This window comes from Pseudoalteromonas sp. MB47 (assembly GCF_011319765.1).
GTDB classification, from domain to species: Bacteria; Pseudomonadota; Gammaproteobacteria; order Enterobacterales; family Alteromonadaceae; genus Pseudoalteromonas; species Pseudoalteromonas simplex.
Genome location: NZ_VFBD01000004.1, coordinates 1 through 230686, shown reverse-complemented (window position 1 = coordinate 230686; position 230686 = coordinate 1). Strand labels below are relative to the sequence as shown.

198 protein-coding genes and 2 pseudogenes (1 of these 200 cut by a window edge) are annotated in these 230686 nt (G+C 41.0%); 90 read left to right on the top strand and 110 right to left on the bottom strand.

Annotated elements, in window-relative coordinates; genetic code table 11:
- From IMPJCBKJ_RS01650 to IMPJCBKJ_RS01625, 6 genes are all read right to left on the bottom strand, one after another.
- On the bottom strand, positions 1–577 hold the 5' portion of the coding sequence (locus tag IMPJCBKJ_RS01650; protein ID WP_166338391.1) for a MerR family transcriptional regulator. The gene continues 605 nt to the left of window position 1, outside the view; only the first 577 of its 1182 coding nucleotides appear in the window; the start codon lies at positions 575–577; its stop codon lies off the left edge, out of view.
- 140 nt (positions 578–717) lie between these two features.
- On the bottom strand, positions 718–1926 hold the full coding sequence (gene arsJ / locus IMPJCBKJ_RS01645) for an organoarsenical effux MFS transporter ArsJ (RefSeq protein WP_166338389.1): 1209 nt from the start codon (positions 1924–1926) through the stop codon (positions 718–720).
- 5 nt (positions 1927–1931) lie between these two features.
- Positions 1932–2942 (bottom strand): ArsJ-associated glyceraldehyde-3-phosphate dehydrogenase, encoded by a 1011-nt coding sequence (locus tag IMPJCBKJ_RS01640; protein WP_166338387.1) that lies wholly within the window; start codon positions 2940–2942, stop codon positions 1932–1934.
- A 2-nt stretch (positions 2943–2944) separates the two neighbouring features.
- The gene (locus IMPJCBKJ_RS01635) at positions 2945–3445 is read right to left on the bottom strand and encodes a dual specificity protein phosphatase family protein (RefSeq protein ID WP_166338385.1); all 501 of its coding nucleotides are present in this window, start codon (positions 3443–3445) and stop codon (positions 2945–2947) included.
- A 13-nt stretch (positions 3446–3458) separates the two neighbouring features.
- Positions 3459–4481 (bottom strand): ACR3 family arsenite efflux transporter, encoded by a 1023-nt coding sequence (gene arsB / locus IMPJCBKJ_RS01630; protein ID WP_166338383.1) that lies wholly within the window; start codon positions 4479–4481, stop codon positions 3459–3461.
- Positions 4482–4490: 9 nt separating this feature from the next.
- Positions 4491–5255 carry a metalloregulator ArsR/SmtB family transcription factor gene (locus IMPJCBKJ_RS01625; protein ID WP_166338381.1) on the bottom strand — a complete coding sequence of 255 codons (765 nt, stop codon included), beginning with the start codon at positions 5253–5255 and terminating at the stop codon, positions 4491–4493.
- A 176-nt stretch (positions 5256–5431) separates the two neighbouring features.
- Here IMPJCBKJ_RS01625 and IMPJCBKJ_RS01620 point away from each other — a divergent pair, with 176 nt between their 5' ends.
- Positions 5432–6214: an SDR family oxidoreductase gene (locus tag IMPJCBKJ_RS01620; RefSeq protein ID WP_166338378.1), complete on the top strand. Its 783-nt coding sequence runs from the start codon at positions 5432–5434 to the stop codon at positions 6212–6214.
- Position 6215: 1 nt separating this feature from the next.
- Entirely contained in the window at positions 6216–7214 is a 999-nt protein-coding gene (locus IMPJCBKJ_RS01615; protein ID WP_166338376.1) for an AraC family transcriptional regulator, read from the top strand.
- Positions 7215–7300: 86 nt separating this feature from the next.
- Here IMPJCBKJ_RS01615 and IMPJCBKJ_RS01610 read toward each other — a convergent pair whose 3' ends face one another.
- The 4 genes from IMPJCBKJ_RS01610 to IMPJCBKJ_RS01595 are packed head-to-tail and all read right to left on the bottom strand — an operon-like array spanning position 7301 to position 10019.
- Entirely contained in the window at positions 7301–7546 is a 246-nt protein-coding gene (locus tag IMPJCBKJ_RS01610) for a hypothetical protein (protein ID WP_166338374.1), read from the bottom strand.
- Positions 7543–8490 (bottom strand): polysaccharide deacetylase family protein, encoded by a 948-nt coding sequence (locus tag IMPJCBKJ_RS01605; protein WP_240920975.1) that lies wholly within the window; start codon positions 8488–8490, stop codon positions 7543–7545. The genes IMPJCBKJ_RS01610 and IMPJCBKJ_RS01605 overlap by 4 nt, the downstream gene beginning before the upstream one ends.
- Complete coding sequence (locus IMPJCBKJ_RS01600; RefSeq protein ID WP_166338372.1) at positions 8491–9591, bottom strand: alkene reductase; 1101 nt, start codon at positions 9589–9591, stop codon at positions 8491–8493. It lies immediately after the preceding gene.
- An 11-nt stretch (positions 9592–9602) separates the two neighbouring features.
- Complete coding sequence (locus tag IMPJCBKJ_RS01595) at positions 9603–10019, bottom strand: lactoylglutathione lyase (protein WP_166338370.1); 417 nt, start codon at positions 10017–10019, stop codon at positions 9603–9605.
- Between the two features lie 97 nt (positions 10020–10116).
- Here IMPJCBKJ_RS01595 and IMPJCBKJ_RS01590 point away from each other — a divergent pair, with 97 nt between their 5' ends.
- Entirely contained in the window at positions 10117–11028 is a 912-nt protein-coding gene (locus IMPJCBKJ_RS01590; protein WP_206004043.1) for a LysR family transcriptional regulator, read from the top strand.
- Positions 11029–11067: 39 nt separating this feature from the next.
- Here the strand turns inward: IMPJCBKJ_RS01590 and IMPJCBKJ_RS01585 are convergent, their stop codons facing one another.
- From IMPJCBKJ_RS01585 to IMPJCBKJ_RS01575, 3 genes are all read right to left on the bottom strand, one after another.
- On the bottom strand, positions 11068–13029 hold the full coding sequence (locus tag IMPJCBKJ_RS01585; protein WP_166338368.1) for a TonB-dependent receptor: 1962 nt from the start codon (positions 13027–13029) through the stop codon (positions 11068–11070).
- Between the two features lie 499 nt (positions 13030–13528).
- Positions 13529–14665, bottom strand: a complete 1137-nt coding sequence (locus tag IMPJCBKJ_RS01580) for a serine hydrolase domain-containing protein (RefSeq protein ID WP_166338366.1) — start codon at positions 14663–14665, stop codon at positions 13529–13531.
- A gap of 130 nt (positions 14666–14795) precedes the next feature.
- Entirely contained in the window at positions 14796–15605 is an 810-nt protein-coding gene (locus IMPJCBKJ_RS01575; protein ID WP_138602302.1) for a sulfite exporter TauE/SafE family protein, read from the bottom strand.
- Positions 15606–16247: 642 nt separating this feature from the next.
- On the opposite strand from IMPJCBKJ_RS01575, the gene IMPJCBKJ_RS01570 reads away from it, so the two are divergent.
- The 3 genes from IMPJCBKJ_RS01570 to IMPJCBKJ_RS01560 all read left to right on the top strand — a co-directional run bounded on the left by IMPJCBKJ_RS01570 (position 16248) and on the right by IMPJCBKJ_RS01560 (position 19103).
- Positions 16248–17225: a DUF1852 domain-containing protein gene (locus IMPJCBKJ_RS01570; RefSeq protein WP_166338364.1), complete on the top strand. Its 978-nt coding sequence runs from the start codon at positions 16248–16250 to the stop codon at positions 17223–17225.
- Positions 17226–17236: 11 nt separating this feature from the next.
- Positions 17237–18274, top strand: a complete 1038-nt coding sequence (locus IMPJCBKJ_RS01565; RefSeq protein WP_166338362.1) for a methionine synthase — start codon at positions 17237–17239, stop codon at positions 18272–18274.
- A gap of 493 nt (positions 18275–18767) precedes the next feature.
- The gene (locus IMPJCBKJ_RS01560; RefSeq protein WP_054553487.1) at positions 18768–19103 is read left to right on the top strand and encodes a hypothetical protein; all 336 of its coding nucleotides are present in this window, start codon (positions 18768–18770) and stop codon (positions 19101–19103) included.
- 34 nt (positions 19104–19137) lie between these two features.
- Here IMPJCBKJ_RS01560 and IMPJCBKJ_RS01555 read toward each other — a convergent pair whose 3' ends face one another.
- Both IMPJCBKJ_RS01555 and IMPJCBKJ_RS01550 read right to left on the bottom strand, forming a co-directional pair.
- Positions 19138–19614 (bottom strand): hypothetical protein, encoded by a 477-nt coding sequence (locus IMPJCBKJ_RS01555; protein ID WP_138599332.1) that lies wholly within the window; start codon positions 19612–19614, stop codon positions 19138–19140.
- A gap of 42 nt (positions 19615–19656) precedes the next feature.
- Positions 19657–20478, bottom strand: coding sequence for a hypothetical protein (locus IMPJCBKJ_RS01550; protein ID WP_228482476.1), 822 nt, complete (start codon positions 20476–20478; stop codon positions 19657–19659).
- A 313-nt stretch (positions 20479–20791) separates the two neighbouring features.
- Here IMPJCBKJ_RS01550 and IMPJCBKJ_RS01545 point away from each other — a divergent pair, with 313 nt between their 5' ends.
- The 6 genes from IMPJCBKJ_RS01545 to IMPJCBKJ_RS01520 all read left to right on the top strand — a co-directional run bounded on the left by IMPJCBKJ_RS01545 (position 20792) and on the right by IMPJCBKJ_RS01520 (position 27420).
- On the top strand, positions 20792–22366 hold the full coding sequence (locus IMPJCBKJ_RS01545) for an arylsulfatase (protein WP_166338360.1): 1575 nt from the start codon (positions 20792–20794) through the stop codon (positions 22364–22366).
- 95 nt (positions 22367–22461) lie between these two features.
- Positions 22462–22998 (top strand): RNA polymerase sigma factor SigZ, encoded by a 537-nt coding sequence (sigZ, locus tag IMPJCBKJ_RS01540; RefSeq protein ID WP_054553484.1) that lies wholly within the window; start codon positions 22462–22464, stop codon positions 22996–22998.
- A 63-nt stretch (positions 22999–23061) separates the two neighbouring features.
- Positions 23062–23772 carry an arsenical resistance protein ArsH gene (gene arsH / locus IMPJCBKJ_RS01535; protein ID WP_054553483.1) on the top strand — a complete coding sequence of 237 codons (711 nt, stop codon included), beginning with the start codon at positions 23062–23064 and terminating at the stop codon, positions 23770–23772.
- Positions 23773–23921: 149 nt separating this feature from the next.
- Positions 23922–24158 (top strand): diguanylate cyclase, encoded by a 237-nt coding sequence (locus IMPJCBKJ_RS01530; protein WP_206004041.1) that lies wholly within the window; start codon positions 23922–23924, stop codon positions 24156–24158.
- A 221-nt stretch (positions 24159–24379) separates the two neighbouring features.
- Positions 24380–26722: an arylsulfatase gene (locus tag IMPJCBKJ_RS01525; RefSeq protein ID WP_166338356.1), complete on the top strand. Its 2343-nt coding sequence runs from the start codon at positions 24380–24382 to the stop codon at positions 26720–26722.
- A gap of 221 nt (positions 26723–26943) precedes the next feature.
- Positions 26944–27420: a hypothetical protein gene (locus IMPJCBKJ_RS01520; protein WP_054553476.1), complete on the top strand. Its 477-nt coding sequence runs from the start codon at positions 26944–26946 to the stop codon at positions 27418–27420.
- Between the two features lie 3 nt (positions 27421–27423).
- Here IMPJCBKJ_RS01520 and IMPJCBKJ_RS01515 read toward each other — a convergent pair whose 3' ends face one another.
- Positions 27424–28629, bottom strand: a complete 1206-nt coding sequence (locus IMPJCBKJ_RS01515) for an anhydro-N-acetylmuramic acid kinase (RefSeq protein ID WP_166338354.1) — start codon at positions 28627–28629, stop codon at positions 27424–27426.
- A gap of 259 nt (positions 28630–28888) precedes the next feature.
- On the opposite strand from IMPJCBKJ_RS01515, the gene IMPJCBKJ_RS01510 reads away from it, so the two are divergent.
- The 3 genes from IMPJCBKJ_RS01510 (at position 28889) to IMPJCBKJ_RS01500 (ending at position 33002) form a co-directional block, all read left to right on the top strand.
- Positions 28889–31624, top strand: a complete 2736-nt coding sequence (locus IMPJCBKJ_RS01510) for a TonB-dependent receptor (protein ID WP_166338353.1) — start codon at positions 28889–28891, stop codon at positions 31622–31624.
- A gap of 159 nt (positions 31625–31783) precedes the next feature.
- Positions 31784–32779: a hypothetical protein gene (locus IMPJCBKJ_RS01505; RefSeq protein ID WP_054553473.1), complete on the top strand. Its 996-nt coding sequence runs from the start codon at positions 31784–31786 to the stop codon at positions 32777–32779.
- Entirely contained in the window at positions 32769–33002 is a 234-nt protein-coding gene (locus tag IMPJCBKJ_RS01500) for a helix-hairpin-helix domain-containing protein (RefSeq protein ID WP_054553472.1), read from the top strand. The genes IMPJCBKJ_RS01505 and IMPJCBKJ_RS01500 overlap by 11 nt, the downstream gene beginning before the upstream one ends.
- On the opposite strand, the gene IMPJCBKJ_RS01495 is transcribed toward IMPJCBKJ_RS01500, so the two are convergent.
- Positions 32999–33841, bottom strand: coding sequence for an SMP-30/gluconolactonase/LRE family protein (locus IMPJCBKJ_RS01495; RefSeq protein ID WP_166338351.1), 843 nt, complete (start codon positions 33839–33841; stop codon positions 32999–33001). The two genes, IMPJCBKJ_RS01500 and IMPJCBKJ_RS01495, sit on opposite strands and share 4 nt — an antisense overlap.
- A gap of 11 nt (positions 33842–33852) precedes the next feature.
- Positions 33853–34287 carry a hypothetical protein gene (locus IMPJCBKJ_RS01490; RefSeq protein WP_166338349.1) on the bottom strand — a complete coding sequence of 145 codons (435 nt, stop codon included), beginning with the start codon at positions 34285–34287 and terminating at the stop codon, positions 33853–33855.
- A 166-nt stretch (positions 34288–34453) separates the two neighbouring features.
- On the opposite strand from IMPJCBKJ_RS01490, the gene IMPJCBKJ_RS01485 reads away from it, so the two are divergent.
- From IMPJCBKJ_RS01485 to IMPJCBKJ_RS01470, 4 genes are all read left to right on the top strand, one after another.
- Entirely contained in the window at positions 34454–35485 is a 1032-nt protein-coding gene (locus IMPJCBKJ_RS01485) for an NADP-dependent oxidoreductase (protein WP_166338347.1), read from the top strand.
- A gap of 47 nt (positions 35486–35532) precedes the next feature.
- On the top strand, positions 35533–36150 hold the full coding sequence (locus IMPJCBKJ_RS01480) for a glutathione S-transferase (protein WP_054553468.1): 618 nt from the start codon (positions 35533–35535) through the stop codon (positions 36148–36150).
- Between the two features lie 57 nt (positions 36151–36207).
- On the top strand, positions 36208–36711 hold the full coding sequence (locus tag IMPJCBKJ_RS01475) for a GNAT family N-acetyltransferase (RefSeq protein WP_138599379.1): 504 nt from the start codon (positions 36208–36210) through the stop codon (positions 36709–36711).
- Positions 36712–36835: 124 nt separating this feature from the next.
- Positions 36836–37531 carry a class I SAM-dependent methyltransferase gene (locus IMPJCBKJ_RS01470; protein ID WP_166338345.1) on the top strand — a complete coding sequence of 232 codons (696 nt, stop codon included), beginning with the start codon at positions 36836–36838 and terminating at the stop codon, positions 37529–37531.
- Position 37532: 1 nt separating this feature from the next.
- Here IMPJCBKJ_RS01470 and IMPJCBKJ_RS01465 read toward each other — a convergent pair whose 3' ends face one another.
- The 3 genes from IMPJCBKJ_RS01465 to IMPJCBKJ_RS01455 all read right to left on the bottom strand — a co-directional run bounded on the left by IMPJCBKJ_RS01465 (position 37533) and on the right by IMPJCBKJ_RS01455 (position 40494).
- Positions 37533–38435: a diguanylate cyclase gene (locus IMPJCBKJ_RS01465; protein ID WP_166338343.1), complete on the bottom strand. Its 903-nt coding sequence runs from the start codon at positions 38433–38435 to the stop codon at positions 37533–37535.
- A gap of 93 nt (positions 38436–38528) precedes the next feature.
- Entirely contained in the window at positions 38529–39197 is a 669-nt protein-coding gene (locus tag IMPJCBKJ_RS01460; RefSeq protein WP_054553464.1) for a response regulator transcription factor, read from the bottom strand.
- Positions 39190–40494: a DUF4118 domain-containing protein gene (locus IMPJCBKJ_RS01455; RefSeq protein WP_235377857.1), complete on the bottom strand. Its 1305-nt coding sequence runs from the start codon at positions 40492–40494 to the stop codon at positions 39190–39192. The genes IMPJCBKJ_RS01460 and IMPJCBKJ_RS01455 overlap by 8 nt, the downstream gene beginning before the upstream one ends.
- 176 nt (positions 40495–40670) lie before the next feature.
- Between IMPJCBKJ_RS01455 and IMPJCBKJ_RS01450 the strand changes: the two genes are divergently transcribed.
- The 4 genes from IMPJCBKJ_RS01450 to IMPJCBKJ_RS01435 all read left to right on the top strand — a co-directional run bounded on the left by IMPJCBKJ_RS01450 (position 40671) and on the right by IMPJCBKJ_RS01435 (position 44252).
- Complete coding sequence (locus IMPJCBKJ_RS01450) at positions 40671–41330, top strand: TrkA family potassium uptake protein (protein WP_130151919.1); 660 nt, start codon at positions 40671–40673, stop codon at positions 41328–41330.
- Complete coding sequence (locus tag IMPJCBKJ_RS01445; protein ID WP_166338341.1) at positions 41327–42694, top strand: TrkH family potassium uptake protein; 1368 nt, start codon at positions 41327–41329, stop codon at positions 42692–42694. Before IMPJCBKJ_RS01450 ends, IMPJCBKJ_RS01445 begins: the two co-directional genes overlap by 4 nt.
- A 69-nt stretch (positions 42695–42763) precedes the next feature.
- Positions 42764–43330: a DUF6088 family protein gene (locus IMPJCBKJ_RS01440; protein WP_235372680.1), complete on the top strand. Its 567-nt coding sequence runs from the start codon at positions 42764–42766 to the stop codon at positions 43328–43330.
- A gap of 1 nt (position 43331) precedes the next feature.
- Positions 43332–44252, top strand: coding sequence for a nucleotidyl transferase AbiEii/AbiGii toxin family protein (locus IMPJCBKJ_RS01435; protein ID WP_054553460.1), 921 nt, complete (start codon positions 43332–43334; stop codon positions 44250–44252).
- Positions 44253–44259: 7 nt separating this feature from the next.
- Here IMPJCBKJ_RS01435 and IMPJCBKJ_RS01430 read toward each other — a convergent pair whose 3' ends face one another.
- Positions 44260–46194, bottom strand: a complete 1935-nt coding sequence (locus tag IMPJCBKJ_RS01430) for a RecQ family ATP-dependent DNA helicase (protein WP_166338339.1) — start codon at positions 46192–46194, stop codon at positions 44260–44262.
- 258 nt (positions 46195–46452) lie between these two features.
- Here IMPJCBKJ_RS01430 and IMPJCBKJ_RS01425 point away from each other — a divergent pair, with 258 nt between their 5' ends.
- The 3 genes from IMPJCBKJ_RS01425 (at position 46453) to IMPJCBKJ_RS01415 (ending at position 50665) form a co-directional block, all read left to right on the top strand.
- On the top strand, positions 46453–47757 hold the full coding sequence (locus tag IMPJCBKJ_RS01425) for an NAD(P)/FAD-dependent oxidoreductase (protein WP_166338337.1): 1305 nt from the start codon (positions 46453–46455) through the stop codon (positions 47755–47757).
- Positions 47758–47877: 120 nt separating this feature from the next.
- The gene (locus IMPJCBKJ_RS01420; RefSeq protein WP_166338335.1) at positions 47878–50007 is read left to right on the top strand and encodes a hypothetical protein; all 2130 of its coding nucleotides are present in this window, start codon (positions 47878–47880) and stop codon (positions 50005–50007) included.
- Positions 50008–50092: 85 nt separating this feature from the next.
- A complete protein-coding gene (locus IMPJCBKJ_RS01415; protein ID WP_166338333.1) occupies positions 50093–50665 on the top strand; it encodes a manganese efflux pump MntP family protein in 573 nt (190 codons plus the stop codon).
- On the opposite strand, the gene IMPJCBKJ_RS01410 is transcribed toward IMPJCBKJ_RS01415, so the two are convergent.
- Positions 50662–53109: an EAL domain-containing protein gene (locus IMPJCBKJ_RS01410; RefSeq protein ID WP_228290654.1), complete on the bottom strand. Its 2448-nt coding sequence runs from the start codon at positions 53107–53109 to the stop codon at positions 50662–50664. The genes IMPJCBKJ_RS01415 and IMPJCBKJ_RS01410 overlap by 4 nt on opposite strands.
- Positions 53110–53254: 145 nt before the next feature.
- Between IMPJCBKJ_RS01410 and IMPJCBKJ_RS01405 the strand changes: the two genes are divergently transcribed.
- From IMPJCBKJ_RS01405 to IMPJCBKJ_RS01395, 3 genes are all read left to right on the top strand, one after another.
- Complete coding sequence (locus IMPJCBKJ_RS01405; protein WP_166338331.1) at positions 53255–54196, top strand: diguanylate cyclase; 942 nt, start codon at positions 53255–53257, stop codon at positions 54194–54196.
- Positions 54197–54250: 54 nt separating this feature from the next.
- Positions 54251–54652, top strand: coding sequence for an Hpt domain-containing protein (locus IMPJCBKJ_RS01400; protein WP_054553455.1), 402 nt, complete (start codon positions 54251–54253; stop codon positions 54650–54652).
- A 129-nt stretch (positions 54653–54781) separates the two neighbouring features.
- Complete coding sequence (locus tag IMPJCBKJ_RS01395) at positions 54782–56287, top strand: DUF2235 domain-containing protein (RefSeq protein WP_166338329.1); 1506 nt, start codon at positions 54782–54784, stop codon at positions 56285–56287.
- 18 nt (positions 56288–56305) lie between these two features.
- Here the strand turns inward: IMPJCBKJ_RS01395 and IMPJCBKJ_RS01390 are convergent, their stop codons facing one another.
- The 5 genes from IMPJCBKJ_RS01390 to arfA form a co-directional block, all read right to left on the bottom strand.
- Entirely contained in the window at positions 56306–57058 is a 753-nt protein-coding gene (locus IMPJCBKJ_RS01390) for a transporter substrate-binding domain-containing protein (RefSeq protein WP_138599357.1), read from the bottom strand.
- A gap of 455 nt (positions 57059–57513) precedes the next feature.
- Positions 57514–60147: a glycosyl hydrolase family 18 protein gene (locus IMPJCBKJ_RS01385; protein WP_166338327.1), complete on the bottom strand. Its 2634-nt coding sequence runs from the start codon at positions 60145–60147 to the stop codon at positions 57514–57516.
- A 65-nt stretch (positions 60148–60212) separates the two neighbouring features.
- A complete protein-coding gene (locus IMPJCBKJ_RS01380; protein WP_166338325.1) occupies positions 60213–61820 on the bottom strand; it encodes a lytic polysaccharide monooxygenase in 1608 nt (535 codons plus the stop codon).
- Between the two features lie 52 nt (positions 61821–61872).
- Positions 61873–65037, bottom strand: a complete 3165-nt coding sequence (locus IMPJCBKJ_RS01375; protein WP_166338323.1) for a glycosyl hydrolase family 18 protein — start codon at positions 65035–65037, stop codon at positions 61873–61875.
- Between the two features lie 463 nt (positions 65038–65500).
- Complete coding sequence (arfA, locus tag IMPJCBKJ_RS01370) at positions 65501–65692, bottom strand: alternative ribosome rescue factor ArfA (RefSeq protein ID WP_054553449.1); 192 nt, start codon at positions 65690–65692, stop codon at positions 65501–65503.
- Positions 65693–65926: 234 nt separating this feature from the next.
- Between arfA and IMPJCBKJ_RS01365 the strand changes: the two genes are divergently transcribed.
- A complete protein-coding gene (locus IMPJCBKJ_RS01365) occupies positions 65927–67804 on the top strand; it encodes a monovalent cation:proton antiporter-2 (CPA2) family protein (protein ID WP_166338321.1) in 1878 nt (625 codons plus the stop codon).
- 956 nt (positions 67805–68760) lie between these two features.
- Here IMPJCBKJ_RS01365 and IMPJCBKJ_RS01360 read toward each other — a convergent pair.
- From IMPJCBKJ_RS01360 to IMPJCBKJ_RS01350, 3 genes are all read right to left on the bottom strand, one after another.
- A complete protein-coding gene (locus tag IMPJCBKJ_RS01360) occupies positions 68761–71304 on the bottom strand; it encodes a TonB-dependent receptor (RefSeq protein ID WP_166338319.1) in 2544 nt (847 codons plus the stop codon).
- Positions 71305–71617: 313 nt separating this feature from the next.
- On the bottom strand, positions 71618–72268 hold the full coding sequence (locus tag IMPJCBKJ_RS01355) for a UPF0149 family protein (RefSeq protein WP_054553445.1): 651 nt from the start codon (positions 72266–72268) through the stop codon (positions 71618–71620).
- Between the two features lie 80 nt (positions 72269–72348).
- Positions 72349–73296 (bottom strand): ATP-binding protein, encoded by a 948-nt coding sequence (locus IMPJCBKJ_RS01350; RefSeq protein WP_054553444.1) that lies wholly within the window; start codon positions 73294–73296, stop codon positions 72349–72351.
- 95 nt (positions 73297–73391) lie between these two features.
- Here IMPJCBKJ_RS01350 and IMPJCBKJ_RS01345 point away from each other — a divergent pair, with 95 nt between their 5' ends.
- Positions 73392–74699 carry an HD domain-containing phosphohydrolase gene (locus tag IMPJCBKJ_RS01345; protein ID WP_138599364.1) on the top strand — a complete coding sequence of 436 codons (1308 nt, stop codon included), beginning with the start codon at positions 73392–73394 and terminating at the stop codon, positions 74697–74699.
- A gap of 78 nt (positions 74700–74777) precedes the next feature.
- Positions 74778–75800 carry a ferrochelatase gene (gene hemH / locus IMPJCBKJ_RS01340; RefSeq protein ID WP_054553442.1) on the top strand — a complete coding sequence of 341 codons (1023 nt, stop codon included), beginning with the start codon at positions 74778–74780 and terminating at the stop codon, positions 75798–75800.
- 60 nt (positions 75801–75860) lie between these two features.
- Here hemH and IMPJCBKJ_RS01335 read toward each other — a convergent pair whose 3' ends face one another.
- Positions 75861–77009, bottom strand: a complete 1149-nt coding sequence (locus IMPJCBKJ_RS01335) for a benzoate/H(+) symporter BenE family transporter (protein WP_054553441.1) — start codon at positions 77007–77009, stop codon at positions 75861–75863.
- Positions 77010–77218: 209 nt separating this feature from the next.
- On the opposite strand from IMPJCBKJ_RS01335, the gene IMPJCBKJ_RS01330 reads away from it, so the two are divergent.
- The 4 genes from IMPJCBKJ_RS01330 to IMPJCBKJ_RS01315 are packed head-to-tail and all read left to right on the top strand — an operon-like array spanning position 77219 to position 81119.
- Positions 77219–78523, top strand: coding sequence for a DUF5666 domain-containing protein (locus tag IMPJCBKJ_RS01330; RefSeq protein ID WP_138619794.1), 1305 nt, complete (start codon positions 77219–77221; stop codon positions 78521–78523).
- A gap of 57 nt (positions 78524–78580) precedes the next feature.
- Positions 78581–79114, top strand: coding sequence for a hypothetical protein (locus tag IMPJCBKJ_RS01325; protein WP_054553439.1), 534 nt, complete (start codon positions 78581–78583; stop codon positions 79112–79114).
- Positions 79114–79797: a response regulator transcription factor gene (locus IMPJCBKJ_RS01320; RefSeq protein ID WP_138599367.1), complete on the top strand. Its 684-nt coding sequence runs from the start codon at positions 79114–79116 to the stop codon at positions 79795–79797. The genes IMPJCBKJ_RS01325 and IMPJCBKJ_RS01320 overlap by 1 nt, the downstream gene beginning before the upstream one ends.
- The gene (locus IMPJCBKJ_RS01315; protein ID WP_138599368.1) at positions 79797–81119 is read left to right on the top strand and encodes an ATP-binding protein; all 1323 of its coding nucleotides are present in this window, start codon (positions 79797–79799) and stop codon (positions 81117–81119) included. Before IMPJCBKJ_RS01320 ends, IMPJCBKJ_RS01315 begins: the two co-directional genes overlap by 1 nt.
- Here IMPJCBKJ_RS01315 and IMPJCBKJ_RS01310 read toward each other — a convergent pair.
- On the bottom strand, positions 81116–82072 hold the full coding sequence (locus IMPJCBKJ_RS01310; RefSeq protein ID WP_166338317.1) for a RimK family alpha-L-glutamate ligase: 957 nt from the start codon (positions 82070–82072) through the stop codon (positions 81116–81118). The genes IMPJCBKJ_RS01315 and IMPJCBKJ_RS01310 overlap by 4 nt on opposite strands.
- Positions 82073–82267: 195 nt before the next feature.
- Between IMPJCBKJ_RS01310 and IMPJCBKJ_RS01305 the strand changes: the two genes are divergently transcribed.
- Complete coding sequence (locus IMPJCBKJ_RS01305; protein WP_166338315.1) at positions 82268–82804, top strand: hypothetical protein; 537 nt, start codon at positions 82268–82270, stop codon at positions 82802–82804.
- Between the two features lie 177 nt (positions 82805–82981).
- On the opposite strand, the gene IMPJCBKJ_RS01300 is transcribed toward IMPJCBKJ_RS01305, so the two are convergent.
- Genes IMPJCBKJ_RS01300 through IMPJCBKJ_RS01285 form a run of 4 tightly spaced genes read right to left on the bottom strand, consistent with a single transcriptional unit; the run spans position 82982 to position 89699 of the window.
- Positions 82982–84175, bottom strand: coding sequence for an ectonucleotide pyrophosphatase/phosphodiesterase (locus IMPJCBKJ_RS01300; protein WP_166338313.1), 1194 nt, complete (start codon positions 84173–84175; stop codon positions 82982–82984).
- An 11-nt stretch (positions 84176–84186) separates the two neighbouring features.
- Positions 84187–85944, bottom strand: a complete 1758-nt coding sequence (locus IMPJCBKJ_RS01295) for a hypothetical protein (protein WP_166338311.1) — start codon at positions 85942–85944, stop codon at positions 84187–84189.
- A 16-nt stretch (positions 85945–85960) separates the two neighbouring features.
- Positions 85961–88276: a carboxypeptidase-like regulatory domain-containing protein gene (locus IMPJCBKJ_RS01290; protein WP_138599373.1), complete on the bottom strand. Its 2316-nt coding sequence runs from the start codon at positions 88274–88276 to the stop codon at positions 85961–85963.
- A gap of 10 nt (positions 88277–88286) precedes the next feature.
- On the bottom strand, positions 88287–89699 hold the full coding sequence (locus IMPJCBKJ_RS01285) for a glycerophosphodiester phosphodiesterase (RefSeq protein ID WP_228482473.1): 1413 nt from the start codon (positions 89697–89699) through the stop codon (positions 88287–88289).
- 219 nt (positions 89700–89918) lie between these two features.
- Here IMPJCBKJ_RS01285 and dgt point away from each other — a divergent pair, with 219 nt between their 5' ends.
- Positions 89919–91376 (top strand): dGTPase, encoded by a 1458-nt coding sequence (dgt, locus tag IMPJCBKJ_RS01280; RefSeq protein WP_166338309.1) that lies wholly within the window; start codon positions 89919–89921, stop codon positions 91374–91376.
- Positions 91377–91485: 109 nt separating this feature from the next.
- Complete coding sequence (locus tag IMPJCBKJ_RS01275) at positions 91486–93741, top strand: hypothetical protein (RefSeq protein ID WP_166338175.1); 2256 nt, start codon at positions 91486–91488, stop codon at positions 93739–93741.
- A 236-nt stretch (positions 93742–93977) separates the two neighbouring features.
- Here IMPJCBKJ_RS01275 and IMPJCBKJ_RS01270 read toward each other — a convergent pair whose 3' ends face one another.
- The 3 genes from IMPJCBKJ_RS01270 to IMPJCBKJ_RS01260 all read right to left on the bottom strand — a co-directional run bounded on the left by IMPJCBKJ_RS01270 (position 93978) and on the right by IMPJCBKJ_RS01260 (position 96079).
- Entirely contained in the window at positions 93978–94673 is a 696-nt protein-coding gene (locus IMPJCBKJ_RS01270; protein ID WP_166338307.1) for a hypothetical protein, read from the bottom strand.
- Between the two features lie 906 nt (positions 94674–95579).
- A complete protein-coding gene (locus IMPJCBKJ_RS01265) occupies positions 95580–95861 on the bottom strand; it encodes an antibiotic biosynthesis monooxygenase (RefSeq protein WP_166338305.1) in 282 nt (93 codons plus the stop codon).
- On the bottom strand, positions 95858–96079 hold the full coding sequence (locus tag IMPJCBKJ_RS01260) for a DUF2798 domain-containing protein (protein ID WP_058584444.1): 222 nt from the start codon (positions 96077–96079) through the stop codon (positions 95858–95860). Before IMPJCBKJ_RS01260 ends, IMPJCBKJ_RS01265 begins: the two co-directional genes overlap by 4 nt.
- 81 nt (positions 96080–96160) lie before the next feature.
- Here IMPJCBKJ_RS01260 and IMPJCBKJ_RS01255 point away from each other — a divergent pair, with 81 nt between their 5' ends.
- Positions 96161–97015, top strand: coding sequence for a LysR family transcriptional regulator (locus tag IMPJCBKJ_RS01255; protein WP_166338303.1), 855 nt, complete (start codon positions 96161–96163; stop codon positions 97013–97015).
- Between the two features lie 164 nt (positions 97016–97179).
- On the opposite strand, the gene IMPJCBKJ_RS01250 is transcribed toward IMPJCBKJ_RS01255, so the two are convergent.
- Positions 97180–97905 (bottom strand): hypothetical protein, encoded by a 726-nt coding sequence (locus IMPJCBKJ_RS01250; RefSeq protein WP_166338301.1) that lies wholly within the window; start codon positions 97903–97905, stop codon positions 97180–97182.
- A gap of 384 nt (positions 97906–98289) precedes the next feature.
- Here IMPJCBKJ_RS01250 and IMPJCBKJ_RS01245 point away from each other — a divergent pair, with 384 nt between their 5' ends.
- Complete coding sequence (locus IMPJCBKJ_RS01245) at positions 98290–98442, top strand: hypothetical protein (RefSeq protein ID WP_166338299.1); 153 nt, start codon at positions 98290–98292, stop codon at positions 98440–98442.
- Positions 98443–98450: 8 nt separating this feature from the next.
- On the top strand, positions 98451–100496 hold the full coding sequence (locus IMPJCBKJ_RS01240) for a DNA phosphorothioation-associated putative methyltransferase (RefSeq protein WP_206004033.1): 2046 nt from the start codon (positions 98451–98453) through the stop codon (positions 100494–100496).
- 16 nt (positions 100497–100512) lie between these two features.
- On the opposite strand, the gene IMPJCBKJ_RS01235 is transcribed toward IMPJCBKJ_RS01240, so the two are convergent.
- Genes IMPJCBKJ_RS01235 through IMPJCBKJ_RS01225 form a run of 3 tightly spaced genes read right to left on the bottom strand, consistent with a single transcriptional unit; the run spans position 100513 to position 107383 of the window.
- Positions 100513–101202 carry a hypothetical protein gene (locus tag IMPJCBKJ_RS01235; protein ID WP_166338297.1) on the bottom strand — a complete coding sequence of 230 codons (690 nt, stop codon included), beginning with the start codon at positions 101200–101202 and terminating at the stop codon, positions 100513–100515.
- A 1-nt stretch (position 101203) separates the two neighbouring features.
- Entirely contained in the window at positions 101204–103771 is a 2568-nt protein-coding gene (locus IMPJCBKJ_RS01230; RefSeq protein WP_166338295.1) for a hypothetical protein, read from the bottom strand.
- 21 nt (positions 103772–103792) lie between these two features.
- On the bottom strand, positions 103793–107383 hold the full coding sequence (locus IMPJCBKJ_RS01225; RefSeq protein ID WP_166338293.1) for a hypothetical protein: 3591 nt from the start codon (positions 107381–107383) through the stop codon (positions 103793–103795).
- 199 nt (positions 107384–107582) lie between these two features.
- Here IMPJCBKJ_RS01225 and dndB point away from each other — a divergent pair, with 199 nt between their 5' ends.
- From dndB to dndE, 4 genes are read left to right on the top strand one after another with little or no spacing between them, the layout of a single operon-like run.
- Entirely contained in the window at positions 107583–108668 is a 1086-nt protein-coding gene (dndB, locus tag IMPJCBKJ_RS01220) for a DNA sulfur modification protein DndB (RefSeq protein WP_166338291.1), read from the top strand.
- Positions 108661–110244 carry a DNA phosphorothioation system sulfurtransferase DndC gene (gene dndC, locus IMPJCBKJ_RS01215; protein WP_166338289.1) on the top strand — a complete coding sequence of 528 codons (1584 nt, stop codon included), beginning with the start codon at positions 108661–108663 and terminating at the stop codon, positions 110242–110244. The genes dndB and dndC overlap by 8 nt, the downstream gene beginning before the upstream one ends.
- Positions 110245–112200: a DNA sulfur modification protein DndD gene (gene dndD / locus IMPJCBKJ_RS01210; protein ID WP_166338287.1), complete on the top strand. Its 1956-nt coding sequence runs from the start codon at positions 110245–110247 to the stop codon at positions 112198–112200.
- Complete coding sequence (gene dndE / locus IMPJCBKJ_RS01205; RefSeq protein WP_206004031.1) at positions 112197–112547, top strand: DNA sulfur modification protein DndE; 351 nt, start codon at positions 112197–112199, stop codon at positions 112545–112547. The genes dndD and dndE overlap by 4 nt, the downstream gene beginning before the upstream one ends.
- A gap of 50 nt (positions 112548–112597) precedes the next feature.
- Here the strand turns inward: dndE and IMPJCBKJ_RS01200 are convergent, their stop codons facing one another.
- Positions 112598–113191 carry a class I SAM-dependent methyltransferase gene (locus IMPJCBKJ_RS01200; protein WP_166338285.1) on the bottom strand — a complete coding sequence of 198 codons (594 nt, stop codon included), beginning with the start codon at positions 113189–113191 and terminating at the stop codon, positions 112598–112600.
- A 198-nt stretch (positions 113192–113389) separates the two neighbouring features.
- Positions 113390–114256, bottom strand: a complete 867-nt coding sequence (locus tag IMPJCBKJ_RS01195) for a LysR family transcriptional regulator (protein WP_166338283.1) — start codon at positions 114254–114256, stop codon at positions 113390–113392.
- A gap of 95 nt (positions 114257–114351) precedes the next feature.
- On the opposite strand from IMPJCBKJ_RS01195, the gene IMPJCBKJ_RS01190 reads away from it, so the two are divergent.
- On the top strand, positions 114352–114852 hold the full coding sequence (locus IMPJCBKJ_RS01190) for a lactoylglutathione lyase family protein (protein ID WP_054553420.1): 501 nt from the start codon (positions 114352–114354) through the stop codon (positions 114850–114852).
- A gap of 498 nt (positions 114853–115350) precedes the next feature.
- On the opposite strand, the gene IMPJCBKJ_RS01185 is transcribed toward IMPJCBKJ_RS01190, so the two are convergent.
- From IMPJCBKJ_RS01185 to IMPJCBKJ_RS01170, 4 genes are all read right to left on the bottom strand, one after another.
- The gene (locus IMPJCBKJ_RS01185) at positions 115351–115695 is read right to left on the bottom strand and encodes a hypothetical protein (protein ID WP_166338281.1); all 345 of its coding nucleotides are present in this window, start codon (positions 115693–115695) and stop codon (positions 115351–115353) included.
- Positions 115696–115714: 19 nt separating this feature from the next.
- The gene (locus IMPJCBKJ_RS01180) at positions 115715–116062 is read right to left on the bottom strand and encodes a hypothetical protein (protein ID WP_166338279.1); all 348 of its coding nucleotides are present in this window, start codon (positions 116060–116062) and stop codon (positions 115715–115717) included.
- Between the two features lie 165 nt (positions 116063–116227).
- Positions 116228–116518: a hypothetical protein gene (locus tag IMPJCBKJ_RS01175; protein ID WP_138618980.1), complete on the bottom strand. Its 291-nt coding sequence runs from the start codon at positions 116516–116518 to the stop codon at positions 116228–116230.
- Positions 116519–116577: 59 nt separating this feature from the next.
- On the bottom strand, positions 116578–117597 hold the full coding sequence (locus IMPJCBKJ_RS01170; RefSeq protein WP_054553416.1) for a hypothetical protein: 1020 nt from the start codon (positions 117595–117597) through the stop codon (positions 116578–116580).
- A 714-nt stretch (positions 117598–118311) separates the two neighbouring features.
- On the opposite strand from IMPJCBKJ_RS01170, the gene IMPJCBKJ_RS01165 reads away from it, so the two are divergent.
- The 4 genes from IMPJCBKJ_RS01165 (at position 118312) to IMPJCBKJ_RS01150 (ending at position 122307) form a co-directional block, all read left to right on the top strand.
- Positions 118312–119082, top strand: a complete 771-nt coding sequence (locus tag IMPJCBKJ_RS01165; protein ID WP_166338277.1) for an EAL domain-containing protein — start codon at positions 118312–118314, stop codon at positions 119080–119082.
- A gap of 347 nt (positions 119083–119429) precedes the next feature.
- Complete coding sequence (locus IMPJCBKJ_RS01160) at positions 119430–120431, top strand: alpha/beta hydrolase (RefSeq protein WP_166338275.1); 1002 nt, start codon at positions 119430–119432, stop codon at positions 120429–120431.
- A gap of 310 nt (positions 120432–120741) precedes the next feature.
- The gene (locus tag IMPJCBKJ_RS01155; protein ID WP_166338273.1) at positions 120742–121887 is read left to right on the top strand and encodes a porin; all 1146 of its coding nucleotides are present in this window, start codon (positions 120742–120744) and stop codon (positions 121885–121887) included.
- 12 nt (positions 121888–121899) lie between these two features.
- Positions 121900–122307, top strand: coding sequence for a hypothetical protein (locus tag IMPJCBKJ_RS01150; protein ID WP_054553412.1), 408 nt, complete (start codon positions 121900–121902; stop codon positions 122305–122307).
- A 55-nt stretch (positions 122308–122362) separates the two neighbouring features.
- Here the strand turns inward: IMPJCBKJ_RS01150 and IMPJCBKJ_RS01145 are convergent, their stop codons facing one another.
- Positions 122363–123988, bottom strand: a complete 1626-nt coding sequence (locus IMPJCBKJ_RS01145) for a methyl-accepting chemotaxis protein (RefSeq protein ID WP_054553411.1) — start codon at positions 123986–123988, stop codon at positions 122363–122365.
- 373 nt (positions 123989–124361) lie between these two features.
- Here IMPJCBKJ_RS01145 and IMPJCBKJ_RS01140 point away from each other — a divergent pair, with 373 nt between their 5' ends.
- Complete coding sequence (locus IMPJCBKJ_RS01140; RefSeq protein ID WP_166338271.1) at positions 124362–125960, top strand: ABC-F family ATPase; 1599 nt, start codon at positions 124362–124364, stop codon at positions 125958–125960.
- A gap of 136 nt (positions 125961–126096) precedes the next feature.
- Positions 126097–128022: a hypothetical protein gene (locus IMPJCBKJ_RS01135; protein ID WP_166338269.1), complete on the top strand. Its 1926-nt coding sequence runs from the start codon at positions 126097–126099 to the stop codon at positions 128020–128022.
- 347 nt (positions 128023–128369) lie between these two features.
- Here the strand turns inward: IMPJCBKJ_RS01135 and katG are convergent, their stop codons facing one another.
- A complete protein-coding gene (gene katG, locus IMPJCBKJ_RS01130) occupies positions 128370–130547 on the bottom strand; it encodes a catalase/peroxidase HPI (RefSeq protein ID WP_166338267.1) in 2178 nt (725 codons plus the stop codon).
- 573 nt (positions 130548–131120) lie between these two features.
- Positions 131121–132494, bottom strand: coding sequence for an ATP-binding protein (locus IMPJCBKJ_RS01125; RefSeq protein WP_166338265.1), 1374 nt, complete (start codon positions 132492–132494; stop codon positions 131121–131123).
- A gap of 271 nt (positions 132495–132765) precedes the next feature.
- On the opposite strand from IMPJCBKJ_RS01125, the gene IMPJCBKJ_RS01120 reads away from it, so the two are divergent.
- From IMPJCBKJ_RS01120 to IMPJCBKJ_RS01110, 3 genes are all read left to right on the top strand, one after another.
- Positions 132766–133656 (top strand): tetratricopeptide repeat protein, encoded by an 891-nt coding sequence (locus IMPJCBKJ_RS01120; protein WP_054553406.1) that lies wholly within the window; start codon positions 132766–132768, stop codon positions 133654–133656.
- Between the two features lie 249 nt (positions 133657–133905).
- Positions 133906–134226: a helix-turn-helix transcriptional regulator gene (locus IMPJCBKJ_RS01115; protein WP_240920974.1), complete on the top strand. Its 321-nt coding sequence runs from the start codon at positions 133906–133908 to the stop codon at positions 134224–134226.
- The gene (locus IMPJCBKJ_RS01110) at positions 134213–135427 is read left to right on the top strand and encodes a HipA domain-containing protein (RefSeq protein ID WP_240920973.1); all 1215 of its coding nucleotides are present in this window, start codon (positions 134213–134215) and stop codon (positions 135425–135427) included. The genes IMPJCBKJ_RS01115 and IMPJCBKJ_RS01110 overlap by 14 nt, the downstream gene beginning before the upstream one ends.
- 177 nt (positions 135428–135604) lie before the next feature.
- Here IMPJCBKJ_RS01110 and IMPJCBKJ_RS01105 read toward each other — a convergent pair whose 3' ends face one another.
- From IMPJCBKJ_RS01105 to IMPJCBKJ_RS01090, 4 genes are all read right to left on the bottom strand, one after another.
- Positions 135605–136312, bottom strand: coding sequence for a nuclear transport factor 2 family protein (locus tag IMPJCBKJ_RS01105; protein WP_054553404.1), 708 nt, complete (start codon positions 136310–136312; stop codon positions 135605–135607).
- A 71-nt stretch (positions 136313–136383) separates the two neighbouring features.
- The gene (locus IMPJCBKJ_RS01100; RefSeq protein ID WP_054553403.1) at positions 136384–137124 is read right to left on the bottom strand and encodes a ferredoxin--NADP reductase; all 741 of its coding nucleotides are present in this window, start codon (positions 137122–137124) and stop codon (positions 136384–136386) included.
- A 189-nt stretch (positions 137125–137313) separates the two neighbouring features.
- Positions 137314–138015 carry a purine-nucleoside phosphorylase gene (gene deoD / locus IMPJCBKJ_RS01095; RefSeq protein WP_036972525.1) on the bottom strand — a complete coding sequence of 234 codons (702 nt, stop codon included), beginning with the start codon at positions 138013–138015 and terminating at the stop codon, positions 137314–137316.
- Positions 138015–139244 carry a phosphopentomutase gene (locus IMPJCBKJ_RS01090; RefSeq protein WP_062565403.1) on the bottom strand — a complete coding sequence of 410 codons (1230 nt, stop codon included), beginning with the start codon at positions 139242–139244 and terminating at the stop codon, positions 138015–138017. Before IMPJCBKJ_RS01090 ends, deoD begins: the two co-directional genes overlap by 1 nt.
- Before the next feature lie 191 nt (positions 139245–139435).
- Between IMPJCBKJ_RS01090 and udk the strand changes: the two genes are divergently transcribed.
- The 3 genes from udk to IMPJCBKJ_RS01075 all read left to right on the top strand — a co-directional run bounded on the left by udk (position 139436) and on the right by IMPJCBKJ_RS01075 (position 142193).
- Positions 139436–140065, top strand: coding sequence for a uridine kinase (udk, locus tag IMPJCBKJ_RS01085; RefSeq protein WP_138618998.1), 630 nt, complete (start codon positions 139436–139438; stop codon positions 140063–140065).
- 18 nt (positions 140066–140083) lie between these two features.
- Positions 140084–141307, top strand: coding sequence for a NupC/NupG family nucleoside CNT transporter (locus IMPJCBKJ_RS01080; RefSeq protein WP_054553401.1), 1224 nt, complete (start codon positions 140084–140086; stop codon positions 141305–141307).
- Positions 141308–141464: 157 nt separating this feature from the next.
- A complete protein-coding gene (locus IMPJCBKJ_RS01075) occupies positions 141465–142193 on the top strand; it encodes a transporter substrate-binding domain-containing protein (RefSeq protein WP_082389269.1) in 729 nt (242 codons plus the stop codon).
- A 121-nt stretch (positions 142194–142314) separates the two neighbouring features.
- Here the strand turns inward: IMPJCBKJ_RS01075 and IMPJCBKJ_RS01070 are convergent, their stop codons facing one another.
- The 15 genes and pseudogenes from IMPJCBKJ_RS01070 to IMPJCBKJ_RS01005 all read right to left on the bottom strand — a co-directional run bounded on the left by IMPJCBKJ_RS01070 (position 142315) and on the right by IMPJCBKJ_RS01005 (position 156348).
- Entirely contained in the window at positions 142315–143022 is a 708-nt protein-coding gene (locus IMPJCBKJ_RS01070; RefSeq protein WP_082389280.1) for a transporter substrate-binding domain-containing protein, read from the bottom strand.
- 168 nt (positions 143023–143190) lie between these two features.
- Positions 143191–143400, bottom strand: coding sequence for a cold-shock protein (locus IMPJCBKJ_RS01065; protein ID WP_119852743.1), 210 nt, complete (start codon positions 143398–143400; stop codon positions 143191–143193).
- 252 nt (positions 143401–143652) lie between these two features.
- On the bottom strand, positions 143653–144357 hold the full coding sequence (locus IMPJCBKJ_RS01060) for a hypothetical protein (protein ID WP_138600143.1): 705 nt from the start codon (positions 144355–144357) through the stop codon (positions 143653–143655).
- Positions 144345–145094, bottom strand: coding sequence for an iron transporter (locus tag IMPJCBKJ_RS01055; protein ID WP_240920972.1), 750 nt, complete (start codon positions 145092–145094; stop codon positions 144345–144347). The genes IMPJCBKJ_RS01060 and IMPJCBKJ_RS01055 overlap by 13 nt, the downstream gene beginning before the upstream one ends.
- Complete coding sequence (locus IMPJCBKJ_RS01050; RefSeq protein ID WP_171041562.1) at positions 145078–145398, bottom strand: cupredoxin domain-containing protein; 321 nt, start codon at positions 145396–145398, stop codon at positions 145078–145080. The genes IMPJCBKJ_RS01055 and IMPJCBKJ_RS01050 overlap by 17 nt, the downstream gene beginning before the upstream one ends.
- A 19-nt stretch (positions 145399–145417) precedes the next feature.
- A complete protein-coding gene (locus IMPJCBKJ_RS01045; RefSeq protein ID WP_166338261.1) occupies positions 145418–146728 on the bottom strand; it encodes an ATP-binding protein in 1311 nt (436 codons plus the stop codon).
- Complete coding sequence (locus IMPJCBKJ_RS01040) at positions 146728–147387, bottom strand: response regulator transcription factor (RefSeq protein WP_138600140.1); 660 nt, start codon at positions 147385–147387, stop codon at positions 146728–146730. Before IMPJCBKJ_RS01040 ends, IMPJCBKJ_RS01045 begins: the two co-directional genes overlap by 1 nt.
- Positions 147388–147390: 3 nt before the next feature.
- Positions 147391–148011 carry a hypothetical protein gene (locus IMPJCBKJ_RS01035; RefSeq protein ID WP_240701288.1) on the bottom strand — a complete coding sequence of 207 codons (621 nt, stop codon included), beginning with the start codon at positions 148009–148011 and terminating at the stop codon, positions 147391–147393.
- Between the two features lie 47 nt (positions 148012–148058).
- Positions 148059–148835 carry an SDR family oxidoreductase gene (locus tag IMPJCBKJ_RS01030; protein WP_054563176.1) on the bottom strand — a complete coding sequence of 259 codons (777 nt, stop codon included), beginning with the start codon at positions 148833–148835 and terminating at the stop codon, positions 148059–148061.
- Positions 148832–149521: an iron-containing redox enzyme family protein gene (locus tag IMPJCBKJ_RS20655; RefSeq protein WP_206004054.1), complete on the bottom strand. Its 690-nt coding sequence runs from the start codon at positions 149519–149521 to the stop codon at positions 148832–148834. Before IMPJCBKJ_RS20655 ends, IMPJCBKJ_RS01030 begins: the two co-directional genes overlap by 4 nt.
- 474 nt (positions 149522–149995) lie before the next feature.
- Positions 149996–150946, bottom strand: a pseudogene (locus IMPJCBKJ_RS01025) (AMP-binding protein); the annotation flags it as partial.
- A 41-nt stretch (positions 150947–150987) separates the two neighbouring features.
- The gene (locus IMPJCBKJ_RS01020) at positions 150988–151629 is read right to left on the bottom strand and encodes a thermostable hemolysin (protein WP_166338257.1); all 642 of its coding nucleotides are present in this window, start codon (positions 151627–151629) and stop codon (positions 150988–150990) included.
- A gap of 186 nt (positions 151630–151815) precedes the next feature.
- Complete coding sequence (locus IMPJCBKJ_RS01015) at positions 151816–153975, bottom strand: S46 family peptidase (RefSeq protein WP_166338255.1); 2160 nt, start codon at positions 153973–153975, stop codon at positions 151816–151818.
- 145 nt (positions 153976–154120) lie between these two features.
- Positions 154121–155005 (bottom strand): GTP cyclohydrolase FolE2, encoded by an 885-nt coding sequence (gene folE2 / locus IMPJCBKJ_RS01010; protein WP_166338253.1) that lies wholly within the window; start codon positions 155003–155005, stop codon positions 154121–154123.
- A gap of 11 nt (positions 155006–155016) precedes the next feature.
- Positions 155017–156348, bottom strand: a complete 1332-nt coding sequence (locus IMPJCBKJ_RS01005) for a dihydroorotase (RefSeq protein WP_166338251.1) — start codon at positions 156346–156348, stop codon at positions 155017–155019.
- A 432-nt stretch (positions 156349–156780) separates the two neighbouring features.
- On the opposite strand from IMPJCBKJ_RS01005, the gene IMPJCBKJ_RS01000 reads away from it, so the two are divergent.
- On the top strand, positions 156781–158946 hold the full coding sequence (locus IMPJCBKJ_RS01000; RefSeq protein WP_166338249.1) for a M3 family metallopeptidase: 2166 nt from the start codon (positions 156781–156783) through the stop codon (positions 158944–158946).
- A 352-nt stretch (positions 158947–159298) separates the two neighbouring features.
- Here the strand turns inward: IMPJCBKJ_RS01000 and IMPJCBKJ_RS00995 are convergent, their stop codons facing one another.
- Positions 159299–163312 (bottom strand): rhombosortase-dependent M36 family metallopeptidase, encoded by a 4014-nt coding sequence (locus IMPJCBKJ_RS00995; RefSeq protein ID WP_166338247.1) that lies wholly within the window; start codon positions 163310–163312, stop codon positions 159299–159301.
- Positions 163313–163439: 127 nt separating this feature from the next.
- Between IMPJCBKJ_RS00995 and IMPJCBKJ_RS00990 the strand changes: the two genes are divergently transcribed.
- Positions 163440–163934, top strand: coding sequence for a hypothetical protein (locus tag IMPJCBKJ_RS00990; RefSeq protein ID WP_166338245.1), 495 nt, complete (start codon positions 163440–163442; stop codon positions 163932–163934).
- Between the two features lie 254 nt (positions 163935–164188).
- Here IMPJCBKJ_RS00990 and IMPJCBKJ_RS00985 read toward each other — a convergent pair whose 3' ends face one another.
- Together IMPJCBKJ_RS00985 and IMPJCBKJ_RS00980 are read right to left on the bottom strand one after the other, a co-directional pair.
- Positions 164189–164890, bottom strand: a complete 702-nt coding sequence (locus IMPJCBKJ_RS00985; protein WP_166338243.1) for a M15 family metallopeptidase — start codon at positions 164888–164890, stop codon at positions 164189–164191.
- 52 nt (positions 164891–164942) lie between these two features.
- The gene (locus tag IMPJCBKJ_RS00980; RefSeq protein WP_235373207.1) at positions 164943–166568 is read right to left on the bottom strand and encodes a sensor domain-containing diguanylate cyclase; all 1626 of its coding nucleotides are present in this window, start codon (positions 166566–166568) and stop codon (positions 164943–164945) included.
- Between the two features lie 195 nt (positions 166569–166763).
- On the opposite strand from IMPJCBKJ_RS00980, the gene IMPJCBKJ_RS00975 reads away from it, so the two are divergent.
- Entirely contained in the window at positions 166764–167951 is a 1188-nt protein-coding gene (locus IMPJCBKJ_RS00975; protein ID WP_138619016.1) for a heparan-alpha-glucosaminide N-acetyltransferase domain-containing protein, read from the top strand.
- A gap of 50 nt (positions 167952–168001) precedes the next feature.
- Here the strand turns inward: IMPJCBKJ_RS00975 and IMPJCBKJ_RS00970 are convergent, their stop codons facing one another.
- The gene (locus IMPJCBKJ_RS00970; RefSeq protein WP_166338241.1) at positions 168002–170875 is read right to left on the bottom strand and encodes an FAD-binding and (Fe-S)-binding domain-containing protein; all 2874 of its coding nucleotides are present in this window, start codon (positions 170873–170875) and stop codon (positions 168002–168004) included.
- A gap of 350 nt (positions 170876–171225) precedes the next feature.
- Between IMPJCBKJ_RS00970 and IMPJCBKJ_RS00965 the strand changes: the two genes are divergently transcribed.
- Genes IMPJCBKJ_RS00965 through IMPJCBKJ_RS00945 form a run of 5 tightly spaced genes read left to right on the top strand, consistent with a single transcriptional unit; the run spans position 171226 to position 176324 of the window.
- Positions 171226–173034, top strand: a complete 1809-nt coding sequence (locus tag IMPJCBKJ_RS00965) for a glycoside hydrolase family 3 protein (RefSeq protein ID WP_166338239.1) — start codon at positions 171226–171228, stop codon at positions 173032–173034.
- A 46-nt stretch (positions 173035–173080) separates the two neighbouring features.
- Positions 173081–173878 (top strand): putative hydro-lyase, encoded by a 798-nt coding sequence (locus tag IMPJCBKJ_RS00960; protein ID WP_166338237.1) that lies wholly within the window; start codon positions 173081–173083, stop codon positions 173876–173878.
- A 6-nt stretch (positions 173879–173884) separates the two neighbouring features.
- The gene (locus IMPJCBKJ_RS00955; RefSeq protein WP_166338636.1) at positions 173885–174616 is read left to right on the top strand and encodes a 5-oxoprolinase subunit PxpA; all 732 of its coding nucleotides are present in this window, start codon (positions 173885–173887) and stop codon (positions 174614–174616) included.
- Positions 174601–175464, top strand: a complete 864-nt coding sequence (locus tag IMPJCBKJ_RS00950) for a glutamate cyclase domain-containing protein (protein ID WP_166338235.1) — start codon at positions 174601–174603, stop codon at positions 175462–175464. The genes IMPJCBKJ_RS00955 and IMPJCBKJ_RS00950 overlap by 16 nt, the downstream gene beginning before the upstream one ends.
- Before the next feature lie 2 nt (positions 175465–175466).
- Positions 175467–176324 (top strand): aminotransferase class IV, encoded by an 858-nt coding sequence (locus IMPJCBKJ_RS00945; protein WP_138619026.1) that lies wholly within the window; start codon positions 175467–175469, stop codon positions 176322–176324.
- A 49-nt stretch (positions 176325–176373) separates the two neighbouring features.
- Here the strand turns inward: IMPJCBKJ_RS00945 and IMPJCBKJ_RS00940 are convergent, their stop codons facing one another.
- Positions 176374–177354, bottom strand: a complete 981-nt coding sequence (locus tag IMPJCBKJ_RS00940; RefSeq protein ID WP_138619028.1) for a WD40 repeat domain-containing protein — start codon at positions 177352–177354, stop codon at positions 176374–176376.
- A gap of 196 nt (positions 177355–177550) precedes the next feature.
- Complete coding sequence (locus tag IMPJCBKJ_RS00935) at positions 177551–177811, bottom strand: hypothetical protein (protein WP_166338233.1); 261 nt, start codon at positions 177809–177811, stop codon at positions 177551–177553.
- A gap of 378 nt (positions 177812–178189) precedes the next feature.
- On the opposite strand from IMPJCBKJ_RS00935, the gene IMPJCBKJ_RS00930 reads away from it, so the two are divergent.
- Genes IMPJCBKJ_RS00930 through IMPJCBKJ_RS00915 form a run of 4 tightly spaced genes read left to right on the top strand, consistent with a single transcriptional unit; the run spans position 178190 to position 181787 of the window.
- Positions 178190–179380, top strand: coding sequence for a hypothetical protein (locus IMPJCBKJ_RS00930; protein WP_166338231.1), 1191 nt, complete (start codon positions 178190–178192; stop codon positions 179378–179380).
- A complete protein-coding gene (locus tag IMPJCBKJ_RS00925; protein ID WP_166338230.1) occupies positions 179377–180186 on the top strand; it encodes a hypothetical protein in 810 nt (269 codons plus the stop codon). Before IMPJCBKJ_RS00930 ends, IMPJCBKJ_RS00925 begins: the two co-directional genes overlap by 4 nt.
- Positions 180179–180988, top strand: a complete 810-nt coding sequence (locus IMPJCBKJ_RS00920; protein WP_166338228.1) for a hypothetical protein — start codon at positions 180179–180181, stop codon at positions 180986–180988. The genes IMPJCBKJ_RS00925 and IMPJCBKJ_RS00920 overlap by 8 nt, the downstream gene beginning before the upstream one ends.
- The gene (locus tag IMPJCBKJ_RS00915) at positions 180981–181787 is read left to right on the top strand and encodes a hypothetical protein (protein WP_166338226.1); all 807 of its coding nucleotides are present in this window, start codon (positions 180981–180983) and stop codon (positions 181785–181787) included. Before IMPJCBKJ_RS00920 ends, IMPJCBKJ_RS00915 begins: the two co-directional genes overlap by 8 nt.
- Positions 181788–181962: 175 nt before the next feature.
- Here IMPJCBKJ_RS00915 and IMPJCBKJ_RS00910 read toward each other — a convergent pair whose 3' ends face one another.
- On the bottom strand, positions 181963–182340 hold the full coding sequence (locus IMPJCBKJ_RS00910) for a VOC family protein (RefSeq protein WP_138600122.1): 378 nt from the start codon (positions 182338–182340) through the stop codon (positions 181963–181965).
- Between the two features lie 162 nt (positions 182341–182502).
- On the opposite strand from IMPJCBKJ_RS00910, the gene IMPJCBKJ_RS00905 reads away from it, so the two are divergent.
- Positions 182503–184524: a S9 family peptidase gene (locus IMPJCBKJ_RS00905; protein WP_166338224.1), complete on the top strand. Its 2022-nt coding sequence runs from the start codon at positions 182503–182505 to the stop codon at positions 184522–184524.
- 735 nt (positions 184525–185259) lie between these two features.
- Here the strand turns inward: IMPJCBKJ_RS00905 and IMPJCBKJ_RS00900 are convergent.
- Entirely contained in the window at positions 185260–186861 is a 1602-nt protein-coding gene (locus IMPJCBKJ_RS00900) for an isocitrate lyase (protein WP_138599735.1), read from the bottom strand.
- Between the two features lie 227 nt (positions 186862–187088).
- Between IMPJCBKJ_RS00900 and IMPJCBKJ_RS00895 the strand changes: the two genes are divergently transcribed.
- Positions 187089–189266 (top strand): malate synthase G, encoded by a 2178-nt coding sequence (locus tag IMPJCBKJ_RS00895; protein ID WP_166338634.1) that lies wholly within the window; start codon positions 187089–187091, stop codon positions 189264–189266.
- Between the two features lie 198 nt (positions 189267–189464).
- On the opposite strand, the gene IMPJCBKJ_RS00890 is transcribed toward IMPJCBKJ_RS00895, so the two are convergent.
- From IMPJCBKJ_RS00890 to IMPJCBKJ_RS00875, 4 genes are all read right to left on the bottom strand, one after another.
- Positions 189465–190190: a YebC/PmpR family DNA-binding transcriptional regulator gene (locus IMPJCBKJ_RS00890; protein ID WP_054553380.1), complete on the bottom strand. Its 726-nt coding sequence runs from the start codon at positions 190188–190190 to the stop codon at positions 189465–189467.
- A 132-nt stretch (positions 190191–190322) separates the two neighbouring features.
- Positions 190323–190940 (bottom strand): HAD family hydrolase, encoded by a 618-nt coding sequence (locus IMPJCBKJ_RS00885; RefSeq protein ID WP_166338222.1) that lies wholly within the window; start codon positions 190938–190940, stop codon positions 190323–190325.
- 124 nt (positions 190941–191064) lie between these two features.
- Complete coding sequence (locus IMPJCBKJ_RS00880; protein ID WP_054553378.1) at positions 191065–191568, bottom strand: DUF6702 family protein; 504 nt, start codon at positions 191566–191568, stop codon at positions 191065–191067.
- Positions 191568–194006, bottom strand: coding sequence for a M1 family metallopeptidase (locus IMPJCBKJ_RS00875; RefSeq protein ID WP_166338220.1), 2439 nt, complete (start codon positions 194004–194006; stop codon positions 191568–191570). The genes IMPJCBKJ_RS00880 and IMPJCBKJ_RS00875 overlap by 1 nt, the downstream gene beginning before the upstream one ends.
- 267 nt (positions 194007–194273) lie before the next feature.
- On the opposite strand from IMPJCBKJ_RS00875, the gene IMPJCBKJ_RS00870 reads away from it, so the two are divergent.
- From IMPJCBKJ_RS00870 to IMPJCBKJ_RS00850, 5 genes are all read left to right on the top strand, one after another.
- A complete protein-coding gene (locus IMPJCBKJ_RS00870) occupies positions 194274–194507 on the top strand; it encodes a hypothetical protein (RefSeq protein WP_054553376.1) in 234 nt (77 codons plus the stop codon).
- 138 nt (positions 194508–194645) lie between these two features.
- Positions 194646–194882 carry a hypothetical protein gene (locus IMPJCBKJ_RS00865; RefSeq protein WP_054553375.1) on the top strand — a complete coding sequence of 79 codons (237 nt, stop codon included), beginning with the start codon at positions 194646–194648 and terminating at the stop codon, positions 194880–194882.
- 69 nt (positions 194883–194951) lie between these two features.
- Complete coding sequence (locus tag IMPJCBKJ_RS00860; protein WP_166338218.1) at positions 194952–196184, top strand: exonuclease SbcCD subunit D C-terminal domain-containing protein; 1233 nt, start codon at positions 194952–194954, stop codon at positions 196182–196184.
- A complete protein-coding gene (locus IMPJCBKJ_RS00855) occupies positions 196181–199834 on the top strand; it encodes an AAA family ATPase (protein ID WP_166338216.1) in 3654 nt (1217 codons plus the stop codon). Before IMPJCBKJ_RS00860 ends, IMPJCBKJ_RS00855 begins: the two co-directional genes overlap by 4 nt.
- 9 nt (positions 199835–199843) lie before the next feature.
- Positions 199844–200506, top strand: coding sequence for a class I SAM-dependent methyltransferase (locus tag IMPJCBKJ_RS00850; protein WP_166338215.1), 663 nt, complete (start codon positions 199844–199846; stop codon positions 200504–200506).
- Between the two features lie 527 nt (positions 200507–201033).
- Here IMPJCBKJ_RS00850 and IMPJCBKJ_RS00845 read toward each other — a convergent pair.
- The 9 genes from IMPJCBKJ_RS00845 to IMPJCBKJ_RS00805 all read right to left on the bottom strand — a co-directional run bounded on the left by IMPJCBKJ_RS00845 (position 201034) and on the right by IMPJCBKJ_RS00805 (position 207535).
- Positions 201034–201336: a hypothetical protein gene (locus IMPJCBKJ_RS00845; RefSeq protein WP_206004025.1), complete on the bottom strand. Its 303-nt coding sequence runs from the start codon at positions 201334–201336 to the stop codon at positions 201034–201036.
- A 256-nt stretch (positions 201337–201592) separates the two neighbouring features.
- Positions 201593–201964: a hypothetical protein gene (locus IMPJCBKJ_RS00840; RefSeq protein WP_166338213.1), complete on the bottom strand. Its 372-nt coding sequence runs from the start codon at positions 201962–201964 to the stop codon at positions 201593–201595.
- A 128-nt stretch (positions 201965–202092) separates the two neighbouring features.
- Entirely contained in the window at positions 202093–202485 is a 393-nt protein-coding gene (locus IMPJCBKJ_RS00835) for a hypothetical protein (protein WP_166338211.1), read from the bottom strand.
- Between the two features lie 156 nt (positions 202486–202641).
- Positions 202642–202974, bottom strand: a complete 333-nt coding sequence (locus tag IMPJCBKJ_RS00830) for a hypothetical protein (protein WP_166338209.1) — start codon at positions 202972–202974, stop codon at positions 202642–202644.
- A gap of 104 nt (positions 202975–203078) precedes the next feature.
- Positions 203079–203369 carry a hypothetical protein gene (locus IMPJCBKJ_RS00825; protein ID WP_166338207.1) on the bottom strand — a complete coding sequence of 97 codons (291 nt, stop codon included), beginning with the start codon at positions 203367–203369 and terminating at the stop codon, positions 203079–203081.
- A gap of 405 nt (positions 203370–203774) precedes the next feature.
- Positions 203775–205472, bottom strand: coding sequence for a gamma-glutamyltransferase (gene ggt, locus IMPJCBKJ_RS00820; RefSeq protein WP_166338205.1), 1698 nt, complete (start codon positions 205470–205472; stop codon positions 203775–203777).
- Positions 205473–205614: 142 nt separating this feature from the next.
- Positions 205615–206427 (bottom strand): transporter substrate-binding domain-containing protein, encoded by an 813-nt coding sequence (locus IMPJCBKJ_RS00815; RefSeq protein WP_166338203.1) that lies wholly within the window; start codon positions 206425–206427, stop codon positions 205615–205617.
- Between the two features lie 119 nt (positions 206428–206546).
- Positions 206547–207089, bottom strand: coding sequence for a hypothetical protein (locus tag IMPJCBKJ_RS00810; protein WP_166338201.1), 543 nt, complete (start codon positions 207087–207089; stop codon positions 206547–206549).
- Positions 207086–207535 carry a YaiI/YqxD family protein gene (locus tag IMPJCBKJ_RS00805; protein ID WP_166338200.1) on the bottom strand — a complete coding sequence of 150 codons (450 nt, stop codon included), beginning with the start codon at positions 207533–207535 and terminating at the stop codon, positions 207086–207088. The genes IMPJCBKJ_RS00810 and IMPJCBKJ_RS00805 overlap by 4 nt, the downstream gene beginning before the upstream one ends.
- 104 nt (positions 207536–207639) lie before the next feature.
- Here IMPJCBKJ_RS00805 and IMPJCBKJ_RS00800 point away from each other — a divergent pair, with 104 nt between their 5' ends.
- Positions 207640–208173: a lipocalin family protein gene (locus IMPJCBKJ_RS00800; protein WP_166338198.1), complete on the top strand. Its 534-nt coding sequence runs from the start codon at positions 207640–207642 to the stop codon at positions 208171–208173.
- Positions 208174–208385: 212 nt separating this feature from the next.
- Here the strand turns inward: IMPJCBKJ_RS00800 and IMPJCBKJ_RS00795 are convergent, their stop codons facing one another.
- The 3 genes from IMPJCBKJ_RS00795 to IMPJCBKJ_RS00785 are packed head-to-tail and all read right to left on the bottom strand — an operon-like array spanning position 208386 to position 210660.
- Positions 208386–208721, bottom strand: a complete 336-nt coding sequence (locus tag IMPJCBKJ_RS00795; RefSeq protein ID WP_054553366.1) for a DUF3325 domain-containing protein — start codon at positions 208719–208721, stop codon at positions 208386–208388.
- Positions 208718–210319 (bottom strand): PepSY-associated TM helix domain-containing protein, encoded by a 1602-nt coding sequence (locus IMPJCBKJ_RS00790; RefSeq protein ID WP_054553365.1) that lies wholly within the window; start codon positions 210317–210319, stop codon positions 208718–208720. Before IMPJCBKJ_RS00790 ends, IMPJCBKJ_RS00795 begins: the two co-directional genes overlap by 4 nt.
- Positions 210316–210660, bottom strand: coding sequence for a hypothetical protein (locus IMPJCBKJ_RS00785; RefSeq protein ID WP_206004023.1), 345 nt, complete (start codon positions 210658–210660; stop codon positions 210316–210318). The genes IMPJCBKJ_RS00790 and IMPJCBKJ_RS00785 overlap by 4 nt, the downstream gene beginning before the upstream one ends.
- Positions 210661–210860: 200 nt before the next feature.
- On the opposite strand from IMPJCBKJ_RS00785, the gene IMPJCBKJ_RS00780 reads away from it, so the two are divergent.
- From IMPJCBKJ_RS00780 to IMPJCBKJ_RS00765, 4 genes are read left to right on the top strand one after another with little or no spacing between them, the layout of a single operon-like run.
- Entirely contained in the window at positions 210861–211553 is a 693-nt protein-coding gene (locus IMPJCBKJ_RS00780) for an aspartate/glutamate racemase family protein (protein WP_166338197.1), read from the top strand.
- A gap of 9 nt (positions 211554–211562) precedes the next feature.
- On the top strand, positions 211563–211925 hold the full coding sequence (locus IMPJCBKJ_RS00775) for a VOC family protein (protein ID WP_054553363.1): 363 nt from the start codon (positions 211563–211565) through the stop codon (positions 211923–211925).
- A 19-nt stretch (positions 211926–211944) separates the two neighbouring features.
- Positions 211945–212526 (top strand): uracil-DNA glycosylase family protein, encoded by a 582-nt coding sequence (locus IMPJCBKJ_RS00770; protein WP_166338195.1) that lies wholly within the window; start codon positions 211945–211947, stop codon positions 212524–212526.
- A 3-nt stretch (positions 212527–212529) separates the two neighbouring features.
- Positions 212530–213264 (top strand): phytanoyl-CoA dioxygenase family protein, encoded by a 735-nt coding sequence (locus IMPJCBKJ_RS00765; RefSeq protein ID WP_166338193.1) that lies wholly within the window; start codon positions 212530–212532, stop codon positions 213262–213264.
- Positions 213265–213309: 45 nt separating this feature from the next.
- Here the strand turns inward: IMPJCBKJ_RS00765 and IMPJCBKJ_RS00760 are convergent, their stop codons facing one another.
- Entirely contained in the window at positions 213310–213867 is a 558-nt protein-coding gene (locus IMPJCBKJ_RS00760; RefSeq protein WP_166338191.1) for a short-chain dehydrogenase, read from the bottom strand.
- Positions 213868–213979: 112 nt separating this feature from the next.
- Between IMPJCBKJ_RS00760 and arfB the strand changes: the two genes are divergently transcribed.
- Positions 213980–214393, top strand: a complete 414-nt coding sequence (gene arfB / locus IMPJCBKJ_RS00755) for an alternative ribosome rescue aminoacyl-tRNA hydrolase ArfB (RefSeq protein ID WP_138617194.1) — start codon at positions 213980–213982, stop codon at positions 214391–214393.
- A gap of 135 nt (positions 214394–214528) precedes the next feature.
- Positions 214529–214849: a hypothetical protein gene (locus IMPJCBKJ_RS00750; protein WP_138617196.1), complete on the top strand. Its 321-nt coding sequence runs from the start codon at positions 214529–214531 to the stop codon at positions 214847–214849.
- 16 nt (positions 214850–214865) lie between these two features.
- On the opposite strand, the gene IMPJCBKJ_RS00745 is transcribed toward IMPJCBKJ_RS00750, so the two are convergent.
- The 6 genes from IMPJCBKJ_RS00745 to IMPJCBKJ_RS00720 all read right to left on the bottom strand — a co-directional run bounded on the left by IMPJCBKJ_RS00745 (position 214866) and on the right by IMPJCBKJ_RS00720 (position 219566).
- Positions 214866–215900, bottom strand: a complete 1035-nt coding sequence (locus tag IMPJCBKJ_RS00745) for a DUF2955 domain-containing protein (RefSeq protein ID WP_138599757.1) — start codon at positions 215898–215900, stop codon at positions 214866–214868.
- A gap of 13 nt (positions 215901–215913) precedes the next feature.
- Entirely contained in the window at positions 215914–216975 is a 1062-nt protein-coding gene (locus IMPJCBKJ_RS00740; protein ID WP_166338189.1) for an HlyD family secretion protein, read from the bottom strand.
- A 4-nt stretch (positions 216976–216979) separates the two neighbouring features.
- Complete coding sequence (locus tag IMPJCBKJ_RS00735) at positions 216980–217456, bottom strand: MarR family transcriptional regulator (protein ID WP_054553355.1); 477 nt, start codon at positions 217454–217456, stop codon at positions 216980–216982.
- 135 nt (positions 217457–217591) lie between these two features.
- Complete coding sequence (locus IMPJCBKJ_RS00730; RefSeq protein ID WP_082389267.1) at positions 217592–218068, bottom strand: TlpA disulfide reductase family protein; 477 nt, start codon at positions 218066–218068, stop codon at positions 217592–217594.
- Complete coding sequence (locus tag IMPJCBKJ_RS00725) at positions 218065–218955, bottom strand: fused MFS/spermidine synthase (protein ID WP_166338187.1); 891 nt, start codon at positions 218953–218955, stop codon at positions 218065–218067. The genes IMPJCBKJ_RS00730 and IMPJCBKJ_RS00725 overlap by 4 nt, the downstream gene beginning before the upstream one ends.
- On the bottom strand, positions 218940–219566 hold the full coding sequence (locus IMPJCBKJ_RS00720) for a fused MFS/spermidine synthase (RefSeq protein WP_054553353.1): 627 nt from the start codon (positions 219564–219566) through the stop codon (positions 218940–218942). Before IMPJCBKJ_RS00720 ends, IMPJCBKJ_RS00725 begins: the two co-directional genes overlap by 16 nt.
- Positions 219567–219757: 191 nt before the next feature.
- Here IMPJCBKJ_RS00720 and IMPJCBKJ_RS00715 point away from each other — a divergent pair, with 191 nt between their 5' ends.
- Positions 219758–220216, top strand: coding sequence for a GyrI-like domain-containing protein (locus IMPJCBKJ_RS00715; protein WP_054553352.1), 459 nt, complete (start codon positions 219758–219760; stop codon positions 220214–220216).
- Positions 220217–220295: 79 nt separating this feature from the next.
- On the opposite strand, the gene IMPJCBKJ_RS00710 is transcribed toward IMPJCBKJ_RS00715, so the two are convergent.
- Positions 220296–220802: a hypothetical protein gene (locus IMPJCBKJ_RS00710; RefSeq protein WP_054553351.1), complete on the bottom strand. Its 507-nt coding sequence runs from the start codon at positions 220800–220802 to the stop codon at positions 220296–220298.
- A gap of 133 nt (positions 220803–220935) precedes the next feature.
- Here IMPJCBKJ_RS00710 and IMPJCBKJ_RS00705 point away from each other — a divergent pair, with 133 nt between their 5' ends.
- Complete coding sequence (locus IMPJCBKJ_RS00705; protein WP_054553350.1) at positions 220936–221946, top strand: prolyl oligopeptidase family serine peptidase; 1011 nt, start codon at positions 220936–220938, stop codon at positions 221944–221946.
- A gap of 228 nt (positions 221947–222174) precedes the next feature.
- Entirely contained in the window at positions 222175–223284 is a 1110-nt protein-coding gene (locus IMPJCBKJ_RS00700; protein WP_054553349.1) for a hypothetical protein, read from the top strand.
- 127 nt (positions 223285–223411) lie between these two features.
- Here the strand turns inward: IMPJCBKJ_RS00700 and IMPJCBKJ_RS00695 are convergent, their stop codons facing one another.
- From IMPJCBKJ_RS00695 to IMPJCBKJ_RS00680, 4 genes are all read right to left on the bottom strand, one after another.
- Complete coding sequence (locus tag IMPJCBKJ_RS00695) at positions 223412–225742, bottom strand: S9 family peptidase (RefSeq protein ID WP_166338186.1); 2331 nt, start codon at positions 225740–225742, stop codon at positions 223412–223414.
- A 94-nt stretch (positions 225743–225836) separates the two neighbouring features.
- A complete protein-coding gene (locus IMPJCBKJ_RS00690) occupies positions 225837–226637 on the bottom strand; it encodes a class III extradiol ring-cleavage dioxygenase (RefSeq protein ID WP_138599766.1) in 801 nt (266 codons plus the stop codon).
- 112 nt (positions 226638–226749) lie between these two features.
- Positions 226750–227382 (bottom strand): thiopurine S-methyltransferase, encoded by a 633-nt coding sequence (gene tmpT, locus IMPJCBKJ_RS00685; protein ID WP_166338184.1) that lies wholly within the window; start codon positions 227380–227382, stop codon positions 226750–226752.
- 9 nt (positions 227383–227391) lie between these two features.
- Positions 227392–227880: a DUF2938 domain-containing protein gene (locus IMPJCBKJ_RS00680; RefSeq protein ID WP_138617219.1), complete on the bottom strand. Its 489-nt coding sequence runs from the start codon at positions 227878–227880 to the stop codon at positions 227392–227394.
- Between the two features lie 100 nt (positions 227881–227980).
- On the opposite strand from IMPJCBKJ_RS00680, the gene IMPJCBKJ_RS00675 reads away from it, so the two are divergent.
- Positions 227981–228862, top strand: coding sequence for a LysR family transcriptional regulator (locus tag IMPJCBKJ_RS00675; RefSeq protein WP_166338182.1), 882 nt, complete (start codon positions 227981–227983; stop codon positions 228860–228862).
- On the opposite strand, the gene IMPJCBKJ_RS00670 is transcribed toward IMPJCBKJ_RS00675, so the two are convergent.
- Positions 228857–229432: a DJ-1/PfpI family protein gene (locus tag IMPJCBKJ_RS00670; protein WP_166338180.1), complete on the bottom strand. Its 576-nt coding sequence runs from the start codon at positions 229430–229432 to the stop codon at positions 228857–228859. The two genes, IMPJCBKJ_RS00675 and IMPJCBKJ_RS00670, sit on opposite strands and share 6 nt — an antisense overlap.
- A 126-nt stretch (positions 229433–229558) precedes the next feature.
- On the opposite strand from IMPJCBKJ_RS00670, the gene IMPJCBKJ_RS00665 reads away from it, so the two are divergent.
- The gene (locus IMPJCBKJ_RS00665; RefSeq protein WP_166338178.1) at positions 229559–230263 is read left to right on the top strand and encodes a hypothetical protein; all 705 of its coding nucleotides are present in this window, start codon (positions 229559–229561) and stop codon (positions 230261–230263) included.
- A gap of 33 nt (positions 230264–230296) precedes the next feature.
- On the opposite strand, the pseudogene IMPJCBKJ_RS00660 reads toward IMPJCBKJ_RS00665, so the two are convergent.
- A pseudogene (locus IMPJCBKJ_RS00660) lies at positions 230297–230686 on the bottom strand (IS4 family transposase); the annotation flags it as partial.

Below are 230686 nucleotides of genomic sequence, written 5' to 3'. Positions count from 1 at the left end.
CACAGCCAATTTCTAAAATTTGCTTGGCATTGTTAGGAACAGCAGCAATGGCTTTTAATGTAGCTTTTTCGCTACCAGGCCCCCATCGCTCTAATGGCTCAAACACAGTCATAAAATCGTGCATGTAGCTTTCATGGTCACTCATATCTTTTGATAACCAACGAAGCCGCAATGCCTCTTTTTCTGTGTATCCTTGCTTTAACAACCAATTTAAATGCGCACTTGGCGCACGCTTATTCAGCTCATCATGTAAGTGTTTTTGAGAGCGTTCGCCAAGCAAACTCAGTAATAAATCTTTGGCTTGTAACTTAGCGGTAATTTCATCTTCAAGTTGCGCTAAGCGCTGTTGCAAAATCACTTTATCTAGCTCTACATCTAAACAGCTCTGACATTCTTTTAAGGTTAACCCCGCGCTTTGTAACTGCTGGATCAAAACCAAGCGTTGTAAATCAGCCTCGCTATAATAGCGATAACCATTTGCAAGCCTGCGCCCTTGAATAATTTTAAGCTTCTCGTAATACAACACAGCCGTGCGCGACAAACCCAGCTTTGCTGCTAACTCTGAAATTAAATACATGATGAAATAGGCCTATAAGGCTTTTGAATACAATAAGTATGAAGTGTAAAGCTGTAGACAGGTCAAATATTTTTGCAAAATAATTTAAGAAAATAAGGTAAGCAAGAAAGCTTACCTTTATAGGGCGTGTTTAGATTCAACTAAATTTGTTTTGGCAATTTAGTCGATATAAGGGCGGTAATTACAATAAATAACAGTGAGATAGCTAAACAAGCTGCTAAGCCATAAAGTTGAAACACTAAGCCCGACAACACAGTGCCAATTAAGCGACCCATGGCATTAGCCATATAGTAAAACCCAACATCAAGTGATACGCCATCGGCGTCAGCCATGCTCACAATCAAGTAGCTGTGCAAAGATGAGTTAATCGCGAATAACACACCAAATAACATCAACCCGCCTATCAGCATTGGTTTTACAGCCCACTCAAAGCCAATAGCAAGGGCAATGACTAAGGTGACTACAGCAAGCAAGGATGCCCACTTAACTGTTTCTGCGCTTGGTGATGTTTGCTTATTGAGCTTAATGATTTTAGGAGCAAAAGATTGCACAGCCCCATAACCAATGACCCAACTAGCTAAGAAGGCACCCACAGTCCAGTGATCCCAATCAAAGGCTTGTGATAAAAACACCGGAAGTGCAACTACAAACCAAACATCACGCGCACCAAACAAAAACAACCTCGCGGCCGACAAGATATTGATTGAACTACTCTTTGAAAATATCTCGTTAAACTTAGGTTTGTTTTTAGCTTTGCCTAAATCATTTTTAAGTGCATAAATACTAAAACACCACACCACCAGCAAGGTGGCAGCCATGGTTAGCATTGCGCCTTTAAACGACATTAATGTCAGTAGTAAGCCACCTAAAAAGAAGCCCACACCTTTTAATGCGTTTTTAGAGCCTGTTAGTATCGCTACCCATTTAAACAAGGTGCCTTCTTGGCCACTAGCAACCAGCATTTTAATTGAGCTTTTAGCGCTCATTTTATTGAGATCTTTGGCAATGCCCGACAGCGCCTGCGCCAACATCACATAGGCAACACTCAGCCATTCAGGAGGGACTGCCAACATGAACAAGGCTGCAACCTGTATGGCAAGGCCAATGTTCATGGTTTTATTTAAACCAAGCCTTGCGCCTAAATAGCCGCCCACTAAGTTAGTGACAACACCAAAAATCTCATAAAACAAAAACAGCATGGCAATACTCAAAGGCGAGTAGCCAAGCGCATGAAAATGCAGTACCACCAACATTCTCAATGCGCCATCTGTTAGCGTAAATGCCCAGTAATTCCCGGTGACAATTAAGTACTGCTTTATATCAGCGGGAAGATTAGCCAAACGCGTCATTGCTTTTAACCTTTTAGTGATAACGCAACTTTACGGGCAAGTTCGGCAGTGCGGTTTGCATAACCCCACTCGTTATCGTACCAAACATACAGCTTAACTTGTGTCTCGTTGACAACCATGGTTGATAACGCATCAACAATGCTTGAGCGTGGGTCGGTTTTGTAATCGATAGAAACAAGTGGCTTTTCTTCATAGCCCAAAATGCCTTTTAGCTCACCTGCTGCGGCTTCTTGCATCCACTGGTTAATTTGCTCAGCGGTAGTTGGCTTTTCAACTTCAAACACACAGTCTGTGATTGATGCATTTGCTAAAGGCACACGAACCGCGTGGCCGTTTAATTTGCCTTTAAGTTCAGGGAAAATATGTGTGATCGCCGTTGCAGAGCCGGTTGTAGTTGGAATTAAGCTCATGCCACATGCGCGAGCACGGCGTAAATCTTTATGGGGCGCATCTAAGATAGTTTGCGTGTTAGTAATATCGTGAATGGTCGTCATTGAACCATGTTTGATACCAATTTTCTCTTGCAATACTTTAACCACAGGCGCTAAACAGTTGGTAGTGCACGATGCTGCTGTAACAATATCATGTTGATTTACATCGTATAAATCATCGTTTACACCCATTACAACGTTCAACACGCCGTCTTCTTTTACAGGGGCAGTGACAACAACTTTTTTCACTCCTTGATCAAGATAGGCTTGCAGTAATTCGGTTTTTTTCATTTTACCTGAGGCTTCAATAACGATATCGCAACCAGACCAATCAGTGTCTGCAATCGCTTTATTTTGCGTAACGTTAATTTCGTGGCCATCGATAATCACAGCATTGTCGTTACTTTCAACCTCATGAGGCCAAATACCGTGTACCGAATCATACTTTAGTAAGTGAGCCAGTGTAGCTGCATCACCCGCTGGGTCATTAATTTGCACAAACTCAACGTCGTCCCATGCAAACGCTGCTCTTAGCGATAAACGACCCATACGGCCAAAACCATTAATGCCTACTTTAATTGCCATTGTTAAGCTCCTACTTTTTGAAAATTGTCGAAAAATGAACGTTGTACTGGGTTATGCAACGATTTAGGGCGAATAGCCTGCACTTGAGTAACTATGTCGTTTTTAGCATAGCCAAGCTCATGCATTAATAAACCAATAACTAAGCCTGTACGGCCTGAGCCGCCTTTACAATGTACAGCCACGCTACCACCACTTTTTATGATGGCAAGAATGTCGTTAAGGTGTTTGTTGAAAGCGAGACTAAACGCTTCGCTTGGCGCGTCATCATCCAAAATAGGTAATTGAAACCAGCTAAGACCGGCTTGCTCACATTCGATTGCAAGCTGCTGCGCGCCATTTTTAATAAGCTCTTCATCGTACATTAGAGTAATAATGGCTTTTGCACCTGCCGCTTTTAAATCAGCAACAGACTGTGATAAGCCAACGCCTTTTATGCCAGGGCAAGGGGTAAAAATAAATGCCCCAGTTTCTAGCTGTAAAATATCAAATGGATGTGATTGCATTATGATTCCCCAATTACTCTTTAAACCAATGTGTTGTTTTATTAACGATTGCAACCAACGACAGCATTACAGGTACTTCGACCAACACCCCAACAACGGTTGCTAATGCTGCCCCCGAGTGCAAACCAAATAATGAAATAGCCACTGCGACCGCTAACTCAAAAAAGTTAGAAGTACCAATTAAACATGCAGGCCCTGCAATGTTGTGCTTAAGCCTAAGCTTTAACGCAATAAAATAGGTGATTACAAAAATACCGTAGGTTTGCAAAACAAGCGGAATAGCAATCAGTACAATGTTAAGCGGTTGGGCTAAAATCGTGTTCGCCTGAAACCCAAACAGCAAAACCACGGTGGCCAATAAGCCGACAACTGAGTACGGTTTAACTTTCTCTAAAAATGACTGCACAGCAGCTTCATTTTGTGCTGAATTATTAAGAGCTTTTCGTGTTAATACACCAGCAATAAGTGGCAGTAATACATACAGCACAACCGAAATCATCAGTGTAAGCCAAGGCACATGAATATCAGATACACCCAGCAATAACCCCGCAATAGGTGCAAAAGCAAAAATCATAATGATGTCGTTCACAGATACTTGCACTAAGGTATAATTTGCATCGCCTTTGGTTAGTTGTGACCACACAAACACCATTGCCGTGCAAGGTGCAACACCGAGTAAAATCATCCCTGCAATATATTCTTGCGCCGTTTCAGGGCTAACAAAATCAGCAAATAACCCTTCAAAAAATAACCAACCTAATGCGGCCATTGAAAACGGTTTGATAAGCCAATTAATGATTAAAGTGAGCATCAGCCCTTTTGGATTCTTACCGACTTCTTTAATCGTTGAAAAATCAACTTGCACCATCATCGGGTAGATCATTACCCAAATAAACAGTGCAACAACAATGTTTACATGGGCCACTTCGGCTTTCGCTATTAGCTCAAATAAAGGCGGAAACATCACCCCTAGCGCCACACCAATGGCAATAGCAGCAGCAACCCATACAGATAAATATCGTTCAAAAACACCCATTTTTAGTCCTTAATTGCAGCAAAGAGCAACACGGGTTGGACGATCATCGCCCATCGCATTTAGCCTTGCTAACTCGTTTTCTATGAAATTTGGTTCGTTTACCACGGTCGAGGTAATTGTTTGTTTCATCCACATAGGTAGAGTCGGGTTTAAAGAATAAAACACCCACTGCTGGTGTTTTCTATCCGACAAAATGCCCTGCTTTTTAAGTTGCGCTAAATGCCTTGAAACCTTTGGTTGGCTCTGCTCGTTAAGTGCCGTCATTAGTTCGCATACGCAAACCTCTTGCTCAACAGCGATAAGCAATAAGCTTTTTAAACGAATATCATCTGCAAGCGCTTTATAAAATGTAGTTGGCGAAATCGATACTGGTTTTTCTTTGTTATGGGATTGCACAAACTGCTTAATTCGCTCATTGATCTCTTGCAACGTTTTTTCAAAAGCGTGAGGTTCAGGGCGAGTTTTTGGATCAACAAAGTCCCAGCCTAAACAATGTGTGCCATCAACACGATTTGCACATTCTTTAGCTGCCTTGTCGCACAATGTAATGACATAATCAAAATGCAGGTTAGTTACATCATTTAAGTGCTTTGAGTGTAAGTCATCGGTTTTTAGGCCAAAATGCTCAATCGTAGCAAGCGTACGAGGGTCTACCGCATAAGGTTCTGTGCCCGCACTAAACACCTCAAACTCACCTTTACCATGATGTTTAAGCAACGCCTCAGCCATAATTGATCGGGCTGAATTTTCTGTACATAAAAAGAGAACTTTCACGACTCACTCCATAACAATTTGGTTATATAATATTTTTGTTATATAGAATTTGCAAGCTGAATTTTATAAATGGCGCGTTTTGCAATAACGATGGCGCGATCTGATGTCATGTGACACCAAAAGATGGCCTACCATGCATATAACAAAACAACAGCTCAAATTAATGGAGTACAAATATGACATCAACAGCATTGATCACTGGCGCCTCAAACGGGATTGGTTTAGAACTTGCGAATATTCACGCACAGCATGGCGATAATTTAGTGCTGGTAGCTCGTTCAGAAGACAAACTGAATGATCTTAAACAACAGCTTGAATCAAAACACAACGTAAAGGTTACGGTTATTGCTGCCGATTTATCTAAGCCAGATTCAGCTGAGTATGTTTTTACACGTACTGAGGCACTTGGTTTGCACATAGATATTTTGGTGAATAATGCCGGCATTGGCGGACATGGCAAGTTTCATGAGCGTGATCTCAGTGCAGAACAAACGATGATGCAACTTAATATTGTGACATTAACAAACCTAAGCCACTATTACTTACAAGGCATGGTTGAGCGAAATCGTGGCAAAATTTTAAATATTTCGTCTACAGCTTCCTTTATGCCCGGCCCACTGCAAGCGGTATATTATGCAACGAAAGCGTTTGTGACTTCATTCAGTCAAGCAATTGCAGAAGAAGTAAAAGATAAAAACATTACGGTCACCGCGTTATGCCCAGGAACAGTAGCAACAGGCTTTGTTGAAGCAGGTGATCTACAAGGGGTAGATGCTTGGAAGAATGCTAAATCAGCGCATTCTGTGGCACTGTGTGGTTACAAGGCAATGCAAAAAGGTCAGTTAATTGCTTTTAATGAAGCGCCGCTTAAATTTATGCTCAATTGGGTGCTCCCTTTATTGCCTCGCAAAACTGTGTTAAAAATTTCTCGTCAGTTTATGGAAAAAAGCGGAAACTAATATGAAACGAGCCAGCAAGTTTTTGATCCCTCCCAACTGGCAAGTATTACTCAATGATTTAGAAATCAACCTAGAAGAGGCACTGGCTTATGCCCAGTTGCCTTCAGGTTTATTTTCTCAAGATAAAGTATACTTAACGCCCGCTCAATACTTCCAATTATGGCAGGGTGTAGAGACAGCAGCAAACGGCATTGAGTTACCCTTAAAACTTGCCGAAGTCATGACAATAGAATCATTTGACGTACCAATTTTTGCTGCTATTTGTAGCCCAAACTTAAATGCTGCTTTAGCGAGGTTACAACAGTACAAACCACTAATTGGCCCTATGGAGCTAGCACTTGAAATTACCAACACCCATACAAAAGCCCAAGTAAGCTGTTATGGTTTTATTGATACACTGCCTAAGTGCTACAGCTTGGCTGAACTGGTATTTTTTACACAACTCACTCGCCTTGCTACTCGAAAACAAATTAACCCTGTTACGGTTATTGTGCCAGAGCTACCTGAAAAGCTTATGGAATACGAAGCCTACTTTGGTTGCCCGTTGAAAGTGGGGAGTACCCCTAGCGTGACATTTTTAGCAGAAGATGCAAAAGCGCCATTTTTAACCAGTAATCAGGTGATGTTGTCATGCTTTGAGGGAGATTTAAAACGTAAGCTGCAAGATGTTATCAGCGAACAAAGCCTTACTGATAAGGTATCAAGTATTTTGTTTAAATCCCTACCTCAAGGGCAAAGTAACATTGAACATGTTGCCTCAGAGCTGGCACTAAGCAAACGCTCTCTACAACGAAAACTAGCAACTGAAAAGCAAAGTTATCAAAAAGTATTACAGCAAGTCCGAGAAGATCTTGCGCAGCACTACTTAATGCAAACTGAGTTACCAATAATCGAAATCGCCTTTTTACTCGGTTTTAGCGAAACAAATTCGTTTGTTCGCGCATACAGTAGCTGGACGGGTGTTTCTCCCGCCCATAAGCGCACACAAGTGAGACACTAGTTTTTTGTTAAGCCAACTAAAAGCCTAGCTAAAGGCTGCTTAACAATAGCAGCCTTACTGGACACACCATAACCGATACGTAAAAGCTAATGTTTCTGCCTTAAATCTCTTTCAAATTCAGTTTCTGTTTTAACTGGATTGCAACGCGTTATAACTTCAGTTTTGCCAACTTTTTCAGGTTCGTCAGAGCTATAAATCGTGGTGCTATAACTTCGATCTATTTCCCCTGGACAGTGATGATCTGCGATTACTACATCCTCAAACTCACCCGTTTGCTGCTGTGAGGCGCAACCAGATAAAAGTAGTGCAATAAAGGTTACTGTGTATTTCATAACAAATCCTCTGTAAAAGTACGGGGCTGATTTTTTGGCACATTGTCTTGGCTTAACATCCATTTTGCTATGTCATCTTTACGCATAAACTTAACCCCTTTGTGCTGCTTTGCATAGGTTATAAAGTCGTCCAACGCTTTCACTCTGGCGGGAGTGCCCGCTAATCTATCGTGAGCACTGATAGACATCATCCTTCTGCGCTGTTTGCCTTCTTTGTAGAGCACATCAAACTCGTCTTTAAGCTCTTGTAAATATGCCTTACCAGTCATAGCTGTGCTGCCAGTGTACCGAACTATATCGTTGTTTCTAAACGTGTATGGAACAACAACAATGTCGTCACTTCCAACAGGTGTTAGCGATGGCTCATCACGAGATAAATCGTCTATGTGATAAATAAAACCTAATTCTTTAAGGATTTTGAGGGTATTTTTTGAATGTCTCATCCAAAAAGCGTTAAAGCCCACAGGCCGCTGCCCTGTTACTTTTTCAATGATATTTGCACTTTTTATGTATGACTGTCGCTCTTGTTCTTCACTCATAGAGTATTGAGGGGTCCATGTTTGTCCGTGCCCTGATGCTTCATGCCCGCGTTGAACCACTTCTTTTGCTAACTCAGGGTTTAACTCAACAGCTCTGCCAACCATATGAGAGGTGACTTTAATATCATGCTTATCCCATAAATCTAGCAGCCTAGGAATGCCCTCGTTCATGCCGTATTGGTACCAAGAAGGCGAAATAGTGTCAGGATATCCAACCTCTTGCGGTGGAAACGGGCCCGGATCTGATTGGTCTTGCGCTGTGGCCTCAAACTGCATCGAAATAGAGATCACAAGTTGAGCATCATCAGGCCAAAATGCAGATGTTGCCTCCTTAGCCTGAGCAACACCTAAGCAACTTAAAACAAATACCGACGCAATTAAAATTGGCTTTAAAAATTTCATCATTTATTCCCCCTGAAATACTGGATAGTCTGTGTAACCTTGCTCATCACCACCAAATAAAGTAGTAGGATCTGATATTTCATTTAGAGGTAAATTGTGCTCTAAGCGATAAGGTAAATCTGGATTTGCAATAAACTTTCTGCCAAATGCAACATAGTCAACTAAGCCTTCACCAATGAGTTTATCGGCCTTTGCTAATGTGTAGTTTCCTGCCACCACAATTTTTCCATTAAAGCTTTCACGTAATTTAACTCTAAACTCATCGGTTACGAGGGGAGCATCATCCCAATCAGCTTCCGCTAAATGCAGATAAGCAATGCCAAGTTCATCAAACTTTTTAGCTAAATATAGAATGACATCGATTGCTTGCGGATCATCCATGCCTCTTTGTGTAATAAAAGGTGCTAATCGAATAGCCGTTTTTTCTGGGCCGATAGCTTGACTAATTGCAGTAATGATTTGCAGCGCGAACTTTGCTCTATTTTCAATATTACCGCCGTATTCGTCACTACGTTTATTTGATGTTTGTCTTAGAAATTGATCAATTAAATAGCCATTACCTGCATGTACCTCAACGCCATCAAACCCTGCTTCAATCGCATTTAAAGCAGCTTGTTTATAGTCTTGAACGATGCCCTTTATTTCATTGGTCGATAATTCACGTGGTGTAGGACAATCAAGCATTTGGCCTTCGCCATTTTCATCAACCACCCACACTTGCGCATTTGGGGCAATAGCACTTGGTGCAACCGGCAAGCCGTCTGGATGAAAGACACTATGCGACATTCTGCCAACATGCCATAACTGAGAAAAAATGAGTCCATTGTGCTGATGAACGGCTTGCGTTACTTTGCGCCATCCGTTGATTTGCTCTTCAGTATAAATCCCGGGGGTAAATGAGTAGCCCTTTCCTTGTGCAGAAATTTGCGTCGCCTCTGATACTATAAAACCCGCACTGGCTCGTTGCGCATAATATTCTGCCATTAGACTTGTCGGAATATCACCTGGTTGAGCCGTACGTGAACGGGTCATAGGAGCCATTACTATTTTATTTGCGGTTTTATGATGACCAATTTGGTCTGGATTAAATACTCTATTTTTCATGTGTGTACCTTTTAAATAAGCTCGCTGCGTGTAAATAAAATTTCTATTTTTAATCCATCAGGCCCTTGAATAAACACTTGATGCTCATTCGCTGCCGGCACTTCCCGCTCAACGAATGGTATTGAAGTTGCTTTTAGCCGTGCTTTAACTTCTTGATAATCAGTTGCAAAGAAAGCAAGGTGGTCAACCGTTGATAAGCCAACTGCTTCTGTTGATACCGAAGCTTGGCTTAAGTAATCAGATTGCGATTCATTTATGCCAAACTTAGCTGCTATATGAATGCATGGCGTATCCAAGTCGTCATATAACCAAACACCATCAAAACCAAATGCTGGCCTTGGCCCCTTTTTAAGGCCTAACGACGACTCTAAAAACTGAGCCATGTGCTGGATATTCGTTGCTAAAAGCAGAGCGTGATTAAGCTGCATTTCTATCTCCTTCAAGTGATGAAATGAGTTTAACTATTTTGACTAAATTTATAATTAGCCTTAGAGTTAAATCAGTATTCATTAAAACTGAAGAATAATGTCAAAAATTGATGATATGGCGCTTTTTGTTCACGTTGTAAAAGCGGGAGGGTTAGCCGCTGCGGGAAGAAAATTGGGGCTTTCGCCTGCAAGTATGACAGCACGAATTAATAAAATTGAGCAAAATTACGATACGCGATTATTAACGCGTAATACGCGCAGTATTGCCTTAACAGATGCAGGTGAACGTTTTTATAGTGGCTGTTTAAGAGTATTAGCAGAAGTCGAAAACACAGAAAACATACTTCAAGAGTCGCAACAAAACCTAAGAGGCCAGCTAAAACTCTCTGCAACATCAGACTTTGGTCGCCAGTTTGTTGCACCCGCATTAGCAGAATTCATCAATAATCACCCAAATGTTAAACCGCATTTAGTACTGACAGATGGGGTCACCAATATTGTTGAGGAAGGTATTGATCTGGCATTTAGATTCGGCAATTTGCCTGATAGTAACTTGATTAGCCGCCCGCTATGTAATAACCGCCGTGTGCTATGCGCCTCACCTAGCTATATAAAATCGTTTGGTTTGCCAAGACATCCCGAAGATTTAAAAAATCATCGTTGCCTTGTACTTGAGCGGCTTGGGCAACCACTAAATGACTGGCATTTTGAGGTAGATAACACGCACTTTTCTATCAAAGTAGCTCCCCACCTTTCATGCTCAGACGGTGAGGTGGTAAGACGTTGGGCAAATCAAGGCCATGGCATAGCCTTAAAATCATACATTGATATCAAAAATGACCTCAAAACAGGCGACCTTATTTTGATACTAGATGAGTATGTTCGAGGCTTTAGCCACAGCGATAAAAAAAGTGTCGGCCTACAGGTGATATATCCAAGCAGGCAATTTCAACCTCGGCAAGTGAAAGCGTTTATAGAGTTTTTTGAGTGTTGGTTTAAAAATAAGTAAGCCACCCAACAAAGTATGAGCGGCTTGGGTATTTATTAATTAACCACCAAATTGAATTCGCATGCCTGCATTAACGGTAAAACCGTCATTTCGAGACCATATATCAGTTGTCCAGCGTCCACTTACAGCTTGCTCAGGCAAGGTGAGCGGGTGTTCTTTTGTTTGACGAACGTTAAGTAAGTTCTCTGCGTTTACAAACCAGCTTACGTTACCCGTGGTTATTTGACCTAACAACCCCAAGTGCCAATATGGTTTGCTTCGTTCAAGGTAAGGGTTGTCTTCAAGGTGCTGAGTACCAGTATAATAGGCTTCAAAACCAACTAGATGACTGCCATGCTCCTCCCACATTACAACCAGCCCAGCCGAGTGCTCTGGTGTTAGAGTGAGTTTTTCGCGACCATACCCTGCCTGATTTTGCTTCGTTGCATCGGTATATAAATAGCTGCCGGTAAACTTAATATCATGCCAGCGATAGCGTATTAAAAACTCTGCGCCTCTGATTTGTGTTTGCCCTTGGCTGTTTACAAGTCGAACGGCTTTTTCACTGCCAACTTGAGAGGCTTCAAGCTCTGTAACATGCTCAATATTTGATGAAAACAACGTTATGCTGGTTTCTAAATTACCAGCAATGTAGCTAATATCGAATGAAGCTGTATCTGCTTGCTCTGCTTGTAAGTCATTAATGGGCTCAAGCTGTGATAAACCGACCTCATCAATTTCTTCAATAAAAGGAGTTGGTGCAAAATACCCTTTGCCATATGCACCTCTAAATAGCCAGTTTTCTGGATTATAGAGTACAGAAAGTCGAGGACTAAATTGATTGCCATACTCACTGTGATCATCTGCACGAGCACTCACTGACATTGATAAGTCATCCGTTGCTTGGTAATCAATTTGTGAAAACAGTCCTGGCACCTCATAACGATAATCAAACGCCGAAAATGTCTGTGAGGAAAACTGCTCTGTTTGATATGCAACACCTACCAACCAAGCAGTATTGTGCAAATAACCTGACACACTCGACTCAAGTAAATAACTATTATGCTTATCTTGTTCAAATACCTGACCGTACTGGTGATCATGATCTTGTTCCATTGCTGAGCCACGAACATTTAAATCAAGTTCTTCAGCTAATGCTTGATCATAAACAAAACCTAAGTCTGTTCTGAGTGTATCTTGCTGCTGCACAAATGGCAGACCATCAGGCATTAAAGCCCCAGCTTCAGTGCCACCTTTACGCTGTTCTTTCATCCCTCCAAGAGTTAAGTAGAGGTTTTCTCCATTTTCGCCTTGATAGTAAAGCCTAGGCCTTGCAGTGACCCGTTCATACTGTGCCATATCTATCCAACCATCATCATCCAGATCCTGTTTTGCTTGATGATGAATGCCCGCTGTCAAAGAGCTTGCGAACGACTCATTGATCGGGGCCGATAAATAGGTTGTTACATCTTGGCCATCTTTAGATGTCGCATTAAGCAATACCTCGCCGCCAAACTCGTCGGCAGGTGTTCGCGAAATTAAGTTAATTACACCACCAAGTGCTGAACCACCATATAAAGATGAGGCAGAACCTTTAATTATCTCAACATTTGCAAGATCAGTAGGTGGAATTTGTAAAAGGCCAATCGAAGCCGTTTGCCCACCATAAAGTGGCAAGCCATCGCTTAGTAACTGGGTATATCGACCATACAAACCTTGCAAACGAATATTCGCGCTGCCTAGTGATGGTGATGTTGTTTGCACCCTAACCCCCCCTGTTTCAGCAACTAACATCGAAATATTTCCAGGCCGCATTAATGCCTTTTCTTGAACTTCTTCACCGTTAATAATCTCAGTGCGAGTAGCTGATTCTGTCACAATACGCCCTAAACGTGACGCTCTGACCTGAATTCGCTCGATACTTTTTTCTTCATGATGATGTTCATCTTCATGTGCAATTGTATAACCAGCCGATGGCAATAGCAGTGTAACCGCGGCTAATTTAAATAGTCTTTGACGCATTTTTACCTCTTAGAATGCTTATTGTAATGACAAATAAATTTTCATTAACCAGCACCTATAGGCGAGCAAATGCCAACTTATAGGTTTTGGTTAAGAGGTAAAAATGGGTGGGCGATATAATTGCCGTGCAATTAAGTTCGGGGGGTGTTGCTGATCACTGAATCGAAAACCAGCAAAATAGGGCAGCTTAATTTTTTTAACTTCAAGGTCTAAATACAAGATTGGTGAGCATAAACTTGCTATGCAAGAACACCCTAATTCACAGCAATCGATATTGCAGCAATCATTAGTTTCACTCAGGCTGATTTGGATGGTTGCGCTATCAAGTGCAGCGAGCTGATAAATATCTTCACTTTCACAAGGTAACTCAGACGGCGACGCAATAACCTGCCCTACAAAAGAGAGCAAAACACACATTATCACCAACCAAGTTGAACAAAGCTTAGACATTTAATTTAAATCTGAAATAAGTTACGGGTCATTGTAACACTCATTGCGCTTATTTTGCTTGTAATGTTAAGTAATCACTCATCACTTTTTCAAGCTGGGCATAGTCTTTTTGCTGAGTAACAGCTCCTGCTACCACCACCTGCGTTGTTGGTTCATACATCACCAAAGTGCCCCAAAAGCCACCATGTTGATAAACCAAAGTGCCGTTATATTCTTTTGCAAATACACCTAAACGATAAGGGCTACCTGCAGGTAAGCCTTTATTAGAGAGCATGAGTTTGAGCGTTTCTGGGTGTTTGAAGACCTTACCTGAAAATAAAGCCTGATAAAATTTAGCCATACCGATTGGACTGGCAACAAGCCCACCGCCACCGTATAAATCGACAGTTGGACTCCAATTAAAGGTGTCGTTGCCGTACAAGTATTGATGCACGCGTCGTGACTCATCCACAGCAACTGAATCACCCCGTTCCCAGATCACATTTTCAATATGATTTTTGTCGAAACTTAAGTATTTACGAACCGCTTCAGGCAAGGGTAAATCTGTCACTCTTTCAATAATATGGCCGAGTAACACATATCCGGTATCTGAATATGAAAAAAGCTCGCCAGGTTTGCCAACTGGGTCGCCCCACTCTACACACCCTTTAATTTGCTCGCGCATCGTAATATCTTGCTGCGGATTTGCCATTATGCCAGCTAAATACTGATCGCTTTGAGCGTGATCGTATAGCCCTGCCGTATGACTCAGCACTTGCTTAAGCGTCATTTTATCAAGGGCATAGCCATCGCTTTCAAGAAGCGCAAAAAAGTCGTCAGAAATTAACTTATCAAGTGTTGTATCAAGATTTAATTTACCTTCTTCATGCAAACGTAGCACCGTTGCTGCAGTGAAGGTTTTAGTCACGCTGGCAATTCTAAATAAACTGTTGGGGTTAATAACTTGCGGCGCATTTTCTTTACTTTGCTTTACCGTTGAAAAAGTATGTCCATCATCAACAATCACATGAAGTGCAAAACCTGTAAGGGGAGCTTGTTGGTGTGCATTGAGAACTTGGCCCATTAAAGCGTGGTGAGTTTCGAGTGGCTTTGTAGGCTCAGCAGTCACTGGCAAAGCCAACATTGATAGAGCAACAAATAAAGAGCTTAGCGTTTTTTTACTTGCTAGAGAGCACCGACGATCCATAACAGGTTCCTTAAAAAATGAATCCTTTATTAGCGCCTAAAGCCAAAATAAGCGCGCAGTTAAGCAGCCTAATTACTACTTAACTGACATTAACAAACCGCTTTTGCGTTGTCGAATTAATAAGTTAACACTATTTTGTAAGCATATTCACAGCCATAATAACCAACAGCCCAGCAAATATTTTTTTAATAGTAGAGACGGGTAAATGATGCGTTGCTTTTGCACCTAATGGTGCGGTAAACCACGAAGTACAAACAATACCAAACAAGGCAGGCAAATAAACAAATCCAGCAAAGCCCTCTTTTAATGTAAAGTACTGACTGCCTGAGCTGATGTAACCCACAGAGCCAAATAGCGCAATGACAATACCGCACGCCGAAGCACAGCCAATGGCTTTTTTCATATCAACCGAGAAAAACGTCAGTAGCGGCACAAGTACCGCACCACCGCCAATACCTATCATGGCAGATAGACCCCCTGTGATGGTTGTATAAAGTGTCAAAAGGCCTTTATTAGGTAGCGTTCGTGATGTTTGGCTGTCGTTTTTACTGCTGAAAATCATTTTTAATGCAATAAGCACCACACTCACAGCGAATACAATTCGCACCACATTTGCGGGTAATAGCGAAGCCAAAAAGCCACTGATAAGTGCGCCTAGTGCAACCCCTGTCATTACCCACGGAGCCAATTGCCAAGGCACATTACCATTTTTGTGGTGAGCGATAGCTGATGACGTTGAAGTAAAAAGAATTGAGGCGAGCGATGTAGCAATCGCCACCAGCACCACTTGCTCTGCGGGTAACACCTGAAAATACAGCAAGATCATGCTTAATATAGGCACGATCACTAGGCCTCCACCAATTCCTAACAGCCCAGCTAAAAAGCCAACCCCGCTACCAAGTATGGCGCAAGCGATAATAAGCACGATTAATTCATTCATTGTATTTGTCTGTGTTGTTGATTTGTGAAACCGAGTATAACAACAATAAAGTACGGGGTTGCTCTCAAAAGTCCTGTTAACTAGTGAATATTACTCACGTTTTATATGAAATTACTGCAACTTCAACATGCAAATTTAGAGACCTAGACGTCCGAAATAACTTTAAAGCATTTTTTCACTCTGCGTTCCTAAATATTTTACTAAAACAGCAAATATGCATGAATCTGTCTCATGTTTTACCTGAAATTAAAACGTTTTTCTTCATGATACTGAGCACGTATAAATAGATACCCAAGCCACCTCAAGATGCAGAATTCAGCGTTTCACAGGTGCTTAATATCAAGGCGTTACTTTGCAAGAATGGCAGTCCCTTTTAAGAAGTAACAACGATGAGAGTGAGTGCCTGTGAAGCGCCCAAAGGGTTGTTTTAAAAGCGATTTATACTGCGTTATTGATTTTAACAATAGAACCACTATTACTTGCAACCAATGCCTTGTCTAAATCGCTTTTAATTCCAACTGAAACTCGCATCTTGAGGTGGTTTGGGTATTTTACGCTGCAGAGCAACCTAAGGTTAATGACCTAGCGATTTAAGGAAGGTGAGCAGCAATCATTTATCTCAGGACTTTTGGATACATTGCCATGAACAACGATTTCAGATTTACAATTAAAAGTATTTGCCTCGACGAAAATTATCATCCGTCAAATAGCACACGACTTACCACAAACTTTGCGAACCTAGCTCGCGGTGAAAGTCGCCAACAAAATTTACGTAATGCATTAAAAATGATTGATAGTCGCTTTAATGCGCTAGCAAACTGGGATAACCCGCAAGGCGACCGCTACTCCGTTGAGCTTGAGATCATCTCTGTTGATCTAGAAATTGCACAAAGCACAGAGGCATTCCCGTCAATTGAAGTACTAAAAACTAATATCATTGATCACCAAACTAATGAACGTATCGAAGGTATTGTTGGTAATAACTTTTCATCTTACGTGCGCGATTATGATTTTAGCGTACTGCTGCTTGATCATAACAAAGCGAAAAGCGAATTTAGCATCCCCGAAAACTTTGGTGACTTACACGGTAAACTCTTTAAATACTTCATTGACTCAGAGACTTACAAACAGCACTTTAAAAAACCACCGGTTATTTGTTTAAGCGTGTCTGATAACAAAACGTACCATCGCACAGAAAACCAACACCCAATTTTAGGTGCTGAGTACCAACCAAATGAGTCGTCATTAACCGAGCAATACTTTAAAAAAATGGGCTTGCAGGTGCGCTATTTTATGCCACCAAACACAGTTGCTCCGCTGGCGTTTTATTTCTTTGGTGACTTGCTGAACGATTACACCAACTTAGAGTTGATCAGCACGATTAGCACTATGGAAACATTCCAAAAAATCTACCGTCCAGAAATTTATAACGCCAATGCCGTGGCGGGTAGTTGCTATCAACCCAATTTAAGAAACGCCGATCACTCTATTACGCAAATTGTTTACGACCGTGAAGAGCGCAGTCAACTAGCGATTGCACAAGGTAAATTTACAGAGCAACACTTTATTAAGCCTTATCAGTCAGTACTTGAAAAATGGTCTGCCAACTACGCAATTTAATGAGATTAAAAATGAAAAAGTTATTACCTACATCAACAGCAGGCAGTTTACCAAAACCAGCTTGGCTTGCTGAGCCTGAAACCTTATGGTCACCTTGGAAATTGCAAGGTGCAGAACTTATCGACGGCAAACAAGACGCGCTGCGTGTTGCCTTACAAGAGCAGCAACAAGCTGGTGTTGATATCGTGAGCGACGGCGAGCAAACCCGCCAGCACTTTGTAACGACCTTTATCGAACACTTAAATGGCGTTGATTTTGAGAACCGTAAAACAGTGACCATTCGAAATCGCTACGAAGCCAGTGTACCAAGTGTGATTGGCCCGGTGTCACGCAGCAAACCCGTGTTTGTTGAAGACGCCAAGTTTTTACGTTCGCAAACCAAGCAACCTATAAAGTGGGCGTTGCCAGGGCCAATGACCATGATTGACACCTTGTATGACGCCCACTATGAAAGCCGTGAACAACTAGCGTGGGAATTTGCCAAAATCCTCAATCAAGAAGCGAAAGAGCTCGAAGCTGCAGGTGTTGATATTATTCAATTTGATGAGCCTGCGTTTAATGTGTTTTTCGATGATGTTAATGACTGGGGCATTAAGTGCCTCGAAAGAGCAATCGAAGGCTTAGAGTGCGAAACTGCTGTGCACATATGCTACGGCTATGGCATCAAAGCCAACACTGATTGGAAACAAACACTGGGCAATGAATGGCGTCAATATGAAAAAGTATTCCCAAAACTTCAAAAATCGAATATCGATATTATTTCACTTGAGTGCCACAACTCTCGCGTGCCCATTGAGCTATTAGCACTCATACGTGGAAAAAAAGTGATGGTTGGCGCCATTGATGTAGCGAGCAATGAAATTGAAACCCCTGAAGAGGTCGCACACACATTACGCGAAGCTCTGAAATACGTTGATGCCTACAAGCTTTACCCATGCACAAACTGCGGTATGGCTCCCCTCCCTCGCCACATAGCAAGCGCCAAACTCAGTGCATTGAGTAAAGGCGCAGAGATTGTAAGAGGCGAGGTTTTAGGGGCTAGGGGCTAGGTTCTAGAGGTAGTTAGCGAGTAACTAGGGGAAAGAGGAAAGTTGCGAGGTGCGAGGTTCGAGAGGCGAGGTGCGCATCTCCCTCGAGCCTTGTCGCCATAAATAGCGACCTACATGGTAGGTCGGGCTTTAGCCCGTCAGATTTTAAATTTAGTCTGAACCTGCTTGTGTAGCAGCGATTTCACATCGCGTTTTACCTCACCCATCACCCCTCGTTTCTCATTTCTCGTTTCTCGTTTCTCGTTTCTCGTTTCTCGTTTCTCGTAAAAATTTATCAATGCCACAGCATAAAGCCGATGCTACAACGTAGGCGTGAAACGTGTATCGCGCATCCTATCCTCTATCAACTAACTACTGCCCACCCCCTAATACTATTAAATCAACCCATTCAGAAAGAGTTAATCCAAAAGATGCAAAATTGGATTGGCTAAATTAATTACTTTTTGCTAATTTTATTTGTACCCAATGGAAGGGCAAAGATTAAAGGATTAATATGAACGAATTTGATATTTTCATCAGAAATATTGTCTTAGATTGTATTCGCGAACAAGGCACCTGCAGTGATATTTGCGAAGAAGACGAACAGTTAACTTTTTATGTTGATATTGAAAACCACGATAACGTGATATCGCGCAAACAGTTTAAAGTGACTTATCCTATTAGCTACTCTATTCAATCGGCACTCAAGCATGAAACTGATCTGCTTAGATATTTAGACTCTGGCGAAATCAGAACGCCCTTTACAACTGATATTATCGAAGTACTCAAATCTGAGTTACAGGCCTTTATGTTCAGCAACAAACCACGTGGTGAATATCATATTTGCTAATTCTTGATTTATAGCCTGGTGACAAATTATCAGGCTATAACTCAATTAGCTCACCATTATAAATACGGTAGCGTAACGTGGTTTTCTTGCTGGGGCAGCAACGAGGATCATTTTCATCATATGTACGTAATTGTATGACAAGCTCTTCGCCTACCTTATTTGTACTTTCTACAACTCCGTTAAAAGAAATAGACGACAACTCGTTATAACCGTCATTTTGAACCTTAATAAGAGTCAGCTTCTCTAACCAAACATTGCCTGATTGATAAGTCCAAAATATAGAGACTCTGCCATCAATATGCTCATAAAAACGCTTTAACCGGCCAACTTCATCATCAGAGACTAACTCTGGAAAATGATCTTTATATTGGCTTTGAATAAACGCATCAACTTGCTGCTGTATTTGCTGCTCGGTGGCATACCCTGTTAAAGATACAAATAGTGCTATTAAACCAAAACTTTTCAACCCAAACCGAGAGTTCTTTAATCTATATTTTTTAAATGAGCTCATAATTCACTCTATTGATTTATACACTTTTTGATAAAAATAGACTTAATTTGTTTGATAATAAAAGCTTGTCTCAGAGAGTGGTTTTATTACGTCATACTCAAGGCCAATTGCATTTCTATCACCTTTCCTAGGTATATTACTTTTGTCTAAAAGTACCACCCCCCAATGATTATCGCTAAGGCCGCCAAAAATTACATTTACGCTGTCATTCTTATCTTTTGTGACAGCTGCAACTTTATGTTTAATCATTAAATCTCTGAGCTTTTGAGAATAAGCTGATAGCTCCATCAAACTAGAGGCTGTATCAGGTGATAGAATTTTATAATCGGCAGATGGGACAAAACCCGCATACTTTGATGGTGTATAGCTTAATAATTGAGTTGGGGAGTAAAAAGTATTGTTAATACGATAAACATTCGGCGCAGTTAATTGTACAAGGTTCAAGCTAATGTTATTTTTAAAAGCTAAGATTTGCTCCTCCGATACAGCTAAAAATGAGCTAATTTGCTTTAGCCTTTGTTCCGTACACTTATCTTTTTTACAAATAACTAAATTAGGAAGTTTTGTTCCAACCTGCGGTTCTACATTTAAAAACTGACTACCAAGCACGCCTAAATTAAAGTTAGTAAACGCTTGCTTATCTTTGTCATTTTTCAATTTTGTGGCATGAATATCAAAGATGCTAAACGGGTAAAAAGAGGGTAAGTAAGCAAGCTCTAAATCGGTTTGCGGCATCATTTCATCCATGTGCTTTAAAACCGCGCGATACTCTTGATCTATCTCATTATTAAAGTAGGCTGGCATGTCAGCCATTGCAGTAACAGAAAATAGAAAAGCACCACTAAGAAGCATCTTATTTAGCATAAAAAAGTAATTCCTTTTAATTAAATTTACACTGAGGACAATACCATTTAAGGCACAAAAATCATATTTTTGAGATAAAACTTATAGCAGCGCCATACCTTTAGTAATAATAAAAAAACATGAACTCATATTTCATTCTAGAATTAATAAACTCGCCATTAAGTTCATCTCCTCGCAAAACTAGCACAATAAAACTGGCCATATTTCCAACAGCTGATATTCTTAATAAAGACTAAAAATTCAGAATAACTAGATTTATATCAAATAGTTAATATATATGAGTGAATTCATCCCCCTTAACAAGGAGTAAAGTATGAAAAGGTTTTTAGTTCTCAGTCTGTTAATCGCATCATTTTCTGTGGTTGCAGAAAAAAATGTATTCAATGATGCAATCGTTGAAAAGCCAAATATGGAGCCAGCCATTCCTCGCCCTGAACAAGAGAAAGTTGCGGTCTCAAAGCTAAAGAATCTCGAAGCTAAGCAAGGCAGAAAGCCAAATGTTCTTGTTTTACTAGTAGATGATTTAGGCTGGGGTGACCCTGGAGTGTATGGTGGCGGTGCAGCGATAGGTGCTCCCACTCCTAATATAGATAAACTGGCAAACGAAGGGCTTCGCCTCACATCAATGTATTCACAACCAACTTGCACATCTTCTCGAGCTGCACTGACAACTGGTAGATTACCCGTAAGAAGTGGCTTAGTTCGCCCTATTCTAACTGGCGATAAAGTGACACAAAATCCGTGGGAGAAAGAAGTATCTCAAGGTAAGCTATTATCTAAAGTGGGCTATAAAACGGCGCTAATCGGTAAATGGCATGTTGGTGAAGCTGAGGGAATGCTTCCTCATGAGGTAGGTTTTGATTATTTCTATGGCCTCCCATCAGTTCAATCAGATTACACCCAATTTTTGGTAGAGCGCCAATATGCCGACATGATGACGAACAAAGAGCTTTACACTAAAGCTTCTCAGCTGCGTCCTGAAGGCCTGATAAAAGGCCGCAAAGGTGGTAAGCGTGAAGTTGCGTATCCAATTAATAGTATTGAAGATATCTCAATGATTGATCAGGTATTGCGAGATGAGTCTGTAAAATTTATAAACCAAGCTGTTGATGAAGGGAAACCATTTTATTTAATTCATTCTTTTTCAAAGATCCATAACGACAACTACCCAGCTCCAAAATACAAAGGCGCAAGCCCAGCTGCAATGCCCGTTCGCGATGCTATGGTCGAAGTTGATGATATTACAGGTGAACTTGTTGCTCTATTAAAAGAAAAAGGGCAGCTAGAAAATACACTGATTATTTTCACTTCAGATAATGGCCCTAATGAAGATACTTGGCCAGATAGTGGCTATTCGCCGTGGCGTGGTGGTAAAGGAACAACATGGGAAGGAGGAGTTAGAATTCCCGGCATTGCTTACTGGAAAGGCATGATATCTGCTGGGCAGGTCAATAATGGCTTAATGGACCTCACCGATATCTACATGACTTCTTTACGATTAGGTGGTGTTATTGATGAGCTTCCGAGTAATATGTATTTCGATGGCATAGATCAAACAGCTTTCTTACTAGCTGATAATGGCAAATCACGACGTCAAGTTGTGTATATGTGGAGCCGTGAAGATTTCACAGCACTTCGCTGGTTAGACTACAAAATTCATTTTAAAGTGTTCAATACTGCAGTGCCAAGACGCAACATTGATGCATCATTCTTATTAGATATCGGAACGGCGCCTTGGGTTTTCAATTTAAATATGGACCCTAAAGAAATGGCAAGCACAGGGCACCAATATTTTGAATGGGGCATGCCTCAAGCGACTAAGTTTATGAAAGCACACATAGCCACAATGAAAAAATACCCAAATACGGATATAGGACTCGGACTCTAATCTTATTTGGTATAGTAATTAAAATGAGCCTGCCACATGCAGGCTCTGTACTATTTTTGATAAACTAACGATTAAATCCCAACAACGATACTATTATGTCCATCGAACAAATCTGGCTTGAATACAAAAATAGTTTACGTGCTTTTTTAACCACCAAAATATCGAACCCTGCTGATGTTGAAGAACTTTTACAAGATATTCTGTTAAAAACACATCTTAATATTCATCACTTACAAGATCAGCGAAGTTTAAAGGCTTGGTTATTTCAAATAGCACACCATGTTATTGTTGACTTTTATAGGCGTCAAAATAAGCATGTAGAAATAGAGCTTGATGATATTATTTCGCAACAAGAAAACAAAACCGTAAAAGCTGAACTCATAAAGTGCATTGAACCTTTTTTACAAGCTATGCCCGAAGAAGAAGCGGATCTAATTAGAAAAATAGATCTCGAAGGATACTCTCAAAAAGAGGAAGCTTTGAAGTTAAACATCAGTTACTCAACCTACAAATCAAGGCTGCAAAAAAGTCGATCAAAATTGAAGGCATTATTCGATTGTTGTTGTGACTTTGAAATCGATAAGTACGGCAACTTAGTTGATTACCACCCCAAACAAAAAAAGTTCTGCTAACACTTCGTCTTTTTGAAAAACATTACGTCTTACTAGGTAAGCCTCAATCATTCAGGAGATGTAATGAAATACTTAAATGATGCAAAGTTTGACGTAACCCCGACTTTCGATAATGCAAGCACAAGCAAACCTCGAGTTTTAATTTTATACGGGTCTTTACGAGAAACGTCGTTTAGCCGTTTTGCTAGTGAAGAAGCCGCAAGAATACTTGAACACTTAGGTGCTCAAGTTAAAATATTTAACCCAGATGGATTACCATTATTTGATAATGGAGAGTCAGTAAACAATCAAAAAGTACAAGAGCTGCGAGAGCTTGTGAAATGGTCCGAAGCACAGGTTTGGTGCTCACCTGAAATTCACGGCAATATGTCAGCTGTGCTCAAGAATCAAATAGATTGGATCCCACTCACTGATGGTGCTGTTAGACCAACACAAGGTAAGACGCTAGCCGTAATGCAGGTATCTGGCGGTTCGCAAAGCTTTAATGCTGTAAATAACATGCGCATTCTTGGTCGCTGGATGCGTATGTTAACGATACCAAATCAGTCATCAGTCGCAAAAGCTTGGCAAGAGTTTGACGAGGCTGGCAATATGAAAGAGTCGTCGTTTAGAATGCGCATTGTCGATGTGATGGAAGAGTTAATTAAATTTACTTTACTAACCAGAGACAAACTGGACTGGCTCGTAGACCGATATAGCGAAAGGCAAGCGGCTGCGAACTTACAAACAACTAAATTAGTGGATGACAGTAAAGTGCTTGAACCAAACTCTTAACTTTAACAACTTTCCACAAGGCTGTTCAATGAAGTTCAGCCTTATGCTATTTGACCAAAACAAACCTGCTACATTCACTATGAATGCTAACCAGAACATCTGCAAAATTAATATTATGGATAATAATTCCTGACGGAGTAACATTTAAAATGTTTAGGATTTTTTGCTTTCTATTATTCTCTTCTCAGCTTGCTGCTACTGAAGTAGAAAACGAAATAAACAAAGTTTTTCAAGGCCTTACAACAAAAGCCGAGGATATAAGCGCAACGATAAGCTTAGGTGTTATTGAAATTGCACCAAACGAAACGCCAGAACAGGCAGCCAAAAGAGTCGACTTACACCTTTATGAAGCAAAAAGAGGCGGCAGAAATACTGTCTTTTCTTAACTTTAATAGATTCAAATTAAATTTAAAAACCGTTATTAAGCTCAAATCCAAAGAACCAACCTTAATGGATTAATCAAAAAGAATTACCACTAAAAACAACCTTTAAAAACACAAAACGTACTTTATTTAAACAATTACCTTGGACTATAGTTACTAAGTTAGTGACTAAATACTCACTATTACATACCAACATGTCGGTAATTATTACCATGGAGAAAGGGATGAATCGTTTAAAACGAGTAGGTAGTATTATTTCATTGCTATTGCTTTCTGGGTTTAGCCAAGTGAACGCATCTGAAATAGATAGAAGTGTTTTACCAATAGCCGCACCAGAGTTTCAAGGAAAGATTGGCAAAACGTTTGAAAACTCTAAACAAGATTATCCACAACCAATAAAAGCACCAAAAGGTGCACCTAATGTTGTGGTTATTTTATTAGATGATTTTGGGTTTGGTCACCCAAGTACTTTTGGCGGCCCAATTCCAACCCCATCAATCGATAAACTAGCCAATGAAGGTTTAAAGTTTAACCGCTTTCATACCACAGCTATTTGTTCGCCAACACGCGCAGCTCTTCTTACTGGTAGAAACCACCATCAAGTTGCCATGGGAACAATTACTGAGCTTTCAACAGGCTACCCTGGCTATCATAGTGTTTGGCCTGATGAAACTGCGAGTATTGCCCAGATTCTAAAAGAAAATGGTTATAACACAGCGGCTTGGGGTAAATGGCACAACACTCCAGACTGGGAAACCAGCCCAATTGGTCCATTTGACCATTGGCCGACAGGCCTAGGTTTTGAATATTTTTATGGCTTTCAGGGAGGTGAAACTAGCCAATGGGAACCGCAATTATTCAGAAACACCACACCGGTTGAACCACCTAAAAAGCCTGAGCAAGGTTATCATTTAACCGAAGACTTGGTTGATGACGCAATCAAATGGATGGGGCAACAAGAATCTATCGATAGCGAAAAGCCGTTCTTTATGTATTTTGCAACAGGCGCAACACACGCCCCGCTTCATGCACCACAAGAGTGGAACGACAAGTTTAAAGGTCAATTTGATCAGGGTTGGGATAAAGTTCGCGAAGAAACATTAGCTCGGCAAAAGTCGCTTGGTATAGCCCCACAGAATACTAAACTTACAGAACGACCTAAAGAAATAAAAGCATGGGACTCTCTTTCTGCTGACGAGAAAAAGCTATTTAGCCGTCACCAAGAGGTGTTCGCAGGCTTTACTGCGCACACAGATTATCATGTTGGTCGATTACTGGATGCGGTTTCGCAGTTACCTGATGCTGATAACACCATGATTGTTTTTATCGCTGGTGATAATGGCCCAAGTGCTGAAGGCAGCGTCACTGGCACACTTAACAATATGATGACGCAAAATGGCATTGCCGACACAATCAAAGGGCAACTAGCTAAAATAGATGAGCTAGGTGGCCCGCTGCACGAGAACCACTTTCCTGTTGGCTGGGCATGGGCAGGCTCAGCACCATTCCAGTGGATGAAACGTGTCCCTTCACATTTTGGTGGCACCCGAAATGGGCTTGTTGTGTCATGGCCTAAATATATTAAAGAGCATGGTGGCTTGCGCTCACAGTTTCATCACGTGATTGATATAGCACCAACCATACTTGATGCAGCCCACATTCCTGAGCCTAAAGTTGTTAACGGTGTAGAGCAAACGCCGATGGCTGGTGTGAGCATGCTGTACTCGCTGAACGATAAAGATGCTAAAGGCAAACGTACGACTCAGTATTTTGAAACCGGTGGTCATCGTGCTATTTATCATGACGGTTGGGTGGCTGCTTCGTTTCATGGAGTACCATGGGCTTTGAATGGTTCTGTTGGTTTCGATAATGATAAATGGGAGCTTTACAATATTGAAGAAGACTTTTCTGAAGCTGTTGACTTATCTGCTAAATACCCAGATAAATTAAGAACTTTAATTTCAATTTTTGATCAAGAAGCGAAAAAATTTAATGTTTACCCATTAGATGACCGCTTTGTTGAACGTGGAACTAATCCTGAACGCCCCAGTGTAACCAAAGGAAAAACTCAGTTTACTTATTTAGCTGGTACTAATCGTATCCCTGAAGGGAGCGCACCTGCTGTTTATGGCCGTTCGCATTCTATTACGGCAACGTTTAATGTACCAAAGCAAGGTGTAGAAGGTGTATTAGTTGCTGTAGGAGGTTCAAGCGCTGGCTACAGCTTATATGTTGAAGACAGTAAACCTGTTTACGTGATGAATTTCTTTAACGAGCACCACTATGTTGTTAAATCTGAACAAGCTTTACCTACTGGCGAGGTCACGCTTACCCTTGAATATACCCAACAAGGAAAAGCACCTAACGGCGGCCAAGCGACACTGATAGTAAACGGTAAAAAGGTTGCCTCTGGCAAAGTGGATAAAGTGCCTCCGGTTCGCTATTCAGCCACTGAAACGCTTGATGTTGGTCAGGATCTTGGCTCAACAGTTACCCGAAGCTACTACGATAAAGCACCATTCGCTTTTACTGGTCAATTACATAAAATTGAATATGTTTTGAAGTAAATAACTAAATTAAAAGGTGTGCTGCAGCACACCTTTTTTAATACTTTTATTGGTGAGATTATACAAACTAGCTAGTTCAAATATCCGACCAAACGAATCAAATATTCAACTTTCCTCTGTTTCTGAAATAAATAATCCGCAATATGACAATAGTCATAATTCTGTCATTTAACTGATCAATAATTGACGCTAATTTAATCACCTAACGTAATGAAGAAGTAATGGACAGTGCCTTGGTGCAACTTTCGTTTGCACTCCCCTCTAGTGAAGACCCTTTATGTGCTGCACTTGCGCATACTATGGAATACGAACAATTGCATTTTGCGGCTAATGAGCAAAAGCGTGTTGTGTTTTGTTGTGTGCTACCAGATGATGCCCATGAAGGCGATGTGATCTCTATCAGTGCAACCCGCCCTGATGCGCGCGAATCGGCGTATTTTACTGCACACACTTTAACGCAACACGATCTAGAACAGCACGTTATAATGCTTACCTTAGAAAACGTTACTCACAGTGGTGAATTTGTATTGCAATTAATGCTACACGGCTTGCATGCAACACTTAAAGACAGCGCCCAGTTTGATGTCAGCATTGCAGCTAGCACATCACCAGAGCTATTAACTTCTGAGCAAGCTAAAAACCAGGGCTTACGCCATTACATTAGTAATATTGGCGCAAGCTTTTTAGCCTTTTTCTAGGGCCTAGTCAGCAAAGCTAATTTTACCCATGGTAATATCGGGGATCCCTTGCTCGGTATTACCAAAGCGTTGTTGCCCACCCGACAGACATTCGTTCGCTAAAATAGCAAATAACACAGCTTCTTTTGCATCTGGATTAATCCCCAACGAATCGGTATTTTTTATCTCTGAAAGCGCTGGGCAATTAGCCAAAATAATGTCCATTAATAATGGGTTATGGACCCCACCACCACTGGCGTATACAGCCACATCGGTCAAACCTTCGCTGCATTGGTTAATTGCTTTAGCAATCATTGCTCCTGAAAACTGCACTAAGGTTGCCATCACATCAAAGTGCGATAAGTTCTGCGTATTCGAGCGTGCTTGTGCTGCAGCTAAATAGTCTAGATTAAACACTTCTGGCCCGGTGGTTTTTGGAAACCCTAAAGCAAAAAATGCATCATCACACAGCGCTGCGAGCAAATCTTCACTTACCGCGCCTTTTGTTGCAATAGCGGCATCTTTATCATAATGAAGTGGTGCAAAATAACGCTGCACATAAGCATCCATAATGGTATTGCCGGGGCCAATATCAGAGCTAAAAACCGCTCGTGCATCTGCCGATTTAGGTAAATAGGTTAAGTTTGCAATGCCGCCCATATTAAGCAATATGCGGTTTTCGCTGGTACTTGTGAAATACAAGTAGTCACCATATACCGCAAGCGGTGCACCTTCGCCACCCGCTGCAATGTGCTTTTGTCTAAAATCAGCTATGGTTGTAATACCTGCAGTCACGGCTAAATGATCGCTATCACCAATTTGTAGTGTTGCATTACCATATTCTGCACGCTTGTGTTGGTTTTTAGGGCAGTGATAAATAGTTTGTCCGTGACTGGCAATCACATCAACAAGTTCTTTTGCTACTCCCCAGCTGGCTAACGTTTTGGCAACCATTTCACCATGTAATTGACCAATCCAAGGATTGAGTAAAGTGACTTCTTCAAGGTCACATTCGCGTTTGGCGAACACTCGCTTTACACGCGTTTTATAATCATCGTCGTAGTCGACCGTCGTAAATTTTACGACTTCGACATGAGTATCCATGCCTTGCCCTGATACTTCGCATAGCGCAATATCAAGGCCATCTAATGAGGTGCCACTCATTAGACCAATTATTAATTTTTTTTCTTTTTTTGCGCTTAAATACAGTTTTTCAATATGTTGATGCATAAATAAATCACTTAAAATCAGCTTATTAGATGTAAATAAGCGGGTTAACGACTTGGAATAGTTTATATTTTAAAATAATAGATTTAAAGAATAATTATTGCAAAGACTTTTAAATTGCTTTAAAACTGTACCGGTGAGCTCCCCAAAAGGAGAGCACACAAGCATCATAACAAAAAGTATGACTCATTAAATTAACTAAATGGTCTAGGTCAGACACCAACCTGCGTTGATTTAAATGATAAAACGCAAGGGAATCATCATGAAAGCAAATACATCAACAGGGCATCGCTCGCTATTGCTGCTATCACCTTTAGCTCTCGCTGTAAGTTCAGTAATTAGTTATGCACACGCAGAGCAAAGCACTGAAGCAAAAAAACCTGAAGTGATCACCGTAACAGGTTCACGTATTCAACGTACTGAGCTGGTCTCAAGTAGTCCTGTAGTGAGCGTTGATGAAGCACAAATTCACCTAGACCGTGCAGTGAACGTTGAAGATATTACCGCGAAACTGCCACAAGCTGCGGCGGGTGCCAACAGCACCGGCGCCACAGTCGGTGACTCATTTGGCTCATCAACGATTGATTTACGCGGCCTTGGTCAAAACCGCACATTGGTTCTTATTGACGGCACTCGCGCGGTACCATTTAGTTTTCGTAACTCGGTTGATGTAAATACTATTCCAGCCGGGTTAATAAAACGCGTTGATGTATTAACAGGTGGTGCAGCAGCGGTTTACGGTGCCGATGCGGTAGCTGGTGTTGTTAACTTTGTTTTAGACGATGATTTTACTGGCGCTGAATTCTCAACCAGTTACGAAAGTGCTGACGGCGGTAACGAAAAGCTTAACTTTGAAGCAATTTTTGGTGGTGATATCGCAGATGGTCGCGGCCATGTAACAGGCTATATTGGTTACACCGAACGAAAAGAGCTATTAGCCGGCGAGCGTAACTATGCGCTTGAAAACTCAACGGCAATGATCAACAGCGGTGGTTATTATACTGACGTTGCCTCTGGCAACAGCATCGGTATTGCTGATTCTGGTGCTGTAACAAGTGAGCGTCAAACAACTGATTTCACAGCTGACCGTTATTTAACTCAACCGATGGACCGTTTTTCTGCGGGCTTATTATTTGACGTTGATGTAAGCGACAGTGCCATTGCCTATGGCCGCGCAATGTATTCTAAAGTGACCGTAAATGGTGCGGGTGCCAGTGGTCAAACACCGATTTTTGTAAACGAGCAAGTGACCCTCACGCAAGACAATGCGTATATTCCTGATGAACTACGTGACCAACTTACGTTTGATAGCGAAGGCAATGCCCTTGTTAATGTTGAACGTAACCTAGGTTTAGGCGTGCAACACACCGAAGCGGTACGTGATTCAATGCAATTTCAGTTGGGTCTAAAAGGTGATATTACTGACTACTTACGTTATGACGTATATGGTCAGTACGGCAAAACGGACGAAGTAGCCACCATATATAACAACGCATACCGTATTGATAACAGTGGTAATAGTCGTTTTTCTGCCCTTGCAAATTCAGTAGATATTTTTGATCCCAACCTTGATTTCAGCGACTTTAGCGATCCGCTGCTTTATACCACTCGCGACCGTACTCAAAGTGTCATCTCAGCAACACTATCGGGTGATTCTGGGTTCTTATTTGAATTACCAGCCGGCGCTATCGATTTTGCAATCGGTTACGAATACCGTAAAGAAACCGGTAAACAAACACCGGGCGATGCATTTAGAAACGGCACCAGCTTTGCGTCTATTAGCGCATTTGATATGGATGCAAGCTTTAGCTCTGAAGAGTTTTATGCTGAAATTTTAGTGCCTATCTTAGTTGATAAACCGTTTGCTGAAGAGCTTAGCTTTGAAGGTGCCTACCGTATTTCTGATTACTCAAATACCGAAGCAGAAGACACTTACAAACTAGGTATCAACTGGGCAATAAACAGCGACATTCGTATTCGCGCCAACCGCTTAACCGCGTTTAGAGCACCTAACTTAGGTGAGTTTGCCAGCCCAATTACAGCGCTCTCGTTATCGTTATTTGACCAAAATAGCGACCAGTTTGTGCCACGACTAGCAGGGCGTTATAACGGCGATCCATGTTTACTGGGCACCGGTGATGCGGCTCAATGTGCTGCGTTTGGTGCGCCGCCTGTTGGCACCGAGTTTGATTCAAGTACCGCAGAGTACACCTATGGTGGTAACCCGAATATTAAACCTGAACAAGCCGAATCAGACACCTTAGGCATTGTTTACACACCTGGCTACTTAGAAGGCTTTGATTTATCACTCGATTACTACAGTATTCGTGTTACAGATGCGGTAAGCCAAATTCAGCCAGGTGCTGCACTACAAAGCTGTTATGTTGATGACCCGAATCCGAACAACCCATTGTGTGGTGCGGTACTTCGCGATCCAAACACGGGGTTTATTAGCACAGCCATCGTTAATGACTTTAACTTAGCCGCCATTGAGCAAGAAGGTATCGACGTTGCAGCAAATTATGTGATTGATGCACCAGAGCAAATGGGTGGTCGTTTTAGATTCTCGTACCAAGGTAACTTTGTTACTAAACAAACCCGTCAAAACAACAGCACAGTGCCTGAAGTTGACTGTAAGGGAACTTACGGCAGCGCCTGTTCGGGTGACTTTGCGAGCATTTTACAAGCTGACTACAAACATCGCGCAAGCATTGATTGGCAGTTAGATAACATGAACTTCCAACTTGGCTGGCGCAGAATAGGTGAAGTAGAGTATGCTGTAGACCGTTCAGAAACAATCTCAGCACAAAATTACTTAGATTTTGCTGCTGCATGGCAAGTTAACGAGGAACTTGCTGTTAACTTTGGTGTCGATAACTTATTAGATCGTGAACCACCAACACCTGAGGTAGGCGCAAACCACTTTAACACCGTGAGTGATTACAGTGTGATTGGCCGTTCAGTCGGTGTTTCACTGAGATATGTCCCAAGCTTCTAATTAATCCTACTGTTTTAGCTACACAGGATTGATCCCCTCAAGCGCACCCTGCCCGGTGCGCTTTTTTATTTTAGAAAGTACGAATATATCCAGAATAAAAAGGGACAGCGCATAGATTGTTGTTTAAGATATAAGCAGTAAAACTGCAAGGAAGGTGTTATGCTCAAATCAATAAAGTCAAAAATTCCATTTATTTTCCTAATCAGTATTAGTCTTTTTTGGGGCATTTATTATCAGGGAAAGCATCCACTAAATGACTTTGGCAAAGCAAATTTTGAATGGTTATACCTGCTTGATGCACTGATAGTATTACCTGTACTTTGCTTAATATTAATTAAAAATAAGAAAGAAGCGGCTTTTAAAGCATTGATGATGTGCTCACTCGCTATTTTAGTGGGGAGTTACATTATTCCCGAACAAAACAAATTTTTAATGAATTACTTAGAGCAAGGTCGTTACGGGCTTTTAGCTTTGATTGTAATTTTAGAGCTAAGTGCTCTCATTACTGTGTACCTGGCAATAAAATCCGCTTTAAGCCAGCAGACAGATCCTGATATAGCTATCGAACGGCCAATTAACAAGCTTTTCAAACAAAGTGCTATTGCAAACTTTTTATGTTTCGAAACACGGATGTGGGCTTTCTTTTTTTACGCTAAACACATTAAACCTAGTTATTTCACTGGTGAACAGCATTTTAGTTATCATAATAAAGACGGTGCACAAGCTAACTTACTTGGCTTTATTTTTATTATCTTATTAGAACTGCCCATGATGCACTTCTTCATACACTTTGTGTGGTCATCAACAGCAGCAAACATAATCACTGGTTTAACTATATTTAGCCTTTTATTCTTCATTGCAGAATACCGAGCAGTTGCAAAGCGCCCTGTTTCTATTAGTAAATCGCAACTCATTATTCGCTATGGGCTCTATCCTGCTTACAATATTGCTTTAAAAAATATCAAATCCATTGATTTAAATACCGACTTTATTGCACGCGCTCGTTCAATCAAACGTTACAACTACTCTGGCTACCCGAATATTAAAATTAAGCTCAATGAACCTATGGGTGATATTAACACTGTGTTCCTGGGGCTAGATGACCCTCATCAGTTTATAAACGCAATGAACAAGGAACAAAAACATGCCATTTAACGAACAAGAACGCAGCGCGCTTTTAGCACTCAAGGGTGTAGGGCCAACGGTTATAAAACGGTTCGAAGAAGTTGGGATTGAATCGTTTGAAGACTTAGCTGGGTTTGATGCCAACACTATTGCTGAGCGAGTAGCGTCGATGCTGCATTCAAATTGCTGGAAGAATAGTCCGCAAGCAAAAGCGGCAATCACCGCTGCTATTACGCGAGCAAAGCAAGGCTAAAGCTCAATCACTTCGATTGCCCCGCGCTTTTGCATGGTGACATACACTTTGTTTTGAGTTTCGTTGAAAGCCAAATTCGTTGGATGCTGGCCTTTTAATTGATAGCTATTTAAAAGCTTGCCGGTAGGCGAGACTTCAAGTACCTTCCCTGCGCCATAACGAGTAATAAACACATGCCCTTGATTATTAACGCGCATGCCGTCTAGGCCATGATCAGCAAATTTAATCAAAACTTTTTTATTACTAATGTTTAAGTTGTCATCTAAGTCGTATTGCCAAACGATTCGTTGCACACTTTCGTTCACATAGAGCTTGGTATTGTCGTTATTAACCGCTACTCCATTGGTAGTCCCCATGTTTTTTTCGAGTAAATGGGTGCTGCCATCCGCATTAATACGCCATAGCTGACCCGTTTCGTTCGCCCAGTTAGGGTCACTTGCAAACAACGCCCCACTTTTGGTGATAGCAATGTCATTGGGTTGATTCATCTTGCTATTATGGGCGAACACTTCTGCTTTATTGCTGCCAGCAGGTACTTTTAAAATATTGTGGTTAACGTAATCGGCAATAAATAAATTACCTAGTGAGTCAAACTGTAAGCCATTACCAACGCTGTCATTCGGTAACCGCACAAACAACGATGTTTTACCCATGTTATCTACGCGGCCAACCGTTCCTTGCTGGGCATAGTTCACCGCGTAGAGGGCACCGTTATACATGGTTGGCCCTTCAATGCCTTGCGTGAACACGTGATCTTTAACAAAGTCTTGGCTATCAATAGCAAAACCTAACGGTGAGCTTAAAAGTAATATCACTGCCAGTGGCTTAGGTAATTTCATGGGTCTGCCTTTTACTCATCTAAACTCGTGTATACCGCTAAAATGGGGTATTCATTTTCACCAAAAGATAAAGTCAGTGAGCGCTTTTCACCATCATCTAACTTGATACCTTCATCAAAAGCTAACGGGTGTAAGCGACGCCCATCGGCAAATAAAGCCATAATATGGTCTGCTTGTAAGATACGCGATCCTGATGCTTTGTTTTCAACAGTTACCACAGCTAATCGTCGGCCGCTTTCACTGCTCATCGAAACACTGTGAACAATACTAAACTCACTTTGCTTTGGATAACGTCTTGCGTCGTTTTCAAACGCAAATACGTTTCCTGGAGTGATAGGATCAACCGATAAAACACTTGTATTAGCATGCGCACCCCTTGCCATAAAACCCGCAACAAGCGTAAAAGCTATAAGAGAAATACCTTTCATATCAATTTGTTTCGCCATTTGAATATTTTTCCAGCATACACCTTTACACTATACCGTGCAAAATGGATTGTCGTTTGAATGAAATTATCATTTTCTACTCGGTAACAATTTCGCCATTGATTTCTAATTACATGCCCGCACCTATTTATTAAACAGGATTTAAAACAAATCATAGGAGATAAGTATGACTGAAATTAAAAACCGTCAGTATATTCTTGAATCACGTCCAACAGGCCCTGCAACAGAGAATAACCTCGTTTTAAAAACATCTACTCTTGCCTCACCTAAACAAGGTGAAGTTTTACTAAGAACAATATATTTATCTCTTGACCCTTATATGCGAGGCCGTATGAGCGATGCAGAATCATATGCTGACCCTGTTGAAGTTGGCGATGTGATGGTTGGTGCGACAGTGTGTCAGGTAGAGCAATCAGAGCACCCTGATTATAAAGTAGGTGAATGGGTACTTGCCTATACTGGTTGGCAGGAGTATGCGATAAGTAATACTGAAGGACTGATGAAGTTAGGAGAAAGTCCAGATACTCCTTCCTATGCACTCGGTATTTTAGGTATGCCAGGGTTTACTGCTTATATGGGACTACTAGATATTGGTGAACCAAAAGCAGGCGAAACAGTGGTTGTAGCTGCAGCAACAGGGCCGGTGGGAGCAACCGTCGGTCAGATAGCCAAATTAAAAGGTTGTAAAGTCGTTGGTATCGCTGGAGGCTCACAAAAATGTAAGCATGCGATTGAGAACTTAGGGTTTGATGCATGCATAGATCATAAAGCCGATAACTTTGAAGAACAGCTTAAGGACGCCTGTGATCAAGGTATTGATGTTTACTACGAGAACGTCGGTGGTCATGTTTTAGATGCAGTACTGCCTTTACTTAACACAAAAGCACGAATCCCACTATGTGGTTTAGTATCACAATATAATGCAACTGAGTTACCACCAGGGCCTGATCGCCTATCTATGTTGATGGGCTTAATTCTTAGAAAACGTATTAAAGTACAAGGCTTTATTATCTTTGATGATTACAGCCATCGTTACGGTGAATTTGCGCAAGATATGCAACAATGGCTGAACGACGGCAAGATAAAATACAAAGAGCACCTTGAAACTGATTTCGAAAATACTCTTAACGCTTTTAACGCCATGTTAAATGGTGAAAACTTTGGTAAAACCGTGGTGCAAGTTCAGCAGCCAATTTAAAAAATTAGGCGCAACAAATAATGTTGCGCCACTATTAAGGATAACAAATGATTAAATTACACCATTTAAACAAATCACGCTCTAAGCGTATTATTTGGCTGCTCGAAGAGCTTGGCGTTGATTACGACATTATTGCCTACCAACGTAATAAAGAGACATTTTTAGCACCTGATGAGTTAAAACAAATTCATCCTCTCGGTAAAGCTCCTGTGATTGAAGATAACGGTAAAGTAATTACTGAATCGGGTGCGATAACTGACTACCTAATAACTCAGTATGGCAAAGGTAAGTTTATGCCAAACCAGCAAAGTGAGAGTTACATTGATTATCAACAATGGCTCCATTTTGCTGAAAGCTCAGCAATGGTGCCTTTTTTATTAAAACTATTTATTACAAAAGATGGCTGTAAAACTAACTTCATTGCTGATTATGCCGACCATGAAATTGGCAAAATACTCAGCTATGTTAATCAACATCTGAAAGGTAGAAAGTACTTTGTTGATGACAACCTTACTGGCGCTGATTTTATGATGTCATTCGTCATAGAGAAAGTCGCTGAGTCTGGCATGCTGTCTCATTTTGCAGAAATAGAGCGGTATTTCGAGCGATTAAACACCTATGAGAGCTATCGCACAGCAAATGAGTTAGAAGCCAAATACGGATAAAGACAAGCAAAGGCATACTCCAATGCCTTCGCACACACACTTACAAAACTCCAAAGGATGAGCGTGATTACACTTCGAGACTTCGTAGAGTCAGATGCAAAACAACTTGTTGCAATTCTTAACGACATGGATGTTACACAATACCTATCAACTAAAATCCCCTCTCCTTATAGTTACGAGGATGCTCAGTGGTGGATTAATGAAGGTAGTCAAAGTCAGCTCATTAAAGCCGTTATATTTAACGATAAACTTATTGGATGCGTGAGTGTGCACCCAGGCGAGTTTGAATTTGATCGCTCAGGTGAGCTAGGTTACTGGCTGGCAAAAGAGTACTGGCGGCAAGGTATCACTGTAAAAGCTGCATCTATGCTACTCGAAACAGTATTCTCTAAAACGAAAATCGCCAGAGTGTTTGCTTACGTGTGCGAAGATAATCCTGCCTCAATGAAGGTTCTGCAAAGATTAGGCTTCGAACAAGATGCAGTTTTAAAAAACGCGATGTTCAAGAAAGGACACTTATTTAATGCGCACCTTTTTTCATTGTTAAAACCTAAAAATTAAGCAAATGAGTATGCATACATCACCATATCATTTGAATGCCCTATTAAGTAACTTTTAAAGTTTCCTAAAATAAAGTGAGCTAACCACTTCTGTAACACTTAAAGTTACCTACTAGGTTTTTACTATGCAACAACACGAAGTCACCGCCTTATTTGATCAACAAGCAGCTAATTATGATTCACAATGGCAAAACATGGCCCCCAATAGCCAGGCCTTGTATTTTATGATGACACCTTTATTCAGCAAACTACCAAGCAATGCGCATATTCTTTGCGTTGGAGCGGGCACCGGAAATGAAATTTTGCATTTAGCACAGGCCTTCCCCACATTTAGTTTCACCGCAGTCGAACCCTCGAGTGAAATGATCAAAGTATGCAAACACAATTTAACGCAAGCAGGGGTGGCACATCGCTGCCAGTTTCATAATGGTTACGTAGATTCACTTAAAAACTTGATGCCCTTTGATGCAGCGACAGCCGTGTTAGTATCGCAGTTTATTGTGGATGAACCTAAACGAGTGGCATTTTTTGCAGATATTCACAAACGTTTAAAAGCAGGTGGGTTACTTGTCAGCGCAGACTTAAGTGCTAATCAAAGTGACAAAACTTACCCAATGCTGCTTAGTCACTGGTTAAGCGTTATGTCATCAGCCGCAGTCAGTCCTGAACAAATTGAAAGAGTAAAACTAGCTTATGGAAATGACGTTGCTTTAAAAGAATCTCAAGTCATCGAAAGCATCATTGCCGAATCAGGCTTTACAGGCGTTTACTCTTTTTATCAAGCTGGCCTAATAAAAGCATTTACCGCCGTTAAAGAATAGTTTAAGCCACACACACTCGATTGCGGCCTGACTTTTTAGCTTGATACATAGCTTCATCGGCCCTTTCGATTGCCGTTTCAATATTATCATCGGCGTTTATCAGCGTTACGCCAAATGAGCCTGTAACATTAATGTGATTATCGTTGCTAATGTCGATTTTTAAAGCCTCAACGCCAGCTCTTAGCCGTTCAGAAAATGACTTAGCATCATCAAGCTCTGTTTGTGGTAAGCAGACTAAAAACTCTTCGCCACCATAGCGATATAATTGATCGTATTTTCTTAGCTGAGATTTAATGCATTTCACGAGGGCTATTAACACCTTATCGCCCGCAGCATGACCAAATTCATCATTTACTTGCTTAAAGTGATCAAGGTCGATCATTATCAGTGCGCAGCTTAGTGATTTGCGCTTACACAGCTCGTGTTCTTTTTGCAGGTTTTCTAATAAGTTCGTACGATTTGATGCACCCGTTAAAGGGTCGCGTGTGTGAAGCACTTCAGTAAACTCATCGATAAGGCAGTCAAATAACTCGCGTAATCTATCTAAATCCGCATGAAATTGGTCTAATAAGTTTACTGGAATAACAGTCTTAGACTCTTTTAACGACAACAAGACTTTCGCTCCTTGATGCATTTTTTTATGTGCAGAAGCGATTTCAGAAAAGTGAGGGTGAAGCTTTATAGTCTGATCAGGTAGCTTATTAAACCACTGCCCAAAGCGACAAAAGTTATGAGCATTATCTGCTAAGTCTTGTTCATTTGCGGGAGTATCTGCAATTAGACACCTTAATAAGTTTTTATACCATGACTGGTGCCACTCAATAGCTTGCTCAATTTCTGCAATCACATCTTCGAGCTGTGTATTCGACAATGAACTAATACCTTGTCTGTTAATTTGATGCATGGCCAATGAAGGGACTTCCGCTTTATTATTATTCTCTAAAACAGTACCTAAGGAATGTTACAAACTCAACCCAAAGCGATGTAAAGAGATAGTTTATTCAACTAAGCGGTAACCTACGGCGGGCTCGGTTAAGATATGTTTAGGGCTCGCCGCATTTTGTTCAAGTTTTTGTCTTAACTGACCAATATGTACTCGCACGTATTCAGGACGGTTAATATACTGCTCTCCCCACACTTCAGATAAAATAGCGTTATGCGTTAACACCTTATCTTTTTGCTGAAACAACAACAGTAAAATAGCGTACTCTTTTTTAGTTAGTTTGACTTCTTCAGCGCCTTTACGGACCACGTGCTTATGTGGGTCGATGTGAATATCGCCACATTGCAAAGTTAGGCTGGGTGTTGTTTGTGTGCGAAGTAGCACCCGAATGCGCGCTAGTAATTCGTTTGCACTAAATGGTTTGGTTAGATAATCGTTGGCGCCGTTATCAAGGGCGGTGACTTTTTCTGTTTCGCCGTCGCGTGCAGAAAGTACTAATACAGGGAGCAGGCTCCACTGCCTAAACTCCACCAGCCAATCTTGCCCATCCATATCGAGCAAGCCTAAATCAAGCAGCACTAAATCAAACTGCTGCTGGCTTAATAGTGCAAACGCATCAAGCCCTTTGGCGCACACACTAACTTCATGATCACTGGCTTTTAATAGTGTTTTTAAAAAACTTTGCAGAGGTGGTGAATCCTCTAAAACCAAAATATTAGCCACGACTGTTACTCCAAATTAATATAGCTGTTGCTTGCTTTGTTTGCTCATTGAGGGTTAATTCAAAGCGCCCTTGATGACATTTAGCAACCACATCGCAGATCACACTCCCTAGCCCAACACCTTCATCTTGACTCGTCTCATGCTTATTCGCAAAAGGATTGGTTAGCACAATTTGATATTCATTGTGTGTTTCAATAAATTGCATATTCGCCGAACCATCTCCGTAACGAGCTGCGTTCTCGAGCATATTGGCAAAGGCAATTTCTAGTAGGGTTTCATCGCCAAAACAGATGCTTTGTTGCTGAGCCTCGATGCTCAGTTTAAAGTTTTGTAGTTGCTGCTGACGACGAGATTTTGCTTCGCTAATTAAGGTCAAAATAGGCAGCTTTTGCCATTTAATATTCTCAGCTAACTTATTAACTTTACTGAGCTCCATGACTTTATCAAAGTGCTGGTTAAGTATTTTACTTTGCTCATAAATGTTAGCAGCTTGCTCTTTGATAATCTCAGAGCTTAGTTGGATATCATCATCAGCCAACATGCTTGATGCGCCCATAATGGTCGCTAATGGCGTACGTAAGTCATGGGATAAACTGCGCAACAAGGTGTTTTTTGACCTCTCTAGCTCCGCCTGTACTTTTATCGCCGCTGATTGCTCGCGTAATAAGGTTTTTTCTTGAACCTGATACAGTAAAGAGCACGCTGTATTCGCCAAAGCCTGTTGCTCTGCATTTAGCGTTTTGGCAAACGCAATACCACCAAATTCAGCTTGTTGTTCGTTTAAATAAATAAACTGCTTTGACGCTGTTAGCTGCCAATCACACGCAACCTTTAAATGCGCGGCCATGGTTGTTAAAAACAGCTGCTTTTGCTCCTCAAGGCTATCGAGATCATTAAGCTTTTTTGCTAACTCATACAATAAGCGACTATTACTTGCATGGGCTTGCACATCGCGAACCTTAGTATTGAGCTCCCCGGCTAAGTGACTTATCACTAAACCCACAATCAACATCACCAAAAAGGTGACCACATATTCAATATTTTCGATATGAAAAGTAAAATACGGCACCACATAAAACCAGTCCGTGCAGGCAACACTCACCAAGGTGGTAAGCGCTGCAACACGGCGATTACTGCGCACCGCAACCCATGTCACCCACAAAAGCTGAAGCATCACAATATCGGTGGTTGTAAACAGTTCTCGAAATGGGAATATCGCAAGCACCACGACAAGTGGCATCAACACACTTAAAAATGCGGCTTTTAAATACTGTATTTTGAATACTGACTGCATCATCTTTTCACTTATTGTTTATCCTATTAGATTAAAGGGTTTTCAATTTTGTCACTATAAAGTTTTTATAAAGTTTTTTTATCTCGGCATAAAATCTTTATAAAGCTTTCAAGCTCTCTAGAGACTTCTGTTTTTTTGCCATTAGCATTTAGCGCGTACCCACAATAGCGAGAAAGACTATGGCTCAGTTTGCAGTAATCGGATTAGGACGTTTTGGCGTAACCGCCTGTTTAGAACTTTCAAAACAAGGTCATACAGTGTGTGCCGCCGATATTAGCGAAAGCACCGTTAATCACTATGCCGACCAACTCAGTTTTACCGTGGTGGTTGATGCCAGTGATGAAACACAATTAGCACGGCTCGATTTACCCAGTTGCCAAGCCGTATTGGTGGCCATTGGCGAGAATATTGAAGCCAGTATTTTATGTGTATTGCACTTAAAAAACTTAGGCGTAAAGCAAATTTGGGTAAAAGCCTGTACCAAAAGCCACCATCAAATACTAAGTAAACTTGGCGTTGAGCGCATAATTCACCCTGAAGAAGAAATGGGCGTGAGGGTTGCGCAAGCGCTTAACTACCCAATGGTTAATCAATATTTCCCGCTTAACCAATCCACGTTTATTGTTGAACTAGGCATTGATCTGCAGCTTTCAGGTCGCAAAATTGGCTGGCTGCTCAAAGAACGTAATAGCGATATTAAACCACTCACACTACGACGTGATGATTACTTCAATACAGAGCTGACTAACGACACCGAACTGCGTCACGGCGATAGTCTGGTGCTACTGGGCTCTAAAACTTACTTAACTAAATTAGCAAAACGGTTTCGTGCATTATGATCAACTGGCAAGCCAACGTTTATCCAAAACAATTTAGCGGTGTAAAGTGCCGTAAGCGGCAAAAAATAAACCCACCTTTAGTGCTTACTATCGGCTTTATTGTGTTAATTATGCTCGGCACGGGCTTGCTTATGCTACCAATGGCAAGCACCCAACCGATCAGCTGGCTCGATGCATTATTTACGGCAACCTCTGCGGTTACAGTAACAGGGCTGGTGGTCATCGACACAGGTACTGATCTGACTGTATTTGGTCAAAGCGTGGTCATGCTGCTGATTCAAATAGGTGGCATTGGCTTTATGACCGTGGCGGTGATTTCAATTTTAAGTTTAGGAAAAACCCTAGGCTTACAACAACGCTTACTCGCCAGCCGCGCTTTTGACACTAACGATTTAACCTCGGTGATCAAAGTTGCTAAGTATGTTTTAGTGTATTCATTAGTGATTGAGTCGGTGGCATTTTGCTTACTCTTTATTAGTTGGTTCGATGACTATGGCGCACTAAAAAGCGCCTATCACAGTCTGTTTTATACGATTTCGGCGTTCAATAATGCGGGCTTTGCGTTAAGTGGCGATAGCTTATCGGCATTCAAGGGCGATATAACCGTAAACGTGGTGATCACTGCTTTGTTTATCATCGGTGGTTTAGGGTTTACTGTACTGATTGATATCTACAAACAAAAGAGCTGGTCATTATTATCGACCAATACCCGCCTGGTGTTAATTGCCACCTTAGTGCTCAACTGCATCGCATTTATATTGATTTTTTTCTTTGAACACGCCAATCCCGCGACATTAGCGCCGCTATCAACGTCTGAGCAAATATTAACGGCTTGGTTTCAAGCGGTGACACCTCGTACCGCAGGGTTCAATACCCTACCGATTGATGGCTTGAGTCAAGATTCAACGCTTTTGACTATGCTGCTGATGGTAATTGGCGGTGGTTCAGTCAGTACGGCGAGCGGCATAAAACTAGGCACCTTTGTGATCCTAATTTTAGCGATGCGCAGCTATTTAAAACAGCAAACCACGGTCACCGTGTTTAACCGTCAGCTGAGCGACAAGTTAGTGATCAAGGCATTAAGCGTCATGATACTGTACTTATTTATCGCTTTTACCAGCATTATGATCATCACCAAGCTTGAACAAGGGTCGTTACTTGATATCACCTTTGAGGCAATTTCGGCACTCAGTACCGTAGGCCTTTCGCGAGGTATAACTGGGGATTTAAGTGCGCCTAGTCAGCTCATCATCATACTGCTGATGCTGATAGGTCGGGTTGGGCCATTAACCTTTGCTTATTGTTTTGCTCGCCAGCACGGCCAACCTTTGACCTACCCGACTACCAGTATTCAAATTGGTTAAGTGTACAATTTTGACACTTTTTAGTGTTAAATTTGTGAACTTGAAAAGCACTAAAATAAGTCTACAATAATGACATATAAATATGCCATTAATCATTACTTGAGAAATAAATTGAAAAAGTCAGATGCAATCAAAAAGCTATCAGAATTTGATAAACAAGGACGTTATATTTTTACAATGTCTGATTTTGCAAAGATTTTTTTTGATGATACTAATAGGAGCTTGAGAGCGGGGATTTCTCGACTCATCGATGATGGCTTTTTAATTAGAGTTGCAAATGGCATTTTTATTTACGCTCTTGCTCAGTCAAAAGGAAGTGATACGCTGGAGCTAATTGCAAAAACAATCCGCCGTGGTGAGTACAATTACGTTAGTTTAGAGTCTGCACTTTCAGAGTATGGAATTATTTCACAAATCCCCGTTGGCAGATTGACCATTATGACAACAGGACGCTCGGGTGAATATAAAACGCCTTTTGGTACAATTGAATTTACTCACACTAAGCGAGACCGTTTAGACATTCTAGAAAACACAATGAAAACAGATCGCTCTTTGAGATTTGCAACGAAAAATACTGCTCTAAGGGATTTAAAAAGAGTTGGCCGAAATACTCATTTAATTGCAGAGGAAGCATAAGATGAAAACTGAACAAGAGAACTTTGCGCAACTAGTAAATCTCGCTATGCAAACCACAAATGTTTCTCATATGCGAGCTGTTATAGAAAAAGAGTTATTGCATTACGACATCCTATTTGCTCTCGAAAGAGGTGGATTTCTTGATAAGCTGGTATTTCAAGGAGGTACTTCTTTAAGATTATGTTACGGCGGAAATCGCTTTAGTGAAGATTTAGATTTTGCTGGTGGTAAAGAATTCAATTCACTCATGTTAAAAGATATCAAAGCATGTATTGAAAAGTATATTGGCGAAAGATATGGCCTTGAGGTGACGGTTAAAGAACCGAAAGAGTTAAAAAAAGACCCTAAATACTCAGAATTAAAAATTGATAAGTGGCAAGTTGCAGTAGTAACTGCACCACAAAGAAAGGATTTACCCAAACAAAAAATTAAGTTAGAAGTTGCCAATATTCCGGCCTACACAAAGCAGCCTTTACCACTTAATGTGAACTATGATTTTCTGCCTGATGGATACAGCGATACACTGATCTTAGCTGAAACACTCGATGAGGTGATGGCTGACAAAATAATTTCATTACCAGCCACAACAAAGTATGTGCGACATCGAGACATTTGGGATCTTGCTTGGTTGCAACAGCAAGGGGCTCAATTAGATATTGAACTAGTTAAAAATAAAGTTGCTGACTATCAACTTGAGCAATATCAGCCCATGCTCTCTCATTTAATTGATAGGTTACCCGAACTTACCACGAGCCCTGAGTTTATCGGTGAAATGAAACGCTTTTTAGATACCGAAGTATTCGATAGAACTCTCGGTAAAGAAAAGTTTCAGTTGTACTTACAAAACACCCTGACAGAGTTATTCAAGACAGTTCTGTCAAAAATGTTTACCGAAGCTAAAGAGCCTGATTTTAAAATGTAAGACCCTGCTACAACTGCTGTAGCAGGGCTTTAATGTCACTGTATCGTTGTTGCTCGCAAAGGCCAAAACCTGAAAGCTGCCTGACTTTATTACGGGTAAATAAAGGCACGCTCATGCCCGCTAAAAAGCGGCACTGAGTATCGATGCTGACATCACTAATTCCTTTAGCGGCTAAGTGCTGTTTAAGCTCTGCAACTTTACTGGCAATCACATTTTGCTCAGGCATTTGATGCACTAATGAATAGCTAAGCTTTACTTGCTGTCCTCTACACACTGAACAATGGCCACATTGCTGGGGTGCATGTTGGTCATCAAAATAGCGGGCTAAGTTATAACTTAAGCAGCTATATAGCTCAAAAAAGCGCACTAAAGTGGCGATACGTTTAATTTCGGCCTGTTCTTTTTCGATAAAATATTGGTGAAGTTGCGGTGCTAAATCTGCGTGGTTTATTACCGAGTTATTCACCTCATACACTTGCGTGATGCGTTTGGTCTCAAGGGCTATATGACCTTTCTCGGCCAAATAATCGAGCGCTGCAACCACACGTTTTCTATCAACTTGAGTGGCACGGGTTAACGCATCAAAATTAAGTGTGCCCCAAATTTTCTTAAACTCAGTGTGTTTGAATACCTGTTGTAAAAACGCTTGTCGGTCAGCATCAAACTGGCTAAGTAGCTCGTTTTGATCCGTTAAAAACTTATATTTAAAATCGGCGTAATAGGCATATAAAGGCGTAATAGCCCCTTGCATTTCTAACTGCACCAGTAAGGTTTTTAACGCTAAAGCACGAATATTACTTTCGCTAGATAAGCTGTACTCTTGCATTTCCCACTGGTTGTTCGTTTGTTCGTTGCGAATGTTATTAATGACATAGTCAATCCCACTTTGCTCGGGCGTGTCGGCATAAACAAAGTTCTCAACGGTATTTAAGCCATCAAGGTTTGCTAGGGTAAAACAGTTTGAAGGCGAACCATCTCGCCCTGCGCGGCCAATTTCTTGGCTATAGTTCTCAATCGATTTTGGCAAATCATAGTGGATCACAAAACGAATATCAGACTTATCAACACCCATCCCAAAAGCAATGGTTGCTACGACGATATTAATTTTACCCGCCATAAAATCGTCTTGAATTTGCCAGCGTTTATCATCCTCAAGGCCTGCATGATAGGCCACTGCATTAAAGCCCGCTCTTGCCAAGCCTTCGGCCACTTGCTCAGCAGTATGCTGTAAGGTGACATAGACAATCCCTGCCCCTTGTTGGCTGGCTATGATATTTGCTAATTGCTGAGGTTTTTCTTGGCTTGCAACACTGAGCACTGATAAATCGAGGTTGCTTCGGTAAAAGCCTGTTTGCACTACACATTCTGGGGCAATGGCAAAACGCTCACACATATCGCGCTTTACTTTTTTAGTTGCGGTGGCGGTAAGTAGCAATACCAACGGAATATTAAGCTCTTCACGATAGCGCGGCAGTTTTAGATAATCAGGCCTAAAGTTGTGGCCCCATTCAGATATACAGTGTGCTTCATCAACCACCAGCATCGAAATAGGCACTTGTTTAATAAATTCACGAAAGCGCTCATTCTTAAAACGCTCAACTGAGACCATTAAAATTTTCACCTTCCCTGCTCGCACATCACTCATTACCGTATGGCTTTGCTCACTGGTTTGGCTTGAATCAAGGCTTGCCGCGTAAATACCTTTGCTATTTAAAAAGCTGATTTGATCTTTCATCAGTGCCAATAATGGCGATACCACTAAGGTCAAGTTGGGTAAGTGCAATGCGGTTAATTGATAGCACAAAGATTTACCTGAGCCAGTTGGAAAAATTGCCAACGACGATTGCTGATTTAATAGCTGCTCAATGGTTTGTTGCTGACCTTGGCGAAACTCATTAAAGCCAAAGTATTGATTCAACGAAGTGTGTAGTGGTGTAGTCATCCTGATCCCTCACTTTCATTCCCTTTTCAGGTAATGATAGGTCTCTTACTGCGAATTAGCCATGTTAACGTGTTTAACTCAATCTCCCAAGGCCATTGATATAACTAAGCGCACTATATTGTTCTTAACAGGTACTGACAAAACCAGTAAAAAGGCGCACAATGGGCGCGTTGCCATGGGGTATTGATGGATGGACTTGCAATACCTAAGCGCTTTTTCGCAAGAGTGTTTAGGTATTATACTTTTGAGGGCAACGTAATGATTAACCAACCTCCTAAAATCGTGATAGTCGGTGGTGGCGCTGGTGGCTTAGAGCTAGCAACACAATTAGGACACAAACTCGGGAAAAAACGTCAAGCAGAGATACTTTTAATCGATAAAAACCGCAGCCATATTTGGAAGCCGTTACTTCATGAAGTAGCGACGGGGTCGATTGATGCCGATTTAGACGGCGTTGTATACTCAGCTCATGCAGCAAAACATCATTATAATTTTCAACTCGGCAGCTTTTGCCACTTAGATCAAACCAACAAAACCATCACTTTAAGCGAGTTAAAAGACGAGCTTGGCCACCGAATTTTACCCGAGCGCCAAGTCAGTTATGACTACCTTGTACTTGCTATAGGCAGTGTCAGTAACGACTTTAATACCCCTGGCGTTAACAAGCACTGTTTTTACCTTGATTCAAACCAGCAAGCTGAACGCTTTCAGCATGCTCTACTCGATAACTTCACCCGTTTACATCAAGATGACGACCCACAGCATTCTTTAACCATTGCTATAGTGGGAGGTGGTGCAACCGGGGTTGAGCTGTCGGCAGAGCTTTATCATGTGTCAGACATGCTAAAAATGTATGGCCTTAATAAAATGACCGCGAAACGCTTACACATTGATTTAATTGAAGCGGGGCCGCGAATTTTGCCCGCATTACCCGAGCGCATTGCAAACTCAGCTAAGCGTGAACTGGTTAAATTAGGAGTAACAGTCCGCGAAGGCACGCAAGTAAAAGAAGCCACAGAAAACAGCTTTATTACCAAAAACGATGAACATATCAAAGCCGACATTATGGTTTGGGCTGCGGGTGTGAAAGCACCTGATTTCATTAAAGATATTGGTATCTTTGAGCTCACCCGCAATAACCAAATTAAGGTGAACCAATATCTGCAAAGTAGCGTTAACGACGATATTTTTGTGATTGGTGATTGCTGTGCATTTACTCAAGAAGATGGCACACAAGTGCCACCCAGAGCACAATCGGCTCATCAAATGGCGCAATGTGTTGAAAAAAACCTAATAGCCACACTCAAAGGCCAACCACTCAGTGCCTTTACCTACAGTGATCATGGCTCTTTAGTTAACTTGTCACGCTACAGCACGGTAGGCAGTTTAATGGGTAACCTAACCAGTAATAGCTTTTTTATAGAGGGTAAAATAGCGCGATTTATGTATATTTCGCTCTATCGTATGCATCAACGTGCTATCCATGGCAGTGCAAAAACTTTTGCACTGTGGATCAGCGAAAAAGTACTCCGCGTTGTTAGGCCAAAAATGAAACTGCATTAAGCTACGGCATAAAGCCGGCAAATTAGTTGTTTGTCGGCTATTTATGCACTTCGTCCCTAGGTAATTGACATCACTCTACAAAGTCATACACTTCAAGCAAGATAAATCCATGGATTGAAGATGAAAAAAGGTATTTCGCTAACCGTTTTTGCAGGGCTTTGTGCCTGTGGGGCCTACCTGATATTAGATAAACCCACACCCATCGAAGCGATAAGCAATGAAGTCTCGACATCTTCTGCTACTGTCGCTGAACAAAAAAAGGCTACGAGCCTCTTTAAACCATCAAATCAGCCTAATAGCAAAGCCACAGAGCTGGCTAAACTCAAGCTAGCCAAACGCCAGTGTAAGCAACAAAGTTTAAAAGCCACTCAAGCTGCAGCTGATCACAGTCAAATAGAAGCAGCGATTAAACAAGCACTAAAAGACGGCGACTCCCTTGAAGATATTTTAAGTTATTCGGAACTTGTGAAAATATCCTACCGTTCATTTAATACCTTAGTTATTAACGCCATCAAACAAAATGCAGAACAGCAATTTCAATATGCCTTATCAGTTGGCATATTAAAAAACTGGCAAGGGCTTGAGGTCATTGATTATTTTGATATAGATACAATCAATCAACTAACGGCAATTGATGGACCCCTTAGTCAAAATACTGGCTCAATGATGTTTAATGTGCCATTACCTGAGCAAGTAAACAAAACAGCATTGTACAAACTATTGGATAACAACGATGATTTTAATACCTATTTAAAAACGCCGTTTAAAATCGGCCCATCAAGGCTCATTTCACCATCTATTTTGTTTCTTGTTAATGCTCATGCGCTTAGTTTAACTGAGTTTGAAAACGCGATATCTAGTAAAGAGTTTACTGTTAACGACATTGCTGTGGCTTTAAAAAGCAACTTACCTAATGATTACCTAACAGCGCTCATCTCTCAAACTGCACAGCTAAACGGCTCGCCTACAGCAATGAGTGATGACTTTATGGATGAACAACTGTATTTAAACCTTGCAGATGTCGCTGTGAGTGAATTTAACGTGCCAATTTTAAAGTTATTAAGTGAGCGAGGTATTGAGCCCACTAATCAGCCAAATGTATTTACAGCGATGGATATTGCCATTGTAAACCTAAAAGGCAGCTCAAATAGCGAAGTGCAGCCACTAGAGAGCAAACACATAGAAACACTAAGTTATCTAAAAAATAAGGGTTATCGAGCTCACGGCGAGCTTGTACGCGACACACCGAACGATAGGATGCTGATGCTTAAATCTTCATTCTTACCGAGTAGCCTTTTATTTGTTGGCGACCAAGTTGCTAATGATGCTTTTTCTCAGTTTATAGATTTAAAGCTAATTCCAAATAACCAAGCATTTAAACGTAAAGAAAAAGATAACTCTGCAATATCAAAAGCACTCAGCGCCTATGAACTACAAAAACAGCAAGCCAAAAAAGTATCTCCTGAGTGTGAAACGATAGATCAGCGGATCAATTCACTAGAAGCGATAAAAACACGCTCTCAAGCACTCAAAGAATTAGAAACACTCGAAGCGCAACAAGGCTTACTAACTCCCGATATGCTTCAAGCCATCGACCCTGTGCAGGTTCATAATTGGCAATTCTTGCATTTAAATGAGTATAAATATCAAACCTCAACGCAGTACCAAACCTACAAAGAAGCAATTATTGAAAAAGATTTTAATACCATTGCCAGTATCACCCAAACAGCAAAACTGAGTACCCACCAGACAAATATGTTGCTCGCAGCAACAATAGAAAACGCTCAACAATTAACGTCTATTTGGCAAAACAGAGTCGACCCAACTGCACCTAAGAATCTTTATGTTTTTACTAAATTGCCATTAGCACAATGGCAGACATTAGCTGATAACGGCTTTGATTTTTCATTAAAAGACATGCATAACAACGACATGTATTTTTATGCAAGCATGCATTCAAATGCAGCTGTTAAGTTTTTAATAAGCCTTGCAGTTGCGCATGATTTTTCTAAACCCGGGCTTGATATTCTCGACCAAGCACTGGAGCAAAGCTATAACACACAAACCCTCGCTGACTATATGCCAAGCGCATTAAAACTTGTTGACCAGTATGAGCCTAACCACTTTCGTCGTGCCGAGCGTCTAAAAGTTTTTGTTCCTGATGTTTATGAAGAGCTTATTAAACTTGCGCCAAAACTTGCACCCAAAGATGGCACTGTAATGAATAACTATCTGTACAGCGCTTATTAAGCTCCTTACCTATTTGAGCCGTAAATTAACCTATCTGTTTTGAGCTTCGCCGCGTATAATGCCCACTTTTTGTGGGGCGCAAAAATTGAATATTATTACACTAAGCGTTTTGTCGCTTGCTATGTCGACTGATGCTTTTGCAGCTTCAATCACCAAAGGCAGTACACTTAAAAATCCTCGTGTTCTAAGTGCAATCAAGCTTGGTTTATTGTTTGGCTGTATCGAAGCTATCGCACCGATTGTTGGCTGGCTAATTGGCAGTGCTGGTGCAGATTACGTTGAAGCCTTTGATCACTGGATTGCCTTTGTGTTGTTAGTGGGTTTAGGTGTTCATATGTTGCTTGAGAGTCGTAAAGAAGATGACGACGATGAAGAGGAACTTGAACCGAATACCAAGCGCTCTTTCATTGCCACACTACTAACTGCCGTTGGCACCAGTATAGATGCGATGACAGTAGGTATCAGCCTTGCTTTCATGAAAGTGAATATTTACTTAGCTGCCGCCATGATAGGCCTAGCAACCACAATTATGGTTACCATCGGCGCGCTACTTGGTAACGTAATGAGTGGCTGGGTAGGCAAAAAAGCCGAAGCAATTGGCGGTGTTGCACTTATTTTTATCGGCTGTGGCATCCTATACAGCCATACCGTGACTTAAACTAATAGCTTATCAAACTCTTCTTTGGGCATGGGCTTATAAAAATAGTACCCCTGCCCAAGTTCACAGCCTAAATCGATCAACTTATTTAGGTGCTGTTTTTCTTCTACTCCCTCGGCAACAATTAATAGACTTAATGAATGAGCTAAGCTTGTTATTGTCTTGACTATATCCATACTCTGCGAATCAACCATCATGTCTCTAACAAATGATTGATCTACTTTTAAAACATCGACCGGAAAAAGCTTTAAATATGAAAGACTGGAATAACCCGTTCCAAAATCATCAATCGCAATAGTCAGGCCAAGCACCGCTAAATCATTCAGCATGCTCTTAGTTACTTCAAAATCTTCCATTAACGCACTTTCTGTAACTTCTAATTCGAGCAATTCACTCGGTAAGCCCGACATTTGGAGAGTTTGCGCCACAAAGTTGCAAAAGTTTTTATCCGTAAACTGCTTTGCTGAAATATTGACAGCAACCTTGATACGAAAGCCTTTATCTAACCACTCCTTTGCTGCGTAACAACTTTGCTTTAAAACTGACTCACCAAGAGCGTTAATAAGTCCAGTCTCTTCAGCTAAAGGAATAAATTCAACTGGCAATATAATTTGATTATTAGTATCTCGTAACCGAACAAGTGCTTCAACACCGACTATTTTTTGTGAACCCAGTGCGACCTTGGGTTGATAATAAACTTCTATCTTGTCGTTTTCTATCGAAGTACGAATCAGTTTTTCAACACTTTGGCGCTGTTTAAACTGATGCTCTAAATCATCTGAGTAATAACAAAAGCGATTACGTCCTTGCTCTTTCGCTTTATACATAGCGGCATCAGCATGAGTCATCATATCTTCTGCTGTCACTGATTCTCTAGGATAAATGCTAATACCTACACTCACTGACAAAATATAAGGTTGTTCATCAATTTTGAATGGTTCACTCATTGTATTAATGATGTCAGTAGCAATCACATCAATAATTGATGTTAGCTTTATTTCAGGGATTAATATCGCAAATTCATCACCGCCGATCCGCGCTAATGTGTAGTTTAAATCAATTAAAGATTCTAATCGCTTCGCAACAAGTTTAATTATTAAATCACCTTGTTGATGACCAAGTGTGTCATTCAAGTATTTAAAATGATCAATATCAATTAAAATTAAAGCAACTTGTTGCTCCTTACTCTTGGCTACTTTGCAAGCATGGGAGACTCTATCATAAAGCAAGACTCGATTAGGCAAGTCGGTTAGTAAGTCATGATTAGCAAGGTGACTCATTTTAACTGCCATTGCCACTGACTCACTAACATCGTGAAAAACGATGATCCCACCACTGACACGACCATCATCATCACGAATTGGCGCAGCAGAATCTTCGACTCGATAAACACGGTTATCTAATGCTGTTAATTGGGTATTTAACGACATAGCAACAATACGATTTTCTCGCAAAGCAAGTAGGATAGGATTAACTAGGTTTTGTCCTGAATACGCATCAGTCAACTTCATCACGTCATCAATATGTTTTGCCTGAGCCTGCTGTGCTGAATAACCCGTTAGCTTTTCAGCAATGGGATTCATAAACGTAATATGGGCTTCATTATCTGTTGCGATAACCGCATCACCAATCGAGTTGAGCATTACTCGCAATCGCTCAGACTCAGCAGCTAATAACTTTTTAGTGCGCTTAATTGATGTAATATCCGTAAGCGTCAATATAACGCCTACCGCTTGCCCTTCATGAAATTGTAAATTAATTTGTGCCCTAACATGCTCAATATTATCGCTCGGATCGACAAACGGTACATTTAACACTTCCTGCGGCTTTTGCTCTTCTAAACAATTATGCAAAGCAAGGTATAGATCATCAGGAAGAATATCTTTAGCTCTGTGGCCAATCATCTCATTGCCACTTACGGCAAACCACTGACAAGTCATGTCATTATTAAAAAGGTTTAGCTCTTGCACTGACCAATAAGAAATAAATACCGGAACTTGAGCTATTAGTGCCGCAACGTCATCTTTTGCAGTACTTATTTGCGCTTCCTGTTGCTTCATTTTTAGATGATTTACTATTCTCAACCGACATAGATTTAAGTCTACAGGCTTATGAATTAAATCAACTCCACCATTCTCAAAACTCTGATACTCAAATATTTGTTCATTATGCGAGGTAACAAAAATAACGATTGATAGGGCTGTTAGTGGGTTTTGTTTAATTGCTTTGCATACTTCGAAGCCATTCATATTTGGCATTTCGATATCAAGTAAAATAATATCGGGCCTGAATGAAAATGCTACGCCTAAGGCTTCAACTCCTGACGCACATCCAATAACTTCACCTAAATCCCCAAGAGCCTCAGTCATCACCAATAGACTTGTAGGTTCATCATCAACAACGAGTATTTTACTCTGCCGATTATTTAGATGAGAAAAAAGCAAGACTATGACCTCAATTAATGTAACTAAAAAAACTCTAGTCCTATCTCATCAGTAGCGCCAATAAAAAATATAATTTTCCATTCTTTAGTTGTAGAAATTCTAAAAATTCAGTCTATGCTTAATCAACACTCAGGGAGAAGATAATTTGCAATCTAATGAAGTAAATAACAACAAACTGATTGATGATTCCATCATTTTGATAGTCGATGACGAGCCAATCAATGCGACTGTCATTGAAGGCCTACTAGCATCACATTTTAAAACCCACACGATTAATTGTGGTGAAGAAGTGATGTCTGTTTGTGACTCTATTAAACCCGACCTAATATTGTTAGATGTCATGTTAGGGTCTATGAGTGGTCTTGATGTGTGTAAAGAGCTAAAAGCTCACCCTTCTTATAAAGATATTCCGGTTATATTCATCACTGCAATTATGGATCAAGAAGATCAAAACCAATGCTGGCAAGCAGGCGCTGTGGATTTTGTAACTAAGCCAGTCTATGGTGTAACCCTTCTAAACAGAGTGACTGCACACCTGACATTAAAGAAACAAGCAGATCTTTTAAAACAACAGACACAGCAAGACAGCCTAACGGGATTAAAAAACCGCCGTTCTTTAAATACGACTCTGACGCAAAATCTATTACTTGCGAAACGTCATAGTCAGGCACTATCTGTGCTGATGATCGATATAGACTGGTTTAAACAATACAACGATCAGCTTGGACATCAACAAGGCGACAACTGCTTAATAAAAGTAGCTACAGAAATCAAAAATAGTATTAACCGACCAACAGACACAACTATTCGCTACGGTGGTGAAGAATTCCTCTGTATTTTACCTGATACCGATATTCAAGGAGCGCAGTTTATTGCTCATAAGCTATTGGCCAACATTAAAAATTTAGCTATTAAACACCCAACTACAGAGTCAGGAATAGTCTCGATAAGCGTGGGAAGCGCAACACTGTCAGATGATAAAAATTTTACTCCAGAAAATTTAATCAACAGTGCAGATACAGCGCTATATCAGGCTAAACAACAAGGAAGAAATCGCTGCGTTTGTATTATCGCAACCAATGAATAATTTAAATTTTTGTAGATTTTTTCAAAATGACATAACTATAAAGGCAAATAAAAAATGAACAGTGAGATGTCAGGGAAGCAGCAAACAACAAACTCGAAAAGCGAAAGTTTAGAATTGAACCATTGGAATAAAAAAGCGGCACTTTACCGACTCATGAACAATGAGGTCTTGCTCATTAGAGTAAGCAAAATGTTTTTAGATAGTTCTCATGTCAAATTAGCGTCACTATCTCAGTCCATACAGAACAGAGACTTTAAAACAACTACATCAGCCAGTTATTCACTTAAAGGAGCCTGCGGCGATTTAGGTGCTACAAGATTAGATCAACACCTAAGCGAATTAATTGTATTAATCGCCAATGAGCGTCACCCTTTTGAGGAGATACAATCGAAATTATTTGAAATAAAAAAAGACTACCAAGTATTACTGACAATCTTACAAAAATACACCTCTTGATAAACCACTTAGTTTTAATTTAGCAACCACGTTAGCGTAGCGTCAAAAATGCTCGTCTAGGTGAATCTTTGTCTTCAAATTTTCATAAAGTGGGAGTATGTTTATACAAACCACTAAAGGAATGACGCTATGACCGCTAAAACGCTGATTTTCAACTTTGATGGCACAGGCAGTGAGCCTCGTGATGCTGAACAATTCAGCGCCGCACATTTCAAAGAAGACGCCAGTATTTCTAATATTCTTAAACTTCATTTATTGTTTGGCGGCGCACTCAATAGCGAACCCGCAACACCATTTCCAGCTCAACTTAGCTTTTATTATCAAGGTATAGGCACCCAAGGTAGTCGATTTCGACGTTTATTCAATCAAGCCCTTGCGCCAAGAGGTGATGATGTTGCCAGCATTTTAAACCGGGCTATGGGCGACTTTAAAAGCTATTACAATGTAGGCGACAAGATACTTCTAACTGGTTTTAGCCGCGGTGCTGCTCTTGCTAGGCGCTTTGCCAAATGTTTAGAGCCACTTATCAGTGATGATGTGTACTTATGTGTATTCGATACCGTTGCATCAATAGGCTTTTCGAAAGTAACAAAAGCAACCCGCGGTGCTGAGCATGTCATTTTTGAAAACTACACACTAGCAAGCAATATAAAAGCTGCCCTTCATTGCGTGGCACTTGATGAAAAACGCCGTGCATTTGAACCCACACTTATAAACAGTGCACCGCATGTGCAAGAGATCTGGTTTGCAGGCGCCCATTCTGATGTGGGTGGCGGCTATTATCGTGATGGCTTAGCAGACATTTGTCTGCGCTATGCGATTGAGTGGCTGATTGAACAAACCGTTGCATTAAACTTACTTACCAGCGCGGATATCAATTACAACACTCTGCTCCCAGAAGAGCATCGTAACCTCATTGCACAAGATGATGTAACCGTTACCCCAGATCCGCTAGCTCTTAGTCATCAACAAAACTATTTTTGGTTTAACCCGTTGTTCAAACTGGTAGATCGCGAATGCTGTGTATTGGTTGATAACGAACAAAGCACGCTCGCACCAACCATTCATTACACAGTAGCAGAGCGCATTAATCGCCTAACGAGCTATCGTCCGGAGTCGTTAAAAAGCCTTCATTACGATGTACTTTATAGCGATGAAACCCGCTTGAAATTTAAAGGCTTAAGCCCACATATTGCGCTTGATAAACAAAATATGACGGTGTTGGGCATAGACGAAAGTAAAGATGTGTTTGTGTATGGCGCTGAAAAGTACAATCACACAGGCTTAATGTTAGAGCAAGGTGGCACGTACCGATTTACGCCTTACCCAGAGCAAACTTGGTATGACGACGGCATTAGTTGCGGACCTGCAGGTTGGCACCGCGACAATATCCAACTTGGGGTGAAAGAAATCCCAATGGCCGTGCTTGAACCGTTTAGACGTTTACCCCACGCACAATGGTTTGCGCTAATTGGTGCTATCGATAACAACGACGATCATTTATTTGAAATTGCTGAGGGTGCTGATATTCGTATTGCTAAATCAGGTGAGTTTTGTCCTTTTGCCAACGACCTAAACCGCTTTTATGGGGCGAATGCGGGGCGAATTAAATTGCGTGTGACTCGTTTAGGATAATTTAGTGATTAGGCTAGCTTAGTGCTTAACATAGCGAGCGATAATCTCGGTTATCGCTTGCTGGTTGTTTATAATTGCTGAGTTAATAGCTGCTCTGTCTTCTGCTAAAAGGGTTGTTTCACTCAGCATAAAATGAACGCTGTCATTATTGACAATATACGGATGCAACTCGATCCCCTGCTGGTTATTTTTTTGAATTAAATATAAACCGGCTAATTCATCATCAACAAAAAAATCGACCCGCTTAGCAACCAACATAGCTAGCCGCTGGCGCAAAGAGGGTACAGTAACGAGTAGCTCTTTATACTTTGGTTCTTCTTTTAAATGAGTAAAGTCAGATCCAAAGTAGCTCCCGCTGTTAGTTAAAATAACTTGCTGATGTTCGAGCAAACCTTGCAAGTCTAAAGACTCTAACCGGCCATGAGGATACCAAAACAAGCGCATTACTTCATTACGGTAAGGCTCTGAAAAGAAACTAAAAGAGTCACGCTCTGTGCTATAACTTGCGGCAGGTAGTAAATCGACTTTACCGTGTTTAAGCTCTGTAAACCCGCGTTTAGATGAAGGCATGACGACGTATGTTGCACAAAACCCTGCCTCATTTAGTACTAAGTTGACCACATCGATATCAATGCCGGTGAGTTCACCGTTTTGCGTAAAGACATAAGGCGCCCACTGCTGACTAATTCCCACTTTTAAGGTTTTATCGCAGCTAAATACCGAGTTACTAAATACAAAAACGGTAAGTAAAAACAACGCGCTTAACCTCATTTATCCACCTTAGCTTAAATACTTACAGATCATATTATTCAAGTATGGTTGATAATGCCTGAAAGATCAGTGTATGAAATGAGAAACAGAAAGTTAGTAAGTTTTAAGGGGAAAGTTCCGAAATGCGAGGTGGCAGCCCGTAGGGCTGGCTTTAGCCGGGGAAATGTCTTAAGTTAGCGAGTTTAAAGGGGAAAGAGTAAAGTTAAGAGATTCGAGGTGCGAGATACGAGTCTGTAGCAGAGTTTTTACATCACGCCCCAGCGCCTATGTTTTCCCCCGTAGGCGTGAAACTTGTTTCGCGCGTCTGAAGATAAGAAATTTGAAAAGGTTTACATGGATTATGTTGGGTTTCACTCCGTTCTACCCAACCTACTTCCCCCACAAAAAAGCAGCCATGCGGCTGCTTTAAAGGGAAATCACATTTTAATGATGGGCATTAAATGTGGTTATTACACTTAAAGTGCTTTCCATACATCCGCGACGCCTGGCTCGTCTCCTTGAGTCCACCATTTCGCTTCGTATTTATTACCTTGGTGAGTGACTTGGTCACCACCGTTGTAGATACCTGCAGCTTGCCATACAACATCACCATTACCGTCGGTTGGTTGTGAGCTAGCTTCCCATGGGCCGCCTAAATCAGGGCGGTCACCTTGTGTCCACCATTTAGCTGTGTATTCTATGCCGTTATAAATCACCGTATCACCACCAACATAAGTCGCCGCTGCATCCCATGTGGTTTCACCATCTGGCGGAGTTGTTGTACCAGAATCTGTCACGGTAACATTAAAGCTCACTGCAGTCGCTGTTTGCCCATCGCTTACCGAAACCGACACAACATAGCTTGTATCAGCATCAACGCTGCCCGCTTGTAAGCTCACATCAGCACCTGAACCCACTAACGTTAAACCTGCTGGCACTGTCCAGCTGTATGAGAGTGCATCGCCATCAGCATCAGATGCCGAAACCGCCACTGCCACACTCGCGCCCTCTGCTACGGTTTTATCTGCAATTGCCGCAACAACTGGTGCTTGGTTCTCACCTGTTGTTGGTGCTACAACATTAACAGTGACGTTACGGCTTACACTTGCCTCACCATCGCTCACACTCACAGCAACCGTGTATTGCGTATCAGCAGCCACTGATGGCGCTGTGATAACAAGGGTATTTGAATTTTCACCGCTTACTGTTAACGCGCTGTCAGCTGTCCAGCTAAAGCTTAGCGGATCGTTATCAGCATCTGTTGCCGATGCACTAATAGATACACTTTCGCCCGCATTCACAGATACGGTACTTGATACAGATAGCACCGGCGCTCTATTGCTAGGCTCAGTTACTGTGCCACCAAGCGCTTCGTGCATAGCGTTAAGAATATCGCCATTATCAGCGTCAATTTCCCATGCAAACAGACCACCTAGATTATATTGATTAACATAAGCACCTTTTGCCAAAACAGAACGACGGTTATCGTATGTAATTAATTTACCGTTACTGCGGTTCCATACATAAGCGGCTTCGGCTTGTTCGTCATAACCTGTTTCAAACCCATTGATGCCATTTTCTGCAGCGCCCAGCATGTAAGTTTTGATGCCTTTATAATCAATTACACCATCTTCCCATACGCCTTGCGCTGTAGTGCCTTTAAGTTTGCCGTTGCCCGGTGCTGTCATAGGGTTATCAGCGATAGTGGCATTTTCTGGATAAACGCCTTCCCAGCCACGGCCATACATAGCGGCACCTACCACGATTTTCTTCGATGGTACGTTTTGCGCAAGTAGATTTTGCACTGCGTTATCAGTTGTGTAAGCAGGGCCTTTATATGGAACGCCTTCTTCATCGACACCTGTGCCATCACACTGACCAACACGGAAATGCGATGAACAATAAAGTGCAGCCTGATGGCCCGTTACATTGCTCCATGCACCATAGTAGTCATAGCTCATTAAGAAAATGTAATCCATATATTGTTGAGCTTGTGAGTAGTCGACATCTTCAATTTTGTCGTAACCCGCACCAATCGCTGATGTTAATTCATACTCACGACCTGTCTCGGCTTCAAGCTTATCAAGCATCGCTCGCAGCTCTTGCATTAACGCAACGTATGCTGGGCCGTCAGCAACTGGGTCGCCTAAATTTGGATTAGCACCCTGACCACCCGGGTATTCCCAGTCAATATCAACACCGTCGTAGAACTTCCACGTTCTTAAAAACTCTTCCATTGATGCCACAAACGTGTCGCGATTTGCTTTATCGGTAAAGTAGGCAAATGGGTCTGATAAAGTCCAACCACCCACTGATGGTAAAATTTTCAGATCAGGATAGCGCTGCTTTAACGCCATTAACTGCGAATATGTACCACGAATTGGGTCATTACTATCAACACCCGGTAGCGCTTTTTGAATCGCAGCCCATGGGTCGTGGATCACAACTTCAAAATCTTGCGAACCCGCACAGGCAGTATTTAACGCGTTTTTAGGGCCGCCTGTTAACGAGTCATTAGGTCCACAAATTGGAATAAACCCATACAAGATATGACTGAGGTTTTGTGCTGGTATATTGGTTACGTCGAAATCGCGACCATAAATACCCCACTCAACAAAGTAGGCACCGGTAACAAGACCATCTTTGGTGCCAATATCTTGGTTGTTTGGATCATAATCCATCGGCAATGGCGCTAAGTGACCGCCATCTGTATCGGCAATAACAATTGGCTTACCTTCACTGCGCGCACAGGTGGTACCGCCTTCACATAGTTCTACATATAATGTGTGACGACCTGCTTTATCATACGGGAAGCTAATAACACCACTTTTAGTGCCTGCTGCCAGCGAGCCTTCATTAACCAACATATCATCGAAGTACACTTTATAGCTGTCGCCGCCATCCCCACTCCATGCGTTCCATTCAATGCTGATAGTGACTTCATCAACGCGGTTCACTAAGCTCTTGTATGAGCCTGTACCTTCAAGATCAACCTCAACAAATGAGTACTCTTGTGGCTCCCAAATAATGGTTGGTGTTGAAGGTGCTGCATTCGCTGCACTTGCAAAGAGTGCAACACCAATGGCTGCGCTTAATTGTTTTATATTCATGATTCTCTCTTATTTGTTTTTATATAGCGTTACGCTGTTATTGATAAAGTTTGAACTACAAAACTTTAGATTTCTGTCCATACTTGGCTGGCACCCGGTACATCTCCTTGGGTCCACCACTGCGCTCGATAGCGCTGTCCTTGATAGGTTACTTCGTCGCCGCCTTGATAGGCTTTGCCGCTGTTCCACTCGATTGATGCACTGCCAGATTCAAGCAGCCATGCATCACTACTGTCTGGTTGTGCGCCTTGGTTCCACCATTTCGCGCTGTAGATTCCACCGTTGAAACTCACTTTATCGCCCGTGTTGTATTGGCTTGTGCTATTCCAAGCAGGCACGCTCGGATCAACAGGGTCAGGGTCGACCACAGTGCTATTAAGCACAGTCACTGTAAAACTTACTTGGCTTGTGAGCTCGCCATCTGACACCGATACACTTACGGTGTAACTTGTATCAGCATCTACAGCGGGGGCGTTTAGCGTGATGTTGGCATCATTCCCCGTAATGCTCAGTGGTGCCGGTACATCCCAGCTATAAGTTAAGGTGCTTTGCTGATCATCAAAGGCGTGCAGGTGTATCGCGGTGCTGCTCTCTTCTTCAACTTGAAGGTCATCTGGTTGATGAATTATCGGCGCGGTATTGTCAGGAGCCGCTTGTACGCTTAGTGCAAAGCTGTAGTTTGCATTCGTTGTAAAGACTTGATTAATCAATAAATCAGACGCATCAAAGGCAATATCTCCGGCGCTATTTTGCACGCCAATATTAACTAAGTGCGCGTAATTAAGGTTTAACAGCGCTGCAAATTCAGCCTGCCAATTAGCTTGATTATCAGCTGTGATCTGCATTTGTTGAGTAAGTAACTCTTGGCCATTTTCATCAAATAACCGAGCTGACACACTACCGCCAACCTCAGCGTCTTGTCCTTGACGAACAAAGTAGCTAATTGCTGCCCAATCGGTTGGCTCTGTCGGGGTCGCATCGCTGACAATATTAATATCGCTACAGTTGTAGAAGCCTTCGCCACCGGCATCATCTCGTTGCCAACGCGTGTATAAAATGGCATCGCCACTGCGCCCTTGTGGAATAGATACGCTCATTTCATAGTAACGGCCGTTGTTAGCATCAATGCTAAAATCAAGATTACCGTACTCTTCAACAAGCTCTAGGTCGTCCCAAGTAAGCACTTGAGTCGCACTATCAAAGCCCGGTTTTGTTAAATAAAACTGCCAGAAACTCGGGTTATGCGGCGTACTTGCTAAAAAACGCACTAAAATATCGCCATTCGCATTAGGAATAACCTCACTGCGTTGCCAATGCGCTGAAGGTAAATCCATACCGCGTTTTTCAGGGTCGCCTGCGGCACATAATCGGCCATCAGGCACGCTTTGCTTTACTGCATCAAGGCTTGTGTAATCAATGGTATTAGCTGAAAATTCAATGTCTTGCACAAACTGTACATGCCCTGCTTCAACAAACGCTGCACGACAAGCAAGGTTAGGAATACCCGTACCATCAGCAGGCCACCAGTACCCACCATCAGCATTACATATCGCTTGACGAGCCTTCGGGCTTTCTAAAAATCCGTGGGCATTCACATGGCTTGATGCACAGGCAAGCAGCATACTGGTTGCCACTGCCGATAAAGACAATGCCTTTGATTTCATTACTTTCATTGTTGTTCTCGCTGTAGAAATGCGGAGCAAAGTGCTTGCTCCGCTTAGTTGGTTAAAGCGTGCAACTCACCGTCCAGTCAGCAGATGTGCCTGGTTCTGTGCTCGTCCACCACTTTGCTTCGTAAATCACGTTGTTGTGATTCATTAGGTCGCCGCCAACAGCGTGGCTTGGATTACCAGCCCAATCAGTTTGCGGCCAATTTGGATACACTGGGATGCTTGCTATATCGACACCATTACAGCTTCCCTCGCCACTCGTATCACCACCGGTGTCACCGCCAGTATCACCACTACCTGCCGTACCATCTGGTAGCATTGGGTATTCGTATTTGAAGGCATAGGTTTTGCCATTTTTCTCAATGGTGAAGTTAGTTGGCCCCGTAATTGGCATGTAGTACATAACTTGCGCCTCAACGGTTTCACCTGTGTTAAATGACTTTTCGATACCGCCCCACTCATTCACTAAGGTGATTGAAAAACGATGGAACTCATTTTCAAAGCCGCCGATATTATCGCCAGCCGCATTAGAGCCATTTGCTTCAACAGCCATACCGAGCTTTTCTTGTGCATTCCAATTTGATTTGAAAATTGCCGAGGTAGAAACGGGCACATCAAAGCTGATTTTTGCGCCGCTTAAGTCGATATCTGAGTTATTGGTGAATGCGAATGTAGGTGCGATTGGGTAGTTATCATCACCAATTGGGAAGTCTTTCACTGTAAAGCTTACGTCAACCGCTTCGCTTGGCAGGGTAAAATCGACATTGCCTTGATGAGTGTTGTAAGCCACACCACTTTGGTTAAATTTATCGTAAGCAAGTGTGGTTAAGCTTGAGCCCATGAAGTACTCACCTTTCGCTGAGTCATAATCAAAGTCACCGGCAAGCTCCCAGAACATGATGCCACCAAGGCCATTGTTGATAACATAATCAACTTTGGTTGCCATTGATTGCTCATCTTCAATTGATAAGAATACCTTTTTCTCTGCATTCCAAAGCCATGGAGCAACTGCTACATCATCGTAAAAACGTGTATAAGTACCTGTTAACACATCATCTGCATCGGTTTCTGGCGTTAGACCATAGATTTCAAGGTAAGAAGGATTAATGCCATTTTCGAGATTTTTCGCATGCCATAGTGGGTTCGAACCTGCTGGCATTTCTTCACCCACATCGTTCTTATCGTGCCATAGGTTATCTATGCCAAGTGCACCATTACCGCATTGATTTTTCTCACCAACGCCAGTCCCTTTCGCACATTTTGATTGATCTGGCAGCGCTGCTTGGCCCCATAAACCATTAGTACCACCGGATACATCTTTAAAGCCACGGGTGTAATATGGAATACCAATATTGATTCGACCCGCAGAGACCGCGCCGCGGAAGTAACGCACAGCCCAATCCGTATTTAAGTAACCAATGCCTTCAAACTCAGCGGTGGTATAAACGCCCCATTGCGCTAATTCAGAATCAAGACCGGTATCAAACAAGGCTGCGTTATGGCCTACATGTGAATTCCATGCACCATGTAAGTCATAAGACATAATGTTAACGTAGTCGAGATACTTCACACTTTGGAATGTTTCCATGCCACGTAATAAATAACCTGAAGAGGGCGAAGCAATTGTTAATAAGTAATGCTTGCCTGCTTTTTCACCTGCAATATCAAGCTCTTCACGTAGTTTTTGCATTAATACACGATACGAGGCATTAAGACCTGCGCGACGTGCATTAGAGATAGGAAAATCATCAGGGTGGCCTGAGTCATTCATTGACGATGGGTATTCGTAATCAATATCGACACCATCAAAACCGTAGGTTTCAATAAACTCAACGGCACTTTTCGCAAAGGCATCAATCCCCGCTTGGTTCACTGAACCATCGGCATTGGTTGTCATCGTGTAGAAACCACCGCTGTTTACGCGAGTACCGTCTTCACCAAAATAACCACCTGTTTCAGCCCAGCCACCTACAGAGATTAAGGTTTTTACATCTGGATGTTGTTTTTTGAATTTATTGAGTAAGTTAAAGTGACCTGTGTAACTAAAACTTGGATCCATTTCAGCGCCTGTAACGCCCGGCCAAGTCATGTTTGTCGCTGGGTTGCCAGCTGCATTTGGATCACCTATCGAGACCTTGTTATTACCATCAACATGCGCAAAGGCATAGTTGATATGGGTGATCTTGTCCCAAGGAATATCGTTAACTAAGTAGCTTGGCTGACCATTGGCACCATTTCGCCAACTCGTAAAATAACCAATAACGCGGCGTGGATGATCTGGGCCCATTTTCTCGCGGCCATTTGCATCATACACGCTACAATATGGGGTATTTACACCCGGCGTTTGGTATAAACCTTGCGGTTTACAATCTGTGCCTGGCTCTGTTGCTTCAACAACATTCACAACTTTGCTTTGTGTATCCGTCGCGCCTTCGTTATCGGTCACCGTTAAGGTAAATGAAAATTGCCCAAGTGCTGGAGCCTGCCACGTGTAACTTGAAGTAGCAGCACTTGCTTGATGAACTTCAGTGCTGTTTTCAGTTAACGATAACGCGGTCACTTGACCATCGCTATCAGTGCCAGAAAGCGCAAACACCACACTGTCACCCACCGTTACTTGTGACGGCAGTGAGCTAAATTCAATGCTTGCCACCGGTGCTTGGTTGACCGGCTCAACGTCATCAGACACATTCACTGAATGTGCAACCGCTGTAGAGGTTAGCCCTAAATCATCCGTTGCGACCGCACTGATCACATGGCTGCCTTGGGTTGCTTGCCAGCTCGCTGAATAAGGTGCGCTTGTCACAACACTCAGCGAAGTACCATCAACAAAAAACTCTACACTTGCCACACTACCATCAGGATCAGCAGCGATCGCACCTATGACAACGCTGTCACTAGTGGTAAATAAAGAACCCTCTGCGGGTGTTAAGCTGCTAATTTGAGGTGCTTGATTTTCATTGACAACGCTGTCACAAACACCCAATAAACGCCACTCTTGATCGACACCAGAAGTCTCCACAGGGTTGGTTTGCGTCCACCACTTGGCTTCATAAGCGCTACCTTGTGCTTGAACCTGATCACCACCAACATGAGTTTGCCCTTGTTGCCACACTTCTAAGTTGCTGCAATCAATCGCAGCCTGTGCTGTAAAGCCGTATAAACCTAGTGACAGCGCACTCAGTTTAAAGGCATTTTTTATTAATTTATGCGAGCTCATTCGCTCCCTCCGCCCAAAGTTTTAATAACATTTATTTTACAAATCCAACTTTAAAGTAACACAAAGCGCTATTACGTCAAGTTTGCATTTACCTATAAAGGGTAAAATAAACACACTTTTTGATGCAAAATTTAAATATAAACACTAAAAAAGAATTAATTATTTTTATTGAAAAGCAAAAACGAGGATGATTCTACAGAGTAAAAATGAACATAAAATTAACAATATTTTAACCACAAAAGTACGGTTTATCTGGTTTGCGCACAAAATAGTCAGTGGTTATGTGAGGTAAAACAAAAATAATTACCGTATCGATTCTGGGTATATAACGAATAAATTAGTTTTTAGGTAAAAATTTCTATTAAAATTGGGTGAAATTTATTCTTAACACGAATTTTAGTCATAAAAAAAGCAAACACTCAGTGTTTGCTTTTCACAAAAATCCTATTTGATCACAACTTAATTAAGCAGCGATTAAATAGGACTCTCGTCCTGCATGTTTAGCCTTACGTTGATATGCACCTTTACCTTTTTTAGGTTTCTCTACTTTTGCTGTGAACAGCTTAGATGTCACCATTGCGGCGTACACATTGTCGTTGATTACACCACGACCAGTATCAACTTGGCCTTGCGCGCGTTGTTTCTTTTTGCTCATTTTTTACTCCTATTAAACGTGCTGCGAGTATATACCTAGCCTAGCGCTACGCAAGTATTTTTAATAAAAAAACGATGATTTTTTACCCCTTATTTTGTCTTACTCGTTTTGACTAAACACCATTCCTTGTTGTCATTTTACTGACTAAATTCGCTTTTTGATTGCATTCACTACCTAACTACTGGCAAAACTAGCGAAACCATCCATAGTTAATTAAAAACAAACAGGATTACGATGACTGACTTTCTCTTAATCGCCTATATTTTCCTTATTGCAGGCATTATTGCCGTGCCTATTGCCAGCAAACTGGGGTTAGGCTCAGTACTTGGCTACTTACTCGCTGGTATTGTTATTGGGCCAACACTGACATTTTTAAATGTTGATGTGATTGCCATCCAGCATTTTGCTGAATTTGGTGTGGTAATGATGCTGTTCATTGTTGGCTTAGAGCTTGAACCCAAAGCGCTTTGGTCAATGCGAAAACAGCTTATTGGACTTGGTGGCGGACAGGTGGTTTTATCAGCTGCCGCCTTTACGGGTATTGGTTTAGCATTTGGTCATGCTTGGCAAACAGCACTTACAATAGGCTTAATTTTATCACTTTCATCGACCGCGATTGTGCTGCAAACGCTTTCAGAGCGCGGGCTATTAAAGTCAGATGGTGGTCAAGCCTCATTTAGCGTATTACTTACTCAAGACATAGCCGTTATTCCTATGCTTGCGTTTATTCCCTTGCTTGCTTTACCTGAATTAGCGCCAGCCATTGCAGATACAGCCCATACAAGTGAAGACACTCATGCTAGTTTAAGCTTGGTGGCGGGTCTTGAGAGCTGGCAAGCAGCGCTGGTTACTTTAGGTATGATAGCGCTCGTTGTTTTTGGTGGTAACTACTTAACCGCACCCATTTTTAGATTTGTAGCACAAGCACGGCTTCGCGAATTATTTACTGCAACAGCCCTATTCTTTGTTATTGGTATCGCTTTGATGATGTCGTTAGTAGGCTTATCACCTGCACTTGGTACTTTTTTAGCGGGTGTTGTGCTTGCAAATTCACCTTATAAACACGAACTCGAAAGTAATATCGATCCCTTTAAAGGGCTGTTGCTAGGATTATTCTTTATCACCGTTGGCGCTAGTATCAATTTTCAATTACTCGCAGATAACCTAGCTACCATTGTGCTCTTAACCAGTGCATTGATTGTAACAAAAACAGCTGTACTGCTTATTTTAGGTCGTATTTTTGGTCTTAGAGGCGCCGCACTCTGGTTGCTAGCACTGGGGCTTGCTCAAGCTGGTGAGTTTGGTTTTGTACTACTTGCTTACAGTGTCTCTAATAATGTATTGGCAGACAACATCGCCGACCAACTTTTACTGGTTGTTACTTTATCCATGCTACTTTCACCTGGGTTATATATCCTTTATCAGCGTGTGATAGCACCCCGTTTCATTTGTGAGCAAGCAGGAAAAGAAACAGACGAGTTTCCCGATGATAGCCATGTGATCATTGCAGGCTCAGGCAGAATGGGTGGGCTGGTTGACCGTATTTTACAAGCTGGCGGCTATAAAACGACTGTGATTGATTACAACTACAAGCAACTCGAAGCCTTAGAGCGTGTTGGTATTCGTAATTTCTTTGGTGATGCAACTCGACCAGACTTACTCAGTGCTGCAGGCATTGAAGATGCAAAACTGCTGGTTGTTGCGCTTGATGATGCCGAACAAATCACTAAATTAGTTCGCTATGCGATGCAAAATTACCCGCATTTACATGTAGTTGCCCGCGCTGTAGACCGCCATCATGTATACGATTTATGGGCTTACGGCTGTCGAGATATTATTCGCGAAACATACGACAGTACCATGCGTATGGGCCGCTCAGCTTTTGAAGCACTCGGTATTGAGCAAGAGAAAGCCCAAGAGATGGTCGATATTTTCAGTGAGTTCGATAAAGAAATGCTACGCGAAGCCGCCGATGTCTACGAAATCGGCGTGCCATTCGAAGAAAACCATGCCTATATCGAGCGGATCAACAAGATATTCGATGAAAAAGAACCCGAAATAAAACAACAAATGCGCGAGATTTGCGACCGAGTGGTTAATGGTTCGAAATAGCAAAAATATTACAATTATGGAGGAGGTGTTTTCACTTCCTCTTTTTCTTCTCATTAACTTCTCTTTGTGAAAATAATTTTAACCACAGACAACAAAAAGGCGCTTCGCGGTACACAGAGAAAACAAAAACTCTCAAAGAGGCTGCGCATTGAATAGGATAAAACGCGATATGAAATCGCTGCTACAAATTTGATGTCGTTCGTAGGAATGGCTTCAGCCATGAACTCTCAAACACCACACCTATGTAAAACGACTAGACGTAGGCGTGAAATTTATTTCGCGCGCCATGCAAGCATAACGCCTACGTAGCAGCGGCTTTATGCCGCGACATTGGTGATGGATGCTAATTATAAGGTGCGAGATTAAAATCGCAGCTACAAGTTCGTTTCTCGTAACTTACCTGAATGTGAAGATATTAAATAATGTAATAAGGAGTATTACAGCATGGAAAGGCTTAATAAAAAGGAAAAGCTGCTATCAATTTTGTTCGGATTGGCAGCAATTATTAATTTAACTGTCGGTGTTTATTCGCTTATATTACAAGGCCTAGACTGGTTAGAGTTCATTAGTTGTCTAGCAATTTCACTTATAATTTTAGCGGGTAGCTTAAACCCAAAGCTATTCTTTAAACCGGTAAAAAAATTATTTTCACCACGCTTCACTTTAGAGCCAATAATTAATTCGACTGTCTACTACACAATTATAGTTGCAGGTTGGATTTTGTTATTTGGAAGCATTCTACTAAATAGATTCTAGAGTGCTTAAATGCAGATGAAAACTCAAAAAAGCGAAATAAAACGCGATATGAAATCGCTGCTACAGACTCGCATCTAGTATCTCGAAACTCGCAAACTTTCCCCTTGCAACTCTCTAATTAAAGACAAATGTCGGATACTACAATTAAGCAAAAAAATAGCGCCGTTAGGCGCTATTTAAGTTTCATATCAACTTAGGAATTAAAAACTAAAACTTAATTTTGCGTAGTAGGTCATACCATCAAAACCATAAGGTAGTGCACGAACAGGGTATTTGAATGCTTTATTTGTAATAAAATCAAGCGCTTCATCTTCGCCTAGTTCGTCTGGCGTTACATCAAAGATATTATCAATACCCGCCGATAGCATGAGTTCGTCAGTTAGCCGATAGCCCACATTAACATCCACTAATACCGCCGATTCTACCGTACTTGTGTCTTTAAATTCACCGGTAGGTGATAACTCATCAGGCAAACCAATGTGGTCATTACCAAAGTATTTAACGTCTGTTTCACCATAGTAGTTAAAGCGTAGCATGCTGTTGAAATCGCCACGATCGTATTCAAACGTTAGCGTTGCACGCTCACCTGGTTGACCGTCTGTTAAGAAACTACGTTGTAAATCATCAAGGGCAATTGATTCAGGAATACCCTCAGGTGCATTTACATCATCAATTTCAGTTTCGTTAATGTTACCCGCGAAAGTTGCTGAGAAATTACCGTCGTATAAATCGGTGCGGTACGAAGCAATAATATCAACCCCTTTAGTGGTTGAATCAACTGAGTTTGAGAAGTAGTTGGCTTGCTGTGCCCCTGTTGCATTAAGCGCAGCCACAGCCTCGGCACTAAATGCCACATCGTCCGCCGACATTAAGCTGCCAAGGGTAATTCTGTCTTTGATCTCTACATGATAAAAATCAACAGTTAATGATAAATCGCTGGTTACGTTATAAACAAAACCTGCACTTAAGTTTTCAGAGCTTTCAAGGCCTAGACTATCAACGCCAAGTGCTGATGGGAAATCAGAGCCCGCAGTTGCTGTGAATGACTGCAATAACACACCACCAGCACCTAGGTTTGTAGTGTAAGCAGTGTACGCACTTTGTTGCAATGATGGCGCTCTAAAGCCAGACGAAATCGCACCACGCACGGCAAAGTCATCGGTAATTTCATAGCGCGTAGCTAGCTTACCAATGATGTCATCACCGGCATCAGAGAAGTCTTCATAACGAAGCGCTGTACTTACTTGCCATGCATCCGTGATCAACGTTTCGGCATTCACATAAAATGCATAGCTGTGACGACTCTCTTTATTTGACGCTTCAGGGCGTAAACCGTTATAAGCTTGGAAACCACACTCAGCAAATACGCTGCTGTCGTTTACCGCTGGGAATGAAGTATCTGAATTAGCTAAACCACACGCATAAGACGCTTCTTCGCCCGGCACGATTTCATAATTCTCTTTACGGTATTCAGCTCCCACTGATACATATAAAGGCTCACTACGGCCAATATCAACAATACCATTCAGGTCTGCATTTACTGTTGTTTGATCAAACCTAAAGCCACCTGAGTAGCCACCATTAGGGCCTGCATTTGCAACAATATCAGCATCGCTTGCATCAGGGTTATTCGCAACATATTCAGCAGCATACGACGCATTTAGGGTGTTTTTTGACGTAAAATCATAACTGTTTTCACCATATACGGCAGATACGTCATAGCTCCAATCTGTATTTAACTCACCGCGTAAACCAAGTGAAAACGAAATATCTTCGGCTTCGTTATCGATGCGAGGTAAAAAACCATCGCCGTATACTTGCACCACGTTCTTCGCCGCTTGGTCAAAATTACGATAAAAACCATTACCTAGCGCAGTACGGTTTGAGTATCCACCAAATGAGTAAAGCTCAGTCTCACCAAATGGTAACGCCATGTTATAAAACACAGAGGTAAATTCGCTATCAGCATTACCCTGTCCCCAACGAATTTCGTCAGATAGCGTACCTGCTGGTACATCAACTGAGCCACCAGTATCACGCTGGGCGCGGTTGGTGCCATCAGCATCACGGTATTCTAAAGAAAAGTTAATGAAGCCGCCTTCATCACCTAAATCAAAACCCCGGTTTAAACCCATTGAAATAGTGTCACCATCGCCTTCACCTGTACTACCCGCTTGCACATAGCCCGTTGTTACACCAGTTGAATCGTTTAACGATAAGTTGATAACACCAGCAATCGCATCTGAGCCATATTGCGCCGCAGCACCATCACGAAGTACTTCAACGCCTTTTAAAGCGGTAAGCGGAATCGCGTTCATATCGGTACCTGCAGCACCGGCACCTACAGTACCATTTAAGCCAAAAATAGATTGGTTATGACGGCGCTTACCATTGATAAGCACTAACGTTTGGTCAGGCTGTAAACCACGAAGAGTCGCTGGTCTAAATAAGTCAGAGCCATCTGACACTTGCGTGCGTGAAAAGTTAAATGAAGGAGCCGTCGCTTGCAGACTTTGGCCGAGCTCAGTAAAACCACCTTTGTTTAGGTCATCTGCATCAATTAAATCAACGGGTGATGTTGATTCGGTAGCCGTACGGTTAGCAACCCGTGAGCCTAATACAGAGATTTGTTCGATGTTTTTATCTGCTTTGGCAGCAGGTGCTTGCTCAGCTGCCTGCACTGAAGTCGCAGAAACAGCCACACTGACCGCAACGGCCAGCATACTTAAAGAATGTGTTGTCATGTGTATCCTGTTGATATTCTGGCTTTCCTTAAAACAAAAGACGCCCCTTTTGGAGAAATTTAGAAAAGCACTAAGCACGTATTATTGATTTTAAAATCACAAGTTTGAAAGCTAACTCAAGCCTGCGAGTTAACCTTTACAAAACATCCTATCAACAAATCCACAAAATGAAAGAAAAAAGAGGTACGACTTAGGTATAAATATTTCTATTTATAGTATTAATAGAGTTTCAGTGGTGGGAATTATTCACTTTACAGCAGAAATAAGCAAAATAATGCAACTATCAGCTTATCTCTACTGAGGTGAGGAGTATTTACTTATCTTGTTCCAACATCGCCAGCTTTTCATCTTCAAGCATTAACGCCATAGTGGCAATTTCAGATAAACTCTCGTCTAGTGCGTTAAAGAAGGTCACAAACCCTTCGCCTAGTTTATCTGGTTCAGGGTGGTTTGCTAGCGCCTGATCCCACATTGCAAAGGTGGTAAGCAAATCGAGAGTTGCTTCAAAATTATCAATAAACAATTGACCATCTTCGCTTTCATTTTCTTGTTGACCATCCGCTTGCAGTAAAAATTGTAAATCGCTGTGCCAAATTTCTTGATTCACGATATAAGCTGCAATATAGCCACTACAAAAATCTTGCAGTGCTTGGCTTGGCTCATTGCTGTTTACTTCATTTGGATATAATTCGGCTAAAATCTTCTTTTGTTCAACTTGTGCCTCGGTCACATTATCGAGCAGCTCAATCATTGCATCGCGTGGCTCAGAATCCGTCATTAAGGTGTTGAATACCGCTTCATCATTATCAGCAATGTAATTGGCAAGCTCTGACTCTCCAAAAAACTCTGAACAGGCTAACAAACCAGACATATAGCCAAGCACTTGATCCAAACTCACTTGATTCGTTGTACTTTGACTGGCGAGATAGTTGTTAAAAACATCTGAACTTTGTTGATTGAGCATAACGTGCCTTTTCAATAATTTTAAATGGGTTTAGTTCTACACTAGCGAATCCACAAATTTTTGCAACAACTGAAATATTGTCAACTAGTTACCTGACTCAAAACAGGAAATACGCAACTCATTCTTGTGCCAATTCCTTGCGAGCTTTGAATATCAATTCGACCTTTATGTTCATGCACAATAGCATACACCATCGTCATACCCATGCCGGTACCTTCTCCTACTGGTTTAGTAGTGAAAAAAGGATCATATATTTTAGCGATGGTCTCTGCTGACATACCAATGCCATTATCTTCAATGTCGATATATATGTGTTGCTCTAGCTCATAAACATTGATAGTAATTTTTGTTTGAGAGTCTTGATTATCGCAAGCTTGTTTAGCATTAATTAAAAGATTAACAATTACTTGGCTAATAGCAGCTAGATTACACCAGCTTTGGGATATTGGGCTATATTGCGATTGCAAATGACAATTTCTTAATTGATTAGTAAGAAGTTTCACCGCACTTGTCACTGCATCTGTCATATCAGCAAACTGCATATCCTGACTTTTAGGGCGAGAAAAATTCAACAAGTTCGACACTATTTTACTAATCCGTTGCAAACCTTGTTCTGTATCATCAATTAAATCAGGTAAATCATCAGCAACAAACGCAAAAGAGTGTACTTGGTTTAGATCCACCAGCTGTTGATGAAAAGCCTCTTTGTCTATGTGATTTTCACTAAACTCGCTGCATAATTTCAGTAGCTTGCTGAAGAAACCACAGTAGCTTTTCAAACTATCAAGGTTACTCATACTATAAGCAAGCGGGTTATTAATTTCATGTGCGACTCCAGCACACAATGTGCCTAAAGTTGCCATTTTTTCAGCTTGAATAAACATAGCTTGATGATGCTCTAAATCAGCAACTTTTTGTTCAAGCTCACTATTAACAGCTACCAGAATCCGGCTTTTATCGGCAAGCAATTGTTCGGCCTCTTCTCTGGCCGCTTTCTCTAATAAATATGCTTGTTTAAAATCATCCATTTTAATCTCAAACTGTGTTTGTCTCTTTTAAAACCTAGCACAAGGCTTAATTTAAGGCTATGTTATTGATTAACGATGATTCATAGTAAAATGGCATGGCAGAGCAAATTAGCAAACAACATATTCAGGTTTTATGCATTGATGATGATGAAATAGTGCTGCGAACTCTTTTGCGGTTATTATCAGCTAACAATATCACCGTAAAAGCCTGCTCAGATCCCAAAGATGGACTTAAAACTCTAGCTAATTATAGTTTTGATGTAATTATCTGCGACATGCGTATGCCAAGCATGAATGGGGCTGAGTTTTTCGCACAGGCACTCACCATTGCTCCTGAACCACAGCGCATTTTGCTAACCGGTTACTCAGATATAGAAAACACGATTGCTGCAGTCAATATCGGTAAAATTCATACTTACATACAAAAACCATGGCAAAACGAATTACTACTAAGCAATATAAATGATGCGATAGAAAAAACATCTTTGAAACGCCAGAATCAACAGTTAGAGCAAAAAATTAAAGCGCAAAACAGCCAACTAAAAGAGCTAAACAACAACCTTGAGCAAATGGTAGAAAAGCGCACACAACAAATCCGTAAAGTATTAAAACAACTTGAAACAGTAAATGAACGAGAGAAGCATGAGCATCGCGCTACTTTTGAGATTTTATATAACTTTATAAATGCCAACCCTTACCTAGATGGAACACAAGCTCAAAATATTGCTGCTACCTGTAAACAACTAGCCACGCGCCTTGGTCTAGACAATCAACTTATAGAAATGACAGAAATGGCAGGATACTTATCACAAATAGGTCTACTTGCAATGGAGCCAGAGCTTTATAAAAAACCAACTAAAGAACTCACTGAAACACAACGAAAACTATTTTATACGCACCCAAGTACAGCACAATTAATGCTCATGCCTGCGCCTCACTTAAGTGACGTATCTGAAGCAATTTATTACCAATTTGAACACTATAATGGGACAGGAAAACCGAAAGGGTTAAAAGGGAATGAGATTCCAAAAGCCGCGATGATATTAGCTGTAGCCCGTGATTTTTGGCAAGCCGTTGCACAACTTTCAAGCTCAGAGAGTAGTAATTTTGAAAGGGCTCGCGATCAATTACAGCTCTATAGCGGAACATACTATCACCCAAAAATTTTAGAAATATTTAATAGCTTAGAAATTAACTGTGCGAGTGTTCAAAATGTTGGCACTATGAAAATTCTTTCAGCACAAAACCTTAAAAATGGCATGGTGCTTGGTCACGCGCTCAGAAATTACGACGGTATTTTACTGTTGCCAAAAGGGCATGTATTTGGCCCTAAATCGATTAATAAACTGCAACAACTAGAATCGAAAAAACCGAACCCTTTCAGGATCATGATCAAAAATTAGCGAATAAAGTGATCACATAGTCAGCTTACTTCGTTACAATGTGATTTATATTACGATTACTTCATACAGGAGCACTCAGTGTCGCGATTTTCCGCCATTACCGATAAGCCGCACGACGGCCGATTCAACAAAAAAACGGGCATTTTACTGACCAACTTAGGGAGCCCAGACGCCCCTACTACCGCGGCACTTAGAACATACTTACGCGAGTTTTTATCAGACCCACGAATTGTCGAGATCCCGCGTTTCATTTGGATGATCATCCTTTATTGCTTTGTACTTACGTTACGCCCAAAACGTTCAGCAGCACTTTATAAAAGTATCTGGACTGAAAACGGCTCACCGCTTACTCATATTACCCGAGAGCAAAGCAAAAAGTTAGCAGCCCTTTTAAAAGACAAAGGACACCACGACACCGAAGTAGTTATGGCCATGCGCTACGGTAACCCTTCAATTGAAGCAGGCCTTGAAGAGCTGCGCGAAAAAGGTATCACTCGCGTGATTGTGCTGCCTATGTACCCACAATATTCAAGCACGACCATTGGCTCAACATTTGATGCAGTATCAAATGTGCTTCGCAAGTGGCGCTGGGTGCCAGAGCTGCATTTTATTAATGGTTATCACGACAACCCGACTTACATTGATGCTCTAGCCGCTAGCATTAGCGAAGATCTAAATGCCCATGGCACGCCACAAAAGTTGGTGTTTTCGTACCATGGTACACCTAAACTGTTTTTAGAAAACGGCGACCCTTACTACTGTTTTTGTATGCAAACCACCCGTTTAGTGGCTGAGAAACTTGGCTTTGAAAAAGACTTTGCTGTAACAACCTTTCAAAGCCGTTTTGGTAAAGCTGAATGGTTGAAGCCATACACAGACGCAACCCTTGAAAGCTACCCTGCTGAAGGCATTAAAGACGTTGCAATTTTAAGCCCTGCGTTTAGTGCCGACTGTTTAGAGACACTAGAAGAACTCGAAGGCGAAAACCGCGAAAACTTTGAGCATGCAGGCGGTGAAAAGTACCGCTACATTCCTGCATTGAATACCCGCGATGACCATATCAATGCAATGTTTGAAGTGATAAAACCACTACTTAAATAACAAAAGGCCCTAGCTATTATATACAGTAACTAGGGCCTTTTTTATTATTGAAGCGTGTCACTAATCTTTGCGTGTCATAACCAAGGTCACCGTACCTGCAACAATTCCCCAAAATGCAGAACCAACCGAGAACAAAGTTAGATTAGACGCTGTGACCAAAAAGGTCACGATAGCGGCTTCGGTATAATACGCCTCAGTTAAAGCTTGCTGTAAGCTACTGGCAATAGTGGCAAATAGTGCGATACCCGCCAACGCCAAAATCAATGCCTGTGGCAAGCTTGCTACCAAACCAACCAAGGTTGCCGCGAGGAGCGCCATAATAATGTAAAACACCCCACCAGCAATGCTTGCCCAATAACGTTTTCTTGGATCTTTATCAGCCTCAGGGCTCATACAAATGGCAGCGGTGATAGCCGCTAGATTAATGGCATAGCCACCAAATGGTGCAATAAATACATTTAATAGCCCGGTTACATTTAACGCTGCCGACACAGGGGCTTTATAGTGATGCGCTTTTAATACAGCAATACCCGGTAAGTTTTGCGACGTCATAGTCACAATAAACAGCGGTAAACCAACACTTATCATGGCGTTTAAATCAAACTCAGGTGCAATGTAAGCAAACTCGCTCATTTTCCACTGCCAGCTAGAGGTATCAATTTGCCCAGTTACACCTGCTATTAAAAATCCCGCCACAACCACTGCGAGCATAGCAAAGCGTGGAAAGTAACGTTTTCCACATAAATAAACAGCCACCATTAACCCAATCACTAAAGGCAGCTCGTTCATAAAGTTGAACACATCAATACCAAAATTCACCAACACGCCTGCAAGCATTGCACAGGCCAGTTGACTTGGGATCTTATTCATCATTTTTTCGAACACGCCAGTAATGCCAGACAAAAACACCAGCGCAGCGGAGAACATAAACGCGCCAACAGCTTGATTTAAGCTATAGCCTTGGGCACTTGAAATAAGGAGTGCCGCTCCGGTTGTTGACCACGCGATAAGAATAGGCACCTTGTAGTAGTAAGACAACGCAATTGAGCTGACGCCCATAGCAAGACCAAGCATTAATACCCAGCTAGCAACCAAATCAGGTGTGCCACCTAACACCATAACGACCTGATAAATAAGTGCAATTGAGCTAGTAAAACCAATAATAACGGCCACTAACCCCGCAGTTGCTCGACTGATGAGCTGACTCATGTACACACACTCCTTGCAATTAAAAATCTACCATATCCTATGATTTGCCAGATGGCACTGTACACTTTTGTAGTATTTTAAGGTTAATTTACTATACAGAAGAGGCATTTACTGCAATGCCAAACATTAACAAAATTTAATTTTCTCTCCACCTTCAAGCAATCCTTACTTAGTTAAACTGCAAACACTGACTAATTTAAGGACCAATCATGACAAAACTAATCAATCAAAATCGCCTATCTATTATTTCGTTAGCAACAATCAGTGCACTACTTTCAGGCTGTGGCAGTAGTAGTAAGAGTGAGGAACCAGTACAAAATACTCTCACTTTGCCAAGCTTATTAGTCGGTGAGGTAAGTGCGATATCAAGTAACAGTATTACAGTTAACCAACATCAAATAGCCACAAATAATGCTGACATTGAGGTGGATGACAACCACGCATTAATCAGCGATCTAAAAGTGGGTATGATGGTTGAAGTTGAAACAAATGGTAAAGAAGCAACTCAGATTGATTATGATCCAAGTTTTAAAGGGCCTGTTAGTATCAATGAACAAGGCGCTACAATTGCGGGCTTCAAGTTAAATAATTTAAACACCGAAAACCTTTCAAATGGTAGCCTGGTTGAATTAAGCGGTTATAACAATAGCCATAGTGAATTCACGGTTACCTACCAACAACCATTATCTAACAGCGCAGAATTAGAACTCGAAGGTTTCATAACAGATCTAAACACTGCCTCTTATACTTTTAAACTAGGTGATTTAACTGTTCAATATCAACAGGCAGACATCGACGGCGCATTAGAAAACAATCAATTCGTTGAAGTAGAGGGCCGCTTAGAAGGTAACTTATTAATGGCACAAGAGGTTGACGCTGAACATAACTTTACAGCTGATGACGATCTAGATACAGCGCTTTTTGGTACAATTACCTTCATCAACAATGACGCTTCCTTGGTTACCCTGAACAATCAATGGCAAGTGAGTATTACCGATCAAACTAAATTTGAAGATACCACTCGCGCTACATTAACCATAGGAGATACGATAGAAGTAGATGCCATCTGGCAGCAAGCTAATAATTGGTTTTTAGCCCACGAAATAGATCTGGAGAAAAGCCACACTTCGCCTAATTTAAGCAGTAATTTTAGTGTTTCTGGCTTTGCCAATTACAGCAATGGCAACATTATTATCAATGGCATCAGCTTGAAAATCACAAATAGAACCGTTTTTGAAGATGGGTTAACAGCAGATACTCTTTCAGGTGAATGGTTAGAGCTTGAAGGTCTTATTGATGGACAGAGCTATATTGTCAGTGAAATCGAACGTGATAACAGCAATGAACCTCTTGAATTAAAAGGCATAGTAACAGTAACTGAATCGCAACAGGCTAGTTTATTCGGCTACATCAGTGAAGATAACAGCTTAGCGAGTTTTACAGAACAATATGTTGATCTAGAATGCCAGTGGGTACAAGATAACATCGTACGTGCATGTAAGCTTGATGATTAACAACAAAATACAACAATGGCAGCACTAAACGTGCTGCCAAACTAATGTCGAAATATTATGAAAAAACTAGTTTTAACTTGCCTGTGCTTAATTTCTGGCCTTGCTTTTGCTGCAAGTTCAGCCATTTTTAATATGCTAGATTCAAGCACAGCCCCCGCCCCGACTGAAGTTTTATATAACATAGAACAGCACTATGCGAAAAATGCCGTTATTGTTGAGTTTGAGCTGGAAATTGAAAATGGTCAAAGCGTATTCGAAGTCACTTTATATGAAGCTAAAAAACAACGATTTATCGAATTACTTTTAGACAGTGCGGGAAAGGTAATAGAGCTTGAATATGAAGCTCCGGAGCTTGATGAACAAGAAGAAATAGCAGCTGCTAATTTGATGAGCCGTAAAGGTTACACATTACATGGTTTAGTAACTCAACTAGATAGTGAGCCAACACACTACCTAATTGAAGCCCAATTAGAGCAAGACATGGGTATCACATACATGGTCGCCACATTCGTAACCAGCAAAGGGCGTCACAAAAAAGCGATTGATCTTGAGACGGGTAAGAACTTACCTTTGCTTCGTTGGGGCAATTAATGAAACTATTATTAGTTGAAGACGACCAGCAAAATCGCGAGTTTTTATACAAGGCTTTTATTGAGCAAGGCTACACATTAGATTGCGCAGAAGATGGTCAACAAGGGCTTATGCTAGCGACGTGTGAACATTACGACGCGATTATTCTAGATCGTATGCTTCCTAAGCTTGATGGTTTACAGGTATTGTTAGCATTAAGAGCAACCGGCAAAACAACGCCTGTATTGATACTATCTGCGCTAGATAAAGTAGACGACAGAGTGACAGGTTTAAAAGCCGGCGGTGATGATTATCTAACAAAACCCTTCTCTTTTTCTGAATTAGCTATTCGAGTCGAAAACTTAATAAAACGGCATACCTTTCATGCCCCACTGAGCACTAAAATTAGTCTTGCCAATTTAACGCTCGACTACAGTAATCAACGAGTTGAAGTAAACACTAAAACTGTTAATTTACAGCCCAAAGAATTTAAATTGCTTAGGTATTTATTAGATCACCAAGACAAATTAGTCACCCGCACCTTATTGTTTGAATCGGTATGGGAATATCATTTTGATCCTGGCACCAACGTTATTGACGTGCATATTGCGAGGCTTCGTAAAAAGCTCACAGAAGCGTCCGCGCAATTAGAAATCGAAACAGTTCGCGGTGTCGGCTACCGCTTAAAAGCTAGTGAGAGTTAATGTACGAAAATAACCTACGTTTGTTCGACCCAAGAAAAAGCTCAGTTTGGCGTTTAACATTGGCCTTTGCAGCAATTACCGCTGTTACTTTATTACTTGCGATTACTTTAATCTACCAACTGTTACTTGGCGAGCAAAGCCGTCAAGTTGAACGGCGCCTTGATGCCGAAAAAACACGTATCGAAGCGCTCGCCTCCGAATTTGACAAGCAAAGCTTTTTTCAACAGCTGGATGTTTTCAGAAGCGAAGGTGATATTTTAATTTTTTGGCAGAGTGATTATGAACAAAGCCAGCAGCTAAGCTTTTTACCCGATAATATCCCCTCACTCCCTGAAACAGTTGTTTTTCCTGTTCTTGATACCGGACGAGGTCAAATACGCCTACTCACAACAGGCAAAGTTAAAACCGTTTATGGCAATATCGTGCTCGCCACTGCCACAGAGCATTTACAACGTTTAATCATCGATTTCAAATCAATCGCTAGTTGGACTTTTATCTTAGCAATAGCGTTAACAGGCTTGTTTGGTTACCTATTTTCTCGTCGACACTTGCGTCGTGTAAACTACTTCAATGCAACAGCCGAACAAGTCCAAAATGGCAACTTAAGCGCGCGTTTATCCCATAAAGATAAAGGTGATGAATTTGATCGTTTAGCAGCTCACATCAATACAATGCTCGATGCAGTAGAGGAAAATTTCGCTTTGGTACAGGGAATTACCGATAATATCGCTCATGATCTAAAAACCCCACTGACACGATTAAAACTTAATTTAGAGCAGCGTTTACAAAAGCTGCCAGAAATGGGCTACGAGCTTGAACAGCTCAATAGTATCATTAACACCTTTGACGCCATGCTAAAGCTCACACGTTTAGAACATGGACAGTTTCCGCTACAGCTCGAAACAATTGATAGTAGTCAACTTGCCAATGATATTAGTGAAATTCTACAACCCAGTGCCGAACAAAACGGTCAATCAATTGATGTCGCTATTTCTTCACCTTGGCAATTAAGCGGTGATCGAAACCTGTTGTTTCAAGCAATTTTTAACCTAGTCGAAAATGCTATAAAGTACGCTGGTAAGGGCGCAACGATTAAAATAATAATTGCTGAAAAAAGTATATCAGTTGTCGACAATGGTAAGGGTGTCAACGAACATGATTTACAACAGCTCACAAAACGCTTTTATCGCAGCGATCCGGCGCGTCAAAAAGAAGGGTTTGGTTTAGGCCTTGCAACCGTACAAGCAATTTGCAACCGCCATTCACTCAACTTATTTCTAAGTTCAGAAAATGGCTTTTGTGCAAAAATAACCGAAGATTAAGCTGCGCTCTCAGCTGCTTTTTCTTGCACTACTGGTTTTGTGGGTTTATCAAAAATACCTAAACGAATGCGAATAAAGTGCAAAATCTCTTTGGCTACATCAATACCTAACGCACCTTCTAAGCCTTCAAAGCCAGGGCTTGAGTTTGCTTCACAAATTTTAAAGTGCTGCTCATCAAACAATAAATCGATGCCTGCTACATCAAGGTTGAGTACGTTCGCTGTTTGGGTTGCAAGCCATTCGATTTCTGGCGTAATAGGAAATGACTTACCTGTGCCACCTGCACTAACATTGGCTTTAAAGTTTTTACCCTGTGAGTTACGTTCCATACATGCAACAGCACGACCACCGATAGTAAGTACTCGCAAATCACGGCCATGACTGGACTTAACAAACTGCTGTAAAATGATGTTTGCTTGTGGATTTGCAGCCTCAATCAGCTGCATTAAGTCATCAAACTCTTCTTTTGATTTTGATAAGAATACGCCACTGCCCTGCGAGCCCGATAAGGTTTTAATAACCACAGGAAAGCCAATTTGCTTTTCAACCAAATCAATATTCACCGGAAATTTAACCAACATGGTATTTGGCGTTGGTAAATTACACTCTGCAAGAATTTGCTGTGCAAATAATTTGTCTTTTACTGTTTCGATGGATTGCGAACTGTTAACACAATACACACCTAAACGTTCAAGGTGGCGAATAATCGCTAGCGCAAAATAAGTTGTACTTGCCCCCATGCGAGGGATAACAAAATCGGGGAGCTCAACTGACTTACCATCAATTAAAATACTTTTACCGTCTTCACGGGTAATAGTCAGGTCAAATTGATCAGGCGAATAAACTTGTAAATCTATGCCCTCTTCTTCGGCTGCAGCAAGTAAACGTTCTACTTCATAGGTTTCTTGTTTTAACAAGCCTTGGCTATCTTTATAAATGATCCACCCGCGCATGCTTGGTACCTCTGGTCTTTGAGTTTCGGTGACAAAAAAACGCGGATTATGCTGAGCATTCAAAGCCGAGTAAAACAAATTAATTTTATCGACACGATAATAAAAACCACTACTTAGTGATTAACCATTGACCGGGTTGTTAACTTAAGGTAAAAACTAACAATGAGTTAACATAAAAACCCGTAAGAGAAACATGTGAACAGGACGCTTGCATTAATCTTCATTCTGCCACTTACAGCATTTGCACTGAATGAATGGCACATTCAAAGTGATGGTTTTAAAACAAAACCAAGCACACAGCAGTTTGTTGCCTCTTACAAAGCGCAGGCCGACCAAATAGCCCCACAGCCCATTGTGAACTTAACTGCGCCGCTTAATCAGCTATCTAATCATGCGCACGATTATCTATATAAACAAGGCCGTTTGCCTGACCAATTAGCAAACACCGCATTCAGCGAATTTGATTTAGACACCCTAAAAACCATACAACCCGGCGATCACTTTATTTTAGTGATCGACGAATACCTCAGTTACACCGTCGAAATTAGTAACATTATTGAAGCCAGCAATGGCGATAGAAGTGTGTTTGGCAAGGTCAATGATCAAACTAAAGCAGGCCATCAAGCCGTGATGACCCTCACAGAAAACACTCTACAAGGCCAATTTGATGCCGGTAATCAAAGCTACAAGTTTCAAAGCCATGGTGAGTACGGGTGGGTAACGAAGTTGTAGGTAACGAGTGTGAGTCTGTAGCTGCGATTTGACATCGCGTCCAAGAACCTAAATCCTAGCGCCCAGTGCCTAATGTATTAATTCGTAGGCGTGAAACTTGTTTCGCGCGAAATAAATTTCACGCCTACGGTATCGTATTTAGCCTTAGTAATGTGCTGGCACAAACTAACTCAAAGCTTACTGCTTCATAGCCGGCCACAAACTTTCACCGTCGCTGTCGATTGGGCTTAAAATCTCAAGGCCTAGAATTTTGGCGATCAGCGGGTACACATCTAAATTACTTACTTCGTCTAAACGAAGGCCTTGTTTAAAGGCGGGGCCAGTGGCGATAAAGGTTGCGGCCATATCTTCGCTGTAAGCGTAACCATGAGTGCCTAGGTAACCAGCCATTTTACTGTCGGTAAACACACGAGGTGCGTCGGTTTGTAAAATAATATCGCCAACGCGCGGGCCTTTATTATAGTGATAATCACGCTTTTGCTGCTCGCTTAGCACGACGTAACGACCATCTGCGGCTTTAGCAAGCTTTTTGCTGAACCCGTTGATGTCTGCTTTGCTATCTGGTTTTGCATAATATAAAACCCGAGGGCCAGTGTTTTGCACTATGAAGTTTTCATCTTGCGGCAAGCTATCAATTTTAATGCTAAGGCTTGGATCAACAGAGGTCATTCCGTGATCAGACACAATCACCAAGTTAATGTTTTCATCAAGCGCTTTTAAACGGCTCGATAAATCAGCCATTAAACTATCGAGCTTTTGCACTGCGTCATAAGTCTCTTTGGCATCTGGGCCAAACTCATGCCCCATGCTATCCACCAGCGAAAAGTAGCTTATAACCAAACGTGGACGCTGCGCTTTTGGTAAGCTCAACCACTGAATAATTTGATCAACACGCTTTTGGTAATCACTGTGTTTTGAATAATGATAAAAGTAATCAGGCAACATACCGTTAAAGCGCGCATCTGATTCAGGCCAAAAATAGGTTGCGGCTTTTAAGCCCTGCATTTGCGCTAGGTTCCAAAGCGGAATACCACTCACCCAAGTGCTATCATCTTTCCCTTTCCCCATTTTGTAACAGTCGTTGCGCTCAGTATCACAAAAGCGGTTCTCGACAATGCCATGATTAACCGGCAACAAGCCGGTAATAATCGACAAATGATTCGGGAAGGTTTTGGTCGGGTAAACAGGACGCATTTTGCTAGCTCGTACGCCCTGCTCACTGATTGCTTTTAAGTGTTTTGCATGGTGTTTTTCAATATAATCCCAACGAAAGCCATCTATCGAAATAAGGACCACAGATTGCTCTTGCTCCGCTTTTACAGCCGAGCTAAACATTAATATACCCGCTAAAACTAATTGCCAAATACGCATGCGAAACCCTTTTAGTTCAATTTTTTAATTTGCTCAGAAACGTTACCAAACTGTTTTGAAAATTTTGTGATCATGCTCTCAAGCTTTTTCACACTACGCTTTAAACGTGAGCCGTTTATTAGGCTATAAATAAAGCCCCAAACGCCTGTAACCACACTTAATACAATAAACACAGCAACCGGAAGCCCATCTAAATGTTCGACCACTTGCGGGTAATTATTGAGTAAATCAATCCCGGCCTCTGGTACGAGTGTATTTATCAACGGGTAAAAATCTTGAGCATCAAAGTACCACGCTAGCCCTATTGACGTAAGGCCAAGCAGTACCATACGGTTAAAACCATGTACCATACCAAAGCTACGTACTGATGTGTTGCCATAGGCAATGTCTTTACTCACATTAACCGCATACTCTCGGTAATACTTATAATAACGCTTTGTGTCTACACTGCTGTAGGCGTAATACACCCAATCGCCGATATCAACTGAGCCCAATAAATCTTCACCGGCTTTAAAAACAAACGGCTCACCTGTGGCCGTTTCAAGCATAATTTCGCCTTTTAAAGTCGTGCTACGATTGCGATATACCTCTACGCGCTCTTTTACATCGCTACCCACATACATGCCACCTCGATAGGTGGTTGTTGTTTCAGTGGTGGTTACTGTTTCACGTGTTTCATTGGCATGTGCGCTTTGCTCTTTTTCTAATACTTTACCAAGCACAGCACGATGACGAATAGTGCCTTTTTCGTTACGTGCCCAAACATTTTTATGCACGTAATCGTTTTCATACGCAAGACTATATTCATCCATAATGGCATGCTCAAGCTCAGCGATACTAGTTGGTTTGGTTATAGTTGGCTCTAACGCTTTTTGAATGCTAATAGCTTGCTCATCATCTTTTGCAAGCGACTGTTCGTTTGCAGCAATCGCTTCAACATGTTGCTTAGCACCACAGCAATAGCAATGTGCCGCATCTTGGCTGATACGCTGCTGACACGAGATACAAATAACATCTGACTTACTCGGCGTTCTTGCCAGCATGTTATAACCCAATTGATTTAGGGTGGTCGATAGCATCACATCTGTTGCCGCTAAAATCGCATCATACTTTGCTTCTTGCTTGGCTTTTGCTTTTTTATGGTAGTTTTGCTCTGCCATAAACACCCCAATTGCCACAGGCAATGACGCAAGTAGCGCAGGCAAAAACTCAAGCTTTGCAGCGAACAACATGATTAAGAATGTAATAACACTTAGCACCAGCCACAATATCGTTCCACCAGTGTAGTTTCGGCTAATGGTTTTGTCCCAGCTGCGATATTGTTGATCGGCAAAATGCACAATCACAACTGGCATAAAACGGTCATTTTTAACTACCCGCCTAGCATTGCCATCAGCAATGCGATAATTAAGCGTTAACGGTGTTTCCTGAAAAGCAGTGATCACATTACCCTTTTGTAGGTTAGCAATTACATCTTTTTCTGCATCAACACTAAACTCATGAATAATGCCGTCTTTGTCTTCTACTTCTAGCCACCAATAACCATATAACATGTTGTCGTTATTGGTTTTATAGCGGCGCTTATAGTAATACATTGACTTCACAACACCTGTGATCGTACCCGCTTGTGGCGCATAGTTTTTTACATCAACCAGTAAATCAGGGTTGAGTTCCTCAACCGTGTGCATGTGTCTTTTTTGCTCAAGTGCTTCTCCACAATCACAACAGTGGAGGTCGGTGGCATACACCGTATTTTGGCAATGTTGCATTTTCATTCCTTGCTAATTACTTGCTTAAATCAATGGTTAATGTTTGTTCACCAGCATCAACTTGGTGCCAACGTCGATACGTTTTATATCCAGGCGCCGATACTTGAATATCATAAGCACCCGTTTTTAACGTCATGCCAGGACGATACTTCGGGCCGATATTCATGATACGAATTGTGGCATTCGCCGCATTCGTGGAGATTGTTAACTTAGTTTTTTGCTCAACCATGTATTGTCTGCGCTGCTGTTGTTCTGCACTTAAGTTGGCATCGCCATGACGCAAAATATCAACCTTAGCTAAAGCATGGCTCACTGGACTAAAACTCTCGTAAATATGCAGTTTTTCTTCAAATTCTAAGCCTAGAGGGTGCAGCAAAGGCTGCGCATGCAAAGTCCAACGAATCGCATAACTAAACACCGGATTGCTCGATTCATCGACCTTGTCTAAAAAGTAGTTAACAGGGCTTTGGTCGTCTTCAGTAAAGGTGTTATGCACAAACATTACTGGCACTATCAAAATCAGCGCTGGCATAATCAGCTTTTGCAAAACAGATACAGCAGTGGTTGGTTGCTTTTCTTGCTGAGGTTTAATCAATTGCCATAGTTTTAACGGCAGCTTGCTAAAGGTTAAGCAAATCAAAAACAGTGACAACGACATCGAAATAGGCGGAATAATCACCGAACGCAATGCTTGTTTACCGTACTCAGCATACTCGCCACCATCTGCAAATTTACCTTCTGAACTATTAAGCATAGCTAGGTATTTGTCGGTGCGTTTTGCAATGTTTGGATCTAATACCTTGTCTTTAAAGTTCTTTTTGTTCCAATCGGCGCGAATGTTTTTCACATATAAATCGCCCATTCTGTCGGCAATTTTAGCTTGAATTTGCGGGTGTAACTGAAACGCAACCCAGCTTAAGTTTGGCTCTAAGCTCATGCCACGTTTACGCATTTCGCTTTGCCATTGTGCATTCGCTTCGTTGGTAACTTTGGTTGCGACTGCATTAGCAAACGCTTGGCGTTGATTCACATTCCAATTGCTTTCAAGTTGTAAACCTTTACTAGCAAAGTGTGCTCTAAGCTTGTTTTGCGTTGTTTCGTGAGTACGAAACGCCACTAAGTTTTCAACCGTAAACGGGTAACCTGTCTCGCTAACAAACATCTTATGAAAGTTCGGATGCTGTAAAAAACGCAGTTGATAATGATCGGGATCATCGGTGTATTTGTAGCGTTTATCCTTAAGACCACCATCGCCACCGGTTGCTAAACTTGCCGCTTGCAGAGCTGTATAAACACCGCCAGTGAGCACCCCCATCAAAATAGTGCCTGCGGCATTTTCTGCAGCCGAGATTTCTTCTTCGATCAGCCAGTAATCAGGCTCTATATAGCCAATACCGGCTTTTAAAATAGTGCTTCGGTAGTCTGCTGCTTCGCGCTCATAGCAGCGATTACGGCGATCTTTTTCGCTGCTCTTATCATAACGCTCACGGCATTTAGCGATACTGTGATGGTAATCATAAATCTTAGGGCCATACTTTTGCGCTCGTGCCGATGCTTTGGCAATGTGGGCTTTTTGTGCTTGCTGATACTTGCTCCAGCCACTGTTGATCTCTTGCTCAACTTGCTGCCAATAACCTTGTTCTCGTTCACCTATACCAGCCAAAGTGTTGTTATACTTTTTACTGCCATCAGCATAGGCTTTGTATTTAACCACCAGCTCATCATATAGCTGGCTGTAGTTTTTATAATGTTTATCAAAATCTTGATACGCTTTCTTCTGCACAAAAGCAGCGATGATCTTACGTTTATCTTGCTCTAAATTATCTGAAAGTGCGGCATCGCTATACAGTAAGCCACCAAATAGCGCCAAAAAGGTTAAGTTCTCTGAACTATGTAATTGCTCAGGGTTATAATCGAGATCATTCACTTTAATCGAGTTAATTGCTAGAGCATCACGCAGTGCTGCACTGTACGTAGCAAACTGGCGTTGCTCTGCTGTAGAGGGCTCAATCAAGGTCTTTTCAATTACATACTTCTGGCCAAAAAACACCACAGGCCAAACTAAACACAGTAAAGCGATAAACGAGATAAGTCCGCGGCCAACTTTAGCAACCATGGCTTTAGGTAAAAAGTCAGCTAACAGCAGCGCAACACCTACTCCAGACACTGCTCGGCCATAAATTTCAAGGTGTTCAAGATCTTCTGCTGAAGGAGTGCCTAACCCCACTAATGACACTAATTGGGCATTAAAAATTGCTTCGGGTAATAAATATAAAGTAGCTAAAACAAGTAGCAAGCAGCGCCACCAAAACGGCTTTATTAAATCAGTCATAGTATTGTTCTTATTGTTTTTTACGTAGTTCTAGTTCAACAGCAGGATCTGTTTCTAGGCTAAAGTCTTCATCGGCTTGGCGAGTCCCTATTTCTAAATTAGGCGCTGAAGGAGTCGATGTTACTTTGGGAATATAAGTTTGTGCTTGCGTTGATTTAAGCGTGCCGCCCACCGCAGGATAAAGCTGATTAGCTTTATAAGCATACAGCTCATCTAAGCGTTCTAAATCAAGGTCTGCAGGCATACTAGCAATTAACTTAGCTTCTGGGTCATCACTAAAAAACGGCTGCATTTTTGGCAACTCGAACACAGAACAAAAACCATATACGGTGTCGTCCATGATCACCGAGTCTGGACGCAGCGAACGTGACTGCGCTAATAAGCTGCGCTCATGATAGTCGTGACCATTAATTGAATATGTAGCAATCATAATGCCGCGCGCTTTAGCAACTGGTTTCAAGCGAGCTGCACTTTGCTTGTAATGACGAATATCAAGCACATAGCCAAAGTTACGTTTTAGTTGCTTTACCAATTTATCAAGCTTAACAGGGCTGTCGTAACGCTTTTCACGATGGTAACGATTTCCAAGTGCTTGCAAGCTTTCAAGTTCTTCTTTGTTACGCTCATAAATAGGATCGCTCCCAGCACCGCGTTTTAGATCACTTGCTAGCTTATTCATTGAGGCTTTTGCCGGTGATTGAATAAATGCCAAATAAATGTCTGGGTTAATGTCGCGCATACGAGTAAGGTTGCGCATTTCTAAGCTACTAAAAAAGTAGTTTCCGCCGCCAACAAACTCATATGCCAAGTAATCAAGCATTTTTAAATCGTTAACTGAGGCCTTTGATTTTATTTCGATATTCAGTTTTTGATGGGGTTTACGATAGCGCGCAAACGTAGCTGCTAGCTCTCTAAATGATGGCGGCATTTTATCGGTAAGTAGCCCAGTATCTTGATTACGATGACGTAAATAGCCCCACTCTTTTTTGTAGTTCATCGACTCAATTTTACGACGCTTATTATCAACCGTGCCTGTTTCGCGGCCGGTGCGAGCATCATGATGCACAACCCACACATCGTCACGGGTAATACGCACGTCAATTTCAACAACATCAAAGTTGTTGTCGATAGCATCAATTACTGCGTTAAGCGAGTTTTCGGCGTAGCGAATTGAGCCACGGTGACTTTGTAAATTAAAGTTACTGCATTGCCTCGTTGTAGCGTAATTGATATTACCTAGCTGACTTTCGTAAAAACCACGGGCGCGAAGTGCATCCTGTTTGGCCTTAATGGCATTTTTTTCGACTACTGTTAAGGTGTTTTCAGTACTTGTTTCAGGGGTACTTTTACAAGCAGTTAAACCAATACAATACAAAAGAATACTGGCTAGCAGCCATGTTTTTTTAGACAGAGTTTGCATCATTGCTATACAGCCAAAAGGCTTTCCTTTCTAATTCAAGATAATGAAGAAGTGCGTGAAACTGAATAATATATGAATAAAGGACTTAATTTAAAGTAATAACTTTAATAAAAATGAATATTTTAATTTAAGATACAAGCTGTTAGATTAAATTTAATAACTAGCAAAGTTTTGCTAACAACATATAAAAGCCCGATTTTTACCGCTTTGTGGGAACGAAAAATGATCGATTTTGGTAAAAAAATTACCCCAGCACGCGAAATGCGTTCTACCAATAATTTACACACTGCGCTTGAAAGTGATCGGGGTCGTATTATTAACAGTGCAGCAATTCGCCGCTTACAACAAAAAACCCAAGTATTTCCACTTGAGCGCAATGCCGCAGTGCGTTCACGGCTGACTCACTCGCTTGAAGTGCAACAGGTCGGCCGCTTTATTGTGCAAACCATTTTTAATAAGCTCAGTGATGCAAAGCAAAAAGAATATGGCCTAGCTGGACTTGAGCGGCCACTAGAAAGTCTCGTTGAAATGGCCTGCCTAATGCACGATATTGGCAACCCACCGTTTGGTCACTTTGGCGAAGCAGCCATTAATCAGTGGTTCGAGAAACACTTAGACTCACTAACCCCAGAGCGCTGTAAAGGCATTGGCATCAGCGTGATTTTTAAACACTTAGCCCAAGATATAAAAAGCTTTGAAGGTAATGCCCAAGGTATTCGTATAATTCATTCATTACTTTCACTAAATTTAACCTACAGCCAAAGTGCCGGAATTTTAAAATATACCCGCCCGGCCAGCATGGCAAAAAAAGACAGCCCACAAGATAAAAACTACTTGATGAAAAAAGTGGGTTACTATTTTAGCGAAAAGCCTTTTGTTGAAGCACTGCAAAATGAGTTAGAGATTGAACAATATTGCCGCCATCCTGCAAGCTACATTATGGAAGCCGCTGACGATATTTCGTATTGTTTAGCCGACATAGAAGATGCGGTCGAAAAAGGCATTATTAGTGTCGAGTCGCTTTGCGACAAGCTAAAAGAGCAATACACCCGCACACTCACAAACCTAACCATAGACGATACCAAACACAGCGACTTTGCCGAAAAAGCCATTGATTATGCGTTAAGTAAAGCGCAAGAGCAGCCATACAATTTTAACAGCGAATTTTTTATTTACCTGCGTGTGACCTTGCTACACCCATTAGTAAGCTACGCAGCAGAACGGTTTATCAGCAACATAGAAGCCATTTACCATGGTGATTTTAATCAAGCGTTATTAGAAGATCGTAGCCATCTGCACGCTGTCACGCTCACCTTAAAACAAGTGGCATTAAAGCACGTTTTTTGCCACAAAGAGGTAGAGCGCTTAGAGCTGCAAGGTTATCGAATCATTAGCGGTTTACTTGATTGCTACAAGCCCTTACTTGCCCTTGACGCCGATGCTTTTAAACGGGTTTTAAAAGGCGATCAACACTACTTAATTGAAACTCGTCTGGTGAAAAAACTATCTAATAAACATTTAAATAGCTATCAAAAAGCCATTGATGCCCTAAAAGCCGAACCTGATCATTTTACCGCCTACGAGTTCTATTATCGCTGCCGTTTAATTCAAGATTACATCAGCGGAATGACCGACCAATTTGCTTATGACGAATACCGAGCGCTCATGGTGATCGATTGACTTTGCTATTTCGCTGAAATTATTTAATGAATGTGGATAAATTGCCCTACTGGGCTTAGAATTAACTCATTGTTTGGGTAACCAGATAAACCTTACTGGTCAGGAAACTATGCCAATTATAAAAACAACTTTATTACTATTACTTGCAAGTCTGAGCTTTACATCAAAAGCACAGTACAACGAAGCTATGTGTATTTTGTTAAAGCAACAAATGCATGAGTATCGTAACAACACTAGCAACAAAAATTATCGTTCAGCTGCCAGAAATTACGAAAAAAATTGCCAAAATCCTACCCCACTCAATAATGGTTCAAACCTTAAAGTTCAGCAACAGCCAACACAACCCGTTGAACCAGTAATTCAGGGTAATAGCACCCGCTCAACTCGACATTCAGGAGCAATACAAGGTACGCCTGAAGAACCAACACAGCCTACAGTTGAGCAAGCATCAGAGATTATTGAGCCGCAACAGCCTGCAGAACAATTACAAATAGAGCCAGAACCACTAGAAACCCAAAATACACAGCTAACACCACCAGTGCAGCAAACAGAAGAGCCCGCTGACGTTGATCGCATTATAATCTCTGATACCCCGACAGAAACTGTGGCCGAGCCTGTAACCTCTCCTGTGATGGAACAACAGCTTGATAACGCAGCGCCTGATAGTTCGCAAAACAGTGAAACTACAGATGTAAGAAAAGCTGTCGAGGCAGAACCTGTTGAGCCAGCATTTACACCGGAGCCTGCTGCTCCTTATGAAAGTGAAAATAGTTCTTCAAGCTCATTATTAATGCCAAGTTTAATTGTCTTGCTAGTACTACTTGTTGCAGGCTTAGTGATTGTTCGTATTCGTCAAAATAAAAATACTGATGCAGACTCAGAGCTTGAGCAAAGCTTAATGCAAGCTAAAGCCCTAAAAGCAGCGGCCCAAGCGCAAGCTTCTGCAGAAAAAGAAGCCGAAGAACTTCAAGCAGCAACGGCTGCCGTACTAAATGAAAACTCAGAGCAGTCACAGCAAGACACTGATTCATTTCCTGACTTCACAAACGAATTAACCGAGAAAAATGATAACGACGATCTCTCTGAACTAATGCATTTTAGTACACAGCATGATAGTGAAAAGCCACAAACCCCATCTACACAAACAGCTGATGATTTTGCTGACGCCAAGCAATTTAATGACCTTGAACTTGGTTACGACGATAAAGACGTAAACGACTCTGATGACGACTTCTTAGATGAGCAACGAGGCCTAGAGCAAGAGCTAAAATTAGCGAGCCTTGCTTCATCTTACAGCATCAATGAAGAAACAGATCCAAAAGCAGAGGAATCTAAACAAGATGAACCTGAACTAGAAGAACCGAGAGATTTCGCTTCGTCATCATTCGGCTTTGATGAGTACACAACTAAAGAACCTATTGCTGACGATGAACCTGTTTTAACTGAGATAGAAGCGCTAGAAAAACCTGAAATTGATGAACTTGAGAAACCAGAGTTTGACGAGCCAAGCTTTACGAGTTCGTCATCGTTTGGTTTTGATGAGTATTCAACAAAAGAACCTATTGCTGACGATGAACCAGTGTTAGCCGAGATAGAAGAACTCGAAAAGCCGGAAATCGATGAGCTTGAGAAACCAGAGATTGGCGAGCCAAGCTTTACAAGTTCGTCATCGTTTGGTTTTGATGAGTATAAAGCTAAAGAACCTATTGCTGACGATGAACCAGTGTTAGCCGAGATAGAAGAACTCGAAAAACCGGAAATCGATGAGCTTGAAAAACCAGAGTTTGACGAGCCAAGCTTTACGAGTTCGTCATCGTTTGGTTTTGATGAATACTCAACAAAAGAGCCTATTGCTGACGACGAGCCGTCTAAAGATGACGTGCCTGAATATGACTTATCGTCATTGATGGGTGATGATTTATCGTTTGCTGATCATTTTGCTGAAGATAAACAAACAGTCACGGCTCCAAGCACAACAGACGATCACGACGACATCAGCGATGATGATTTAGCAAAAGCCTTACAAGCGCTTGAACAAGAGCTACAGGACGAACCTGCGTCATTTAGCCCTGAAGAACCAACAAAACCTGCTGAAGATACGGTTGATTTATCTCTCGAACTGAGTAACGACGATAAGCTAGAAGAGATGGCTAGTGACTCTGATGAAGCTGATAAAGAAACAAATTTAGAGACCGAGCAACAAGATGATAAGCCGTATAATCCATTTGCAAACTTATCACTTGATCCTACGTGGGATCCAAATTCTGACGAAAAGCCTGTGATAAAAAGTAAAACCAAACAGCCAAAATCACAAGCTCTTATTGATGCAGAAGAACGCGCTAAACAGCTTAAAACAGATGAGTGATTAAGTAACGAGAAACGAGCCTGTACAGATTTTACATCGCGACCTAGCACCTAAAGCCCAGTACCTATTGTTTCCCCCGTAGGACTGGCTTTAGCCGGGAATGGTTTGAGTAAGTAACGAGAAGTGAGTTTCGAGAGACGAATTTGTAGCAGCGATTTCATATCGCGTCCTAGCGCCTAAAGCCCAATGCCTATGCTTGCATAGCGCGCGAAATAAATTTCACGCCTACTATATACTCACTTCACCACAGGACGTGGGCGCATCAACCAATGAAATATAAAAATCAGCCCAAAAAACACTGATACCGCTAAAACACATAATACAATTATATTGGTCGGTAAGAAGGAATCTGTTGTGTTGCTGTAGCGCTTTAATTGCTGTTGCGCACTCAGTTTTGCTCGTTCTGTTTTACTTGGCAGCACAAACTCATGAAACGAATCTGTCAGCTTAGCTTCAGAACGCGCGATTTGTGTATTCTTTTGCTGCCAGAGCGTATCAAATTTCTGAAATTGAAACTGTTTATTGTCAATACACCAATCTAGATATTTAAGCTCAAGAGGCTGATTAAAGCAGCGTGTTGGCATCACGTAAAAACGTTGCCACGCAGCTTGTTTTTCTAAATAAGCTTTTTGAGACAACGGTTTAGCTAGTTGGTTTTCAAGTAAACTAATATCAGGATTAAAAAGCGCAGCTTTACGTTCAGCTATTTGTTCATTGGTAAAGCACGTTTCAGCAAATCGAGCAGATAAGTTCTGAATTTGCTGTTTATAAATTTCTATTTTATCAAGTACATGAGACTTTCTTAACGCAGATTGCAATTCAGCACGCTCAGTTTGAATACTTTTGCACTCATTAGAAAGGATTGGCTCTTTCGCCCGTGTAGATACAGCTACTAGCAATAGCACTGTAAGCATTAAAGTCCGTTTAAACATGAATTTACGTCACTGTAAAATTTAGAGGTACAGACTAACAGCTTCAAATAAAACTGCAACAAATCTGCGCTAAATTCACCTGAAAGACTGATAAATTGCTAGTTCGATTTATGTTCTCACAAAGTGAAAGAGCAATAACAAATCTGAATATTAATTCTTGCCAAAGTAAAACTGTTTATCATCCAATGCACATTGCTCAAGTAACCACACTTTAAACAGCTGCATAACCAATACATAGGCAAAGAACAAACAGTCTCAGCCAAACTGTTTGCAAAACGCCCATTGGCCGCGTGTTTAACCCGCGAAAAAGCCAAACAAATTCTGGATATGTTGTAACCATTTCAACCTTGTAAACTAGGCTACGAATAACAGTACTTCCCCAGTAGCCTAGTTTTTTACCTGTCGGCGTGAAACTTGTTTTGTACTTTGAGAGTATGAAATTTGAAAGGTTTAAATGGGTTTCTCTATGCAGCGCGAAGCGCTTCGGTGCTCCCTAAAGTTCAAATATTTTTATTCACAAAGAGAAGTGAATGAGAAGACAATGAGATACAGCCAATTAATGTTCTTCTCTAAAGCGCAGCGCCTCTTAATCCTCTTTGTGCATTAAGTTTCTCTATGTAGTGCAAAGCGCCTCGGTGTGCTCAGTGGTTCAATACCTTTATTCACTAAGAGAACTGAATGAGAAAACAATGAGATACAACCAATTAGTTATTTTCCTCTAAAGCGCAGCGCCTCATAATCTCTTTGTGAAATTACCTTTCCTCTAAAGCGCAGCGCCTCGGTGCTCCTTAAAGTTCAAATATTTTTATTCACAAAGAGAACGGAACGAGAAGACAATGTGATACAGCCAATTAATGTTCTTCTCTAAAGCGCAGCGCCTCTTAATCCTCTTTGTGCATATTAAATCTAAAGCTCTTCCACTTTCTCTACCTCAACTGGCTCCGCCAACGCATTTTCATAAAATGCGAACACCGCTTGGGTATAAGGCTGAGCATAATGCTCATCAAGGGCGGCTTGCGATTCAAACTGCTCAACTAAAAACAAACAACGCTGCTCTTTGCTCGCAAACAACTCAAAACGATTACATCCAGGCTCTGCACGAGTGGCTGCTAAAATGCTCTGTAAACGCCCTTTACATTCGTCAAATAATGCCGCCTTTGGGGTAATTTTTGCCACGATATTAATCATACTGACTCCTTACTAAATAACTTTAAAACCAATGCCCTAATTGGCGGGGCAACCGTAAAAGCCACCACAAACGCAGCAGGCCATGCATTGGCAAATGCCTTCATCCAACTTAGAAAAAATGTATCGCTTAGCCCTAAGTTGACATAAGTGACCCATGCCGAAAGTAAAAACGACATTAAAAACGAAAATGCCGCAGTAAAAGTAAAATGAATTTTCATATGTCCTCCTTGGCGTTACTATATTTGCACAGGCTAAGTGGCAACAGTCACGAAAATGCAAACTAAGATTGAGGGAGTCGTATGCTGGATGATCTGCATTTATTTATTGAAATAGCGCGCCGTAAAAGCATGAGCCAAACAGCAAAAGATTTAGGACTGAATCTATCAACCCTATCAAGGCGCATTCAGGCGTTAGAAGAAAAACTCGCTGAGCCATTACTGCAACGCACAGCCCGAGGCATTGTGTTAACCGCCAAAGGTGAATCACTGTATAACGAGTTAGGCGAGCAAGTGCTTGCTCTTAACAGCCAGCTTGAGCAGTTAAATGACTCACCCGCCGCAAAAGAGTTTTACCTGTTGTGCCCACAAAACATCATTGCGGGCCCACTGATGGGGTCCGTTAATCAGTTTGCTATGGCAAACCCTGCGCTAAACCTCCACATTTACCCAAGTAATGCCAATAGCCAACTAAGCCAAAAACGTTTTGACTTAGCTATTCGCATCGGCGAACAACAAGACTCAAGCTATTTTCAAAAGCGCCTAGGCATGATCGCAATAAAGCTGATTAAAAAGAAAGATGCCCCAATTTCAAGGCTGATACTGCCCTATTCAGAGTCACAACTCCCCAGCGGCTCACTTAACAAACTAAAAACCGAGTATGAACATATAAGCTTTTGCTTTGATATTACAATTGCCAGAAAAATGGTTGAAGCAGGCTATGGCATTGGCTTACTGCCGATGAGCGAAATTTGCTGTATAGACGACACCAGCAACTTTAGTTATATCGACTCCCCCCACGATATTCCCGCAAGGCCAATTTACGCCGTCTGGCCACATTCACGCACGCCATCTACAAATGCCCAGTTGTTGATAGAACAACTCCAAACCAGTATTGCAAACTCACCGAGTTTACAAGGAGAGGTGTTGAAACTGTAGTTGCGAGGCATCGTAGGTCGGGCTTTAGCCCGTCAAATAACTCAATAATAAGGTTTATAAATACACTTGTAGCAGCGATTTCATATCGCGTTTTAAATCCCTCCCCCACTGTCGCCATAAATGACGACCTACACCGTAGGTCGGGCTTTAGCCCGTCAAATAACTCAATCTTTAAACCAACGATAAAGACCAAACACAAACAACATGGCCGCAATGCCTGCCAAGGCTAATTGCCAAATTTTAAGGTCATTCAACTTTGTCACTTGCGGACCAACACTCCCATTTAAAGGAGTTGAAACTTGTTTAACAGGTGCTTCGATTATCGGGCTGTTTATCGCAACTTGGCTTGTGGTTTTATTTGCATTAATTTCTGTAATGGTTGGCTTTACAGTAATAACAATATCTTTATAGTCTGCTTTAGCTTTACCACTCCAAGCCGATTCAAATAGCGCCTTTTGCTCAGCTTTATTTTCGCTACACCATACAAAATCAGCTTGCTGAATTTTCTTCGCTCTACAACGTTTTGGTAATTGATAAAATTGCCCCCAAGCTTGGCGCTTTTTATCGTCATTATATGAATTTGAATACACCGTAGAGTTATGTACTTTGGTGTTTAAAAGTGCGGTAGGGTTAGAGCGATACGTATAATTACCGCCATTACCAGAACTTCTTTTTGGGTGTTTACAGTGTCTCGCCAGCAGCGTAAAAAGCTCATCTAAACGTTGATTCCACCGCTCACCTTGCTTAGCCGTGTAGCTACGATTCATTCTTTTACGAATGCTCTCGCGCTCAGCCTCAATACTATCGCAGCGACTTTTTGAATATTGCTCATCAGCAACCGTGTTGAAACTCGTTAGCAAAGTAGCGAGTATTAAAATCCATTTATTCATAACATTACATCTGTGTAATTTGGTAGGCCACATTGTACCAAATTCAGGGCGAGGAAAAAGTGACCTTTTAACTATTTATTTAAGTTATGTCGCGTTGGCGACGGCAACCAAAGAGAACTAAACGCCGACTTCTCTTTGGAATCTCTCGGCGCCCCGAGTTTCACACTATTCCCTCAATTTGAATAAATTAAATGAACGTAAACAGCGTAGATAGGCCATCCGTGGCCAAGCTACGCTTTTTACAGCATCCATGCTGTAAATTACTCATAATTAATTCAATTTCGGGTGTGAACACGGGGGTAAATCGGCAATACCCTCCGTAGCTATATTTGTCGATGTACAAAGAGTTATGTATATTAATTTTAACTTAGCTGAGAAATTAAAATGACAGAGCAAAATCCAAAAGGTGTTTGGCTTAGCAGTAAAGATGCGATGAAGTACCTTAAAATAAGTGCTTGTGAATTAATGCACCGCCGTGAGCGAGGTTTGCTTAAGTTTGAAAAGCGCGGTCGCGCTTATTTTTATTATTTTGAATAAATAACCCTATGGACTTTCCAGAGTACAAGCAATTAATTAAAAGCCTAAAGCATGGGAAGTCTTTACCTACCGCTATTTATCTACATAAATCTTCTATTACAGAATGCTTGCCTGAAGCGCTATCAGCATTAATAAACACAACAATAAAAGCGTTAGAAATAGATGCAGATTGGAATCTAATAAAGCTCTATAAACGTGATTTTAAATTTACCCTGCTCGAATACCCTGGCTTTGATCAAAGCTCATACCCAGAGCTTCTAAAAAGCCACACAATAGACATTTACGAAAACACGGTAAAAACGACAGATTACAGTGGCTCTGCCAACCCACCAATATTACATCGTAAAGAAACATTCGTTTTACCAAACTACCCTAATTACAAGCTCTTTGAAGAATTAACGAAAGAAGGTGAGCAAATAGGCCTTTATCAAAACACCCAAAGTATTGGCTTCAAAAAGCAATGGCAAAACTTAATAAAACGCAAAGGCTACAAGTTAGATGAAAATGGCAGACTTCATCAAGTAGCTAAAATAGTTAAATCAAAAGGCCACGAACAACCACAACAAATACAGCGACACCTAACAGCTATAAACAGAGACAGATTATCAGCACCATTCCAAAAACTTGCAAAGTATGGCTACTTAAATGGTGACTATTCAATACTCGATTACGGGTGTGGGTTGGGTGACGATGCGACCGAACTTGAAGCTCATGGACTAAACATTAATGCCTGGGATCCTGTTCATCGCCCTAATGCAGCTAAAACACCGTGCGATATTGTTAATCTTGGCTTTGTACTTAATGTTATTGAAGATCAAACAGAGCGCCAAGATACTCTAGAAGCCGCATACCAATATACAAATAAGTTGCTACTTATTTCTGTCATGCTGGCTAACGAAGCTAAGCAAGAGCATTTTAAGCCATATAAAGATGGTGTGATAACTAGCCGTAATACGTTTCAAAAATACTTTAGCCAAGCGCAAATACGCTGCTACATAGAGCAAGTTCTAAAAGTAAAAACAACTCCATTTGGGCAAGGTATCATTGCTGTATTTAAATCTGCACAACTTGAAGAAGCACACCATCTTGAGCTGCAATTTAAAAATTATAACTGGCAGCACATTACACAACGCCCAACACCTAAGGTTGTAAATAAAGCTGAGCAAAAATCGTTATTTGAAAAGCATCAAGACTTATTAGCTGACTTTTGGCAATACTGTTTACACTTAGGCAGAATGCCTGCAAATGATGAATTTGAGCAAAGCCCCGCAATTAGGCAAATATTTAGCAGCCATAATAAGGCGTTTAAGTTTTTACAAGGCTACTACAACCAAGCCGAATTTAACCAAGCAAAAATCAAAAGGCATGACGATTTACTTGTGTATTTTGCCCTTAGTCTGTTTGGAAAACGCAAAGCTAAAAGTCATATGCCAGCAAAGCTTACCCGCGATATAAAAATACACTTCGAAAGCTATAATCATGCACTCGAAGAAGCTAAGTCACTGTTATTTTCAATTTCTGAGCCTGCCAATATTGGTAATGCATGTTATCAAGCATATGAAAATATCAAGCTTGGCGAACTGCACGACAATCACTCTTATATTTTGCCTACCCGCTTTTTAAACCAACTCCCTGCTATTTTACGTGTTTACATTGGCTCTGCAGCGCAACTTTATGGCGACATAGACGAAATAGATTTAGTAAAAATACATATGCGTTCGGGCAAAGTGACCTTTTTAAAATACGATGACTTTAGTAAAAAGCTGCCACTCCTCACGATGCGAGTAAAAGTGAAATTACTCGAACAAGATATAGACTACTTTTTCTATGGTGATGATTTCCCAAATCAACCCTTGTACAACAAGATTGATTACTTACAAAAAGGCAATAGTGAATACAAAAGCCAGCAAAACTTCGATAAGAAACTAGCAGCCATGCTCAAAGGAGTCAAAAAATCAGAGTGGCCAAACTGGCCAATACTGAAAAAGGTGTTTGAGTATTGGTCAGTTGAGCTTAAAGGGAGTAAGTTTTATAACTTGTCCAAGCAGGGCTAGGTGCACTTTACTAGCCCTAAAGTCCGGCTCGCTTGCCAAGTAAGCCATTAACTTTATCACCAAAAAAATGTAGGTCGCTGATAATTTCTTTATGGCGGGTCTCGACTTCACTATTAATAACATGATGCAATCGATGTAAGGCTTGCTTTTCTGTCAATAAACCTGTTTGCTTTTGACAAGATATTAATGACACTTTGTAATGAGCTGTTCTATAACGAGACCACGCACGCGTGTAGCCTTCAAGTCGATTAATTAAGTAAAAGATAATAGACATTCCTATACCTATGCCTAATAAAGGAATCACAGAAGCTTCCCAGTTCATTTCTAATAACTTGAGCATTGAAGGTGCAAAATAAATCGATATTAATAGTAAATTCGATTTAGACTTTATTACATCTTTATCTGTAACAAAATCTGGTAGTAAACTTATTAGTAAAATTAAACAGGCTAATGAATTTAAAAGCCATAACTCTATACTGTCGTAACTACCCTCAAACTTATTTATGCAAAAAAGTGAACCTGCAAACATGGCTAAAAATAGCCCTTGTTTCATCGCAAAACGACAAACATTACTCTTTTTAGCAAACCAGTTTACATAGCTACTCAAGTAATCAGAATAATTACTACATTGACGTTCAAATGTCTGATATTTAGTAAAGTCGTTCCATTGCGGCGGGCTTAACCTTTTGTATTTTTCTTTTTTCATTTTAGTAACTTAACTTTTTAAAACGCCAAATCTTACCATTGCGAACTATTTGTTCTAACTTAGCAATAGCATCCATCGATGAAAGACCAATATCATTTTCAAGGGTAAGTAAAATATGGGCATACTCGTTCCTTAAGTTTGTAGCAAAAATACCTGGATCATCAGAGCCTAAAACAACCGGCACTTCCATACCTTTTTCATCGGTTACTCCTAACCAATCAAAAATATGATGTTCTCGATAATGTTCGTAAAAACTAATTCTCACATTACTCGTTGGTAAACTCTCAATAGCCATATGACGTCGATTTATTTTACCAATTACATATTTTTGTAAGATGCGAAAATTTTCATAATTAAACGCACGCTCACATGGGCATGTCATATCTACTTCTATAAGCTCTTGATAGCGAATTGCACATTCTGCGTTATTGACACCATGATATTTACCAAAGATCTCAAATGCTTTTTTATTAGCCTTCTTCAACTTCAAAATACTATCTATTTCATTTTTTATATCTGACCGTAAATAGCTATCATGTTTACGCTTTAGCTCAAATGCTAATATTGGATCAATAGCTCTTAGCCTCCATGCATCGTATAACTCAATTGGCGAGTATTGTTCTTCGTAAATAAATGCAGAAAGTGTTCTTATCTCTCTCTCTATTAAATGTAAAACGGTACCATTGACTTCATTATCACAAAAATGTTTATATGCAAAAACAAGGTCGTCTAAGCGTTCGCCTCGCTTCATTACTACATTGTTGCCAATTCGCTCACGCCATAAGCCTGGATTTATTCCTATTGCAGTTCCATGTCCGATGCGATTACCTGTTTTTAATTCTAAAAAGTCGATAGCTTCAGATACATTTCTAATACCCGACAATAAATGCACATAATCTTCACCAGCATGATAAGTAAAATTATGATATCCAGCTTTTCTAAGTCGTTTAAAAACAGGTGCAAAGACTTCAGGGCCTGCATCTAATTCATTAGCTGCTGCATCAAATCCGTATAAGTAATCACTTAAATCGATGTATCGCTCTTGTAAAGACTCCAAGCTCCTCCGTGTTTTTTCTAATTGATTGCGTAACTCATAGTGCCTACATTGCCAAGAAAGCTGAATTTCACCTTTCACTAGCTTAGTTAAATGCTTATCTCGTCGCTTAATAAAATGAGCTATTAAGCTTAGCTTCAAACTAGTTCCTCTCGCTTTATGACTTAATAGGTCTTTTAAACTGTATGGGTTTACTTTATTTAACCTATCAGCAATTGCGTTATTAGATCGTTCTTCTTTAATTTGATAACGCTTGTAATCTGCTAAAATTACCTTCAATCGTTCTACATTACTTGGCATATCTCTACTTGGAGCAAATCGCCCCTCTAAATAATCGAGATCACCCAAATCAGAATAATTTAATTGATGGTACCTGGTTTGATATTCCTTTTCCGTAGTGCTGCGTATTTCGTTCACAGTAAACTTTTGAAATTGGTCAAAGCCAAACTGATGAGTTTGTTGTACTATCAGCCTATTAAACTGGCATTTAATAAGCAAATAGTAGTAAAGGGCATGAGCAAATGCTTCATTATTTGTCTTTTTGAGATAGCCGAACATAGCTACTAAATAAAAAGCTTCTAGAGCAAGAGGAGTCTTAATGTTCTCATCAATGTGACTAAGTTGATCGGAAAGGACAGCTTCAATTTCGTAGTTAAAATTATATTTATCATTTACTTTTAATGAGTCAATAAAGCCTACTTGACTATTGGCCTGTTCTATATGAACTAGCTGTATTTTGAAAGCAGATTTTTGATTTGAACTATGAGTATGTTCTGCACTGAAGCTTTCAGTATCAAAAACTTCATTAAGCAAAAGAATCCTTAAGGATTTTGCTATATTTAATCTCATCAGTTGCTTTTCTTGAGTTAAGCCAACCTCTTCAGCTGAATAAAGCTCTTTTACTAACCGATTATTACTAGCACTCTTTAATTCCTTTGCAAAAGCTTTAGGTTTACATAATGCTGTACGCCAAATAATTTCTATTTCACTAGAACCATTTAAGTGAATATGTAAATCGTCTAGCTTCAAACGTTCAATAAGTTCATCAAGTCTAGGATCTTTTATGCTAGGTAATGCACTGTATCTTACCTGAGGACGAATAAAACGCTCGAAATATAATTTAGTTTGTGTTCTATCATTATGATCAGGGATATCATAGGAATCTCTTAAAGCGCTGCATATACCAAACAATGGCGGAATTTCTGTAATTAAATCTTGCCATTCAGAAAATAACTTTGATTCTACTAAAAACTGCCCATTAGATGTAGGTTCAATATACCTATCACTAATGGTATTAAGCATCTGATTTAAAAATATTAATATTGAGCCTGAATTTGGTTCAATAAACTTACTCAGTTTATTTTTTATTACATGATCAGGGATCTCAGGCTTACGTCTACGTATCCCTTGATATAAAAACTGTTTTAGATCATTACAACTAAGTTCATGGTCATCAATGTAAGTAAATAGAGCTTCCGTATTTCGGAAGCCCTCTCTTAATAAAATTGCAGGCATTTAAATTCTCTCGGCTTATTTTTATTCATTGGTATCTTCATCACCAAAATGAATTGTTGTTTGCCCTTTATTAGAGGTAGTTTTAGCTGCTTTATTTCTCTTGATTACTTTCCTCGATTCTTCATCGGCATCAGTTTCATTACCTGCATCAGTTTCATTACCTGCATCAGTTTCATCACCTGCATCACCTACATCAGCTTCATCACCTGCATCAGCTTCATCACCTGCATCAGCTTCATCACCTGCATCAGCTTCATCACCTGCATCAGCTTCATCACCTGCATCAGCTTCATCACCTGCATCAGCTTCATCACCTGCATCAGCTTCATCACCTGCATCAGCTTCATCACCTGCATCAGCTTCATCACCTGCATCAGCTTCATCACCTGCATCAGCTTCATCACCTGCATCAGCTTCATCACTTTTAGCTTTTGAAATCAAATCATCTGATGCGTCTACAAGGTCAATCCCAATATTAAGCTTTTGCCATTCAACAGAAGTTGTAACAGGTATAGAGTTTAATACCTCACATAAGTTATCAAACTCAATATCAACACCATAAACATTTCCTCTGATTTTTAATTCTTCTAAATACTTTTCTATATCGCTAAGAAACTCAGCTCTTACAAGTCTGTTTAATTGAGCTCTAGTTGCTACTTTATTGACTTTCGAAGAAGTGCTCAGTTTTTTTATCAAACTATCAGCTTCATTCTTACAATCTTCATACGAACTTTTAATTTCATAACCTTTATCTGTACAATATGTAAGAAAGTAGTTTGCATGTAACTGAAGCCAATCCCAATCCTTAGGCCCACTTGCATAACTTTTTGGCACTCGTCTTAAAAAAAGACCGATTAAAGGGCAAGATATGAAAATACCAAATAAACTACTTCTTTCATTTTGAATAAGAGTCTTACTTATAGGGAATGAATTTTGTCCCCTATGATTGAGGAATTTACTATAGTTTTCCTCAAACCCCCTTTCGCTGGTAGTTAATGAACGATAGCTAAGAGAACCTAAGCTTTCCCTATTTGCATCTTCTAAAAGGGCTGCATGTAAAAAAGCAACAATTTGAGAATGAATTAAATACCCAGAGGCTCGCTCTTGACTTAATGAGCCAATAAAGCTGAGATAATTATCGTATAAACGCACCAATGAGCTATGAGATATATCAATATCATCCCACCGTGTTTTTACTTCTGCAATCCATTTAAAAAGAGAGTCGTAAAATGTATTTGATGAAGAGTTAATATTGTTTATGTTTTCTTGTTCTTCTTCATTTTCATCCTCAAAATCTTCCTCTTCAAGAATTTCAGACCAATTAGGCATTGATAATGAACTTGACTGTTGAAGAGAATTTAGTAACTCCTTCAAACCTTCTTCATCTTTAACATCAGAATTTAGAAGCTCAATTACCACTGAAAAAAGTGATATTGAAGATAAAAAAGATGTTTCAACACTATTAATGTACCCTGAAGCAGTTACCTTTAAAAAATTAACTAAATACCCTAACTCAAAATTGTCTTGGATAGATTCTGTTGAATTATAAATAATCCCTTGAACAGGACTTTTGTTAGGGTTATTCAAAGCTAATGTTGAACTCTCAGATGTATAGACTTTATGAACCTCTCTGAACCACTTATCTAAAGCACCATAATCCTTTGTTAAATCTAAGCTTTTTATTGAGTAGTGAAAATCTTGCTTTAACTTAATTAATAACTTAGTTTTATTATCCCTATCCTGTTTTGTCTTATTTTTCTTGCTATCAATCCCTGAAATTTCTTTCCTTATCTTAGTTAAATTCTTAGCAGTTATTAATTTATTTAGAACCCCATCTAATTGTAATGAGATACCTTTTTTACCAGGAACACGAAAGCAACCAAGTGCATGGGCATGTTTTTTATTCTGTCTTAATTGTGCCAAAATTGCTTTTTGAGTAGTTTCAACAAGATTTTTATATTGTTCGCCGATAGAAATATAAGTAAGAATTTTTTCTAGTGTTGAATCAAGATTTCCCGAATCTCTGTAAGCAATCGCTAAGTTTTTAGGATAAGAAGCTAATACCATCCATGATAATGCTCTACCTATATCCGATCTTATATGCTTGCTAATTAATGTTAGAAAAGTAAATATTCGAGCATTAACATCCTCATTATCAGTATATGGGTGTAAATAGTTAAAACGTTCCCAAATGTCCTCTTCACTCCCCCACTTCCAGAAAAGCTCTAAAAGCTTTTTCCATGAATATTGAGCTGTACTTAATTCTGAAGCCCTAAATTCGAAGACATTAAAAGCAGTTCCTAAAACCCCCAAAATGCTTATACTGAATTGCTCAACATTACTCTTGCTTATTGATCTACTATTCAAATCATCTAATGTTTCAACTTGAAATGACATTTTAATTGCTTTGATTATTTGCAGTAATGTCCTAGCAGGCAGATTTAATATAAATTTATAGTAAGCTACTCTTTCACTTTCTTTGGTTACACCATAAACATTGATTAGTAAATTATCTAAAAACTTTTCTAGAGTAATTTCTTTATATTTTTCAGTACCATTTCCGCTAACCACCATAACGTTAGTTTTATAGTTATCTCCTTCAATACGAGTGGCTTTTTGATGTAGAGTTAACATATGAACGCGGTTTTCAGGTTTCAAAACCTTCATCATGTATTGTTCTTCAAGCTCATTTGCTTTTAACATTACTTTGTCGTTTTTGAAAACAGGCAGGTGTTCATGGTTATGGAACTGCAGAGAAGGTCTTTCATAATCCAGCACATTTCTACCAAGAGATTCTAATTGTGCAGCCCTAACCAACGTAGAGTACAGCTCTATGTCACCAGATATTAATACCACAAGTCGTGGACTTGTAAGATATTTACGAACGGTTTCAAGAACAGGCCAACCTCTTTCAAATTGCGTATCTATATCATCAAAAGTAACCACAAACGCACGTTTATTAATCACCTTCAATGCCCGTAAAAGAAAAAGATTAAACTTGCTCTCTAGATTTCTCCCTTCAGAAGCTTTATTTAAGCCTGTTTCCAAAATATATGATTTATCTTCCCATTCATCACCGTACTTTGATGCTCCAATACCATCAATTTGACATAAGCCCCCAGCTAATTCCTTAAGAGCTTTTTCATATAACTTGTACTCTTCAGAATCTACATTTTTCCTTTCTTTACTCACTGCGTCACGAATGAGTGATATTAGAATTATCAAAACATGCTCTTTTGAAGAGATCAGAGTTGGATCAATTACCTTTATAACAGTAAGGTCTAAAGGGATAGTCGGCTTTCCAAACTTAGCTGGCTGGTCTAAACATGTTAAAACATGACGAATAAAAGTAGATTTACCACTCCCCCGTGGACCACAAATGGTTATTGCATTATGGAATCGATCATAAAACAAAGAACTATTTCGCTCTAAATCCTTAATTGAATGTTCAAGGTTATCAACTTCTTTACCTTCTAATTGCTCTTTAATTTTTTGAAAAATCGAGTCCCTAGCTTCAACCTGAAAAATTTCTTCGTAGCTAAACTCTGTAACGTCAGTAGAGGAGTTTAAATTTAAAATAATTGGTGAAATTGTTTTATTTGATCGTTCCATTATCGTATCCATCATTCATAGACTAATTCTATTAATATCATATATATAATCAATTCACAGGCTAAAAATCATAGTGAAGATAAATAAAAAATTAACACAAACTGAACATGGCAATACTTTGTTATTTATAACAAACCACCTTATAAAATTAACAAACAACTGTTATGATTTATGAAAAATAACAAAACCTAAATTACCTATGTTTGATAACAAGTATTGCTACTCCTTTCCGACTGTAAGGGGCCAACAAGCTGGCCGACCATTTTATATTGCGACATGTCCATTAAGGATAATTCCTAAAATATTCCTTTTTGATGAAGAAGAAGTACCAGCCGAGTTACGGGCTCAAAGAAGTTTAAATAGAACACGCCTCCCAGAAATGGTCCGTTATTTAGTTGATAACCCAAAAGAATATGTTTTTTCATCTTTAACGGCGTCAGTTGGTACAGAAGTACGTTTTATTCCTCATGAGGGCGCACATGACCTGGGTATTTTACAAGTTCCAATGGATGCGGAGATTCTTATAAATGATGGGCAACATCGAAGAGCAGCAATTGAAGAGGCTTTGAAAGAAATGCCTGAACTTGGACAAGACAATATATCAGTATTGTTTTTTGTAGATGAAGGGCTCAAGCGAAGCCAGCAAATGTTTGCTGACCTAAATAAGTATGCTGTAAAGCCTAGCCCATCTATAAGTGCGTTATATGATTTTAGAGATTCATCTGCTTGTATCGCTCGATATTTATCAATGGAAGTAAAGCCTTTTATCGGTTACACCGAAATGGAGTTTTCTACAGTTTCTCCAAAAAGCGCGAAACTTTTTACTTTAAGTAGTATAAAACAGGCCACACAAATACTTTTGAGTAAGACTGCTCGCTCTAAGTTTGATGATAGTGACCTACAGTTAGCCGTTAGCTTTTGGCAAGGCTGCTACAGTGCTATTTCTGAGTGGCAACAAGTTCATAGTAAAGAACTTTCACCAGCAAACTTTAGGCAAGAGTTTATTCATGCTCATGGTATTGGATTACATGCTTTAGGGCACTTAGGTCGTTCGCTATTAAGGCAACACCCTGCAGATTGGCAATCTAAACTTCAAAATTTAAATAAAATAGATTGGCGAAAGAGCAACCCAATATGGGACAATAGAGCCTTACACCACGGAAAATTGTCTAAAGCTTCTAGTAACATTAAACTCACTGCCAATATTTTAAGGCAAGCTCTTGATTTACAACTTGAAGGTGATGATAAGAAACTAGAAAAAGAATTTAGTAGTAATCATGTTTGAATTTCAAAACTATGACGATATCCATGACTATATGGACTTTATCGATGATCAGGTTTTTGCTGAGCGCCCTTTAAAAGAGCAATTAGCAGAAATCCAATATTTATATCTACGTGAAAATCAGCCTTGGGTTGTTGCTTTTAGTGGCGGTAAAGACTCAACAGCAATTTTAACGCTTATTTATCTTGCGTTGCTTGGTTTAAGCCCCGAGCAAAGGATTAATAAAGTATATGTAGTATTTTGCGATACATTAGCTGAAGTACCTATCTATTTACAAAAAGCTCTTCATGCACTTAATACCTTACAGCGCAGTGCATCAATTTCTGGTTTACCTATTGAAACAAAGATTATTACTCCAAAAGCTAGTGATACATTTTGGTCTAGGCTTTTAGGTCGTGGTTATCCGGCCCCAAACTTAAAACTTAACCGTTGGTGCACAGAAAAAATAAAGCTTAATCCATTTAAAGATTTTGCTAAATCTGAATTTACAGCAGACCAAGCGCCTATCGTTGTTATTGGTTCTCGCTCTCAAGAAAGTAAGAATCGAGAAGATATTCTTGATAAATACCATTCAGGTAAGAATTTTTTTGATGAGTCTGACCCTCATTATCGCAGGTATGCCCCAATCAAAGACTGGCAAGTTCAAGAAGTATGGCAATTATTGGGACAAAAAATAGCTCCTGGTCAATACGAGGAGATAGGCCCTTGGGAAACTCCTTGGGGAACCTCTAATATTGCCCTTGTTGAGTTATATGACAGCACAAATTCAACAAGTGGTGAGTGTCCACTTGTTGAGACAGCGACATCTCCAGGCTGTGGAAAATCTCGATTTGGTTGTTGGAGTTGTACAGTAGTAACAAAAGATAAAGCTATTGATGGCCTTATTGCTAATGGTGAAGAGTGGCTTAAACCTTTAGCTGATTTCCGTAACTTTTTACACTCAACTACAGAGCCTAGCGTAAAAGGCCTTTACCGCCAGAACCGCCGCAGAGATGGAAAAGTAAGTGTTAAGCACGGAATGCAAGAAGAAGAAAACGTTGAGTTTATTCATGGTCCTTATTTTTTACACCTAAGGAAAGAGTGGCTTGAACATCTCCTTAATATGGAGAAAGAAATAAACCAGCAAGGAAGAGATGTAAGTTTAATAACTGAAGCTGAACTTCATGAAATTAGACATCAGTGGAGAAATGACCCTCTTACGCCAGATTGGTCGGACGATCTCCCAAAAATCTATAAGCGCGTTTACCCAAATGGAAACATTGAATTTTTAGAAGACGATGGAAATGCATTTAGTAATATTGAATCAGAAATGATTGAGCATTTGTCAAAAACTCATGAGGTTGATTCTGAGTTAATCAAAAAATTAATTGATATTGAACTGAGTCTTTCTGGCCTTGGCAAACGACAAGGAATTTTTAATCGTCTTGACAAAGTGCTGAGGCAAGATTGGGGCAACCTTGAAATAGCAAAGCAAAAAAGAGAATCAGAAAAGACGTTGCAATATGCGTTACTGCAAGACATTAACGAAATACAAGCTGAGTTAAATGGCATTGATTCGTTATTAAATAGTGAGCTGTAAATGATCATCACCAAATTAACCTTAAATAACTTTAGAGTATTTGCTGGTAAGCATGAGATTAATCTGACTCCTAAAAAAGATAAGCCTATCGTTTTATTCGGTGGCTTAAATGGTGCTGGCAAAACAAGCATTTTGACAGCTATCAGATTTTCTTTACTGGGACGACAAGCGTTTGCAAATTCATTATCAAACCCTGCATTTATAGAAGAATTACAGAAATTAATTAATAACAGTGATGGTAATACAGTATCAAAAGAAGCCAGTGTCGAATTAGAGTTTAATTTTGTTCGCCAAGGTGAGAATTACCACTATACAGTTACTCGCCATTGGCAACACGGCAATCTAGATCAATTAGTAATCACTGAAAATGGGATAAAAAAACTTGAACTAAATTACGACCAAGCCCAAGCGTTTTTACTTGAGCTCGTACCCGCAGGTATAGCTGATCTCGTTTTCTTCGATGGAGAAAAAATTGCTGAGCTCGCAGAAGATAACTCTGGCCTAGTTTTACAGCAAGCAGTAAAAAGGCTGCTTGGTTTAGACACTGTGAATAGACTTAAAGAAGACTTACGTATTTATTTACGCAAGGCAGGTATAGCTGCAAGCGAAGAAAAACTGCAAGCACAATATAAATTACTAGAATCAGAGAAAGATGAACTGCTTAGCCAAGCGTTACAAAAAAGAAATGAAGCAGATTTAGAGTTCAATGGAATTGCAGAGTTAAACAGAAAAATTGCTGTTGCCGAGCAAGATTTACTTTCGGGTGGAGGAGCTTGGGCTACTAGCAGAGAAGAAACACAAGCCTCTATAAATGAAAAGATACAAGAAAAAGCTGTATTAGAAAGTAAATTACAGCATGAGTTAGAAAATGACTATGCTTTGGGAATTGCTAATTCTTCGATGGAAAAGCTGATTCAAGAAATTGATAAATCTTCAGATAACTTCAAGCGTAAAGCTTTCAAAGAGCAACTTGCAATCTTTTTGGATAGTGAACAAAAATCAGGCTTTTATAACCATAAGCGTGAACTACTCGAAAAAGCTGAGCAGTATAGTAAACCACAAAAAGATGTTTTAGATTTTAATTTAAGTGAACAACAAATTGCGTTGCTAAAAGAGCAAGTACAAAACCGTGCACCTAATGCTATTCAATGCGCGAAAGCTTTAAAAGGCGAATTGCTAAAAACTCAAAATATAATTGAAAATGCATCTTTAAATGTTGCCAGAGCTCCAGAGCAAGAACAATTACAAAAATCTTTTGATAGCCTTAGAGCATTAGAAAAACAAAAGAATGAATTAATTAAAACATATAAAGAGCTATTACTAGATGCCAAAAGGCTTTTCAAAAGTGCCCAAGAAATTACAAGTAAGCTTGTAAAACTGCAAAAAGAAATGAAGTCAGCATTTGGTGAGCAAGACTCATCAATTAGAGCCAGTAGGGCAATAGCATTACTAGAGGATTTTTCAATTGATCTATCCAAAGTTAAGTTAAAGGAAATTGAGTCAAAATTTATTAACTCTTATAAACAATTGACAAGAAAAGATGAACTTCAATTAAACGTTAAAATTGATCCTCACTCATACAATGTTTCATTGGTTAATATGGAAGGTGTTGAAATAGATAAATCTGGTTTATCTGCTGGTGAAAAACAAATATTTGCAATTGCAATGTTAGATGCATTGGCTGCTATATCTGGTAAAAAGTTGCCTCTTGTAATTGATACTCCCTTGGGCAGGTTAGATTCGGAACACAGAGATAAGCTGGTTCAAAATTACTTTCCATTTGCTTCGGAGCAAGTAGTAATTTTATCTACTGATACTGAAATAAATAAGAGTTATACCGAAAGAATGCAGAACTTTATTTCTAGAAAATATGATATTAGCTTTAACCAAACTAATAAAACATCCACTATTTCTGACGGCTATTTTTGGGATCAAAATCAGGAGCGTTTAGCATGATTTTACCAAATAGAGGAATGAAGTTAAGTATAGAAACAGATGACTTTTTAAGACGTTTAAAGGGGAGAACTAAGGTAACTCCAAACGTACTAGCAAGAATAGCCTTTTTTACATCTGTTGAAGCTGGTAATCGCTACAATGGTGAACCAATTGAACTGAATGGCTCACTTTCTTTAGACAAGGTTACATGGCTTGGCGAAACAATGCTTGCAACTGAGCTAATGTTGCAGCTGCTTTACCCTTCCCATAACCAACAACAAAACACAAAAGCTTGGGCTTACCATGTCATGCAAGGCTCAAAGAGCTTTAGAAATGTAAAAAGTATTGAAGATTTAGTTGTTGGGTAAGCTTTGATACTTTAAGAGCACTGTAATCTGAGTGCTCTTAATTATTCCTACTATCTCGTTCTTCTATGCAGAATAGCGTTTAGCCATGTTTCTGTGGCGCGCTCTGGGCGTTGGTCGGCGCTTTGCCATGACTTGAGGATAAATAGGTCTGTGCCTTTGATAATGCTCTCAAGGGCTTGTTCGTTTAGGTCGGTAAATTCGCGACCGTTGTGTTCGCGCTCGCCGTCGCCGTATTTAAACGATACATACACGATGCCTTGTGGCTTTAATGCGCGGGCAAGGTTATTAAATGCGTCGGTTAAGTCGTTTTTTGCTACGTGAATAAGGCTTGCGCAGCACCAAATGCCGTCGTATTTAGCAACGTCGTTTAGCTCTAGAAAGCTGCTTACTGCTACGTCTTGGTTTAAGTATTCTGACGCCAGTTTTGCCATAGCTGGGCTGATATCGAATGCATCTACGCTATAACCACGCTCTTTAAAGATGAAGGCGTCGCGGCCAGAGCCACAACCGGCATCGAGTAAAGCGCCTTTTTTTGGGATCAGCGGTAAGAATTCGTCGTAAAGTTCATTGAGGTCTACATCGAGTGTGGCATCTACAAATGCTTGCGCATTTTGGTTGTAGTATTCGACGGTTTTGGATGCCATTTTACTTCCTTTATAGGGGCAAGATTGCTTGGCGCTAAAATACCATTAAAGCAAGGTAACGCAAAGGATGAAATGTGATTTTAAATGCTAAAAATCAAGGGTTTTAGGGTAGGCATTAGAAGTTAGTTGGAGAGAAATAGGAGATTATAGTTACGAGGTGCGAGAATAAAAAAGATGATCAATTTTAGTATCGCTTGATTAAAGGCTTTTTATTTCATTTATAACTGTTTTCATTCGCTTGGCTAATGGCCTATTGCGATGATGGCATGCATATATATCTTCACAAACGGGGTGCGTTAGTGTGTGCACGTGTATTTTTTCTTGATTATGAAACGCACTAACAGCATGAGCAGGGAGTACAGTGAAGCCAAGCCCTAAACTTACTGGCTCTAGAATTAAGTTGATTTGATTCGAAAAACCACTGCACTCAAACTGAGCTATTGATTCAAACTCTGCAAAGTTCGCACTTAATAACTGTTGTGCATGATGTTTTCCATCTGGGTGATTAATAAAACCTAATTGGCAAAGTTGCTGCCAATCTATAGTTTTGAACTGGGCTGGCGTTATCAATAACAAGGGTTCATTAGCTATTTTTTGCCCTGTAACCTCAAGCATTGTAGGTGCTTGGCTCATAAAACCAATGTCTATTTGATGACTCGCTATGGCCTTTTCGACCCCCGAATTAGGCGCAAACGCATATTCAATAAAAAGTTTTGGGTGCTTTGATTGCAAGCTTAACAATTCGTTATAAAACTTAAGCCCACAACTTCCCGGCGATTGTATTTTTACTCGGCCTTCAAAAGGTGAATCATTTTTTATTTGTTGCTCCAAAAATTGCCATTCTTTTAGTAACTGGCTACCTCTGTTGTATAAGCTTTGGCCCTGCGGAGTAAGTGTAAATTGTTTGCCGTGTCGCTCTAGCAATAAAGCTCCAACTTGCTGTTCTAGCTTTTTAATATGCTGGCTTACGCCTGATTGGGTCATAAACAGTCGCTCAGCTGTTTTTGTAAAGTGATTGACTTCGACTAGTTCACAAAATGTTTTTAACCAAACCGGATTTATCATAACAAAATATACTTATTTGAATGTTAAATGATAATTTAACTTAATACCTAGGCACTCGTAAACTATAAACTCATTCTTATTTAGGAGAGTTAATTATGAGTAATACATACCCACGTACTTTTTCGCATATTGGTATTTCTGTTCCGGATCTTGATGCGGCCGTTAAGTTTTATACCGAAGTATTAGGCTGGTATCTTATTATGGAGCCAACGGAAATAACCGAAGATGATAGCCCTATTGGCCAGATGTGTACTGATGTTTTTGGTGCTAACTGGGATAAGTTCCGAATTGCTCACTTATCAACGGGTGATCGAATTGGGGTTGAGATTTTTGAGTTTAAAAACCAACAAAATCCAGAAGATAACTTTGAGTATTGGAAAACAGGTATTTTCCACTTTTGTGTTCAAGATCCTAATGTTGAAGAGCTTGCAGAACGCATTGTTGCTGCAGGTGGTAAGAAACGTATGGAAAAACCACGTTATTATTACCCAGGTGAAAAACCATACCGCATGATTTATATGGAAGACCCGTTTGGCAATATTTTAGAAATTTATAGCCACAGCTACGAATTAACTTACAGTGAGGGCGCTTATTAATTAAGCCCATAAATTAGTAATTAGCTAGCCATTATAGTAAGTAACGATTTACGAAAGTAGATCGTTACTTATCATTTGGATTTACCAAAATGATGAAAAGTTAAACTTCGATGTACTTGAGTCTTTTTATTCCACTTAACATTGCGATAAAGCCAAATGTTGAGAGATGATGCAAAAAACGAGATATTTATCAATTGCCCTTACATATTTGGAGACAAACCTACCATCAAACAGTAGTGTAGGCTGACGAGCTATTTTAAAAAAATAGCAAGTGCATAAAAAGGAGTGCTTGTTCCAAGCCCTTTATCCCAACTAGGTGGGTAGCCCCATTTTCTGGCATTTTATTATTAATATGCCTTACTGATATTCTCGAGAATATAGTCATTATCATCATTAGGAAAAAGAAGAAAATGGTGCAGTATAGAATTGAGTTGAGTATAAAAATTTTTTAATATACTTCACCCGGTTACTTATATTTTAGTAAATAAACGCGTAGATCTAGCTATGCTTTAAAAAAGTTATTATACATAGGCTGAGTACAGCTCCGATAATAGAAACCAAATGGATTGCACCAATAATTTTATCTAATGTTCTTGTGTACTTTGCGACAAAACGGCCGTCAAACATAGGCGTCGGTATACGAGAACGTTCGAAAAACATTGCGAATATATAAAATGAAACACTTGCACCAATTCCTTTATCCCAACCAGGCGGAGATACTCCATCTTTTTCCATATGCTTATCTATATACTTAACTGATACTCTATAAAACAGCACTCCTGAAGCAAAAGTAACTACTGTAAATACGAGTAGGAAGTAGAAAATAAAGATTTTAAAGTCCATTTCGCTAGTTCTATTTTATTTAGACTGTATCTAAATACATGGCAGTAAACACACTAATTGTAAGCCCTGCCATTGTGAAAAGGTGCAAGAATGCTAAAACTTTATCTACCGGCCTTGCATGTTTTGCTATAAAACGGCCATCAAAAAGAGGTGTGGGTAATCGCGAGCGTTTAAAAAATATTGCCATAGCGTAAAAAGGGGCGCTAGCGCCAACACCTTTGTCCCAAAGCGGAGGGGTAATATTATCTTTTAGCATTTTTTTATTTATGTGTTTGATAGAAATGCGTGCAAATAAGACCACAAAAATAAACGCTAAAGCCATAAAGATGAACATACTTGCCAGAGCAAACTTATCTATACTAGGCATTATAATAACGGCTCTCTGTCATAAATTTTTTCAGTTAGCGACTTCACTTTTTCGTTTACAAATAGCGATGATTTAAATTCTGTATATAAGCCAGTTCCTATAGCTACAACCCAAACATCAGGCGTTAGCATGAGAAGTGTGCTTGCTGCTAACTTGTGGTGTTAGTTATAACAAAACATATTCTAATAAGACCATAATTGAAATACTAAGAATAAAGCCAAATGTAGAAAGAAGATGTAAAAAAGCGAGAAACTTATCAATTGGCCTTGCATGTTTGGCGACAAACCTACCATCAAATAGTGGTGTAGGCTTACGAGCTCTTTTTAAAAAAATAGCAAGTGCATAAAATGGAGCGCTTGCTCCAAGCCCTTTATCCCAACTAGGTGGGGAAGCCCCATTTTCTAGCATCCTATTATTAATATGCCTTACTGATATTCTCGGGAATATAACAGTCATTATCATCATTAGGAAAAAGAAGAAAATGGTGCAGTATAGAATTGAGTTGAGTATCAACATTAAAACAAATCTTTCATCAAAGGCTGCCTATCATATATGTTTTCTGTTAGCTTTTTGCTTTTTGTATTAACCGCTAGGCTCATTAAAAAACCAGCACCTAACCCAACGCCTAAAGCAACCACCCATCCATATGGGGTTAACATTAGAAATGAAGATAGGGCCGTGGTGACTGATGATGCTGTTATGATACCTGCAAATGTTGAAGCCCCAAAACTAGCTAACTCTGTAGATAAACTTCGCTGCCAGTCCTTATTGTTTTTATAGTCGTTGTAAACTTTGTTCGCTCTAAATGCACCATCAAGTAAAATCATGCCATTGCCAAGCCAGCGTCCGGTATTTTCAATCCGCTTAATTTTATTGAATTCAGCGGTGCTATTTATATCGAGCTTGGCAGAATGCCTTGCTGATTTAGCTATATTGATTCCCCGATTCGGATTAGACCAAACCGTGCCACGACGGCTTGCACGGTTTACACTCATAAAACGTTGCAATTCTGCACGAAACTGACCGTTCAGCTCTTTGAATATACTGAATGCTTTTTGTTCTAATGCAACCATATGATACTTGGGCATTCCTGATTTATGAGCCATACGAATATCTCTTAAAGCGGCTTCATATTTGTTGGCATAGGTGGCGAACTTTGAACTACGAGCCTGAATTGATGTTGCTCCAGACCCAACTATTCCATGTGTATTTTCAGACAAAAATGGCATAACTTGGTTTTGAAAATCAGAGATTGCCATAAGCGTTTCACTGCCAAAATCGCGAAGCATATATGCAATGTTTCGGCGGGATTGCGCAGGCAATAAATCAAATTGACGAACTATACTTTGCTGTTCATTTGTAGGCGGAGTGTAAGAGTCAGAGTATTCTCTTCGCCATATATATGGCGTGCCTGAAGTGATAACTTGATTTTTTATATGGTTATTGTCTTTGGTAAAGCTGTCTTCTTTATCTTCTTTACATTTCACAAATTCAGCGGTTACTGAATCAATACAAATTCTAATTTCTAAAGCCATAAGTAGTATCCATACTAACTAATCATCCTTATTTAGAGGTTATCTTCATCACTGTAATGAGTCAATGAAGAATAAATAAAATGGGTACATGTTATGTGGCAAATGATTTTTGCTAATAGTTAATGGTTTTCTCGTTCACTTATCTTTGTGCGTGACGTTTTGAATCACTGAGGGCACCGAGGCGCTACGTGTTAAGCGCTACGTGTTAAGCGCTACGTGTTAAGCGCTACGCAGAGAAAGACAAATACTCACAAGACACTTCACTTTAAAGAAGTACACTTTAATACCTCCTTGTCTTCCTCTGTGTTCTCTATGTCCTCTATGGTTAGAGAAGATCTAATATGTCTATGAAAACATACGTAAAGTAAATACGATAAACCCTCATTGTTTTCTCATTAACTTCTCATTGTGCATAAGAATATTTGAACCACAGAGCACATAGAGGCGCTTCGCGCTTCACAGAGAAAAACAGATACTTACAAAGAGGATAAGAGACGCTGCTCTTCAGAGAAGTAAGTTTTTATACCTCATTATTTTCTCGTTCACTTCTCTCTGTGAAGAAAGAACCTACAGTAAATAAATGCCTGTTTGACGCTATGTAAAACGGCAGCAACATATTTTCTCTATAGTTTTATACTTTTGACTCAACAACATTGCACAATTGATAATTTACTAGCACTATTGAGTTATTAAGACTTCATTCAGAGGTGCTAAATGCACAAAGAGCAAACTCAATGTCAGCCAACAGGTTGTAAACATTGCGAAGACCATTTAGCACTTGGTTTTGATTTTACAATGGCTTTTCAGCCAATCGTTGATTGCACCGATAAACATATTTTTGGCTACGAAGCATTAGTTAGAGGCCTTAATAATGAGTCGGCTTATTCGGTCATTTCGCAAGTAACCGACGAGAATCGCTACACATTCGATCAACTTTGCCGTATTAAAGCTATTTCACTTGCTGCCCAACTGAAAATTGATTCAATCGTGAGCATTAATATTTTACCTAATGCAATTTATAAACCTGAGCGTTGTATAAAAACGACACTTGAAGCTGCTAAGCAATATGATTTTCCGGTAGAACAAATTATGTTCGAGTTTACCGAGGTTGAAAAAGTTGAAGATACTACACATATCAAACGTGTAGTTGATTATTACCAATCTTTGGGGTTTATTACTGCGACCGATGACTTTGGGTCAGGTCATTCTGGGTTAAATTTGTTGGCTGATTTTCAGAGCAATATAATTAAACTCGATATGAATTTAATTAGAGATATACACCTTCACAAAGCAAGACAAATTATTGTTAACCATTGTATAGCCATGTTTGAAGAGCTCAATATTGTTGCTCTTGCAGAAGGCGTAGAAACAGTTGAAGAATACCAGTGGTTGCGCCAAGCTGGTGTTAGCTTAATGCAAGGCTATTTTTTCGCCCACCCTGGGTTTGAGAGCTTGCCAGACGTTGACTTTAGTAAGTTGGATTAAGTGGTTATAACGAGAATCGAATTTAGACAAGGCAAGAGCTGTCAACCTTCAAACGCGCGAAACAATTTTCACGCCTACGTGTAGCAGCGGATTTATCCCGCGTCATCATCTAGGTTTTAGGTGCTAGGTTCTAGGCGCTTGGACGCGATGTAAAGTCGCTGGTTTCTCATAACTTTACTCTTTTTCGTTGAATTCTTGCTAACCTAAACCATTCCCGGCTAAAGCCAGTCCTACGAATTCCATGCTTGAAACTTGCTAACTTCTTTTAGTATTTAGTCGTATTTATATTATAAATTTTTATTTAGGATGCTAGGCTGAATATTCTTTAAGCATATTGAGAAAGGATAATGATGTTTTTACGCATACTGTTAGTCTCAGCACTTGTTTTATGCTCTTCTGCTAACTTAATCGCAAAAGAACAGCCTCTTAGTTTTGATGCCGAATTAAGCAATTATCAATACGACTTACCCGTTCAATTTTTTAATTTTTCATCACAAAATACGCCATTAAAAATGGCTTATTCTTACCTTAAACCAAGCAATAACATGCCAACCGTTATATTGATGCATGGTAAAAACTTTAATGGCCATTATTGGACCAATACTGCCAACTACCTTAATAGCAAAGGCTATGGCGTATTGATACCGGATCAAATTGGTTTTGGTAAATCGTCAAAGCCTGCTGATTATCAATTTTCGTTTGCTGTATTAGCCAATAACACTCATCAGCTAGTGTCATCTTTAAATATTGAAAACCCTATTGTACTTGGTCACTCAATGGGCGGCATGCTGGCAAGTCGTTACAGCCTGATGTTTTCTAGCCAAGTTAGTAAACTTATTTTGCTAAACCCAATTGGTTTAGAGAACTATTTAAATTATGTGCAATACAAAGACACCGATTTTTTCTATAAAAATGAATTGGCTAAAACACCTGATAAGGTTATTGCTTACCAGAAGAAAAACTATTATGACGGTAAATGGAATGACACTTACGAGCAATTAACCCACTTTATCGGTGGTCAAATTCAAGGCCCTGATCACAAGCAGGTCGCATGGGTTAATGCTAAAACCTACGATATGATTTTTACGCAACCTGTAATAACTGAGTTTGCTCAGTTAAGCATGCCAGTGTCATTAATTATAGGCACACGCGATAGGACTGGCCCTGGCCGTAATTGGAAAAAAGCAAATATTGACTATGAGCTTGGCCGTTACGATAAGTTAGGCAAAGCCGCGGCAAGTATGATCTCAAAATCGCAATTAATTGAATTAGATGATATTGGCCACTTACCTCACATCGAGGATTTTGACCGCTTCAAAGGCGCATTAGACAAAGCTTTATCATTTTAATGTTGCTCGCGCGAAACAAGTTTCGCGCCTACGTGTAGCAACGGGTTTATCCCGCGTCATTAGTCAGGGTTCTAGGCTCTAGGACGCGATGTGAAATCGCTGCTACAGACTCGCATCTTTTAACTTCCCTTTCCCCTTATCGCTTTTATCTAGCAACTTTATCCACTTTTAGTACCGTTTTTGTGAAAAATAACGACTTATTCATTGATGTAATTACAATTTATATGTAACTTGTGTCGCCCATTTCGCTACGCACTACTATAATATTAAGCGAAATCAACATTTTCATACTAAATACTAGGGATACACAATGAAAAAACTTCCTATTGCATTGGCTCTATGTGCTGCTTTTGTGTCTGCAAACACAATGGCAGAGGTTCGCATAAACGGCTTTGCTTCTATTGTTGGCGGTAAAGCCCTTGACGACGACGCAACTCTTTACGGCTACGATGACGATATTTCATTTAAAAACGAAAGTATGTTTGCATTGCAGCTTTCTGCAGACTTACAAGAAAAGCTAAGCGCTACGGCACAAATTGTGGCGCGTGGTAGTGATGATTTTGATGCTGAGTTCGAATGGGCTTATCTAACTTATGAGTTCAGCGATGAGCTTCAAGTAAGTGCTGGTAAAATGCGTGTACCTTTTTACCGTTATTCAGACTTCTTAGACGTTGGTTACACTTACCGCTGGGTTCGTCCACCGCAATCTGTTTATAACCTTCCGTTTTCAACGTATGAAGGTCTTAGCCTGTTACACAACACACAATTAGGTGATTGGGATTCAACCGTTCAAGTTATTTACGGTAGCTTCGATGGCAACATTGCTGTGGTATCGGTTAATGGCGATACAGAGCTTAATGATATTGCTGGTATCAATTGGACAATGAGCTATGACTGGTTTAGCGCTCGTGCTGCATACTTTGTTGCAGATACAACAATTGATATTGAAAACGACACCGATGCAGGTGTTGCACTTAATGGCCTTGAGCAGACTCTTAGAGCAGCCGGTTTTGTTGATCAAGCTGATGATATTGCTGTAAACGAAGATGATGGCTCTTTCTTCGCTGTGGGCTTTTCAATTGATTACAACGATATTTTATTTGATGCTGAATACACTGAGTTTGAAGTAGAAAACAGCGCCCTTGCTAAACAAACTCAATACTACACGTCTGTTGGTTACCGTATGGATGAGTGGATTGTGCACTTAACTTACGAAAATAATGACGACAAGCACGATAGCAATCGCTACAACGCGCTACCTGCAGTACCAGCTTTAAATGCGGGTATTAATCAAGTGCTTGAGGGCGTGAAAGCAAAAAGCAACGTGTATACCATTGGTACGCGTTATGACTTCCACCCATCTGCTGCTTTAAAAGTAGATTTCAGCCGTTTTAAAGATGACATTTCAGATACAGAAACCGACGTTGTAGCTGTTGCTGTTGATTTAGTTTTTTAATTGGAGTTCATAATGAAAAAATTGTTAATCGCGACAGCACTAACGCTATGCTCGCACGCTGTACTTGCTGATGTTGCAGTTATTGTGAACCCAGCAAATAGCAGTGCTATTGACGAAGGTATGATCAAAAAGATTTACCTTGGTAAGGCAAAGTCGTTTGATGATGGCACAAAAGTAAACCCAGTAAACCAAGATGGCACCAGCGTAAGCGATGAGTTTAACGATAAGGTGGTTGGTAAATCGAGCAGCCAGCTAAATGCTTATTGGTCAAAACTGGTATTTACAGGTAAAGGTACTCCACCTGAGAAACTAGCAAACGATCAAGCTGTTATTGACTTTGTTGCAGGTAATGCTGATGGTATTGGTTATATCGATGCAGCAAAAGTAACTGATAAAGTTAAAGTGGTTGGTACTTTTTAAGTTTGACTACGGTTAATAAAAAACCAGGCGATGCCTGGTTTTTTATGCGCTAAAATTACTCGACTTTAAATTTAGCTGTGGCGTCGAGTAACGAATCAGAGAGGTAATGAAGGTTCTTCGCTACATCACGTACTGCCGATAATGAATCCATTGTTTCTTCAAACGACATATGCATATTCGTCACATTATCAACTACCATACTAGCAACAGATGTTTGCTCTTCGGTAGCTGCAGCAATTTGCGAATTCATACCGTTAATTTCTAATATCTGTTCAGAGATTTTATCAATCGATTGCCCTGTATTTTCAGCGGCCTCTGCATTATTTGTAGCCATATCTCGGGCTGAGTTCATTGCATTTACTGCATGGCTTGCTGCTGTGGTTAATGTAGAAAGCAGCTCTCTGATTTCATTCGTCGACTGCGATGTTCTTGAAGCAAGCTCACGCACTTCGTCAGCTACAACCGCAAAGCCTCGGCCTTGTTCACCTGCACGTGCAGCTTCAATCGCAGCATTTAACGCGAGTAAGTTAGTTTGTTCTGCAATCGAGGTAATAACGTTTAAAATTTGCGTCACATTCTTGGTGTCAGTGGCCAGTTGATTAATAGTTGATGCTGCTTGATTTATCTCTTCACTTAGTGTTTTTGATTCTGTCACAGAACGCTGTATTTGCGTTCGACTTTGCTCAACTTCTCGCTCGGCTGTTTGCGCAGCTTGTGATGCATTTGCTGCTGAATGAGAAATATCAGCGACACTCTGGCGCATTTCTTCCATTGATTGCTTAACTATTTCAGCATCTGATGTTTGTTTAGTTGTGGCACGCTCGGCACGTTCCATGCCTTGTACAAGTCGTGTTGAGTTCTCCATTAATGGCTCACAAACCGCTATAACCTCAAGTACCGCAGCTTTTAACAGCTGTATAAACGCGTTGAAGTTAATCGAAACTTGTCCGATTTCATCTTTAGCGTGTACTTCAAGTTGTGTGCTTAGAGAGCCTTTGCCGTCTGCTAATAGGCGTAAGTTATCTGCCGCAGCGCTAGCTGATGAACCGATTCCACGGGCAATCCAAATTGAGGTAACCACCAATAAAATAAGTGATACTACAGACACTACAAGCATTAAATTTAGTGCGTTGTCTGAACGCGCTTTGGTTGCTTGTACAAGTTCAAAAAAGCGGTCGTCTGCGCGGGTTTGTGCTCGTTTAAAGCCAGCTAGAACGGCCTCATACTGCTGCGTTTTTTGCTGTGCTTGTTGCTGAATTTTACTAAAGTCAGCGGTGCCGTCGATCATTGAAGTTGCTATGCTTGACGAGGTTTGTGCATAAAGCTCTAATTGTTTTTTGGTATCGGCATGCACGTAGCTGTCGTTGATACTGATGATATTTTGTAGATTTTCATTAATCGTTTTATACGTTTGCGCTGCACTATCAACTAAATCTGACTCACCAAATGTTACCGCTTGAGTGTATAACTCATCTAGTTTTTCGAGTAGCGCAACGTTTGCTGAAGTGAGTTTAACGACCTGATATGATGACTTTTCCAGCTCGTCGAGCGAGATCTTGTTGTCATTCATGGCTATAAAATTGGTTACTACTATGATCACGAATGCCGTAATGGCAATACATGTTATGGCGTGTATTTTTTTTGTGATGCTCAAGTTATTGAAAGAAATACCTGCAGACATTGAATCCACCTTTGCTGTCATATTACTTAGTATTATCGCCCGATTTCCCTAAAGTATTAACTATATTTATATATTTTCAGGTTTTTTTCGTAATTCGTTCAGTTTGTGGAAGTCTTGTAGGAGGTACTTCAGTGCCGAACCAAAAATAATGAGCTTTCAACCTTCAGCTCTCAGACGCGCGAAACAAGTTTCACGCCTACGAATGAAACATGGGCGCTAGGACGCGATGTGAAATCACAACTTTCATTTCTTTTTAATAGCGTTATTAGGGGCTGATCTGTATAATCCGCGGCCTATTATTTACCCTATTGCTTGTTTATTTTCGCAGTTGCTGCGCCCATAACCCTGTCAGTATTTTTCTAGGAATAATTCGTTGATTTCAACCGCAAATATCACCATGCAATTTGGTGCAGAGCCTCTGTTTGAGAACATTTCAGCTAAATTTGGTAACGGTAACCGCTATGGTCTAATTGGCGCGAATGGCTGCGGCAAATCGACCTTTATGAAAATTCTAAGTGGTGCGCTTGTGCCAACGTCTGGCAATGTGTCGATTGCACCGGGTTTAAAGCTAGGTACGCTAAGCCAAGATCAGTTTGCGTTTGAGCAATACACTGTGGTTGATGCGGTGATCATGGGTGATGCAGAACTTTGGAAAGTTAAACAAGAGCGCGACCGTATCTACTCACTACCAGAAATGAGTGAAGAAGACGGTATGAAAGTCGCTGAACTTGAAAGCATTTTTGCCGAAATGGATGGCTACACAGCAGAAAGTCGTGCAGAAGAAATTTTGATCCAAGCGGGTATTGAGCAAGAGTTTCATTACGGCTTAATGGCAAACGTCGCGCCAGGTTGGAAACTACGTGTGCTGTTAGCACAAGCGCTGTTTGCAAACCCAGATATTTTGCTACTTGATGAGCCAACCAATAACCTTGATATTCATACCATTACTTGGCTAGCTAACGAGCTTAACCAGCGTAAGTGTACGATGATTATTATCTCGCACGACCGTCACTTCTTAAACTCGGTATGTACACATATGGCCGATATCGATTACGGTGAGCTACGAATTTACCCTGGTAACTACGAAAAGTGGATTGAAGCTTCAAGCTTGCAACGCGAACAACTACTTGCTGAAAACGCAAAGAAGAGCGCTGAAATAGACGAGCTACAAGAGTTCGTAAATCGCTTTGGTGCCAATGCATCAAAAGCAAAACTAGCTAGCTCTCGTGCTAAGCGCATGGATAAAATTAAGCTTGATGAGGTAAAAGCGTCAAGCCGCATTAGCCCATCACTTCGTTTTGACGAAGGCAAAAAGATGTATCGCCAAGCATTAGAGCTTACCAAGCTAGGTCATGGCTTTGATGGCGAAACCCTGTTCAGCGGCGGTGACCTACTACTTGAAGCCGGTGCTAAGCTTGCGGTTATTGGTGAAAACGGTGTTGGTAAAACCACCCTATTACGTTGCCTAGTGAATGAATTACAGAGCAACGAAGGTGTGGTTAAGTGGTCTGAAAATGCCAGCATTGGTTATTGCCCGCAAGACAGCAGTAAAGACTTTGATAACGACTTAACTTTATTTGATTGGATGTCGCAGTGGCGCACCGCTAAGCACAACGATTTAATGGTACGTGCTATGTTAGGCCGTTTATTATTTACCGCAGACGACGCTAACAAAAAAGCCCGTAACTGCTCGGGTGGTGAAAAGAACCGCCTATTGTTTGGTAAGCTCATGATGCAAGACATCAACGTGCTCATTATGGATGAACCAACTAACCATATGGATATGGAAGCCATTGAAGCACTCAATAACGCATTAAAAGATTACCAAGGCACGCTGATTTTTGTGAGCCATGACCGTGAGTTTGTATCGTCATTAGCTACTCGCATCATCGATATTAAAGATCAACAGCTTATCGATTTTCAGGGCACGTTTGACGAATATATGGATCATGTCGCGCAACAAGCGCAATAACCCCCTCTTCAAATAGGTGAGCAAGTTTGCTCACCCTTTTTGTTTACGTTCAGTTACATAATACCTTTGACTGACCTACCTTATTTGGGTAATTTGCATTTCTTTTACACAGAAAACAACATTTTAAAGGATGTAAATGAATAAGCTACTTAGCGTATCGGCACTGACTCTGGCTCTAACAGCCTGTGGTGGCGGGTCATCAACAGACAAAAAGCCAGATGCAGAAGCGACAAAAAATACCGCCCCTACTCTATCTGGATCACTCACACTCTCTACCAAAGCACTTGAATCAGCCAACTTAGTTGTTGATATTAAAGATGAGCAAAACGACAGTGTGACAACCACGATTATTGATAAGCCAGAGTGGCTAAGTGTCACGACCAGCAGCAATCAAGTGACTTTTAATGCTGAGCCGAGCCTATTTGAAGTAGCTAACCATTCTTTTACTGTAGAAGTGTCTGACGGTAAGGCAAGTAATCAATACACTTTAACCGTAAATGTCGCTGAAAACCGTGCAGCATGGCAACCTATTGAGCTTAGCAATAACGAAGTGATAGGTAACTGGCAATCAAGCGATGGCAGTGTACAGTTGGTATTTGCTAGCGAAGATGCAGGTGTAATCGCTCAAAATGGTGAGTTAAGTCGTTTTGAATGGTCGAACCCTGATGTCATTGCGTTAAATACCCAAGCGATTGATTGCTTGCATGAGTGTAATCAACAAGCCTTACTTGAAATGGAAGTGTTGGCTAAGCGCGATGATGCTATTCGTGTTGAGCTATTTAATGTTTCAACCGATAAAGGCGAAGTTGTCACCCTTTATAAATCAAATGCAGAGTTTAGCTCTGAGTACTACGCTGATGTGGATCAAAGCTCGTTCCACTCTGTTAATTATTTAAGTACAACGGGCGAGGAAAGTTACTTTGAAGTATCGCTAGCAAGCTATATTCCAACGGCTTCAGGAAGCACTACGTCGTATACTTATGCTGACTTTTCGGCAACGTTAGAGGGTAAAGCATTAAAAATTAACAGTGATACATTAGTTACGACTCAAAACACAAAGCAATTGAGTAACCTTGGTCATGAAGTAGATGTCGCATTTGATCTTAATCTAATTGATGCAGAAGTTATTGCTCAGTTTGATGACTTTTTAGTGCTAAAACTACGTCATGTTTTAACTTATAAAGATGAAAGTGCACAGAATATTATTAATGAATCAACCGAACTGGCTGAAGCTCTGCTAGAAAAAACATCAATTAGCGCACTTCGAAAACTTACCCCTGTTACAGTTCCTGAGCTGACAGTAGGTAAATCATATACTGGTCGTTTAAATAATAAAAATTCAGATACGGGCGAAGGTTTAACGTTCCGTTATGTACCCACATTTTTTACAATCACTGCAGCCGACACAGCAACGGTCACATTCAATACACCTAAAAGTACTGACTCATTTAAATGGCATTACAACTTAGACAATAACGGCGAAACCGTTAAAGTAATGGGTAATGGCCTAGAAACGAGCTTACAATTTTTCACTCAGCCTGATGGCAAAATGATCATGGCACGCGAGCGTAATAAAGAGCAGCGCCAAGCTCGCTTAGGGTATGAGTTCATAGAAGTAGTTGATGATTCAAGCATCACACTCGATGATTATAAGCATCTATTTAGCTACTTACGTCAAAATTATACCAGCAGTAGCCAGAAAATATACTGGTATATAAATGATGATGGTAAAGGCAGCTTCTATTATGCTGACCAATATGGCCTTGAAAATAGAGCTGACTTTACACCAAGTAGCTATTGGCAATTAGAAGCTGATAACAGCATTAGCTTTGCAATGATGTCGCAGTGCCCAAATGCAGTTGATTACGCTAGTTGTAAAGATGAAGTATTAGCAAATCAAGAAGTTGCCTATTCATCATTATTTAATTTCAAAATTCTTGCTAAAGACGGTAATAAATACCTTTTTGACCGCCTGTTTTGGCAAAGTACGTATGCTTACAGCGAAAGAGAATTAAAAGAGAGTATTTTTCAAAATAGCTATTGGTTTAGAATTGAGGAGTAAAGGAGCTTACAGCGGTGCGCGAAACAAGTTTCACGCCTACTTTGTAGAAGCGGGTTTATCCCGCGTCATCAGCGAGTTCTGGGCGCTAGGACGCGATATGAAATCGCTGCTTCACAAATCAGTACCATTCCGATTTTAAAGTCTGACGGGCTAAAGCCCGACCTACAAGGGAAACATTAGGTGCTAGGTTATGGGCGCTAGGACGCGATGTGAAATCGCTGCTACTTGTTCGGCGTTAAAACGCCACCTACATCTCGTCACTTTCCCCTTGTAACTCGCTAACTTCTCTAAATAAAAAAGGCCACACAGTTAAACTGTGTGGCCTTTGTACTTAACGGAATTTTAAATTAAATGTCGAAGCGGTCGGCGTTCATTACTTTCACCCATGCGTCGACAAAGTCTTTTACAAAACGTTCATTGTTGTCGTCTTGTGCGTAAAACTCTGCATAAGAGCGAAGGATTGAGTTTGAACCAAACACTAAATCAACACGTGTTGCTGTCCATTTAGTTGCACCTGTGCTGCGCTCAACAATATCATAAAGACCCTTACTTGTTGGCTTCCATGTGTAAGCCATATCAGTTAGGTTTACAAAAAAGTCGGTGCTAAGTGTGCCTACATTATCTGTAAACACGCCATGCTTAGAGCCGCCGTGGTTAGTGCCAAGTACACGCATACCACCAACAAGAGCGGTCATTTCTGGTGCTGTTAAGCCCATTAATTGCGTACGCTCTAACATTAGCTCTTCTGCTGATACCGCGTAATCTTTCTTCAACCAGTTACGGAAACCATCATGAATTGGCTCAAGTACGTCGAACGAGTCTGCATCTGTCATCTCGTCTGTGGCATCACCACGACCCGGCGCAAATGGCACGGTGATATCAACGCCCGCTGCTTTTGCTGCTTGTTCAACCGCTGCTGACCCACCAAGTACAATTAAATCGGCGAGGCTTACTGGTTTGCTTAAACCCGCTTGCACTGATTCCAGTGCGCTTAATACTTTAGCTAAACGCTCTGGCTCGTTACCTTGCCAATCTTTTTGCGGTGCTAAACGAATACGAGCACCGTTTGCACCACCGCGATGGTCTGAGCCACGGTAAGTACGCGCACTATCCCATGCTGTTGCGATTAAATCTGCTTGGCTTACACCACAGTTAAGTAGCTTGGTTTTAAGTTCGCTAATTTCGCTGTCAGATAATGTGTAATCAACCGCAGGGATCGGATCTTGCCAGATCAGATCTTCGCTTGGTACATCGGCACCCAAATAACGTGATTTAGGGCCTAGGTCACGGTGCGTCAGTTTGAACCATGCGCGTGCAAACACATCACTAAAGTATTCAAAATCATCGTTAAATCGCTCGATAATTTTACGATAGGTTGGGTCCATCTTCATCGCCATATCGGCGTCGGTCATGATGGGGTTTAAACGAATTGATGGATCTTCAACATCAACTGGTTTGTCTTCTTCTTTAATATCGATTGGTTCCCACTGCCACGCACCTGCAGGGCTCTTCTTAAGTTCCCATTCGTAGTTAAGCAATAAGTAGCAATAACCGTTATCCCACTTAGTTGGATGAGTAGTCCACGCACCTTCGATGCCCGAGGTCATGGTATCGCGGCCAATACCGCGTGAGTTGTGGTTGTTCCAACCAAGACCTTGTTCAAACACATCCGCGGCTTCTGGCTCAGGGCCAACGTTTTCTTCGCTACCATTACCATGGGTTTTACCCACGGTATGACCACCAACTGTAAGTGCGGCAGTTTCTTCGTCATCCATTGCCATACGGGCAAAAGTTTCGCGAACTTGTTCTGCTGTTTTAAGTGGATCAGGGTTACCATTCACCCCTTCTGGGTTTACGTAAATTAAGCCCATTTGTACCGCTGCTAATGGGTTTTCCATGGTATCTGGTTTTTCAACATTCGAGTAACGCTCGTCACTTGGTGCTAGCCATTCTTTTTCAGCGCCCCAGTAAACGTCTTTTTCAGGATGCCAGATATCTTCACGGCCTCCCGCGAAACCAAAGGTTTTTAAACCCATTGACTCATAAGCCATATTACCGGCTAGGATCATTAAATCGGCCCAAGAAAGCTTGTTACCGTATTTCTTTTTAATTGGCCAAAGTAAACGACGTGCTTTGTCTAAGTTTGCGTTGTCTGGCCATGAATTTAATGGTGCAAAGCGTTGGTTACCTGTACCGCCGCCACCGCGTCCATCCTCTAAACGGTATGAACCCGCTGAGTGCCACGCCATACGGATCATTAAACCACCGTAATGGCCCCAATCAGCTGGCCACCATTCTTGGCTTTCGGTCATTAAGTTTTTTAAGTCGGTTTTAACGGCTTCAAGATCAAGAGATTTGAATGCTTTAGCGTAATTAAAATCTTTGCCGTAAGGGTTCGTTTTGCTGTCGTGTTGGTGAAGAATGTCGAAATTGAGTGCGTTTGGCCACCAGTCAGTATTTGATTGAGCGGTGACAGTGTTACTACCATGCATTACTGGGCACTGGCCCGTTTTTCCATTACTCATTGCTTGCTCCTCATAAGCTTAAGATACGACGAAAGCTAGTTTACTTAGCATCATCATAAATAAAGATTTCTATTAGTTTTGAATAACTAATAACTCAAAAGTTCCTGTTGTTTAAAACTATAGGAGCACTACATAAATAAAGCTAGATCTTGAACATGGTTTTAAATCGATTGATTCGATAGATAAATACGATTTGATTCATTTTACAAAACAGTCCATTTTATAAAGGTCTTTTTACTGCGAGTAGCCCTTATGAAAACAATTAATCCTGATGTTGCTAGACAATTAAGCATTAACTTTTTTATCGCCAATTTACCTATTTTAATGTTAACTGGGCTGGTAGTTGCTTCGCTTGTGGGGTTAACGTTTAGAAGCTCATTATTGTTTTGGCTGACGCTATTGGTTACACCTTTAAGCATTAATTATTTATACTCGAAAAAACGTATAAAGCAGTTTTGCAAAAACAACAAGTGCACCGATATATCATGTCTCGCTAAGCAAACTGATTAATTTTTAATTTTATTACCCAGTCACCAGATTATTTAGCCCTCAACTTGTATAAATATTAATTAGTTATGCGAGTTTTATAGGCAGTTTAAAATTAACTGTCATGCCATTAGAAGGTGAACTCGCAGCACTCACTTCACCTTGTAATGCTTGCGTTGCAAGGTTATAAACGATTGACATTCCTAATCCACTTCCACCAGAGCCGCGCTTCGTAGTAAAAAATGGCTCAAACACTTTATGCAAAGTTTCTGTATCCATGCCAAGGCCATTGTCTTTGTAGCAAAGCAAATAAACACCTTGTGCTTCGTCAATATTAACCGATATACTTATTTGGTTGTCTTGGCGTCCCACAAAACCATGAACGCAACTATTATTAACCAAATTCATTATGATTTGACTCAAAGCTCCAGGGACTGTGATCAACTCAAAGTCATCGACACAATTCACATTTACAGTTACATTATGACTGCGGGTTAAAGGCATTAAGCTGTGTAGAATGTTTTCTAAGTAGTCTTTAATGTTGGTTTCTAATAAATCGAGTGAAGATTGATCTACTGCCGTTTGTTTAAAGTCGCTGATTAATTTTGCTGCTCGCTCTAAATTAGTGAATGATATTTTAAAACATTCGTTTAAATGATTAATACTCTCTATCAGCGCAGCCTTAGTTAACGTATTTGACTGTATAAGCTTATCAACTTCAGAGAGTTTGTCTTTTGCCGAACTGTTTGCAGTCACCGCGATACCTATTGGCGTATTAACTTCATGTGCAATTCCAGCAACCAGATTACCCAATGAAGCCATTTTTTCTGCTTCAATTAGTTTTTCTTGCATCTCGGTAAGTTCAGATAAGGTTTTCTCGAGCGTTCGAGTGCGTTCAACAACACGCTCCTCTAGGTGCTGATTAGCGCGTTCAAGCTCTGCGTTTATACGTTCATTTTCTTGTGCTGATAGCGCTCTGCCGTATAGATCCGCTAATGCGCCTATAAATGAGCATTCATCTTCTGTCCAATGTCGCTCACTACCAATGTGCTCACAACAAAATATACCGATCATTTTTCCTTTATAGCGAATTGGTGCATCGAGCATAGCGCCAATATTAAGTGGTGTTAGGTAGCTTTCGCTAAATTCGTAGGTAGCAGGATCAGTATGCGCATCAACCGCTGTTATTGTGCGTTGCGTATCAAGTGCTTTGAAATAGTCAGGGTATGCGTCCCGGGGAAGCACTAGCATTTGAATTTCTTTACCATTTTCTCTGTCGAGTAATAAACGGCACTCTATTGCTGTATTTTCTTTATTAAGTAACCAAATGCCGGCACGCCCGATTTCGAGTCCATCGAGTACAGCATTAAGGATTAGCCGTTCAGCTAATTCAACATTTCCACTATCGAGATCAGACGAAATTGATACACCATAAAGCAGTTGTACTAGTTGCTGGCGCATATTCTCACCTTTTAGTTTTAGTATCCTTTAAGTTTAGACGAACAAACTCAATATCGCATATAGATTAACTTTTTTTAGAAACTCTTTAAGTATTAAGTAGTTGTTCAGATAAAAATGAGTATATTGTACCTAACTCCTGTTGATACCCCTTACGACTTTATGTTGTTTAAGCAGTTTGGCCAGCTCTCCCCCGAGCTGGTTTTTTTTTGCCTAGTCCCTAGTGCTCACGCATGTTACAGTTACCTCAGTAATCACCAAAAATTAATATGTTATGCGTTATACCCTAATTTTAATCACTTTTTTAATGAGCTTTAGCCCATTTGTAGCAGCTCAAAATGAGCCACAAAACCGCCCAGCATTAACTGAAGCAGAGCAACAGCAAGGACTCGATAAGCTTCAAGAACCTATGTATAAACCATTGTTAGAGCGCTATATTCTTGATGAATTAAAAGCGGTGCGCCAAGACCAACAAAAACTACGCGAAGATGTGACAAAACAAGTTGCTCATACACAACTTGATACTGCCGACCGTGCATTAACTTATACAACCGACACCATTAATAATGTGTTTTTCATTATTACCATTACCGCTTCAATCTTGGTCTTAGTCGGTTGGAATTCCCTACGTGATGTGAAAAATAAAGTAGAAGATATTGTTAATACACGCGTGAGTGCGATTACAAAAGAATATGAAGAGCGCCTAAAAGTACTCGAAGAAAAACTACGTGAGCGATCTGAAGAAATCTTATTAAACCAACAAAAGATCTCAATCACCAATGAAGTTCATTCTTTATGGATGCGTGCCAATTTAGAAAGCGATGTTGCGAATAAGATTGAGATTTTTGACGAGATCTTAAAACGTAAACCAGAAGACGTAGAAGCCATTGCCTATAAAGCAGATGCTCTGTTAGAAATTAACGAAACAGGTGAGGCTATCGAGCTTTGTAATCAAGCATTAGAAATTGATAGCGACTACGGCTACGCATACTGGCAACGTGCTTGTGCCTATGCATTACTACACAAACACGCCGATGCAATGGCTGATATTCGTATGGCTCTTGAATATTCTCCTAACCTACGTAACGAGCTATTACACGAAAGCGCGTTTGCCAGCCTACACGACAACGACAGCTTTAATTCGTTGTTAAATGAATCGGCATAGCCGAACCCCATGTAGCAGCGGGTTTATCCCGCGTCATAGGCGAGTTCTGGGTTCTAGGTCCTAGGCGCCAGGACGCGATGTAAAATCGCCGCTACCTCGTACCTCGAAACTCGCTAACTTTACTCTTTCCCCTTGAAACTCGCTAATTTTACTCTCGCTAACTTTAATCTCGCTAACTTGAACCCACTAACTTAATCCCCCTCTATTGCAAAAAAACCAAATACCGCTAAACTAATCATTAAGTATCTAATGATTAAAAAAGTAATCAATATGCGTTCTAAACAGGCTGCAAAAATGGCACAAAAGCTGGGAGATTTGATTCGCCAGCACCGAACTCTTCATTATACGCAAAGTACATTTGCGAAAATGATTGGGGTATCACGTTCGACAGTACAAAAGTTAGAGCAAGGTGATGTTGTGAAAAGTGACATTCTTTTTGAAGCGCTGGTTGTACTTAACTTACAAGGAGCACTGCTTGACGAAATAAATGAATTAGCAGCCGACGTAGGTGGATACAATGCTCGCCAACGCAAACGAAATTCACCACAGGAAATCAATGATGACTTCTGAGTGCTATGTTTTTATAGATGGTTTAGAAGAAAAACCCGTTATCTGTGGTTACTTTAAATTAGATAATCAATCAGGTCGCGGTGAGTTCAACTATGGTAAGAGCTATTTAGCCCGAAGCGATGCCTTTGCTCTAGATCCAATACATCTGCCATTAAAATCGGGGATTTTCAGTTACAGCGCAAACAGAGGTGTATTTGGCGTATTGAGTGATGCAGGAGCTGACTCGTGGGGGCGCAAGTTAATTCTTTCGCTTCATACTACAAAACCCAAAAACGAGTTAGAATTTTTATTAGCTGGGTCTGGATATGGCGTAGGAGCGCTTGTTTTTAGTCTCTCGCGAAGTGCCTCAAAGCATAAAACTAACAAAAACACCTTGTCTGATTTAGCCTTGCTAGACCAAGCTAAAGATGACTTGCTGGCGAATAAAACAATTTCTGATGAAGCTAAGAAAGCATTTGAGTTTGGCCAAAGCATGGGGGGAGCTAGACCAAAAACTTCTATACAAATTGACAACAAACTCTACTTAGCAAAATTCAATCGCCAAGATGATTTATTCAATCTAGTCAGAGCTGAACATGCTGCAATGAAAATGGCGGAACAGCTTGGTATTCGAACGGCTCCTACCTTTATTCATAAAACACATACCGGTTATGTGCTACTTGTTGAGCGGTTTGATGTTAGTAATGGGTTACCAACACACCACTTTTTAAGTGCGAATAGCTTACTTCAAAAACCCAAAGTTGCTATGAGTGATCTTTCAAGTGACTACTCATATGGTCAATTAGCTGAATTTATAAGGCATCAAACAATGCAAAATGCAGGTGATGCTGAAGAGTTGTTTAAGCGAATGGTGTTCAATGCGTATATTGGTAATACAGATGATCACACTCGCAATCATGCATTCCTATATTCATTTTCACAAAAAAATTGGCGATTAAGTCCAGCCTATGACATCACTCCAATAAACAACTCAAAACAACATGGTCTTGGCTTTGGTGATGATGGCCGTTATGCAAGTAAAAGCAATTTTTTATCTCAGGCTAAGCGATTTGGGTTAGCAAATTCAGCAGCAAAAAACATCATTAAAGAGATTGAAGAATATTGCAAAGATTGGCCGACTCACTTTAAACATTTTGCAGACGTTAGTGATGAAGATATCACCCGTTTAAACGGTGTAATTCCTGAAATTAATGAAGATTAATAGCGCGAAACAAGTTTCACGCCTACATGTAGCAGCAGGTTTATCCCGCGTCATAGGCGCTGGGATTTAGGTTCTAGGACGCGATGTAAAATCGCTGCTACCTCATATCTCGAAACTCGCTAGCTTGAACCCACTAACTTTCACCCATAAAAAAAGAGCAGCTGGGCTGCTCTTTTTCTAGCGGAAGAATAACACTTTGGTTATTTTACCATTTTCTATTTTATAACTAGTGACAAATTCAGCTCGCTTATCAACCACCTTAGGGTCTTGTGAACAAGTCTCTGATAGCTCATGGTCAATCACAATATTTCCATGCACAATTCGTTTAATTGGAGACGATTTTATACATTTAAGCTTTTTAAACATGATGCCATAACGAGCTATAAGCTTTTCTTTCCCTGTGAACATTAACTCATTTGGGAATGTGTAAAACTCGACGTTTTCATCATACATTTTAATAAATGCATCAATATTACGAGCATTATATGCTGCTATTAATTGCTCAATTACAGCGATTGATTCTCGTGACTGACGCGCTTTTTCTTGTTGCTTGGCTGTTAGCGCCTCTTTTGCTTGCTTTACAGCCTTTTCAGCCTCATCAACTGCTTGCTGCTTTTCTTCAACTGTTTTTGGTTGCTCGGCAGGTGTAGGCGTTTGAGTACCGAGTACTTTACTATCATCAACTTCTGCGACCTCTTTCTTAGATTCAGAAATTACTTTTTGCTCTGTTACTGGCTTTTCTTCAATAAACTCTAAACTAGGTACGTCTTTCTTTTCGGCTTTTTGTTCATGGCTAGTTTGAGGCTCGGCTTGTTCAGTGGTTTCTTCACTAGCAAATGACTGCCAAGAGAATAATAAACTAATTGCCAAAAATAACGGTTTCATACTTTTCCTAAATACATCATGCCTGATTTAAGGCGTTAAGGTAGCAAATTCTCACAGTTTGGCATAGTTTTTTACCAATATTGCTCAACGGTGATCTGCCCAGGCTCACGACGTCTGTTGCGGCTAAAACCAAGCTCTAACAAAATGGCCGTGGTATCTTTTACCATTTCTGGATTACCGCAAATCATGAACTGTGTCGAGTCAGGTTTAACAGGAAGCTCTACTACATCAAATAAGCGACGGTCTTTTATTACGTCAGTGATCCGGCCATTAAAACCGATTGTGGCTGACTCTCTGCTGACTACAGGTGAGTAGTAAAGATTTGGGTACTGCTGCTGTAGTGCTTTAATGCGCGCTTGATAACTTAAGTCCTCATTAAAACGAACTCCATGCACTAAGTGAACATGCTCAAACTTTTGCCACACTTCGCCCTGCTCTAATATTGATATAAAAGGCCCAAGCGCAGTACCTGTACTCAGCATATAAAGCTGCTCACTGCTTGGCACTTCATCAAGGGTAAAAAAGCCTGTCGCGCGGCGCTCTATAGTCACTGAGTCACCCGGCTTTAATTGCGCAAGTTGTTGAGAAAGTTGACCGTCTTTAACATTAATCAGATAAAATTCGAGGTCGGGATTATTCGGCGCATTAACATAAGAATATGCACGTGCAACCCGTTTATCACCCACTTGCATAGCAAGCTTTGTAAACTGCCCTGCTACAAATGGTTCAACATCGGCATTAACAATTAAGCTAAATAGTGAGTCGGTCCACCATTTAACATCTTTAACTTTAGCTTCAACCCAATTAGACATACACATCCTTAATTGTTGTTCCTCTACTAAAAGTGGCAACAATTGCTTGAATTTTCAAGTTTTAAGGGGCGGTTGCGAGCATAAATACATAGTCATAAAAAAAGCCGCATAAATGCGGCTTTGAGGTTAGTCTCACTTCACTTTGGGCGTGTTTCCAAATTTCAGTGAATACGTTACCAAGGAACTTATTTAAATTGATTCTAAAGCAATTTTAACCATTTCGTTAAAGGTGCTTTGACGCTCTTCACTTGGTGTTGCTTCACCAGTGATTACGTGGTCACTTACAGTAAATAGTGCCATCGCTTTTGCGCCGTATTCAGCAGCTACGCCGTACATGCCAGCTGTTTCCATATCAACAGCAAGTACGCCTAGCTTGTCTAACTCTTGATAGAATGTGTTATCTGCTTGGTAGAATGTATCTGTTGTAAATACATTACCTACTTTCGCTTCAATGCCTAATTCTTTTGCTGCGTTTACGCCGTTAAGTAGTAAACCGAAATCAGCAATTGCGGCAAAATCGTAACCACGTACACGTGCACGGTTTACGTTTGAATCTGTGCTTGCACCTTGTGCAAAGATAACGTCACGGATTTTGATATCGCTACCAATACCGCCACAGGTACCAATACGAATTAGATTTTTAACGCCGTAACTAACGATCAATTCACGGGCATAAATTGACATTGATGGAATACCCATCCCAGAACCCATAATACTCACTGGCTTACCTTTGTAGGTACCGGTAAAACCATACATATTACGAACGCCTGTTACTTGTTTTGCGTCATCTAAAAAGTTTTCAGCAATGTATTGAGCGCGAAGCGGATCACCCGGCATTAATACCGTTTCTGCAAATTCGCCTACATTGGCGCTGATATGAGGAGTACTCATTATTGGTTTCCTTTTTTGTTCGCTAATAGCTTGTCGTTAAAGCTATCACCGTATTCAAGTGCAGGAAGATTAAACCACTGGGCAAGGGTTTGACCTATGTCTGCAAAACTAGCTCGTTCTCCAAGCGGGGTGTTTGTCATTCCCGGTTGGTATGCAAGTACTGGCACGTATTCACGTGTATGGTCAGTGCCTGCTGCTGTTGGATCACATCCGTGATCGGCCGTGATAATTAACACATCATCACTATTTAGCTGATTTAAGATGGTCGGTAGGTAATCATCAAACTCTTTTAATGCTTTAGCATAGCCAACTGCATTACGGCGATGACCGTACTTTTCATCAAAATCAACTAAGTTTGTAAAAATCAAACTATGGTCAGGTGCGCTTGCGATTACTTCTGAGGTTTTCTCAAGCAAGTTCATTAGCCCTGGCGCTTTGTGTTTTTGGGTGATGCCTTGGTGCGCATAGATATCGGCAATTTTACCAATACTGATCACTTCACCGCCGTCTTGCGATAATTTATCAAGCAAGGTTGGCGACGGAGGTAACACCGAATAGTCACGACGATTGCCTGTACGGGCAAAATCGTCACGGCTCGAACCCAAAAATGGCCGCGCAATCACTCTTCCTATGTTCATTTCATCAAGCAGCGCCCGTGCGATTTCGCAAACCTGATAAAGTTTCTCCAGTCCAAATGATTCTTCGTGCGCGGCTATTTGAAACACGCTATCAACTGAGGTGTAGCAAATCGGCATACCGGTTTGCATATGCTCTTCACCTAGCTGTTCTAAAATGGTCGTTCCTGAGGCATAACAGTTACCTAAAATGCCAGGAATCTCTGCGCGAGCAATTAGCTCATCAACAAATTCTTGTGGAAAACACGGCTGTGTGTTTGGGAAATAACCCCAATCAAATAACACAGGTACACCGGCCATTTCCCAGTGTCCTGAAGGCGTGTCTTTACCACTTGATAACTCTTTAGCGTAACCCCATGCGCCAATAGGTGCTTGGCGGTCACTGACTAAACAAGGTTCTTTACCTGCGGCTTCGCATGCATCAGCTAAACCTAAACGGGTAAGATTAGGAAGCGATAAGTGCTCACCAGTTTCTTCTGCATAGGCTTTAAGTAAATGAGCGAAGGTATTTGCACCTACGTCACCAAACTTTTCTGCGTCAGGTGCTGCGCCAATTCCTAGGCTATCTGCCATTAAGATGAGTGCTCTTGCCATGGGTACCTCGTTATCAATATGTGAATACTTTATATGCTCTTTGAATTTTTGGTACAGGACATAAGTCCTGTTTCATAAAACGGAAACATTATAAATTTGCATCTCTAAGCGAAGCAAAAGAGATTAATCGTGTCTTTTTTGCTATTGTGATCTACCTAACAATGTTTCCTTCTGTGTGGGCGAGAACTTTAGTGACACGAACAATTATAGCTATTGCTGGCGCATCTGCGTCGGGCAAGTCTCTTTTTAGCAAGACAATTTATAACGAATTAGTCAATGAGCTTGAACCGGGCGCGATCGCAGTGATCGAAGAAGATGCTTATTACAAAGACCAGTCGCATTTGCCGTTTGACCATCGAACGCAAACCAATTACGACCACCCTGATGCTTTCGAGCATGAGCTTTTGCATGAGCACTTACTTCAATTGCGCGCTGGAGAATCAGTAGACGTACCAACTTATGACTATGCAATGCATACCCGAAGCGATGAAACGCGTCGAGTGGCACCTGCAAAAGTACTTATCGTTGAAGGTATTTTGCTACTGAGTGATCCGGCACTTCGAAAAGAATTTGATATTAAGGTGTTCATTGATACACCGTTAGATATCTGCCTTATGCGCCGTATGCAACGAGATATGGAGCAGCGTGGCAGAACATTACAGTCCGTTGTTGATCAATATCAAGCGACAGTGCGACCTATGTTTTATCAGTTTATTGAGCCATCTAAGCACAAAGCTGATCTCGTAGTCACACGCGGCGGTATGAATCGCGTTGCCATTGATATAATTAAAAGTAAAATAAAATATTTACTGCAACAATAACAACGGGAAACAGTCAGTATGACAACATTTATGAGCTTAGTAGGCATTGTTGTGCTACTAGGCATTGCTTTTGCGGCTTCAACGAACCGTAAAGCAATTAATTTAAGAACTGTAGGCATCGCCTTTTTACTTCAAGTGTTAATTGGTGGCTTTGTCTTGTTCTTCGAAGTGGGCAAAAACGTACTGGCAAGTATGTCACGAGGAGTCTCATCAGTTATTGGTTATGCCAATGACGGCATTAGCTTCTTATTTGGCTCACTGGCATCGCAAGATACCTTAGGGTTTATTTTTGCGATACAAGTATTGCCCGTTATCGTGTTCTTCTCAGCACTTGTTGCTGTGTTGTATCACATCGGGGTGATGGATTGGATAATCAAGATTCTAGGCGGTGGCTTACAAAAGCTATTGAAAACCTCGCGCCCTGAATCGCTTTCTGCAACCGCCAATATTTTCGTTGGTCAAACAGAAGCACCATTGATTGTTAAGCCATTTATCGCCAGCATGACTAAGTCAGAGCTATTTGCGGTAATGGTAGGTGGCCTTGCTACCGTAGCAGGTTCTGTTATGGCAGGTTACGTAACAATTGGTGTAGAGCTTAAATACTTAATTGCAGCCAGCTTTATGGCGGCACCAGGTGGTTTCTTAATGGCAAAAATGATTGTGCCAGAGACCGAAACACCAAAAGAAGATTTAGCTGATTTAGACGTACAAGAAGAAAAACCGGTAAACGTAATTGATGCTGCCGCATCAGGTGCCGCAAACGGTATGCAACTAGCACTGAACGTAGGTGCGATGTTACTTGCTTTCGTAGCACTTATTGCACTTCTAAATGGGTTATTAGGCGGTATTGGTGGTTGGTTTGATCATCCAACATTAACGCTACAAGAAATTTTAGGTTACGTATTCGCTCCGGTTGCATGGTTATTAGGTGTACCTTGGGACGAAGCAGTAATCGCAGGCAGTTTTATAGGTCAGAAGGTTGTAGTTAACGAATTTGTTGCTTACCTCGACTTTATTAATTATCGCGATACGTTAAGTGCGCACACACAAGCGATTGTCACATTCGCGTTATGTGGGTTTGCTAACTTATCATCGATAGCAATTTTACTAGGTGGATTAGGCGGTATGGCGCCTAGTCGGCGAAAGGATATCGCACGCTTAGGGCTCAGAGCAGTGTTAGCAGGATCTATGGCTAACCTCATGAGTGCAGCAATTGCAGGTTTTTTCCTCTCGCTAGCTTAGAAACTTAATGAGATGAGCCGTAGTTGCAAAACAATAGGATAGGACTTTAAGGGGTTAAAGGTCTATCTGACTTGAACGATACTTCACCAAGGGCCGCAAGGCCCTTTTATCGTTTTATGTGCTAAGATTTATTTACTAAATCCTTTTAAGTGCATAAATGAACTATTTTAGAATTTATATACTAACCTTTTTCTTAAGTTGGCCAGCCCTTTGCAAGCCGACCCTAACCGTTGTTACCGAACTATCACCGCCCAATCAAACCTTGATCAATAACCAAGTTGCCGGTAAAAGCACCGAATTAGTAAGAGCTATTTTTGCCAAAGCAAACTTAAATGCCAATATAGAGCTCTACCCTTGGGCCCGTGCTTACAATATGGCACTAAAAAAGCCGAATACTTTCATTTACAGCATGGCTAAAACTCCAGAGCGTGAACATCATTTCTATTGGATTGGTGAAGTAGCCACCTATGAAATGGGCTTTGTGAAATTAAGCGAACGCCGCGATATAAACATCACCTCCAATGAGCAAGCCAAACAATACAAGATAGCAGTTCAGCGTCATGACTTAGCAGCACAACGCTTAACTGAGCGCGGTTACACTGTTGTGTATACTTCAGACATCAATAAGTCATATCAGTTGTTGATGTCGGGGAAGGTTGATTTAATCATTGACGATAAAAACTATATCGCCGCGATGGCTAATGAATTAGGCCTTGATGAATCGCGCTTACACTTTGCCTTTGCAATTGATTTTTTAGCGATGAAAGGGTTCCTAGCTGCAAACAAAAATACTAACCCACACCATATCAATGCATTAAAAAATGCGTTTGCTGAGATTCAGGCATCAACGCTATATAGTCAGGTCATGCGAACAAATAGGCCTTAAGTAAGAGCAAGAAAAATTCGTTATTTGCTACTCTGAACAACCCCCAGTGACTTTTACACTGCACCATGATAGTAGTACTCAGCTACCGATAGCTTCAACGGCTAACGATGACTAATAAGAATTATTTTGTATTGGTATTACTATATTGCTCAATAAAAAAGTCTAACTTACCCTGAGCAATTAGCTTTTCGTAACTTGATTGCAAACGTTCAACTACATCGATGGGTATGTTTTTATTTAATGCTAAATAATTCCCTAATGTATCGTTAAGAGGAAGCTCAACTAGCTTAACGACTTCTCGTCCAGGGTGCCCGTATTGAGTTAGCTGATAATCAAATGATAGATCTGAACCAATAATTAGCTCGATTTTATTTTTGAAAAATAAATTAAGACACTCATAACTATGACTCACTTTCAGCAAATTTTTACCATCACTAAAACCAATTGTTTCTACAAATTGCTCATAGATACTATTACGCACAACACATAGGCTATGTTCTTTTACCTGGGGTAGATCAAGTGGATTAATACGCTCATTTGATTTTAATCTATAAAAGAAATTTCGCGATGAGGCCAACGGCCCTACCCAGTTAAACAACTTTTCTCTTTGCGTAATTCGGGCTGTAGAGACTAACCCTGACAAGGGCTGTTGTTGCGCCAAGTGGAATGCTCTTGACCAAGGTAAGAGCTCAAAATTGCACTTAATTTTGGCATCGATGCACATGGCCTTAACAAACTTTAAGTTAATACCCTCTAAATGCCCTTTATTTGAGAAGTTATATGGCGGGAAATGCTCGGTGTAAATGGTGACACTTTCTTTTGCAAACACTACAGGTGCAAAGCTTAGGCACGCTAACAACAAATATTTTAAAATAATTAATACACTCTAATGACACAGCTGCATTAAATATAGAAATATTAACTAGTCCAGTCAATTTTTAGACATAAAAAAAGCAAGCCGTAGCTTGCTTCTTCTCTATTTTACTTTTCAGTAAAATTATAGCGGCTTGATGTTGTCCGCTTGAGGGCCTTTTTGACCTTGTGATAGAGTGAACTCTACACGTTGGCCTTCAGCTAAAGTTTTGAAACCTTCAGATTGGATAGCGCTGAAGTGAGCGAAAACGTCTGGACCATTTTCTTGCTCGATGAAACCAAAACCTTTAGATTCGTTAAACCACTTAACTGTACCTGAAACAACGTTAGACATAGTCATATTCCTGATATAAAAAATTAAATATTGCCCGTAGTGGGCGGGTGTAGCAAAAAATCAGATGGAACTTAAAAACTTCAGGACGGTACTACAAGTATTACTTATACAACAACGAAATAAAGATTTATTAATTACACGCTTTTTAGCTACCGCTCACTATATAGAGTTGCCAGAATATGTCAAATACTATCGTTTGCTAGGCTATATAAACAGGGCACTTAAGCTACTTTAAAGTAACTAAAACAGTCCTTAAAACTCAAACTCAAGTGCTAAACGAAAGCTGTGATCTTTGCCCGATTGACTAAGTTCACTAATAAAACCCGCTTCCCATTTTAACTGGCGTTTAGGGCTAAATCTGTGTAGCCCAATAAAGCCTGGACCAACCCCAAAAAAGTCCTCTCCCGCATAGATTTCTATCGATGGTTGAAAGGCTGAACGATAGCGATAACGGTATTGTAAGCGAAACTCGCTTTCCCACTCGTTTGCAATATCAGCGCCCCATTCATACACTAAAAATGCGTTCATAGTCAGGCTTGTACGGCCAAACTCTTTTTCCCATAAAAACCCAGTTGTTGCTTCGTATGCATCGATATTATGCTGCTTTTCAAGCTCAAATAACGCTCCCCAATCGGCCCATAAACGGCCTTGCTCAACCAGCTGCCAACGTAACTCAAGCTCATACGAAGATAAGCCAAAATCACCGTTATCATCTCGTTCGCCAACTAAGTAGCCCTCAAGACTCATGGTGTCGTTAATTGCGCCACCAAAGCCTGCACGCTGTGCAAGGACATTACCGTTATCGGTTTGCCGAGACACTAAACGCCACTCGACCTCACGTTCAAACGGCATCACATAAGGGTGATATACTTTATCAACCACCATGCCATCTGCCTGCGCGACTTGGCTGACACTTGCTAACAACAAGCAACTTAAGCTAATTATTAAGAACCGCATACTGGCTCCTCTGTCTTTTTAATTTTTAAAACGCGCGCTAAGGCAATAAATACTACAGCAGCAATAACATACACCCAGAGCGCAGTTTTACTCGGCGTGGCTTCGTAGCCCACTAAGGCTTTTAATACGCGCCCAAGCTCTGAGTTTTCAACTAAAAATCCACGCCAATCTAAATAATTTGAGGTCACGTCTAGTAAGTCGACCTGACTTGCTAAATCGAGAAATATCAATAACTTTGCTGTTGCATTAAAGGCAAGCAGCACGACTAAAGGCTGCACACCTGCACGTCTGACGATACTTTCCAGTAAAAAGAACAATAACACACCAAAACTAATACAAATGCCCACACCTAAACATGTACCGAGTATCAATGGCTCAGCGGTATCTTTACTGTGCCAAAAGCTGACCAAATAGATCATGTAATGGCTTAAATACAAGGTCATGGTTGCAATCAAGGCCAGTGCAGCCGCCATTTTTCGATGCTGACAACTCATTAGTGCAGCGACAAAAATCATTATACACAGCAGCATTTGTATGAACTCTAAGCCTCGGTGATCAAGTAACTGACTCAGCCAAGCAGCGGCTTGTACAAATACTAAGCTCATCAGGGTACCAATAACGGCATAAATACTCAGCTGGCGCTGACTTAAAGGCACGATCAAACTCAAAAGCACAGCTAAAATAACCACAGGTAAAAGCTGATTAATGCTCATTAATAAACTAGTTATCAGCATCATTCACCTCCGTAGCCACGACAGTTCCTCTGGCTGTATTAGGCGAAAATTCTCCAAAAAAATCATAACGTCCAGGGCTGAGCGGTCCGATATAAATGACACTCTTACGACCTGGGTAGAGCACTTTTTCACGGTTTAAGTCAAAGCTATCGAACTCTTCTGGGGTATCATCTTGGTTTTCGATAACTAATCGCAGCTTTTTATTGGCAGGTACTGTTATTTCAGCGGGGTAAAACAAATGATCTTTTAAAATCAGCTTGTACTCTTTGGCATAGGCAAGCCAAGACGACATACATAGTAGCAGCATAGAAAGCGCTAAAATCCATTTATTCACTGACATCTCCTTGCATAAAAGAGACACTCACTCGCAAGCCACCAAGGTGACTATCTGCTAAAGCAATATCAGCATTATAAATCGAGACTATGTGTTCAACAATGGCCATACCAAGCCCGGCTCCTTGTTCACCTGATGGATGTTTATCACCACCCACACGGTAAAAGCGGTTAAAAATGCGCTGTTTTTGAGCTTCATCAATGCCTGGACCCGAGTCATCTATTTGCCAAATAAAACGATTATTTTCGGTTTTCAGCGTAATACAAATTTCTCCCATAGCTGGGGTATATTTTATGGCGTTACTCAGTAAATTGCCAAACAAAGTAACTAAGGTGAATTCGTCACCGGCAATGATAAAATCATCGCCATCAATGCTTATGGTATGCTCTTTTTCGTCAATACGATCATAAAGTTGTGCAACAACTTGTTGGCTAATTTCTAACACCGACACGGGGCTAAATTGCGCTTGCCATTGCTCTGGATAAGTACGCCCCAAAATCAGCATTTGCTCAACGATATTGTTCAGTTTATCAACGCCTTTTTCCATCGCATCAAGCTCAACACTCTCAACACCTTGAGCCACTAAATTATGCACATTGATTTTTAAACTACTGAGCGGGGTACGCAGTTCATGGGCCGCATCTGAGGCAAAAAAGCGCTCTCGTAAATAGGCACTTTCAACCCGTTTGAATAGATCGTTTAAGCGGCTTATTACGGGTTTTATTTCTTGCTCTGGGGTTTGCCAAGGGATTGCAGTAAAGTCATTTGCTTGACGATGTTTAAGTTGATTTGATAACCGAGTTAGTGGCGCAAGCCCTTGTTTTACAAACACACTAATAAGGAGAGCAAGGATAGGCACACTCCACAACAGCGGCGTCATGGCCGATAGAATCACGGTTTCGGTTAGCGCCACACGTTTACTCAAAGGCTCAGCAATAAGCACCCGCTTATTACCTTCGCTTAAGCGATACACTTTGACGCGTTGCCCAGCCAAGTTCTCAACACTAAACCCGGTTTGCCACTGACTTTGATTACTAAGATTTTGCTGCAATGATTTTGAGCTTGAGGCCAAGCTGTCATCAACCCAAACTTGAAACAATAACTGCGGTAAATCACTGGTATAAGCTGGAGTTTCTTTACTGAGTGGCTGCTCGATTAACACATGTGCCAGCGTTACTAGCTCGTTATCGAGCAGTGCTTCAGCCTGATTCATACTTTCACGGTAACCTTTAGTAAATGCCAAAAAGCAGGTTAAGATCACCATAGACAATATAAGTAGAGTCAGCCTTTTACGAATTGACACTAGCGTTTACCCACCACATAACCAATGCCGCGCAAGGTTTTAATAAACTCTTTTGGGAATTTTTTACGCAAGTGATGAATGTGTACTTCGATGGTATTAGACCCCACCTCTTCGCCCCATTCGTACAGTTTACTTTCTAACTGCTGTTTTGATTGCACGCGACCTTGGTTTTCTAGCAAGGCTTTAAGGAGCATAAACTCTTTGCGCGGCAAGTTTACTGGCTCACCTTGAAAGCTCACGGTAAAAGCGGCGGTGTCCATTTCAACATCACCGACTTTTAAAGTGCTGGTCTGAGCTTGGGTCACACGCCTGCTGGCAACCCGAAGACGGGCAAATAATTCTGCGGGATCAAAAGGCTTTGCTAGGTAATCATCAGCACCTAAATCAAGCCCCATGACTTTATCATCAATACTGCCCCGAGCCGTTAAAATCACCACGGGCAGGTTTTTACGATGCTTTTTGATGTGTTTTAAAATGTCGATGCCATCACCGTCTGGTAGTCCTAAATCAAGGACTACCAGCTCAATTTCATCATTTTTCAGCCATTGCATCGCTGACTTAACGGTCGAACTATGTTCAACACTGTATCCTTGTTGACGTAAAGAACGACACAGGCCTTCTGCCACTAAGTGGTCGTCTTCAACGAGCAATAAATGCATAGTTTATCTCTTTATTTTTTTCTCTACCTTAGCCAATAGCTTAGTAATTTCTTGTTGGCGGTAAAGATCTGCTTTTGGTCTATCAGGGCGTGCTGGCGCTTGCTGTGCAACCAATAAAAACTCTCTAGCTGATTTATACTTGCGCTCGTCATATAGGAATGACGCATATAAATAGTTGCTATCGATACCACGCGGGTTTAATTCAAGCGCTTGCTTAAACAATTTTTTCGCTTCATCGTCATCACCAAACCCAATTGGCCAACCAGGTACTTTACCGTATAAGGTTGCAAGGCTCGTGTATGCTGAGCCATCAAGCGCTTTTGGATCTAGGCTTAGCGCTTTTTCAAATTGTGCTTTCGCATCTTTTGCAAGACCTAGCGCGCCTAAACCTCCTTTCGCCCCCGCATAGCTCGATAGCACAATACCGTACCAAATATGGCTGGCTGCTTGCTGGTCGTTCGCTTTTGTAAACTCTGCGGTTTCGCTCGCTAATTTTTCGAATGCATCTAACTGCGCATCGTCAACTAATTCGTAATTAACCACTGCCCACTGTTTTTGCACCGAACTTAAATCGCTATTAAAGTCGGCTTTTGCAGGCGCAGCCATGATAACACCTAACATCATTAGGGCTTTAAAATTTAGTTTAGTCATAATCATTCACCTTAATCAATTTAGTTGGCAAAAAAACTTTTAATTTTAGGAAGTTGTTTTGCTATTGCGTTATCAACGAGTGATGGAAATGCACCGTTAATACGGGCAAATAATGTTTCTGGAAAACCAATAAAACGACGACGTTTTTTTGATTTAATTAAATCTATTAATGCATCAGCCACTTTTTCTGGCGGATCCATGGTGTTACCCAGCTCTTTGTTCATCGCGCGTACTTGCGGCGAATTAATCGCGGTATCGGTGGCACGAGGCGCTAAATACAATACTTTGACATCGCTGTGGCTGAGCTCTCTGGCAAGGGCTTCGGTCATCCCTCTTAGGCCAAACTTGCTAGCGCAGTACAAGGTTTGATATGGATAACCAATGCTGCCAAACGACGAACCAATATTGACAATCGTGCCTTTATTGCGGGTCACTTGTGGTAAAAACAGCTGACATAATTTAATAGGCACATGCAGATTAATATTTAACAGGTGATCAATTTGCTGCTCGCTAATTTCACTAAACCCCTGCATTACATTAACGCCTGCGTTATTGATTAGTAACGTTGCCCCGCCAATTTGCTGAGCAAACTTAGCAAGGTCATCGCGAGATTCACTGTTACTTAGGTCAGCCTGAAAATACTCAGCATCATTGCCACATTCCAATTGCAGTGCAGCAAGTTGCTTCACATTTCGACCAACAAGTAATAAACGCCAACCTTCTTTTGCAAGGCGAAGGGCAATAGCACGGCCAATCCCCCCTGTTGCACCGGTTAGCACACAAACTGGGCTACTCATGCGCTTTGCTCCAAGTCAGCCTCGCTAAAGAAAGGTTCTGAATCGAGGTCACGGAAAATATTGCCGTACAATTTATAAAAACATTTTGCGGCGTGAATGATGGCTTGCTGGTCGTCCTCGTTATCAATTTTGTTCATGAGGTTTTCGAAAAACTTCACATGCTCAATATCCAGTGCACCGTGCGAAGTAAGGTAGGTAAACGCCTTTTTAGGTAAGCCTACAGCCTCACGAACTTGCCCTGCTGCATTATCGGCTAATGCAATCGAAGTACCTTCAAGCACATGAACCATGCCAAAGAATGCTAATGGGTTTCCGCGATTAATTGCATCATAGGCATACGACACCATTAATTCGGTCGAAAACTGTGGACGAGAATGACGCACTTGCTCTTTATCAAAACCACAGGCTGCAATATCGTTTAGCACCCATTCTTGGTGGCCTAACTCTTCTTCGATGTATTCTGCAACAGCTTCGCGCAGCCACTCTTGTTTATCGCTCAGCTTTGCACCGACTGCCATCAACAGTGGTACTGTGTGCTTAACATGGTGATAAGCTTGCGTTAAGAACGATGCATATTCACTTAGGCTTACTTCACCTTTAAAAACGCGGCCAATAACCGGCGCAGCTAAAAGGTAGTCACGCTCTGTTTGTGTTTCGGCTTGTAATGTATTGAAAAATTGACTCATGCTCGTCGCCTCTTGATAAAGTGCAGAGATCTCTGCAGCAAAAAATTGATTGATAACATCGCGTTTTGGGCGACTATTGCAGGTTAATAAACCTTGCGTGTGGCTCATAGGCTCTGCCATTCGATGCCATTTTCTGATTTGTGCGTATTCGGGTAGTTGCGCGTTTTGTGCCGTGATATGTGCAGCAAGTTCAGCGTCATTCATCGCTTGGTTTGCATAGATAAGCGCAGCTAAAAATGCCTGGCCTTCGCCAATCACCACCGCTTGTTGTATCTGGCCGTGGCTAAGTAATAACGACTCTGGCCATTCGGCGCTGATATTGCGCCCAAAGCTGGTGATCAGCTGATTTTTCAAGCGGCCTTGTATAATCAAGCGACCTGCTTGCTCAGTAACGAGATCGCCGGTTGCATACCAATCGTCAGCATTTTGCGCGGCTTGACCTAAGTACCCCAAAAACAATGAACCCTTGATATAAAGCTGGCCATTTTCAATTTTGTATTGAATGTGCTTAAGTACTCGCCCTGCGGTGCCGATGTCATCATCATCGCGAGTGTTTAAGCTCACTACCGATGACGATTCAGACAAACCATAGCCTTGATAAACCGGTAAACCGAACTCACGGGCTTGCTTAATGAGCGCTTGGCTTACAACAGCACCACCTACTGCAATAAACTTTAAGCTTTTAGGTGCTTGCCAACCTTGCTTTGCGAAAGCCACTAAGCAAGTCAGTAGTTCAGGCACTAAAATAAGGGTATTTGGCTCAGTGCGCTCAATTGCGGCTATTAATTTGTGTGGCTCAAGTAACTGTGCACCAGAAAAACCAAGTTCAGCTAAAGGCACTAAATTAACCGTGCCACCAGCTAATAGCGGCGCATAAACACCGGCTAAATTCTCAAGCAAAACCGGTAGCGGCAGTAAACACAAATGGTTTGGCTTTTCTAAATCAATGCTTTGATAAAGTGATGTTGCCACCTGCAATTGACTCTCAAGCGATAAACACACGCCTTTCGGTGTGCCTGTTGAGCCAGACGTAAAGGTAATCTTTTGCGTGTTTGAAAAATATGGCACAGGCTGTGTATTACTCAATTGGTAAACATATAAAGGGTAATGCTTACATACATCTACTAACGCCACTAATTTAGCATGCTCACCTTCGTAAGCACGGTCACATACAAATAGCCCTGCTCCGCTATTTTGCAAACCAAACGCTACTTGCTGAGCCGTAAAAAACGTTGGTAGCGGAATGGCCACTCTTTTAAGCTCGCTAAGCGCAGCTTCTAATACACACCAAGCAGGTGTGTTATCTAATTGATAAGCCACACCTTGGGCATCAAATTCTGCCAAAGTAGGTAGTAAACGAGTTACTTGCTCAGTAAATTCTTGTTTAGTTAGTGAGCGCACACCATCGCTTTTGTGGCAAACCATTAAGGTATCGCTATCTTTATGTGGTAACTGTGTTAACCAACTCATAACGCCTCCAAAAATACAGCAAGCTCAAGCGATGACTGTAAACACTGCTGTTTGATATTGAATAAAACGGGGGTATTTAAAACACGCTGATGAGCTTCGTTTAGGTCAACCACACAAATGGTTGGTTGATTGTCGTAATAGCTACCCCAGCTTGCTGGATCTTGAAGTGCTTGCGCATTTGCAACACCGATTTCTTTGCAATTTACACCCAGCATTTTTAATAGCGCTCTCACTTTACGGGTTGCACAAAACACTAAATATTTTGCCCCTGCTTGATAGAGTGCTTCGTTCATTAAAACAAAATGTGCCAAGGTGGCTTTTCGATGCGTTGAGCATAAGTTACCTAGCTCAAAAATGTGCTCACGCTTGGCACCGACAAAGTGCTCAATAGACGCAGGGAGGTATTGTTCAATAAACAAAGGTTGTGATGCAGAGCGAAGACCTAACGTACATACTTCATCATCAACATTAAGCTCACAAAGTAGCGGCATGAACTGCGAAATTTTCGCATCATAAGCTGCAGCAAAACCTTGCTTGATATTACTCTCAAGGCGGTCACGGAATTGACCTCCTTCACGAGTGCAAACAAAGGCCGGATCTTGAACTTGAGTTTGATGTGATTGTTGAACTGAAAGCATAATTGTTCGCTCCACTTAGGTTATGTGTAAAATTTATCGAGCGAAACTTAAATAAAACTTAAGAAAAATTAATTTTTACAAATATTTTTCAACCTCATGATATTTAATGCTTTTATTTTTATTAAAAACAAAAATGCCAGTCTGTTTGACTGGCATTTTAATACTAAAATTAACGTTAAACTCAGGTTACTTAACGATAGTCATCTCTTTAAGTAAATTTTGAGCATTATCAACTTTATCCATTACCCACAACATGTATCGTGAATCAACGTGAATTGAGCGATTTAAGTTTTCATCGTAATCCCAATCACCAATAATGCTTTCGTAAACACCATCAAATAACAAACCAACGAGCTCAGCATTACCGTTTAATGTTGGAGAGCCTGAGTTACCACCTGTAGTATCTACGTTCGATAAAAAGTTAACCGGAACCGTATTCATACCGCCGGTATAATCGCCATAAAGCTTTTGCTTAATTAACTCGTTTTGTTTCTCTGGCGAGTTGAATGGTTCAACACCGGTGTTTTTAGCAAGCAGTCCTTCTAACGATGTAAAGGGGGTTGCCACTAAGCCATCTTGCGGTGAATAGCCGCCTACCGTACCGTAAGTTACACGCAGGGTGCTGTTAGCGTCTGCATAAACAGGCTTATTAAGTGCCTTGTTATAAGCAATGATTGCTTCCATTAATGCAGGACGAGCAGCTTGCTGTTTACCAGCCAGTTCTTTTTTCGCATCTTCAATATCTTTTGTGACCGCAAAAATTGCATGCGCATATTGAATAAATGGATCGCTACTTTGCTTTAACTGAGCAAGGTCAAGATCTGCCATCCATAAACGTTTGCTTTCATCTGCAAGAACCGATTTAGCATACATATCATCAAGCATGGCTTGTTGTTTTTGTTTATCAAAACCGTTTGTTAGACCCAGTGCTTTATCAACCTCTGCAACTCGCTCGTCTTTAGGTAATGCTGCATACTGCTCAATAAAATACAGTAAAATAGCTTTATCTACGGCTTCATCATAACGACGGCTCATGCTTTTTAAACGAGACTCGATACGTGGCATATCACGCTCTTGATAACCGCTTTCGCGCTCAGCATCTGGCTTTTGTTTTTCGTAAGCTAAACGGTATAAACGTCGAGCAGTTGAAATCATTTGTGAGCGGTGTACGTAACCTAACATACGGTCACGCTGGTTATGCTCTTGCGACTGTGCAACTAGCGCAGATAAATCAGCAAGTACCTGTCCGTATTTAGCTTTGCGCTTACTATCTTCATTGATCCACGCGGTGAGATCTTTTTCGAATTGTTGCTTACGGCTATACATTGACCCTTTGTTAAAGCTCTCAATCATTGAACCGTAGTTTTTAATGTAGTTGTTATAACCCGCAATCGTGCTTTCGTAAGCGATACGTGCCTCTGAACCCTCTGGTGCATTTTCTTCGATTAACGAGACATATTTCGAATTATACTTACGCGCTAATGGGTAGGCCGTGTTAAACACATAGTCAACTTCAGGCGAAATACGGTAACGGTTTGTGCTGCCTGGGTAACCGGTCACCATCACAAAATCGCCTTCTTGAACGCCTTTAGCGCTTACTTTTAAAAACGCATCACTTTGGTACGGCACGTTGTCTTCTGAATATTCAGCAGGCTTGCCATCTTTGCCAACATACGCGCGATAGAACGAGAAATCACCTGTGTGACGCGGCCACATCCAGTTGTCGATATCGCCGCCGTATTTACCGACGCCCATAGCGGGTGCATACGTTAAACGCACATCTTTGATTTCTAGCGATTTGATCAGGTAATACTCAAGACCACCGTGGAAAGTATACACATTACAGCGGTAGCTTTGGTCTTGCTCACACTCACTAACAAGTGCTTTTTCATTTGCTTGAATAGCATCAAAACGTGCTTTACCCGTTAGCTTTTCAGTACCTTGGTTTACTTTATCAGTTACTTCAACCACTTCCTCGGTTACATAAACACGAGAACCCGGCGCTGCAGGCACTTCTTCGCCCGTTGTTTTTGCTAAAAAGCCATTTTCTAAAATGTTGTTTTCGGTGGTCGAGTTGTATTGAATCGAACCATAGGCACAGTGATGGTTAGTTACGACTAAGCCTTTCGGTGAAACAAACGAAGCAGTACAGCCACCAAGGCTAATTACCGCGTTCATCGGAAACGCTGTTAATTTAGAAATTGACTCTACATCAATGCTCAAGCCTTTCGCTTTTAACACTGATTCAAGCTCTGGTAGCTGGTGAGGTTGCCACATGCCTTCGTCGGCAACAGCAACATTTGCTACAGCGAGACCCACTGCAGCAGCAATAAATTTAAAACGCATAGTCGTCCTTTATATTATTATGTTTATCATTTTTAGCGGTCATATCATTATCATTGTGAAGATGAATAGCAATAATTTGCGACCGCTAATGTCAAAATTTGTAAACCATTTTAGGTTCATGAGCCTAACACTTAGACTCATCAGCTTAATGTTTAGATTCATGAACCACGGCATTGTGGCCATGTAAGCTTTCTTGGTGTTCGACCTTAAACTGGTAATCAGTAATACTCGGCATGGTTTCGAAACACTGTTTTAATCGCCTTGCAGCATCTTCGCAAAACAGTAAGTTTTTTGCGTTAAGGGCAGCAAATGCTTGTTCATCTTCACGCTTCACGGCCGTTTGTACAGGGGTACCAATAGCTTGCTCACATACTGTGATAAAGCCGCCAATATCGGGTAGCTTCTCATTACTAAAAGTGACATCAATATAAGCATAAGAACGCTGGCTATGAGGGGTTGCAATAGAGCCCTGTTCACTTGCAAGCCAACTGAGTAAAGAGGCTTTATCTATATGCTCATCGCTAAATTGTTTATCGACGGCTTCGCTCAAAAGCTGCCTCGATAATGCCGCTGAACACGGGCAGGTACTGCTGTAGGCTACATCAGCTTTTAAGTTGATAGTCATCGACTGCTTCTTAGTTATCGTTAAAACAACAGGGTAAGCATTGTATCCGGCATTGTCGCTAAGGAGTGCTGGTTTTAGCAGCGGTAAATCAAAATGCAGCACCAGTTTTGCGCCTTTACTTAAGCCTTTTTGTGATGCTAAAACGGCTTCCATAAACTCGTTAATACGCTTAGTCGATAAGCTTTGATTAGCCAATAGCTGATTAAGTAATAAATAAAGACGCGACATATGAATGCCTTTAGCATCACTATCAAGGCTAACAAAAATATCGGCTTTGGCATTCAGGTGCACATCAACATGAGGGTGTGCAAGTTTCAAAGGCAATGCTATTTTTTCCATGCCAACCCATTTTAAAGGCGACTGAAAATCTACATTAGAGTGCGAGGTAATATCGGGTAATTGCATATCAACTTCTTTTAACGATTGAATGTTAAGGTCATAGCGGCCTGCTTGTGCGGGTATACGTGCTGTCCATCAAAGATACACTCACCATTTACAAAGGTATGTGTTATTCGGTGTGAAAAAGTAGTGCCATTGAAAGGGGTCCATTGGCATAAGTAATGTGTGTTTGTGTGCTCAACGTGCTTTTCTGCGCTTGGGTCAACCAGGACTAAATCTGCAAAGTAACCTTCTCTGATAAACCCTCGATCTTCGATAGCAAATCGCTTTGCCACGTTATGCGCTGTTTTTTCAACGACTTGCTCTAGGCTCAACGCACCACGTTTTACCTGCTCAAGTAACGATAGTAATGCATGCTCGACGAGCGGGAGTCCTGCTGGTGCAGCGCTGTATTGTTGCTGCTTTTCTTGCAAAGTATGAGGGGCATGATCGGTGGCAATAATATCAATGCGACCATCGCGTACTGCTGCGAGTAGCGCTTGGCGATCTTGCTCTGATTTTATGGCAGGGTTACATTTAATTTGATTGCCATAGTGTGTGTAATCATCTTGGTTAAACCACAAATGATGCACACAAGCTTCGGCGGTTATGTGTTTTTGCTCTATAGGTGCGTTACTAAATAGCTCTAGCTCTTTTGCTGTTGTAAGGTGTAAAACATGCAGCTGCGAGCCATAGCGTTTTGCCAGCGATACGGCGTACGATGATGATGCATAACACGCTAACTCATCACGAATTAACGGGTGATGTTCTATTCGTAACTCACCATAGCGTTTTTCTATTCGGCGCTGGTTTTGTTGAATAACCTCCCCTTGCTCGCAATGGGTTGCAATGAGTACTGGGCTTTCCCGAAAAATGGCCTCTAGAGCATGTGGGTGTTCAACCAGTAAATCACCTGTTGATGCTCCCATAAACACTTTAACGCCGCATACATTTTTAGCATCAAGAGCTTTAATTTCATCAAGGTTGTCTGGGGTTGCGCCAAAGTAAAACGCATAATTCGCAGCGCTCGTTTGCGCCGCTATCGCGTATTTATCAGCAAGTGCTTTTGCCGTGGTAGTCGAAGGTGAGACATTAGGCATTTCCATAAAACTTGTAATGCCACCGGCCACTGCAGCGGCAGATTCACTGGCAATCGTGCCTTTGTGAGTAAGGCCTGGCTCTCTAAAATGAACTTGATCGTCGATCATGCCTGGTAATAGCAACAGACCGCTTGCATCAATTACCTCATCATTGGCCTTGGCACTGATATCTTTGGCAATTTCAGCGATTCGATTACCAACAATTCGTACATCGTTTAATTCGCGCTGTCCTTCATTAACAACGCAGGCGTGTTTGATTATGATAGCCATATGACTCCTTGCTTATTCAGCAACATTTGCAACTTATCGTAAAAAAATGCACTCCATGGCAAGATTGATTGCAGACTAAATTGTTACAATATAACATACCATAAGATTTTTATTTAGACACTGTTATGAGTCAAAAAGATCAATTGGTTCGAGCTATTTAAGCTGTAAAGTTATAAGTGGCTTTCCGATCTTAGAGAATTTTAACGGCTTATCGCAGCCAATAATCACCTTATCGCAACGTATGAGGTCAATTGTAATAAGACACAGTATGCTGGGCTCATTGATCACATGGTGATACCTGCCTCATATAAGTGCTTTTTTGTAGCACTTTTTGTAATCCGTTTTAACCGCTATGCAAATCAAGAGCTTATAAAACGTATGTGCAAGGTTATATCGACACAATTTAATTTTAAAAATGACAAGAGAAAAACTATGAAACACCTAATCGCAACCGCGATCAGTTCTGCGCTGTTACTTACAGCCTGTTCAGAACCGCAAACAACAACATCAACGCCTAAATCAGAGCAATCAGCGCCTGTTGCTGCAAATGAGCAAGCTAACCCACTGTTTGTGAAAAGCGTATTACAATACGAAACGCCTGATTTCAGTGCGATTAAAGATGAACATTTCATGCCGGCATTTAATAAAGGCATGTCTGAGCAAATGGCTGAAGTGCAAGCTATTATCAACAATCCAGCAAAGCCTGATTTTGCCAATACGATTGTTGCGCTTGAGAAAAGTGGTGAGCTATTAACACGCACACGCAGTATTTTTTATAACTTAGCGGGTACGGATTCAAACCCGGCACGTCGTGAATTACAAAAAGAATTAGCGCCAAAACTAGCGGCTCATAGCGACAATATTTTCTTAAATAAAGCACTCTTTGAGAAAGTAGCGGCTATTCACAGCGAAACTGACAGCCTTGCCTTAACTGCTGAAGAAAAGCGTTTATTAGACGTTTACTACAAACGTTTTGTGCGTGCTGGCGCAAAATTAAGTGCAGAACAAAAACAACAAATACGTGATATCAATACGAAGCACTCGAGCTTAACAACTCAGTTCTCACAAAACTTATTAGCACTGACTAAAACAAATGTTGTTTTAGTGGATGACAAAGCAGAGCTTGAAGGCTTACCTGCAGGTCAAATTGAGCAGCTTGCCAATGCCGCAGCTGAAGCTGGCCACCCTGGTAAATACCTAATTAAGATCACAAACACCACGCGTCAGCCTATTCTGGCAACACTGAAAAACCGCGATTTACGTGAAAAAGTATGGCGTGCATCGGCTGAGCGTGCATTATCGGGCGAAAATAGTAACCGTGATATCGTGGCAGAACTTGCTCACTTACGTGCTCAAAAAGCAAAACTATTAGGTTACGACAGCTGGGCTGATTTTGGTTTAGAGTCACAAATGGCGAAAAAACCACAAGCTGTATTTGATATGTTTGCGAGCATGATCCCTGCATTAATGCAGAACGTCAACGCAGAAGCGGCAGCTATTCAAGCTAAAATTGATGAATCAGGTGAGCAGTTCAAATTACAGCCATGGGATTGGTTATTCTACGCAGAGCAAGTGCGTAAAGATAAATACAACCTTGACGAAAATGCAGTGAAAGAATATTTCGAGTTCAACCGTGTTCTTGAAGACGGCGTATTCTTCACCATGAACCGTTTATACGGCATCACCTTTAAACCACGTAACGATATTCCGGTTTACCACCCTGATGTAAAAGCCTATGAGTTATTTGATGAAAATGGTAAAAGCTTAGCCATTTTCTTTGCTGACTACTTCGCTCGTGAAGGTAAGCGTGGCGGTGCATGGATGAGCTCATTCGTTAAACAATCTGGCCTTAAAGAACAAAAGCCAGTTGTCGTAAACGTTATGAACATTCAAAAAGGCGCGAATGGCGAACCTACGCTTATCAGTTATGATGAAGCAACAACGATCTTCCACGAGCTAGGCCATGGCTTACACGGCATGTTCTCAAACGTGAAGTATCCTACTCTATCTGGCACCTCAGTATCACGTGACTTCGTTGAATTCCCATCAACATTTGAAGAAGATTGGGCAATGTATCCTGAAGTTATCGCTAACTATGCGAAACACCATAAAACTGGCGAGCCAATTCCTGATGAGCTACTGAAAAAAGTAATTCAATCACGTAGCTTCAACCAAGGTTTTGATACCCTAGAATACGTTGCTGCTGCACTACTTGATATGGAATGGCATTCACTCTCAGCTGATGCTCCTTTACAAGACATTGAAAAGTTTGAGCAACAAGCGCTTGCAAAACATGGAGTTGATGTAGCATTTGTACCACCTCGTTATAAGTCAGCCTTCTTCTCACACTCAATGGGCGGCGGTTACTCAGCGGGTTACTATGCTTATATGTGGAGTGAAATCTTAGCGGCAGACGCCTTTGCCTTTGTTCAAGAGCAAGGCGGTCTAAAACGTGAAATCGGTGATAAATACCGTAAAGAAATTTTAGAAGTCGGTAACTCACGTGACCTAATGGAATCGTACAAAGCATTCCGCGGTCAAGAGCCAGACACATCAGCATTATTAAAACGCCGCGGCCTAAAAGCAACCGTTCAATAACTAAAAGCCTTAAGCGGTAAGCTTTAAGCGGCAAGCTGAATCGTGGGGTTGTCGAGTGTTGATGACCCCACAACGATAGTAAAAGGAGCTGTCAGCCTTCAGCTATCAGCGGTCAGACGCGCGAAACAAGTTTCACGCCTACGAATGAAAACATCAGGCGCTAGGTACTAGGCTCTAGGGCGCGATGTAAAATCGCTGCTACCTCGTATCTCGTACCTCGCACCTCGCTAACTTTCCCCTCGCTAACTTTCCCCTCGCTAACTTTACTCTCGCTAACTTTCCCCTCGCTAACTTAAAACAAAAAAGCCCTTACAGCGAGCTGTAAGGGCTTTGTTATCACTATTTAAAAGTCTTATTTACGTTTACGGCGACGGCCGATAAGCGCTAATGGTGCAAGTAGTAGTGTTAAGAAACCAAAGCTACCGTTGCTAGATTTAGTTACTTTCTTCTCTTCTACTGGCTCAGCTTCGTTAGTTACGGCAACAGTGAACTGCTCTGATACAGAGTCTGTACCATCGCTCACTGTTACTTCAAATACTAACTCGTCATCGCTTGAGATAGCACCAGGCGTGAAGCCTAGAGTCGCAGTATCAGCACCTGTAAGTGTTGCTGTTGTGCCGCTTAGTTGCGTCCATGCATAGCTTAGCGTGTCATCACTGTTACGGTCTGACGCTGTTGCCGTTAATGTGCCTGAAGCAGACTCAGAAACAGACTCATCACCCGATACAGAAAGCAATGGTAGTGCGTTATCACATGCTAATGCATCACCAGCAATCACGTTTGAGAAGATTGGTGACGTTACATTGCTAACAGTTACGTTATCAATCCACCAGCCGAACTCACGTACTGCGCTGTCTGATGACATACGGAAACGTAATTTTGCACGGTTACCGTTTAGTTCAGTACCGAAACGAATTGTTTCGTAGTTACCATAAACACCGTTACCATCAACATTGTTACCTGTGAAGGTATCGCGATCTTGTAGTGCTTGCGCGTCATTTTCGATTAGTGGGCCATCGTAACCAACATCAAATGTACCGCCCATTTCAGTAACATCTACCCAGTTACCACCGTTTACGCTGATCTCTACAACACCACCATCCCATTCGTTTTCGATTAGGTAGAAGTGCCAGAATGAAACTTCAAAATCACCAGCAAAACCGATATCAAACTCTCTTGATTCAACCGCAACATCTGACTGGAAGTCATTGTTGTTTAGATACATGGTTTGCTCGCCAAGACCGAAGCCAAAGCTGTTGAAGAAGTTAACATTACCGCCAGTTGCCATGCTTTGTGTGCCAACGGCTAGGTCATCACCTGTCATTACGTTTTCTTTCCAGTCACGTAATGAAGCGCCTGCTACTTCCATATCGTCAGCAGTTTGTGAACTAACTGGTGCTTTATCTTCAAAGTCCATGTTCACAAGATAAGATACTTTATCGGTTGCTGCTTCAACAATTTCGTCATCAGCAGACAGTTCAGGGAATGACACTTCGATTTCAAGTGTATCAGCAGTGCCCGCATCATTTAGTGTAAACGTGATAGGTGCACTTGTTTGTGAAGCATACGGTGTTGTATCGTCGAAGGTGATTAAACCATCATTTTCGAACGTTACATCGTGACCACTAACAACTGTTAACTGTGCTTGTGTACCCGTCAGTACTTCACTACCGGTATTCATGATGCTAACCGTTAATGTACCTGTTTCACCTTTATCTAGCACGTTATCGTTTGAACAATAACCTAATTCCGCACCGTTGTAGTTTGCATTCATTGCCACATCTTTCAATGTGAAGCTAGCAAGTTTCATTTTGTCTGATTCAACAACACCGGTTAAATCTTCGCTGAAACGCTCTGGTGCTACAGCACCTAAGCCCATACCACGCTTAGCAAATGCACCTAAGATTAGTTTGTAATCTTCTGGGTCTACTGCGTACGCTGCAGCTAAGATAGCATCACGTGCTTCTGTGTATAGCGGAGCAACAGGAGTTAGCTTGTAACCAGCAACTAAGTAATTAGCCATGCGGTTTTGCGCGTCTTCAAAGCCGTGCTCGTTGATAAGTGCTACATAGCTTTCCCAAAGCATAGTTGCCCAAATTTCACCAGCTGCGTGTGGTGAAGCAACACTTGTTGGTGCAATGCCTACATCAGCACCTTCATTTTCAGTAATGTGGCGGAAAGACAGCGGGTTTACTTCCATATTAGTTGAATATGGAACACGACGGATACCGTAGTAGAAATCTTCTACGAAAGTACCGCTACCGTAGGCTTTTTGGAACTTGTCGTTACCTGGAATGTTAATGTCATCAGCTTTAGCAATGAACATAAGCGAGTGGAAATCACCCCAACCTTCGCCCATCGCACGGCCTTGGAAGTTAATAAGACCTGATGAGTTACCCACTAAACGGTTACTGATATAGTGACCCCATTCGTGAGCAATAATACCGTTATCTAGCGTACCGTCTTTTAACGTTGCTTTGTTGAACATATTAACAGTAACAGTGTCGCCTGCAGCGATACCATCGTAAAGTGCGTGACCATCAGCATAGTTCAGACCCATGTTAGGAATGATAACGGCATCATCTTCACCGCCCATCGGCGCTGGTTCATCTGTATCAGGGTTGTTGTTTACAACGATTGCACCAATTGCACCCGCTTCTTGAGCGTGAAGTACTTTTGCTGTGAAGTTACAAGAGCCACGATCAACTAGCGCAATTTTGCCAGCAAGCTCAGCTGCATTTGTTGCTGGTTGACAACCATCTGTTACGCTACCAGAATCGGCATCATCGCCATCAACTAGACGAACAACTTCGCCTGCGATATCAGCAAATTGCATTTGACCAAAGCCTGATACTTTAGAAGACTCTAGAAGACCAATTGATTCGTCAGATGTAACAACCACACCAAAATCTACACCCACTTTCGCATCTTTCGAGTTGTATAAATACATTTGCATGCGTGGGCTTGCACCGTCAGCAGGGGTTGCCATATTAGCGTTATTTAAACCGCTATTATCTTGCGCTTGCGCTTCGATTGGGTCGCCTTCTACACCACCACGGCCGTAGTTTGATACTTGCGCAACATTTGATGTTTCGTCAAAACCATGGTCATAGAAGAAATCGTGTAAGAAGTTATTCATGTAGAATAAGTTAACGATCGCCGCTTTACGATTGTCGTAGCTGTTTGCTACTTGATCAACTTGGTAAGGGTAATCGAATGTGTAATCTGATGTAGTTTCAGCAGTGAAGTCACCTTCTGTGTAACCTTGAGGTGCAATTACATCAGCATAAGCAAATACGTTGTTACCTGATGTTGTTGTAGCGTCATCAGCAAGCCACGGATCCATCGTGCTTAGTTTTTTGTAGTAAGACAAGCTTACAAGTGGTGCATCTAGGATTTCAGTTTCATCAATTTGATCTGGGCCATCAGCTGGGATCACGTCACCGTGTGGACCTTCCCACGGGTAACCATCTTCGTCAGCCCATACACGGTAGTTAAAGTCTGCCGCGTGTGCTTTTAAGTCTTTCTTGAAATAAACTTTGCTGTTTTGCGCACCGATAACATAGCTGAAGTAATCGCTTTCTAGGCTGTTTTTATCAGCAACTTCTACTTCAACATAGTATGCAGATTGCAGCTCACCCGCTACTTCAAAGAATACTTTCTTAGCACGTGGCTGTCCTAATACAACTTTTTCACCACTTTGGTTAGACACTGTGTACTTAACATAGTCGCCTTGCTCAGTTGATTTAGTTAGCGACACATTGATATCAGCAAGTTCTTTAATTGCACGTTTAATGCTTTGCTCAGCACCTACAAACTCAGCAAGTGGCGCGAACGACTGCGTTGCATTTGAACTTGTGTTAGCGAAATAACCAGAACCTGCAACTAAGTTATATTCTTTGTCCATGATCAGGTTGTATTCACGGTTGAATACTTCAATATCATGAACTTTTTGTTTGTATTTAGCTGTGATTGAGCCAAGTTTTTGCTCAGATAAATCTGTTAATACAGCGCTTGATACACCTTTTTTCGCTGTACTAACCCCAGTTAAGGCATTTAAATAAAAATCTGCAGCGTAAGCATTACGTTGCTCAGGAAGCACCATGGCCATGTCAGGCTTAGCTTGATCAACTGCATTCCATAGGAACGTAGCTTTACCTAATTGCGCATCGAAAATAGATTTGTGACCCGAAACAGTTCTTCGCTCAGCTAATGCACGTTGCTGAGATACTTGAGGATTAAATTGTACTTGAGAGCTAACACTTGAAGCATTATAAAAGCGAGTTTGTTCACTTGCCTGTACTTGAGATGATGCCAAGATAGCCGTTACCATGGTAGCAACTGCCGTTACTTTAAATTGAGACATTCCTTACGTTCCCTATTGTTATATTTTTATTTTCGGTTAACAATCATAACCAACCCCAATGTACCTAATACGGCAATTAAAAAACAGAATTAATTGTAAACAAAAGTAACAAACAAGCAGAGTAAAAATGAAACAAGCAATTAAAATACAAGCACTTATGATATCATTAGTACTAGTATCTGGCTGTCAAAAAAGTGAAATATCTGATCAAGACACAGAACAGCAACCAACAGCTAGTTCACAAAAAGAACAAATTTCAGTTAAAGATGTTAAAAAAGCAGTCGAAATCAACAAGCAAAAATCGACGAACGCTTTTAGTAATAATGGCGAAAAAATTACCTTTGATGCACCTACTTTAACCAAGGGCACAGAAGTCTTTAATCACGTAATGCAAGAGCGCGGCATTGCAACGGGTGCAATTTACTTAACGCTAAAAGAAAACAGCTTACCGGTAGAGCTTAGCAGTCAATATGCGCTGAAAAAAATGACCAACAAAAGCTACCGCTACCTTGCTGAAAAAGACACTGATTTATTAAAAGTGCAAAACGCTTTTAAACAAAATGCCAATGTCGATATTGTTGAAATTAAAGTTGATTATTCACCGGTAAAAGAGGTGATGTAGGTTGGGTAGAGCGCAGCGAAACCCAACGTGAAGAAGCTGTCAGCCTGTAGCAGCGAGTTTATCCCGCGTCATCATACTAGGTTCTAGAAGGAGCTGTCAGACGCGTGAAACAAGTTTCACGCCTACATCAAACCGTAGGCGTCATGCTTGCATGGCGTGTCTAACATTCAACGCCATTTAATCAAGCTAACTCAACATTCAAAAACAACACTTTCGGCTTAAAACTTACAGCTGAAAGCTTAAAGCTTTTTTACCTACTCCACCACAAAATCAAAATAGGTTGCGGGGTATGCTTGCGGTTTGTAAGTAAAATGCCACCATTCCATTGAATAAGGGGCGAAACCGGCCTCTGTCATCAGGCTTTTTAATTTGTATCGATTGGCTTTTTGCTCTGCACTAATGCGTGGGTCGTCGGTGTTAGAAAGAGTGTCGAACATATCAAATGGTGAGCCCATATCGAGCTCTTTGCCTTTTGCATCAACTAAGGTTAAATCAATCGTTGAACCACGGCTGTGACCCGATTTAGCAGCGATGTAATCACCAAGCAGTTTGTCTTTGCCTAAGTTTGGATAAAACTCAGCTTTAGTGCGGGTATCTTCTAAATCGTTAACCCAACGTACAAAGTGATCAACAGCGCGCTGCGGGCGATAACAATCATATATTTTCAAGCTCAGGCCTTGGGTTTGCGCTGCTACTTGCACTTTTTTAAGGGCTGTAGCAGCACTGTTGTGCAATAAACATTTTGGCGCGTTGTAACCATCAACTGGTTTGCCAACAAAGTTGTGATGGCCAAAATAACGAATATCTAACACAGCATTAGGTAGCAAAGCACCAACATCCACAAATTCGCTACGTTTATCATCGCTTGAGTCTGCATAAACATTGCCTGTTAAAATAACAGCAATACATAACAAGGAAATGGATTTAGTTAAACGAGTCAAAAAAGTGAATGCCATTTTGGTTTTCCATAAATAACTTAATAACGTTCACTATTGCACATTAAATAACTTATTCCAAGATTGGAGACTCAGAAATAGTTGCGAAATCTTGCCCATAACTTGCATTAACTACAGAACGATTGCGGCCCGTTTTTTTAGCTTGATATAAGGCTTGGTCAGCGAGTTTAAGTACTTCATCAATGTTCAGTTGCTCAATCGGCCAACCAGATATACCAATAGATACATTAATGCAGCCAACAGGGTCAATGTAGCTTTCAGATATCCGCATCCGCAAGCGTTCTGCAAGCTGATACGCCCGTTTGACCTCAACTCTTGGCATGATCACAATAAATTCTTCTCCACCAGTACGAGCAACAACGTCGCTATCACGAGTTACATCTAACAAAATTTTAGCAAGCGACTGCAATACCACATCACCAATATCATGCCCAAATTCGTCGTTTACCCGCTTAAAGTGATCAATATCGATTGCCAAAACTGCAAACGGGCAGCGCTGTGCAATAAAATGACTTAACTGCGCATCAAAGCTTCTACGGTTGTGTAACCCTGTTAGTGAGTCTGTCTGTGCTTCTTGACGTAACAAACCAATTTTACTGTGTAATAAACCAACTCCCTTTAACATTGCTTTTCTAAGCTCATTACTTTCAAAATACCATGAACGAATTAGCATTAACTCGCGTGTTGTGGTTGGCCTATCCAACGTATTTGCGGTTTCAGCAAGTTGCCTCAATGGGCTCGCTATTTTTCTAGCTAATACCCAAATTAATATTAAAGTGATGACACCCACAGGCGCCGTTTTTATGAAGACTTGCCACATTAAATTATCAAGCGGTGCTAATGTGTCTTCAAGGGGTCGTTGTGCAATGACTCCCCAAGGAGCAACGGTTAAAGGAGCAAAGCCAGCCAACATTTCAACCCCTTTGCTATTACTTAATAGTTCAGTTCCGGCTTGCCCTTTCAAAACAGCCTTGATCACAGGGTTTTCAAAAACTTGCTCCCCTATCCTTTTTGTATCAGGGTGATAAAGCAAGCGATGATTCTCATCAACAACATATAAATATGAACCATCGCGATAATAGTGAACTTGTAAAAGCTGGTTTAGAATGCTTGTGCGCTTCAAATATAATGTACCGCCGACATAGCCAATGAATTCACCTTGCTTATCAAATAAAGGCTGAGAAATAAAAATCAGCAAATTTCCCGCCATCGAAATATACGGTTCGCTGATCATCGGGGTTCGATAAGAAAGCGCAGCTTTAGTCCCAAAACTATCAACTTTGCGATTTTTAAGTTTTAAGGATTGCGGTGATACCCCTAAGATATCGCCTTGTTTATTAACAATAATGGTCGAGTTAAAACTGTTAGTTTGTAATCTCAATCGTTCTGCTTCAGCATTTATCAACCCTTGATTATTAAAGTCATTTTCAAGAATTTTACCTACATAAGCCAGTTGCTGCTGCGCCGCCAATAAAAAATTATCGGTGGCCGATACCAGTTTAGCTGCGTAAGCTTTGTGATTTTCAAGCGTTTTATCTATTAGTTGTTGCTTTTGAACTTGATAGCTCGAGTAATAACTGTTTAGAAAGGTGATTAGCGTTGCCGAAAACGCTAATAATAAAATTAAGCGGCGCAGATTTAAACCTGCCTTAAGACCATTAAGCACTGTAATTCTCACATCAAAGCCCAATGTCCATATCGGGTACATCTAATACATTTATACTAGCAATTTATCACTACAGCCTCTATAAAACTTTCGTCATAATTTGATTTAGCTCAATGATGATGCAATAAAATCAAAATTTATATTGACAAATAAACTTGCCCAAAAGGAATAATTTATTACAATAAAGAAAAAATATAGAAATTTTTCATGTTTAAACATAGTTCTGCGATCATCAATAAACTCCCTTCACATCGCCTGATGGCGTTAGATGTAATGCGCGGTTTGACTATTACCGCAATGATATTAGTGAATAACCCTGGCAGCTGGGGAGCGATGTATTGGCCTTTAAAGCATGCTGACTGGCATGGTTGGACACCTACCGATTTAATTTTTCCGTTTTTTATTTTTATTGTCGGCATGTCTATCACGCTATCAGTAAATAGCTTGCGTGCTAAAGGGATCAGTGATCAACACATACTAAAAGCAGGGGTTATTCGTACCATTAAACTCATTGCTCTCGGTTGGTTTTTAGCCTTGTTTTATTACAACTTTCGAGATCCTTCTTTTAGCTGGGTTGATGACAAGTTATTACAGCTGCGCGTGTTAGGTGTGCTGCAACGTATCGGTTTGGTCTATTTAGTAGCTCTGTGTTGTTATCTTTATTTATCACCTAAGAAAATAGCCATTACTTGCATCGCTCTTTTATTATTTTATGGTGCCGCCATGCTTTATATCCCGTATACCTTGCCAAACGGCGAGGTAGTGAGTGGTTTATGGTTACATGGCAATAACTTAAGTGCCTTCATAGACAATACCGTACTTGGTAGTCATCACCTGTATTATGCCAATGCTAAGCCACTGCCATTTGACCCTGAAGGACTGTTCTCAACACTGCCTGCCATTGCAAGTGCGCTAAGCGGCATATTGGCTGCGGTTTATTTAACTAAGCAACCCGACCTTAAAAAACAAGCCCGTACACTTATCTTACTGGGCACATTAGCCGTTATTGCTGGCTATGCGATTGCACTAATAACACCTATCAATAAAGCCTTATGGACGCCGAGCTATGTGCTACTCAGCTCAGGGCTTGCAGCGATTTTCTATGCACTGTGCAGTGCTATTTTAGATATTTATAAGCTGCGTAGTTGGGGCGCTCCGTTTATTGTATTTGGTGCGAATGCGATATTATTTTTTATGTTTGCGGGCGTGTTTGCACGGCTATTAATTATGATCCCGCTCGGCGATAGCAGTTTAAAAGGCAGTATTTATGGCTTAATACAATTAGTGATCAGTAATGATCACCTCGCTTCATTTAGCTTTTCACTGCTGTTTTTAATGGTGTCTTATGGTGTGATGTACGGCTGCTACCGCAAAGGCATTTTTTGGAAAGTGTAAGCTTTAAAAAATAGATGAGCCAGTCAGCAACTGGCTCATCAAATTAGCAATTAAGCCTGTTTTATTGCATGGCTTTGCTTATCGAGTAGATACAAAATTGACTGATAACTAATGCCACTGTGTTCAGTTAAACCAATTTCGCAACTACGGCTATTAGACACGCCGCGATTACAGTTCTTTGGTACCTGTTGTTTAAGGGTTTTTAACGCATTGCCATTGAGTTCTGGCAAGTTAAAGCCCTTATCACCTGCAAAACCACAACACTCAATATCAGCTGGAATAATCACCTCATTACTACATGCCTTGGCAAGTGATACTAGGCTTTGCTCTTTACCTAATCGCTTAGAACTACAAGTAACATGGAGCATCACCGGATCTTGCACGGGGGTTACCTGCAAATTAGGCAGTAAATGTTGGGCTGCAAAATCAGCACTTTCATAAATTGTGAGTGCCGTATTTTGCGCGGTATTAAGAGTAGTAAGTGCACAAGGGCTGGCATCAAAAACAATGGGATATTGGCCATTATTTGAAAGCGCCTCGAGCTCAGTAAGTAACTGCTTACTTTTATTTTTAAACTCTTCATTAAAGCCTTTACTAGCAAATGGCATACCGCAACAAAGTGAATCTACTTGTTGCGGAAGTAGCACTTCATAGCCTGCTTTGGCAGCGAGTGAATAGATAACATCTAGCAGTGGGCGCTTATCATCGGCAAACTTATCGGGGGCAAAAATCCGGCTTGCGCAGCTTGGCATATACACCAACTTTTTCGTTTGTTGGAGCTGCTTGAATTGCTTATTAATTGGTTGCTCAGCTCTTGGCCATGCCGAGTAATACAGCGGTGTACCAAGCAACTTATTGGCAGGCTTGCTTAGGCTTCTTAGCTTACTGCTGCCGATTGCTTTTTCGAGCACCTGCATCACAGTTAAACCAAACCGTGCACCCTTAGCAACAACCGCAAAATGCTTGCTAGCAAAACGTGATAATGATCGCGCAACTTTGTTCGATGAGGCTTGCTCTGCTCTGAGCGATTTTATAAATTCGCCCGTGTTTATTCCCACCGGGCATTTAAGGCCACAAAGGCCCGTTGCCGCGCATGAATCTATACCTAAGTATTTAAAGTCGGCCTCGATAACACTGAGCTTTTGATTTAACTTCTGCTTGCTTGCTAAATCTTCGGTTGTTAGCAATTGATTGTGTAGCTCTGTGCGGTGTCGCCATAAAGTAATACGCTGCCTCGGTGTTAAGCTAAGCCCTTTTGACGGGCAAACAACTTCGCAAAAACCACATTCAATACAGGTATCGATAATATCATCACTTTTTGGCATGACTTTTAAATGCTGAGTGTGAGCATTTTTGTCGTGATTTATAATAACCCCAGGATTAAGAATATTTTGTTTATCGAATAATGCTTTAAGCGCAACCATCACCGCAAAGCCATCGTCTCCCCATTCGGTGGCAACAAACGGTGCCATGTTACGCCCAGTACCATGCTCAGCTTTTAATGACCCTTTTAGTTCAACCGCCACTAAGTTCGCCACATCAGCCATAAATTGCTCGTATCGGCTTACTTGCTCTGGTATATCGAAAGCTTGGGTGAATACAAAATGCAGATTTCCGGCAAGGGCATGCCCAAAAATAATGGCTTCATCATAACCATATTTGATAAATAATTGATGCAGCGCATTTACGCCCTCAGCTAATTTATCAAGAGCAAAGGCAACATCTTCAATAATCACAGTAGTGCCAGTTTCGCGCACTGCGCCAACAGCAGGAAAGGTACCTTTACGGATATTCCAAAGTGCCGCATTACGGGCGCTGTCTGCTGAAAACTCAATCGCTGCCAGTTGGCTTTGCTTAAACTCAGCAAGAAGTTGTTCGGTGACCTTAGTGAGCACATCGAGAGCCTGTGCATTTTCAGCTCTTAACTCAATTAACAGTGCCGCTGATTGCTCTGGGTAGCTGGCCACTTCTTTTGGCATTATGGCGTGTTCAGATACCGACATCAGGGCACGTTTATCTAGCAGCTCAACGGCCGCAACATCAACTTCACTCAGCCTTTGTACCAGCTCACACACCTTGCTGATATCGTCAAAAATAAAGAAACCTGTGTGTTTGTACTGATGCTCAACCACGGTGTGGTAAGTGATATCGGCGATAAAAGCTAAGGTGCCTTCAGAGCCGATAATTAAGTGCTTAATGATTTCGATTGGATCAGAAAAATCCAGCAGTGCATTTAAACCATAACCCGTGGTATTTTTTAAACGGTATTTATGGGCGATGCGCTCACTCAAATCGGGGTTTTGCTTTACCCTATCAACAAGGCTCATTAGCTCATCAACCCAAAGACTATGGCTTTGTAAAAAGGCATTACAGCTTTGGCTATCAGCCGTATCTAGCACAGTGCCATCGGCAAAAATGAGGGTCATATCTTTTACTGTGTGATAGCTGTTTTGCGCCACCCCACAACACATGCCCGATGAATTATTTGCCGCCATTCCGGCTATTTTGCAGCTATTAATTGAAGCGGGATCAGGGCCAATTTTTTTACCAAACGGGGCCAATACTTGATTTACTCGAGCACCAATGATCGCCGGTTGTAAACGGATTGCCTCGGCGTCATCAATAATCTCAAACTTGCTCCAACTATCGCACAATAAAACTAATACCGAATCGGTAATTGCTTGCCCAGATAAACTCGTGCCAGCGGCGCGAAAAGTAATGGGAACCTGTAGCTCGTTGGCAGTAATGATCACTTGCCGTGCTTGATTTTGATTGCTCACTAATACAATTAACTCAGGGATTAATCGATAAAAGCTAGCGTCAGTCCCGTACGCATAACGGCGCGAGTAATCTTCTATTAATGCAGACTCTGGTAAAAAAGGTTTAATTTGCTGTTTAAATGCGTGCAATCGAGTAAAAGCCATCTCGCCCCCAGGCTTGTCATATTTACGCTGATGATTATGGAATATATTATTACTTTAAATTGTACTAAAAAGCGACCCATTAAATTGATAAATTATCAACTTGCCACGCTTTTCACCAGTATAAAGGTTTGGTTACTTAAGCTTATTAGCCCTATTTGGTGATCTAACTTAGCTTTTTGCAGTCGGACTCAAAAACCGCTAGGGTAGCAAAAAAATACTGTATTTATATTTAAAAACCCATTAACATCAAGAATAATTTATTCTAAAAACTAAATAAGCGTTTTGCTTTGGAGCTTGCTGTGTTAAATAAGTTTGCACTATCGTCACTGGTTATCGGATTAGGATGTTTCATGCCATTACAATCATCATTTGCTGAGTCTGCATTAACTTTAAAACAACAGTTAGGGCAAAAGCTCATGCTTGACCTACGTTATTACTGCGAGCAAGACCCGGGTGAGCAAAAATGCCGTACACCGGTGACAGAGCTGCCGGCTGATTTAGCAAATATCATCACTAAACATAACATTGGTGGGGTGATTTTATTTGCAGAAAATATCGAAACCGTGCCGCAAGTGATCAAACTTAATAATGACTTACAAAAAGCCGCTGCTAAGTCAGAGTTAGGCTTACCGCTATTTATTTCGATAGACCAAGAAGGTGGCCGAGTTGCCCGTATTCCTCGTGATGTAGGTACGTCGTTTACCGGTAACATGTCGATTGGCGCGACCTATAAAGAACATGGCACCCACTTCGCGACTGAGTCTGCACGCATTATTGCCGACGAGCTATTGGCACTAGGTGTAAATGTTAACTATGCCCCCACGGTTGATGTAAACATGAACCCAGATAACCCAGTTATTAACGTGCGCTCTTACGGTGAAGATCCGCAATTGGTGGCAAAACTAGGTGGTGCCCAAGTGGCAGGGTTTGAAAACAACGGCGTTATTTCATCGTTAAAGCACTTTCCGGGGCATGGCGATACCAATGTAGATAGCCACACAGGCCTGCCAAAAGTAATGCATGATAAAGAAACCATTTGGCAACAAGACTTACCCCCTTTTAAAGAAATTATTAAAAACCAACAACCGGGTATGATCATGACTGCACATATCCAATACCCAGCCCTCGACGACAGCACGTTTGTCAGTAAAGAAGGCAAAACCATGATCAAACCAGCAACGATGTCGCGCAAAATCATCACCGACTTATTACGTGACGAACTTGGTTATCAAGGTGTGGTGATCACAGATGCTCTCGATATGGCCGGGATCAGCCACTTCTTTGAACCAATTGAAGCGGTAGTAAATACCTTTGCAGCGGGTGTTGATATTGCTCTTATGCCAATTGAAATCAGAAGCCCTAAAGACTTAGCAGTACTTGAAGCCCTGATTGAGCGATTAGAACAAGAAGTACAACGCGGCACGTTAAATGCCAACGAAATGAGCGCTTCTGCTACACGTATTTTAAAACTTAAAGAAAAGTTTAAGCTCACTTCGTTGCTTGATGACAAAGCAGCCATCAAAAAAGCGCAGCTTTTACTCGGTGATCAAAGCCATAGAAAAGTAGAAGCCGAATTAGCATTAGCTGCTATCACTGAAGTGAAAAACGAAAAAAACACCTTACCGCTTAGCATTAAACCGAACAACAAAGTGCATATTATTATGCCAGATACCCGTAAATGCTATGCTCTGCAGCAGGCGTTAATTGACAACACCGATAAGTTAATCAGCTTTAGCTGCACAAGTTTGCAAGGTTATGAGCCGCTTGCAACATTAAAAGAAATTAACGAAGCGGATATAATCATTGCCGCCAATGCGTCACCAAAACAAAGTGCTGTTGAAGTCGGTGGGATGGATGACTTAGCTGACAACCCGGAGTTTGCAATTGCTAAAGCCGACCAATCTGCGGCATTAGAGTCATTGCTAAAACAAGCAAAATTAGCCCATAAGAAGACTATATTTGTAAGCTTACGTGCCCCTTACGATATTGCCCAATTCGGGAAATTTAGCGACGCTGTACTTGCTACTTATGCTTACAATATTGATGTAGATACTGATGAGAAAATTGCAGGGCCAGCTTTCACAGCGCTGGCAAAAGTATTACTAGGAAAAGCTCCTGCAAAAGGACAGCTACCCGTTACTATTAATGATATGAACTGAGTGTTATTGTAAAACTATCAGTTAAGCATTTGGTAAGGATCGGTATATGCAAAAAAATGCATCATTAACCACTCCCGCAGCTATACGAAAAATGGTTCGCGCAGGAGATTACAGTGGTAATACATCGGGCTTTGCACCGGGCTTTGTGCAGGCTAATTTAGTCATTTTACCCAAACAGTACGCGTTTGATTTTTTGCAGTTTAGTCAAGCAAACCCAAAATCGTGCCCAATTATTGCCTCTAGTCGCTTACCGGGCGTTGCCGATATGCCAAGTGTTGGTGAAGACATTGATATTCGTAGCGATTTACCTCGTTACCGCGTCTTCAAACTTGGCCAAATGGTTGAAGAAGTAACCGATATTACCCGTCACTGGCGCGACGATTTAGTCACCTTTTTAATTGGTTGCTCGTTCTCATTTGAAGAAGCGCTGATTGCCGCAGGTCTTGAAATCAGAAACATCAGCGAACAAAAGAATGTGCCTATGTATGTGACTAATATGGCGTGCCAGAGTGCGGGAATTTTCCACGCCAATATGGTTGTGAGTATGCGCCCGATGAAACCTGCCGATGCCATTCGCGCTATCCAAATTTGCAGCCGCTTTCCAAGTGTACATGGTGCGCCAGTGCATTTTGGCGACCCTGCTGCAATTGGCATTAAAGATATTAACAAACCTGAGTTTGGTGATGCGGTGACCATTAAAGAAGGCGAAGTGCCCGTATTTTGGGCCTGTGGTGTTACTCCACAAGTCGCGATTGCCAACGCGGCTCCTGATTTTTGTATCACGCATAGTCCAGGACACATGCTGATCACTGATATTCCAAATAGTAAAATGGCAGCGTTATAAATGACGATGAAATTAAACTGCGACCTTGGTGAAAGCTATGGCATGTGGAAAATGGGCTTAGATGAGCAAGTTATGCCACATATTGATATGGCAAATATTGCTTGTGGCTTTCATGCTGGCGATGCCGATGTGATGGCAAACACCCTAGCCCTAGCCAAGCAGCACAAAGTAATGGTTGGCGCGCACCCAAGTTACCCAGATAAGCAAGGTTTTGGTCGCCGCTCAATGGTTATGAGCGAAAAAGAGCTGACCAATTGCCTGCATTATCAAATTGCTGCAATTGACGGTATGGCTGCAGTACATGGTTTAACGCTCGAATACGTTAAGCCACATGGCGCACTGTATAACGACATGATGAGTGACGAGCAAACGCTGAATATTGTCATGCGCGCAGTGGCAAGTTATGCAAAGCCATTAAAATTAATGATTTTAGCTACCAACCAAGCTGCCAAACACAAAGTGCAAGCCAACGATCTGCAACTAGAACTCATTTTAGAAGCGTTTGCCGACCGTCAATACACAGACGAAGGTAAGCTTGTTTCACGTTCTTTAGCGGGCAGCGTACACGACAAAGCGGCGCTAATGGCGCAGGTTAAACAGTTAGTTGCACATGGCACAGTTACAACGCGAAGTGGTCAGCAGATGGCACTTAATGCCGATAGCCTGTGTGTACATGGCGATAATGAAGCGGGTATTACACTCATTCAAGAGATCAAAGCACTATGTCAGCAAGCCTAAGCGACGCTGCGCTCAGCCAACACATTGAAACCATGATGGTTGAACAAAACCCACGTGGTATGCAGCATTTATACGCAAAACAACTAACGGGTACGTATTTACGCGCAGCAAAATACCTTTATAAAGTACAAGGTACTGTGTTGATAGGTACGGGCTTTGCGGTCAACAATACCTTCGAGACTGATGGTCCGGTTGGTGCAATTGCACTTTACAAGGTACTCGAAAAGCTTGGTAAACAGCCTATTTTGGTTACTGGCAACCCCCTTTACAGTGCCCTGAAAAATGACTTTAACTGTTTTGAGCTACCTATAAATAGCATTGATAATGCACACACTTTTAGCATTAAAGCCCTTGCGCAGCTAAAACCTGAGTGTGTTTTATCAATAGAACGCCCGGGGCTTAACGAGCATCAGCGTTATTATAATATGCGCGGTATTGATATTTCGGAGCATTGCGGCTGCTTTGATTTTTTTGTGACAGAAGCACCTTGCCCCACCATAGCGATTGGTGATGGCGGTAACGAAATAGGCATGGGTAACCTTGCACAGCATATGCAAGCGCTAAACATCACTCCTTGTTTAACAACCTGTGATGAGCTGTTACTCGCCGATGTATCTAACTGGGCAGCATACGGACTCATTGCCTTTTTAAGTCGCTGGCATAACACTGATTTGTTGGCTGATATTGAGCCACTCAACATTTTACATTACCTAAGTGAGCGCGGTAGTGTCGATGGCGTCACCCATAAAAATGAGCTCACCGAAGACGGCCTGCATGCAATGCATGGTCAACAATTAATAACTCGGCTTCGCCAACTTGGCGGCTTTACGACAGAGAATGAGGTTTAACAATGGGCACGGTATACCTAAACGGTGAATACCTTGGCGCTGATGAAGCAAAGATTTCACCCATGGATCGCGGCTTCTTATTTGGCGATGGCATCTATGAAGTGATCCCATCATACCAAGGCAAAATGCTTGGCTTTGGCGCACATATTGAGCGTATGAATAACGGTTTAAACGAACTTGAAATTAAGCTCGATTACAGTGCCGATAGGTGGCGTAAAATCTGTAATGATTTATGCGAGAAAAACCAAGGTGATAATCTAGGGATTTATTTGCACGTTAGCCGCGGCGCCGACACTAAACGAGCCCACGGCTACCCAACTAATATTACCCCGACCGTATTCGCGTTTGCGTTTGAAATTCCGGCAGAGCCAAAAAGCGATATCGACAATGCAACAACTTACACCGTATCACTTGAGCAAGACCGTCGCTGGCAACGTTGCCATATTAAATCAACGGCACTGCTTGGCAACGTGATCCATTTCCAGCACGGTGCAGCAGCGGGCAACAAAGAAACCATTCTATTTAACCGCTTAGAAGAAATTACCGAAGCAAGTTCAAGTAATGTGTTTATAGTAAAAGATGGTGTGATCGGCACGCCACCACTTGATAACCAAATTTTACCGGGGATCACCCGCTGGTTAATCCTCAATATTCTTCACAGTTACAGTAACTTTAAAGTGCAAGAGCGCATTATTAGTAAAGACGAGTTACTTGATGCCGACGAAGTATGGATCACCAGCGCCACTAAAGAAGTTGGCCCAGTTGTAAAAGTAAATGGCAAGTTAGTTGGCGATGGTAAGCCTGGTGCAGTTTGGCAACAAGTGCAAAGCTTGTTTACCAAGCATAAGTTTGATTACTAATTTAATCGCACTCAAAAACAAACGCCTACTGCAAGTAGGCGTTTTTGTTTTAGCTTTTATTTGCTTTATAAGGCCAAGCTTGCAAGAGGCCGTCACTGGTTTCTGAATATAGTTGCTTACCATCGTAAGCCACACTCAGAACCGACGTTCGCTGGCGCTGTTGTTTAGCTTCGTATTCAGCGATTAGTTCACCATCTGCAACGCGATATAAACGCATCTTCATTTTTGGCGAGCCCGTTAATAGCCATTTATCTTGATTAATAAATTGCGATGCGGTGAATTCAATAAAGTTAGAGTATGAGGCCACTTCTGATAGTTCTTTTTTCTTGGCTAAATCAAAGAATACACGATCATCAACCGAGTCAATTGCAAAGCCCAAGCTTGCTGTTTTATTTAAAGTAACGTGATTCACTCTGGTCGCTAAACGCTCTTCAAAACGAGTGCTGCCATCGCTCGTTGACCAAAGCTTTACGTACTTGTCGCTCGAGCCGGTAAACGCCCACTGACCATCAGCCGATAACGCCACGCTATTAATATCTAAACGATGAATATCAAAACGCTTAGTATCACCTGTACGGGTATTTATTACCTCAGCCTTGCCGCTACGATAAGCGATAACCAACGTATCGCCTACGGCTGAAATAGCGATGTCTCTGGCGATTTCTTGCCCGGTGAGCCAAGTACCAATGCTACGCCCTGTGCGAGTATCATATAAAGTCACCGATAATCGATTTGAAATGAAAAAACGAGATTTGTTAGCGCTAAAACCCACAAGCTCAACATGTTCAGCGCCCTGCCCTGTTATACAATCGTATAGACGCGCTTTTAACTGATTATCCCAAACGCACACCTCAGATTGGGTTGCCACTAACGCGTGACTAGCATCCTCGGTTAGTGCCGTGGCACTTAGTAACTCATTGCCATGGGCAAACTCACTACTAGCAGGGGCAGTAAACACCTCACCTCCACCACAGCCCACAAGGCTTAGTGCAAATACACAAGCAAGAGGTTTAAACAGTTTCGACGTCATGATTATTCTCAATTTTATAATTATTTTGTATAGAGGCAGTGTAATGAAAATAAGCGGAAGTTGGTAGGGGAACTAGCTGTCAGCTTTCAGCCGTCAGCCATCAGTTTTTGTAGGCGTGAAATTTATTTCGCGCGAAGCGCTGGCAGCTGTGCGATGCAGCGGCGCGCCATGCAAGCATGGCGCCTACAAGAAACGATTATTGGTCTGTTCTGCTCACGATTTCGTAGCCTTTGGCTTCATAATCGTTGATGCATTTTTGAAATTTATTTTGAAGTTTTATTTCATCAAAAAAGCCTAGTGAGTATGCATCACACTTTACTTTCATATGTTCACTGTTTTCCAAAACCGCATTTAGTTTGAGCTCAGCAAAACCAAATTTATAGGCTAATTCTGTGAACTGTAAATACAGAACCAAAAGCAGTACAGCGAGAAGGGTAAGCGTTAGTGTATTTTTCATTTTTATTTCCTTTAAAAGTGTTGGTAAAAAGACTGGAGCAATTATCGAACCAACAATATAACCTCATATAAATCAATAAAATGGATTATTCACGCAAAAGCATAGTTGATATTTCCACCAATAAATAGTGAAAAAGACAACTATTTCCTAAAATAAATACAACCGTATTGTGATGTGTGTTTTTAAGGTGCGAGAAACGAGGTTGGAGGTGCTTTAGCGCCGAACAACCCTTCCAATTCGCTGCAAAAATGGATAACCCTTAACTATAAACAAACATATGAACAAATAATCAAATATTACAAAAAGTTGAAATTACTTTGCGATTGCTAAATGTTTTCTTTATCATTTTAGGTACAGACAACATTACAAGGAAGCAATATGTCTTGGTCAAAACTTAATAAAACTATCAATGCTAACTCTGTTATTCCACTTGACGCCCTTAGCTGTCGCGATTTTGGTGTGAAACTACCCGCTGATTTTCCTTTCAGTAAAGTAAAATTTACTTTCCAAGCACTGGCGATGCTATCCCAACTGAATGACTATGATATAAAAATGGTTTGCGCCGATATTATGCAAATATGTGCCAATCCCAATGCGCAAAACTCAATCAAGCATAGTCGTAATCCGTTAAGACGCTTATGGCGAACTAAATACCCGTTTCGCAATTATCATTTTTTGATTGAGTATTCACTAAAAAATGGTTTTATAAACCTAGAAGACATCTTATTTGATAAACAATTACTAGGTAAGAAAGATACATTTTCTGCTGAGCGTACCATGCTGTATGAAGTAAAAAGACGGAGCAATCATAGCTATAATAAAGCTATGGAAGAAAATGATTTGAGAAAAGTACAAGGTGCGTGGGATCCAGTACCCACGCCTACTACAAGAGTTAATACAGAACATGCTGCAGTCAATGGTATGCTTAATGAGCTTACAAAAGCAATGTGGTTAATGGGCACCCACCTAGATAGAGCCTATGAAGGCGATGGTATTAAAGCTTATACTTTGTTTCATAACCCAACTGATAACCCCTACCTCGATTTAGTTGAGAGTGCCTTTGATAAACGGCTAGGGACTAAGTCACACAATGCGCAGCATTTAGCCGCGGTACTTGCGCAAAATAGTCAACAAGGTAAACAGGTTAAATGGCTTGTGCATAGCCAAGGTGCCATTATCTTTTGTGCCGCCCTTGAGCACTACCGAATTTATTACGGTAAACCTCTTACAGGCCAGCAATTAGCGGTGCATGGCTCTGGGGCTAATTTAGAGCGCCTAAAAAGCATCGCTCATTCTGTTGGCATAAAAATAGTTTCCGTTCGTAATAATCCTTATGACCTTGTGCCAAATTTAGCCGGCCGTAATGATTTGTCGGCAAGTAGTTTTGTTCGCTCTTTGAAGTTTAGAGGTCTTGTAAAAGGGGAGGACTCAGGTGCCAGTCCACATACGCTACCGTTTTTAGGTTTAGTGACCTATGCTGACCAACTGCAAATGTTGGGTTATCACGATAAAGCTCATACGGTAAGAACATTTATTAAAACGCTACCGTCAACGGACCCTCGATTATGATTAATTTACTAAAAGCATTTACACGCGGCTTTATAGGTGGCCCAAACTTTGATAATAATGTACACCACCGTTTCATTTTGGAAGATAAGCTGCTTACGCTGGATTTGCCTAACAGTAACGTTGCCGCTGCACCTTCGACAATAGACATATCTTTTCCTTATAATTCAAAAAATTGGTATGAACAACATAAAGAAGATTTCTACTACCACGAATACGTTCATATGCTCACAAAAAACTGGATGTATCTTCCGCCATTAAATTATTTACCAAGCAGTGAATATGGCATGCTAAGTTGCCAACTACGCATAAAGCGAACCACAAAAATTAATGTATTAGATACAGCGCAACTAAAACACTTTGTCATTAACGAATATGATATTTTTCATTGGGGGCCTGACGGTAGAAATACTGAAATTAAAAACGACACCTCACTAGAGTCAACTAAAAGAGCTAACCCGTGGAGTAAAGAAGCATTGGAAGATGAAATTCTTGGACGCATTGAAGTATATGGCTACCCGCCATTACCTGCCGCCAAAAAAACTGCTATCAACCAGCTAATTTGGGTATTTTATCAAGAAAAAAGAAATAACTGCTTAACCCGTCAAGACTTTTATTGCTTGCCACTCAGCGAGTGTGCTTTTTTAGAGGTTGAGTTTAACCATCGTGTTGACCGTTCAGATAAACACAAAAAGTGGTCAAAACATGCTCTTGCATCGCAACAACGGATTATGGAATCAATTAAGCTCAGCGACATACCCGCTGAGCATGATAACTTGATAACAGATAACGCTGAGAAGCATGGTTAATTTACTTAAAGTATTTACACGCGGCTTTATAGGTGGCCCAAACTTTGATAATTGTGTACACCAGCGACTTGTTTTAGAAGATAAGTTGCTTACGCTGGATTTGCCTAACAGTAACGTTGCCGCTGCACCTTCGACAATAGACATATCTTTTCCCTATAATTCAAAAAATTGGTATGAACAACATAAAGAAGATTTCTACTACCACGAATACGTTCACATGCTCACAAAAAACTGGATGTATCTACCGCCTCTTAATTATTTACCAAGCAGCGAGTATGGCATGCTCAGTTGCCAACTACGCATAAAACAAACTAATAAAATAAATGTACTTAATACTGAACAGTTGAAACGTTTTCTAGTTAATGAATACGATAATTTTCACTGGGGACCTGAAAGTAGAAATGTGACTATTACCGAAGAAATTAAGATAAGAAGGAGTAAAAGTTCAGTAACTTGGACTGACGATGAAATAAACGAAGAAATCGAAGAGTATATAAAATTACATGGGTACCCTCCTCTTCCTCCAGCAAAAGACGTTATTTTTAATAATCAACCTTGGGTGTTTTATCAAGAAAAGAGAAATAATTGCTTAACCCGCCAAGATTTTTATTGTTTACCACTCAGTGAGTGTGCCTTTTTAGAGGTTGAATTTAACCACCGTGTTGACCGCTCTAATAAACACAAAAAGTGGTCAAAACATGCCCTTGCATCGCAACAACGGATTATGGAATCAATTAAGCTCAGTGAGATACCCGCTGAGCGCGATAATTTAATAACAGATAACGCTGAGAAGCATGGTTAATTTACTTAAAGCATTTATACGCGGCTTTATAGGTGGCCCTAACTTTGATAATTGTGCACACCACCGCCTTATTTTAGAAGATAAATTGCTAACCCTGAGTGTGCCCGATAGCAATGTTGCTGCTGCGCCATCGACTATTGATGTCTCATTTCCTCACAACTCTACAAGTTGGTTTAATCAACATAAGAAAAGTTATTTACACCATGAGTATGTTCATATGCTCACTGAAAACTGGATGTATTTACCACCTGTTAGCTATTTACCAAGTAGTGAGTATGGCATGCTCAGTTGCCAACTACGCATTAAGCAAACAAATAAGATAAAAGTACTTGATATTGATCAGTTGAAGCATTTTGTGATTGATGAATACGATAGATTTCATTGGGAACATGAGGGGCGAAACGTTAGTATTACCAAAGAAGTCAAAGCTAGAAGGGCTAAAAGTTCAGTCGATTGGACAGAAGCTGAAATAAACGAAGAAATCAAAGAGTATATAAAATTGCATGGTTATCCTCCTCTCCCTCCAGCAAAAGACATAGTTATCGATCAACTAACTTGGGTTTTTTATCAAGAAATAAGAGATAATGATCGCTCTCACCAAGACTACTACTGCTTACCACTCAGTGAACATGCTTTTTTAGAGGTGAAGTTTAACCACCGCGTTGACCGCTCTGATAAACACAAAAAGTGGTCAAAACATGCCCTTGCGTCGCAACAACGGATTATGGAATCAATTAAGCTCAATGACATACCCGCTGAGCATGATAACTTGATTGCTGATAATTCAAGGTATGTTTAAAATTTCCATCTTTTCAAATGGTTCAAAGAGGCTGCAAATAGCTTAATCTATTCTGCGACATAGAATCTCGACTACATAAGCTAGGCCCTGTTTCCTAGAGCCTAGCGCCTGTTAACTTTCAATCTGATAGCTGACGGCTGAAAGTTTACAGCTCACTTTCCCTCGCTCACTCCCCTCACCCATGCGTAAAACAAAACACATTAAGTTTGTTACCGTCTAAGTCTCTAAAGTATCCCGCATAAAAGCCGGGCATTTCGCGTGGGCCGGGGGCACCTTCATCTGTGCCACCTAGTTCTATGGCTTTTTTATAAAAGGCATCTACTTGGGCTGGGGTGTCGACTGCCAGAGCAATCATAGTGCCGTTACCTACTGTGGCTTTTTCATCGTTATAAGGTTTGGTAACCGCAAAACCGGGCTTATCTTGGCCTGTGCTCCATGCCACAAAGCGGTCAGTTTCTAAAAAGCGCTCGGCGCTTAGAGTGGCGAACAATTCATCGTAATACTTTACTGCTTTAGCTAGGTTGTTAGTGCCTAACATGATGTAACCTATCATTGTGTGCTCCTTACGTTTAAAAGTGTCTGTACTCAACATAAAAGGGAAATGACCATCTGTCTATTGATTTCTCCATTCATCGCAATGGACTATATTTCTGATGGTTGTTACTTTATAACAGGTTAACACGCCCTAATTTCTGCTCACTAACAAGGAAATAAAATGAAGTTTAAAACGTCTTTAGCACTGCTTGCAGCAGCCAGCTTTTACAGCCATGCAGGAGCTAGCAATACCTTTCAACTTGAAAATGTTTTTGATCTTGAATACGCCAACCAAATAGAAATGACAAAAAATGGCGATACAATTTACTTTGTGCGTAATCGCATGGATATTAAAAGCGACCGTAAAGTCAGTAATATTTGGTCAGTAAACCCAGATGGTAAAACCATGCTACCGCTAACGTCTGGCGTGCATATGGATTACTCTCCGGTATTGTCACCAGATGAAACTCGTTTAGCGTTTATTTCTACCCGAGATGGTAGCAGCCAAATCTATGTAAAATGGTTAAAAACCGGTAACGTAGCAAAAATTAGTAACCTAACGCAAAGCCCTGGCGGATTAACTTGGACGCCAGATGGCAAACAATTGGTGTTTAGCCAGTTTGTGCCAGCAAAATCAGCAAGCCCAGTGTCTTTACCGGGCAAGCCTGAAGGCGCTAAGTGGGCAGAGCCAGCTAAATATATTGACGATACCTATTACCGTGCCGATGGCGGTGGCTACTCTGAAAAAGGTTATCGTCACTTTTTTATCATCAGTGCAACGGGCGGCAATGCACGTCAATTAAGTTCTGGTGATTTTGATCATGGTGGTGCTATTAGCTTTAACGAACAAGGCGATGCGTTTTATTTTTCGGCTAATCGCTATGAAGACAATGAATTACACCCAACTGAATCTGAAATCTATAAACTTAGCTTAGCGGATCGTTCAATTACCCAAATAACAGACCGTAAAGGCCCAGATTCACGCCCTAAAGTCTCGCCAAATGGTCGTTACCTTGCATACACAGGCTACGACGACAAAAAAACTAACTATGAAAATAACGACATTTATTTACTTGATTTAAAATCAGGCAAAACCTCAGTACTCACTGCTGATTTAGACCGTAGTGTCGAAAGCATTAAATGGGATGATAGCGGCAGAGGTCTTTATTTTAGCTACGATAGTGAAGGTAAAACTCACCTAGCTTACCAGCCGCGTAGTGGTAAACATAAGGTGATTACCTCAGAGATTGGTAGTGTCGCCTTTGGTCGCCCATATTCAGGTGGTGACTTTGATGTGAGCGAAGATGGTGAAGTTGCATTCACACTTGCAGATACCCAGCGTCCAGCTGATGTAGCATTAATTAAGCGTGGTAAAACCGCACGTTTAACGCAATTAAACGAAGATGCGCTGGGCGACAAAGAGCTGGCTAAGGTTGAAGAAATTTGGGTTAAATCAAGCCAGGATGGCTTGGCTATTCAAGGTTGGATTGCTTACCCGCCGGGCTTTGATAAAAACAAAAAGTATCCACTTGTTTTAGAGATCCACGGCGGTCCTGTTGCAAACTACGGCCCTCACTTTAGCCCTGAAGTACAATTATACGCAGCCAAAGGTAATGTTGTACTGTATATGAACCCACGCGGCAGTGACTCATACGGTAAAGAGTTTGCGCAAACAATTCATCATAACTACCCAAGTAATGACTTTGATGACTTGATGACAGGTGTTGATGCTGTCATCAATAAGGGCTTTATTGATGAGAGTAAGTTGTTTGTCACCGGCGGTTCAGGTGGCGGTGTTTTAACTGCATGGATTGTAGGTCATACAGACCGCTTTGCAGCCGCTGTTGTTGCTAAACCTGTAATCAATTGGATCAGCTTTGTACTAACTGCTGATTTCTACCCTTTCTTTGCTGACTATTGGTTCCCAGGTAAACCATGGGACAATATTGAGCATTATATGAAGCGCTCTCCAATTAGCTATGTGGGCAATGTAAAAACACCCACTATGCTGTTAACTGGTGAATCAGACTATCGCACGCCGATTTCTGAAACCGAGCAATTTTACCAAGCGTTAAAGCTTCAAGGCGTTGATACAGCGATGGTGCGTATTCCTAATGCCTCACATGGTATTACCGCGCGCCCATCAAACCTGATGACCAAAGTCGCCTATATTCAATGGTGGTTTGATAAACATAGTAAGTAGTTGCGGGTTGCGAGCAATAGTTTAGGTGCGGCTTTATGCCGCGCCATATATAAACCATAACGCGGGATAAACCCGCTGCTATTTTCTAACTTTTGAATTTCAATCTGAAAGCTGACAGCTCTCTTTTCTGTAAACCCCCTTTACATTCAAAATGTGAGTAACTCCTTACATACACTTCTCAAATATCGGACATTAATCCAAAAGCAGTTAGTAAAAAATCGGTTTATAGCCAAAATCAGTAACTTGAGTTAGTAAAAAATCGGTTTGTGCCGCTAAAAACCTAGCTTCAGTTAGTAAAATTTTGGTTTGTAAGGGTGTTGAGTTGGTAAAAAATCGGTTTATGGCTTGAGTGAGTTGATAAAAAATCGGTTTATAAATCGCTAGATTCTACAAAACAACATTAAATTGCCGTTTATATGACCTAATTTTAGCCATTGTAGAGGCTGTGCTCTGCCAATAAGCCCTAAATTAAGGCTCATGAGGCGGAGGTAGTTAAATCCTGATCTAAAATTCTTAAGCTGGTAAATGCGTGATCTGTATTTTTATAAAGCTAGTAAATGGCTGATCCAAGACTTGGTTAAAGAGTGATCCGAGATACGAGGTGCGAGATGCGAGGTGAGAGATGCGAGTCTGATGGCTGACGGCTGAAAGCTGATAGCTAAAAAGCGAAAAAGGGCCCGAAGGCCCCTAACAACATTATTGAATAGCTATAAAGGAAACTACATTACAACTTGGTTAGAACTGGTTCATGGTATTTGCTTCACCACCGGCTTTAAGCGCATTTTCACCAGAGAAGTACTCTTTATGAGTATCACCAATGTTAGAACCTGCTAGGTCTTGGTGTTTCACTGATGCTTGTTCACGGCGGATTTCTTGACGTTGTACGTCGCGAACATACGCCAGCATTCCTAGGTCGCCGAAATAGCCTTCTGATAGGATATCAGTGCTTAGCGCCGCAGTATGGTAAGTTGGTAGCGTGATTAGGTGATGGAAGATACCCGCTTCACGTGCACCATCTTTTTGGAAGTTTTGTACAAGTACGTCTGCTGCCGCAGCAAGCTCTGTGTCATCCATTTCTGGCGCCATTAATGCCTTATTGTCATCAATGCTTGGGTAAGCAGATAGGTCTTTACCTTGTTCTTGCCATTCAGCATAAACTTGCTCACGGAATTTAAGTGTCCAGTTGAACGATGGTGAGTTGTTGTATACCAGCTTAGCATTGGGTACTTGCTCTTTAACGCGGTTAACAAGCTCAGCGATTTGTTTAACGTTTGGCTTTTCTGTTTCAATCCACAGTAAGTCTGCGCCTGATTGTAAGCTAGTTACACAGTCTAGAACTACGCGGTCTTTCTCTGTGCCTTCACGGAACTGGTATAAACCATTATCTAAACGTGTTGGTTTGCAAAGCTGACCATTCAGCTTCATTGCAGTGTCGCCTTCGTTTAAGTCATCCACACTGTTTACTGGTGTTGTTTCAAGGAACGACGTGTATTGGCTAGCAAGGTCGCCAGGAGTTTTAGATACTGGCACTTTTTGAGTAAGGCTTGCACCTAATGAGTCAGTACGAGCAACGATAATACCGTTATCAATGCCAAGCTCTAAGAATGCGTAACGAACCGCGTTAATTTTTGCTAGGAAATCTTCATGCGGTACAGTTACTTTACCAGCTTGGTGACCACATTGTTTTGCGTCAGATACTTGGTTCTCGATTTGGATAGCACATGCACCCGCTTCAATCATCTTTTTAGCAAGTAGGTAAGTTGCTTCTTCGTTACCGAAACCCGCATCGATATCAGCAATAATTGGCACAACATGGCTTTCGAAGTTATCGATTTTATTTAGTACTGCTTGAACGTCACCGCCGTTTGCTTTCGCTTCGTCTAGGTCTTTGTAAAGGTGGTCAAGTTCACGTGCATCAGCTTGCTTTAAGAAAGTGTAGATTTCTTCGATAAGCGCTGGAACAGATGTTTTTTCATGCATACTTTGGTCAGGTAATGGACCAAACTCAGAGCGAAGTGCCGCAACCATCCAGCCACTTAGGTATACATAGCTGCGTTTAGTTGTTTTGTTATGACGTTTAATTGCCATCATCATTTGTTGTGCAGTGAAACCATGCCAACAGCCTAATGATTGTGTGTATTGGCTGTGGTCAGCATCGTAAGCTGCCATGTCTGCACGCATAATGTCTGCAGTGTATTGAGCAATGTCTAGACCCGTACGAAAACGGTTTTGTAAGCGCATACGGCTAGCGTATTCTGGGTTGATTGACTGCCACGTTTTGCCTTGTGTTTGACATAAAGTAGCTAAGTTATCGGTTTCGCGTTGATATGTTATCATAATAAAAATCCTTCGAACGGGTTATCTATTTTTTGTTAGTGAGAGTGGCTACTTGGCGTTTGCTTCGTAGCGCTTAATTCAACATTAGGCGGATTTTTGGAATTTAGTAAATTTATAGTTGTTATTACCACTATATTTTTAGTGAATGGTAAATAGCCTGCTTATTAGCCTTTTTTACGATATGGTTGGACCATGAATGATCAAATTAAGCTCGTTTAAAGGACATTATTATGACCACTCTCTCACTTAACGGTTTAAGCGTTGATCAACAACTTGCACAGTTTGTTGAACAGCAACTTTTACCAGGAACAGGCATTAGCACAGACACTTTTTGGCAAGGTTTTGCTGATATCGTCAATGAACTAACGCCAATCAATCGTGCGCTTTTAGAAAAACGCGAACAACTACAAGCTAAGATTGATGACTACCATAAACAGCAGCCGGTATGGGATGCGGCTAACTATCAAGCATTCCTTGAAGACATAGGCTACCTCGTTCCTGAGCCAGCTAGCTTCAGCATAGAAACAGAGCAAGTAGAGCCTGAAATCGCAAGCACTGCAGGGCCGCAGCTTGTTGTGCCAGTAAGCAATGCACGCTTTGCCTTAAACGCCGCAAATGCGCGCTGGGGCTCACTGTATGATGCGCTATACGGCACAGATGTATTAAGTGAAGACGACGGCGCTGAGAAAGGCTCTACATACAACCCTGTGCGTGGCTTTAAAGTCATGGCTTATGCTCGCCAGTTTCTGGATAAAGCACTGCCTTTAGCAAACGGCTCACACATCGAAAGCACCAGCTATGCAGTGGTTAATAATGAGCTTTTAATCACATTACGTGATAGTAGTCAGGTTCGCCTAGCAAACCCTGAACAACTTATTGGTTACCAAGGTGAAGCGCAAAATCCAAGCGCTATCTTATTGAAAAATAATGGCTTACATATTGAGCTACAAATAGACCATCATCACCCAATAGGCCAAGCAGATAAAGCAGGCCTTAAAGATGTACTACTAGAAGCAGCCCTTACAACGATTATGGACTGTGAAGATTCCGTTGCTGCCGTTGATGCCGAAGACAAAGTAAACGTCTATCAAAACTGGCTTGGTTTAATGCAAGGAAACCTAGTAGAAGCATTTAACAAAGAAGGTAAAACCATTGAACGCCGTTTAGCAGAAGATCGCCAATATCAAGGTGTCAATGGCGAAACAATCACGCTAAAAGGCCGCAGCATGATGTTTGTGCGTAATGTTGGCCACTTAATGACTAATCCAGCTATCCAAGATAGTGAAGGCAATGACGTGTTTGAAGGCATTATGGATGCCATTATCACTAGCACCTCTGCACTTCATGACTTAAAAGGTACAGGTAGCCTTAAAAATTCAACGGCTAATAGTATTAATATTGTTAAGCCAAAAATGCATGGTCCAGAAGAAGTTGCCTTCACTAATACCCTGTTTACCCGCGTTGAGCAGCTGTTAGGCTTGCCTACAAACACCATTAAAATGGGTATTATGGATGAAGAGCGTCGTACTTCAGCTAACTTAAAAGCCTGTATTTTCGAAGCTAAAAAGCGTGTTGTATTCATCAATACCGGCTTCTTAGACCGCACTGGTGACGAAATTCATACTTCAATGCAAGCAGGTGTAGTACTGCCAAAAGGCGCTATTAAGCTTGAACCTTGGATCAGCGCATACGAAGATCGCAACGTAGATATTGGTCTTGCAACTGGCCTTAGTGGTAAAGCACAGATTGGTAAGGGTATGTGGCCAATGCCAGATAAAATGGCGTTAATGATGGAACAAAAAAGTGGTCACCCGAAAAGTGGTGCAAATACCGCGTGGGTGCCCTCTCCTACTGCTGCAACACTGCATGCCATGCATTATCATGATATTGATGTATTTGCCTGCCAAAAAGCGCTTATGGACCGCAAAGAAGCAAGCCTTACCAGCTTACTCACTCCGCCGCTTATGAAAGATGCCAGCAGCTTAAGCAAAGAAGATATTCAAGCCGAACTTGATAACAACGCTCAGGGTATTTTAGGTTATGTTGTGCGTTGGATTGACCAAGGTATTGGTTGCTCAAAAGTACCAGACATCAACCATGTCGGTTTAATGGAAGACCGTGCCACACTGCGTATTTCAAGCCAGCACATGGCCAACTGGCTGTATCATGGCGTTTGTTCTGAAGAGCAAATTAGAAAAACCATGGCACGTATGGCGAAAGTTGTTGATGGTCAAAATGAAGGTGATCCGGCCTACAATAATATGGCTGATTCAGCCGAAACTTTAGCACAAAGTGTTGCTTATCAAGCAGCTTTAGCCCTTGTATTAGAGGGAGTTAAACAACCTAGTGGCTATACTGAACCATTATTGCATGCGTTCCGTATAAAGTATAAATCGTTAAATTAGCCACTACACAACTCCCCTTCGAGTTTCATGTGTCGTTCATAGCAGCCCAAGGGCTGCTTTTTTTTTGACTAATATCAATTGAACTCATAACGACAGTGAATAGCCACCATTCATGGCATAATGAAAATCTATTAAAAAAGGGGCATTTGTTACCAAATGCCCCTTTTTACGTACTAATACGTACTAATTTTTTAAAAATTAGTTTTTAACAATCGCATTGTGATAAACGTTTTGCACGTCATCACAGTCATCAAGCATAGAAATAAACTTTTCAAAGTTTGCGATATCATCTGGATCAGTGATGTCAGTATGAACTTGTGGAACAAACGTGATTTCGTCTACTTCAAAGTTGATACCTTCAAATGCTTCTTCAAGAGCTGTTTTTGCTTTGTAGTACTCAGTATGTGGAGCGAATACAGATACTTTGCCGTCTTCTACTTCTACATCTGTTACGTCTACATCAGCCATCATTAGCGCTTCAAGTACAACTTCGTCGTCATCGCCTTCAAAGCCTAAAACAGCTAAGTGGTCGAACATATGCGCTACACAGCCCGGTGTACCAATTTTTGAATCTGTTTTAGTGAACGGTAAACGTACATCTTTAATAGTACGGTTAGGGTTATCAGTTAAACAGTCCACAATAACCATACAGTTACCCGGGCCATAGCCTTCGTAACGTGCTGGAGAGTAGTCTTCCCCTGCTCCACCGGCTGCTTTTTTGATTGCATTATCGATTACGTGTGCTGGAACTTGGTCTTTTTTTGCACGCTCAATAATACGTTTTAGCGCTTGGTTTACTTCTGGATCTGGTTCGCCATTTTTAGCAACAACGTAGATTTCTTTACCATACTTAGAATTTACTTTAGTTTTTGCATTGGCTGTTTTAGCCATGGCGTTTTTGCGGACTTCAAATGCTCTGCCCATCTTATGCCTCTATGAATACATTTGATAATTGCCGATATTTTAGCAACTCATGACCGCTTGGGCTAGTACTAGGGCATTTTGAAAAATAAAAAACTAACAATAAATCTCAGGAAAAATAAAAAACAAAGCTATTTAACATAACACTTTATTTTCTTGGAATGAGTCAACCAAAGTAGGTAGTTCTGAAAAATGATGCATTACATAATCGGCCTGATTTGCATACTCAGGAATTTCATCTGGCGCGTACAAGCAAGCACGCATGTTGGCATTGTGAGCTGCTTGTATATCAAATAAGTAATCGCCGACATACAGTAACTCAGACTGATCAAGCTCCCATAATGTCGCAATCGCATTTAAAGCACTTGGATCAGGCTTAGCAGGCGCATCAGAGCGAGTCAACACGGTTTCTATTGGTAAGGGGTTATTCTTTAATTTAATGGCAGCTGCACGGTCGTAGTTGCGAGTCACAATCGCCATCGGGATGTTATTTTCTTTCAGCCTCTTAATTGCCTCAGCAACGCCTGGCAATAAATGCGCATGCTGCGCATCAATAAGTTCATGCTGATGAACAATATTCATCGCTTCTTCACGCATGTAAGGCGAAGGTAACGAAGCAATGTAAGCAAGTAAGTCATTATCAAGCGGACAGCCTACCTGTGCTTTGATCAGTGAAAAATCCAACTCCGATGAAACCAAAGTACCATCTAAGTCAAAAATTACGCCACGGATATTGTTGTCATGGATAGTCATATAAATCCCTGTATATGAGAAGTGGGAAAATGTTGATGCCCATTAATAAGATAGTTTACGAAATGGGTTTATTAAAGGATCAAAGGATTAAAAAAGTAACTTTTTTAATCCTTTAGGACTGCTATTACTCTGGATTGACCGGCTCAAATCTAGCCTCAAGCCAAGTATCATCTTGGCTAAAGGTCAGCGTTTTTACCTTACCTTTACCCTCAATATTTACCATATTCACTTGTGTTGGCCATAGGTCGCGAAGTGCTCCGTTGCTCATTCGAATACCATGAATTCCCTCAGGGATCATGACTTCTTGGTAAACCCAAAAGAATTTACCATCAACTTGCGCACCCACATCTTTAAGCTCAAGCGGCTTGCCATCTAAAGTTTGTAGAGCAATATGTGACTCAACATAATCAGCAAAACGCTTCTGATCTTCTTTATTTGATAAAATATCAGCATTGCCGTCAAACAAATATTCAACGGCGTGCTCTGTATCATGTAAATAAAAACGATGCATCAGCTCAATATTGTTGGTGCGTTTGTTAAATAACACGGTAGTCACAGACGCTTTTAACTGGTGCGCCATGGTTGGCGCACTCAGTAATAAAGCAAAAATAATGGCTATAAAGCGCATTATTGTTGCTCCTGGGCATCATTTTCGTCGTCTTCTTTCAGCTCAGTTTTAATATCTTGCATGATATCGCGGCTGACTTTCGCTTTACTCTTCTCACGTTTGTACACTTCAATACGTGATGGAATAATACGACGCGGGTAGTTATTGTTTTCTACATCAACATCCGCTGTTTCCCAGCGAGGGTCCACTGTAACAGACACTAGGTTTTTACCTTTTTCTGTAACAATTAGCTTTTGTACATGCTTGTGGTTACGACGCCAGATTTCAGCCGGAATGTACTGCTCTTCTTTCGTACCATCTTCATAAGTAAGCTCTAATAAGATAGGCATGACTAAACCACCTAAGTTTGAGAACTCAAGTACGTAGTAGTTTTTATCTTCTTTGATTGCACGCTCAAACGTTTTACGCTCCCAAGGCTCTAATCCTTTAAGGAATTTGTTATACGCGTTACGCTCTTTGTTAGTTACTGTGAAACGGTCGTTTTCGTCGTAGAAGTCAGTTACATCTGGGTTTTCTTCAACCCACAGTTTTTTACCTTCTTCTTTATTACGTTTTACGAATAACGGCATTGGCTTGTCAGCTTCGATATCACGTAAACGATTAAAGTCGATATCAGGATTTTTGGTATCTAAACGAAGTTGGTAAACCTTGTCTAGCGAGATATCAACGTGATCTGTGGTGTAGAACCAACCACGCCAGAACCAATCAAGGTCAACACCTGACGCTTCTTCCATAGTGCGGAAGAAATCAGCAGGAGTAGGGCGCTTGTATTTCCAACGCTGTGCATATTCTTTGAATGCAAAGTCGAATAGCTCACGGCCAAGGATCACTTCACGTAAAATGTTAAGTGCAGCAGCAGGCTTAGTATAAGCATTAGGGCCTAAACGTAATACGCTGTCTGACTGTGTCATAACAGGCACTTGGTTTTCAGACTTCATGTACTCAACGATGTCGCGAGGCTCAACACCCCAAGGAATAGTGTGGTCCCATTCGCGACCAGCAACACCATCTAAGAAGCTGTTAAGGCCTTCATCCATCCACGTCCATTGACGTTCATCAGAATTGACGATCATAGGAAAGTAAATGTGGCCAATTTCATGGATAACCACACCGATCAAGAAGCGTTTTTCTGCTTGCGAGTAGGTACGAGTTCCATCTTCTTGTAGATCTGTACGCGGGCCATTGAAGGTGATCATAGGGTATTCCATACCGCCTACAGGGCCATTTACAGATTGAGCAACTGGGTAAGGGTAGTCAAACGAGAAGCGTGAATACACTTCCATTGTATGAACTACTGACTCAGTAGAGTACTTCTTCCAAAGGTCACCACCTTCTTTAGGGTAAAAAGACATCGCCATTACTAACGGCTGATCTTTACCGCCTTGATGGTAGCCTTTTGCATCCCACATAAACTTACGTGAAGAAGCCCACGCAAAGTCACGTACATTTTCAGCTTTAAAATGCCATGTTTTCGTTTTGTTTGTGCCTTCTTTTTCGTTTTCTAACGCTTCTTCTTCAGTCACGATGAAAACAGGGCGCTTAGCATCTTCAGCTTGTTCAAGACGCTTACGCTGTGTGCTAGTCAGAACGCTGCTTGGGTTATCAAGTTGACCCGTTGCCGATACGATATGGTCAGCAGGTACTGTAATTTCTACATCGTAATCACCAAACTCAAGTGTGAACTCACCGCTGCCTAAGAAAGCTTTGTTAGTCCACGCTTCATAATCAGTGTATGCAGCAAGACGAGGGAACCACTGCGCTAATAAGAAGATATCGTTACCATCTTCTTCAAAGTGTTCATAACCTGAACGTGCACCAACGGCGTCTTCTTCAACAATGTTAAAGGCGAAGTCCATGCTGAACTCAACGTCTTTTCCCGGTTTAAGCGGCTCGTTTAAGTCGATACGCATTAAGGTATCTACTACAGTAACTTTAAGCTCTTTTCCGTCTTCGTCTTTAACATTGGCGATTTGATAACCCAGCTCGTTGTCGGCCATAAATTGCTGACGACGTAACTGACCTAAGCTCAATTTAGTTGATTTTGGCTGAGGATCACCTTGCAATGTTTTACCATTGAAAGTAGATGTCATTTCAGCAATTGAGTCAGATTTAAAGATATTTTGGTCTAGCTGTAACCAAAGATACTTTAAGGTGTGCGGCGAGTTATTTTTGTATTCGATAGTTTGGCTTGCTGTTAAGCGACGTTTCTTTTCATCTAGCTTTACATCGATGTCGTAGTTTACTTGCTGTTGCCAGTAATTTTCAGCAGGCTCACCGGCCGCACTACGGTATACGTTTGGAGTTGGAAGTGCTTCATCTAGCTGACGGAACTTGTCAACGAATGAGCCTTTAGTTTGCTCAACAGATGACGCCATAACAGCTGAAGATACTGCTAAAGGCAATACCAAAGCACTCAATTTGAGAACTGCTTTTTTCATTGTTTATCCTGTAATTAGTTTGCAACCGTAACATCGCAAACTAAAAACAAAGTTGCAACATTATCACGATAAATTGCGGTATTTTTCCGGTAGTATTCATCGGTTATTACTAATCAAGATTAATTGTTGCTTTTTTTAATTAATATCTTGTAAAGGGGGTTTACAAAAACTGATTAATTTTAATTCAGCACTAATTCATTCCAAAGCATTACAGTTAAAGAGAAGGTAATCGACTTAAATTCTAGTTAATGATGAAAGGGTGATTAGATGAAGTTTTATATTGTAAAAAAAGACTCTCGTTTAGCAGCCATTCCTGCGCAAGAATCAATCTTAAACGAGTACCAAGAACGTGGTTTTAAGTTTGTTGAGGTCATCAATGCATGTGATGAATCAGACGCCCTATCACGAACAAAACCAGAGATTAAAAGAGCTAACAAATGGCTAATTTGGTCATCTTCTTTGGTTATTTTGACCCTATCCATAATTATTTTTTGCAATTAAGTAATTTTTGTAGCATTTACTATTGAAATTTACTGCCATTTATATTTAAAATCGCCCACTTTTTTGATTTTGGGGTCTACGAAGCATGCATTTTAACCCCCAAAATGTTTGGTAATCAGCATAGAATTCGGTGAGCGTATGGATTTCTATATCCTAAAAAAACAACAAGAACTAATTGCAATTCCAGCGGACGAACAAAATTGTAAACAGTACCTAGATTCAGGGTATTTTTATATCGACAAAGTAGCGGCATGTAATGAAACAAATGCCCTTAAGATTTTACAAGCTAAACAAACTAAAGCGCTTAAAGTACCTATGATCATGGCATTGTTAGCCTTGCCAATGGTGGTTTTTGCTTGGTATAGCTTAAGTTAACAAACCAGGCTGGGCATCTTGGCTCAGCTTAGGTATATTGACGCTCTTAATAAATAATAAGAGCGTTTAATGAAAGTCCTTCATACATCTGATTGGCATTTAGGCCAACAATTCTACGAGCATTCCCGATTCGATGAGCATCAAGCATTTCTAGCTTGGTTAACCGATACGCTTGTGTCAGAACAGATCGACTTACTACTGGTTGCGGGTGACATTTATCATACGGCAACACCTCCTGCCAGCGCAGAAAACCAACTCTACCAATTTATTAAAACCACTAAGCAGCATTGCCCTGACTTACACATAGTAATTATTGCTGGTAACCATGATTCAGCAAATCGTATTATGGCGGCAAAACCTTTATTGGCTCAGTTTGATACCCATGTTGTTGGCCGCTTTGATAGCAATGCTCCTCATGAAGTAGTACTGCCAATCAGCACAAAAAATGGCGATGCGAATGTTGTTGCTATGCCATTTTTACGCAGTAGTGATTTAAGCAGCTATAACCGCCAACAAGAGCAGCCGCTAACATACAATCAAGGCGTTGCCCTTGCCTACAAAGATGCATTACAAACAGCAAGCGAATTACCAAGCGCGCCATTAATTGCTATGGGCCACCTGCATGCAAAAGGTGGAGACATCTCATCTGATTCTGAACGTAACTTAGTGATTGGTGGTGAAGATGCGATATCGGCAAGCATATTTACTGATCAACCTGATTATGTCGCACTAGGGCATCTTCATAAGGCTCAAAGCGTCGCGAAGAAAGAGACCATTCGCTACAGTGGCACGCCAATGCCGATGTCATTTTCTGAAAGGCGTTACCAACATCAAGTTGTAATAGTCGAGCTTACTGACTCAGGTACTTCTGTAAACCCCCTTTACATTCCTAGCTTCTGTAAAGTCATGTTACTACCAGAAAAAGACTGTGTGCCACTGAACGAACTCTGTGAGCTTATAAAACAGCTCGATTTAACAGATGAAGATTTAGCGCCCTATCTGCGGGTTAAATTGAGCGCCCATGACACTGACACCACTTTCAGAGAACAAATAGAACAAGCCCTTGAAGGTAAGCAGGTTAAGTTTTGTGGCATTGAAAGAGTACGTCAGCAAAGCAACCAGCAAGACGATGAACAAACCCTATTTGAAGATGTCTCGCAAATTGAAGCGCTAAATCCACATTCACTTTTAGAGCAAGCATTTGCAAACAATAAAGATATGGCAGGGCAGGCGGTGCCAAAAGAGTTAGAAAGCTTACTAAGCCAAGTGATCGATGAATTGAATGCAGAGGACCTACTATGAAAATTTTAGCGATTCGTGTTCACCAACTAGCCTCTATCTTAGACGCCGAAGTCGACTTTAGCGCTTCGCCTTTAAAAGAAGCAGGGTTGTTTGCCATCACCGGTGATACCGGCGCCGGTAAAAGCACATTACTCGATGCCATTTGCTTAGCACTTTATAACAAAACAGCAAGGTTACGCGGCGATACAGGCAATAAAATTGACTTTAACGGCGACAATATCAAACTCAATGACTCGCGAAACTTATTACGCCGCGGGGCAGGGCAGGGCTATGCCGAAGTCGACTTTATTGGCCAAGATAAACAGCAGTACCGAGCAAGGTTAAGCTTTAGCCGAGCGCGTAATAAAGCCGATGGCAAGTTACAGCCCGCGCAACATAGCCTTTATTCATTACCTGATGAAACCCTAATCGCCGATCGAAGCGCGGCAGGTAAAGAAATCGAGCGTATTATCGGTTTGAGCTTTGAGCAGTTCTCACGAGCAGTCCTTCTTGCGCAACATGAATTTGCGGCATTTTTAAAAGCGACCGGAGATGAGCGTGCGCAACTACTTGAATGCTTAACAGGCACCGATAAATTTAGCCGTATTGGTCAGCGAATTTTTGAACGCCATCGTGAGCAGCTGCAAGCATTAGAGCAGTTAAAGTTAAGTTTAAGTAATTATCAGGTTTTAAGCCCTGAACAGGTCGAAACGAAACAAGCAGAACAAAAAGCGCTTGAAGCTAAACTTGCTGAGTTGCAAAAGCAAATAAAACAATTTGAACAGTACCAAGGGTGGTACAAGCAAGCATCTCAGCAGCAACAACAGCTAAACCAGGCAGAGCAAGCAAAGCAAGAGTTACAGCAGCAAATGCACGCGCTTGCTGAAAAAGCCACTGAAGCGAAACAAGCTCAGCAATGCTTAGAAATAAAAGATAACCGTGAACGCGTCACTTCGATTACTGCTCAACATGGGCAACTTATTAAAAACCGTGAGCAGCTTTTAAACGTTGATCATAAAACACTGCTCAAAGACGCTGAGCAAACGCTTGAAAAGCAATCCGCGCAACTAAACCAAGCAAAGCAAGCACAAAAAGACGCACAACCTATTATTAGCCAGGCCCGTGAGTTAGATAAGCAGCTTGCCGTATTAAACCAGCAAGCAGCGGCGCAAAAAGTACAAGCAGAAAAAGCAAAGCACCATCATCAAGAGCTGACTAATACACTAAATAGCCATAAAGCCGAGCAGCAAAAACAGCTCGATCAACAAGCGCAAATAAATAGCTATTTAGAAACACACGCACAATGGCAACCATTAGCAAAAGACTGGTCATTCTTTAAAAGTGAGTTAAGCCGCTTTAGCCAGCAACTGCACACAATTAGCCAATCACAGCAAAACGTAAAAGCTCTTCAACCTAAAATTGATGAGCAGCAAGCAGCTGCGCAGCAGTGTAAAACTCAATACCAAGCCCTTGAGCAAGAAATTAAGCGCCTAAATGAGCAAGATACCGCCTTTAAATCGAGTTTAAACACCCAATCAATGGCAGATATCGACGCTAGGCTTGATGCGATTAAACACCTGATTGAAAAGCGCCAAGTATGGCAAACTAATCATCAGCAGTTAAAAAATTGGCAAACCCAGCTAAACACTTTAAGCCAAACGGAGCAGCAACTACAAACAGCATTAAAAGATGTGCAGCAAGGTGCAGAGCAAGCACAGCAGCAGGTTTCGTTTTGTGAGCAAAACTTACAGCAAGTGCAGTTAAGAGCCAGTGAAGGGGTTAGCCAGTTACGCGCCACTTTAAAGGCAGGGGAGCCGTGTGCAGTATGTGGCTCAAAAGAGCACCCCTTTATGCATGAAGAAATGGTTAACGAGCAATTTAGTCAACTTATTAACGACTTTACCAACCAACTAACTAACGCCAAACAGCACTTAAAAGCTCAGCAAGCATTACAGCAAGCTAAAAGTAATGAGCTGGCGGCATGCAGCCAACAGATAAGCTCGTTAACTGGGCAAATCTCAGAGCTAAGCGCGCAACAACAGAGCCTCAAAGAAACCATGGCAGCTAATCGTACTGAGCTAAATGATTTAACCGAAGATCAGTTAAACGAGCGTCAACAACAGCTCAGCCTGCAAAAACAGCAATACTACAAAACTCTTGAACAGCAACAGCAGCTGCAAAACACGCTTGCGGCTAAGCAAACTGAGTATAATCAGCAAGGGCAAGCGCTACATAGCAAAGAGCAGCAATTAAACGAATTACAGCAACAGCTGAATAATCAGCAAACACGTTTAAACGAGCTCAATGATGAGCATCAGCAGCTTTACACGACACTGAATCAACAGTTCGCCAGTGCACCTTGGTGGCAGGCACTCAATACACAAAGCATCTCTTTAGAGAACATTGCAGAGCACGTTGAGGCTTATCAAGCTTCGCAGCAAACGGCGGATGAGCTTAAAACGAACTTAAAAGCCATTGAGCAGCACCTTGCACATGTAACGCCGCAGCTTAACGAAGCACATACCTCCTTATCTCAGTGCAACGAGCAGCTAAGCCAAACTGAAAACGAACTCACGCAGATACAATCAAAGCGCGAGGGCTTATTTAGTAACGCGGCGATATCGGTAGATGAGTTTATAGCAGAGCTTGAAAAGGCGATAGATTCAGCGCAGCAGGCACTGCAACTTACCCAGACAAACCATAGTAATGCGGTGAAGGCGCGTGACGAACAAGCCATTCAAATCGCCAATATTGACGAGCGTGAAAAAGAGCTCACCGCAGAGCAAGCGGCGCTTAATGAGCGATTTAGCCTTTGGTTTAATGATTTTAAAGCGCAGCACCCAAGTTTGGATGAGCAAGCAGTTAGTCAGCTATTAACGATAAGTCCCGCTGAAATTAAACAAACTCTGGCAGATTACCACACCGCCGAGAGCAGCTTAAAAGACGCTGAGGCTCTTTTAAAACAGCGACAGCAGGCGCTGGCTCAGCACCAAAAAGACAAGCCAGCTCTCGGTGAAGATGAGCTGCAATTACAGCTTAATCAAGCCACAGAGCAACAAGTACAAGAAAATAACGCATTATTGCAAGTTGCGACTGAGCTTAAAACCCATCAACAAAATAGCGAAGCGCTGGCTGATAAACAAAAGCAATTGGTTGAGCAGCAAAAAAGCTATGAGCACTGGCATTTACTCAATAAGGTCTTAGGGGATGCCAGCGGCAAAACCATGCGTAATTTAGCGCAAACGCAAACCTTAAAAATACTGCTGCACTACGCGAATAGTCACTTACAGACACTAAATAAACGCTACAAATTAACAGCCATAGGGCAAACGCTCGATATCGCAATTATCGATAAAGACATGGCCGATGAGCAGCGCTCTGTTAATACATTATCGGGCGGTGAATCATTTTTAGTGTCGTTAGCACTGGCGCTTGGGCTTGCTTCGTTATCGTCGAATAAAGTGCAAATAAACTCTTTGTTTATCGATGAAGGGTTTGGTACGTTGGACAGTGAAACGTTAAGCATCGCGATGGATGCTCTTGATTCACTACAAGCACAAGGCCGCAAAGTAGGGGTTATTTCTCACGTATCAGAAATGACCGAACGCGTTGCCACGCAAGTGCATGTGGCGAAAAAACCAGGTGGTTATTCGACCATCTCAGTTATTTAAAGGATTAGCATGCCAACTTTTAATCACGAAGAAGCAAATCATTACGACGAACGCATTTTGCGCCTAGTTCCAGGTTATGAACTATTACATCAAGCAACTGCAGCCCAATTAGCAACCACGCTGAACGATGATGCGTGCATTTTAGTGATTGGTGCCGGAACAGGTAAAGAAATCATTGAATTAGCAGCGCTAAAACCAAGCTGGCAATTTATTGCTCAAGATATTTCACAAGACATGCTCGATATTGCCGAGCAACAGTTTGGCCAGCATAACATTAGCGATCGCGTAACAGTACACTGCGGTGATATCAACGACATCGACACTCAATGTGACGCCGCACTGTGTTTACTGGTAATGCACTTTGTTAAAGATAACGGCGATAAAAAAGCGCTATTAAAAGCGATTCACAGCAAACTTAAAAAATCGAGCAACTTATACATTGCCGATTTAATGCGCCCAGAAACCACTTTTGAGCGCGAATCTCAACTACAGCTATGTTCGCAGTTAGGTCTAACCGAAGTCGGCGTAGAACGCATGCGCCACAACCTAGAGCACGAGTTTTACCCATTAGACCGAATTCGTTTTTCAGAGTTAATGAATGAAACCCGCTTCAGCACCCCAAAACAGTATTTTAAAGTGCTTGGTTTTGCTGGGTATGTGGTTGGGAGTTAGCTACTTTACGGAGCCGTATGTTGGGTAGAGCGCAGCGAAACCCAACAAACTTAGGAAAAGTTAGCGAGCTACGAGGGGAAAGAGTAAAGTTAAAACACGTAGGCGTGAAATTTATTTCGCGCGATGTTTTGTAGGTTAGGTAGAGCAGAGCGAAACCCAACAAGTTAGTAGTCTCGCTTAACTTTCTTGTTATTTTACTTTATACCAAACAGTTACGATTACCGCTGCAGGCATCTATGAACCACCGCTTTGTGATTGAGTAATATTTTTTAATTTCTATATCAGGTTGAGAGGCTAACCAAAGATTGATTTCAGTTTCTTAACCACAATCAGATGATGTAGGTGAACTAGACCAAAAACTTTGTTTAGGCTTTATGATTTTTGTGAATATTTTAACTTCCATTTTAGAATTACACTCCATGATGATATTAGTAATTTAACGCCGCAATAATCGGCAAATAACGTTTGGCTATAATTGGCTAAGAATGAGTGTCCCCCACAGCTTAAGACATCCTTTCATGCGTTTGTTATAGGTTTTTTCTACCGATAATTATGTTGCAAGCTTTAACAACATTATCCCGATAATATTCGATAGTTTCTTCTAATTCTTTGTCAGCTTTGGCCAAAAACTCATCTGAACACTTCGATCTAACATGATTTATAGGCAAATGGTCTGTTTCAGATTCAATTTCACCAAAGATGTGAAATTCAGTGTCCCAGCACTGACCATATTTTTGATTTCCAATACGCCAGAGTGCAATTACGTTATCTAAGTAATTTTCATCACTTTTCAGTAATTTTTCCGCAAGCATAATTGCTTCTTCAGACACTTAATTCACTCCGTACTCTAGAAACGTATAAAATTTAATAGTTCGCGCGTCGCGCATATTTCATCCGATGTCACGCTCATATATTTAATAAATCTCTTATTAACAAATAACGTAATGCATTGCTAACTTTACTCTAGTAATTCGCTACCAAAGCCTCAAGAGGGGCCACTTTAAAGCCTGGCTAAAATACGGAGCTACATGACTGAGCCCAGGTGTTTATGTCCTTCGGAACACAGTGAACGGCAACATTTGTTTGTTATATTTCGTCTTCAAAAAAAGCTAAAACAAATGGCTCAACTGTTTCATCCAGTTTGGCTAATTCAGCTTTACATACATGGTTTGCGAAGCCTGATTGTGCTACACCTCCATTTAATGCCAGCTCACGTAATACTTCTTTTACCATGCGTCGTTTGGTTAGACCACGAGAAAGTACGTTTAACCTGCGACTTATTGAACTATGAATTACTGGTCTATCAAAGCGAGAGTTTTCGAACAACTCGGAGCTCAAAACAACCTGATCGATAGCCATTTTCCACTCTTCAGGAACCAAAGAAAAAATACGCTTTATATCTTTTTTATTAAGAGAGTGAAAAGGTTCAATATTTAATTTTGCAGAGATAATCTTCATACCCAACCTCCAAGAAATATAACGTCGCAATATGGGCCATATTAAGCTTGGCTATAATTAGCTAAGAATGAGCGTTAACCAAGCTTTAGACATCCATTAATTAATGCGTTTATTAGGCATGCTTACTATTAGGCAATTACTTTGCGCCCAAATGTTAAACACAATTCGGTTTCCCACTTTACAGAAATTTCGACAGAATAGTTTTCTTGCTCCATTATTTGAATCTCACCTTCGTACAAATTATTATTTGATAGCCAGTCAATTGCCTTTTTCCAAGTGCTATTTAGAGTTAATTCTTCACGATTCTCTTCTTGAGGAAGACATAACAGTTGATTTCCATCGCTAAGGATTTCTTCTTTACAATCTTTGTCTAAATCATGAGAAGTATAGATTAACGTTACAGTTGGCCAACCACTAGAGTTTTCAATAACTCGAGGAATCGAGATACGATAACTGTTTTCACTCTCTAACTTTTCAAGTTTAATTAACGAATCATACTCTTCACCTTGATTCGGTAACATACAAGCGCAAACCAATCGAGGAAGAAACAAAAATAATAAAAAACTCAAACGTTTAGCTATGCGCACCTAACCCCTATTAATATGCAAATTTTTTGGTTATGAACTGGAGCGGAGCCAAATCAGCCAACTGAATTTTGTTCACTATTAAACAGTTCGTTATATACTTTCACATCGGAGTGTGCCAAATACTGAGGCTGGAATAACTTCGCATTTTTGTCCATCTCTATCAACTCTTAGTGCATCTCCACATTGAGTTTCCTTTTTTAATAACTGCGAATTTTTATAATTTTTTGAGCCACATATCTCTTTAGCTTTCCGATGCCAATATGGAACTAATTGTTTAGGGTCACTAGCCGGAGCTCTTACGCTAAGACCGTAGCTTGACTTGCTATTTGCTACTACTGTTATTCGATATTCAATATCAATTTTCGCATTGCAAGCCGAGCTTACACTCAACAGCAAAAGTAAAATTGGGATACTATTCTTCATGACATAACGCCGTGTTAAATCTCACAAAATGCTTTGCTAAAATTTGCGACGAAGGAGCTCAAGTCAATCGTTTTGCGTCCGCCCTTAAGCACTTTGTTATGTTTTCAATTAAAGTTGATCGCCTTTTTTGACCACACTTTGTCAAAGTCATTTTCTGTTAAAAGCGTACAAGTACCGTAACTCCGATCATTTAAATTATCTGGTGTTATGATACCTTCGGGTAATTGACCATAAGAATCAGCTTGATGCTGCTTCGAATATTTAAGAAGCTCAGCATTTGGTTGTATCTCAATACTTTTAATAATTTCGCCCAGTTCATTAATTTGCCAATAGCAATTGATATTATCATCCAAACCAACTGAGTTGCCATTTGAAGAATACTTTACAAATTTCAATTAAACCTCAGGAAAACATAACATTTTAGTATTTATGCGACACGCATATTTCTGTCGATGCCACGCTCATTTATTTAATAATTCTATTATTACCAAAGAAGGTAATGCATTGCTAACTATAAATTTTTTATCAGTACTAAAGATATTCAGAAAAACGGCTTAACGCTGATTTTGATCTTATTTGCAGGGTAGGTGGTTGGGAGTTACCGAACCATGAACCATCGCGCGAAATAAATTTCACGCCTACGCGATGTAAAACCGCAGCCACATCAAAGCTCATTAGCTGATGGTTTTGAATCTGAGAGCTGACGGCTGATAGCTGATAGCTCTTTTAACTCGCTAACTTTACTCTTGAAACTCGCTTGCTTGTTGGGTTTCGCTCCGCTCTACCCAACCTACAATAGCCTAATACCCCGCGGCCTGTCCGTCTTTACGGGTTTCAGATGCGCCGTAATAAACGCCGGTTTTTGGGTCTTTCAATATTGCTTGATAACCACCGTATGGGCCAACCGCGTCTTGTAAGGTGTGGCCTTTTTTCATTAACTCACGGCGGGTTTCCATCGAAAAACCTGACTCTAAGCTAACAAAACCACCGTCTTCCATGATCTCGCCGGTTGGCTGCGATGAACCTGTGTGCAGAATACGTGGTGCATCACCGGCTTCTTGTAGGTTCATGCCAAAATCAATCATGTTGATAAGTATTTGAGCATGCATTTGTGGCTGTGTTGCGCCGCCCATTACGCCATAACTCATATATGGCTTGCCATCTTTGGTGACAAACGCTGGAATGATTGTATGAAATGGTCGTTTGCCTGGCTCATATTGGTTCATGTGGCCTTTTTTAAGGGCGAACATTTCGCCACGGTTTTGCAATACAAAGCCTAATTTTGCAGGTGTCATACCTGAGCCCATGCCACGGTAATTACTTTGAATAAGCGAAACCATGTTGCCGTCTTTGTCGGCGGTCGTCATATAAATGGTATCGCCTTCTACTGGGCCTGCGTGGTCACGTTTTGCAGCTTTATTAGGGTCTATCAGTTTGCGTCTTTGGTCAGCATATTGCTGCGAAATAAGTGTTTGTACGGGAATGGTGTTAAATGCTGGATCGGCGTAATACTTTGCACGATCTGCAAACGCGAGTTTTTTCGCTTCAACAAAGGTGTGTACGTATTCAGGGCTATCAAAGCCCATAGCTTTGATATCGTAACCTTCAAGAATATTCAGAATTTGCTGTGCGGCAATTCCTTGGCCATTTGGTGGCAATTCCCAAAGCGTATACCCTCTATAATCGGCGCTCACAGGCTTGACCCATTCACTATGGTGGGCAGCTAAATCGTCATACGATAAGTAGCCGCCGTTTTCTTTCATGTAGCGACCAATTTCTTTAGCAATATCGCCTTTGTAAAAAGCATCGCGGCCGCCTTTGGCAATTTTACGATAGGTGTTTGCAAGGGCAGGGTTCTTAAAGATCTCTCCTTTTTCTGGCATTGCCCCATCAGGCATATATACATCTTTAAAGCCTGGGTATTTACCACGCGCAGCCACACTTTTTTGCATGTAATAGGCAATCAGTTCAGACACAGGGAAGCCATTTTCAGCGTAGTCGATAGCAGGCTGCAGTAAGGCTTTCATTGGTGTTTTGCCAAACTTTTTATGTAACTCAAACCAACCATCTACAGCACCAGGTACCGAGACAGGCAATGGCCCATAAGCAGGAATGTAGTCACCTTGTGCTTTTAAAGTTTCAAAAGACAAGCTTTGTGGTGAACGACCAGAGGCATTTAAACCGTAAAGTTGCTTGCTTTTGTTATCCCAAATAATGGCAAATAAATCGCCACCAATTCCACATCCTGTTGGTTCAACTAGGCCTAGCACTGCATTTGCCGCAATAGCCGCATCAATAGCACTACCGCCGTCTTTTAAAACTTGTAAGCCTACTTGCGTAGCTAACGGCTGTGATGTAGCAACCATCCCTGATTGTGCGATGACTTCAGAACGACTAGCAAAGTTATGGCCTGTGATACGATCGTAAGCTTGAGCAGCGCCTGTTGCGCCTAAGCATACTGCTAGCACTAAACTTTTAAAGAGTGAAGTTGGTTTCATAGTTTTTTGCCCTTTTTGTTATTTTTATCACTATAAAAAGCAACTTAAGATGAGGCAATGGCTTTGCGTTCGAGCGCGAAAAATCACGATTGACTTCAAAAGTAAGAAAAATAGCGGCTAACTTACCTAAAACCTATCCAACTTAGTAAATGGCAGAGCCATTTAAGCACTGCTCTGAGACTTTGGATACTTCGCCGTGAGAGTGCCTATCCTCTTCGACAAACTGATCAACAAAAGGGTCAATCAGGTTTTCTTGCTTCATGGTATCGAGGGCGTGTTGCAGCTTAGTAACTACCTCCGGCGATGTGTTTTTGTTAAGTGCTAAATAATTACCCACTAAAGCAGGGTGCTTTAACTCAAATACCGGTGTGACTTGGTCTGTGCTCATACCTACATTCATCAATTGTGTTGACAGAGTGAGAGAGGAGCCAATCAGTAAATCATGCTTGCCTTGCTTAAACATTTTAAGTTCTTCGAACTTTTTTGAGTAAGTTAAAAATTGCTGGCCTTCAGTAAGGTTAAAATCAGCAAGAACGGTTTGATATACATCACCACGAGATACGCCAATGGTGTAGTTTTGCAACGACTGTGTACTCGTTACTTTAATGTCGTTTCGGTCATTTAAGCGATAGAAACATGAATGCCCAGATACCAAAGGGCCAACCCAGTAAAATTGAGTTTCTCGCTTTGCGGTACGTGAAGTAGAGTAAATTCCTGCATTCGGTTGGGCAAGGGTTAGTGACATTGCGCGCTTCCAAGGCAATACACTAAACGTACAGCTCAACTTGGCTCTTTCGCACAAAGATTCCATGATTTTGGTGTTAATACCAGTGAGCTGATTGTGCTCCACAAAATTATAGGGTGGGAACACTTCAGTATATAAAGTCAATTGTTCAGCACTCGCCATAACAGAGCTAGCTGTAAACAAACTCACTATTGGTAAATGCTTAAACATCGGTTTAGCTCCATTTTTCACACTTTAACAATTCGATCAGAGTTTTCATCTAAACTCCTATTAAGCTCTACAGTATTTAAAGCTTAGTTTGCTAACTCAATAACGCAATAAACCAGAAACTAAGAAAAAATATCTGCAACTAGCTGGCTAAGTCGTGCAATTTTAATGTTGCTCAACTGGCGGTAATCAAAATAGGGGCAAACAATCACTTTATCTGATTTACTAATAGCAAATTCATCATCAAGCCATATTAATTGGCAATGCAAAAGCCCGTCATTTATAAGCTGCTTAGCATGGGTTCGCCCTGCAATTATATGTAATTGCTCTGGTTTGCCTAATATCGGTGGGCTAAACAGTAATGCAGTTTGGCTATGTGCTTGCAGTAGTTGCTCATCGCGAAAGCTCTGCCAATCAGGTGCTCTTTTTGCAAAATCATAATATTCACTTGGTAGTGCAAAAAGTACTTTGCCATACACATTAAAAACTTTGCGCCAACCATTGCCACATGCTTGGTTTATTTCGTTTATTTGGCCGGGTTGTATTGCATGCAAATGCTTAAGCTGTTGCCAAGCAGGCATCGGCGGGCGCTTTTCTATATAAACAGCGACTTTAAACGCATCATCACCAAAACCCTGCAGTGGCGCACTATTAACGACACTCATAACTTTTTAGCTAGGATTCGATCAAGATTATTTGCAAAGTTTTGGCGGTCAGCTTGGCTTAAAGGCGGTGGGCCACCGGCCATTTCAACGCCACTTGAGCGCATTGTTTCCATAAAATCACGAACGTTTAAACGTGAGCGAATATTTTCGGTCGTATATAACTCACCGCGCGGATTAAGCGCTTGGGCACCTTTTTCGATAACTTCAGCAGCCAAAGGAATATCACCGGTGATCACCAAATCATTTGGCTCAATACGTTTAACGATTTCGTTGTCGGCAATATCAAAACCCGAAGATACCTGCAAACGGCTAATAAACTTTGAGGGTGGTACTCGCATCGCATGGTTCGCCACTAATGTGGTAAAGGTCTGTGTGCGCTCTGCGGCACGAAACAATATTTCTTTAATAACGACGGGGCAGGCGTCTGCATCAACCCAAATCTTCATGCTGTTCTCAATCTTTAATTTTAGACATTAATAGTTTACCGTAATTGAACTAAATTAGTGCTATTAACGTATTAATTTGTTTAATTTTTAAAGGGAGTAAAAACGTGCAAACATCATTAAAGTTAATCGGGGTTTTATGTATCACAGTCATTTTATCTGCGTGTACAGGCGTGCCAGACAACATCAAACCCGTCGATAATTTTGAGTTAAACAGATACACAGGAACATGGTACGAAATTGCACGTTTAGATCATTCATTTGAACGCGGCCTTGAGGGCATTACCGCCGAATACTCAATTAACCCAGATGGCAGTGTGAAGGTTATCAACAAGGGTTACAGCGCCGAAGATAAAGAATGGCAGCAAGCTGAAGGTAAAGCGAAGTTTGCAGAGCAACAAAACATAGGCCACTTAGAAGTCTCATTCTTTGGACCATTTTACAGCTCTTACGTGGTGTTTGAATTAGATAAGCAAAATTATCAATACGCTTATATCACAGGTTATAACAAAGAGTATTTATGGTTTTTGTCGCGCACACCGACCGTGACAAAACAGCAAATGCAGGACTTTATAAACACTGCAAAAGAATATGGCTTTAAAACAGATGAACTTATCTATGTTGACCATAATAGCTTGTAAAGGGGCTTTACAACTGTCTTTAAACTATCACGAATGTGCAACACAACTGTAATGGATGCTAGGCAAACTTAGCGTCGTTAAATTGAAGCAACATGTGATCCCCCAATTTAATCCCCTGCTAGGGTAGGCATTGCCTACCCATTTTTTTAAACAAATTTGATCAATTAAGCATTATTGCAAATTGCTATCAGATCAGTTTTTTACTAACTAAACTACAAAATCATCACCGAAAAGCCACTCAACAGTAAAATAGACATAGTAAATACACTGACATGCTTCACCCATGAAACAGTAAAACTGTATAAAATCATGAGCATAAGCACACTTAAAGCCATATAACCGCAAAACAGCAATGCGCCGTACCCAGCATCAGACAGCACACAAAGTACCAAACTTAGTAAAATACTGATCCAGCCACTGGCTAAAAAGCTATTTCGTTGTTTTTCGGTTAATTTCTTTTTAAATACATCACGAAAATGATTGAATTTTGCCAGCGCAAAACAATTAAACCCTAAAAAGCAGAGACTAAATTGCAGTAACTCCATCATCCTTGTTGCTCCTTTAATACCCTATTTTTACTTGGTTTTGCCTTGTTAATAACAGCTTTGTGACTAGCTATTTTTTTGCTTTGTAGTAAAAACAACACGCCAGCACAAATAAACGCACTATCAACACCGAATAAGGCCCATTGATTAGTTAGTAAATACGTGATCCAATTACCATCTGTTGTCAGTGCATTTACCACGGGCACGAGAAAGCAAGCTATTGCATTGAGCCATGCATTATAGCGCCAATGGCGTTTTTCTATACTGCTCACAGCCGAAAGCGCCACCGCAAGCCAAGTTAAGAAAAACACGAGTATTTCTTTATCGGCACGCCCAGCTAACTCTAAAGGCAATAAACGATTAGCAATGAAGAACGCTGAAGTTGCTAGCGGCAAGCCCATTAAAGTTATTAAATTAAGACTTTCAACAAGCTTTAAACCAAAGCTTGGTTTTTGCTCTGCTTTGAGCCTCTCGCGTAAGCGTTTTGCCCACATAATGCAGCCTGTAGCGATCATGGCACAGCCAGCTACGCCACAGAAAAAATACAACCAACGCAGCAACGGCTCCGCTAAACGACCGCTATGCAATGCCGTCATTGAGTCATAAAACTGCGCCGAAGCGCTCCAATCTTCGCCAGAACTCGCTTCAAGCTCGCCCGTTACACCATTGAATAAGTAGCGTGGTCCGTTATCTACAACCTCTTTGCCGGTTGCCAAATAAACCACGATTTGTGAGGAAGCAGTATTCGCATTTCTTACAAACACGTAGCTAATATCAGCATTCGGTGACTTAGTATAAATCTGATCTAACACATCTTTGATTGCCACCATAGGGCGCTGCTCTTCACTGGGCTTTGCACGTTTATTAATAGGCAATGCCTCATCAAACATTTGCCTTAAGCCATTTTCATATACAGTCTCGGCAGGGTAGGGGAACAGCATAAAAATCAGTGTAATAATACCCGTGTAGGTGATCATGATATGAAATGGTAATGCCAGCACTGACGAAACATTATGTGCATCAAGCCAACTTCGACTACCTTTGTTTGCTCTGAAGCTAAACATATCTTTAAAAATACGTTTGTGGATCACGATGCCTGTTATAAGCGCTACCAACATAAATAATGAGGCTAAACAAACAATTATCCGTGCAGTAAATACATCTATGTAATGTAAATCAAAGTGTAAGCGATAGAAAAAGTTGCCGCCTTTTGTTTCACGAGGTTCGGGTAATTGCTCTAAGGTATTAGGATCTAGATGTGTATAGTTGAAAGGTGCTCGGCGCTGGCCTGGCTGTTTAGGCTCAGCAAACCCATAGCTTAAAACAGGGTTACGTGGCTCAGGTAAGTTTATCCGCCAAGATAATGAATTAGGTGCCTGTTGCTGTAATTGCGCAAACACATAATTAATTTGCTCGGCTTGAGACTGAACCCGTTGTGCTTGATGCTGCACATTGTGTGTTTCGGGTTTAGCCCAAATAGTGATTTCATCTTTAAAAAAGCTGATGGTGCCAGCAAAAAAGATTAAGAACAGTAACCAACATACCAGCAAGCCAACCCAGGTATGAAGCCAAGTCATTGAGCGGAAAAAGCTCTCTTTCATAACCAATCCTTAATCAATGAAAGGGCCAGCAATTGCCCACCAGTTGTTAGTAAAATAGTGATCCAAACAGTCTTTAAAGACTTAACTGCAAACACCCAAATAAACACACAACAGTAAAAAAATACCGATAGAGTCGTGGTTAACAGCACGCTGTCGAGTTTATTAAGTGGTAATAACACAGCTAGTAATGAAATAAGCACACTGGTAAAGGCGTAACCACCAATGATGGCTGCAACGAAACGCAAAAACACAGCAACACGATAAGATAGGCTCACAGAGCGCTTTTTAGCTGTATTTTTAGGGCGATTGGTAGTCACTGCATCTAATGATTGAGAATGCATGATAATCCCTTAAAAAATAACACGAGAAGAAAACCCCGTATTATATCGCCGACAAACAGAAAAGATAGTAGTTATCATTTGCATGCACGTATTAAATAGTGAAACTGAACCAACTAAGTCGATCTGTTAGTAAAATAATGATCTGCTAGCTTTGTTCTGTGCAATATCATATGGTGTTAAGTAAATAAAAGGGAGCTGCAATGAAAACAATAGGCTTAATCGGTGGCATGAGTTGGGAGTCTACACAAAGTTACTACCAGCTTTTAAATCAAGGCATTAAAAACAAACTTGGGGGGCTGCATAGTGCCAAGATAGTACTCGTTAGCCTCGATTTTGCCGAAATAGCTATGCTTCAACAGCAACAAGATTGGCCACAGATGGCCGAGATACTCATTAAGGCCGCTAAGCAAGTTGAAGCCGCGGGCGCGGATTATTTATTAATTTGTACCAACACGATGCATAAACTAGCTGAGCAAGTACAAGCTGCGGTTGCAATTCCTTTATTACACATTGCTGATGCAGTTGGTGAAAACCTGATCCAACATAACTTTAAAAAAGTGGCTTTGTTGGGTACCCAGTTCACTATGGAACAAGACTTTTACAAGCAGCATTTAGCAGATAAATTCGCCATAGACGTGTTAATCCCTGATGCACAGGGGCGTGAAACAGTGCATCGTGTGATTTATGATGAACTATGTAAAGGCATCATCAGCCCACAATCTAAAGCCGAGTATTTAACCATTATTGATAATCTAACTCAGCAAGGTGCTGAAGCCATTATTCTTGGTTGCACCGAAATAACCTTATTAGTTCAACAAGCAGATACATCGATTCCATTACTTGATAGTACAGCACTTCATTGCGCGATGGCGCTTGAGAATAGTTTAAATTAGGAGCTCACCATGTCGAACCACCATAGCCTAAATTATGTTGAATTTGCTGCTAAAGATTTAGCCGCAACAAAGGCATTTTTTCATCAGGTTTTTAAATGGCAATTTACCGACTATGGCCCTGAATACACGGCCTTTAGCGCTGAATCTGCGGGGCTTGATGGCGGGTTTTATCAAGCCCCATTAGCTAGCTTAACCAATAATGGCGGCGCGCTACTGGTGCTTTATTCAAATAATATTAAAGAGACGCAAGCGCAGGTAGAAAAACATGGTGGAACAATTATTAAGCCCTTGTTTGATTTTCCTGGAGGCTGTCGGTTTCACTTCACAGAGCCAAGTGGTAACGAGTTAGCAGTTTGGTCAAAACAAGCATAGATCATATTTTTACTAACTCATGAGTACTCAATCATTATTAAAACAAGTTAGTAAATGCGTGATCTGCGAACCTCATTTACCACTCGGAGCGCGGCCCGTTATCCAGTTTAATCCACAGGCTCGCATTTTAATTGCTGGTCAAGCACCGGGAATTAAAGTGCATGAAAGTGGCAAACCTTTTAATGATGCAAGCGGGCAAAGGCTTCGCTCTTGGCTTGGTGTTACGAGTGATGAGTTTTACGATGACCACAATTTTGCTATCTTGCCGATGGGCTTTTGTTACCCGGGCAAAGGTAAGTCAGGTGATTTACCGCCAAGAAAAGAGTGCGCGATTGCATGGCGTGAAAAGCTCTTAGCGCAACTAAATAATATTGAGCTCACCATTATCTTAGGTAAATACGCGCAGGCATATCATTTACCCCACACTAAGCAGCTACCCTTAACTGAGTTAGTAAAATCGTGGCGTGAATATTGGCCAAATTACTTGCCACTTCCTCACCCAAGCCCTCGCAATAATATCTGGCTAAAGACAAATCCGTGGTTTGAGCAACAAGTATTGCCTGAGCTTAGTAGTAAAATACGTGCAATTTTAGCAAGGTAAAAAATGGAAAATAACTTTTTTGCTGAAAACGGCTACTACCATGTAAAGGGGCTTTACACAGAGAGTGAGCTTAGTAAAGTAAGGCCAATTCTCGATAAATTTCATCAACACTGGTTGCAAGAAAACCAATCTTTTTATCAATCTAGAGGTATTAATAGCTCAGGTTTGACTGGCGCTGCATGTTTAAGTGCTGAGGAAAAGTTTACTCTTTTTAAGTTTGTCAGCGCCAACACACTATTGAAACAGGTTAAAGGTATTGTTGCTGGTCCTCAGTTTATGAATACTCAACTATTCTTTAACCCATACAATCCCAAACAAGCTAACTATTGGCATCGAGATATGCAGTATCACTTAGAGCTTGATGCGCAAAAAGTAGCTCTTAACGGCCCTGAAGTACTACATTGCCGCGTTGCTTTTGAAGATGAACCAGGAATAGAACTAATACCGGGTAGCCATAAAAACTGGGATTCAGATGAAGAGTTAACAGTTAGATTAGAACAGCAGGGCGCTCGAAATAGTGACTCACTCGTTCGTGGTAAAAGTGTGGCACTCAAAAAAGGTGACTTACTCATATTTTCGGCAAACATGATCCATCGGGGCTTGTACGGCATGAATCGTTTCGCCCTTGATATTTTATACTTTGAACGTCATCCAAGCCTTAGCGAGTTTGTACAAACTGGATTTTTACCAACTGCAGAACAAAAGCTGCATCTAAAAAACGCTGTGGTATTCGAGTAAGCATAAAAAAAGCGGCTACCTAGCCGCTTTCTTTTCGTTTTGCAGTTACTGCAACATTGCGAACAATTCTTTTAACTGCGGCATATACTGCTTAACTAAGTTAACGTTACTTTCGCTAACATCTGCTGTTGCAGTACTTGCTTTAATACCTTCTAAAGCACCAGCCATTGAGCGAGTACCCGCATCAGATGATGATGCTGTAAGGCTTTGTAAACCACTCATTGCTTGGTTTACACGTTGCTTATTCTCTTCAGACATACCCGCTTTAAGGTTTTCTAAATACGCCATTGATACCTCTGAACCAACAGTAACTAACTGCTCAGGTGTGAAACCATATTGTTTGGTAAGGGCTGCAAACTCAGTGTAAAGCTCGTGTTCTTTAATGTGGCCTAATGCATTCATTACAGACGAACTGTCAACACCATCAGAACTACCTAACATACTACCTAGATTCAAACTATCCAGCTCAGGTTGGTTTTGTGACCAATTAACAACTGCAGGAAGGGCTTTAATGTAACGCTGTAGCTGATTTTCAGAAATATCTTCTGCGAAGCTAGAAAAACTCATCGCAAGTAGACTCATAGAAATAAGTAGTGCTTTCATCGTGATCTCCTTTCTTTCAAAATGGTTAGCAACCGGCGCAAATAGTCGAGCTATTATGTTTAGCCAATTACAAATGTTACAATACCTTTTTTACCATAGCTAACTGAACCTGATGTTAATTATTTCTAATACCGTCACAATTGATGAATGGGAACTCGACTTTAGTGCGATCCGCTCGCAAGGCGCGGGCGGGCAGAATGTCAACAAAGTGGCCACAGCTATTCACCTTCGCTTTGATATTAAACGCTCAAAGTTACCTGACTTTTACAAACAACGTTTACTTAATTTGAATGATTCTCGAATTACCAAAGAGGGCGTTATTGTTATTAAGTCGCAAAGTCATCGCACGCAAGAGATGAACAAAGAGGATGCGCTTAATCGTTTGAAAGAATTAATTCTTAATGCCACTCAAGTACAAAAGGCGCGAAGAGCGACAAAACCAAGCAAAAGCTCTCAGAGAAAACGCATGGACTCTAAAACGAAAAGAGGACAAACAAAAGTATTAAGAAAAAATGTAAAATTCTAACTTTCACATCAGAAGATCGTGTCAAAAATAAGCAGAACTGTAAAGAAGTGTAACTTGTTAACAAAGTTAATTGATGGTTAATCCTGCCGCGTCTATAATAGTCATACAATCTCACCATTAATGAAGGAGCCGCGTATGGGCCAGAAATCACGCATTGTTGCTGCAGCAATGATAACGCTGTCAGCTTTGCCTATGTCGAGTTTTGCTGTAGATTCATGGCAAGCCGGTAACGCGTATCCGCAAGGTAGTGAAACCTGTTACAACGAAATTCTTTATAAAGCCAGATGGTGGGCAACTCCAGGTGAAGAACCAGGTAGTTCACAATGGGGCGCTTGGGTTGCAGATGTCGCCTCAAAAACCTGCGTACAGAGTGTCGTAAAAAAACAAGATGATTTATTAAAGTCTTTACCGACCATTTTCGAATCAAATAACAATAAAAAAGGGAGTTCTGATTAACTCCCTTTTTTAATCTTTACTCAAACGTGTGATGCCTTGTCATTTCAAAGCGATTTAAGATGTGATGCATTATATACACCGCACACAAGCTCAATAGTATTGCCACAGATACCGACGAAAAACGATACAGCGCGCTGTAAACCAGATCTTGCCCCGGCCCTAATGACTGGCCAAACAAAATACCAAATGTGGTGATAATACCAAAACCAACACCCGGAATACCGCCACCAATTATGTGATAACGACTAAAGATAAAGGTCAAAATCCACAGAATTAACGCAGGAAATATTAAAATATCGGTATGGTTATACAAAAATAACTGTGCCACTAACGCTAAGTTACAACCAATTAAGGTGCCTATAGCACGTTGCCATGCCGCCATACCTGCCGCTTTCCAGCACAACGAAAACAATATCAGTACCGAGGCCGCTTGAGCAGAGATTGAATCTTGTAAATCAAAGACCTGAAAAACAACGAATGACAAGGTAGCTACAGTTGAGCAAAGTAATACTTCATGACGCACACTTTCTTTTGCTTTTTCTGGCATTACCCGACCTTGGCGTGGTGCTACATCAGGAAATAAACCATGCATTAGCATCGAGAACACCACTGTGACCACAACGGCAACAGCGTTACTAATGATCAACGGATAAATACTCACTCCACTGCCAGTGTAGGTCGAAAAGTGCAATTGAATAGACAAACTCACCACCGTTGTGGCGCCAAATAAAAAATTAGCGCCACGGCTCATTTGATAAAACAAAAAAGCAAATGCGATAAAGCACATCATTGTCATAACAACAGGCAGGTGTGAAAACAAACCTTGTACAACCAATACGAACAGCGCACTGAACACCGCGCCTGCATAAAACTGACGAATAATATGCATGTTAAGCACAGGCACTAAACCGAGCAATAGCATAGGGTAAACAGTAAAAAAGATGCCATTAGGCCAGTTCATCAATTTTGCCAGTGTAAACCCTAGTGCTGAGCCCGTGGCAATACGTAGCGCTTGGCGCAAGCCATTACCATCGAGTTGCAATACTGACATAACTCACCCAGCTTTAGTAAATAAAGTGCAGAACACTAATGAAGCGAATTTGCATGCTTGCAAACCAGCTACCAATGCTTGAGTCAGGCAGAAGTTGCACAGTTGCACGCGCACCACTTGGAAATTTTGCCAGCATCTGGTGTTCATCTAGCTGAATATGGATACGTTGACGCTGTGCATCTCGTACCCAACGGTTGCTGCTTTCAGTGGCACTGAGTAAACCGTTAGCATTAAGCTGGCCATCACTCACACCCGCTTCAAAACTAGCAATTTTGCCTGTAAACACTTTGCCCGGTAGCGCATCAAAGCTGACTTTTGCAGTGCTACCAACTTGTACGTGAACTAAAGACTTTTCACGAAAATCAGCCACTAAATCAGCTTTATTAGCAACAATCGCCATTAACGGCTGGCCCTTATTAGCATACGTACCCGGTGTTACCTGTAAGTTTGCTGTTTTACCGTCGGTATCAGCTGTCACTGTGGTGTAAGACAGGTTTAGCTTCGCTTGTTCAAGCTGGTTTTGAGCATGACGAAGCGCTAAATTGTCATCCCCAATTTTACCGCGCGCTAATTTAGCCTCGCTAAGCTGGGCTTCAATTGCAGCCACATTTGCTTTGCTTGATTGATAGTTCGCATTGATTGTTTCGTACTCTTGCTCTGAGATAGAACGCTTTTTCAATAGCGACTCACCGCGTTCAAACAGCAACGTTTGTTCATGTAGCTTAGCTTGAGCAGCCGCTAACTGTGCTTCTATTGCTTTCACACTACTATCTAAACGTTGGTTTTGTAGTTTTGCATCATCATATGCAAGTTCAGCTTGTTGCACGGCAAGCTCAAAAGGCTCGTCATTAATCTTAAACAAGGCTTGCTGTTTTTCGACGGCTTGATTATTGGTGACAAGTACGTCAGTCACGCGACCACTTACCTGCGGGGTCACTTGCACCACTGGGTGATACACACGGGCCTGCGGTGTAACAGGCATATACAAATCGGCAATCACAAAATATAAAAATAAAACAATAAAACCCGCTAAAGAGATTTTTACGTAACGGGCAAACTTTTGATCTGGTGTCATAACGTTACTTATCTCCTGAATAATGGCGGATACACTGGCGAGCATTCTGTTCCATCTGAATTAAACCATGCGCCATGGTATCGAGTTGCTCAGTGGTTAAGTCGGCATAAAGATGCTGTTTCACATCGGCAATAATCACCTGCAATGTGTCTAACAATTGTAGACCTTGCTCAGTGAAGTACAGACGTTTACTGCGTTTATCTTCAGCGTCAGCTTTGCGAGCAATAATCTCTTGTTGCTCAAGCTGCTTAATCGTACGAGTGAGTGAAGGCATTTCAATGCCTAAGCTATTTGCTAACTCTTGTTGCGTACAACCTTGGTTTAAATGAAACAGGTGCATCATCGCGGTCCAGCGAGATTGGGTAAGACCCAAAGGCTCAACCGCCAAAGTGACAGCATCGCGACATAAACGATGCACACGGCCCATACTGCCGCATAATGTTAAATCAAGAGTTTCGTGAAAAGGGGGAGTGGAAGACATGATGCGCTCCATTTACTTAGCATGCTAAGTATTTTAATGTAGTTAGCATGCTAAGTAAATATTAGTGCAATTAATTAAATAGATAGCTTTGTTCGATAAAAGCGAACAACTGCAAAAGTTATCTGCTAGATAACACTATTTAGCGATTAACTCTTTGATATGACTTTCATAGAGGTCTAATTTATCAGCAACAAATCCTGTGTGTTGGAACCGTACTATGCCTTCCTTATCAATTAAAAAGCTGCTCGGCATCCCTTTGAGTTGATATTGCTTGCCAATAACAGCGTCTGGGTCGTAAATAATATTAAAGTTCACTGCAAACTCAGTTAAAAAAGCATCGGCATCACTACGCTCAACATCAATGTTTACAGCAATCACTTTAAGCCCTTGCTGTTGATACTTGCTCTGCATGGCTATAAACCAAGGAAACGACCGTCGACACGGGCTGCACCAAGACGCCCAGAAATCGAGTAACACGACTTGCCCTTTGTATTGATTCAGTAGTTTAGACAATTGCTGCTGGCTGGCAGCTAAAGGAGGGCTCGAAAGACGCTCTGCCTTAGCAGCAGAGCTCGTAATGAAAAGAAATGCAATTAAGGCGTATTTGATCATTGGTAATTTAATAAATTCGCTGGTGAATATTGATCAGTGAGCACCTTGGTATCCGCTGGCCAATCTTGATTACCCTTAGTATAAAACAAATGCTCGCTAAGTAACTGCAAATCAACATCGTAAGGGATTAACTTATTTGCGAGTTTGTTGACGCGCTCAATTAAAAGCTTCTGGCTAGGCATAGTCTCGAAGCCTGCTAAAATAATACGATTAGAGTTTTCATCAGTCACAACATTCACAAAGTCACCAAACACATCGAAGTAAGTTGCCGACTCATGCTGGTACAACTTACTCGATGAAAAAGTATTTGCAGCGACAATTCCGCCATCAGCCAAAACACTTTTTACTTCCGCAAAAAATTCCTTAGTGAGGAGGTGCTCAGGGATATAATCGCCATTAAAGGCATCAAGAATAATCCAATCGTACTTTTGTTTTTTAAGTGCGGCGCGCTTAATGAAAATACGGCCATCTTGCACTTTTGACGTCACGTTATCGGTTTCTATAAAGTTAAAATAATCGCGGGCAACTTTTATCACCGCAGGATCAATTTCGACATTTTCGATATGAGCGCTAGGGTAAAGCTCATGAATGGTATTAGAGAGTGAACCTCCCCCTAAACCTATGATCAGTACATTTTGAGGATCATTAATAAATAGTAAGCTTGCGAACGTCATTTTGGTGTAATTAAACACCAGCTTTTTAGGCTTACTCTCATACATACAGCTTTGCGTACTTTTACGGGTTTTTTCGTTGAATTTTAAACACAGTAAATCGCCAGTCTTCTCCACTAAAATATTGCGATAAAGCGAGCGCTCTTTATGTATTACTTCGGCTAAGCTGCTAAAAGGCAATGTCATGAGTAAACAAAGCATTAAGATTCTAAACATACAGCACGCTCCTTTGTTTTAATTTGACTAACAACAATTGCAAGCAAACCAAGCGCGCCTAAAACCGCTGCAAAGGTTTTAATGATGTCGTTAACATCAAACGCTAGCACCATATAAAAAGAGGTAATAATCGTGCCAAGGGCGCTTCCTAGGGTGCTCACAAAATACAAACCACCGGCAACCTGGCCACTTTTTTCATGATCGGTAACCAATAATCGCACTGAGTAAGGTGAGATCATGCCGAGTATTGTTGTAGGAATAAAGAACAACGCCGTTGATGCCAATAACGAGCCGTAGCGACTGTCTTCAATATGGGTGAAAATAAAGGTCATAATTGGCTCAGCAAACAATACAATTGGCACCACCATAATGCTTGCTACAAAGAAAATGAGTCCATATTTAGTTAACGAAGGATTGCGAGTAGAGAGCTTGCCGCCAAGTAAATAGCCGATAGATAAGCTCAACATAAAGACGGTGATAATACTGCCCCATATATGCACACTACTACCAAAATATGGAGCTAAAATTCGCCCGCCTAACAGCTCAATTCCCATAATACAAAAGCCACTACTAAAGGCTAAAAAGTAGATAAGCGCATTGATTTTATTCATTAAACACCCGCTGATTTTGTTGTTATTTTACCCATCTTAACCTGATGCAGATAAGGATGCCATGACTGTTTTTTAAGCTGTAAAGGCCGTTGACAAAATATAGTCTTTTTAAAATAAATAATTAAAAAGGCTAGGTTAAAGTACACATGCTCTGGTATTTTACCGGGAACAAACTAACAAGGATAAATGCAATGGATCAGCAAGTAACGAAAATCAATATAGACAACCCTACGATCTTATTTGGCCTCAAAGTTCGCACCTGTAATATGAATGAAATGAGTGGTGAAGGTGCCAAAATCGCTGGCTTATGGCAGCAGTTTTACACAGACATAGCGCCCAAATTAACCCCATCGAGCCAAGTTTATGGCGTGTACACTCATTATGAATCTGATGTCACAGGGGAGTTTGATGTATATGCGTGTACTGATCTGCAAGTCACGTCATCAGAGATAGAACAAACGACACTCGCCACAGGTAACTACCTTCGCTTTAGCGGCAAAGGGGCAATGCCACAAACCGTTATCGATGTTTGGGGTCAAGTTTGGCAGTACTTTAGTAATGAACAGTGCCCGCACATTCGAGCATATAAAACTGACTATGAGTTTTATAAAAACAGTGACGAAGTTGAGGTATTCATTTCGGTTGAATAACACTAAACCCATTTTTTAGTGTAAAGCCCCATTACAAAATAAGCCGCTTGTTGCGGCTTTTTATTTGCTAAAGGGTATATTAATCCTTGTTGTTATCTTCAAGAATAAGATTCTTTAAAATGGGTCGTACAACTACCAAGATTAAAGTAATAAGTACTATCGCGGCCATTGTCATGCGAACTAATCGGAAAAACCATTCAGTTTGATAAATAGGCCTATTTTCCTTTACTTCTTGTGATTCAAGTAAGGCACATGCTTGTGGTATTGAACTAAATGCATCTTTATTTGGATAATCAAAGACGAAACCTACTTTAGCAAGTGCTAGCTTTGCTTGGTCTGAGTGAAGAACATCGACGTACAAAATATGATTTTTAATATCAGCCTTGTAAGGGATCTCTTCAACGTCCAGTACATCAACTATCTTGACGGCATTGACTAAGCGCATATCTTGTATCAAAGGCCGGTATTCAGGAGCTCGAGACCATATAATTACAAATATAGCGAATACCAAGGATAAGCATAATAACCCCCACAAGGTGTAACGCTTAGGTAGCAACTCTAATATATGCGGCGGTTTATTGCTCATTATGACTTCCAATTCAATAAGTTAACTTTCATAATATAAAAGTTTTGATACGTAAAAAAGTAGTTATATACAAATAACCATCATTTAAGTTACTGTGGATTCGTAACTTTTAGTCACCAATAAGGATGTTGTTGTGTATAAATTACTACTCTTTGCCTGCCTATTTCTCGCTGTTTTTTCTACCAGCGCAGCAAAAATTATCGATGATGAACACGTAACAAAAGAAACAGACTGCTTCACAGGTATCTTTGCTGACTATGATTCGTGGCATCAATTTATTGCGCAAAAGAATAAACGCAAAGCTAAAAACGAAGAAGCATACTTAAAGCGCATTAAAGCCTTTGAAGAAACCTTTCCACAAGATATGTTCGATAACTTTAAAGCTAATTTAACCTGCCATAATTTTAAATATCAGGTCGATAATGTTGAGGTGCTTGGTTATATCATCAAACCTAAAGTCATCAAGAATAAGCTTCCAGTATTAATTTATAACCGCGGCGGTAACGGTAATTTTGGCAGTGTTTATTTTGCAGCAATGATGCGTAATTTATTTCCTTTAGCAGAGCAAGGCTTTGTGGTTATCGGCAGCCAATACCGCGGTACATCAACTAAAAATGATGATTTAGATGAGTTTGGTGGCAGAGACGTTAACGACGTACTTGCGCTTATTGATTTTATTCCGCACATAGCAAGTGCAGATGAAAACCGTATTGGTATGTTAGGAGTAAGTAGAGGCGGCATGCAAACCCACCTTGCAATGCAACTCACAAACAAGGTTAAAGCTATTGCAACCATTGCGGGGGCGACCGATTTAGTCAAAGAGCTTACGTTTAGACCTAACATGGAAAAAAACGTGTATGTGCGTCGTATTCCCAATTATAAAGAGAACAAACAAGCAGAGCTTGAAGCTCGCTCTGTTATGAACTGGGTTGATAATCTATCGCCTAAAGTGCCCATATTACTTATTCATGGCAGTGAAGATAAACGAGTATCGGTCGAGAACTCAATTCAATTTGCCAAAGCGCTAGATAAGCATCAAATACCCCATAAACTCGTGGTGTATGACGGTGACAATCACTTTTTAATGAACCATAAAGAACAACTAGAATCAGAACTAGTTAATTGGTTTAACACCTATTTGTAAGTTTAAAGGGGCAAAACCCCTCTCTAACAAACTAGCTAACAAATTTTTTAAAGCCATTATGAATCAAAAGGTAAAATCTTGAATAAATTTTATCTTGATAAGATTATTATTAAGTAAGGTGTTATGGTCAGTATTTTTTAATACTATCAAATCAGGCTTTATAGACAATTACATATTATCTATCAACAAGCTAAAACAATAAATGAGTCTCTATTAAGGAAACTAAAAATGACAAGGAAATGGCTTTTTGCATTATGCTGCAGTATTTTTTCAAGCGCAGTCGTTGCGGTAACTATTGAGGATGTGAATGTAGCAATTAATGATACTTTCAATTATTTACATTCTTATAAATCTATCACAGAGATCGATGAAAAACGCCTTCAAAATAACATTGATATCCTTGAGTCAGGCTCTCGAGAAATCACATTTTCTCCTGAAGATTTTGCAATCATATTACGCGCTCAGTTAAATGCCGCCGAAGCTATTAATAGAAAGTACAAATTTAATAAACTTCCTATCGATGTTTCTCAAGTACAAAAACTACTTAATAACTTAGATGACTTAAAAGAAGTAACTGACTCATATCTAGGTGACCTTGAATATACTGCGGGACAAATTTCAGCTCATCAATTAGATAATTACAGTTTAGCATATCTTTACTGGTCAACGTGTGGGGAGGCAGGCCATGCTGGATGTATGAATATACTAGCATCCAGCTACGAAAGTGGTGAATTTGTTGTGGAGCAAGATCTTGAAAAAGCAGTCTATTGGCACTCCAAAACAGTAAATACCGGTATACGTTGGATGTGTGCAGGACTGTTTTCAGCACGTCGGTTAGCAGTCCTTAATACAATAGGAATAGAGACTCATAAATCAACATCTTTTTGGCTAGATGCAGCTTCAGAGCTGAGAGCAAAATTAGCAACTCACACAGCTAAGTCAGGTGTTTGTGATGAGGACAGCGAATATTTGCTTAACTATGTTTTACTTGGTTTTGATGATAAATGGCTCGATAAAATAGCAACAATTAAATTAGACTCAAAAAATATAGTTAATAATGGTCGAGAAAAGTATTTATCTCTTTTTAGTAAGGCGAAAACTATTGAAGAATTAAAGCCAGCGCTAGAAATTATGTATGATGACAATAGACGCTGTATAAGCGCAGAGGAGTTTGCGTTAAAAGTACGAAAAAATAGCACAGCATTAAATCAGATTTTAAACTACGTATCGAATTTAGACTCTGAACAATGTGCCTCAGAAAAATATACGATCAACCGCCTACACCAACAAAGTCAAGCTGATAAAAATTCAGACCATGTCACTTTAGAATTACAATAGACAAAACTTTTTCCTTATCAAAATTTATACATATTCATCGTAATGTTTTTGTGTAACGGGGGTTTACAGTTTGCATAAAAAAACCGCAGCTTAACCTCTAAGCTGCGGTATTTTTTATAGAGCATATTTACTTGTTAAGTAAATGCTTTTCGAAGAAGTTAGCCATCATAGTATGATAGTGCAAGGTAGTGCCTTTACCTTCTCGTAGGCTGTGAGAACGGTTCGGGTAAGAAAAAAACTCGAACTGTTTATTGTGCTTAACTAATTCGTTAATTAAGCGCTCTGAGCCTTGGTAGTGAACGTTATCATCTCCTGTACCGTGGATCAGTAGCAACTTACCTTGCAGGTCTTTTGCAAAGCTGATCGGAGACGTATTGTCGTAACTTTCAGGATCGGTATTTGGGTTACCTGCATAGCGCTCTTGGTAGATAGTATCGTACAAGCGAATATCTGGCACTGGGGCTGAGGCAATCCCAACTTTATATTTATCACCGTGGCGGAATAACAAATTAAGCGTTGAACTACCACCACCTGAGTGACCCCATACGCCAACACGGTCGGTATCAATGACATCCCAACGTTTTGCCATTGCATCAAGGGCGTCAACTTGGTCACGTACGGTAATAGAGCCTATTTTTTTGTAGATAGACTTACGCCAATCTCTGCCTTTTGGTGCGCGCGTGCCGCGGTTATCAACTGAGGCAACAATAAAGCCTTGCTGAGTTAGATACGACTTGTATAAGTAACTGTTACCTTCCCAGCGGTCTTGTACTGTTGAGCCCCACGGCTCACCGTAAACATAGAAAACGATTGGGTATTTTTTACTTTTATCCATATTCGCTGGGAACATGATGTAACCATCAAGCTCAACACCATCGCGCGCATTAACCGTAAAGAACTCGTGAGTCGGTAACTGCTCAGTCGCTAATTTCTCTTTTAATGCTTTGTTCTCAACTAAGGTTTTCACATTGCTGTGATCGCTTACTTTGATGATCTCTTTCATTGGTGGGGTGCCAAATTTAGAGAAGGTATGCATCGCCCAAGAGGTGTCTTTAGACATGTAATAGCTGTTTGAGCCATCGAATGACGCAGGCGTTACGCGCACCGGTTTAGTGCTACCATCAAGCGAGGTACGGAATAAATAACGCTGGCCTGGATCATCCGGTGATGCAGTAAAGTACATAACGTTTTTATCTTCGTTGAGCGCTAACATATCAATAATGTCGTACTCGCCCGGTGTTAAATCAACAACCGTTTTGCCATCGCGAGATACACGGTACAAATGACGCCAGCCATCACGCTCACTGTGCCAAATAAAGAACTTACCGTCTTTTGACCAGTTTGCTTTATAAAACCACTCAATAAAGGCATCGTCTTTATCTTCAAGAATTTTAGTCAGCTGCTGTTTTTGCCAGTCGAATAACCAAACCTTATTGTGGCTTTGCGGGCGGTTAAGATCTTGGATCATCAAAGATTCACCTGTGCCTGCCCAGCTAATACGTGGAATATAACGATCGCGATTATCGCCACCTAGTTCAGCCCAGCGAGTTTTCTTGTCGCTAAGACTGACCACCCCCACTTTAACCGCAGAGTTCATCTCGCCGGCTTTTGGATACGGGAATTCTTTAAGGGTAGGGTAGAGATCATCGGTGTTATTGATCATGGTGAAGTATTTCACGCCACTGGTATCAAGCTGCCAATAGGCAATTGATTTGTTGTCTGGACTCCAGCGAAAACCATCACGAATAGTAAATTCTTCTTCGTATACCCAGTCAAAATTACCATTAACAATGGTGTCGTTACCGTCAGTGGTTAAAGCAGTCACAGCCTTGCTGCCCACTTTTTCCATGTAGATGTTGTTATCACGCACGTAAGCTACTTTTGAGCTATCTGGAGAGAACTTAGCAAACATTAGCTTTTTCGCTTCGATGTTTTCGCCACCTAACTGATATAGCGAATCAGTTTCGAGGTTTAAAAGCCAAAAATCACCACGGCTACGTGAGCGCCACACTTGCTCGCCATTGGTAAAAACCATCAGCCATTTACCATCTTTAGACCATTGGTAGCTTTCAACAGTGAGTGGCTCTTTATCACCTTTGGGAATTAATTTTTCGAAGCTAACAAGTACCTTACGTCCCGTTCCATCGGCGTTATAAAACACAATATCATTGCCTTTAACGCCGTGCTCATCGTCTTCAGCTTTGTCGTCTTGGTTGTTTTTATCGCTTTCGCGCTCTTCAAGTACCGTATAACCAGTACCATCATCGAGCCACGTAAAATAGGTGCTACGCTCAGCTTTAAAGTCTTTGTCTTTATAAATTTGTTCAAGCGAGAGCGGATTAGCCGTTGCGTTCACTGTTGCTGATTGGGTGCTCGCTTGCTCTGTCGTTGAGCATGCCTGCAAACCTAAACCCGCAACCACAGCAAACGCAAGGGTTGATGTTTTTATTAAGTTCATTTTGTTGTTCCTAGGTTTTAACTTACCTAGCGTACCAAAATAAGCTTATAAAATCTGAGCCTTTATCGTGTTATCTGGGGGGTTGAACTTAAACTTAATCGTCCCACAAGAACATACTGGCTTGCTTATTGGCAATACGTAGTTCGTAGATATCACTACAAGGGCGTATCGCCGCACCATAGCAAACATGTAACGGCAATAAGTGCTCTTCACGAGGATGGCTAAAACGCGCCGCAGGGGCCATTTGCCATTCTAATAACTTAGCTTGTCGCTGCTGTTCACTCAGCTCAGTATTGCCACAGACATCGACTAACCATTGCTCAAAAGCCATATTTTGCGCTTTAATTTCAGCTGTTTCAGGGGTGAAAAATGCGCGCATATTATGAAAAGTAAAGCCAGAACCAATGATCAATAAATTATCGTAATCAAGCTGTTGTAAAGCCTCACCTATCGCTAGGTGTAAGTTTGGCTCAAGGCTTGGATGTAACGACAATTGCACACAAGGTATATCTGCTTCTGGATACATAATCTTCAAAGGCACATACATACCGTGATCAAAGCCACGAGATGGGTTTAATGTGCTATCGATATTAGCCTTTGCCAATGCTTGATGTACTTTTTCGGCAAGGGCTGGTTCGCCAGGGCTTGGGTACTCAATACTGTAAGCAGGGTCTGGAAAACCATAGTAATCATAAATTAGCTCAGGAGCAGCGCTCGAAGTGATGCTAATTGGGTTCGCTTCCCAGTGCGCACTCACCATCAAAATAGCTGACGGCTTTTGAATTTTTGCAGCAATAGACTGTAAACAAGTAACCATATCGGCATGACTTGGATCGCCTAGTAATGGCATAGGACCGCCGCCATGTGAAACAAATAAAACGCGTGGCTTTTGCATAAATGTGCTCCTTAAATACAGTAATCACTATAGTGCACGCACAGAGGTACAATAACCAGCCACAAAAATGCACAACTAGGGTGTGAATTTACACACCACCAGTTTGTAGGTACTAACTTAAATGCCAAGCTACGTTCATAGCCGGGACTTGCCCTTTTAAGCCACCTTCGAGAGGTTCTTTGCACAGTAATGTTAGTTGATAAAAAGCATCGTAGTGCTGATGTAGTTCATCGGCGACCACACTAAACGGCGGACCCGAAAACTCACTTTGCTGATACTCAAAGACCACCACTAATTGTTTAGCTCTATTGGTTAATTCAAGTAAATGCTGGGTATAGCGAATGCGCATGGGCTTTGGCAGCGCAACTAAGGCAGCACGGTCATAAATCGCGTTGATAGTGCCAAGTTCATTCGCGGTAAGTGCAAAAATATCACCTACCCAAACGGTTAGATTTACGCCTTGGTAACGTAATAGTTCGCCGTGTTGGCTAATTTCGGGTTCTAGCTTTAACTCATCAAATAACTGCTTAATGGCTATCTCACTAAGTTCTGCCCCAACAACACGCATACCTTGCGCTAGCAAATAATGAATGTCGTGAGTTTTTCCGCAAAGTGGTACAAAAACAGTATCGCCTTGCTGCAAATTTAAGTTAGTAAAAAACTGATCTAGATAACGGTTAACGTCTCCTTCATGAAAACCAATTTCGTTATTTTCCCAACGTTGATGCCAATGCTTTGCGTCCATTACATACTCCTAAATAAATTGAATGAATTGAGCTGATAAATATATTCCGACACCAAAAAGTAGGTGAGTTACAGTACTTTTTAAGCGGGCTTGAAGTGGGTTTGCTGTTTTCGTAGCCATTATCCCCATCCCTAAAGCGGGCTGCATAACAAAAAATGGCATAGATACACTAGCTAATCCAAATATACATGCAGCAATTAAGGTGGGCTGTTCAAGCCAAGCAAGACCGACCAGTAATATAAATAGAAACGAAAATAAAACACCAATAAAGTAGTGTAAACACCAGCCAAACACGCACTCAAACTGCTTAACTGGACTAGTTGCTATATTCAGGTGCTTAAACTTTCCATCTAATAAACCCAAGCCCCAACGGCCAACTAAACAAAAGTTTAATGACGGTATCTTAAACACTTTAGCCAGCAGAAAAGCATAAAGATCAATGAACAAAGTCGCCGCTATGCCTACAAAAGTTATCACATAAATATCATTAACACTCATAATTAGATGCTCTTAAATGATTTAATAAAAGACATGATATCTAATTGCAAAAATGCTAAAAATAGCAAGATAAACAAACTATGATTGCATAAATGAGAACATGATTGACGATATTGCTCTATTCATACAGATTGTAAAACAGGGCGGCCTAAGTAATGCGGCTGAGAGCTTGTCGTTACCTACCGCGACAGTGTCGAGACGCTTACAACGACTTGAGCAACGCCTAGGCGAGCAACTTTTAACTCGCTCAGCAAGGCAATGCACGTTAACGCAAGCTGGGGAGGTATACTTTCAAAGTTATGTTGAATTGATTGAGCAATTTGAACAAACTCACCGCCAGCTTAATGATCAAAAAGCAAAGTTGTCAGGAAAGCTTAAAGTTTTAGCACCTCTGAATATTAGTCATGGCTTCTTAAAGCCGATGTGGCTCGCATTTACTAAACAGTACCCTGATATTCAACTTGAGTTACTGCTTAATAATCAACTTGAAGATCTCAGTAAAAGCCAAGCTGATATAGCAATAAGAGTCGGGCCGCAGGCTGATTCTATGCTCCATCAGAAAAAGTTAGGCAGTGTTGATACCTTATTTGTAAGCACTAAAGCATACCTTAATTCGGCATCTGCCATAGAAGAGCCTGCTGATTTAAAACAACATAGGTTAATTGGTACCACGTTGCGAAATAAGTGGCAGCTAACCAATACACAAACGAATGCAACTTATACTCACATGTGCCGATTTGCTACTACTTTTAACGATACCGGGTTTGTAAAATACTTAGTTTGTGATGAGCAAGGTATCGCTTTGTTACCTCGGTTTGAGGTTATAGATGAATTAAAATCTCAGCAGTTAGTTCAAGTACTGCCACACTGGCGAGGGGAAAATCGCGACATTTATGCTATCTGGCCAAGCGCACGTTTACTGAGTAAAAAGGCTGTATGTTTAAAACAGTTTATAACCGACTACATTGCTGAGAAATTATAACGTCTGCCATTTATATTCCATCTGTTTAGCAGTTAGTAGGGCGTGTTCGTAACTAATAAATTCAGCGACTAACGCTAGGCTCATATCAATGCCTGCAGAAATTCCCCCAGAGCTGGTAAACTTACCGTCGGTGACCCAACGAGTATCTGCAATCACGTTGAGATCAGAAAACATAGCAGCCAGCTCAGGTTGATCTTGCCAATGAGTCGTGACATTTTTACCGCTTAAAAGCCCAGTTTTAGCAAGCAAAAACGCCCCCGTACAAACACTCGCAACACGCTTGGTGTTAGTGACTGTGTGTTTTAACCAAGTAATAACCTCTGCTTTTTCTAGCTCTCGTGTATGGTCACCCCCAACCACAACAAGCAGATCAAGCAAAGGGCAGTCAGCAAAGCTGTAATGGGGGTTTACACTATAACCGCCGCGGGCAAGAACAGGACTATCACTTTTGGCAATTAAACTCACTTGCCAGTCATTATTCGCTAGGCGCTTAGCCGTACTAAACACCTCAAACGGACCTGAGAAATCGAGCACTTCGGCATCATCATAGATGTAAATTCCAATATTCATACAATTGTTCCTATTATGTGGATTTATTTCTCAAGTAAAAAAACGTACTATGCCATTTTTGCAGTTCGTTAATGACATATTATTAAATTGCGCACTGTATACAAACAAAACTTCAAGGCATTGTTAATGCGTTTTTTATTATTATTGAGCGTGCTGCTGGTTGGTTGTAAAACAACACAGCAAAGCGTTGCTGAAATTAGTGAAGTATCGCCGGGCACTATTTATTTTCAGGGCGAAACATCAAAGCAAAATGTTGAAAAGTTTGAACAATTATTAGTAAATAGCGATCAACAAATCAACACCTTAATTATTAACAGCCAAGGTGGTGATGTGATGGCAGGTCTCCATTTCGGAGGCTTAGTTCATGAATATCAACTCAATGTTGTAGTGCGTGAGCTTTGTGCATCCTCCTGCGCCAATTATGTCGTTACTGCAAGTCCACATGTCCTCGTTGAAGCACAAGCCGTTATTGGCTGGCATGGCGGCTCATTACAGCCATTATACGTGCCCATGGAGCAGCCGCCCGAGGTCGCTAGCTATATAGCTAAATGGCAAACTGCAGAGCGACAATTCTTCGATATCATTAATGTTGAACAAGCGGTTACTATCATAGGGATGATGCCAGGTATTACCGAGAAACGTGATTCTGCTATTTATAGCTACGACGCTCAAACCCTGAAGCGTTTAGGGCTACATATCGAGTTTGCAGGTGCGCAAACGGGGATGTCAGCAAGTGGCGAAAAAATCGCGCAGGTATTCGAACTTGAAGAGTCTGTACTTAACCACTTTTTGATGCTCAACGATATCGTGTCAGCTGAACTTGTTAACTAATAAAAAGCCAACGTCATGTTTAATGCCTGTCAGTTAAGAGCTGACAGGCATTTTTTGGGGCTTTCGTTCAGGGTATCGACTGGGTCTCTTTTTCACACATCTTGGATAATGTCTTTCTCTTCGCTCTGGCAGCACAAAGGTTTCAGCCATTGCAATAAGTTTATTTATTACGCTCGGTACTTTTCCTGCTGAGGTGTGAGGCAACATCATTAACTCCTTGATGATATAGCCAGAAGCATTGCTGTAACTGAGTTGATAAGGCCATATCCCTTTCAGGCTGTAAGCCATCTTAGTCATCATATATCGTACTAAATTGTATGCGAGCAATACGCCCCATAACTCTTGTTTTACTAGCTCTGGGGTTTTGCTACGTAACGTTAATTCATTTTTGAGCAAGTACTGTTTCATTTCCCTGAACCCAAG

Bases quoted from the DNA above. Each gene is read 5' to 3' on its own strand.
- IMPJCBKJ_RS00665 (WP_166338178.1), top strand. From the start codon at position 229,559: ATGCGTTTTTTATTATTATTGAGCGTGCTGCTGGTTGGTTGTAAAACA.
- IMPJCBKJ_RS00780 (WP_166338197.1), top strand. From the start codon at position 210,861: ATGAAAACAATAGGCTTAATCGGTGGCATGAGTTGGGAGTCTACACAA.
- IMPJCBKJ_RS01595 (WP_166338370.1), bottom strand. From the start codon at position 10,019: ATGCAGCTTAATCACGCTCTGCTTTTAGCAACGAATATCCAGCACATG.
- IMPJCBKJ_RS01145 (WP_054553411.1), bottom strand. From the start codon at position 123,988: ATGTCTGCAGGTATTTCTTTCAATAACTTGAGCATCACAAAAAAAATA.
- IMPJCBKJ_RS01150 (WP_054553412.1), top strand. From the start codon at position 121,900: ATGAAAAAATTGTTAATCGCGACAGCACTAACGCTATGCTCGCACGCT.
- IMPJCBKJ_RS00960 (WP_166338237.1), top strand. From the start codon at position 173,081: ATGCAAAAAAATGCATCATTAACCACTCCCGCAGCTATACGAAAAATG.
- dgt (WP_166338309.1), top strand. From the start codon at position 89,919: ATGATCGATTTTGGTAAAAAAATTACCCCAGCACGCGAAATGCGTTCT.
- IMPJCBKJ_RS01135 (WP_166338269.1), top strand. From the start codon at position 126,097: ATGAATAAGCTACTTAGCGTATCGGCACTGACTCTGGCTCTAACAGCC.
- IMPJCBKJ_RS00770 (WP_166338195.1), top strand. From the start codon at position 211,945: ATGAGTACTCAATCATTATTAAAACAAGTTAGTAAATGCGTGATCTGC.
- IMPJCBKJ_RS00885 (WP_166338222.1), bottom strand. From the start codon at position 190,940: ATGACTATCCATGACAACAATATCCGTGGCGTAATTTTTGACTTAGAT.
- IMPJCBKJ_RS00765 (WP_166338193.1), top strand. From the start codon at position 212,530: ATGGAAAATAACTTTTTTGCTGAAAACGGCTACTACCATGTAAAGGGG.
- IMPJCBKJ_RS01400 (WP_054553455.1), top strand. From the start codon at position 54,251: ATGAACAGTGAGATGTCAGGGAAGCAGCAAACAACAAACTCGAAAAGC.
- IMPJCBKJ_RS00875 (WP_166338220.1), bottom strand. From the start codon at position 194,006: ATGAAAAAAGCAGTTCTCAAATTGAGTGCTTTGGTATTGCCTTTAGCA.
- IMPJCBKJ_RS01285 (WP_228482473.1), bottom strand. From the start codon at position 89,699: ATGATGCAAACTCTGTCTAAAAAAACATGGCTGCTAGCCAGTATTCTT.
- arsH (WP_054553483.1), top strand. From the start codon at position 23,062: ATGAAATACTTAAATGATGCAAAGTTTGACGTAACCCCGACTTTCGAT.
- IMPJCBKJ_RS00855 (WP_166338216.1), top strand. From the start codon at position 196,181: ATGAAAATTTTAGCGATTCGTGTTCACCAACTAGCCTCTATCTTAGAC.
- IMPJCBKJ_RS00935 (WP_166338233.1), bottom strand. From the start codon at position 177,811: ATGAAAAATACACTAACGCTTACCCTTCTCGCTGTACTGCTTTTGGTT.
- IMPJCBKJ_RS00790 (WP_054553365.1), bottom strand. From the start codon at position 210,319: ATGAAAGAGAGCTTTTTCCGCTCAATGACTTGGCTTCATACCTGGGTT.
- IMPJCBKJ_RS01240 (WP_206004033.1), top strand. From the start codon at position 98,451: ATGGACTTTCCAGAGTACAAGCAATTAATTAAAAGCCTAAAGCATGGG.
- IMPJCBKJ_RS00955 (WP_166338636.1), top strand. From the start codon at position 173,885: ATGAAATTAAACTGCGACCTTGGTGAAAGCTATGGCATGTGGAAAATG.
- IMPJCBKJ_RS01635 (WP_166338385.1), bottom strand. From the start codon at position 3,445: ATGCAATCACATCCATTTGATATTTTACAGCTAGAAACTGGGGCATTT.
- IMPJCBKJ_RS01355 (WP_054553445.1), bottom strand. From the start codon at position 72,268: ATGCTCAATCAACAAAGTTCAGATGTTTTTAACAACTATCTCGCCAGT.
- IMPJCBKJ_RS00995 (WP_166338247.1), bottom strand. From the start codon at position 163,312: ATGTCTCAATTTAAAGTAACGGCAGTTGCTACCATGGTAACGGCTATC.
- IMPJCBKJ_RS01170 (WP_054553416.1), bottom strand. From the start codon at position 117,597: ATGGCTTTAGAAATTAGAATTTGTATTGATTCAGTAACCGCTGAATTT.
- IMPJCBKJ_RS01325 (WP_054553439.1), top strand. From the start codon at position 78,581: ATGAAAAAACTAGTTTTAACTTGCCTGTGCTTAATTTCTGGCCTTGCT.
- IMPJCBKJ_RS01455 (WP_235377857.1), bottom strand. From the start codon at position 40,494: ATGATGCAGTCAGTATTCAAAATACAGTATTTAAAAGCCGCATTTTTA.
- IMPJCBKJ_RS01525 (WP_166338356.1), top strand. From the start codon at position 24,380: ATGAATCGTTTAAAACGAGTAGGTAGTATTATTTCATTGCTATTGCTT.
- IMPJCBKJ_RS01520 (WP_054553476.1), top strand. From the start codon at position 26,944: ATGGACAGTGCCTTGGTGCAACTTTCGTTTGCACTCCCCTCTAGTGAA.
- IMPJCBKJ_RS01620 (WP_166338378.1), top strand. From the start codon at position 5,432: ATGACATCAACAGCATTGATCACTGGCGCCTCAAACGGGATTGGTTTA.
- IMPJCBKJ_RS01005 (WP_166338251.1), bottom strand. From the start codon at position 156,348: ATGGCTATCATAATCAAACACGCCTGCGTTGTTAATGAAGGACAGCGC.
- IMPJCBKJ_RS01440 (WP_235372680.1), top strand. From the start codon at position 42,764: ATGACATATAAATATGCCATTAATCATTACTTGAGAAATAAATTGAAA.
- IMPJCBKJ_RS01200 (WP_166338285.1), bottom strand. From the start codon at position 113,191: ATGGCATCCAAAACCGTCGAATACTACAACCAAAATGCGCAAGCATTT.
- IMPJCBKJ_RS01550 (WP_228482476.1), bottom strand. From the start codon at position 20,478: ATGCTAAATAAGATGCTTCTTAGTGGTGCTTTTCTATTTTCTGTTACT.
- IMPJCBKJ_RS00715 (WP_054553352.1), top strand. From the start codon at position 219,758: ATGGATCAGCAAGTAACGAAAATCAATATAGACAACCCTACGATCTTA.
- IMPJCBKJ_RS00915 (WP_166338226.1), top strand. From the start codon at position 180,981: ATGGTTAATTTACTTAAAGCATTTATACGCGGCTTTATAGGTGGCCCT.
- IMPJCBKJ_RS01180 (WP_166338279.1), bottom strand. From the start codon at position 116,062: ATGCCTAGTATAGATAAGTTTGCTCTGGCAAGTATGTTCATCTTTATG.
- IMPJCBKJ_RS01050 (WP_171041562.1), bottom strand. From the start codon at position 145,398: ATGCTGCTACTATGTATGTCGTCTTGGCTTGCCTATGCCAAAGAGTAC.
- IMPJCBKJ_RS00680 (WP_138617219.1), bottom strand. From the start codon at position 227,880: ATGAGTGTTAATGATATTTATGTGATAACTTTTGTAGGCATAGCGGCG.
- IMPJCBKJ_RS00950 (WP_166338235.1), top strand. From the start codon at position 174,601: ATGTCAGCAAGCCTAAGCGACGCTGCGCTCAGCCAACACATTGAAACC.
- IMPJCBKJ_RS01500 (WP_054553472.1), top strand. From the start codon at position 32,769: ATGCCATTTAACGAACAAGAACGCAGCGCGCTTTTAGCACTCAAGGGT.
- IMPJCBKJ_RS00815 (WP_166338203.1), bottom strand. From the start codon at position 206,427: ATGTTTAAGCATTTACCAATAGTGAGTTTGTTTACAGCTAGCTCTGTT.
- IMPJCBKJ_RS01390 (WP_138599357.1), bottom strand. From the start codon at position 57,058: ATGAGGTTAAGCGCGTTGTTTTTACTTACCGTTTTTGTATTTAGTAAC.
- IMPJCBKJ_RS01570 (WP_166338364.1), top strand. From the start codon at position 16,248: ATGAACAACGATTTCAGATTTACAATTAAAAGTATTTGCCTCGACGAA.
- folE2 (WP_166338253.1), bottom strand. From the start codon at position 155,005: ATGCAATTACCCGATATTACCTCGCACTCTAATGTAGATTTTCAGTCG.
- IMPJCBKJ_RS01110 (WP_240920973.1), top strand. From the start codon at position 134,213: ATGATGACTTCTGAGTGCTATGTTTTTATAGATGGTTTAGAAGAAAAA.
- IMPJCBKJ_RS01610 (WP_166338374.1), bottom strand. From the start codon at position 7,546: ATGAAATACACAGTAACCTTTATTGCACTACTTTTATCTGGTTGCGCC.
- IMPJCBKJ_RS01315 (WP_138599368.1), top strand. From the start codon at position 79,797: ATGTACGAAAATAACCTACGTTTGTTCGACCCAAGAAAAAGCTCAGTT.
- IMPJCBKJ_RS01000 (WP_166338249.1), top strand. From the start codon at position 156,781: ATGAAACACCTAATCGCAACCGCGATCAGTTCTGCGCTGTTACTTACA.
- IMPJCBKJ_RS01260 (WP_058584444.1), bottom strand. From the start codon at position 96,079: ATGAAAATTCATTTTACTTTTACTGCGGCATTTTCGTTTTTAATGTCG.
- IMPJCBKJ_RS00735 (WP_054553355.1), bottom strand. From the start codon at position 217,456: ATGTCTTCCACTCCCCCTTTTCACGAAACTCTTGATTTAACATTATGC.
- IMPJCBKJ_RS00670 (WP_166338180.1), bottom strand. From the start codon at position 229,432: ATGAATATTGGAATTTACATCTATGATGATGCCGAAGTGCTCGATTTC.
- IMPJCBKJ_RS01115 (WP_240920974.1), top strand. From the start codon at position 133,906: ATGATTAAAAAAGTAATCAATATGCGTTCTAAACAGGCTGCAAAAATG.
- IMPJCBKJ_RS01555 (WP_138599332.1), bottom strand. From the start codon at position 19,614: ATGAGCTCATTTAAAAAATATAGATTAAAGAACTCTCGGTTTGGGTTG.
- IMPJCBKJ_RS01155 (WP_166338273.1), top strand. From the start codon at position 120,742: ATGAAAAAACTTCCTATTGCATTGGCTCTATGTGCTGCTTTTGTGTCT.
- IMPJCBKJ_RS00985 (WP_166338243.1), bottom strand. From the start codon at position 164,890: ATGGCATTCACTTTTTTGACTCGTTTAACTAAATCCATTTCCTTGTTA.
- IMPJCBKJ_RS01245 (WP_166338299.1), top strand. From the start codon at position 98,290: ATGACAGAGCAAAATCCAAAAGGTGTTTGGCTTAGCAGTAAAGATGCG.
- IMPJCBKJ_RS00725 (WP_166338187.1), bottom strand. From the start codon at position 218,955: ATGTTTAGAATCTTAATGCTTTGTTTACTCATGACATTGCCTTTTAGC.
- IMPJCBKJ_RS01035 (WP_240701288.1), bottom strand. From the start codon at position 148,011: ATGATGTTAGGTGTTATCATGGCTGCGCCTGCAAAAGCCGACTTTAAT.
- IMPJCBKJ_RS01445 (WP_166338341.1), top strand. From the start codon at position 41,327: ATGATCAACTGGCAAGCCAACGTTTATCCAAAACAATTTAGCGGTGTA.
- IMPJCBKJ_RS01190 (WP_054553420.1), top strand. From the start codon at position 114,352: ATGAGTAATACATACCCACGTACTTTTTCGCATATTGGTATTTCTGTT.
- IMPJCBKJ_RS00720 (WP_054553353.1), bottom strand. From the start codon at position 219,566: ATGAATAAAATCAATGCGCTTATCTACTTTTTAGCCTTTAGTAGTGGC.
- dndB (WP_166338291.1), top strand. From the start codon at position 107,583: ATGTTTGATAACAAGTATTGCTACTCCTTTCCGACTGTAAGGGGCCAA.
- IMPJCBKJ_RS00690 (WP_138599766.1), bottom strand. From the start codon at position 226,637: ATGCAAAAGCCACGCGTTTTATTTGTTTCACATGGCGGCGGTCCTATG.
- IMPJCBKJ_RS00905 (WP_166338224.1), top strand. From the start codon at position 182,503: ATGAAGTTTAAAACGTCTTTAGCACTGCTTGCAGCAGCCAGCTTTTAC.
- IMPJCBKJ_RS01530 (WP_206004041.1), top strand. From the start codon at position 23,922: ATGTTTAGGATTTTTTGCTTTCTATTATTCTCTTCTCAGCTTGCTGCT.
- IMPJCBKJ_RS01225 (WP_166338293.1), bottom strand. From the start codon at position 107,383: ATGGAACGATCAAATAAAACAATTTCACCAATTATTTTAAATTTAAAC.
- IMPJCBKJ_RS01075 (WP_082389269.1), top strand. From the start codon at position 141,465: ATGAACTATTTTAGAATTTATATACTAACCTTTTTCTTAAGTTGGCCA.
- IMPJCBKJ_RS01375 (WP_166338323.1), bottom strand. From the start codon at position 65,037: ATGAGCTCGCATAAATTAATAAAAAATGCCTTTAAACTGAGTGCGCTG.
- IMPJCBKJ_RS00870 (WP_054553376.1), top strand. From the start codon at position 194,274: ATGAAGTTTTATATTGTAAAAAAAGACTCTCGTTTAGCAGCCATTCCT.
- IMPJCBKJ_RS00795 (WP_054553366.1), bottom strand. From the start codon at position 208,721: ATGATGGAGTTACTGCAATTTAGTCTCTGCTTTTTAGGGTTTAATTGT.
- IMPJCBKJ_RS01345 (WP_138599364.1), top strand. From the start codon at position 73,392: ATGGCAGAGCAAATTAGCAAACAACATATTCAGGTTTTATGCATTGAT.
- IMPJCBKJ_RS01615 (WP_166338376.1), top strand. From the start codon at position 6,216: ATGAAACGAGCCAGCAAGTTTTTGATCCCTCCCAACTGGCAAGTATTA.
- IMPJCBKJ_RS01320 (WP_138599367.1), top strand. From the start codon at position 79,114: ATGAAACTATTATTAGTTGAAGACGACCAGCAAAATCGCGAGTTTTTA.
- IMPJCBKJ_RS00925 (WP_166338230.1), top strand. From the start codon at position 179,377: ATGATTAATTTACTAAAAGCATTTACACGCGGCTTTATAGGTGGCCCA.
- IMPJCBKJ_RS00900 (WP_138599735.1), bottom strand. From the start codon at position 186,861: ATGATAACATATCAACGCGAAACCGATAACTTAGCTACTTTATGTCAA.
- IMPJCBKJ_RS01100 (WP_054553403.1), bottom strand. From the start codon at position 137,124: ATGTCTAATTGGGTTGAAGCTAAAGTTAAAGATGTTAAATGGTGGACC.
- IMPJCBKJ_RS01565 (WP_166338362.1), top strand. From the start codon at position 17,237: ATGAAAAAGTTATTACCTACATCAACAGCAGGCAGTTTACCAAAACCA.
- IMPJCBKJ_RS01470 (WP_166338345.1), top strand. From the start codon at position 36,836: ATGCAACAACACGAAGTCACCGCCTTATTTGATCAACAAGCAGCTAAT.
- IMPJCBKJ_RS01640 (WP_166338387.1), bottom strand. From the start codon at position 2,942: ATGGCAATTAAAGTAGGCATTAATGGTTTTGGCCGTATGGGTCGTTTA.
- IMPJCBKJ_RS01480 (WP_054553468.1), top strand. From the start codon at position 35,533: ATGATTAAATTACACCATTTAAACAAATCACGCTCTAAGCGTATTATT.
- IMPJCBKJ_RS01490 (WP_166338349.1), bottom strand. From the start codon at position 34,287: ATGGCGAAACAAATTGATATGAAAGGTATTTCTCTTATAGCTTTTACG.
- IMPJCBKJ_RS01230 (WP_166338295.1), bottom strand. From the start codon at position 103,771: ATGCCTGCAATTTTATTAAGAGAGGGCTTCCGAAATACGGAAGCTCTA.
- IMPJCBKJ_RS01295 (WP_166338311.1), bottom strand. From the start codon at position 85,944: ATGCAACATTGCCAAAATACGGTGTATGCCACCGACCTCCACTGTTGT.
- IMPJCBKJ_RS00745 (WP_138599757.1), bottom strand. From the start codon at position 215,900: ATGTCAGTATTGCAACTCGATGGTAATGGCTTGCGCCAAGCGCTACGT.
- IMPJCBKJ_RS01435 (WP_054553460.1), top strand. From the start codon at position 43,332: ATGAAAACTGAACAAGAGAACTTTGCGCAACTAGTAAATCTCGCTATG.
- IMPJCBKJ_RS00830 (WP_166338209.1), bottom strand. From the start codon at position 202,974: ATGAAGAATAGTATCCCAATTTTACTTTTGCTGTTGAGTGTAAGCTCG.
- IMPJCBKJ_RS01160 (WP_166338275.1), top strand. From the start codon at position 119,430: ATGATGTTTTTACGCATACTGTTAGTCTCAGCACTTGTTTTATGCTCT.
- IMPJCBKJ_RS00805 (WP_166338200.1), bottom strand. From the start codon at position 207,535: ATGAAGATTTGGGTTGATGCAGACGCCTGCCCCGTCGTTATTAAAGAA.
- IMPJCBKJ_RS01105 (WP_054553404.1), bottom strand. From the start codon at position 136,312: ATGAAACCGTTATTTTTGGCAATTAGTTTATTATTCTCTTGGCAGTCA.
- IMPJCBKJ_RS01185 (WP_166338281.1), bottom strand. From the start codon at position 115,695: ATGGACTTTAAAATCTTTATTTTCTACTTCCTACTCGTATTTACAGTA.
- IMPJCBKJ_RS00860 (WP_166338218.1), top strand. From the start codon at position 194,952: ATGAAAGTCCTTCATACATCTGATTGGCATTTAGGCCAACAATTCTAC.
- IMPJCBKJ_RS01360 (WP_166338319.1), bottom strand. From the start codon at position 71,304: ATGACAACACATTCTTTAAGTATGCTGGCCGTTGCGGTCAGTGTGGCT.
- IMPJCBKJ_RS01425 (WP_166338337.1), top strand. From the start codon at position 46,453: ATGATTAACCAACCTCCTAAAATCGTGATAGTCGGTGGTGGCGCTGGT.
- arfB (WP_138617194.1), top strand. From the start codon at position 213,980: ATGTTAATTATTTCTAATACCGTCACAATTGATGAATGGGAACTCGAC.
- arfA (WP_054553449.1), bottom strand. From the start codon at position 65,692: ATGAGCAAAAAGAAACAACGCGCGCAAGGCCAAGTTGATACTGGTCGT.
- IMPJCBKJ_RS01055 (WP_240920972.1), bottom strand. From the start codon at position 145,094: ATGATGCTGATAACTAGTTTATTAATGAGCATTAATCAGCTTTTACCT.
- IMPJCBKJ_RS01250 (WP_166338301.1), bottom strand. From the start codon at position 97,905: ATGAATAAATGGATTTTAATACTCGCTACTTTGCTAACGAGTTTCAAC.
- IMPJCBKJ_RS01060 (WP_138600143.1), bottom strand. From the start codon at position 144,357: ATGCGGTTCTTAATAATTAGCTTAAGTTGCTTGTTGTTAGCAAGTGTC.
- IMPJCBKJ_RS01580 (WP_166338366.1), bottom strand. From the start codon at position 14,665: ATGGATCGTCGGTGCTCTCTAGCAAGTAAAAAAACGCTAAGCTCTTTA.
- IMPJCBKJ_RS01575 (WP_138602302.1), bottom strand. From the start codon at position 15,605: ATGAATGAATTAATCGTGCTTATTATCGCTTGCGCCATACTTGGTAGC.
- IMPJCBKJ_RS01080 (WP_054553401.1), top strand. From the start codon at position 140,084: ATGACAACATTTATGAGCTTAGTAGGCATTGTTGTGCTACTAGGCATT.
- IMPJCBKJ_RS01120 (WP_054553406.1), top strand. From the start codon at position 132,766: ATGCGTTATACCCTAATTTTAATCACTTTTTTAATGAGCTTTAGCCCA.
- IMPJCBKJ_RS01365 (WP_166338321.1), top strand. From the start codon at position 65,927: ATGACTGACTTTCTCTTAATCGCCTATATTTTCCTTATTGCAGGCATT.
- arsB (WP_166338383.1), bottom strand. From the start codon at position 4,481: ATGGGTGTTTTTGAACGATATTTATCTGTATGGGTTGCTGCTGCTATT.
- IMPJCBKJ_RS01485 (WP_166338347.1), top strand. From the start codon at position 34,454: ATGACTGAAATTAAAAACCGTCAGTATATTCTTGAATCACGTCCAACA.
- IMPJCBKJ_RS01545 (WP_166338360.1), top strand. From the start codon at position 20,792: ATGAAAAGGTTTTTAGTTCTCAGTCTGTTAATCGCATCATTTTCTGTG.
- IMPJCBKJ_RS00850 (WP_166338215.1), top strand. From the start codon at position 199,844: ATGCCAACTTTTAATCACGAAGAAGCAAATCATTACGACGAACGCATT.
- IMPJCBKJ_RS00750 (WP_138617196.1), top strand. From the start codon at position 214,529: ATGGGCCAGAAATCACGCATTGTTGCTGCAGCAATGATAACGCTGTCA.
- IMPJCBKJ_RS00965 (WP_166338239.1), top strand. From the start codon at position 171,226: ATGCCATTACAATCATCATTTGCTGAGTCTGCATTAACTTTAAAACAA.
- IMPJCBKJ_RS00945 (WP_138619026.1), top strand. From the start codon at position 175,467: ATGGGCACGGTATACCTAAACGGTGAATACCTTGGCGCTGATGAAGCA.
- dndD (WP_166338287.1), top strand. From the start codon at position 110,245: ATGATCATCACCAAATTAACCTTAAATAACTTTAGAGTATTTGCTGGT.
- IMPJCBKJ_RS00810 (WP_166338201.1), bottom strand. From the start codon at position 207,089: ATGAGTGTCGTTAATAGTGCGCCACTGCAGGGTTTTGGTGATGATGCG.
- IMPJCBKJ_RS01015 (WP_166338255.1), bottom strand. From the start codon at position 153,975: ATGCGTTTTAAATTTATTGCTGCTGCAGTGGGTCTCGCTGTAGCAAAT.
- IMPJCBKJ_RS01560 (WP_054553487.1), top strand. From the start codon at position 18,768: ATGAACGAATTTGATATTTTCATCAGAAATATTGTCTTAGATTGTATT.
- IMPJCBKJ_RS01020 (WP_166338257.1), bottom strand. From the start codon at position 151,629: ATGCTTTCAGTTCAACAATCACATCAAACTCAAGTTCAAGATCCGGCC.
- IMPJCBKJ_RS01030 (WP_054563176.1), bottom strand. From the start codon at position 148,835: ATGAGTAGCCCAGTTTGTGTGCTAACCGGTGCAACAGGGGGGATTGGC.
- IMPJCBKJ_RS01585 (WP_166338368.1), bottom strand. From the start codon at position 13,029: ATGCGTCAAAGACTATTTAAATTAGCCGCGGTTACACTGCTATTGCCA.
- IMPJCBKJ_RS01335 (WP_054553441.1), bottom strand. From the start codon at position 77,009: ATGAGTCAGCTCATCAGTCGAGCAACTGCGGGGTTAGTGGCCGTTATT.
- IMPJCBKJ_RS01515 (WP_166338354.1), bottom strand. From the start codon at position 28,629: ATGCATCAACATATTGAAAAACTGTATTTAAGCGCAAAAAAAGAAAAA.
- IMPJCBKJ_RS01600 (WP_166338372.1), bottom strand. From the start codon at position 9,591: ATGAAAAATAGAGTATTTAATCCAGACCAAATTGGTCATCATAAAACC.
- deoD (WP_036972525.1), bottom strand. From the start codon at position 138,015: ATGAGTACTCCTCATATCAGCGCCAATGTAGGCGAATTTGCAGAAACG.
- IMPJCBKJ_RS01175 (WP_138618980.1), bottom strand. From the start codon at position 116,518: ATGACTGTTATATTCCCGAGAATATCAGTAAGGCATATTAATAATAGG.
- IMPJCBKJ_RS00930 (WP_166338231.1), top strand. From the start codon at position 178,190: ATGTCTTGGTCAAAACTTAATAAAACTATCAATGCTAACTCTGTTATT.
- IMPJCBKJ_RS01290 (WP_138599373.1), bottom strand. From the start codon at position 88,276: ATGACTGATTTAATAAAGCCGTTTTGGTGGCGCTGCTTGCTACTTGTT.
- IMPJCBKJ_RS01255 (WP_166338303.1), top strand. From the start codon at position 96,161: ATGCTGGATGATCTGCATTTATTTATTGAAATAGCGCGCCGTAAAAGC.
- IMPJCBKJ_RS00675 (WP_166338182.1), top strand. From the start codon at position 227,981: ATGATTGACGATATTGCTCTATTCATACAGATTGTAAAACAGGGCGGC.
- katG (WP_166338267.1), bottom strand. From the start codon at position 130,547: ATGAGTAATGGAAAAACGGGCCAGTGCCCAGTAATGCATGGTAGTAAC.
- IMPJCBKJ_RS01350 (WP_054553444.1), bottom strand. From the start codon at position 73,296: ATGGATGATTTTAAACAAGCATATTTATTAGAGAAAGCGGCCAGAGAA.
- IMPJCBKJ_RS01385 (WP_166338327.1), bottom strand. From the start codon at position 60,147: ATGAATATAAAACAATTAAGCGCAGCCATTGGTGTTGCACTCTTTGCA.
- IMPJCBKJ_RS01235 (WP_166338297.1), bottom strand. From the start codon at position 101,202: ATGAAAAAAGAAAAATACAAAAGGTTAAGCCCGCCGCAATGGAACGAC.
- IMPJCBKJ_RS01125 (WP_166338265.1), bottom strand. From the start codon at position 132,494: ATGCGCCAGCAACTAGTACAACTGCTTTATGGTGTATCAATTTCGTCT.
- IMPJCBKJ_RS00840 (WP_166338213.1), bottom strand. From the start codon at position 201,964: ATGAAGATTATCTCTGCAAAATTAAATATTGAACCTTTTCACTCTCTT.
- IMPJCBKJ_RS01065 (WP_119852743.1), bottom strand. From the start codon at position 143,400: ATGTCTAACGTTGTTTCAGGTACAGTTAAGTGGTTTAACGAATCTAAA.
- IMPJCBKJ_RS00760 (WP_166338191.1), bottom strand. From the start codon at position 213,867: ATGAAAGCACTACTTATTTCTATGAGTCTACTTGCGATGAGTTTTTCT.
- IMPJCBKJ_RS01195 (WP_166338283.1), bottom strand. From the start codon at position 114,256: ATGATAAATCCGGTTTGGTTAAAAACATTTTGTGAACTAGTCGAAGTC.
- IMPJCBKJ_RS01310 (WP_166338317.1), bottom strand. From the start codon at position 82,072: ATGCGCGGGTGGATCATTTATAAAGATAGCCAAGGCTTGTTAAAACAA.
- ggt (WP_166338205.1), bottom strand. From the start codon at position 205,472: ATGAAACCAACTTCACTCTTTAAAAGTTTAGTGCTAGCAGTATGCTTA.
- IMPJCBKJ_RS00865 (WP_054553375.1), top strand. From the start codon at position 194,646: ATGGATTTCTATATCCTAAAAAAACAACAAGAACTAATTGCAATTCCA.
- IMPJCBKJ_RS00990 (WP_166338245.1), top strand. From the start codon at position 163,440: ATGAAACAAGCAATTAAAATACAAGCACTTATGATATCATTAGTACTA.
- IMPJCBKJ_RS00695 (WP_166338186.1), bottom strand. From the start codon at position 225,742: ATGAACTTAATAAAAACATCAACCCTTGCGTTTGCTGTGGTTGCGGGT.
- IMPJCBKJ_RS01465 (WP_166338343.1), bottom strand. From the start codon at position 38,435: ATGCATCAAATTAACAGACAAGGTATTAGTTCATTGTCGAATACACAG.
- IMPJCBKJ_RS01040 (WP_138600140.1), bottom strand. From the start codon at position 147,387: ATGCATTTATTGCTCGTTGAAGACGACCACTTAGTGGCAGAAGGCCTG.
- IMPJCBKJ_RS00785 (WP_206004023.1), bottom strand. From the start codon at position 210,660: ATGCATTCTCAATCATTAGATGCAGTGACTACCAATCGCCCTAAAAAT.
- IMPJCBKJ_RS00880 (WP_054553378.1), bottom strand. From the start codon at position 191,568: ATGCGCTTTATAGCCATTATTTTTGCTTTATTACTGAGTGCGCCAACC.
- IMPJCBKJ_RS01380 (WP_166338325.1), bottom strand. From the start codon at position 61,820: ATGAAAGTAATGAAATCAAAGGCATTGTCTTTATCGGCAGTGGCAACC.
- tmpT (WP_166338184.1), bottom strand. From the start codon at position 227,382: ATGGACGCAAAGCATTGGCATCAACGTTGGGAAAATAACGAAATTGGT.
- IMPJCBKJ_RS00835 (WP_166338211.1), bottom strand. From the start codon at position 202,485: ATGTTACCGAATCAAGGTGAAGAGTATGATTCGTTAATTAAACTTGAA.
- IMPJCBKJ_RS01275 (WP_166338175.1), top strand. From the start codon at position 91,486: ATGCCAATTATAAAAACAACTTTATTACTATTACTTGCAAGTCTGAGC.
- IMPJCBKJ_RS00700 (WP_054553349.1), top strand. From the start codon at position 222,175: ATGACAAGGAAATGGCTTTTTGCATTATGCTGCAGTATTTTTTCAAGC.
- IMPJCBKJ_RS01495 (WP_166338351.1), bottom strand. From the start codon at position 33,841: ATGAAATTACCTAAGCCACTGGCAGTGATATTACTTTTAAGCTCACCG.
- IMPJCBKJ_RS01330 (WP_138619794.1), top strand. From the start codon at position 77,219: ATGACAAAACTAATCAATCAAAATCGCCTATCTATTATTTCGTTAGCA.
- IMPJCBKJ_RS20655 (WP_206004054.1), bottom strand. From the start codon at position 149,521: ATGAGTCAATTTTTCAATACATTACAAGCCGAAACACAAACAGAGCGT.
- IMPJCBKJ_RS00970 (WP_166338241.1), bottom strand. From the start codon at position 170,875: ATGGCTTTTACTCGATTGCACGCATTTAAACAGCAAATTAAACCTTTT.
- arsJ (WP_166338389.1), bottom strand. From the start codon at position 1,926: ATGACGCGTTTGGCTAATCTTCCCGCTGATATAAAGCAGTACTTAATT.
- IMPJCBKJ_RS00775 (WP_054553363.1), top strand. From the start codon at position 211,563: ATGTCGAACCACCATAGCCTAAATTATGTTGAATTTGCTGCTAAAGAT.
- IMPJCBKJ_RS01450 (WP_130151919.1), top strand. From the start codon at position 40,671: ATGGCTCAGTTTGCAGTAATCGGATTAGGACGTTTTGGCGTAACCGCC.
- IMPJCBKJ_RS01090 (WP_062565403.1), bottom strand. From the start codon at position 139,244: ATGGCAAGAGCACTCATCTTAATGGCAGATAGCCTAGGAATTGGCGCA.
- IMPJCBKJ_RS00940 (WP_138619028.1), bottom strand. From the start codon at position 177,354: ATGACGTCGAAACTGTTTAAACCTCTTGCTTGTGTATTTGCACTAAGC.
- IMPJCBKJ_RS01505 (WP_054553473.1), top strand. From the start codon at position 31,784: ATGCTCAAATCAATAAAGTCAAAAATTCCATTTATTTTCCTAATCAGT.
- dndC (WP_166338289.1), top strand. From the start codon at position 108,661: ATGTTTGAATTTCAAAACTATGACGATATCCATGACTATATGGACTTT.
- IMPJCBKJ_RS01270 (WP_166338307.1), bottom strand. From the start codon at position 94,673: ATGTTTAAACGGACTTTAATGCTTACAGTGCTATTGCTAGTAGCTGTA.
- IMPJCBKJ_RS01300 (WP_166338313.1), bottom strand. From the start codon at position 84,175: ATGCGTATTTGGCAATTAGTTTTAGCGGGTATATTAATGTTTAGCTCG.
- IMPJCBKJ_RS00730 (WP_082389267.1), bottom strand. From the start codon at position 218,068: ATGATCAAATACGCCTTAATTGCATTTCTTTTCATTACGAGCTCTGCT.
- dndE (WP_206004031.1), top strand. From the start codon at position 112,197: ATGATTTTACCAAATAGAGGAATGAAGTTAAGTATAGAAACAGATGAC.
- IMPJCBKJ_RS01605 (WP_240920975.1), bottom strand. From the start codon at position 8,490: ATGATGAAATTTTTAAAGCCAATTTTAATTGCGTCGGTATTTGTTTTA.
- IMPJCBKJ_RS01395 (WP_166338329.1), top strand. From the start codon at position 54,782: ATGACCGCTAAAACGCTGATTTTCAACTTTGATGGCACAGGCAGTGAG.
- IMPJCBKJ_RS01265 (WP_166338305.1), bottom strand. From the start codon at position 95,861: ATGATTAATATCGTGGCAAAAATTACCCCAAAGGCGGCATTATTTGAC.
- sigZ (WP_054553484.1), top strand. From the start codon at position 22,462: ATGTCCATCGAACAAATCTGGCTTGAATACAAAAATAGTTTACGTGCT.
- IMPJCBKJ_RS01420 (WP_166338335.1), top strand. From the start codon at position 47,878: ATGAAAAAAGGTATTTCGCTAACCGTTTTTGCAGGGCTTTGTGCCTGT.
- IMPJCBKJ_RS00975 (WP_138619016.1), top strand. From the start codon at position 166,764: ATGTTTAAACATAGTTCTGCGATCATCAATAAACTCCCTTCACATCGC.
- IMPJCBKJ_RS00910 (WP_138600122.1), bottom strand. From the start codon at position 182,340: ATGATAGGTTACATCATGTTAGGCACTAACAACCTAGCTAAAGCAGTA.
- IMPJCBKJ_RS01590 (WP_206004043.1), top strand. From the start codon at position 10,117: ATGTCAAAAATTGATGATATGGCGCTTTTTGTTCACGTTGTAAAAGCG.
- IMPJCBKJ_RS00740 (WP_166338189.1), bottom strand. From the start codon at position 216,975: ATGACACCAGATCAAAAGTTTGCCCGTTACGTAAAAATCTCTTTAGCG.
- IMPJCBKJ_RS00710 (WP_054553351.1), bottom strand. From the start codon at position 220,802: ATGAGCAATAAACCGCCGCATATATTAGAGTTGCTACCTAAGCGTTAC.
- IMPJCBKJ_RS01510 (WP_166338353.1), top strand. From the start codon at position 28,889: ATGAAAGCAAATACATCAACAGGGCATCGCTCGCTATTGCTGCTATCA.
- IMPJCBKJ_RS01165 (WP_166338277.1), top strand. From the start codon at position 118,312: ATGCACAAAGAGCAAACTCAATGTCAGCCAACAGGTTGTAAACATTGC.
- IMPJCBKJ_RS00890 (WP_054553380.1), bottom strand. From the start codon at position 190,190: ATGGGCAGAGCATTTGAAGTCCGCAAAAACGCCATGGCTAAAACAGCC.
- IMPJCBKJ_RS00920 (WP_166338228.1), top strand. From the start codon at position 180,179: ATGGTTAATTTACTTAAAGTATTTACACGCGGCTTTATAGGTGGCCCA.
- IMPJCBKJ_RS01475 (WP_138599379.1), top strand. From the start codon at position 36,208: ATGAGCGTGATTACACTTCGAGACTTCGTAGAGTCAGATGCAAAACAA.
- IMPJCBKJ_RS01430 (WP_166338339.1), bottom strand. From the start codon at position 46,194: ATGACTACACCACTACACACTTCGTTGAATCAATACTTTGGCTTTAAT.